Raw genomic sequence first — 230,686 nt, 5'->3', positions numbered from 1 at the left:
TGCGCGGCGGTTCAGTTCCCTGTAAGTCAGCTGTTCGTCTACTCTGCGAGAAGCCCTCCGGGTTCGCCAGTCCCCCATCGTGACGGAGACCGCCAAGACGGGGGCTGGCCTCACTGCGCTGCGCGCTTCTTCAAAAATGACTGCGACTTTATCAGGAGTGACCTTTACTTGTAATTCAATCCACTGATGAATACATAAATTCTTTGGAAAATGTGCTTGAGTTTGATTCCACTCTTTAAGCAACAAATGCGATTCTGGTGTGGTCAAAACTGACAAGTCTAAAGGTTGCTGTACTAGATTGCTAACCAAACTAGTCATGAGAAATCCTCCTTTATTTTGTGTGACTCATATCAAAGATTGGCTGTACAAAGATATGAAAATCTTGCCCTAACACCCTTAATACGGTTCGGTTAGCTTGTTTTTCTCAAGGGAAGATCCCCCAACCCACCCCAGACGCTAACTCCTGCGGAGACGCTGCGCGTTCGCGTAGCGTGCGCCTTGCGCTTACAAGTCGGGAGACCCGAACGCCAGATACCTAGGTCGGGAAACCCTCATCAAGTACTGGCTCACGCCACATGCCTCAACGCGGGGAACCCGCGCACGGTGAGACAGCGCTGCAGGAGGGTCTCCCGACCTAGGCGACTGCGAACCCGAAGGGCAGTGGCTCCCTAACGCGCTGGCTCCCCTTAAAAACGGGGCTTATAACCCTCTTTTACCCCCTTTTTAAGGGGGTCGCCGCAGGCGGGGGGATCTTATCCGAACCGTATTGCTAACACCCTAGGAGTGTTGAGCAAAGATTAAACAGGTTATGACTCAGGCAAATCGCTTAAATTCAAAATTCCTAATTCAAAAAGCTTAATTGATTTTGAAATTTATATCTATTACCAATGAGTCATTACGTAATTCATCAAGCACTATAAACTGATATTCAAACCGTTATCTAACCAAGAAAACTGATATTGCAATCCAATTTGAGTTTTAAGTTTTTTTAAATGGTAGATGCGTTAAATGTAGGGTGTCGCTTTGTAACGGGCCGGGCTGACCGCAGGCTACCACAAAGCAAATGTAGGGAAGACACAAAAAGATTTTTTCTGAATTATTTAGGACTGCTATAGCTGATAACTCAAAGTGACAATTGATAACTCTTAAACCCGCTGCTTCATGATTATGAGTGCTGCCTTTTCTTCAGGAGCCTGAGCAACCAAGTGATTTTTGCTGTAGAACAAAAAGTAGAGAATTGCTATGACTGTGAAGATAGCAACACCCCAAGCACCAGGCCGGTATGCGGGTACAGACAAACAAGCAAGTAAAGCAACAATTGCCAGTAAAGCACCAACAGCCGCACCCCAAATCCCTAGTGGACTTTGATACGGTCTTGGTAAATCGGGATGAGTACTCTTGAGCTTGATATAGCTCAATAGCACCAAAATATAGATGATTAATGCCCCAAAAACCGCCATATTCAACATGACATCTTTGACTTCACCTCCTAAAACATCAATAGTAACTGCACAAATTAATCCAACTACTGTACCCAAAAGTAATGATCTGTAAGGGGTATAACTTTTGCCAGTAACTGCTAGCCAGCGCGGGATATACCCAGCACGAGCAAGAGAGAAGAATGTTCGTCCGTAGGCGTAGATAGTAAAATGGAAACTAGCGAGCAAGCCACAAGACATTAAGACTGCTGTGGAAAAGGTAGTAACCGGACCTTTACCAAAATAAGCTTCTAACCCATATCCCAATGGAGCGCTTGATTGACCAACAGCAACAGCACCATTGCCTACACCGGAGTTCAATACCAAGGTAAATCCTGAAAGCACAACCAGAGTGAACATGGCTGCTATCAGAGAACGAGGAATCTCGTCAGACGCGTTACGGCTTTCTTCAGCAGCTAGTGGAAGTTGCTCGATCGCCAGGTAGAACCAGATAGCATAAGGAATTGCGGCGAAAATCCCTGACACACCTTTGGGCAACCACGTTGCCAATTGCCCTGTATTAGCAGGAACATTAAAAAGAAGGTTCATTTTGAAAACGCCCAATGCCAGTATTAATACATAGAATACTGTTAAGATTATCAGCGCAATGAGCGTGATCACATAACCCACATTGAAAGTCTGTTTCATTCCCCAGATATTAATCGCTGTGAAGATAGCGTAGATCACCACCCAAACAAGATAAGCTGGTACACCAGGAATTAACGGTTTCAAGTAGCTGGTGACAGCAATCACAGCGACAACTGGAGCTAGTACGTTCTCAACAATCATGGCTACACCGCATATATAGCCCCAAAACGGACCAAACGCAGTGCGCGTGAAGGAGTAAAGCCCTCCCGTATGCGGGAGCATCGCTGACATTTCAGACAGACTGTAAGTTAGGCATATATACATGATTGCCATTAGCAGGGTAGCAATTGTCATCCCCCAAAAGCCGCCTGCTATCAAACCAGAGTTCCACCCAGTGAAATTACCTGATATGACAACGCCGACTCCATAGCTCCATAACAGCCAAAAACCCGTATTTCCTCTGAGTTGTCTCTGCCTGAGATAACTCTCGTTGACACTTCCATAATCAGCAAAACCCGTAAATATTTGCTTGAGCATATCCTGTTACTTACTTGATTATACGCAATTGTACCCAGATTTGATAAGTACTTGGGCAAAAGAAACGTAAAGATTCTTATAAAGATAAGAATAAGGTATACGGATTTATACTGATATATTGAAAAATAACACGCCTATTATTTTTGACTTTCCCGTCGCCATTTTCCTCTTACCAAGCGAATTTCATCAAAACTATAGTTATCACCTAGATATTCTTTAATGGGTGTTAGGGAAATATCACCAAGAATTTCTAAGACTTGCAAAATTTTCTGCTGCTTTTCTACAGGAACTAACAAATTAAAATCTACTGACTGATTTTTCTCTATTAAATCGGAAAGGTGACGAATGATTGTTGTAGGGCGAAGATTGCGTTTGACGGCAATTTCTGTCACGCTAAGACCTTGTTGGTGTAACTGTAAAGTCAATAATTCAGTTTCTGAAGGTAAGCCGAAAAAAGGTGTGGAATTTTCTTCTAGTAAACCTTGCTCTTGACGGTAGGCGCGAATTTCTGCAATAAATTTTTCTCCATAGCTAGAAACTTTATGACTGACTACACCAGAAAGTTTACTGAATTCATGTAAGGTTTGGGGTTGCACCTGCACCATTAATTTTAGGGTAGAATCAGCGAAGATGACGTATGGTGGGACAGACTGCGTATCAGCAATTTGTTTACGTAAAGCACGCAACCTTTGTAACAGTAATTCCATCTCAGCGGCTTTTTCATTTCCTTCGTCCCAGGCGAGCTTTTGTACTACAGGAACTGCAATAGAAACTGTTCGCTGTCGCCGCATCACTTCCCAACTTAAGGCGTTAAGTTTCAGGACAGCATAACCGTCAGCTGTTTGTTCTAGTAAGCCTTGATGCAACAGAGAACGCCCCAGCATTCGCCACTCATCTGTAGTTTTATCTTTACCAATACTGTAGGTGGAAAGTTTGTCGTGTTCGTATTGAGTGATTTTCTGGGTTTTTGCTCCTCGCAAAACATCTATAATATGACCCATGCCAAATCTTTCTTTACATCGAGCCACACAAGATAGAAATTTCATGGCTTCAATTGTCCAGTCTTCTACTGGTTTGGGATAACGACAGTTGTCACAGTTACCACAATCACCAGAAAAACGTTCCCCAAAATATCCTAACTGAATTGTCCGTCGGCAGTCGGTTCCTTCTGTGTAGTCTATCATCTGCCGCAGTTGATGTTTGGAAATCAACTGTTCTTGAGGGTCTGGTTTTTGGTTGATGAGAAATTCAATTGTTTTGACATCACCGTAACTGTAGAAGAGTGTACAGCGAGATAGTTCTCCATCTCTGCCGGCTCTACCTGATTCCTGATAGTAACTTTCCAGATTACGGGAGATATCAAAGTGAATGACTAGCCGGACATCTGGTTTGTTAATTCCCATACCAAAGGCAATTGTTGCCACCATAACACGCACATCATCTCGAATAAATCGAGTTTGATTTTTGGTGCGTTCTTCATCAGTTAATCCAGCATGATAAGGCAAGACTGAAATCTTATCGTGTTGCAGCTTCAGAGTCAGTTCATCAACTTTTTTGCGCGTCAAGCAATAGACAATTGCTGAACCTTGTGTTTCCCGAATGAGTTCCAACAATTGGGCGTAAGCATACTTCGTTTTAGAACGGACTTCGTAGTAAAGGTTTGTGCGGTTGAAGCTAGCGAGATGGATGCTTGGTTGCTTTAACCCAAGTTGTTGGATAATATCAGCACGGACACGCTCAGTTGCTGTCGCAGTCAACGCAAGGACGGGAATATCTGGGTAGCGTTTTCGTACTGATTTCAATTGGCGATATTCTGGACGAAAGTCGTGTCCCCACTCAGAAACGCAGTGTGCTTCGTCAATCGCAAAGGCTGAAATGCCAACTTGGTGATGTACTAAATCAAGAAAGGGAAGAAATCTTTCACTTAGTAGGCGTTCTGGAGCGACGTACAACAGTTTGACTTTACCACTGAGGATGTATTCTTCGCGCGATCGCACTTTATAACTATTCAGACTGCTATTAAGAAATGTTGCGGCAATTCCATTATCTCGCAGTGCTTCCACTTGGTCTTGCATCAAGGCGATCAGCGGTGACACCACCACGGTTAAACCTTTTTTGAGTAGTGCTGGTAGTTGAAAACACAGCGACTTTCCGCCACCAGTCGGCATCACAATCATTAAATCCCGATTTTGGAGCGCTTGTTCTATGATTTGTCGCTGTTCGAGGCGAAAGCTATCGTAGCCAAAGTAATATTTCAGCGCTTGTTCTAAATTGGGATTTTGTGACATAAGTGACTGTGTTGCAAAGGAGGCATTGTGCCTGCTTTACATGATAGTCAATTGCAGGCAAGAAAAGGTCAAAAGTAGTCACAGATACGTTTGTCCTAATGCCAAACAGCTATGATTCATTTTAGAGAGGGACAAACCCTGCTTGTCTTACCAATTCTTGACCCTCACAGCTTTTTAGCATATTGGCATAGGCTTGACCCGCATTCTCATCTTGTCCACCATCCTGCTTGATAACTACGAATAACTTTCTAGTCAGTTGTTCTGGGTAGACTTGGTTGGCAATGACATTTGTATCTACAGCTTTACAACTTTCATCAGTACAGGGAGAGACAATATTTTTTGGTGTATCTTCCTTGGCAATCGGGAGAATGCGTATCGTATCTTGGTTGATAACTTCCGAGGCTGTAGCAAAACTGATACTACCAACAGTGCTGGCAACTTTGCGTATGGCTAGTGTTGTAATTTCCTTTTCGGGCTTTCCTTTTTGTCCAACCGAAGCAACATTTGAGCCAAATTCTTGGTTGTTCATTACATTCTCCTTGAAGAACTTTACTGTACCGCTATCCGCAGAGTTACGTCTAAAAGGAGCAATTTTGAGGTAAGGACCTCCCACATCTTTCCAGTTCGTAATTCTTCCCGTGAAAATATCCCGTACCTGAGCCAAGGTTAAACCCTTCAAACCTTGCTTAATCAATTGAGGATTGATATAGATTGCAACGAGGTCGTAAGCAATCTCTTGTTGTTTTAGTTTTATATTCCTATCTTTAGCATCTTGAACTTCTTGATCGCTTAGAGGTCGTGAAGACTGGGCAAAACTTAAATTGTGCGTGCCTCTTATCAGCCATTTTATCCCTGTACCAGATCCAGGCGTTTCACCATATTTTGCGGGATCAATGTATTGCAGTGGAAATTGAGGATGGGCTCTCTTTATAATCGCAATAATTTCTGGCTCATTCAGTGGAGCTTCTAGCTTATTAAGTGGTGCGAAAGTTGTTGAGCCTGCAAAGGGAACTATTTGTATTGGTGAAACATTTACCTGTTCAATTTCATCGGGGCGACAGCTATTTTTTTTAATAGGAGTAGTTGTGGGCGAAGGAGTAGGTGTGGGTGCTGTCGGATAAATTTTAGGTTCTCTTGACTTTCCCTTAAGTTGAATAAATAACAAGACAAAAATAAATAGTGTCAGGCACGAAGCCATAATTCCATATAACAGCAGATTTCTATTTTTTGTATTACGGTTTCTCATACTTTCACTCATGAAAATACTTAAAAAAAGTCATTATAATAAACGCCAAAGCTCCAGTAAGAATAGTTAGCAACGCACAAATTATTGGTAATTGTGTCAGAGTGTTCAGCCCTACTCCTGGAAGAATTTGGAATATTACGGCAAGGAAAACTAGTAAAGTTGGTATGACAGAACTAATAAAGATATAACCCCTTTGTTCATGAGATGGTAGACGATACTGAGCAAGAAAGATTAAAGCCATACAAAAGATTAAGCTGAACAAAAATCTAATTTCAGAATTTTCTATCAGCTTGACGATACTGATTGCTAGCAACCAGATAGCAACTCCCATAAGAGCTGCCCTGCCCAAGAATTCCAAAGAACTTGTTTCATTTTCAGGGAGTGTTGGGCTATGTTCAACTTGTCGAAAATTCCAAGCATTACTTGTGTTTATCGTAGCTGTTTTAGTTGTGTGGATAGGCGCTATTTCATTTTTCGATACCGCTAAACCGTGCTCACTTTCTTCTTCAGAAGTAGAAAGTAAATATAACCATTCTTGTATAGACTGAGGACGATTCTCTGATTTCAGTTCCATCCCTTGAATAATTGCTTGATTAACAGCGAGACTAATTCTTGAGTTTATCTGTAGGGGAGAAATTAGTGAATCTTCGTTATGTTCCTTTAGTTGATATTCTCTGTCTCTAGCTGATGAAGGTACCTTTCTAGTTAATAGAGTGTATAGAGTTGCTGCCAATGCATAAACATCTGTATAAGACTTCTTAGGCGCGTTTTCTATATACTGCTCAGGAGGTGCATAACCTTCAGAAGAATATGCAGTATGTCTTTGAAGATGAAATTCACGGGCAATTCCAAAATCAATTAATACAGCTTCTCTTGTGCTATCTCGAATTATAATGTTGCCTGGCTTTACGTCGCGATGCGCCAATTCATTTTTATGAACTACCTCAAGAGCCTCACTGATTTGACGGATATAATCTAAGGCTTCCTGTTGTTCCAGAATCCCTTGTCGTTCCAACCGACGGGCAAGAGTTTCACCCCTGATGTATTCCATGACTATGTACAGCCGCCCCTGTTCATGAAGAATATCGTAAATTTGCACAATATTACGATGATTGAAGTTGCTTAGCCGTTTTGCTTCCTTATGAAGATCTTCCTGTAATCTCTCAAAGCGCTCGTCTTGTTGCAGTTTTTTATTGAGAGTTTTAATGACAACATCTCTATCTAATTGTGTATCTCTAGCGCGGTAGACAACACCAAAGCCTCCTTCTCCCAAAGTTTCTTGGATAATGTATCGACCTGTTTGTAATTGATAACCTTGCTGCCAGCAATTCATTATGTTCTCCTGGTCTTGCGCTTGTTTATCTAATCTCTGTTGTATTTCGTGTTGTGCAATTTTGTTAGTCGGGTCACTTGACTTACCATTGTTATTGGAGCTAGGATACTCTCGAACCATAATGCCTGTCCCAGGTTTGATTGAAGATATTGGGTTAGCAGCTTCAATTGGCGATCGCTCATACCACATGAGAGCGGTAAATCTATTTATAGGGGATAGGCTATTGTTTGTGGTTAAGATAAATTTAAGGTTGTGAAATTAATAAAGGAGCCAAATGCCACACCTGGTATTTGGCTTCAATGCTAAATGAGTTATTGACTCACGCAATCAGTTTAACCTTCAAGCTGTAACCTCTTGCCTTCTCCGTTATGAGAAACTCAGGTTCCCCAGAATCTGATTCGACTTTTTGACGGATAACCCAAATAAGGTGTGTGACTTCATTATTTGTGTGACCAAACGAATCTCCCCAAATTGCTGTTATCAACTCTTGATACTCACACACAACAGGCTGATTGTTATTTGCCTGATTGCGTTCTGCCATATAGTGAATGAGATTACGTTCATTTCGAGTTAGGTGAATCTCTTCTCGCTCACTACCATTAACTAAAAAAAGCTTTTGTTGACTTAGACAGTAGTCTATGTACGCGGAAAGCTGGTAACCGGAAATTCCCTCAGTTTTGTCAGAATCCCGAAAAGTCAGCCTCCAAAAAACAGGTTCTTCTCCCTCCAACAATTTCTTGCCAAGAATGAGGATGACATCTCCATTGTTCAGCTGTAATCGACCATACTGACGTACGTCAATTCGAGTATCATCATTCCATTGCTGTACGAAAGTTCCATTCGCACTTGACTCATCTATTACACACCAGCAATTGGCCTCACATTTTAGGACACAATGGTCTCGTGAAATTGTCTTATCTGGGTTAGGAAGCACTATATCATTGCCATTACTGCGCCCTACGGTAAGGCAGTCTTGTTCTAGCTTAATGGTGTACTTATTGCCATCTGGCTCTTGAACATCAAGAAAATAACACTCTGAACGCATAAATAAAATACCTCCTGATAATTATCAGTGACCTCAGCTGCTAATATGCAGTGAGGCTGCTTTTACTGACAATTATTTTTGCTCCCAGTACCTACAGCAATTGACAAGTGATCTAAAAATCATCTAATTTTAATGTAAAATTAGATGATTTTGTTGATAAAAATTTCCTTAGTGTAGCCATTTGATGCGTGGGCAAGATGCTCACCAGAAGAATCATAATGTTATGTGTAGCGTGATAAGCACTTGTGATCTATGGCAAAAGCAATCTGGAATGGTACTGTGTTAGCCGAAAGCGATAACACCGTAGTTGTGGAAAACAATCATTACTTTCCCCCCGACTCAGTTAACAAGCAGTACTTTAAGGAAAGTAACACCCACACAACTTGTCCTTGGAAAGGTCTGGCCAGTTACTACAGTATTGAAGTTGATGGACAACTCAACAAGGACGCTGCTTGGTACTATCCTGAAGCAAAGGAGAAGGCTAAGCAAATTGAAGGTTATGTCGCTTTCTGGAGAGGCGTGAAAGTCGAAGCTTAGTAAAAATTTAATACTTCTAAAACTACCCTCACCCCTAAATCCTTTTCCAAGTTGGGAGAGGATTCAGGAGTGAGGGCTTTTGTATAATTTTGTCACTGACGGGCAATAAGGTTAGCGGGGGAAAATGTCAATCCCTAGCAATAACAATATCGTTGGACTTGATCACTGCGTAAGCTTCTGTACCCTCAGACAAACCGAGTTCATCAGCTGACACTCTTGTAATAATTGAGGTGAGTTCAACTTTGTGAACGATCTCCAGGGTGACTTCAGTGTTAACTGCTCCTGTAACAACTCGTTTAATAATTCCTTTAAGAATATTGCGGGAGCTGACTTTGAGTGGTTTTTTGCGAGCAAAAACTTCTATCCTAGAAGTCCAAGCCTCCTCTGTTTCATACCGTTGAGTTGGTAGTGATGGCTGTTGCGCAGACTCCTTGTTGAGACCACGCACCAATTCGCGCAAAATTTCTGTTTTAGTGCGCTGAGACTGCTTTGAAAACTCTTCTAAAATTTTTCGCTCCTCCTCTGAGGTTTGAAAAGTAATCCATCCTTGTTCTTTTCTTGGCATACTTTTACCAATTTTATTGGTAATAATGAGATTGTCTTGGTATGATCCTACCAAGTGTCAATCCTTGTAAAAATAAATCTCTGTCCCGCTGTTTTCCCTTTGAGTTGACAACTTATTTTTATTGGCACAGCATTTACTAGTTTGCTTGTGAATATTTAGCTTAGGATTGTTTGACTTTTTCGCAGTTTTAGCACAATTTAACACTAACTTACTTGTATTTGCTACTACCAGCTGAAAATATAGATGATATAGGAATTCGGTTTTGTTTATGAAGTTACTAGTTGAGGTTGGGAACACAACGACCACGCTCAGTGCATCGCGCTTAACGCTTAACATAAACTGTACGAAGCTTCGCAAAAATCTGCGGAACCATCCTATATATGTATCAATTGATTAATCATTTTATCTAGAAAGCAATACTAATCCTTACATCCTTACATAAGGATCGCCCAATCGCCAGTCAGGGAAGTGCGCTTTGCACAATTCCTCAGCATGTCTTGGCCAAAGACTCTGTGAAATGATAGCTCTGCTCCTTGGGAGCAGGGAAGGCGTTTTTGAAACAAACGCCTTGATCCTTACGGGTATTTTCTATCCCTTCGACACGGCTGAGCACAAAGCGCACGCACTCGCGTTCGCCGTAAGTCCTGCAAACAGGTCTTTTGGCGCGAAGCATTCGTAACCATGTGCTAAGACACATCGTTTTCATCCGATATTTCATCTACCGCAATTTCCCAAGGTATACCCTCTTTAGATGGAGGACAGAAACGGATTTTTGCAGTGTTTGAAAATAGCTTTAATTTGTTAACCATTTGAGGGATAGCATTTGCTATATGCCAGTAACTTTCCATGTCATAGTTAACAATGATCAGTATTAAAGTACCACCCTTTATTTGAAAATACCAGTGACAATTAGACAATAAAGCTCGAATCATTGAACTACAAGCTTTGAAAAAGTGTTTGTAGATAACATCTTCTAATTGTCTTCGTAATAACTCATCAAGTTGTGTCATCCGAGTAGGAGGCAAATCATCTGGAGAAAGAGGAGGAAGAAAACGTCTGCTCATGGCACAAAATCTTTACTATCAACGGAATAGCTTATACATAAATTCGCATTCAATGATGAGGGAACCTCAATTTCTCCAGATTTTTTTCAAAATTAGAATAAAAATATTCATACAAATTGAATATTTTTTAACACATTGAAAACCTCTTTCTTTCATCTATTTGTTATCAAAGACACGCTCTGACTGATTCGATTTTACTTGTAGAAGTGAGCTATAGGCATAAAAAAAGAACAATGACAGTTGTCAGCTTTCAGCAACCAGACTGAAAGCCAACAACTCATTATTCGCTCATCACAGAGGCTCTGTGTTGAGCTTCTTGCCAAAGTTTGTGGAGGAAAAACTCAGTAGGTGAAGCAGAGTGTTCACCATAAGATGAATCGCTGCTCGCGGTGATAAAAATGCCATCACCATCCTGAGAACTATTTGATAGCCAATAACCTCGCAGAGTCACTTCCACACACTCGTGATCACAATTGACAAGAGCGATAATTTCACTGTTCTCTCTATTGACAAGAGCTTTAAGTATTTCTACTCCTGGCAAATTAACAGGAAGTAAAAAGGAAGCAGTGCTGGGTTCAACACATAGAGATTGACCCACTCGCAGTGCCAAAATCACTCGCGCTTGCACCCATTCTTCCAACGATTGAACTAAACACTCTAAACAAAAACTCGTTTCAGTGTATGTTAATTTCAGCATTGCTTATGCTCTCCTGTTATTCCAGGTTTGCTTGAGCTGGGTGAGTGAACTTCCGATCCGCTTTGGCTAGAAAAATATAGTGGATCAGCTTTACATGTTACTAACAATACAATCGCTTGCTCGATATTAACCCGATACAGTGGCATATCATTTTGAGAAAACACCACCACGGATTGTTCTAAAACTTGCATCGCGCTTGTCACAGCTTGACTCCTTATAAACAAACCCCCGCTTCTTATTGAGTGGAAGCGGGGGTTAGAATTTGACCTTTAAGTCTTGGTGCTTCTATATCGGTACAGCATCCTGTTGCTTGTACCTCCCGCTTCGTCGTTCTAGTTTTGCTACTGCATTCAGTACACGAATGCTGACATATTGAGAATCATAATTGCCTTGTGTGATTTGCCATTTATTCTGTGCACCGTCTCCCATAAATAAATACTCCACTCCCACAGCGGCTGATTCCCAACTAAATCGGCAGTTGACAACACGCAAGGAAGTAGAGATGGGGTAAACGGATTTCACAGAAAATTTCACCTATTGAACATTCCTTTAAACATACTACACTTGTATTACTATCCTGTCCATACTTTAAGGAGAAAAACTGATGCATACAATAGCTCGCACACCAACCACCGATATGGAAGTCACCAGCATCCGTCTAGAACGGGAATTGAAAGATAAACTCAAAGAATTAGCTGGAAATCAGGGATATCAAGCTCTGATTCGAGACATCCTCTGGAATTATGTGCAGCAAAAATCAGGTGAGTGGAAGCCGCGATTTTCGCGAGCCGATATTCGGGCTAGCATAGCCGCAACAGCACAACAAGAAGAACGCTGTGTACTAACAGGTCAACTCATTCAACCAAAACAACCAATGTTACTAGGACTGACAAGAAATGGGGATATGGTTCCTCTGAGTGTCGAGAGTTTAGCTGGTTAAACTTTTTTCAACTGAATGCAGCTCAGTTGTTCTATGTGATACTCCAACGGGCTGCATTCAAAATTTTGTTTTCTCTTTATTTATCACTAAATTTAATAGTTTAAGATATCAAATTATTAGACTCTTTGATCCAATAGATTTGGATGCCTTGCAAAAGACTGAGGCTGTTTCGATCGCAGGAGTTTCAACAACACTGAGGTATCAAAACCCTAAAGCTGAGTCAAAAGTAAAATTTTGTAAACAATTATGAGTAAGACTATAAACACCTAAAAAAATTTTGGTTTTTTCTAAAAGTGAGTCACACACTTTCCCTGAAACTTTTTGGTGATAGGATTTTCTTCTACCTCAACTACCAGGGTTCAACCCATTCACCAAATCCATAACGATAAAGAAAAATACCTTCGTGTTAGAGATATATCAGTGTTAACGCGGATATATTTTACAGAGTTTTAGCCTCAAAACCAGAGAAATTACGGTTTGTATATGGAGGCTGGCAGGATATTCTAAGTCTAGGTTGGCTAATTATTGAAGACGAACATACCCGAAATTCTTTGACAACAGTGTCTTGATTAATTTTTAATATTTTTTACACATAAAGAAAATTTCTCACAAAGGATTTGACCATCTCCAATAGAAAGGGGCTATAACAGGTAGCACAAGCTTTGGGTGAATCATGTTCCGAGAGGTTGCTTACGAAGAAAATGGGGTCAATATTCAAGAGTGTGGCAAGAATGAACAAACCTTTCTCACCGTCCAAGTGCTTAGATGAAGTAAATCTACACAAACAATACTCGGTTAAGCTGATGCCGCATCAGGAAGAACCTGTCTACCAGTTAGTAAACAAAATTAACAAAATAATTGCCAATAGCTCGACTCCGACAAGGATGCTGCAAGATCTTGCCAAAGTCATAGGAGTTGCCTTTCAAGTCGATGGTTGTAGCTTAGTGACAGTATCATCAGAAGTATCGAGTGAGACAATAACTGCTAGCTGGTGTGCCGAAGAGAACTTAGAGTTGTCTGGTGCAGAAGATGAAATGTTTTCAACCGAACAGCACTTAGACGTAGCAGTCATCGAATGTGCGTCTGAAAGATTCACCATTGAGGATATTCCAACAATTCAAAAATGTTTGGCAATTGGACGTCAATCTTTGCCACCAACAATCAAGGCCGTTTTAGCAATACCCACTCGATTTGGTGGTAAAAATAACGGTGTGATTAGTCTCATTAAATCGCAGCCATACGTTTGGCGGGAATCACAAAAACAGCTCTTAAAAGCTGTGGAGTCGTCTTGCGCGATCGCATTTTCTCAAGTCGCACAAGCACAGCAGATTGCTGATCAAAATCAGTACCTGCGAACTTGTGTACAGCATCAAAGCTTAATCAAGCGACTAACTATTATAAGTCGCACCAATCTGGAGATCAATCAAATGCTTCGGCTGGCCCTTGCTTCCACAGCTGAGGCTCTCGAAGCAGATCGTGGTCTGCTTATACTGCTCAAGTATACCGATCCGTTGTTTAGAAATCGACGACAACAACAAATTCCGCAAGCAAAAGCCTCTGTTGTGGCCCAGTGGAATGGAACGACCGAAACTCCCCTAATAAATCAGTTAGATATTTCACAAATTTCCTTTTCTCTGAGGGACTGTGGTCTATGCCAGCGTGCCTTCGTGAACTCTGGAAATCCATTAATTATTGATGATACAGATTTAAAAGATACTTTAACAGTTAACCCAGTATTTGCTATAGAAGCGCTGCCTGTAGTGCTATTAATGCCATTAGAAATTCAAGGTAAAGTATTAGGATTTTTAGTGTTACAGCAAGCAGTTGCTCGCGATTGGCAAGCAACAGAATTAAATATAGTACAAATGGTCTGTGCTCAACTCAGCAATGCCATAATTCAAACACAGACACTACGCCAAGTACAAACATTGGTAGATGAACGTACAGCACAACTGCAACGTAGTTTGGAAGTTCAAGCAAGACTTTACGAAGTGAAGCGTCAACAGACTGAACAATTACAAAAGCTTAATGATTTGAAGGATGAATTTTTAAGCAATATTAGCGATCGCTTGCGTCATCCACTAACAAGGATTAGTGTGGCTATCCGTAACTTACGTCAAATGGGGCAATTAAACGAGCGTCAAACCAAATACGCCCATATGATCGAGCAAGATTGCACGGATGAGATTCATTTAATTAATGATTTATTAAAACTCCAAGAATTAGCCACTCATAATGAACGTCCGCAGTTAGAGACGACTGATTTAAATACAAGAATTCGTGATTTGTCTGCCACTTTTGAGGCTAAACTAGCAGATAAGGGCATAAGCCTTTCCCTAGATTTCCCAGATTCGCCACTCACAGTGCAAACCGAAAGAGAAAGTTTTGACCGTATTTTGCAGGAGTTATTAACAAATGCTAGCAAATACTCAGAACATGACACTGTTGTCCATTTGCAAGTCACCCATCAAGTCAATCAAGAGGTTGACCAAGTTATAATTCAAGTGAACAACATCGGACGTGGCATCTCAGAAGAAGAAGCTAGTTACATATTTGACAGGTTTCGTCGGGGGAAAGGGAGATGGACTCCAGGAGCAGGCTTGGGACTTGCTCTGGTCAAGTCTTTAGTTCAACATCTCAATGGGACAATTACAGTGGAAAGTACGCCCATAGAGGATTCTAGCTTCAGTACAATCTGCTTTACCCTGACACTGCCCCAATTTTCTGATAAAAACGACTCATAACTTGTGAAAGTGACTGAAGAACACAACATACAAGAGGGACTGGATTTGTCTGTTATTAGCGACGACATCGATCTAGAACGAAATGGAGCGACTCAAACAGATGATTTACAAGCTGTAGACGTCGAAATCGAGAGAATAGCAGAACGACAGCGACAAATCACGGCTTCGCTTCAAATTTCCCAGCCAGTAGAACAAGTCTGGAAAGTACTCACAGATTATGAAGCTTTAGCTGACTTCATCCCCAATCTGACAAAAAGTCGCCTCCTTGAGCATCCTCAAGGAGGTATTCGTTTAGAACAAATCGGCGCTCAGCGGTTTCTGAGCTTTAACTTTTGTGCGCGTGTTGTTCTGGACTTAGAAGAATCTTTTCCCAAGGAAATTAATTTCCGTATGGTAGAAGGAGATTTCAAAGACTTCTCTGGTAGCTGGCTATTAGAGCCTTACTCCTTTAGTGAATATATGGGGACATATCTTTACTACACCGTGAAGGTTTGGCCTAAACGTACTATGCCAATCGCAATCATCGAACGTCGTATAAGCGATGATATGCAGTTGAACCTTCTTGCCATTCGCCAACGAGTGTTAGAAGCATAAATAAAGAGAGAGGTAGAAAATACTCGAGTATTTTCTACCTCTCTCTTTATTTACAATACCCCCAGGGGAATTCGAATCCCCGTCGCCTCCGTGAAAGGGAGGTGTCCTAGGCCTCTAGACGATGGGGGCGCTAGTTCAACACTTTAAATACTATAACTATTTTTTTTACTGATGTCAACAGCTTTTTGAAAAAAACTTTCTAGGAAAATGAGAAATAGGGACACTCTAACTGTTTTTCAGCAAAAATACTTAAGAAGAAGAAGAATGGATAACTCAGAGTATAGTCACAGGCAATCATCACTCCTGGTTCACAACAACATAAAAAATGTATACTTAGTAACTAAACATGAAACGATAAATCGATTTGGTGAGAAACTCTCGGTGTGATGTTGCACGCAGTAGAATTAAGATTTACTATTCTTTACAAAAGATTTTGAAATATCTCGGTCAAAATCTACAGCATGGAAGCATCTTTTGAAATCACCCTGCAAATCGTGATTGCCGTGTTTGCAGGTATTAGCGCTCAAGTACTGGCTGCATCCCTTCGGGTACCCAGTATCGTCTTTTTGCTGATGTTTGGCATCCTGCTTGGCTCTGATGGCTTTGGGCTGTTAGACCCTCATATGCTAGGCACTGGGCTAGAAGTTATCGTCGCTTTGGCAACAGCAATTATTCTGTTTGAAGGCGGACTAAGCCTTGATCTCGAAGAGTTAAGCAAAGTTTCCACTAGCCTGCAACTGCTTGTCACCTTGGGAACGATGATCACGCTGCTTGGGGGTAGTATGGCAGTGCACTGGCTGGGTGAATTCCCTTGGCCAATTGCTTTTCTCTACGCTTCCTTAGTTGTGGTTACAGGACCAACTGTTGTTAGTCCTTTGCTCAAACAAATTAATGTGGATCGGCAGGTTGCAACGCTTTTGGAAGGGGAAGGCGTTCTTATTGACCCAGTAGGAGCTATCCTCGCCGTTGTGGTGCTCAACACCATATTAAACGACCATACCGACTTTATGACGGCAATGAGCAGTCTCACGCTGCGCTTAGGTGTTGGTGGCGTGATTGGTGCAGCCGGTGGCTGGCTAATGTCCTTAATTTCCAAACGTGCCAATTTTCTGTCGTTTGAACTCAAAAACCTGGTTGTTCTGGCGGGATTATGGGGCTTATTTGCTTTATCGCAAATGATTCGCAGCGAGTCGGGATTAATGACAGTTGTCGTTGCAGGAGTTGTTTTTGGAGCTTCTTCAGTGCCAGAAGAACGATTGTTGCGGCGTTTCAAAGGTCAGCTGACTATTCTCAGCGTTTCGGTGTTGTTCATTTTGCTTGCTGCTGACTTATCAATTGCGAGTGTCTTTGCTTTGGGTTGGGGTGGTGTGTTCACGGTGCTAGTTTTGATGTTTATCGTTCGCCCGATAAATATCCTCTTTTGTACTTGGAACAGTGAATTTAACTGGCGACAGAAATTGTTTTTAAGTTGGGTTGCCCCACGCGGAATAGTTTCTGCCTCCGTTGCTTCTTTGTTTGCAATTTTACTGACTGAGCGTGGAATTAACGGTGGTGAGGCTATCAAAGCTTTGGTGTTTCTCACAATTATCATGACTGTGTTCTGTCAAGGGTTAACGGCTGCTTGGTTTGCCAAATGTCTGGAAATTACCTCAAAAGACGCCATAGGGGCGGTGATTGTCGGTTGTAACCCCTTGAGTTTATTAATTGCTCGGTTGTTCCAAGAATGGGGAGAACCAGTGGTGATGATTGACACTGACGCACAACGCAGTGAACAAGCCCAAGCACAAAATCTAAGAGTTATCTCCAGCAGTGCCTTGGATACTGGTGTATTGGAAGAAGCAGGACTTGGCGAAATGGGAACTTTCTTAGCAATGACTAGTAATGGTGAGGTTAATTTTGTGTTAGCACAACGTGCAGCAGAAGAGTTTAATCCGCCACGTGTCTTGGCTGTTTTCCCTCGCGATCCACAAGCAACAATCTCTACGAATGAGAATACGGTTAGTCAGGCTTTGATTCCAGATTTACCAATTAAAACCTGGAATGATTATGTGAATGACGGACAGGTCAAGTTGGGGACAACGACGCTTAATGAATCTAGTTTTGACCTTCAACAAGAGCATTTGATGGCGTTAATTAGAGCTGGCGAGTTGATACCGCTATTGGTAGAACGAGAACAACATCTTCAAGTTATGCCTGCAGCGCAAGAGTGGGAAGTTGGCGATCGCATTATCTACCTCTTACACGATCCCAGACCACAATTATTAAAACGCTTGTCGGGTGCTAGCCAATCTACTCGCCTCGCCCTTGAAAAATTACCGAAGGTTGAAGAAATACCGTTGGCAAAACTCTCTCAACTTTCTCGTAGCGATGCTCGCACACCTTAAAATTTATTATCCCTGAGCATTGGCTGGTTGCTGCTGTACTTTATCTGTCTGTGGGAGCGTTCCTTCTGAATACATTTTTTTCAATTGCAATTCTAGCCACAGTACGCTCAATAAATGCACAACAGATAGAACTATGGCAGTAACCGAAATCAGATAACTATGTATTGTGTAAAGGTGCTGGACAGTGACGGTACTAATTGCTCCACCACCAGTCAAAATATCTCGCAGTATTGAACCAACCAAAGGAATAGCTTCTATGGTTCCCAGTTCGATGTTAAAACGCCAAAATCCTTCTTGGTCCCAAGAGAGGATCATCGCTGTCCAACCCAATCCAATCGCACTTAGGGTAAAGAAAATTCCACTGATCCAAGCAGTCAGCCAACTCTTGCGAAATTGTCTGCTGACAAACATGATCACAACTTGGATCAGAGCAATAACAACAACCGCGTTACCAGTTATCTGGTGCGCTTTGTGGAACAACCACCCGTATGGAACTTCTGTGTCAATAATTTTCAATGACTGGTAAGCTCGACCTGCTGCTGGTTCATAGTAAAAGGACAACAAAATTCCGGTGGTAGCACCAACCAGGGTTAAAGTGATGATGACTACCGATAATATTGTTGTGATTCGCCGCAGAACCACATCTGACTGTGTGTTGTCCATGGCTAAGCACTTCCTTAATTATCTTTACTTATATTACGAGTGTAACTAAGAATTATTAAGAATAGTTAGTTTTTGAAAAGAATTATTATTAATATTTTATACTAAGTATTGAACCCAATTTTTCAATGGTTCTGGTGAACCGTACCACAATCCAGAGCTTTTAGGAGAATGCCTGACTCCTTCTATAACAATGTTTTGGGCACCTTGAAGATGAGCCGCTTCAATGGGTATAATTCCGTCACCCCACGTGTTACCTTTGCCGCAAGTTAACTGATAGCTACTGTAAGCTAACCAACTACCCCTACGCCTTTGCCCAAAGATAGTTTTTCCAGCTACACAAACGTAGCGAATATTTTTGTAAAATGCTCCAGGATAGTTTTGATTAACAAAATCCAAATTCCAGCGTGTCCAGCGTTCTTGGCTGATATGAGGTGTACCCAATGTAATCAGAGTTGCAACTAGAGGGTGAGCTTGCCATACAGATGAAGTGACCTCACCACGTCCTGAGTAAGGTTTTTCTCCCAAGTAAATCCGAGAGAGCCAACCTCCAGCTGAGTGACCAATCAAGTTAATTTGAGAGGTATTGCATCGCTGTAACATCTGGTTGACCGTCGCATGGAGTTGCTGCAAAATAGGTGTCACAGATCTTCCGCCAAGAGTGGGTATCCAGTCACGCCGTCGCAGTGCTACAGTCACAGCAGGAAAACCCAATTCCTGCAAAGATTGTTCTAGTGAGCGGTAAGCGACTCCGCTTTCTAGATATCCCGGCAAAATAACTGTCGGTAAAGGCATTTTTGATATTGGATAAAGATTAGAGATGAAAAAGCATCATTTTGGAAGCAGAATGTTAGCGAGTGCAACTTTTGAATAAAATATCCGTCATTTTTGAAAAAATAACAAGTTAAAAAATTGGTGTTGTTCGGTGTTTTCAATTTCAAATAGAAAGCTATTATTTGAAGAGGGGCGCTTCCGTTCTACTACTATACTATATGTTACATGTTACCTCTAAAGATAAGACTGCTAAATAACTGCAACTAAGTCGAGTGAACGATAATAGCAAAGTAATAGATTGCTAGATAACTGCAACTGAGTCGAGTGAACGATAAAAGCTATGTCCTACGTCTCCGTCCTGAAAAATATACCCGAATTCTTAAGCCAGCCGACTGGGATAGCAGTCCTAGCATCTCTTGGCATTCACAGTGCTATCGCCTTTCTCCTGCCGATAGTGCCAATGAATTCTTCTAAACCTAAGCAAGAACCATCATTAAAAAGCAGTGTTGGACTTGTTGAATTAAGTCAATCCGAAAAAAACCGTCTACCACAACCAGGCGTACCACAACTCTCTTTACAACCGCCAGCACCCGCATTACTACCACAAGTTCCTTCGCCAAAGTTTGCCAATCAATCAATCCCATCATTACCGCCTCTACCACCATCAAGGTCTTCTACTCCTCTGATATTACCCCCCCTGCCTAGCAAAACGAATAATATAGCTATTGCTTCGTTACCGAAAAGTCAGTCTTTGCCAATTCTTTCCAAGAAAGATTTGCAACCTGATCCATCGTTAAGTGCGAAAGTCAAACCATTGCCCCGTTATGTAGAACCTGACCCATCGTTAAGTGCGAAAGTCAAACCATTGCCTCGTTATGTAGAACCTGACCCATCGTTAAGTGCGAAAGTCAAACCATTGCCTCGTTATCCAGAAGAAAAGGTACAATTAGGAGAAGCTAAGCCACTGGCATCTTCTAGAACTCCTTACAATGTACCTCCAATACAGGCAGCTAACATAGCTCAGGAACAGGAACTCCTTAACACCTCTGCTCCTGTTTCCCCTGACCAGATGCCTCCCTCTGGTGATGTAAGCACTGTTACACAAACTACTCAGTCGGGGAGCGAAGTTTTACAGGGTGGGAATAATCAGCCGCTGGTAACCCCTGTTGTACAATCTCCACAAGTTGGAAATAACAACATCGCTTTAGCAGGGCAAAACCTCCCGCAATTGCAGCAAGGTTCAAATTTGCAAGCTCCTGAGTTACCCCCACTAGCAATTGCCAGGTCGTTGTCAACACCGTCAACACCTAAAACCTTTCCACAACGTTTGGCAGAAGCTAAACAGCAATATCCTAACTTAGAAACCAAACAGCCCATAGCTGAAACAGTTAATGGCAAAACAGCACAACAGGGCAACGTTGAAGGTGATTTGGTAGTCAATCGTGAAGGTCAAGTGGAGTCAATAGATTTCCGAAATAATACTGTTTCACCTGAGTTGAAAACATCTGCTAGGCAATATCTCAGAGAATATTTCCAAAAAAATCCTGTACAGGCAAATGGCAAGCCCAAGCTTTACCCATTTAACATTTCGTTCAAACCTAACAGCAATATTTCTAAAATTCCTGCATCAGAACTGTCAACCTCATCTCGAGTCAATCAAACACAACCAGCAACTAGCGCAGCACAACGCAGCTTAATTCAACGTTTGCGCTCAGTACCAGTCACCTTACTACCATCCAAAGAACCACAAAAAATCGAGATGACTCAGGGTTTGCGTCCCGACAGGGTTAATTTACAACCATCTAAACAACCGCAAAAAGTTAACCTGCCTCAGGGCTCTAGTTCATCATCAACGAACCAACAACTATCCCAAAACCAAACTCAGTCTGCACCGCAAGCAAATCTTGAACAACAAACTTCACGACGGCGACGGGTGGTTGTGATGCAGAATACGCCTGCACCACAAACTAATCAAGAAAAACAAACATCACAGCAACAGGTTGTTGTCAGACAGTCTGCATCTTCTTTACAAACTGATAAACAACAACAAACATCACAGCAACAAGTTGTTGTCAGACAGTCTGCATCTTCTTTACAAACTGATAAACAACAACAAACATCACAGCCATCACAGCAACGGGTTGTTATCAGACAAAGTACGTCGTCACCACAAGCTAATCTTAAACAAACTTCTGAGCAAGAAGTCACTAGCAATCAAGCTTCTGCTTCTGGTCAAAATAGTCAAAAATTACTACAACAGTTGCGTCAAATTAGAGATACAAGACAAGGCGGCAATCAGGAAAAATAAAAATAGTAATCACTCAACTAAAGTTCCTTATCTTGCTTCCTATTAATAAAAAACCCTCTAGTGTTCGAGAGGGTTTTTTTTTGTATTGTATTTTTAGCTATCTTGCCAGTTTTGTTCTGCTTTTTCGACAATGTAAGCAGCTACGTCTATAATGTCCTGTTCACTTAACTTACTCTTGAATGCGGGCATAGCATTCTTGCCATTTTGCACCTGGTAGATAATCGCTTGGATTGAGTCTGCATCATAATCCTCCAGGTACTTTGATAAAGCTTCCTTTTTCAAAGTTTTTTCGCTAATCAGGATGTTACCACCACCTATATGACAAGAAGAGCAGTTAGCTTTAAAGATTTTGGCACCGTAGGTTATTTCGGCTGCAAGTGCTGAATCAATAAATGTAAATTGGAACAAGGCGATCCTCCAACAGGGAGCGGCCCAAAGGCTGATCGCCAATAAAGCTATAAATAAAACTATTCTCAAGAGATTCTCCTTGCAACTAGCCTCCAGCGACTCAAAAACAGTCTCCAGTCACTATTGTAAGGCTGCCAGAAGTCTTAAAGGAACTACTCTTTGATACAGTTGCTAACTTCCAAGTGCCACTACGCCGTAATCTTGTAAATTGTTTGTGACTAACGAGGTAAGTTGTTTCTTTAGATACAAATTTTCTCAAAATTAGTGGTGACGAGTTTATCTCTCTTTGTTGCCATCAACTTTTGGACGAGGATAAAACTTGTCACCACTGATAACCCTTCATGTAAACATATCAACATTAGGGTCTGTGATCTAAAAGCGTAATTCGCTCTTTTTGCTCACGATGAAGTTTTTCTGTCAACAGCTTAAATCTAGCCTTCGACAGTGACTTTGCCAACCATACCTGCGCCACGGTGAGGTTCGCAGTAGAAAGTGTAGTCACCCGGAGCTGCGTCTGTTGGGATAGTTGTTGTTGTTTTTTGACCAGGACTCATGAGCAACTTCTTATGAGACAAATCTTTAGCAACTTCCTTACTCTTGGCAGGATTTTTGGCTGGATCAAACACAACATTATGAGGAGGAACTTTGTTGTTGAGCCATTCAATTGTGTCGCCTGGTTTAACCGTCAATTGCTTTGGCTGAAATACCAACATTCCTTTATCACTACCCAGTTTAACAGTATATGTTTCCGCTGAAGCACTGGGAGCAAAAACAACTAAGCTACTAACAACGAAAAAAGTTGTTAACAATGCTATACCAAAGCGCCGTAAGCTTGACGCGATCATTTTCATAGCTTTCTCCTAACAGCAGGTTTTATCTTCCTTATCCATTTTAGATAAATTTAAGCCTAAATATGACAATCTGTCGTAGATGCAAAGTTTTTTTTAATATTGGCGAATCATACTATTCTCATCAGCAATGACAACTTGACTAAAAACACAAAGATGTATATCATTCATCAGTCTTAAGTACTAAGTTCCAAAAACTCTTTTTCTCCTCAATTCCAGTTCACTGACTCCAACTATTTTCCTAAGTGTTATAACTGTTAATAAACTTCATTAAAAATAGTTTGTAGTCGTTAGTCGGTAGTACAGCGCTCGTCGTCCCAAGTGGATCAAGTGGCGTGAGCCACGCTTGCTCTAACGCCTAATTCGTACGCTTGTACTGACGCAGAATTCAAAATATGTCCTGTGGACACGCTCTTGCAACTGAATCCAAAAAGCTTAGGTCATAAGCTTTTCAATGATTCTGTAGACGCGTAGCGATGAAAATGTGTGTGCTTTTTTTCTAGATGTACGAGTGACTAATTATTAGTCCCTAATTATAGAGTTTCTAAGGATTCAACAGCAGAGCCAGAGCCGGCACGAGGAAAACCTCGGTACAGCCCTGGCTCACTAATAACTAAATCAAGCTAGTCGTTTTAGTAATAAATTTTACCGCCTCCCCATCGTATAGGGTCAACCTTCGGTTGCACGAGAATATAACCAGCGATCGCCTCTAGGTCATCATCGGTCAGATTTCTCATTTCTGTGAAAATATCTGCGCTCTTGGTGCTGGGGTGTAATTCAGAAATTTCCTCTTCCCCGTCAAAGGTGGTAGGATTTTTCAGGTAGTCCACCAAACCTTCAACGTTGTTACGGTTTGGTGTAGCTAGGGCGAGTGTTTCAGGATCGAGTCCTATGTTTTGGTTTGTCTTGGTAATACCTCCAGGATGACACTGGGAGCAAGTGTTGTTAAATAAGCGTTTGCCTTCTTTGAGTTGTTTAAGGCTAACGACAGTAGTCTCGCCACCCTCATTTAATGTCACGGTGCGGGTCGTTTTATCTAGTTGCACTGCGGAGGCGCTACCGACAACGAATTGAAAGGTCAGCAAAATAGTAGCCGCAAAAATGCCAAACAATTTTCTAAACATTTTTCCCCTTAACGATTTTGATGCTCAACACAGCTAAAATGACAATGCTCAACCTCATTCGTGCTCATGGCTAATTGCTGAGTGTTAATATTCTTCGCTATTAGGCACGAGCTATAAGCAACTCAAGTCACTTCGGTTTCATAACTTGTGTTGCTAGTACCTTCTAAGTGTGGTTCAGACAGAATTTGGGAAATAATTGCCTTTGCATCCTAAGCTAGCCAAAGGGGTCTTAGGGTTTTTGTAGGCAATTAAAAGTTCGTCACACATAGACAACACCTTTTCCACAAGAACACTGTAGTCAGTGGCTATCTCGGCAATTGACAGATCCGCAAAAGCCATAACACTTCAGGTAGAGATAGAGCTGCTGTAATACCAATATCACAAAAGGCGACAGGGAAACTCATCAGTGGTAGGCTGACTCAGAAAGCTTGCCATGTCATCCTAGGTGTAAAAGTGTCAATTAGTGATGATGTTGATAGTGACCGAAGGCAGGACTGTAGATTGCTAAAAGGTTTTGGGGTGAAAGTGCGACTTGGTGCAACACCAGTGCAAACAGAGTTTGCATTGCCCCAAGCGATGCTCCCAAAGGGAACCGCTCAAAGGGCGATAAGCGCGCTTGCTTGACGCTACGCATATCACAATGGCGACTCACCATATGGATGTCATGGCAAACCTGTAACACTGTCAATTTTTGTATTCTATTGTACTAAAATTTTACATTTTCTTCTGCATCTGGTGTCAGTCCAGATCACTGTTTTGTCCTTACTGAAAACTGTCTGTTTTGCTGTGTTTAAGTTTTGTTTGCTCAAATATATAATAACGATTATCATTATTATTGTATACTTGTAATTACATGTTCTTCTTAAAAAGAAATTTTCTTAAGAGTAATACTGTATGTACTTAGGCTGAACAAAAGTATAGATTGATTCCGAATGACTTCTAATGGCTTGCTGTGCAGGAGTTTTACTTTCACATATATTATATGCAGATTTAATGATAAATTTTTAAATTTGTTGTTAAACAATTTGCTGATTACTGATAAATTAATGAAACTACTTTCTATAAAAAATGAATTTTAAGAAAGCAGAATGTGGCTAGTAATTGAGAATTGGTGTGAGGAAAAAAATGACAAACTTGTGGAAATCTTTGCTGGCTAGTCCAGCAGTTTTGGGGGCAATGTTAGCGATGAGTACCACTGCTGTTGCGGGGGAAACACCAGCTAATTTAGAAATCAAACAAGCTGAGAATACCACCCAAAACAAGACAACGGCACAAGTCACTTCGGTGTCTCAGCTATCAGATGTACAACCCACTGATTGGGCTTTTCAAGCACTGCAATCTTTAGTGGAGCGCTATGGCTGTATTGCTGGATACCCGAATGGAACTTATCGCGGAAATCGGGCGATGACGCGATATGAATTCGCAGCTGGGTTGAATGCTTGTCTCAACCGAGTCAACGAACTCATAGCCACCGCCACAGCAGATTTGGTAAATAAACAAGATTTAGCGACATTACAAAGACTACAAGAAGAATTTGCAGCAGAACTGGCGACACTGCGAGGTCGTGTGGATACTCTGGAAGCAAAAGCTGCTGAATTAGAGGCAAATCAATTTTCTACTACGACGAAGTTACAGGGACAAGTGGTTGCTGCAATCACTGATGTCTTGGGAGGCGATAGAGTTAACGATGTAGATGTCAAAAACAATCACACAACCTTAGGGGCGCGCGCGCGTGTGGAGTTTGTCACCAGCTTCACAGGCGAAGATACACTCTTTACTCGGATACAGACTAATAATATTCTCAACCCTAATATTGGAACACCAGAGGGCAGCCTGTTCTTTGCCGATGAAGACGGCACAACTGATGCTCTTATTGATGCACTGTGGTACAAATTCCCTCTTACCAAAAGTACACAGGTTATTGCAATTGCCAATGCGGGTGCAGCAGATGATCTCACCAATACAGTCAACATTTTTGATGGGGACGGCGCATTTGGTGCTTTGTCGAGCTTTGGCACACGAAACCCAATTTATTACCAAATGGATGGTGCGGGACTGGGAGTTACTCAGCAGTTTGGTGAGGCGTTATCACTCAGTTTGGGGTATTTAGGAAGTTCACCCAATGATCCATCTTCTGATAATGGATTGTTCAAAGGTCCATATGGTGCTCTTGCACAGCTCACTTTTAAACCCAGTGAGCGCTTTACTATTGGCTTAACCTACATCAACGCCTATAATCAGGAATTGGGCACTGGTAGCCAGCGGGCAAATCCTATATCTTTCTTTAAGTCAGAGTTAGCTGCTCCCCCTGATGTGCCTGGAGAACCTGAGCCAGTGAATGTGCCATTTTCCAGCGATTCCTACGGTATACAAGCATCCCTTGGTCTGAGTGAGAAATTTGTCTTGGGTGGTTGGGTTGGATACACCAACGCTCGTAACTTATCTACCGAAGGAGGAAGAATTGACCGTGGTGAGCTTGATATTTGGAACTGGGCTGTAACTTTAGGATTTCCCGATCTTGGTAAAAAAGGAAACTTAGCAGGTATCATCTTTGGTATGGAGCCGAAAGTCACAGGCTCTAGTATTAATGAAATTTCCAAAGACAGAGATACTTCATATCACCTAGAAGCGTTCTACCAATACAAGGTGACTGACAATATCACTATTACTCCAGGAGTCATTTGGCTGACAGCGCCAGATCATAACAGTAACAACGATGGTGTTGTGATTGGTGCACTTAGAACCACCTTCAGTTTTTGAAAAGCGCAAATTAAGCAGTACAAAAAGACCAGCCTACCACAGCTGGTCTATTTAAACATCTTAATTTGTGTTGTCTTCTCAAAACAGTTAACCCCAAGTCGCGCGTTCCCAAAACGCAACGGGATACTTTTCTTAACAATATTGTAACAGTCAGTACAAATTTTTTATGACATTTATCAAAAAAAGATATTTAGGAAGAAAATAAGTTTCCATCTTTAATAAAAATTCTAAATATGGTATGTAGGGGGAAAATTGTTTAAATTTTGAATTAAAAATCAAAATTTAAATAATTTTTTTTGTATTTTGAACAACAAATATAATCGCAACTCACGACTTAGGATTGAGCACTAACGACTGCGGTTGTCCCCAAATGATACGCTCCTGCTTGTAGATAGCAATTCCCGGTTTCGCTCCTTTGGGTTTATAAACATATTTTGGCTGAGTGTAAACAACTGGAACCTGTTCACTTTGACGACCACGACTGTAGTATGCTGTTAAGTTAGCAACATATTGCAAATCAGCTTCTTCTGGGACACGACCTGCTTCCAGACGTAGTAACACGTGGCTACCTGGAATCTCTTGAGCATGGAACCATAAATCGTAATCGTTTGCCACACGAAAGCTTAATTGGTCATTCTGGCGGTTATTCCGACCAATTAAAACTTCAAAACCACTGGGAGTGCGATAATGATAAAAGTTAATGCTAGCAGCTTCCGTTGGACTGCGACGGCGATATTCTGAGTCTTCAAAATACCGCTGTTGAATAAGTTCCTCACGGATTTCTTCAAGAGCTTGTAAATCTTCTGCTGTGTTGTAATTTTCTATCTGCGAAATAGCCGCTTCCACTTGCTCCAAATACTCAATTTCAGCATTGACTTCTGCCAATAATGGTTCTACGGCAATACGAGCGCGTTTAAGTTTTTGATGCTGCTTGTAGAGATTTTGGGCATTTTGGACGGCATTTTTATCTGGCTGTAAAGCTATTTTTACTGGTTCGCTAGTTTCAAAATCAGGGATAACAATTTCTGTCATTCCCACTTGCCATTCATGGAGATGCGCCATCAACAAATCAGCATTTTGTCGATATTCATCTGCTTTTTCTGACTGCTGCAAGCGTTGCTTAAAAGTAGCAGCTTTCACTCGTAATTTCTCCAAAAGATTATTCAGTTTTTGACTCAATTGATGGCGCAGTTGGGAAAATATTTGTTGATTGAGCTGATCTGTGTAGTAACGGTTGAGTAACTCTTGGATATCTTTGGCACTTTTGTGGACACCCCAACCAACCACGGTGTAACCTTCTTGTGTCCAACCAGGTTCAAACTTCTCGCTTTCGACCTTTTGCAGCCATTCTTGCCAATGATCAAACAGCCGTTGCCAGTCATCAAGTTTGAGGGTCTGTGTCGAACTCTCTGGGTTGATTTCTGATACCATCAGCATTGATTGTATCAGTGAAGGAGAAACACCGCGATGGGTTTTGAGCAACTGACGCTTGATAGCTCCTGGTACTAAGCTAACTCGTTCTTGCCAACGTTCTTGAGATTCACTTAAGCTGGGTGTAGCAGCGGTGAGACTGGGTGGTGTTTCATAAGGCTGTCCTGTCAGAATTGGACGGACACTAGATTGTTGTTGTTTGACTTGATGGGCAACGGTGATAATGCTGTTATTGGCATCGGTGAGAATAACATTGCTGTACTTGCCCATGATTTCGACGTACAGGTGATACAGGGCGCTTTCCCCTGGACGACGGGCAAATTGCAAATCAACTACACGTTCCCAAGGAGCAATCGCCTCAAGCCCCACCAACGCCAAACTGCCCAACTGGTGCACTAGTTGTTGGCTAAAGGTAAAAGTATCTGGTGTTCTTGGTGGTGGTTCACCGATGTGAAGGCGTGCTGCTTGCGGATGCCAAGAAATTTCCAGCCAACCCCGCTGCTTCAGGGTGCGGAGTGCTACGGCAATTGTGTAGCTGTTGCGTTGATAAACCTGCTCTACGCGCGATGGTAGCCAGTGAGCGCGGATGTCGCTACAAACAGCGGTAAGAGTTGTAAAGTCAAATGTTTGCACAACGGTTAGTCGCTGTTATTTAGGTATCGATTGTCAGTATAGCAATCTTAAATCATTCGTGAACAACAAGATACTTCTTAACAGGCAACTGTGAACAGTGAACAATTGATAACTGATAACTGATAACTGATAACTGTTAAAGTTTTATCTCGTTGCAGCACAACTACTAATTGGTGCTGGTGAGGAGCGTTGTGGGCGAGTTTTGGTAGGATCATAAGCTACCAGCACCACCTGACCTTTTTCGTTATATATCCAACCTTGAGCAGGTATTATCTTTTTGACAGTTGGCTGTTGAGATGGTTTCTTTTGTGTTGTACTTGTTGAACTTACCGTACTGGGAACAGGTTCAACTAAATCAACGCGCACATTGTCATTAGTGAGGATTTTATTGGGGTCAGATGGCAATCCGCCACGTCCTGTGATGGTGAAAGTACTGCCAAAACCTTTGATACAGGGATTTAGGGCTATCTGCTGTGCAGGGTCGAGCACAGTTTCTGATAACTCAAATAACCCACGGGTGGGTTCAATATCAGGTGTGTTGAATTGCACTGTGCCACTGAATTGTAGACCAGCTTCAGAAAAAGCGGTGATATCGCTGTCTGGAGAAAGAAATCTACTACCTTTAGTTGTAATGCTTACCTTGCCTCCATAACCTTGTTGGGCATTAGCTGTGATGTCGCTATTTTCCAGAGCAACTAAGTTGTCAGTTTTAATCTCAATGTTGCCTCCATTAGCCGTGCCTGTAGCATTAGTGGCGATCTTGCTGTTGTGGCGCAAGATTAAGTCACCAGAATTCACGATAATGTCGCCTCGTCCCCCACTCGTGTTGGCGTTAAGCTGACTGTTATCAAGCTTAATGGTGTCAGCCACAATCTCCAAATTACCAGCATTACTATTACCAGTACTATTAACTTCCAATGCCGTTCCGTCAAGAACTAAGGTTTTTGCTCGCACTTTCAAGTCTCCAGCATTACCACTGCTGTCGGTGTTCGTGTTCACACCTGTTGCGTTAATCTTAAATAGATCTGCGACAGTAATGTTGATTTCTCCAGCCTTACCTGTGCCACTTCCTTGTGTACTGCTAACGACTCTTGAGCGTTCCAGTAGAAAAGAATTTGCATTGATATTAATTTTTCCAGCGTCACCAGTGCCAGAAGTGCTTGTAGATATACCTGCTTTGTTCGGTAATTCCAAAGAACCTGCGACATTAATGTTGATTTCTCCAGCCTTACCTGTGCTATCTTTCTCCGTTTGGCTACTAACAATTCCATCTTCAAACCGAAAAGAACCTGCAGTAATATTGATTTTTCCAGCGTCACCTCTGCTATAAGTATTAGTACTTATAACTGTGCTGTTACTCGTAAGAGAGTTTGCGCTCGTTAAGTTGATTTCTCCGGCAAGACCTGTGTTTACAACTTCGCTAGAGACATACGACTCTTCAATCTGCAAAGAATTTGCATTAATGTTGATTTTGCCAGCATTACCCGTACCAGATGAGTCGGTTAGTATACCTGTATAGGCGATAGCTATCGGACCATTGACAGTAACGTTGATATCTCCAGCATTACCAGTGCTTTTTTCTGTCGTTAAGCTCACAAGGCCAGATCCGCCTTCAGTTCCCAAAGAATTTGCACGAATGTTGATGTCTCCAGCTTTACCCTTGTTATCTGTCTGAATGCTGAGACTGCCATTCTCAAACTTAATGTTGTTCGCATCCAGTTTTATTTGTCCGCCATTCCCGGAACCGAAGGTGTTACTGTAGACGCTGGAGCGATTGAAACCTATAGACTCACCAACAATGCTAATTTCTCCTCCATTTTTCTGGCCAAGTGTATCAGCTAATAGAACTGATTCAGATTTTAAATTGATATTCTTACCTTTGATCGCAATAGAACCACTGCCATCTCCAGTGACATTAGCAAACGCTTGACCAGAAAACTCAATGTCTCGAAAACTGGGCGTGCCTTGATAAGCTAGTGAAAAACCTTCAGATTGTGCTGGGACGAGATTTACAATTTGATTGCTATCAAAACTGCCGATTTCAATACGTCCTCCTTTTGACCTGAGTACACCACCCTCAACAGAGACATTCCCTCCTACGAGTGCTAAGGTTTTTCCGGGTTCGACTTGCAATCCTGTAACGTTCGAGTCAAATTGGTTACGCTCACCTGGCTTAGCAAGATTATCATAGTTAACTCCGTGCCCTGATCCTCGTACCTGAATGTTTCCAGGATTATTCCGAAATCCCAACCCAATCGGAACATTTATCGTTAACAGTGGCGGTGCTTGGGGATTGGTGGCGCTAAACTCAAATCCATTGTCAAATAGGAAACTGTGCGCTGTAGTTCCTAAAAATGAACCACCAATATTCAAACTGGCATTTGGTCCAAAGATAATCCTTGCTGGATTGAGTAAGAACACGTTAGCTGCGCCATTTGCTTTTATCAAACCATCAATATTAGAAATAGAACCACCCGTGACTCGGTTGATAATGTTTTGTATATTGGCTGCATTGTTAAAGTTAGCCGAACCGCCTGTGGGAACAGAAAATTCTTTGAAGCTGTGAAAAAGGTTTCCTCCTCTTGTTGTACCATCATTGATGTTAAAGTTTTTGCCATCAGGAGTGGTAACTGTGGTGGATACAGTTCCATCAGGAGTCACTTGTTGCGCAACAGCGCTGGTGATAGGCGCAAGAGTTGCTATGGTTGCTACGCCTAAGGTGAGGAATTTGAGGGTATGATGCACCAGTTTGATTGTCAGCATTTTACAAGTTTTGGATGATGGGATTGGCTCTGGGGGGCACACCATTGCTGTAGCCCTACGATCTGGTTTGCAGTTATGCCAATGAAAAATAATCTCGAAGGAGTAAAATTGTAGCTCTTGAGTACCAATATCAGGTTTGTACGATACTAAAACTTGTTTGTAAGATTTTTTGACAAAACGTTGTAATGTTTACAGATTCAATTGTGTAGCTCTTGGAATACTTAAGCAGATTGGATTTGGAGCTTGTCCTAAGCCGCCAAGAACGTAGACAAGCCTACACTTCTATTGACAATGATCTACACCTTTAATTAGCTCATCGACAAATCCTCTAAGCCTTTCTTGCCAGTCAGGAACGGCTTTTAGCTTGTCCTTAACTCCTGGCAATACCTTAAAGCATACAGGGTCTTTATCGAACGGGCGATCACTGGTGAAACCTAGTTTATGTTTCTTTTTAAAAGTCATTGCTACTATTGATATACTAATACTAGCAGACCATAAAGAGTCGAAACAATGCTTTTATCCATCAAGACAAAGTTAAAACTAAGTAAAACTCAAGAAATAATAATGAGTAAACATGCTGGAATAGCTAGATTTACTTACAACTGGGGTTTGGCAACTTGGAATAGCTTGTTTAAAGATGGGTTAAAGCCTAACAAATACATTCTTAAAAAGTTCTTTAACAACCACGTAAAACCTGAGTTTGAGTGGATTAAAGAAAAAGGCATTTGTCAAAAAATAACTCAATATGCTTTTGATAACTTAGGTGACGCTTTCTCCAGATTCTTTACGGGCATTGGTAGCTATCCTAATTTCAAAAAGAAGGGTCATCACGATTCTTTTACTATTGATGCAAGTGGCAAACCTATTCCTGTTGGTGGTAAGTCAATAAAACTTCCCACTATTGGATGCGTTAAAACTTATGAAGGTTTACCATATACCACATGTAAATCAATCACAATATCGCGAACTGCTGACAGTTGGTTTATTGCTTTCACTTATCAGCAGGAACATGAACCAAGCACCAAACAGCAGGGTGTTGTGGGAGTTGATTTAGATGTCAAGGAATTGGCTACACTGTCTACTGGTGTGGTTTTTCCTAATCCCAAACACTATAAAACTAACTTAGAAAAACTCGGAAGACTGTCTAGAAAATTTTCGAGAAAAGTTAAAGGATATAACAACAGACATAAAGCCAAAACTCAACTAGCTAAACATCATGCTAGGGTAGCCAATCTCAGGAAGAATACTCTTCACCAAATCACCCTTCGGGTTCGCCACTTTGCCATCGTGACGGAAGCCGCCAAGACGGCAAGTGGACTCACTACTTTCTTATGCAAAAACCACGCAAAAATAGTAGTAGAAGATCTAAATGTTTCCGGAATGCTAGCTAACCATAAATTAGCTCAAGTAATTGCTGATTGTGGTTTCCATGAGTTTAAACGCCAGTTGGAATATAAAGCTAAAAAGTTTGGTAGTGAAATAATCATTGCTGACCGTTGGTTCCCATCAAGTAAAACCTGTTCAAATTGTCGACATATTCAGGATATGCCGCTAAAAGAAAGAACTTACAACTGCAAAAGTTGTGGACATTCGATGACTTGTGTGTACAGCGTAGCTTATTAAGGGGAGGGGATTAAACTGTAGGGTAAATCAGCGTGAAATAAAAGTCTAAATTACTACGTCCTACACTTTTTTTCTTCTGCCATAAGCTATACCTGCCACTGTCGCTAAGAAGATGGCACCAACTGTTCCTGGTTCAGGTACACTCTTCGTGGTTGAGGAACTGCCAACTTTAATTTGATATGCTACTTGAGAACGCGCGGGTGTTATACCCGTCCAACCTATTAAGGCTTGACCAGTTAGGGTGAAAGGAGAAGATATATTGCTGAGTTGGATATAGTCTGTGTCTTGGCTGTTGTTGATAGATGAAGACGACAAACCGCCAAATACTTGGTTGTCAAAAGCCAGGTTAGTCAATGCGACATTACCATTATTGCTGGCAAAAGTGCGCAGGAAGATATCAGTCACCGGGCCACTAAACGCATTGCTAGTCAGTGTTTGACCACCGACAGTGTAATTGATTGTGCTTCCTGTATATTCCAAGGAGAAGTTTGCCCCTTGACGATTACCCCAGACGTACTCACCTGCAGCAACAGGGTTTCCACCGCTTAATTCTCCATTAGCATTAGGTCTTATTGGTGTATTTATTCCTAATTCACGTTCTGTTGTGTCTAAACTGTTGTTACCAATTCGTCCTTCGGTAACAAACGATTCAGAAAATTGCCCATTACGGAGTAGATTCTCAAAATCTGTATCAGTAAATCCTGTTCTATCAACGATTGTCAGGGCTTTGGCAGAGTTAGGTAACAAAAATAAACCCAACGTGGCTAGTCCTACTACAATCAGTGATTTGCTGTTATTGATAGATTTGCGTATAGAAAGCATGGTATCTCCTTAGTTTTATTCTTCAATTGACGAAATTTTTTGTGTAATTTTGACCAAACCCCGAGCCATAACTTTCAAACCTTGAACAGCGTGAAGAAAGAATTCCCAAGCTGAGATCTGAGTTCTTTGTTCGTCATTTCTATCTCCACACGTTAGGATATGGCTTCCTGAAATAGCGATAAAAAGAGTCGGACTTTACAGAAAATTTTACTGAACATGAAATTTTCACTTTTTCAAACTAGGGAAATACTCGGAAAACAATCTGATTATATAAGTTTTTTATATATATAAAAATACGCAAAGAAACCTGGTTTATACCAAAAATCGTCTGTTTCGCAACCAAAGACGAACGAAGAAACCGGGCTTGCCCTGAGCGTAGCCGAAGGGTTTCTGGCAGATGGTGCTTAAGTCGTAATATGAAGATTATGGAATAACTAGGAATGCATAAAAATGCATAAAAAATAAAAAGACTTCATAAAGAAGTCTGCGCCGAAACAATACAGTTATCAGTTATCAGTTCCTGTTGACTGTTCACTGTTTGAACGGAACCGTATTGTTATCCGAAACAAATATTGTGAAAAATTTTAAATGTACGATCGCAAGTTGTGTCTCGACGTAGAGATAATCGATATTCGTCGAAGTGTAAGAAATTAACAATAAAAAGTTTAGTTTTTAAAAATTAACTTCTTACATTTGATATTAACTCGCCAAGATTGCTTCTTTTTGTGTGTCTTCGGGGGAAATTTCCGGTTGTGTTATTTCAGGTTTATCCTCTAACAATTGAGTGTAAAGTTGAGCAAGATCAGATGCAACTCCTTCCCAACTGAACTTTGTTTCTACGCGTTTTCTGGCAGCTTCACCCAACTCGTCTCGCCATTGGGAACTGCTCAGAATTCGATCAATTGCAGTAGAGAAAGCAGCGACATCTTGTGGTGGTGCAAGTAAACCAGTTTCTTCAGAGATAACTGTAAACTGAAGTCCACCGACATCACTAGCTACAACTGGTGTTTTACTTGCCATTGCTTCAATAGCCACTAGTCCAAAAGGTTCATAGTGACTGGGAACAACACAAACATCAGCAGCGGCGTAGTAATATGGCAGCATTTCTTGCTCGACACGACCGGGGAAAGTCGTAAAGTCGTTCATCCCTAATTCGGCGACAATACTCTCAATCCGATCGCGCTCGATTCCATCGCTTTGACCTGGGCGGCTACCACCAGCAATCATTAACTGCAGCTTTGAAGAAGGTCCTCGCAATTGAGACTGTCCGACAGCACGCACTAGTGTTTCTATGCCTTTGCGTGGATCAAAACGCCCTACATACATGACAAGTTTCGCTTCTGGGTCGATTCCCAACTTAGCTCTTGCTGCTTGTCGATCTATACAACCAAACTGTGCGATATCTGTACCGCAGGGAATAATGTCGATGGTTCCTTCTGTGGAAACAAGCGATCGCATATGTTCTTTTTCCTGCGGACTTGTTGCAACGATTCGTTCGGCTGTCTCTAACACCTGTTTTTCTACTGCTAGCCTGGTTGCAGCAACCAAAGGAATCACATCAATCGTGTTGTACTTAACTGCTCCTAGGGAGTGGTATGTGTGAACCTGCTTGCTCCCTTGTTTTTCCTTCAACTGCATTCCTACCCAACTAGAAAGCCAGTAGTTTGTATGAACCAAAGAGTATACGAAGCCATTTTCTTGCTGGAATTGGAGAAATTTCTCTACAAATTCTGGCAAGTTTGCGAACAAATCGTCTCGCGGTACAAATTCAACAGCGCCGGCTTCTAAGCGAATGGTTCGACAGTTTGGGCTATGTTGAACTATTGTTTCTTGTTGCGCACTCACTTTGCGAGTAAACATATCTACTTGCCATCCAAGCTTGGCTAGTGCTTCTCCTACTTGGCGCACGTAAACGTTTTGTCCTCCAGCCTCTTCTTTCCCAATCTCAACAGCCGGATCACCGTGTACGGAAATTAGGGCGACGCGTTGTTCAGTTCTAGAGTTCATAGTTTGTTGGTGTCTTCTGGTTAAGAGGTACTAGGCAAATTGCGTATGCAACTAGACTTTTACCTCTCGCAAATTTTAATTAATCTTTATTATATTTTAAGATCACAAAACTTTTATACATCTGCTACTAGAGGTAATTTTTCATGTTTGTAAATATTTATACTTACTTGAATCATTGCTTGGCTATATTTTTATCTTATTTTCTTAATAAAAAAACATAACTTTTGTAATGATCCTGACATATATAGAGTTTTATCCATCTAGATCACCGTACTATTTCGTCGAAAAAATTCTCGGTCACAAGTATAAAAAAAGACTATTGCACATGAAAAAGTTACTTTCTATGATTGATAAAATCTACCTAATTGACTACGAAATTTCCAAGGACAACTTCCCAAGGTAAGAATCTTATTGAACAAATATGACTTATAAAAACCTGTTAATGATAATTGAAAGTTATTAATGATACTAATTTTTAGCGATGCGTCTCTCAATGTCTTATTTTTTACTTCGTAATTTAAGACAAAAAGTTAAAATCAACCATCTGTTAATTTCTAGCTAGGGATATCTCAACAAATGGTAAGTTAATTGACGACATAAGCAATCTGACAAAATGATTCGAGACTTCAGTCTCCGGCACACTCTGAAAGATACTATATGCAATTAGAATTTGTTCCTGTGGAAGAATTTTACTTTGTCCTAACTTTGGCGGTTCGGACTTTGGAAGAATTGGTAAAACCTGGTCTTGTCGAACAAGTGCGATCGCGACTGTTGGTAGAATGTGGGCAACCCTCTACTGTCGCTCCTGGTAAACAAAATACTTTCAACTATGTATTCCGTGTACAAGGTGTAGACAATAGCCCTGCATCTGGACTTGTCGTTTCCATTTCAGATTGGCAAGACAAGCTGCGTCTGAGTAGCGACTATGGGTGGACGCTAGATCCAGAACGCAAGCCTATTCGCACAAAAAGGTATAGCCAGCGATCAGATTTTGCCCAAGAGTTGCGATCGCACTTACAAGTATGGTTACAGCTTCCCATTAATACCTAAGGGATATTTAGATTAAAAATTAAAAATCAACAATCTTGACTTTTAATTTTTAATCTTTCCTGGTTGAAGTTTAACTCGTCGTTTGTGCAGCAAGCATTTGCTTGAGCTTTTCCAACTCATTAGCCCACCTGGGATCTGGACGAATCGCGTCGTCGCTAGTAGCGGTTGCTGGTGTGTTTTCCCGAACACCGCCACCACGACGAGACTTCTTGGAGCTTTTTTCTCTACGGTTGTTTTCTTTTGCTGGAGTAGGACTAGAGTTATTAGTTGTAGGATGAGTAATAACTTTAGTTGGTTGCTCCTCGTTATTTTCCTCTCCTTTGGTACGAGGTAATGCTTTTTCGAGTTTGATCGCAGTGTCTTTGAACAACTGACCGTTGTACTTTTCAATAATTTGGTCTGCTTGTTCGTCATTATTGACTGTAAGAAAACCAAAACCACGACACTTGCCAGTTTTTCGGTCTTTAATCAGTTTTGTGGTAACAGCATCGCCTTCTGCTGCAAAAACTGCCTGCAGCTCTTGACGATCTATTTCTTCTTTGGGCAAATTACCTATGTATAGGCGAATCGACATGAACTAAACCTCCACAAGTTGAGTGAAAACGACCAGGCAAAAAACAGTAGCTTGGCTGTGGCTTTATATAAATACTGTTGAGCAATTCTGCCATAAACCAATTTTTTTCTGCGAACTGTTAACCTATACAATACAGTTTTTTACCAGGATAAAGCTTGCTTAATACAAAAGCGCACAATTCTAACGACACCTTTATTCTAAGAATTTGGAATTTTACTGCGTACTGCTTATAACTCGAAAGTTCTTCAACCCTTCATTTTTCCAAAGAATCAAACACCATTCCCTACATTATCACGCTATTTTACACGCAGCCAGTTCATATTAGACATTTATAGCAATACCATAATTGCATAGTAGCATCAAATACACTTTTTCTACAGTTTCATATCATAATAAACAAAAACCAGCCAGTTACTGGCTGATTAACTGCTGTGTTGGGGAGAAAAATGCTATGTATCGCAAGCTGCCGCACAGATAAGCAAGCTTGGAACCCACGGTATATCGGCTATTGCTGTTAATATAAAGAAATTTAACATTTTATTGAAAATTGTGCAACTTTTGTTTACAAATCGCCGTGCGAAGTTATTAAGTGTACAGTAAAAAGTCAAATCACTAGTAGATCTCTCCAAAAATCGATTTTTAGTGCAAGCGTTGTAAAGGTTTCATAGCCATTTTTGGAGAGGTCTAGTGACTAATGACTAACTTTTTAACAAAATGTATGCTCCAACCGCCTCCGTTGCAACGGCTTAAACAGTAGACCAAATGGAATGAGGACCGTAGATGCTTGTACCGCTATGAGTTTGCAGAGTTTGGATCTCGTGTCTTGCTCCAAAGGCTCTAAATTAGTAACTTTTATATCATTGTCAAAAAAATGTCAATCTCTTTAAAGTGTGATTTGCACACTGTTGTACTTCAGAATTTTAACTTTGAGTGAGAGTTTCGCATAAAGCGGTCGTCCTTGGGATGTTAGCGCTTTTTGCATAAGCTACAATTAACCCAATTTGCGCTTGTAAAGAAATGTTACTGTAACCAACTCTTTGGGTTAGTGGTTCTAGGATGGCGATAAGCCCGAGGCTTTAGTTTGTGCGTATCGCACTTTGGAAATCTTGTTGCTTAATTCCGGATAACCCTGCCTCCAACGATGCTTAAGGATCTAACTCGCTGTATATTTGACAAGTTCGGCGTAAGTCTCCCATTCTTTCGGGAATTCAAAGTATGCTCGCTTGTCCTGCGGACACGCTTTGCGACGAGGGCGAGTGGTGGGAGAAGCGCCAGGGGATGACTCGGTTTTTTCGTTTTTTCATTAATTTAACTTATTCCACGGAAAACAGTTTTTTCATCCGTTTGTTCAAAGTGAAAAGTAATACTAATGAACGGCACATGCGTGACTGTCGGGGAACCCGGACGCCCCAGATACCTAGGTCGGGAGACCCTCATCAAGTACTGGCTCAACGGACAGGTGCCTCAAGTCGGGAAACCCGCCCACGGCACTGTCCTCCCCAACGCAGTGCCTCCCAATGACTAATGGGACAGTTATCATCGTATCCCCCACTGGGGTAAAATTGGTTAATTAGACGAGTATATCTTAATTTCAGAAAGAATGTTTACTTCCGCTGAAAATTTTTTAAATACTATTTTTCTCAACGCTGAAACAAAAATTACTACTGCAAATAATACTCATAAAATTTTTGAAAAGAGAAGAGAATTGAGTAAAGTAAATACAAACTACAAATGTCATTAAAGGAAAACTTTTATGCAACTATCACCTCAAGAAAAAGATAAACTGCTCATTTTTACAGCGGCTCTAGTAGCACAAAGACGTAAAGACAAGGGGTTAAAGCTAAATTACCCCGAAGCCGTCGCGTATATATCTGCTGCTATTTTAGAAGGCGCAAGAGAAGGAAAAACTGTGAGTCAATTAATGAGTGAGGGAGGAAAGTTATTGAAAAGGGATGATGTTATGGATGGAATACCAGAAATGATCCATGAAGTGCAAGTAGAAGCAACCTTTCCTGATGGAACAAAATTAGTAACAGTACATAATCCCATTCAAGACTAAAATCTCCCGAAAAGATGCAGAATTTTAGATTATGAGTTGAGAGTAAGGGCAATTATAAATGTATACAAGTAACAAAGTAGTGATTTATGAAGCTCCTAACTACAAGGGAAATCACAAGGAACTGGGAGAAGGGGAGTATAAGATTTACGATTTGGGAATTGGTGACAATAAGCTCAGTTCCTTAACAGTGCCAGCAGGCATGAAAGTCACGATATACGAAGACGAGGAATTTAGGGGTAGGAGTAAAATCTTTACTAGTAATGTCGGTGACCTGAGAAATGTTAAGATTGAGGGTAAAAACTTTAACAACGAGGCTTCCTCGATTAAAGTCGAAAAAATAGCAATGACTCCAGGACAGATAATAATTACTAAATCAGAACCAATCGAACTCAATGGTGGGCGAGAGATTACCAAAATTAGAGTTAGTAATCAAGGCGATCGCCCAATTCAAGTTGGTTCTCATTTCCACTTTTATGAAGTTAATGATGGCAGTCAAGACAAAAAAGGTCTACAATTTGAGCGCAGTAAAGCTTACGGTAAGCGCTTAAATATTCCAGCGGGGACAGCAATTAGATTTGAACCAGGAGATGAAAGAGAAGTTGAGTTAGTCCCATTCGGTGGTAGCCGTGAAATCTATGGTTTTAATGGATTAGTGAATGGGTCTTTAGAGAAACAGAAAAAATGATTTTAGAACGAGCAAGGGCGCAAGTAAGAGCGCCCCTATTGTGCTGTAATTTATTTCTTGGAAGTCGCCATAAGATTCAGACAGCAGATTGAAGCCAAATCCGCTGCAACTTGCTTCCACGTACTGCCAGCATCATCCGAGAAAAAGACCTGACCGTCAGTGGTTCCGAAAGCAGCTAAATTCCCTGACGTAGAAAGAGTTCCCGTGTTGATATTGTTATTGAACCACTCCGGCAGCCCTCGCTCACATTTCTCGAAGGCTCCTGGCTTGTCGAGTGGGTGTCGATAGATGGCTGCTTTGTGACCACTTGGACCAGTAGAAGCAGTCATCAAAATGGTTTCTTCACACACAGCTATGGCTCGTGCGTAAGCAGCATGTAGGTTTTCGTGTGAAAACCTCCAAGAATTCCCTCTATCTTTACTCACAGCCAGCCCCTGGGCTGTAGCCGCTAGCACAAGATCTCGATGAGATGGAACAGTCAGCACCTCATGGACATCTGCATGAAAGTCGATGGTAGGTTGCCATGACTTTCCCTGGTCATCGGAGCGCAAAATGCCTCCAACGTGCACATTCACGTAGAGTTCACCAGATTGACCTATAGCCATCGAACGAACATCTGGAGGACCACCCCACGGCGTATACCATTCATCTCGTCCCTCAGCCGTCTCAAAGCAATTGATGCGATTCGTGTTTCCGTCTGCAATGCGGATGAGATGAGCTTGTGATGTTCCGACTAGAACTGAGTCATTGTAAGGCAGGATGCAATTTAGCTTTAAATCATCAATTGAAGTTATTTGATGCCACTCGCCTTCTAGGTTACGATGCCATACCGAGTTGCGATCAACTATAACCCACAACCCATCTGGACTTGAGGCAAGAGCAGTGATGGAATGACCTTCAAGTTCAACATATTGCCTGGAATCGAGAAACAGCAAGCCATCAGATGTTCCTGCTATTATTACGGGTTTGTGTATCGTCGCAGAGGCATTGGCAAAATCTGTATCTGTTTGCTTGTGCGAAGTCGGCTCAACCTGCTCGACTATTTGCTGTAGAGTATTATCCATTGTTTGAACCTCCAAACCTCATCGGTGCTGCCACTATGAGCATCTGTTGCACTAAATGGCTCACTCCTTCAGCACCTACTTCTTAATCTACTGTAGTGAATTCGTTCAACCCTGAACTCAGTCCTAAGCATGAGGATAAGTGTCCATCATTTTAAGCAGGACTCTTATAGCTGCGTTTGTATGTAACGACTACTGTAGAATAGTGAAGATAGCTAGGGTCTGATTATACTAGCAGTCTCCAAGAGTTCAAGCAGGATAGATTAGCTATGCTAAAGTCAGCAGCTCGACTGGGGATTGGGGGACCAGTAGGAAGCGGAAAAACAGCTCTAATAGAGTCTATAGTCCCAACATTGATGAATCAGGGCATTGAAGTAGCAGTTGTCACTAATGACTTACTAACTACGGAAGATGCAGATCGACTCAAAAGTCGCGGATTTTTACCTCCAGAACGGATTGTCGGAGTAGAAACGGGTAGCTGTCCGCACACAGCAATTCGGGAAGATCCGAGTATGAATCTTTTAGCAGTAAAGGATTTTGAGTTACTCATTCCTGAATTAGACTTAATCTTGATTGAAAGTGGTGGTGATAATCTTGCCTCCACTTTTAGCTATGATTTGGTGGATTCGTATATTTTTGTGATTGATGTAGGTGCGGGAGATGATATCCCTCGCAAAAATGGTCCTGGCTTTGTACAAGCTGATTTAGCAGTGGTTAATAAAATTGATATTGCTCCTTATGTTGGTGCTGATTTGGAGTTAATCCGGAAAGAAGCCCCGGTATACCGTCGAGGTAAACCTATTGCATATACTAATTGCAAGACGGGAGAAGGATTAGACGAGATAATCGATTTTATTCTGGAGACAGTTCTGTTTCGCAGTGCTTCTGTAATACATCAAAAAATTGAGGAACTGCACATGGACGCCGAAGTAGATGGACGCAGATGAGAAGCGCTATAACTTGGAGTTAGGGCTCAAGTGTAATCGCTTTGGTCAAACTATTCTCAGCCATCAATACACAGCTTATCCTTTGAGGGTATCTCCGGTATTTTATCTCGATGATGCTGATTTTCAGCGTGCTTATCTCTATGTTATGAGCACATCTCCAGGTTTACTCGCACAAGATGAGTTGAATGTATCTTTGCAACTCGCAGATCATACTAGCGTTTATCTTACGGAACAAGCTGCAACTAAAGTTCATTCGATGCCTATAGCAGGCTCAAAAGCGACAACCAATTATGAAATTGAAATTGGGGAAGGCGCAACGTTAGAATTTGTACCAGAACCGTTAATTTTCTTTACTGATGCGACTTTGGAGCAAAGTATAAATATCAAGATTCATCCAACTGGAAGATTATTTTTGAGTGAAATGATTTTACCTGGAAGGCTTGCTAGAGGAGAATTGTACCAATTTAATCACTATTTTAGTCGCTTGCAAGTGAGTTCTACTTGTGGAGAGCTATGGTTTACTGATGCGATGCGCTTAGAAGGAAAAGAAAATCTTTTTACTAAGACTAATCTATTTGCTTCTTCACCTATGATTGGTAATATAATTGTTGTTTTACCTGAGATAAATCTCGAATTTGTAAGTAAAAATGTAGAAAATTTCGAAGCAGCTAACTGCTCAGGTTTGACTGTCGCAAGCTCAATATTACCAAGAAACAAAGGTTTGCTGATTAGAGCTATGGCGAGTGGGACTCATGAACTCAAAAAGTTTTTAAAAAACGCTTTAAACTGCGTGCGTCGCTCTATTGATCAACCTCTTTTACCCAATGATTTATGACTGAATTAGCAGAAATTTACCTGGGCAATTCAAAAGAAAATGTCAGCTTATCTGAACGGATAGAAAAAGCTCGTTTTTCAGCACTTTGCTTGGAAGTTCATATCAGTCAAACTGATAGCCGTAAAGGTCGAATTCACGCTCACACTACCACTGGTGCGGCTGTAGGAATTGTGAAAAGTCGAGATTGGGCACTGCGGGAAGGAGATGTTTTAGAAACGGAAGAAGGTAAATTACTACTTGTTCATCTGCAAGAGCAAAAGGTCATGGTACTTAGTTTTACTAAGCCAGTTACTGAGCATCCGATTGAATTAATTCATCTCGGTCATGTCTTGGGTAATCACCATTGGCCTATTATTGTGCAAGATGGTAAGCTCTACGTTCAATTAGCAGCAGATGTAGAAGTTATGGAATCAACCGTTCGGGATTTTCAGATTCCTGGGTTAGAGATTGACTTTGAACTGCGATCGCCCCAACAACATCTCGACTTTTCTCCACACAGTCATCACGATCACGGCTCATGAGTTTACCTGCATCCGTGTTCGCCCAACAACTCACCTTAATGCAGTTGTCTGATTCTTTCTTCCCCTCTGGCTCTTTTACTTTATCTCACGGCTTAGAATCCTTAGTCCAAGAAAATCAACTCCGTGGTTCAGAAGACTTGCAAACTTTTTTGCGGCTATTATTACGTAATAAGGTAGGAGTTACAGATACAGTAGCATTGATCCACGCCTACCGAGGAAGTGCGATCGCTGACTTGGAAGCAGTACGAACCGCAGATGCTCGATTATTTGCTCAAACCTTAGTTGAGAAAACGCGCGAAACCCAGCGCAAAAGCGGACGCGCCTTGCTCATGGTTGCCAGTTCAACTTGGCAAGATTCTCAATTAGACATTTTAAATCAAGATGCGGCTATTGGTAAAATTAATTGCTTACATCCAGTTGTCTTTGCTGTAGTTGGTAGAGCAGCTCTTTTGAGTGAACAGGATACAGTGCTGGGTTTTTTGCATAGCTTCGTCACTGGGTTGTTGGGGGCTGCTATCCGTTTGAGTGTTGTGGGACATCTGCAAGCACAACGAGTTTTGCTTCAGCTAGCACCAGAGATTGAGACAGCCTACCACACTGCTGCATCAATGAGTCTGGAGCAAATGTGGTCTTGTACTCCTACTATAGATATCGCCCAAATGCGGCATCAAAAACTCGCTCAGAGATTATTTGCTAGTTAATTGTTCTTACAGGGCTTAGGCAAAATAATCAAGAAATGAACAGCAAAGGACGCAAAGAGGAGGACACCTCCGTGCGGGGGTTCCCCCCGTTGAGGAGAGTGTCCGTCACGTTCGCGTAGCGTGCGCCTTAGCGCATAGTTAAGAGGGTTTAAAAGAGTTTTTGCGTAAGTCCTATAATCAACAAATCACAATCTAAAGGAGGAATTGAACAATAGTAGGGGTAATAACCTTGTGAAAACAGCATTATAGCCCAAGGTGAGAACGTGGGTAAACAACCCAAAATCTCATAACTGACCCTTGAATGAAGGTAAAAACCCTTCCCTTGAGGAGACAAGTGACTCCCTACCTGCCCACAGCGAGCTGATGAGTACTGCTAATCTACACTGCTATCCCACAAACCAATAAATTGATCACTCTCAACTAGGGAGGATAGACTATTCCAGAGAGTTCTTTCAACGCCCTCCATATTTGTGCTAATTTCACCACCGTAAAGTAATATACGGCTGAGAGCATTATTAAATAGGCGACAAACGACCTCTGGTAAATGCAAACATCCATTACAAGCTCCTCCCAAAGACTCTTCACAGTAGGGGTCAAACATACAGTCGCCTCTTTCTTGCAAAAGGCTTTGAAATGCTTGATCCAAACGCTGCTCAAAAAAGGTTTTCAGTCCGCCAAGAGAAAATTCTTGCAAGCGATTTACAAAAATTATTGTTTGGTTCAGACTAAAAAGTAAATGTTCAGAAAGAGCAGTTTCACCGAAGCTACTTTGGTCAGCGATCGCTTTAATTAAAAGATGATTAGCACTGTGTAGCGCCGAACTTACTAACCAGGGAATTAGAAAATCTGGAGGCAAAGTATCGTTAAATGCGGGACCACTACGGCTAGTAATCCGACTGTGGTGCTCTAATAGCCAGAGTGTTGGTTCGCTAATACTAGTTGGAGCGGGAGCTAAATTATTGGCATGGAGCCATCTAACAATCCGTTTGGCATCGAATTGGAACAAAAGGGCTTCAGTTTTAAGTTTGTAAACTGGCATGGGAATCCAATTTCCTTTTGGTTCCTCGCCTGCCAAATCAAAGTTCTTGCGGTCAAATGCCCACAATACAGAGGCTTCCGGTTGGTGAGATAAGCGAGTATATCCGTAGGCAAGATGCAAGACAGGCAAGTCTTTAATGACCATCACCTGATTTATGCCCAAGCTCTTACGCATTAAAGAACCTGCCGCTGACAAATTGGCATAGAATGGGGAGTTAATCCCAGCTAAATGTGTTACAGCCTCATCAAGGTTTTCAGCCTGTAAATCTAGCAACACAGCATAGTCACCGAGCTGTTCTCTAAGGGTACGAGCATTCTCCTGAGCAGCTGTTATATTTTCTCTGCGATCGCGTGTTTCTTTTTCTGTCTTAGCATCTCCTAATAGTTGTAGGGTATTGGGCGAAAGTTGCGTTAAAGCTTTTCTTAAGTCAGCAACAATTGGTCCACCAGCCTCGCTCTCTTTAACTTGTTTTCTGTTAGCTAGAATTTTTTTAATTTGTACCTCATCCAAGCCGCTCAATTGCAGGGTTTTCAGTAGTTGCTCTAATTCTTTTTGGTCTTCCTGACTGCCTTGACCAAGAACCCGAATAATTTCTGTTAATTCAGAAATATTTTTACACTGATGCTTAAAATAATCTAGATGTATAGCTAAAAGGATTTGAAGAGATTCAGAATAGCCAAGAAACTTCTCAACATTTGGAGTAGGATTAATTCGAGAAAGCGAATGAACTACCTGAAGCTTATTATCAGAAACGTTCGTCAAAGACATCATTTGGCTAGGCGGCTTACCTGTTTTTCCCTCTATAGAATTCACGACCTCAGAACGCTTCATGATAGAATTTTTAGGTAAAGGAAGGACTATTGTTTCTGCATGACTACAGCCGTCAACCTTACACCGCCATCGCTTTAGGTAGCCCCTTTCCAATACTAAATAATCTGTACCGTGATGCGGACAAATTCTGGGAGTTAACTGAATCATCGTGCCATCAGTATGAGCAAAAACAAAGGGTATTTCATTTAGGGTTGGATGATTACAACGATGGCAGGGTGCATCTGGGTCTCCTCTCCATTGCTTTATGTAACGAATAGCTCCGCAGTTGGCACACTCTCGAACTTCTAATCTTTTACCATTAACTGATTGGGTGATAACAAAAACACATTCTGCAGTGTAGTTTTCAAATGCCGTCATTTGAGCATCTTTATGCTCCCAACGATAAAGTTCTTGGCGCACAGCATCTTGTAATTTTCTGCTAAGTTCGTCTACTTTTCTGGCAAAATGTCTATAAACTTGAATAGTTCCGGCAGGAATTGTCGCAACACTTCCTGGTTCATATCGACGCAATACTTGACCTTTAGAACGGCTATATGCTGGCTGACTCATATATTTATTCCCCAATTTTAATAATTAGTACCCAGTAATCCGAATACCTGTATCGACATCCCGAAGAGATAATAGCAGACGGAAATCGTCAGCGATATCATCTTTTGTCAAACCATTGGTAACAAGATTACTTTCATTTGGATCTTGTACAATGCGTTCTATTTGAGACAAAAAAGCAGCAGCAACTAACTTCAAGGGTATATTAAAAACCTCTCCCTCTGGCAAAAGATCGGGGTTAATAGTATTAGGAATTTTACCGACAACAGTATTAATATCAATAGGCGAACCCCCTTTTCCGAGACCATGAATTAGCTCGCGCAATTTATCAAGTTTATCTATTCCTGCTAAGTCAATCACCTGATTTCCTCCTCGCGCCGCAGGACCATCAATATGAAGCAAGCGTCCAAGCAGTAAACCAAAAGCTGTTCGATAAAGAGCATTGTGAGCAAAGCGGTCAATGGGGACAGCTTCCACCATCTGATCTAAGTATTCGTGCGCTTTCACAAAATAGTCAAAAATAGCTCGTTCACGAGCGCGTTGCGGTCGAAATAATATGAATACTAAACCTGGAACAGTTCTGCCAGCACGACTTGATGCCTGAATGTATTCCGCTGTTGTACTGGGCCATCCGTAAAACAACATTAAATTAAGTCGGTCAATATCAACCCCGTGAGAAATCAAACTGGTTGCTACCACATCTCTTAGCCGTTCTGAGCTATTTGGATTCAAATCTTTTTGCCGTGTCTCCATCCGTTTTAAGACTTCTTTAACCACCTCAATCCCATCATCTCCAGAAAGAGTAATTGCTTCTGGAAGCATAGCATTGGCTTGGCTTTCTCCAAATTGATCTCGCAATTCAGCCTTTACTTGTTCATTAATGGAGCGTCGAATATCAGAACCATCATTTTTCGAGTTTACATAAGTACAGCAAAGGTCATGCTCATCTACTAATTTTAGAAATTCCTCATCAGTTAAAGAACTAAGTCCATACTCAACCTTATATTTTGCAGGATTGTTGCGAATAATTTCTAACTCAGTCCGTAGGGCTGAAATTAAAGCCATTGCTGCATCAAGGGGATTAGCCGCTGTAGGACGTAACCCCACAAAGCCTCTAGTTACATATCGGCTATGCTGGTTTGCATAGAAACTACGTCCCTCAGCAGGTCCTCGCACTGGAAATTGAGAAAGTTCTCGCCAGTAAAGATGTCTAGTTTGTTGCTCTGCCCCCTCAATGGTAGCAGTTGCAGCCAAAACCTTTGGACGTATTGCCCCCCGTTCTTCGTGAATAGAATCAATCAAAGCTTCGTAGTGACCATCAAAAGTTCCTAATTCTTCGCGTAGTAAGTGTAATTCGTCCTGAAAAATCAGAGGGATGCCAGGATCAACAGGTGCGCTGGAGAGATGTTTCAATTCTCGTCGAGTACATCCACCAACCGAATCCTGTTTGTGACAAGTGTTATTCGCTACAAAACCATGTACAGAACATATATCTGAGACACCACCAAACAAAGTGCGGCTAGCAGGACGAAATGTTATATTGGCAATTTTGTCAAGAGTTCCTACCAGTAGAGTTGGCAGTCGGCTGTAAATATCTTCATCAACAATGTAGAGTGGAATTTCCCGACCACAAGCATTTTGAGGTAAAGGTTTATTTAGAGAACCGCAACGATGCCGAAGTTCTTTTGTTTGTGGATCGATAAAAGTGTGAACTTCCTCTAATCCGCAGTAGGGGCAGCGCATTACCATGCGATACTGCTGGATTGAGCCGGGAACGTATTGTCCTACATCCGCCAAACTTAAGTATTTAGGAAGCTTTGTTATACCTGCATCTTGCATTTCCTTTTTAGCCTGTCCTATGTATTTTCCGAGTTCATCGGGAACAGACTTCAGAGAATTTGGACTGTTATCTCGACCGCCGTAATAACCTACTGTGAACTCAGCAGTATTGGCTAAATCGGGTTGCTGTTTTCTGACTTCATCTGCAACAACAAGAGTATCCAGAAAACGTTGCAATTGCTGGTAAGTGAGCAAGCGTAGGGGATAGCGCAACCAAGCGACTACGCCCCAATCCCGACTCCGCAGGCGGTCAAAAAATGCTTGAGTAAGGATGATTCCCATCACAGCTTCAGATTTACCACCGCCAGTTGGGAAATGAACCACGGCAGCATGGTCAATCTGTGCCAAGGGATTTTTGGTGAAATCTCCAGTCCATTTTCGTGCTGCTAGTGCTACAAGATTAGAAACAATGTAAACAATTTGAAAAGGTCGCCAGTTCTCATAAATTGCTTTTTTACGTTGCTTGCGCTTTTCATCAATCTCGACAAATGTCTGATTCATCAAATTAAAAGCCCGTCGAAGCATGGCATATTTTGGATTTGATAAAACCTGAATACCTAACTCAAAGCGCTGAATTTCTTGCTTAAAATTATCTAAATCGGCTTGAGCTTCAGCGTTATCCTGATTTCCCCCTGTTTGTGGATGTTTTTGATTAATTAATGCTTGCCAATTATCTCGATATTCTCCCATTTTTAGCAAAATGGATTGGAGTATTTGAAGGTCAGCATCTCCATCATTGATCGCCAAATATTTAAAAGGAGCTTTAATACCAGCAGTATAAAGTCTCTTTTGCCAATAAATGGGTAAAAACTCAGTCCAGATACGAACAAAGCCCTGATTCTCATCAAATTGTGGTGTACAGTTAATTCCTTGAGCAGGAACGGTTGAGTCCACTTGGTAAGATATTTTAAATCGAGATAGTTCTATCGGCTGCCACATTTCTTGTGGTAATTTAATTTCCAGGCAAGCTCCAAATAAACCTGTATCTCTGGGATCGCCAAAAATAGCTATCTGGTCACTCTTATTTCTCAAAAATAGACGTAGTCTCGTTTGTCCTCCTAAAGTTCGTTTTTGTGCTTCAACTGTAACCTTGAAATTAACAGGAGAAACTTGACCTAACGGAATATCACTGTCAGCAGTAGTCTTGTCATTTTTACCTTTATTTTTTTTGTTAGTAATTCGCTTACGTAGTTCAGCTTGTAATTCTTTATAATTTTTATCTTGATCTAAGATAAATTCGGATCCGGTTAAATCATCAATTATTGGATTAAGTCCTAGTAGCCAAGATTGTGAATCTGCTTGATGTATTTCAATTATCTTTATGAGTTGGTCTGTAATATCCTGATTGAGTTTAGTAAGAGTAGGAGAACCATCGCCGAATAAATCCTGAATGATAGAACTGATAGAAGCACTTATATCAAAGCGTTGCCACATTGGTCTTAATGACCGATCCGCAGCTTTACTTAAATCAAGTTTAGGCAGGAAAACACTAAAGCGAATTTTTAACTCTATAGGTAACTGCTTTTGCTCCCAATCTGTAGCTAAGTTAATTACTAAACCACAATTACTAGGACGGAAAGTATTCTGTTGTTGGCTACTTACTGATGAAACTGCTGGTAATGCTGAGAGATAACCAGTTGGCATCAAACGTCGAGGTTCAGTTGAGCCTGTAATAACACTCCGATGGTCAGATATTCCTGTTATGTGACCATGTATACGCCGATAAAAATTTTCAACAAATTGCAAATGTTGTTCTTGTCTTTGAGAATCAGATACATTCAAACCTGTATCACTGAGAATATCTTCTGGCTTCATAAATTACTCCTGCACCTTATCTAAAAAGTCGATTTATTGGATACTCAGGTTTTTGACGAATCATTTGAGGTTTAGACTTTACTTTTAACACCAACATGGCATCTCGCAATTCACCAACAGTTATAAAAACTTGCTCGTATTGAAAGACAATTTCGTCTGATTTCCTCTCCTTCCATCCCTCTTGAGCACAAGCAGATATAACTTGACCAAGTTGTCTACGCTTAATTCTCAGGTCATTAGCCTTTAGCCAAAATTCTTCAAACCCTGAACGAGCCAGAGGTGGTAAAAACCAAAAGAAATGCTCTTGTTCACGAGGTAAACTGAGGAGGTCATCACCATTTATCCAGTAATACTGGATCGTTTCTTCTCCAATAGGTATACCCGTTTCACGCAGAATTTCTCGGCATACAGTTCGCACATTTAACTTTTTAACCTGCTGCTTTACTAGCTCGCGCCATGCATCTAACTGTATGCGATAAAGATAGTTAACTTTGGTATCTTCCAATAAACCAGCCTTTTGAGCAAACAACTCATCACGGGTCATGCCATCAAATAAAATAACTTTTGTTTCAGCAGTTATTTCTCTGACAGCAACAACCTGAGCTTTTTTACCTGATAACACCAAAAAATCACTACCAGGTGCTACCCTGATTTTTAATCCACGTTCAAACTCAACTAGATAATGGGACTCCAAATTATTTGAAAGATAATTTTTTAAACCTGTGTCTAGAACACTTCCACTCAAGTTACTGAAACTTTCTTCTAGTTCAGATATATTAATATTCTTAGTTAACTTTGCCGTTCCTGTATTAACTACTTGAACTGATGTATATTCCGAACTAAAACCATAACGTCCTACTTGTGTTTTTTCAGTTAATATCTGCCAAGTTTTACGGTGCAATTCTCTAGCATCAACTTCCAGATTGCTCCACCACCGCTCGGCACGTTCAGATAATACTGACCACATTAAAACATCTATATGCCGGAAGAAAGTAGTTTGGAGTATATCACGGTAACAAGCCTTTGGCTGACCAATAACTATAAGTTTTTTTCCACCAAATCCTCGAATTTCGCTGAGTGGTAAAATTTGAGGTATAGAATAACCGGAGTATTCTCCTAAAAACTTTTCTAAGGCATTAGCTCTTTCTGCATCTTCCACTGCAACGATAGTGTCTACATCAGATGCTTTAATAATTTCTATAAAGGGGTTAGAATTGAGTCTTTGTAGCCTGAGCGCAAGAGAGCTTAGAAGGTTATATAAAGTTAGTGCCTTGTCATCTTTGGATTTACTCACAGTATTTTGTAAATGCTTAAGCTTACTTTCAATAAACTTTCCCCATAGTAAATAAAAGGGTAACACTGGAGCAGAGAGATGTCGCCATATTTCCCATCCTGTTACTCCAACTATCCTCAATTGAGGTTGCTTTGCCAAATCGATTAGTAAAGCTGACGATTCTTGAAATAATTCTGAGATTTTTTCTTCATCTTCCGTATTAAAGTTAAAACTTTTAATAGTTACTTGCGCCTCTTTTAAAGACAGGCGTTTTCTTTCTAGCAGTAAATAACTCTCCTCAATAGGGTGAAGTGTTCCGCCGTTAGCAAAAAGACCCCTATCTGCTGGATAAGAACGTAGAGCGAAGAAGTCTACAGGCCAAAGTAAAATTCCCCAGGGGTGATTTTTTTCGCGGTATTCAATATCTCTCATTGCCCAAGGAGGAACAATACCCACCATAGGAATTTGTTTTTGTCTACAAAGGCTCGCTAACTTAAACGCTTCAGTTCCATAGCTAGATGGAGATGGGTAAGTTTGTCCTGATGGGTCATCAATTACAACTAGAGAGCAATATTGAGACTCCTTAAATAATTCAACAGCTTCTGAAAGCGATCGCACCATAACAACTCTTAGGCGTTGACTTTGGGATGATTCCTCAAATTTATAAGCAGGTAAACAAGCAATTTTCTCACTTAGAGCGCAATGAGTATCTTCTCTTTCTATGAGATTAAATGCCCTTGTTGTCCTTAAATTGGAGACTTTACCATTATCTTGAGGTCGAATCCAAATAACAAAATCTTTAGCTGATATTGCATGATGAGTATGAGAAATATCTCTTTCTTCTCTAAAAAGATGTGCATAATAGATAACTAAAAGTATACCTAGAGAAACTGGAGAAACAGGAAAACTAATAAATAATTGACGTTTTTTAGAAATACTTAGAGCAGATAAATAAGTTAAGTCTTTCTCTAGTGTATGTATTTGTATTGAGTTACTATTTCTCTTTAAGCATCCAAGTATTCGTTCAAACACTTGGTGTCTTACTTCTGAATTAAAACTCCCTCTGAAAATCTCTCCCCACGGTTCTTCTGTCAAACTCTGTCTAACTAAAGTTACACAGGCTTGAGCTTCATTTGGATCATCGTCTTTGGGTTGATCTGCTGTTTCTTGCTGTTGGTATCTATAACTGAAGTTTTCCTGAAAGGTTGTTGCCAAGGATGGTGTTACCGACGAAATACCTGTTACATCGAGACCAAAAGCTATATGAACAGCATCTGGTAGTGATGGCTCTGCTGGCATACACTCTATCCTGTTTATAGCTTACTAAATACAAGATATCCACCTTTTCTAGGTATTTACCAGAGGTACTTTAAAAATTCACTAATTAAATTAACTGATTGCAGTCATACAATTAAGAATTTACTTAATCTGGGCTGCTTCAGCCTTACTTTTCTTCGAGCGATTAAATTTACAAAATTTTCACAAAGTAGTTCTGCAACTGAATGTCAATTTTAGTAACCCAGTTGGTTAACAATCGTCTAGCTGTCTAATCAATGATTCAGCAATCGCCTTCGCCAGTATAGGAGGTACAGCATTACCAATTGCTTGGACGACTGAACAGTACTCGTGTCCCAACCGAAAATCGTCTGTAAAGCCCATTAATCGAGCCAACTCACGAGGGGTAAGGGTTCTTTCATACTGATAATGGTAAGCAAAATCTGCATGACCTTGCACTGTAGGACTGTGACCTTCTGGAAGCAGCCGACGGTAAGCACTGTAGTGCTTGCGCCTCAGCTTACCACTGGTTGAATCACTAGGGATTTTATAAGTTAAGGGTTCAGGTAAATCTCTCCAGTTACCCCCAGGAATCACCGCTTTCAATCGCATTCTGGTCTCTGGTAATATACGTGGAACTGCATGACCATCAGTTTCCTGCAAATGCTGTCTTGCCCATTTTTGATAGGCACTTTGAGGAGGAGTTGAGTAAAAGCAATTATTGCCAGGAGTTTTAGTTTCCAATATTGGCAGATCTGATATTGCCTGCTCTACATTGACTAATTGCAGGTCATTTGGATCAACCAAACGCGCAAGCCAAGGTTCCTCAAGCTTTGGATAGTAAACTATTTTCCCGTTCTGCTCATCTCTTTGCCACCAAAAATGATAATGAGGAATATCCAATCCTTTTGGAATAATTGGAACCCGCCCCACATTACATCGAATACCCAATACAAACAATCTGGTTCGTCGAGAAGGATTTCCAAAATTTGCTGCTTCTACTACTGCATGGGCTACTCGATAGCTATTTCGTCCTTTCAATCTGCCCAGAAATCGCTGAAACACTCTAGAATTTTCTAGCTGAGGTACATTTTCGTAAATAAAGGCAAGCGGGTTTAACTCACGTATAATATCAGCAAACTTGATTGCTAGCCGATTATGTGGATCTGAATCTGTATCCTGACCATTACGAATTTGTGTGAAGCCTCGGCATGGACTACCACCAACAACTAAATCAACTCCACCATGAAATTGAATTTTTTCAAATAAAATTTTGATATTTGAAAGTTTAGAAAGGTCAAGATTTAATACTTGAGTATTGGGTAAGTTACGCTTGTAAAGAGCAAGTGCAGGCTCAGAATTATCTACTGCCCATAATGGTTCGATAACTCCTGTTCCCTTTAATCCCCAAGATAAACCACCCATTCCACAAAATAGGTCTAAGGCTTTCAGCGCCATCAAATTATCTCCTAAAAACTCAAATAATCTGTACAGTTCAAATCAATTATTGAGACCTACTTGGGTTATATTGTTTCTTTCTGAAGATGCGCTAAATCTTTAGCCTGCGGAGGCAGGCTTTGTTTGTATAGCCCCTTCACCCTGTGGAGAAATAGAGCGCAGCCTCATACAGAATTGGTATTAGTTATATTTCGAGAGCATAATCAACACATACTCGGTAACCTCCTTATCTCAAAAATATTTCCGCATTATTGCTAAACTCACTCGGCTAGGCAGTATCATAACTTACTAAGGACACAAAACAATCATTCAACTTGGCAAACTGCTGTTTGCCGTCAATAATCAAATTTGCCTGTACAAACACGGATAAAGGCGACGTGATCGCGATATTTCGGGTCTATGTTTGCTTGAAATTTGAAGACAAATCCAGAAAACTCTGGATATATAGGAGTCACTTCACCAACTGTGGTACTATAAGGACCAGGTTTGAGCGTATACTCAAGAAAATATTTTAAGAATAACTCAACCCCGAAGTTGGTAATGGCACTACCAAAGAAAACGGGCGTCATTTTGCCTTGATGAACCAATTCCAAATCTATTCAGATCCGACTCCTTCTAGGAGTTCTAAATCGTTTTTGCCGTTGTGTTTGGCGCATATTTTGATATGATTTGTCACGAAAAACATGATTAAAGCGCTATAGCGCACGATGTTATATGGCGGTGCGCTATAGCAAAGCCTTAGCGCACCCTACGGTTTACTTTATACAAAGTGATTACTCTTGGGATACTACAAAGATATTAAACATGAGTTATTTTATGAACCGACGGGAATATACCAATACTTTTGGTCCTACGATTGGCGATCGCATCCGTCTTGCTGATACGGATTTGTTCATTGAAGTGGAACAAGACTACACAACCTATGGTGGTACGCTTTACGGGGAAGAGGTTAAATTCGGTGGTGGTAAGGTGATTCGGGATGGTATGGGACAATCCCCCATTTCAAATGCTGATGGTGCAGTAGATGTGGTGATCACCAACGCCTTGATTCTTGATTGGTCAGGCATTATTAAAGCAGATATTGGTATTAAAGACGGGAAGATTTTTAAAATTGGTAAAGCAGGTAATCCCTACACACAAGACAATATAGATATTATTATTGGTCCTGGGACGGAAGCGATCGCAGGAGAAGGCAAAATTCTGACTGCTGGGGCGATTGATACTCACATTCACTTTATCTGTCCTCAGCAAATCGAAACTGCGATCGCCTCTGGTACGACAACTTTAATTGGTGGTGGTACTGGTTCTGCCACGGGTACTCTCGCCACGACTTGTACCCCTGGTCCTTGGAACATTTACCGCATGCTACAAGCGGCTGATGCTTTCCCTGTCAACATTGGTTTCTTGGGCAAAGGTAATACTAGCAAACCTGAAGGATTGATAGAGCAAGTTGCTGCGGGAGTCATGGGTTTAAAGCTGCACGAAGATTGGGGAACCACCGCGAATGCGATTGATACTTGTCTTTCGGTTGCAGATGAGTACGATGTACAAGTCGCAATTCACACTGACTCTCTGAATGAAGCAGGATTTGTGGAAAATACTATTGCTGCTTTTAAAAACCGTGTTATTCACACCTTCCATACGGAAGGTGCAGGTGGTGGTCACGCGCCTGATATTCTGAAAGTCTGTAGTCTAGCTAATGTTTTGCCTGCTTCTACTAATCCCACTCGTCCCTATACTATCAATACTTTTGACGAACATCTCGATATGTTGATGGTGTGCCATCACCTCGATAAAAACATTCGTGAAGATGTCAAATTTGCCGAATCGAGAATTCGCAAGGAAACAATTGCAGCTGAGGACATTTTGCATGATATGGGGATTATCAGCATTATGTCTTCCGATTCTCAAGCAATGGGAAGGGTAGGGGAAGTGATTACTCGCACCTGGCAAACTGCCCATAAGATGAAAGTACAGAAGGGATTATTACCTTCTCCTGGTCATCCTCACGAAACCCATGATAATTTTAGGGCAAAACGCTACATTGCCAAATACACCATCAACCCTGCGATCGCTCATGGCGTTGCAGATCATATAGGTTCCGTTGAAGAAGGGAAGCTAGCAGATTTGTGTTTGTGGAAGCCAGCGTTTTTTGGCGTGAAACCAGAGACTGTGATCAAAGGAGGAATGATCGCTTACTCACAAATGGGCGATCCTAACGCTAGTATCTCCACTCCGGAACCAGTTCATATGCGTCCGATGTTTGGTAGCTTTGGCGGTGCAATGGCTGAAACTTCTATAACTTTCGTTTCCAACGAAGCCTTGAAACAGCGTATACCTGAAAAACTTGGTTTAAAAACTCGAACAGTCGCAGTTTCCAAAACACGTGAGTTGAAAAAAGCAGATTTGAAACTCAACGACGCTACTCCACAAATTGATGTTGATCCAGAAACTTTCCATGTCAGGGTAGATGGGAAGTTGTTAACTTGTGAACCTGCTACGTCATTACCTATGACACAACGTTATTTCTTGTTCTAATTATTAGAGCTTTTTGTTGATTCTAGTGTCAAGAACTAGGGATGTAAGGGGAGCCAGTGCTCGGAAGCGAGTTTCACAGGCTTAGACGCCCGCCAGAAGGTGAGGGGAGGGGGTCGCAGTCTTGGACGCCACCTGCCGTGGTTTCCCCCATGTTAGCGGAGCGAGCCGTAGGCTGCGACTGCTGAACGGGAAGGGCGGATGAGTATGGGGTTTAAATCCCCACCGTCTACAGGGGAGGCAGTACTGTAGGAGGATCTCCCTTAGGATAAGAGCGTTGTCTACAATCGGTTGGGGTCGCGCATCCCCAACAGAAGTGATTCTGACTCAGGAATTGCTGTTGGTGCAGCGGGGCGCAGCCCATTCTGACTTCTTTTTAATGACTTTATTGTCATGCGCAATTTACTTACTTTGCCATAGCATTGATTGGCAAATTAAGAAAGAAAAATAGCAAATCATGTAACTTTTCTTTACAATGTATTTGAACGAAGCTAACTTGAAGAAGTAATCACGGCAATACCCTATAGCAATTCCAAAAAAAGTACTATGTAACACTAAAAGTGAAAGCTTTAAAATGTATATCCACAAATCAATAACGCTCATTTACATAATTAATAAAAAACAAGCAGACATTATTTTTTAACTAAAGTATATTTGACTGAAAAACGGAAAAAGAGGATAAGTAAGATAAGTGGGATAAGTAAGTATCTTATACCAACTATTGATTTCCCAGAAAATTCATGATATCTCTAAATAAAAACAGTGGTCGTACAACTTTTCAATTAAATATTTACCGGAGAATATAATCATAAAAAAAATCTTTTGATTATATTCTTTTTGGTATTTTCTGCCGACAATATTTAGTTAAGGAGTTGACAATAAATCTGAATAAATCTTTTGTAATCCTAGCAGTTGGTATGTTTTCTGTATCAACGCTTTCTTTGTTCATGAATTTCAATTTAGGTTCATCATGGAGTGCGTTCGATAATATTTCGCCCACTTAGAGGATGTTAGAAAAGTCGGCTACAGAGTCAAAAAAACTCTCAAGCTGTAAGCTGCAAATACGCACTACAGTACCCAGACACTCACGAGTCAATCATACTGGAGCAATGTTTGAACGAATCTAGTGGGAGCCAAACAGCCACTTGAGAGGAGCAAACAGAGGCTATATGTTTCCGTTGTAAGTATCTGGGTAAATAGCGGCTTATGATAGCAATGCCTTTATGCAATGGGTGATAAATCTTGTCACTGGATTGTATAGGTGGTGCTGTGAGCGCAATGGTTCAAGTCTTTTGTCTTATTACCCAAACAGTGGGTAGTGGAGGGTACCAAAAGCTTGCTCAATCTGTGTCGGAGTTTGAACAAAGACTACAACCTATTACCGCCAAACAGTAGAAATATTTGTCTACATTGCCATGATGCGTATTGTGGTGAGGCGATTGGCATGACTTTTTTCCCTAATGACTTTTCAAACATCCTCTTAGAACTTGGCTGATAGACATTACAGATCATTGGCTTTTTCAATTTCGTAAACCAGGGTAAGCAAGAAATTAATATGAGATTTTCTGATCTGAGTCAGTTTGATGATGATTTTTTCATTGAAACAGATTTATGTATAGTGGGTAGCGGACCAGCTGGTCTATCTATTGCAAAAGAGTTTGCTGGGACGAAGATCAAAGTGTGGATTCTAGAAAGCGGCGGCTTTGAGAAAGAGAGTGATACGGAAGCTTTATGTAAAATCGAAAATGTAGGAGTTTCACGAAAAGACAATACTCGTAATCGGCTTTATGGTGGAACCTCACATACATGGACAGGTAGATGCGCCCCTTTTAATCCCACTGATTTTCAAAAACGATCTTGGATCCCCTACTCGGGATGGGATCTTAAATACGAGGAATTAGAACCATTATTAGAACGAGCAGGAAAAATTTTGGGACTTGGACCAAATTGTTATGATAATCGACTTTGGGAGTTGTTTAAAGTTTTGCCTGCTACACCTAATATGGACTCAAAATTTTTAGATACGACATTCTGGCAATTCAGTAAGAGTCTTAAAGAACGAGGAGAACCAATAAGGTTTGGACGCGATTTCTTCATTGACAATAGTCCAAATATTGAAGTTCTTTTGCATGCCAATGTAACCCATATTAATACAAATGAATTGGGGACTTGCTTTGAATCAGTTGAAGTGAGAACTTTAGAGGGTAAGCGTGCGTTTGTGAAAGCAAAAGCTTTAGTGCTATCCTGTGGCGGGATGGAAAATGCACGACTACTTTTAGCCTCCAACCGAATTATTCCTAATGGAATAGGGAATCAAAATGATGTGGTTGGTAGATTTTTAATGGATCATAGTTTGTGTGTCATTGGTTCTTTTGCTCATCAATCTGCCTACAGTGTACGAAATCGATTTGGACATTATTTAATAAAAGATAAACAACAAACTCATGTTTATCTACATGGACTATCACTAAGTCCAAAAATTCAGGAGCAAGAAAACCTATTGAGATGTGATGCTTATCTAGAAGAATACAATCCACTACCAAATGATTCTTGGTCAGCAATCAGGCGACTGAAAAGTACTCTACGAAAACGGGAGTGTATTAAGCAATCAACTCAAGATATATTCACCATATTGTCTAATTTTAGGGAGATAAGCTCAGGCTTTCACCGCCGTTACGTCAAGCGCCGTCCTCCACTCATCAAATTTGAACGTATTGAGCTTCACTGTATGCTAGAACAGTTACCTGATCCAGAAAGTCGTATTACTCTTTCTAGCAACCAAAAAGATAGATTGAATATGCCACTAGCCAAAGTCAATTGGAAAGTAAATTCGTTAGAACGACAAACTGCTCAAAGAATGAGTCAATTGATTACGCAAGAATTTCAAAGAATTGGCTTTCCTACACCGCATCTTTCTGGTTGGTTAGACAAGGAAGAAAATTGGACGCAAAACTTTGAGGATAAAGCTCATCACACTGGAACAACGCGGATGTCAGCTAACCCGAAAGAAGGTGTTGTGAATGTAAATTCTCAGGTTCATGAAGTAAATGGTCTGTTTGTTGCGGGAAGCTCTACATTTCCTACTTCAGGTACTGCTAATTCTACGTTAATGATTGTTGCATTAGCATTGCGTTTAGCAGATCATTTGAAATATAACTACTTTAAAGCCTCATAAAAAAAATGGTGTTGCGTTATGCATGAATCAAAAACACCATCAATTTGTTCGCTTAACTGCGAATTTTAGGTTTGAACTTCAGTCTTAACCGAATCGTATTAACCCAACTCCCGTGTTGAGCTTCGGTTCACACGGGAGTTGGGTTAGTGGTTAGTTAATCACTAACCACTAACTATTTGAATTTGTCGGTTGTCCAGAAACGACAGGCGCAATACTACTCAATTTCAATTCTGGATGGTCTTCCTGTAATTGGTTACAATTCCATTCATTGCGGAATAATAACACCGGACGCCCCATGCTGTCTTTTACTGTTGTTGTATTAAAGACACGTCCGATTTTATTCAAGGCTTCCCAGCCGCCCTCAACCCAACGCGCGACACTGTAAGGCAACAATTCCAGCAGAGTTTCCACTCCATACTCATTTTGCAACCGGAACTGTACCACTTCAAATTGCAACTGACCGACTGCAGCCAAAATTGGATCGCGTTTCGCTTCATCCACTGAGTACATAATTTGCACAGCCCCTTCTTCCCGCAATTCGGAAACACCTTTTTGAAACTGCTTAAATTTAGACGGGTTGGGGTTACGTAAGACTGCAAATAACTCTGGCGAGAAATAAGGAATTCCCTCATATTCCAGCTTTTGACCAGTATAAATGGTATCGCCGATCGCAAACACACCAGGATTGTTCAAACCAATCACATCACCAGCGTAAGCAACATCTATGGATTCCCGTTCTTGAGCAAATAATTTCTGTGGACGGGATAAGCGAATCGTTTTGCCAGTGCGCGCATGACTGACTGTCATATCTTTCTCAAACTTGCCTGTACAAACACGGATAAAGGCGACGCGATCGCGATGTTTCGGATCCATGTTTGCTTGAAGTTTGAAGACAAACCCAGAAAACTCTGGATATATAGGTGTAACTTCGCCAACCGTGCTATTATGAGGACCAGGTTTGAGGGCATACTCAAGAAAGTCTTTCAAGAATAACTCAACCCCGAAGTTGGTCATGGCACTACCAAAGAAAACGGGCGTCATTTTGCCTTGATGAACCAATTCCAAATCTAATTCGGGTCCCACTCCTTCTAGAAGTTCTATATCGTTTTTGAGTTGGTAGTAGAGATCTTGTTCTAAAAGTTCTTCTATTCTGGCATCGCCTAAGTCAACCACTGTATCGACAGCTTCGCGACTTCCGTGGGCGCTTCTTTCAAACAGGTGTATTTGTTGTTCTTTGCGATCGTACACACCTTTGAACCGATCGCCCATGCCAATGGGCCAATTCACAGCATAAGTTACCAGGCCCAATTCCTGCTCAATTTCGTCCAACAATTCCAAAGGTTCCCTTCCTGGACGATCCAACTTATTCACAAACGTGAAGATGGGTATACCGCGCAGCTTACACACTTCAAACAACTTCCGTGTCTGGGGTTCTAAACCTTTCGCCACGTCAATAAGCATCACAGCATTATCTGCCGCTGCCAAGGTACGATAGGTATCTTCACTAAAATCCTGGTGTCCCGGCGTATCTAACAAATTTATCTGACAGTCCTGATAGTCAAACTGCAATACTGTAGAGGTAATCGAAATACCTCTTTGCTGTTCCATTGCCATCCAGTCAGAGGTTGCTTTACGCTGTGCCCGTCTTGCCTTAACTGCGCCAGCTTCATGAATTGCTCCTCCGTAGAGTAGTAGCTTTTCTGTCAGCGTCGTTTTCCCAGCATCTGGGTGAGAAATAATTGCAAAGTTGCGACGGCTATCAACTGCTTTGTGTAGTTCTGACTCAAGTTCAGTAGACATAATGCTATTTGATTACTTGTAACTTAACTTAACTTAACTTTTTCCAACTTTAGTAAGTCTTTTAATCTTAAGACAACAACGCCTATGTAGTAGACCGATCCAAAAATCGATTTTTAGTGCGAGCGCGGGGTATTGGTTTCATAGCCATTTTTGGATAGGTCTAGTGGTCGTTATATAATAACCAAGTCAAACTGAAGGAGAAAAAAACAGTGTACGATCCAGATAAGCGAAAGATTTTGTCAGCACTGAGTCATGGTGCAATTTTCTTGAGCGCTACTTTTGTGTCTGTCGGTCTACCCATAGCTATACTCTTTTTGTCTGAAGACCCAGTTGTCAGGGAAAATGCTAAAGAATCCATTAACTTTCATTTAAATGTATGGCTTTTTGGAGCGATTGTGACAGCATTGATATGGGTCAGCTTCGGTTTGCTGTTACCACTCGCAGGTCTATGGTTTCTCATCCATTGGGGACTAACAATTTGGGCGGTTTTTCATGTTCTTACCGATCCAGATCAACCCTTCCGCTATCCCTACATTGTCCGGGTTTTTTAGTTTTTTGTCATCCGCCACTCGTTAGTCATTGATAAGATTACTCGCCCTACTAGTACATGACGGCGCATTGAGCGCACCCATACCCTGCACCCAAGCCCTCCGGGTATCTCCTGCACCAGACGCTACGCGTATCTCCTACGGAGACGCTGCGCGAACGCCCTTGGCGTGCGCTTGCGCTTACGCAGTCGCCTCTGTCGGGAAAGCCGTCATTCGCGCTGTCTCACCGCTCCGGACCTACAAAATCAATGAAAAGCCTAGAGCATAAGCTTTTTGAATTTTGTTAGCGCAGCGGGATCTAGTCCATTTCTTCTGCTTGCGAATTTCGCGTTCCTTGCGCACCCCTTGGGACGAGTGCGGCACTAGTCAGCCTTTAATTTTGGACTAATTACGCGCACATCACCATTAAATTTTAATTACGTCCAAAAACAGAAATAGAGGTAATTTTTAAGATTTTTGTTTGACGATATCGCTGTAAAATACAAAATTACCCCACAGCGTTACAAACAGTAGGGTAGAGGAGCCACCGGGGGTTTGCCCCGAGTTCGGTAAATGGCGTGACAGTTAAGCGCTAATTGCCGAATCTCTGACTACAAAGCGTTTGTATCCTACTATTTGTGACGCTTTGTTTTGTGTACATTTTGTATTAGTAAGTTCACAAAAATTTATGTTTCCTACCCATCGCCCTCGTCGTCTGCGTACCCATCCACAACTACGCCGCATGGTACGCGAAACTGTTTTAACTACCAATGATTTAATTTACCCTGTGTTTGCTGTACCAGGTGAAGGAATCGCCAATGAAGTCAGATCGATGCCTGGAGTCTATCAACTTTCGATAGACAAAATAGTGGAAGAAGCAAAGGAAGTTTATGACTTAGGAATTCCTGCGATTATCTTGTTTGGTATTCCTGCAGATAAAGATGGTGATGCCACTGGTGCATGGCATGATTGCGGTATTGTTCAAAAAGCAGCGACTGCTGTTAAAAAAGCAGTACCAGATTTGATTGTGATTGCTGATACTTGTTTGTGTGAGTACACAAATCACGGACACTGCGGTTATTTACAAGTGGGTGATTTAACCGGACGAGTTTTGAATGATCCAACATTGGATTTACTCGGGAAAACAGCAGTATCTCAAGCGCAAGCTGGGGCAGACATCATTGCTCCTTCTGGAATGATGGATGGTTTTGTACAAGCAATTCGTAGTGCTTTGGATGAAGCGGGATTTCATGATACCCCGATTTTGTCGTATGCGGCTAAATATGCTTCGGCTTATTATGGTCCATTTCGGGATGCTGCAGATTCTGCCCCACAGTTTGGCGATCGCCGCACATACCAAATGGACCCCGGTAACTCTCGCGAAGCCCTAAAGGAAATTGAGCTGGATATTGCCGAAGGTGCCGATATGCTCATGGTGAAGCCAGCTTTGGCATACATGGATGTTATCTGGCGCGTTAAGGAAGCTTGCAACCTGCCTGTTGCCGCTTATAACGTCTCTGGTGAGTATTCTATGGTGAAAGCTGCAGCTTTAAATGGCTGGATTGATGAACAGCGTGTGGTGATGGAAACTCTCATCGGCTTTAAACGCGCTGGAGCAGACTTGATTTTAACTTACCATGCCAAAGATGCAGCGCGGTGGTTGCGATAGGCGGTGAGTTTTGCCTCAAGTGCTACAACGTGAAGTTTTGATAACTTTGCTTGATAATCTCACACCAAACTGCTAAGGCAAAGAGCTAATCTAGGTGTCTTTGTGGCTGGGTGTGAGATTATCCTTTAGCTGGGAGAGAAATTTGAATGCCAAGACTTTTTCGACGACAGAAAAATTTACACTATTAGTAGGGCAAACGTTGTCAACGAGCAACTTTTGGCGGGGGTGAGGGCGATCGCCCGTTTGCCAAATACGTAACTAATAGATTATAAAATAATATAGTTAACAAATAATGCTCAGTTGGCTTTATTACGTCAATTGATTTTATAAATAAGTACTATAGTTTTTCAAAGGGAGCATTGGCTATGGATATGCAAGTCCTGAGAGAGCGTGCGGGACTCAGCCGCGCAGAGGTTGCCTTCAGGCTTGCAATTAGTGAAACGAGTGTGCGTAACTGGGAAGCAGGGCGCACAGAACCAACCATGACACCCAAAAAATATTTAGATGCATTGCGGCTGTTTAAATGCACACCAGAAGAACTGGCTGCTGCTAGCGAAAAATCTATCAATCAACGACATAAGCGTAAACCAGGAAGACCGAGAAGATTTCCAGAAAATTCGGTTAATTCGTCTCCTCCGGTGAATCAGGTAACCCAGGTTAATCAAGTCACTGATTCCCCGAGTTTCCATTTCAACGAAGTTGGATATTAATCAGTGATCACTTACCAGTTTTCACTGTTTACTGTTCACTGCTAACTGTTCAAGGACTTGCTGCCACATAGCCTATAATTTTAAACGCAAGACAAGCAACTCGTGCGTTCGCGTGCGTGCGTCGCGGTTTGCAGCATCGCTCACCATCTAAGGGAGCAGATGCGCGTTAAGATTCTAGAACAATAGTCGCAATATAAAAGTCTAATGGCAGAAACACTGTTCTTCAACGCTTTGCGGGAAGCCATTGATGAAGAAATGGCCCACGATGCAACTGTATTTGTTCTTGGTGAAGACGTAGGACACTATGGCGGTTCCTACAAAGTGACCAAAGACTTATATAAAAAATATGGCGATCTCCGGCTTCTAGATACCCCAATCGCTGAAAACAGCTTTATGGGTTTAGCCGTTGGGGCTGCAATGACTGGGTTGCGACCAATTGTTGAAGGTATGAACATGGGTTTTTTGCTTCTTGCCTTCAACCAAATATCCAATAACGCCGGAATGCTGCGTTATACTTCTGGTGGTAACTTTAAAATTCCAATGGTGATTCGTGGTCCTGGAGGCGTGGGCAAGCAGCTTGGTGCAGAACATTCCCAGCGCTTAGAAGCATACTTCCAAGCTGTACCAGGGTTAAAGATTGTTGCTTGTTCTACAGCTTACAACGCCAAAGGATTGCTGAAATCAGCTATTCGTGATGATAACCCGGTGTTGTTCTTTGAACACGTTCTGCTTTACAACTTAAAAGAAGATTTACCAGAAAAAGAATATCTGCTGCCTCTGGATAAAGCAGAAGTTGTACGCTCTGGCAAAGATGTCACAATTCTGACTTACTCACGCATGCGACATCATGTGACGCAAGCGGTCAAAACATTGGAAAAAGAAGGTTATGATCCAGAAGTGATTGACCTGATATCACTTAAACCGCTAGATTTTGACACGATTGGTGCATCAGTAAGAAAAACACATCGAGTGATTATAGTGGAAGAGTGCATGAGAACAGGAGGCATTGGAGCGGAATTAACTGCCTCTATTAATGAACGCTTATTTGATGAATTGGATGCACCTGTATTGCGACTTTCTTCCCAAGATATTCCCACGCCTTACAACGGAACTTTAGAAAGATTAACCATCGTTCAACCAGAACAAATTGTTGAAGCTGTGGAAAAGATGGTGGCTTTGCGCGTTTAGGAGGTGGAATTGGGGAGTGGTTAGAAGTGAGTGGTTGATAATGTAAAATATCAACAGCGAAAGGCTAACAATCAACAATCCGCCCGCTCCGAAAAACCTATGCAGAACTTGGCATACGCCTAGGTAAATCTGTACAAAGTCGGAGCGTGCAGACTAAGACTCTAGAAGTCTACGATTTTTGAGTCAACACACCTACAAGTGAACCCCAGCTTGTAGCTCTGTCGAGAACGATTAAGTAACGCCACATGCTTCAACGGGGGGAACCCCCCAACGGGAGAACCAGTCGCCTCTGTCGGGAAAACCTCTCCGAAGTTGCCACAACGCGCTTAACCCGACGCCCTTCGGGTTCGCCAGTCGCCTACGGAGGGAGACCCTCCTGCAGCGCTGGTCTCACCAGATACCTTTGTCGGGAAACCCTCATCAAGTACTGGCTCCCTCCGGGTTCACCAGTCGCCTACGGCGGGAAACCCGCCTGCAGCGCTGGATTCACCGCAAGGCACAACTCTTGCCAGCGCTGGATTCACCGCAACGCAGTGGCTCATCAGCAAACAGGTTTCTAGCTGTAGTGTCGTTTTCGTAACAAGCTCTCAAATCATTGTCCAGGCAAACATTACCCGCAAGGGTTGGCAGAATATGCCGCGCATATCTATGTATGATCACAATTATGCATAGATATGCACATAAATCAAGTAACAGTTCCTCACCCTAATTCTTTGTAAAAGTTGTCGCTCAAAACTGTCAACTCATAGGTCACAACTCTTCCAAAGAACGCTATTATAGCCTTTGTCGCAGCAAGTAAGGGTATGCAAAGACAGCAATCGCTATTAGCTTTGATTTTAGTTTTGGTAATTGCCGCAATTGCGGCGATTGCTACGATTCCTTTATCTCTGGGATTAGACTTGCGGGGAGGCTCACAGCTCACAATTCAGGTAAAAACGACACCGGAAATTACACAGATAACTGAGCGAGAATTAGACGCTGTTAAAAAAGTCGTAGAAGGTCGGATTAACGGTTTAGGCGTTTCGGAACCAGTGATCCAAACTGTAGGTCAAGACAAGGTTTTAGTACAGTTACCAGGGGTAAACGACCCACAGCAAGCAGAACGCGTACTGGGAGGTACGGCGCAGCTAGAGTTCAAAAAGCAAAAGCCAAATACAGAAATTCAACTGAATACATTTTACGCATCAAAAACACAATTGAAAGCAAAGCAGGAAGAACAACGAAAGACTAACGACAAAGCTGCAATTGAAAAAAATCAGCAAGATCTCAAAAAGAGTAATTCAGCGATCGCTGAATTATTTGAAAGCACAAATCCACCACTCATTGGTAAGTACCTTAAAGACGCTTATGGCGAACCAACCCAAAGCAATAACTGGAATGTAGCCATTCGCTTCGATGATCAAGGTGGTCAACTATTTGCCGAACTGACAAAACAACTTGCTGGTACCGGACGCAGTATAGGTATTTTTCTTGATAACGAACTGATTAGCTTTCCTACCGTCGGTCCAGAATTTGCCGCATCTGGTATTAGTGGAGGATCTGCTGTCATCACAGGTCGATTTACTTCACAAGAAGCCAATGACTTAGGCGTGCAGCTACGCGGTGGTGCACTACCTGTACCTGTGGAAATTGTAGAAAATCGTACAGTAGGAGCTACCTTAGGTAAAGACAGTATTCAAAGCAGCATTTATGCCGGAATTGGTGGTTTGAGTTTAGTATTAATCTTTATGGTGGTTTACTATCGACTACCAGGACTGATTGCGGATATAGCTCTTGTGATTTATTCTCTCCTGACTTGGGCAAGCTTTGCTTTGTTAGGCGTCACCCTGACATTGCCAGGAATTGCTGGTTTTATTCTTAGCATTGGTATGGCGGTTGATGCTAACGTACTCATCTTTGAACGTACACGAGAAGAGTTGCGAGCAGGCAAATCTTTATATCGTTCTGTAGAATCTGGTTTTTACCGAGCGTTTTCTAGTATTTTAGATAGTAACGTCACAACATGGATTGCCTGTGCTGCATTGTTCTGGTTAGGGTCTGGTTTGGTTAAAGGCTTTGCTCTGACTTTGGCATTGGGTGTTGGTGTCAGTATGTTTACAGCAGTCACTTGTAGTCGCACATTCATGTTTTTGGCAATAACTTTCCCGGCGCTGCGTAAAAACGAACTTTTCTGTCCGAACGTACCACCAGTGACAAATAAGGCAGAGGTGGCAAGATGAAACTGAGTATTAGCAAATCGCGATCGCTATGGTGGACTGCGTCTGCCATCGTTATTCTTGCTGGTATCATCTCAATGGTGATTTCTTGGCAACAAATTGGTTCTCCCCTACGTCCTGGCTTAGATTTTGTTGGTGGTACGCGGTTGCAGTTTGAACGGGATTGTACCAAGCCCAACAACTGCGACAAGCCAATAGATATCAATGTTGTGCGGGAAGTGGCGCAAGCACAAGGTTTGGGTGATAGCAGTATCCAAGTTGTTACCGACAAGGAAACACGCAAAGAAAACGGCGTATCACTTCGGACAAAAAGTTTAACTCCTGAACAACGTACTCAACTGCAAGATACCCTCAGCGAAAAAATAGGCGCTTTCGATCCGCAAAAAAACCAAATTAACACGGTTGGTCCTACCCTTGGGCAAGAACTGTTAAGGACTGGTTTACTTGCTCTGCTTGTTTCCTTCGTTGGCATCACTATCTACATGGCTGTCCGCTTTCAGTTGGACTACGCTGTGTTTGCGATCGTCGCCCTATTTCACGATATATTAATCACAGTAGGGATTTTTTCGATTCTAGGTTTAACACTGCGTACGGAAGTCGATAGCCTTTTTATTGTGGCGTTGCTGACGATTACAGGTTTTTCCGTTAACGACACTGTTGTCATTTATGATCGCATTCGCGAAACTCTCAAAACAAGTCCTAATCGCCCAATTGGCGAGATTGTAGATGATGCAGTTAATCAAACTTTAGCACGGTCAATAAACACAACTCTCACTGTGTTATTGACATTATTTGCTATCTTCTTTTTCGGGGGAGAAACACTGAAAAATTTTGCCTTGGCACTGATTACTGGCTTTGCTGCAGGGGCTTATTCTAGTATCTTCATCGCCAGTACTCTTCTGATTTGGTGGCGAGAACGTACAGGTAAATCAACACCCAGCCAAAGCACAACTGAATCGATTGACGCAGCAGCATCAGAAAAATAACTGACCTCTTGCAAAAGTGAGATTTGACGAGTTTCTGTTAAGAGTTAAATGTTTGCTGTTGCCTGTTCCCGAATTGAGTGACTCTGCCGCACTATCTTCTCATTTCACATTCACCTATGGATCAACCAGAAGAACAACGAAAAACTAACTGGTACAAAGACAACAGTGATTTGTGTTTGACAAAACAAGTACAAAACCTACACCAATTAGAAGTTTATAGCCGATGGTTATTTGTTGGCTTTTTATGGTTGACAATCGCGCCCTTTTGTGTATGGGGCTTACGAGGCGAAATTGTTCTGTGGCGACAATACTTTACCTGGGTAGCTGTGCGATACGGTCTGTACTACCATTTATTGGCTAGTCTTGGTCTATTTTTTTGTCTCGGTATGACCGTTGCTGTTCTAATTTGGCAAAGTCGCAATATTTTATTCGGACTACCACCGCAGGAAAAGGAACGCTTAGAACAACAGGTTTTCCGGATACGTCAGCAAGGACCAAGTCATCCTTTCTGGAAATGGGTTTGTAGTTAAATGAAAATATTAACTTTTTTTAAGCTTACAATTGATACAGGTATAGCACTATCTTACAAAATCGGATAAAAAGGTAGCGAATATACTCCAACGATTCGGTAACATCCATGAACTCTAGTCACAATCAGATTCGATTTAGCGATCGCAAGTCTAAAATCGACCTTTATCAGATCCAACAGCTCTTAAACATTTCTGCTTTCTGGGCAAATAATCGCAGCATTGAAGATTTAGGCATAGCGATTGCAAACAGCGACCCTGTGATTACCGTTTGGGATGGAGAACGATTAATTGGCTTTGCTAGAGCAACTTCTGATTGTGTTTATCGCGCTACCATTTGGGATGTTGCCATTCATCCAGAGTACCGTGATACTGGACTGGGAAGTAAGTTGGTGGAAACTGTTTTGAGCCACCCGCGCATGAATCGTGTTGAGCGTGTCTATTTGATGACAACTCACAAGCAGCGGTTCTACGAAAGGATTGGTTTCCAACAGAATTCTACCACCACAATGGTTTTATATAACCAACCTAAATTTAATTCTCTTAGTGTAGATGTTCAACTTCAGGAATCACTAGGGGGATAGAGACTTGTAGCCTCGTCACATCCGAGGCTTGTTCCTCAAGGGCGGGAGAGGGAACTACTTCTAACTTTCCCCCCATGACTTCCAAAAGAGTTTGATTGAGTAGAAGCTTCATTCCTGGCAAGAGAATATCATTTTTCTTGTCAGCTTCAGGTGAGTTATTTTTCGACGTCATAAAATCTATCGGCTCATTTAGAGAAGTTGCATGGGTTGGTACATCCAACCAAAGATGAACGTGATCACTTGTGTGCCCAACATGAGCAGAAATACAGATGCTGCCTTCCTCCATTTGAGCAATGCAACTTTCCACTAAAGTGACTAATACTTGTCGCAGCCAGTAGGGATCTGCCAGTATATATGTCTCTGGATTTGGCGGTAGAACTTGAAAGGGAAAATTGCGATTTTCAGCCAGCATATAAGTCAAATCGTGAACTTCTTGCAACAATTCGGATAAGTTTAAAGGCTGAATTTGTAATTTGTTTGTACCATGTTCGACCCTGGCAACGCTAAGAATTTCATCAATCAGCTTGAGTAACTTTAGCGCTCGCTCATGAGCTTGAGCGATAAATTCTCGTTCTTCCTCTGGATTGTCACATAGATTAGATAAGATTAACTGATGCAAGCCAATCAGACCATTTAGGGGCGATCGCAACACATGAGTAGTTCGCGCCAAAAACCCCGCCTTAAACTGGCTTATTTCTCGTGCCATATAATACGCTAGCTGCGTTTGCTTCATCTGCTGCTGGAGTATTGGCGTAGCGTGTTGTTCATCTTGCGACAAGACTGTCGATGAGCTAGAAGATACCTTTGTTTGTGCAAATAACCCACGAACAGCAATCCCTATTGCTAGTCCTGCTCCTAGATAGACCCAGTTTTCATTCATAATTTAGCAATAATGACCTTTTTCATTGACCATACAGACACTAGACTTAGTTCCAGAGTTTCCATTTCACCAGTTTTCAACAAAGTCCTCAAAGACTGAATTTCTAGGTACAGATGAAAGTTCATCTGTTTGTCACCCAGTTTGAGGTTAAACAGAAAACCTGAAATTGTTTACACACTGCACTTTGTCCCGAACACTGCGATGATCTTTATTCTTTATACTGAGTTGATTGGGGAGCATCCGACAAACCAAGCTTACAAGGCACGCTGCTTTGTAAGTCTTAAAAAAAGCTGCGTATACCTCCAGCGTGCGCTTTAGGGAGGTTACTTTTATAAAAAGTTAAATATTCTAGCATACAAAGAAAGGATGACGAAATCTTTACAATAAATCATTCAATCTTTACAAATTGCGCATAGTAACTGCACGGCACATATAGTTTAATTTATAGCAAGTAATATTTCAGCAATTACACTAAGGATTTTCTCTGGTGTAAGAAAAAAATTACCAAGCATCATGCTTTTCCATACTTAAGAGAGGAGTTTTCATAATGAAAATACAAAGCCTATTCACAAAGGCTTTCTGGTTGGCATTGGCTTGTATCACACTCGTGGTTGTGACTGTTTTCAAATTAACCCCTAGTTTAGCTTATTCCACGACAACGCCGCCAGCACAACTATCAACAGCGCAAGCGGCTGTAGCTCAGTATGATTCACGTTTAGCAAAAGCTCCTCCCTATGATTCACGTTCACCAGAAAAGTCTCTCTATAAGAGGCTAGGAGGCTACAATGCGATCGCTGCAGTCATTGACGATACCGCGCAAATCGTATTCAATGACCCACTGATTGGTAAATACTTTATTGGCTTGAGCACCAACTCAAAACAGCGACTACGTCAGTTGCTGGTGGATCAATTCACCCAAGCGGCTGGTGGTCCTGCTGTTTATACTGGGCGGAGTATGAAGCTTTCCCATAGTGGAATTGGTCTGACGAACGCTGAATATGATGCTTTTGTTAATGGGATAGCACAAGCCCTTGATAAAAATGGGGTCAATCAACCAGAGAAGGACGAAGTGCTGGCGTTTGCCAATAGTTTCAGAGGCGAGATTGTCGAAAGGTGATAAACCAGGGATAGTACACTCTTAATCTGTTTGGTTATATTTTAATGAGCATGGGAGTTATCTCCCATGCTTATGTTAGTGCTTATGTTAACAGTTATAAAAATCTGCCCTTAGAATTTTTACGGTGAATGCCAATGACTGCTGGACGTGGTAAACCTGTTGCTTGATTGCTACCACCATCACTAGCAGGAATATTGCTTGGCCAGCTACTACCACGGGGTACCGTGCGTGTCTGGTCGAAGGTCGTACCGGTCAAATCCAATAGTTCGATACTGCGACTGAGTTGTGTACCATCGTTAACTGGAGAGTTTTCGCCGGGATGCTGTACGGAAAGAAACAGTGTATCACCGACTAAGGTTGGTCCGGTCATCTCACAGCGTACTGGACCTTGAGCAAAGGGTATGACTTGACCAGCATTGGGACCACTGGTCGGTATGCAGAAAAACCAGTTATTACCGAAGACGCCGGTAAAAGTGGAAACGTTACCAGTTGTAGAGTGGTCAATCTTGTTTTCAGTTGGATTTGCACCAAGACTAAAACCGTTGTGGGTATCGGTGGACATGTCAGTCACACCCCAGACATTTCCCCGTTCGTCAATCACGAGGTTATCCACATTGGCAAAACCAGCGCCTAACTCAGAACCAGCTTCTCCACCTTGGGCGAATCTCTCCCACCGGAAGGTTGTACCTGTACCGTCTTGAGTATTCTCAATAATCTTGTAGAGTCCCCCAGATTGTTGAGTCGCATTAGGTGCAGCGCTTAACTTAGCAACTTGGAAGATGCGCGAATCAGGGTAACCGTCGCTTCCAGGTGCGCCGTCGGTGTAAGCAATAAAGACTTCTTTGGTGCGTGGATGTACTTCTAAATCTTCGGGACGTGCTGTGGGGGTTCCTCCAGCTAAGTTAGCAGCTAAGAAGACGTCAACAAGAATAGCACCTTGGCTGGTGTAGAAGTCGGAAAGCTTTTTGTTTTGATAATCTGCTAGGGTGGTTGTTTCGTTTTTGCGATCGCAGTTAAAAGCACCACCATCAGTTGTTTGCCCAGCAATGTCTTTACGTCTAGGCAGTTTCAGCAGTCCATCTCTTTGTGCTGAGCCTAAAGCGTCGTATTCTACAGAAGATATCACTGATGGCGCAATCGGATTGGTGGGAGTCTGTAGGTTTAAAGCAATCCACTCGCCACTACCATTAGGATTGAAACGAGCAACGTACAGAGTACCATTTTCCCACAACTGGCTATTGCTTCTATCTTCCAGTGAGGAGATTGTACCATTGCTGACAAATTTCCAGGTGTGTCCGCCGCGTCTGTCATCTCCCATGTAGGCGACTAACTTGTTTCCCGCTTCAGCACGGACACCAACGTTTTCGTGACGGAAGCGACCTAACCAGGTATGCTTACGTGGACGGAAATTAGGATCGTCAGGAGCAACTTCTACAATCCATCCGTATTTTTCTCCAACTAGACCAAAGGTTTCACCAACAGTACCTTTGGTGTAGCCTGTTTGGGTGCCATCAGGTTTAACTGACTCTGTAACACCAACAAAAAAATCTTCACTTCCTTGAAAGTTTTCTTCTCCGGACAGGATTGTACCCCAAGGTGTTGTACCACCAGAACAGTTATACCCTGTACCAATGATTTTTTCACCCAGTCCATCAGAACTGAGAGCAAAAACTTCCTTCGCAGCTGGTCCAGTTCCAATGAGATACTTGTCATCACCTTGTTGGTAACTCAAACCTCCCCAAGAGGTGACTTTCTCATAGCCATCTTTACGTTCTTTGTTGATTCCTAAGCCAGAAAGACCATGAACACGACGGTTCTTGGGATCTTTAACAACATAGAAACGACCATTAGCATTGCCACGGCGAGAAATGCGGACAATAGAACCGCCGATGTTGTATAAAAATTCTCCATCAACTTCAGCATTTCTGGTGGTAGGTAAAGCGCGCCCAATCACCTGAGCAAAGACACCAGGATTTTCCCTGAGATTTGTAGGTGTTTCTGGTGCTAAACCAGAAATTGGGTAGCTGACGTATTCATGATTCACCCACAAATAGCCATCGCCTGCTTTACCTCTGCCAACAGGAACAAAGCCGGTGTAGTCGTTGTTGTAGCCGAAATATTCTTCGGGGTTTGGGAAGACGCGATCGCCCCAACTAACAATCACGTACCGTTCATACTCTGGAGCCACCACAACGTCATCAACGACGTTGTAGCTAGCTAACTTCAGATCACCAGATGCATCAAGAGTTTTTCCCTGTCCGATTCCTGTGGGTAAGTAGTTCTTCTGTTGCTTGTAAATTGGCAGAGGATGTGGTAACCGTACAGGTGTAAAACCTAGAGGTGCGAATTTTACTTCTTTTGCATCAACAGTACCACCTAAAACTTGATCTGCCAGTACAGCACCAGCAGCACCAGCAAAGAATATAAGTACTTGTCTGCGATTTAACTTAGACATAAAATTTTCCTTTTCAGTGTAATCTCCACTCTTTATAGGAGTTGTCTTATAAGACAAATTGATGACAAAAAAACCTAATCATTTCCAGCAAAATTCTAGGCGAAGGTTTCATTGGTTTCGCCTAGATAAAAAAACAAATATCCAGTGGATACGAAATCTGCTTTAAAAAAGCTTAGTAACGAAATCCACACAACATGAGCATATACGAGAATGTATAATTTCTAAGTTAAGACCAGGTAATGCATTAGTTAATAATAGTTTATTTTCTGATTGATTATCATCAACCTAATAGGAGTGGTTTGAATTATTGGGAATTATAAAAAAGATTATTTTAGGAATTAACTTGTGAATTGAGAAAAGTTTTTGGTAGTTTTTTATTATGTATTGAAACTATATTTGTGAGTTTGATATTAGTTTGAAAAGCCGAATTCGTATCCATAAACACAAGATTTTTATTAAGTGTGTTATATTAGCCATTGATCAGTTGCTTTTGTGTAGTGTATAATACAGCACTTGCAATTAACAGGTGTCCAATAATTAATGGCGAAACTAAGGTATTTCTGAAATTGTAATGATAAATTATCAACAAAGAGTTATAGATGAACTACTATCTACAAGTGGTTTGTGTTAAAGAAGTTAGGAAAGTTAGTCCATGCCTCTAAGATCTACTCAGCTAAAAGTACCGTATCAACTCAAACACCGATTCACTCATGTGTTGGCATCTGTGCCCTTGTTGCTTGCTTTTGCTGTCTTTTTAAGTGTGATTTGCTCTCAAAGCCCGAGTCTGCTACTTTGCTTGCTCGTGGGCACTATCGCAGTAGCATTTATTCAGCAAATAGGACAAGCGATCGCTCTACCGAAACCTTGGCTCATATTACTTCAAACTCTGGTATTTTCAGCAATACTCAGTTTCTTTTGGATAGACTACTTTAGTGATCCAGCAGCAGCTCAATTTTTCGGAAAAGCAGAAACATTTTTCAAAAACAATTTAACCCAAGGTTCTCAACAAACCGGTGCTGCAGCCGCAGTGAGTTTGGTGTTTAATGTTTTAAGAGCACTTTACTTACTCTACATTGCTGTTGCTCTGATTGGTGTGATTAACGCCGTTCGCAAAGACGAAGATTGGCAAGTCGTCGCCAGAACACCGTTGTTGGTAGTTATTGCTGTGACTGTTGCTGATGTGTTGACGAGCTTTATCGTTGGTAATAATAATTAAGTCAGGAATTTGTTATGGCTGATGAGCGAGATAGAGAATTTCGACCTGTCAACCAAATTTTGGGAACCCAACCTTCCTTAGGACCAATTCCTGCTGACCAAATTTTTCCTTGGACAATTATAGCTCTAGTTTCCTACATGATTGTGAATGGCATCTTTGGAGGTGTCTTCTCAGATGAATGGCAAAAATGGTTGTGGACAGTTTTAATTGCAGGGTGGGGAATAGCAACTTGGTGGATACTAACAGGTGGTAGAAGTTGGCGATTTTTGAGCAAATTTATCGGTGTTCCGACCTGGACAAGAGGTACTGCTCGTTATAAAAGTTTTCTAGAATTCCACTATGAAAGAAAAAATAGGAAAACAAAGCGTAGGCATCGCAGGTCAAGAAAATAGACTAACACCTTTTGAAGATGCTTTAAATCTTGCCACCATGCTGCGTATTGCAGTTGATGGCAGAGATGTTGGTGCTTACATTTTGACCAAAGGTAGCCAAAGAGATAGATTTTGCTTTGTTTTTGGATTTGAATGCAGAGGCATTCATACCACTTTAAGAACAGAGCAAATAGATACAATTTGTAACAATATAGAAGCTGGTTTAAAAGACCTTCCACCAGAAGAAAGAGTGACTTTTCATTTGGGGTCTTTTTCTACAGATAACAAACGCCAACAAGAGCTTGCATCTCTTGTACAGAAAACTCAATCGCCTAGTATACAGTACTTGCTGACCTCTGAAAGAGCCAGAACACAACAACTGACTCGCGCTGGTATCCGAAAACCAAAATTTCTGCGGGTGTATGTAACATATACTGTAGAACCAGATGCTTCTGCTGCTGATGATTGGATTGAGAAGTTTTTGGCAAGGGCTGAGTCTTGGTGGTTATCATTTAAAGGTGAAGCAGCAGAAAGAGAAAACCAACGATTAGAAACTTTGATTTCTAATGCTTATACTGAAGGATTTCGGCGTTGGGAACAGATTTTATCTAATAAATGGGGTTTGGATATTAAAGCCTTGACTGCGAAAGATTTATGGCAGGAAGCTTGGCGACGATTTAATAGTACTGAACCGATAGATATTCCCCAACTATTAGTTTTAAATGAAAAGGGACTTCAGGAAGAAATTTATTCTGATTTATCTAGCAGCAAATTACTATTAGAAAATATCCATAGCACCACATTATTGATGGAGTCAAATGTACCTGTTGCTGACCGTGAATGGGTAAATATTAAAAATCGCTATGTTGGTGTGATGACGTTTCTAGAAAAACCGGGAGGATGGCTGAATAAAGCATCGCAACTGCGTTATTTATGGGAACTGGTTGCTAGGGATGCAATTGTAGATACGGAGATTTTTTGTGAGTTAACTGCAGCGAACCCGGCAATAGTCAAAACGACATTACAACGGGTGCTGAAGCAGTCGAATGTAACGTCAAAAGTAGCACAAGAAAAAGGTAATACAATTGATGTTGGCGCACAATTAAAATTGAAAAAATCTGTGGCGGCGCAAGAACAAATTTATGAAGGAGCGTTGCCAATTTATACAGGGATTGCTATTCTCGTTCATCGCCAAAGCCGAGACAAATTGGATGAAGCGTGCAGGTATATAGAAAACTGTTTTCAACGTCCAGCACAAGTTATTCGAGAAACGGAATATGCTTGGAGAATTTGGTTGCAAACACTGCCAATTGTTTGGGACATACTGTTAGCCAAACCCTTCAACCGTCGTCAATTGTATCTCACAAACGAAGTTTGGGGATTGATACCTTTGGTGACAACGAGGGCGGGCGATCGCACAGGTTTTGAATTAATTGCTGACGAAGGAGGTACACCACTTCATCTAGATTTATTTAAGCAGCACAAAAATTTAGCGTTATTTGCCACAACTCGTGCTGGTAAATCAGTCTTGGTGTCAGGGATTTTAACCCAGGCTTTGGCACACAATATGCCTGTGGTAGCCTTGGACTTTCCGAAACCAGATGGTACATCTACCTTCACCGACTATACAGAATTTGTTGGAGAGAAAGGAGCTTATTTTGATATTTCCAAACAATCCAATAATTTGTTTGAACAGCCAGACTTGCGATTCTTGAATGAAGAAGAACAGCGAGAACGCTTTCAAGACTACGCCGCATTTCTTGAGTCGGCGTTGATGACAATGGTACTGGGTTCATCCACTGGTAATCAACTGCTGGCGCAAACAGTGCGATCGCTTCTGAATTTAGCCTTAAACACCTTCTTCGCCGACGAAGGAATTCAAAAGCGCTATCATGCAGCGATATTAGAAGGATTTGGGACTGAAGCTTGGCAAAAAACTCCAACTTTAAAAGATTTTCTCATCTTCTGTTCGCGGGAACATCTTAACCTGCATAGTATAGGTGGCAGAATTGATGATGCACTCGAGGTTATCAATCTCCGTTTGCGCTTCTGGGTGGAAAGTCGAGTCGGACAAGCTGTTTCTGCACCTTCGAGTTTTCCAACTGATGCTCAATTGTTAGTTTTTGCATTGAGAAACTTATCAGATAACGAAGATGCAGCATTGCTGTCTTTAAGTGCTTATTCCGCAGCACTGCGACGTGCTTTGAGTAGTCCCGCCTCCATATTCTTTATCGATGAAGCACCAATTCTGTTTGAATTCGATCAAATTTCTGATTTGGTAGGTAGACTTTGCGCGAACGGAGCAAAAGCAGGGGTAAGAGTTATTTTATCAGGACAAGATCCTGATACAATCGCCAAATCTAAAGCTTCTTCTAAGATTCTGCAAAACTTATCAACAAGATTAATTGGTCGGATTCAACCCGTTGCTGTTGATAGTTTCGTAGAAATCTTGAAATATCCTCGCGAAATTATTGCGCGCAATGCGTCAGAAGGTTTTTTCCCTCGTAAAGAAGACATTTATAGTCAATGGTTGCTTGATGATAATGGCGTTTATACTTACTGTCGTTATTACCCAGGCTACGAACAGTTAGCAGTCGTGGCGAATAATCCTGATGAACAAGCTGCACGTAATCAAGCAATGCAACGATATGGAGATAAATTTGAGGCTGTTTCTCATTTTGCGCGTCAATTGATCGGCTCAATTCGTGGTTATTGATGTGACGCTAAAATCTTTCCCTCTCCGAAATCGCGCAGAGGGATGCCCGACAGGGCAGGGTGAGGTAAAACCAACGCGGCATAAACCTTTTAACCTTAAATTCACACCACTGTGTTCCACACTCTGCCGACTGCGCTAAAATCTTTCCCTCTCCGAAATCGCGGAGAGGGATGCCCGACAGGGCAGGGTGAGGTAAAACCAACGCGGCATAAACCTTTTAACCTTAAATTCACACCACTGTGTTTCACACTCTGCCGACTGCGCTAAAATCTTTCCCTCTCCTTGATAAGGAGAGGGATGCCCGACAGGGCAGGGTGAGGTAAAACCAACGCGGTATAAACCTTTGAACTTAAATTCACACCAATGTGTTTCACTCATAATGACAGAAAAACACTTCTCAAACATCCACCAAGAGAATAGCAAGTCATTAAACCGAAGCTAATATGATGCTCAAAAAAATTGCCAAACCTCAAATCATCATGACTTCTTTTTTTGCCGTGGCATTTTTAGGAACCTTACCAGCCATAGCAGAATTGGGAACCGTTTGGACTGATTTTCAATTGTACACAACTGATTTTACAAATTATATTACAAACAATATTTCCGAGACTTTAAACCCTGTAGAACTTCAGACACAATCAGCAATCACAAGTTCATCAGGTGATCTCAATCTTCCTAATCCTAATTATGCTAGTCAGTATACTCGCGACCAGATTACTCAGTACTCTATTTCGGATAAATTTGAGAATAATCCAGCAGTATATGGTAAAGAAGTGAGTAGTGAAATTAATCGATATATTACCCGTGGTGCAGTTGAAGGTGTTTTTGGGAGAGATGGACAAACTCGGTTAAAAGGTAAGTTACAGGATACTGAGAAAGCTATTCAGCAGAGCAATAGAGCTGCTAATACAGCTCGGAATCAGTACCAACAACTACCACCGGATATGCCTTCTTCCGGTCTGGAGGGTATGGCTGCTCTAACAGCAGCGGTACCACAGCTAGTTCCGATCATGAGGAGTATAGCAGAATCAGAATTTCAAAATATCAATATTCAAAGAGAACAAACCAAGATAACAGGTGAAACCCTAGGAAACACAATCCAACTGCGTAATGACATCCAATATTCCAACTTGAATTTAGCAGATATCTCCCAGCAAATGAATGAGGCCAATCGTGCCAGAAGAGTGGGTACATCAGCAGAAGTCGCACGACTTTTGCGAGTCACTTCTCAAACAGATTTGTTTAGAAAAAGCGCTAATCCTCTTCCTTTACAAACTAATCTTGGTTCAGAAAGTAATCCTCCTGCTTCAGAAACTAATCCTTCTCCTACAGAAACTAATCCTCCTTCCTCAGAGAATATCCCTTCCCCCTTGACAACACCATAGAATAAATCAAGCTCAAGTGATGGTGAAAAAATGTGGCTTTCTCATCTCTATCTTTTTTCTCAACTAGACACCAGTAATGTTTTAACAAATGGTGTCGTGACTGCACAAACTATTGCTGAGGGTTGGGATAAACAATGGATTGATTTATTACAAAATAACACGAATAATAACTTATACGGTGCACTCACCAATTTAGGTATTTTCTTTGCCGTAGGAACTTTGCTTTTCTTCATGGCGCAATGGATTAGAGATGTCCTGAATAATGAATATTCTCGTCCTCTATCGGCTTTGATTTGGCCTTTTATAGTAGTCATCTTACTCGCTAATCCGGGCAATGGCACTGCACTGTCTAATTTGACACTGGGATTAAGAGATTTTCTCAACACAATCAATCAGCAAGTTGTAGAAGCAGCTGATGTCAATCAAACTTATCAGCAAGCACTGAATATGACTGTTGCTGAAGAAGTTGTTGGTGGTTTATTGCGTCCTTGTCAGTCTCTGACAGGTCAACAACAAATTAATTGTTTGATTAAAGCAAAGGAAAAAATAGATGTCCTCTTGCAACAGTACAGAAATACATACGGTCTCCAACCTTGGATAGACAGACTTGATCTGAAAGTTAGTCAGATAGTGGTCACCCCTGGTAATGTAGCAGAATTCAGTTTTAACTCTCTGTTGGGTTCCACAACTCAAACAATTATCAAAAATCTTTTAGTTTCCTTACAGTCTGCTTTTCAAAACTTAATAGAAGTGGCAATGTTACTGATAGCAGCTTTAGGACCTGTAGCAGTAGGAGGGTCTTTGTTACCAGTGGCTGGTAAACCAATTTTTGCATGGCTTACGGGATTACTGTCTATGGGTATTGCCAAGATTTCTTTCAATATTGTTGCTGTAATATCAGCCGCAGTGATTGTGAATGGTCCTGCGCAAAATCTCAATGCTGATCCAGACTTAATGTGGTTTTTGATTCTGTTAGGAGTTCTCGCACCGATTATGTCTTTAGCTTTGGCTGCTGCTGGAGGATTTGCCGTTTTCAACGGCATCAGCAATACTGCTGTATGGGTACAGGAAAAAGTTTAGAAAAGTTCGGTTCGGATAAGATCCCCCCGCTTGCGGCGACCCCCTTAAAAAGGGGATAAATAGGTAAAAGAGCCCCCCTTTGTAAGGGGGGTTGGGGGGATCTCCCTTCAGATAAACAAGCTAATCGAACCGTATTGGGACTTGAATTATGAGCCGGGAAATTCATTTCCGGGTGGGCTATGGGGCTAGAAGAATGAAATAACCACTAGGTAACTAGCATTATGACCAAGTTATTACAAGAAAAGAAGTCCTCTGTCAATCTTTTAACGCTATTTGCTATTTTTACCTTCAGTTTACATTTATTGGCAGCAATTTTCTTATTATTTGAAGGTTTACGTATCTACGGTCTCATTCATAAAAAACCTCTGACGTTTGTCCAACTTGTTGATGGTAAAGTAGTTTCTCAAACTGACACTCTCGAACGAGAACCGGAAGTCATTCGCCAATTTGTTGCTAAAACAATGGCGGCTACGTTCAACTGGTCTGGAACACTTCCAGCAGCAACTGTTGAAGAAGCAACTAACCCTAAAACTGATGCTGGAATACCTGTTAAGACTTTACAAGGTTTGACAAAAAAAGTTTCGACCAGTAGTTGGGTAGCGAGTTTTGCACTTTCCGAAGATTTTCGTGGAGGTTTTTTGGCACAAATTGCGGATATGACACCGCTAGAAATTTTTTCTCAAAACAATAAGCAAGCTTTAACAGGACAGTTAGTTATCCAACGGGTTTATCCTCCTGAAAAAATCGCACCAGGTCAATGGCGAGTTGGTATGGTTGCTAATATTGTGCAGGTGAGACGTACTGACAATAAAAAGTTATTAACTCCTTTTAATAAGGATTTTTTAGTAAGAACTGTAGATTCTTATGGACATCCTCTATCAAACGGTCTGACTCCATTGCAGAAAGCTGTCTATAGTGTCCGCGCCCAAAAGTTAGAAATTTACGAAGTCAGTGATTTCTGTCTAACAAATGGTTATGATTCTTCGTCAAAAAGTCAGTCTCAACGCTGTGGAGATATTCTTAATTCTGGTAGCTTTACACGATAGGTAGAACAAGATAATGCTATTTAATCAAAACAATAAGAAAAATAATTTTCTGCCTGTGTTCGTTGTCGCAACATTTGGGTTGAATGTGTTAACTATATTGTTGCTGATGTTTCACCAGTCTATGCTCAAAAGGCTGAGTGGTCAATTACCACAAAGTTTAGTGCAACTTGTTGATGGTCGTGCCATAACAATAGGTTCCCAAGAAAATTTAGAACGCAATCCAGAAACGATTCGGCGTTTTGTTGGTGAAACAATGACCATGATGTTTACTTGGTCAGACAAACAACCACCGCAAATAGTTTGGCAAGCAACTTCCGAACTTTTATCTGGTGATATGAGGCGAAAATTTGAAGTGGAAACGACACAAGGAATTCCTAAAGGTGTTTTAGCCAATCCTGGTGGAAATGCAGAAAGCTTATTATTGATTCGCAGAATTTCTCAACCCGAAAAAATAGCAGATGGTCAATGGCAATTAGAAATCGTTGCGAATCGCTTGATTTTCGCGGGTTATAATAGCAAAGACGGGGAGGCAATTCCTTTTAATAAGAAAATATTGATTCGGGCGTTAGATACACAAGCCATTTCTATCCCGAATGTAGAAAATCCTTTATACTCAGCAATATACCGTCTTAATGAAGCGAGGTTAGAAATTGCGAATATTTGTGACATTCAACAAAAAAAATGCCCCTAGCGAAAGGAAAGACACCAATGAACAACTTACCGAACTCTCATAATTCTAATAATTCTAACAATAACAATCATAAAAATCATAACGGTCATAATAATCATAACAACCATAATAATTCACAGCCTGAATCTAACAATCATCCTTCGCATGAAGTACAACCATCAGATTGGCATCAACGGATGGCTAATTTAGTTGGTTTAGAAGAACAGTTTCCTCCATCTCATCCAGAAAGCAGTCCTTCAGAGACTCCAAGTACTAATCCTGACGAACCACCACCTTCTCATCCATCGTCACAGAAAACAAAACAAGCATTGTCATCTAACCCTTTTGCCAAGGTAGGTGTGGTGGGTGCTGCTACCCTAAGTGTGGCTTTGGTAGCAGGTGCGTTTCTCACTCAACTTATGAGTGGAACAAACAAACAAACGCCGAAGAATTTTCCACAAATAACTCGTAAAGAGAATGAATCGAACAAAATAGAGCAATTAAAACCGCAACAAGAAATTGAGATCTTAAAAACAAAACTAGCATTAGCTGAACAAGCAAAAGCTGTAAAATTAGCACAGCTTCAGTTAAAAACTGTAAGACCTACTCAAACTCAGCCAAAACCAACTCCAGCACAACCAAGAATTAGACCACAAACTGTCACGCGCGTGGTGATCCAAAGAGTACCGACACCAGCGCAGACTGTTTACGTACCTCGTGTTGTCGAACGAATTGTCAGAGTTCCTCAACGTGTTGTAGCGCAGCAGCCAAAACCAACTTATACTCAACCTCCTCAACCTACTCAGCCTACTGTGCGTCCTCAGCCTCCTCAACCAACAGCCAAACCTTCAATATCTCCATCCTTTGAGTTATCAACTCCAGGATTAAAGCCATCGGATTTAGCACAAATTCCCTTCTCTTTATCAATACCCACTCCCACCCCAACAGCCACTCCCACTCCAACACCCACTTCCACTCCAACACCAAACCTACCAAGAGTAGCAAATTCCCCTCCATCTACTTTGGGTTCTGAATTAAATTCCAGGGCTAGAGATAATCTACAAACTTTACCTGTTCCAAATCGGACAAATACAACAGCAAATCCTCAACAGACACCAGAAACAACAAACCAGACTACTCAGTATACTGGTAAATCTATTGCAGTGGGTACTAGTGCCAAAGCTGTGTTAGCAACGGCTATATTTGGGGAAGCAAATAGAATAGGAAGTAATAGTAATTATAGTAGTAATAGTAATAACAATAATAATAAAAATGATAGTCAATTTGTCGTGCGTCTGCAGCAACCATTGAAGTCTATAGATGGGGCGATCGCACTACCTGCAAATACTGAATTATTAGCTCAACTTGATCAAGTTTCTGAAACCGGAATGTTTAACCTAACAGTCGTTTCAGTTATTTCTCAAAATAAAAGTAATCTCACAGAAACTCGCCTAAGTCAAAGTGCAATGAAAGTTCGTGCACCTGGCGGAAGACCTTTACTTGCCAAGAAATATCCTGATAAATCTGGAAAGATCTCAGGTATGGATACATTTATCTTCGGTTTGGGAGGTGCTGGGAAAATAGGAGAGGTACTTAACCGTCCTGAGACAAGAATTAATCCAAACTGTGGTTCTACTATCTACACTAATCGAAATGGTGACCCAGTATCCTTCCCACAAAGCTGTAGCGAAACTAAACAAGAAAGAAACATCCCTGCTGCAGTTTTAGAAGGCGGTATGAATGCCCTGGTACCCCAACTGAACCAGCGCAACCAACAAGCAATCAACGAGATGATTCAAAAAAGTAACGTTTGGTATTTGCCAGCGGGTACACAGGTTGAAGTCGTTGCTAATCAAATAACGCGGTTTTAGTTCCTCTCAATTGACTTAGGTACTTAAGTATACGATTTTTGATGTTTCTCAAAGCCTTACTGTATAACCGTTCTAAAATGTGCAAGTTAAGAGTTAGCCCATTTTGACCGCCTCGGAATTAATTCCGAGGCTCACAGCCCAAGTCTACTTTAGTAGACTTCAAAGCTTATGCAGTCGTCTTTAGACGACTTTTGCTATGAGACTGGGATTTCAATCCCAGGCGGACGAGAATGCAAGGTGTGAGAATTGTGCAAGATCTCAGGTAACCGCAGCGTCAAACGCCACTCGCCTCAAGCCGGGGAACCCCTCCCCGGCGGTGGCTCCCCAACCTACTAGCTTCCATAATTTGCTTTGACAGAAGTGTCTGTTTATGGTAAAAAATAAACTTTATATTAGTCGTCGGTAGTCATAGTCTGCTCATCCTGATAATATGGCATAGTTGGCTTTTGAACCGTGGAAAGCTGAGAGATCAAGAAACTATAATTTAGAATTATTTTTTTTTAGGAAATTGAGAATTATCATCATTAGAAGCTTCTGGTAGTAGTTGTTGACGTCCGTTACGGATGATTCGCAACATATCCTGAAGATTCTGCTCAATATTTTCTAGTACACCGTCAGCGTAGTCATCAGCACCTTGTTCAACTGCTTCTGCTTCTGCAACAGCTTGATGCCGCATTTCCTCTATTTCTTGCTGACAGGCGCGTCGTTTGCGGTCAATTTCTTCAAGAGTGTCTTGCATCATCTGCTCACATTCTTGTTGAACTTGTCGCCGCAGTTCAGCGGCTTCCCGTTCTGCTTGTATGATAATGTCGCTTTCATCCAAGATTTGCGATCGCTTGGCTTGCGCTGCATCAACAATTTGTTGTCCATATTCTTCTGCTTCCAGGAGAATATCTTCCTTTTGTTGGATAATTGTTGCTGCTTCCTGAAAAACTTCAGGTAAAGAAAGCCGTATTTCATCAAGCTGATCAAGCAGCTTGTCTTCATCTACTATCGTGCGTCGCGTCAGTGGAATGTTGAAACCAGCAAGAATCATCTCCTCCAAGCGGTTGAGTTCCATCTGTATATCTACACTTGTTGTTCGTGTAGCATCTGGATTATCCGATATTCCAGCAGGATACTCTTGCGGAGGAGGAGTGCTTCCGTTTTGATTTAGTTCGATACGGGATGGTTTTGGGCGTAGCATTGGTAAATATCTAAAGCAACGTGCGGGGGGACAAGATGATCAACAGAGCCACCAAACTTAGCAATCTCTTTCACCACACTACTACTTAAAAAACTATATTCATTTGACGTTGCTAAGAAAACGGTTTCTATATCATGAGAAAGGGTTTTATTTGTGTGAGCCATCTGAAGTTCTACCTCAAAGTCAGAAATTGCTCGTAAACCGCGCAATAGCACTTGTGCACCATGCATTTGGGCATACTTTACAGTCAAACCAGCAAAAGCGTCTACCTCCACATTCGTGAGATGTTTTGTACACAGACGAATCTGTTCTAGCCGTCTTTCCACTGTAAACAGCGGAGTTTTGTTTGGATTCCGCAATACCGCGACAATCACTTGAGCAAACAAACGACTGCCGCGTTGGATAATGTCAAGATGTCCTAAGGTAACAGGATCGAAACTTCCTGGATAAATGGCAATCATGATCACAGATGCCTCACAGTTGTTTAGGTGATTATATCTAACCAATCGTGATTTGTAACAAAGTACAAGTTCTCAGTTAGAAATTCAATATGTTAATCTTTTTAAGCTTTAGCACACTTACTGCCATAGTTTTATTTATCTACTTTCAAAATAAAATTCTGGATAAATACACTACCTCTACTGCCTTTTCTACTCACAGCGATCTAAAATCAATAGTTTGGCTTTTGCAACAATTTTTGACTGTCGTTCCCGTGTTCCCTGTTAAGAGTGTTTCTTTCATCCGTAACCGGTTGCAATCGCTGTCCGTAGGGCGCTGTTAACAAGCACAACTTAAATCTACATTACCTTTTTTTAGTCTTCTAGGTACTTTTACATGGCACTGGATATTTCCACCTTGCCCTTGGCATTTGAATTTTCTTCTCCAGGACCAATTCTGGTGAAAATAGGACCATTAACAATCCGTTGGTATGGCTTATTGATTGCGACAGCAGTATTGATTGGCGTTTGGCTTTCCCAAAAACTGGCTAAGCACCGTAACGTTAATCCAGATTTAATTAGCGATTTATCAATTTGGCTGGTGATTGGGGCAATTCCAGCAGCACGGATATATTACGTTTTGTTTCAATGGTCAGAATATGCCCAGCACCCAGAACGGATTATTGCTATTTGGCAGGGAGGCATAGCAATTCATGGAGCAATTATCGGTGGTGTTACCGCAGCATTAATATTCGCCAGATTAAAACAGATTTCTTTCTGGCAATTGGCTGACTTGGTGTCTCCTTCGCTGATTTTAGGTCAAGCAATAGGACGTTGGGGCAATTTCTTCAACTCTGAGGCATTTGGCAGTCCGACAAATGTACCTTGGAAGCTACATATTCCACCAGAACACCGTCCCCCAGAACTGGCTAATTTTGAGTTTTTCCATCCCACTTTTCTTTATGAATCTTTGTGGGATCTTATGGTCTTCGCCTTGCTGATCACTTTATTTTTTAGAAGTTTGTCAGGTAAACCAGCTTTGAAAACAGGTACGCTGTCTCTAGTTTACTTGGCAGCTTACAGCTTAGGACGCCTGTGGATAGAAGGTCTGCGGACGGATAGTTTGATGCTTGGGCCTTTACGAATAGCACAAGTTGTGAGTTTATTGGGAATAATCTTCGGTTTAGCTGGGTTAGCTTGGCTTTACATTGCCAAACGTCCTTTACCAGATGTCATTTCTAGCCCTCAAGAAGATAGACAGAGGCGGTAAAGGAATGGGGAAGCCACTCTTCCCCACGTTTTTCGTCCGGTATTGGTGGCTTCGGGGCGGTATCACCGCCTCAAAGAACTCATTCAACTTCTAAGATTATTCCTCTAACTTGTCTACCATCTCGCACAGTTCTTGTTTTGCATCTTTGGCAAACTGAACGCTGCTAATACTGGCAAGAATTCCTGCCCCTGTGGTGAGGCTGGCTTCTGGTACTTTATTTAAATAGAGAAGTCCTACACCAGATAATGTCATCATCGCAGATGCTGCGGTTACGCTTAAAGCAAGGTTGAAGGTGAGACGTGCTTGGCGTAATAATTCTTCAATTATATTTTTTTTCATCTCTTGTGCAGCTTCATTATTGTTGGGTTGTGGTTTAGAAGAAATATTGAAGTTCATGAGTTGTTGCCTTTTGTGGTATGTGTTGTGTGTTGATTGAGTGGTAAGCGCAAGGTTTTTTAAACTTGCATATTCGTATTATGTAGAGGCAACAATTCAAATTCGAGAGCAGATAGGTTGAGTGTAAAGTTATGATTTGCCCTATGTTTTGGGGCAGATGGGGCAAGTGAATAAAACCTAACTGCCCTACACAGGTAAATTAAAGATTAGTTATCTTAGATCTTGTATCTCACTGGTGAGTACGCCTTGAAATAAATTTCAAGGCTCATAGCCAAAGTCCGTTAAAACGGACTGAAATATATATTCAGTGAGCTTTAGCTTACTTGACCTTTGAGCCTAGAAATTCATTTATAGGCGGACGAGAAAGCAGGTGCAATATCTGAGCTATCACATTATTAAATATCTGGATTCATCAATCTCTTTTATCTATGCTGCAATCGGATAAGGTTCAATCTAGCGAAGAAGGCAAAATTAGACTCAGAAATGCTTACAAAGAAGCGGGTTTGACTATAGAGAAGCTTGCAGAAAAAGCAAAAGTTTCTCAGGACACAATTAAACGTTTATTAGGTACAAAAGACTACCTGAATGGAGTTGAAAGAAGGCAAGTTGAAAGTATAGCCAAAGTTTTAGATATTAAACCAACTGATATCGTTGATCCTAAAGATTGGAATCCGCAGCAAATACCGCCAGAATTTGAACGATTAATAAAAGATAAAACAGAGTCATTTAGTGGTAGAAAATTTGTCTTTGATGCTATTGAAGAGTTTTTCAGCAAAAACCCCAACGGCTACTTTACTGTCGTGGGTGATGCAGGAATGGGGAAAAGTGCGATCGCCGCCAAGTACGTATTAGACAACCCAGCAGCGATTTGCTTTTTCAATATTCGCGCTGAGGGCATGAATCGCCCGGAATTGTTCCTGAAAAAAATTCGCGAACAATTGATGAGTCGTTACCAATTGCAGGATGCAGCAGATGCTGATTTATCAACTTTGCTGATCAAAGCTAGTGAAAGAATTGGTGTTGGTGAACGCCTGATAATTGTTGTTGATGCACTCGACGAAGTTGACCAAGAATCGACCGGAAATCTTTTATATTTACCTACTATTCTTCCAGAAAGGGTTTACTTTCTGCTGACAAGAAGACCGTATAACCAAAATGAGAAAAGGTTGAATGTTTCACCCAGCGTTTCTACTAAGGAATTGGACTTAAGAGACTACGCCGATAGAAGTAGCCAAGATGTGAAAGAATATATTTGGCTATTGCTCAATGATAAAGAATATCAACAGGGCTTGAGTCAGTGGATTCAAAAGCAAAATCTCTCTAATCCTGACTTTGTGGAAGAAGTCGCCACAAAAAGCGAAAATAATTTTATGTATTTGCGCTGTGTATTACCAGCAATGGCTAATGGTTTTTACGAAAATAAACCTCTGGATGAATTACCTGTAGGTTTAGAAGGATATTATTACAGCCACTGGGAAATCATGGGCATGACAACCAAGCCTTTACCGAAAAATAAAATCAAGATTATTTATGTGATGTGTGCTTTACGTAGCGCGGCTTCCCGTGCAGTGGTTGCCAAATATTCTAAGCAGAATGAGTTGACTGTGCAGGAAGTTCTTGATCGCTGGGCGCAGTTTTTGCAGAAACAGGAAAATTATCAACCACCGCGCTACAGGTTTTATCACGAAAGTTTCCGAGATTTTTTGCATCGTCAGGATATTGTGCAAGCGGCGGGGGTGAATTTACCAGATATCAGCGCTGAAGTTGCCGATAATATGACAGAAGGACTTTTTGGCTATGAGTAATCTTCGCGCCTGGTTAGCTGAGAAGTCATCGGAAGAAAGAGAACTTTTCTTGAGTGAAGTTCCACGTTTGTGGTTAGAAGGTGGTCAAGTTAAGAAACTCTGCCGTCTGCTGACTGATTTTGACTTTATAGAAGCAAAAATTAATCATCCTAAATTTGGTGTGCAGGCGCTGATTGAAGATTATGATTTGATTGATGATACAGAATTCTTAACTTACTCAGAATACGATGCCCAAACTGTTAAAGCGCTGAGATTAATTCAAGGGGCGTTGCGACTCTCAGCACATATTTTAAATGAAGATACAAAGCAACTAGGAGGGCAATTGTCAGGGCGTTTGCTGCACTTTGATGCACCAGAAATTCAAGGATTGCTGCAACAAATATCGCAAACCAAAATCACTTGGTTACGTCCCCTGACAGCTAGCTTAACTCCTCCTGGTGGCGCGTTAGTTCGCACCCTCACCGGTCATAGTCACTCGGTTAATGCAGTCGCCGTCACACCAGATTGCAAATACGTGATTTCTGCTTCCAGTGACAAAACACTCAAAGTCTGGGATTTGCAGTCTGGGAAAAAAAAGTTTACCTTGAGTGGTCATGTAGGGTCGGTGGATGCAGTCGCCGTCACACCAGATTGTCAATACGTGATTTCTGCTTCCAGTGACAAAACACTCAAAGTCTGGGATTTGCAGTCTGGTAAAGAAAAATTTACCCTTAGCGGTCATAGTGACTCTGTAAATGCCATTGCAGTTACACTGCGTGGCAAATACGTGATTTCTGGTTCCACTGACAAAACACTCAAGATCTGGGATTTGCAGTCTGGTAAAGAAAAATTTACCCTCAGCAGTCAGAATTTATCGGTTAAAGCAGTCGCCGTCACAAGTGATGGCAAATACTTGATTTTCGGTTCCAGTTACGGTTCCAGATTCGGTATACTCAAAGTCTGGAATTTAGAGTCTGGGGAAGAAAAGTTCACTACCAGTGGTTATTTTGACTCGGTCAATGCAGTCACCATCACTAGTGATAACAAATACGTGATTTCTGCTTCCAGTGACAAAACACTCAAAGTCTGGGATTTGCAGTCTGGGGAAGAAAAGTTTACCCTTAATAGTCATAGTTACTCAGTGAATGCAGTCACCGTCACTAGTGATAACAAATACGTAATTTCTGCTTCCAGTGATAAAACACTCAAAGTCTGGGATTTGCAGTCTGGGAAAGAAAAGTTTACCCTTAATGGTCATAGTTACTCGGTGAATGCAGTCACTGTAAGTACTGATAGCAAATACGTGATTTCTGGTTCATTTGACGGTACACTCAAGGTCTGGTATTTGCAGTTTGGGGAAGAAAAGTTTACATTCAAGAATCATGATAACTCGGTGAATGCAGTTACTGTGACTAGAGATGGTAAAAACGTAATTTCTGGTTCACTTGACGGTACACTCAAATTATGGAATTTAGACGGAAAACAGTCATACCTTTTATCCAAAAATAGTGCAATTAAAGCTATTACCTTAACCACGGATGGAAATAGCTTAATTACCTATTCTGAGGACAAAAACCTTAACGTTATCGATCTAACACAATCACAAAAACCTCTTTTTAGGAAAACCTTATTTAGAAGATTTGATGTTGTGTTTTCCTTGATTTTAGTAAAATTATTTGTCTTCTTAAAATTTATAGATGAAACTTTTTTAAGTATTTTTTTATACATGCTATTCCATCATTACTTTACGTTAAGTTTGGTAGGTTTATTTTTATATTTAATAGGAAAAATAATTCTACTTTTCATAGAGAGTAGTGAAGTAATATCTTTAACAGTAACTACAGACGGAAAAAGAATAGTTACTGGTTGTAAAGACAAAAGTATAAAAATTTGGAATATTAAAAATAAAAAACAAATCTTTACTCTTAGAGGTCATAGTGAGTCGGTAACTGCTGTAGCCATCACCTTAAATGGTAAGTACTTGGTTTCTGCCTCGGAGGACAAAACTCTCAAAGTTTGGAATCTAGAAACTGAGAAGGAATGTTTCACTCTTACTGGTCATAGCGCTTCGGTAAATACTCTGGCTGTCACACCTGATGATAAATGGATAATTTCTGGTTCTGATGATAAAACTATCAAAGTTTGGGATTTGGAAAATAGAAAAGAAATTTTCAATTTTAGAGGTCATAATAAATCGATAAGTACTGTAACAGTTACACCATGTGGCAAACAGGTCGTTTCTACATCACTTGACAAAACTCTCCAAGTTTGGAATCTGGAATCTGGAGAAATAATTGCCTCTTTCACAGGAGAAAGTGAAATCAAATGCTGCGCTGTTGCATCTGATGGCGTAACAATCGTAGCAGGTGAAGAATCCGGACGCTTGCATTTCCTCCGCCTAAAAGGCATTGAGGCGAAACCATGAAAACCCCACCTTCCCAAACCCTCATCAATTCCACCTCCTACCCAACCGAGTTTCAACAAATCATTCTCGAAAAAAGCCAAAATTTTATCGGTCGTGAATTTATCTTCACCGCCATCACCGAATTTCTCCACCGTCACAAGCGCGGTTACTTCACCATTGTTGGTGTTCCTGGTAGCGGTAAAAGTGGTATAGTTGCCAAGTACGTGACGGAAAATTACCACGTTATTTATTACAATGCCCAAATCGTCGGTAAAAGTAGGGCTGAGGAATTTCTCAGAAACATCTGCACTCAATTAATTCATCATTACCCGGACGTAGGCGCACAATATTCTTCATCCTCTACAGACGTGGATGTTTTACCCGACAACGCCACACAGGGAAGTTGGTTTCTCTCACTCCTGCTGCAAAAAATCAGCGATCGCCTAGAACCACCACAACGGCTGATAATCGCTATTGATGCCTTAGACGCGATTGACCCTAACAGCCAACCCCCAGGTACAAATCTGTTTTATCTTCCCAGATATCTGCCGGATAGAGTCTATTTTCTTCTCACTCGCCGTCCCTTCAAAAGAGAAAAATCTGGTTTGTTAATAGAAGCACCTTCACAAATACTTGATTTATCGGAGTATCCAGAAGAAAACCGCGAAGATGTGCAAGCGTATATTCAAGCAAACCATTACCTCTTCCCTAATAAAGAGACCTCATCTCCCCTCACAGAGGAGGAGTTGGAAAACAGATCAAAATTCGTTTCTCGCCTCACCACGGCAAGCGAAAATAATTTTATGTACCTGCACCATACTTTGAATGCGATCGCTGAGGATTTTGACTCCCAACCCTACCAATTTGATTGCATTCCCCCAGGTTTAGAGGCATATTACCAGCAGCATTGGCAGAAAATGAAAAGTGAGGGTTTATCTGATTTGGTTTTGAAAGTGCTGAGTGTCCTCACTTGTGCGGAAACTGGAGAAATTTCAGCAAAAGGGATTAGTCAGGCAATAGCCGAAGATGAATATGATGTAGAAGAAATTCTTGAAAATTGGCTTGAGTTTCTACAGCAGCACCGCATCGGTAAAGAAACCCGTTACAGCTTCTACCATTCCCACTTCCGGCTTTGGTTGGCAAAGCAAATTAGTAAGACAAATGGAGAATGCTGAGCTAATTTTCCCCGTCTCAAACAAGAAACTTTCTGTCCTATCATGCGCCTGTAGTACTTTGCAATTCTTTTTGAGAATAAACTTCCTGCACCCGTTCCAATTCCAAGTCAGTCAGATCATCTACCGTCCAGTTGCAGCAACGCTGAAGCATATGGAAAGGGTAAGTATTCGCCACACCAACCACTTGCATACCTGCTCGTTTTGCAGCTTGGATACCAGCAGGAGTATCTTCTATCGCTAAACACTCTTGTGGTTGAAGATTCAAAGCAGGATATTCCTGGTTCAGGCGTTCCACAGCCAACAAATAACCATCAGGTTCTGGTTTAGTGGTGGTAACGTCATCACCTACGACAATAACTTTGAAATATTGAGCTAGTTTAGCACGCTCAAGTACCAGTTCTATTTCTTTGCGGATAGCACCACTGACTATCCCGAGTTTGAGATTGCGAGAAGACACTTGAGATATGAAGTCATTTAAACCAGGATACAAAGGCAGCTCTTCTATTTTTTCCAGTTCCAAAGCATACCCTTTTGCTTTAGAATTGAACAACTTAGTTAATTCAGTATCACTTAGCACACGACCACGATTAGCAAGCAAATCTTTTAAACAACTGCGATCGTTACGTCCTAAGCAAACTTTCCGATACTCACGTGGCTTAAGAATGAGGTTCTCCTCAAGTAGAATTTGCTCTGTCAGTTGCTCGTGGATTGACTCATCATTAATGATGACACCATTAAAATCAAATAAAACTGCCTTTAAACTCATGGCATTGTATCAAAAGCTGGAGATGGAAAACCCTGTAAATCTTCATTATCCACTGTGTCGTCTCTTTGTACAGAAGTGTAACGTCCTACATCTGTTCGTACAGTACCATCTTCAGATAAAATTGGTTTCACTCCACTTGTAACTTGATTTATCCACCATACATCCTGGGTTTGCACTGCTTGAAATCCTGCTTCCCCCATCCACGCATCCACACTCCCAGCAGCATATTCACGAATATACGGCTCTTCAAACACATTATTCAACCAATCTAATTGACGCAAAGTGTTTTGATTTCCATCCAAAATCAGCACTTGTCCACCAGTTACCAGCAAGCGGAAACACTCTTGTAAAATTGCCACAGCTACTGTTGTTGGCGTTTCGTGGAATAACAAAGAAGCTGTAACCAAGTCGAAAGAAGCATCAGGAAAACCCGTCTTCTGTGCGTCCCCATGTCGCCAATTTATGTCTAAACCAGTTTTTTCAGCTTTGTGAGAAGCACGCACCAACATATAAGGCGATAAATCCAAGCCGATGACTTCTGCCTGAGGGAAAGCCTGCTTTAACATCAAAGTTGTGGAACCTGTTCCACAGCCCAAGTCAAGAATACGTCGCGGCTGTACTTTGATCGAATCGATTATTGCCTGACGCACTATAGTTTCAGTAGGCGGGAGAACATATTGGGTAATAGGATCGTAGCTCACCGCCGCACCTGGCTTGAGATATCCATCCTTAATTCCATGAAAATTTTGGCTGCTGTAGTATGGCGGAACTGTGACATCAGCGCGTCGAAAGCGGCTGCTTTCTTTTTCCCAATCAACGCTTTCAAAGTAACGCCGTAACCCTTCCTCATCAATGAGCAAACGTACTACAGGGGATAGAAAACGTTCCCAAATTGTATCTTGACGAACTGTCATAAGATTGTGTTTAAGCTGTCGGTTTTTTTAATTTATTGTCATTTTATTTACAAATTTTAATATATTTTTTACAAGAAGTACTCGTTATCTAGTTAATACATAATGTATTATATAAATAATACAAAGCCAGCTACTTGCTGGGAGTGGCACTTAGGTAATGCCCATCGTTATCTGGTTGTGGTGGGCATTATCCATTTAACTAACACATGTCTATTTGTAAGTAGGAAATAAAATGAAATACTGTGCAAAATTAAAATTGCAGTGAAACTGCCCCTAGAATCCGAAATTTTAAATTGAAAATTCTAAATAATTATGGCTTACGAAGAGTTAAAACTTTCAACACCATCACCCATTCTCTCTTGGGCAAATCACCCTTTGGCTTCAGAAGAAACCAAGATGGCAAAGAATGTAGCATCACTACCATTTGTTTTTAAACATGTAGCTTTAATGCCAGATGTCCATTTGGGTAAAGGTGCCTTAGTTGGTTCTGTCATTGCGACAAAAGAAGCAATTATTCCTGCTGCAGTCGGCGTGGATATCGGTTGCTTTGTGGGCGATACTCTGATTCCTTTGCTTGATGGTAAATCATATCCAATTAAAAACTTAGCTGATTGCAACGAAGAGTTTATTGTTTATGCTTGCACCTCTACCGGAAAAGTCGTAGCAGCTAAGGCAACTGCTAAGTTGACTAGACGTAATGCTTCTGTGATAAAAGTGATTCTGGATAACGGTGAAGAGATTATTTGCACCCCTGATCACCAATTCATGCTGCGGGATGGAACGTATAAGGAAGCTCAAAATCTTCAATCTGGGATATCCCTCATGCCGTTCTACTCTAAAGTTGACAAAGATGGCTATACCTTAATCGCTCAACCTTATTCAGGTAGGTGGCAAAAAGCACACTGGATTGTTGCCAGATCAGGCTTATTAGGCAAGGTTCCCAAATTTGAAGAGCAAAGAACTGTTATTCATCATCGCAACTTCAATGAATCTGACAATCGACCAGAAAACTTGGAGTTTATGGGTAATAATGACCATTCTGCTTATCACCGTAACTTAGTTGAACGTAACCAACATTGGCAATCTCCAGAATTTGAACAAAAGCGAGTAACTGCACTTGCCAGAAAAGCTCAAACTCCAGAAGGGTATGAGTACTACGCAGCCCGAGGAACTCAAAATATTCTTCAATATATGCAGCAACAACCAGAACACTTTAGACAAGCGGTTGCTGGCAATGGTGAACGTGGAAAACAACACTTGGTCGCTTACAATCAAAGTGAAAAAGGCAGAGCAAAATCCAAGGAAATTGCAAATAGATTCTACACCTGTGACATCTGTGATGCAGAAGTCAAAACACCAATTGGACTTCATAACCACCGAAAAAAAGAACACCAGTGCAATCACAAAGTTGTAGCTGTACTGCCTTTAGACTATACAGAGGATGTTTATTGCCTAACAGTACCGGAGTATCATAATTTTGCCTTGGAAGCTGGTGTCTTCGTTCATAACTGCGGAATGTGTGCTATTAAAACACCATTTAACGGTGATCAACTGGAAGGCAAGCTAAAGAAAATTCGCTTGGATCTTGAAGCAGAAATTCCTACAGGTTTCAACGAAAATAAAGACGTTGAAAAAAGTGTCACCAATTGGCAACGCTGGCGTGATTTCCAAGACTTGCATCAAGGTGTTCAAAATTTGCAAGGTAAAGCGATGAAACAAATGGGTTCTTTGGGAGGGGGTAATCACTTCATAGAAGTTTGCCTCGATACAGAGAACCAAGTTTGGCTGATGTTACATTCCGGTTCCCGCAACATCGGAAATAATCTAGCCCAGTGCCACATTAATACAGCTAAAGAATTAGCAAAAATGGCGGGTAATAAATTACCTGATCCCGATTTAGCTCATTTTGTCGCTGGTACGCCAGAATTCCAAGCATACTGGCATGATTTGCAGTGGGCACAGAATTATGCGCGTTTCAACCGTGAGGTGATGATGGGGCGTTTCAAGCGCATCGTCGAAAAGCATCTAGCGGGTGGTAAAGCGACGAAGCCTTTATTAGAAGTGAACTGTCATCACAACTACGCTGAAAAAGAAGTGCATTTTGGCGAGGATGTCTATGTGACTCGCAAAGGTGCAGTTCGTGCAACAGAAGAAGACTATGGCATTATCCCCGGTTCGATGGGGACTAAATCTTACATCGTTAAGGGTAAGGGTTCTGCCAACAGTTTTTGCAGTTGTTCCCACGGTGCCGGACGTTTGCTATCAAGAAATAAAGCAAAAAATACCTACACGCTTGATGATTTGATTGAGCAAACAAAAGGTGTAGAGTGTCGTAAAGATACAGGCGTTTTGGATGAAATTCCCAGCGCTTATAAGCCGATAGATGAGGTGATGAATAATCAAGCGGATTTGGTTGAGGTTGTAGCAACACTCAAGCAAGTCCTTTGTGTGAAGGGTTGAATTCCGGGCGTTGCTGAATCAAGATATGAATTTTAAAATTCCCATTGATGTAGAGACGTTGCATCCGAAAGTTCTACAGGGTTACAGGAAATTGAACATCGTGCTACAACCATAATTCATTCCCAAATTCAGCAACGCCATATTTTTTGTATTAGCTCGTAAGTAAGGAGATTTTCAGAAACCAAGTTTTTTAAAAGACTTGGTTTCCGAAAGCATCAATGAACATCAAGTGCTATGTATCAAGCACATACAAAGAGCCAATCAAACAGGCAATATAACTCTGGTTTGCCTAGGACTGTGTACCATCAACGACTTAAAACGAAGGAGCGAGTGGACGACGAGGTGTCCCGCCACCACCAACACGCTCTGAAGCATTGTTCGCTACCACCTGAAGGAACTTTGGCAGTGCTTGCAGACCTTCCCATGAAAGCTGTTTCACCTCTTCGTCTGCTGAGGGTTCACCGTACAGGTTAAGGTGACCCCGATCCACTACATAGGCACCGTAGTCTTGGAGGGCGCGAGCCAGCTCGTAGATCGGTGTGCCCGGTGGTCCGACAATAGCCTGGATGTCTACGTTTGGCGGGATTGCCAACAACGAACCCATGTACACATTTCCCGTCCCAGTATAGCTGCTGCCATTGCCGTCGTCGTCAGCCCAGTTTGCAGGCCATACATAAGGCTTTCCACTAGGGGTGTTCTTATTTAAGACAGCAGGTGTGATCGAGATTCGCAGTGCGTGTCGAATCCCGTTGTGGAGTTCCCCCTTGCGGATCAGCCCAGCTGTACACGATCCACCGTAGGCACATGAGCCGTGGTAGGTGTCAAAGACTCCAGGACCCTTCAAGTCTATTTTGTTGGGGTACGGTGCTTCAAGGTTGCCGTCAGCCCGCCTCTTTGCCCAGAGCATCTCTATGACAAAATTGTGGGTTTCGTCGATGATGTGCAAATGACCGTCCTCGTTAGAATCCGGTACAGCGGGGTCTGGCACATGCATCTCGAAAGCAAGTTTGTCGTAGTCGGTGCTATAAATGCTGCGCATCGGATCAGATGCATCAGCCATAAAGATCGGGATAGACCAGTCTGTTGTATTGATCTGGAGACCGTACTTTAACGCTTGCGTCGTCCACTCGGAGGAACTCACCGGCTCGAACTGCGCCTCAGAGCCGATTGGCATATTCCACGGGCTGCGTGCATCAAATGGCCAATAGGCGGGGTCGCGTGTTTCGCTTGTCGTGTTGCTAGCCAACATAACGGGCGATAAATCGGCTTTTGAAGTCGGCTTGCTCTGTGCCGCCATGATTGGCGGCACGCCGGACAGGACAAAAGTCATCACTCCCAGCAGGACAAGCCGTGCAAGCCTATAACGTGTGACGCGGTGTGGGCGTTGCACTGATATGCGTTGCTGGATCTTGGAATCCATTATCGGTGTTTTAGGCTTCATAGTCAGTGATTAACCCACCATGTTTTGTCATGCGATAACCTTACAGAGTTGAAGTAGAGTAACTTTGTCCAGAGAAAAATTGGGGATTACTACTAAGCGTTGGAGTATTGACTTTGTCCAAATTCGCCAGTGACCGAGGCTGAATGTTGTCCACATTCGAGCTATCTTGACCAGGCTGGCTGCTTGAAAAATGACTCGGAGTCAGAGTGTCCAATAAGCTGACATAGTCTTGTCCAGAGTTCAACTGAGAATTTAATTCAGAGCTTTGGCTAGGAGTGAGCACAGAGTTGTCAATAGCCTTGCCTTGTATGAGAGTGTCCTGGCTAAGACCACTGTAGAAATGATCACCCTTAGTAAGATTACCACACAGTAAACTGTTACCAGCCTCAGTGAATATAGGGCTATTGCTGCTGGAGCTATCGTTACCGGGTACTTGAGTAAGACTACCATCCGAAGCATTGCTAGAGCTATTTCCATTAACAGCCACAGGGGTAAGGTTATCATTAGGATTATTGTTGGGACTATTGCTTATGGCGTCTACAGAAGTGCCTTTACTTGAGCTATAGTCACTCACTGCTGCTGGGGTAATAGCTGTACCCAGATTAGAATTATTCTCAGTCAGAGAATTAGTTACATTTTGGCCAGTGTTCTGCAAATTACTCAAGTCAGGCTGTGCAATATTAATAGATGCTGTGACATTGATGTCAGTGGGGTCATTCGAGTTCTTCGCTGGCCATTGAGTATTTCCCCCACCATCGCTGAGTTGATCAGTCGCTTGATTCTTGATGTTCCAATTGTTGCCGCCATTGTAAGCAACGTTATTTGCAAAGGTTGAATTTGTAAGAGTAGTGGACGAACCTCCTCCAAAAATGCCTCCACCTTGCCACCCAGCGTAGTTGTTAGCAACAGTCGTACCATCGATAGTGACGGGATTAGAGTTATTAGCTAAAGCGATCGCTCCACCAAGACCATTTTTGCCGTCAGTACTCTCGGCTCGATTACCAGAGAACGTACTCTTGGTGATGGTACCTGGTGATTGTTCTCCTACCCACAAACCACCACCTTGGTTCAGTGCCCGATTATCTGTGAAAGTAGTGTTGTTGATAGTAAACTCACCATTACCAATTCGCAAACCACCGCCGAGTGAATCACCTTGACTATCCGCAACGACCTCATTTTTAGTGATTGTGGAATTGTCAACGATGATCTTGTCTGGAGGATAAGCATACAGAAAGAGTCCTCCCCCTTGTCCAACAGCTTTGTTACCCTCAAATTTGCTGTTGCGAATAGTAATTGTGCCCCCTACAGAACCATGATCGAAATTTGGTCCAGAGGCATTCGCTCCATCAGTATAGATGGCTCCACCGTAACCTATGGTATTGGGACCAATCGGACCTCCAGCGGTTGAGTCATTATTGCGGAAAGTAGAGTCTTCTACAGTGAGTGTGCTCAATACACTATTGATTGCACCGCCATTAGTTCCCTTGTTATTATCGAACTCACTATTTTTGACCGTGAGAGTACTGTTAGTATTAACTGCGATCGCTCCACCACCGCGTTCGCTTTTACCAGCAGTACCATCGTTACCCTCAAACAGACTGTTAGTGATGGTGTTGGCTGTATTAAACCCTGCCCAAATTGCACCTCCTCCATTTCCTGAAGAGGCGTTATTTATAAATTTGCTATTCTCTACGTTAAGAGTGGTCAGTTTATCACTACTGATTGTCCGAATTGCACCTCCGGCACCATTTTCACCTTCACCACTGGATTTTCCATTGACAAGGGTCAAATTTCGCAACGTAAAACTTGAGCCTGGTGTTGTGACATCGAAAATTCGGCTGGCATTATTACCACTAATGGTTAGACCAGTAGTACTTGCACCATCAACTGTCAGGTTTTTGTCTACTGTGAGTTCACCTGAGGTAAGGTTAATTGTTTGATTGGCGAGGTTAGAGCCAAATTGAATGGTATCATCTGATTTTGCTTGGGCGATCGCCTCTCTAAGAGAACCAGCACCATTGTCAGCATTAGACGTCACGTTAATAGTACTCATGTTTCATCAATCCTCGTTTGTTGTTTGTCTTGACCAAATCAGGACTTACGCACGAACAACGTAACCATAGTTTGAATTCAAAATTCAAAATTCAAAGTTCAAAAATCAAGAAACAATTTTGAATTGATTCATTCAGGATGCAAGCCCCTGTCTTTAGACATGGAAAACAAAAAACGCCGCATCCTTATTTCAAACCCCTGGCTTTAGCTAAGGGGTATTAATTTTGAATTTATAATTTTGAATTCTGAATTCTTGTGACCTGATAGGCATGATCATATGAGTTAGATCTCATATAGACGCGCTGATTATGTCATCACCGATAGTTGCGCTGTTGACTCTAGTTAACTCATACCAAGCTTTGCTCAAGGGCAAATCTAGTCACCCTTAGCACGAACAGAGCTACCATAGAGTCTGGTACTTGCATCTGATGTTGAAACTCTTGCCTACTCTTGTTAACAGTTATCAGTTACCAAGTACCCGCAGTATCAGTTATCAGTTACCAGGCAGGAAACGGACGAGTCCACCCCTTGTTAACTGCGTAGGTAGCTGTTCACTGTTCACTGTTCACTGTTCACTGGTTTAACAGGCAGAGTAGTTTTTATTTCAGATTTGTTTGTTGAATTTCACTGTCCCTGATTGCTGAGTTTTTAGTTGTTGATGGGAAATAGAGACACCACAAAGATTGAAATGTGGAATGAACACTTTAGCAACTTGTGCGTTTTTATTGTGTGTAGTGTTCAAGACAATCATCTCGGCTTTTGGTGTCATGCTTTTAATCAGCAAAGGAACCTTTACTAGTTGAGACTCACTCAACATTGGGGTATTTTTAGTGAAAGCCTGAAGCATTTGGCTGTACATAGTAAATTCTTGTGATTACGGGTTTGCTGCAGATACTTGACTTACACAACACTAAGCACCTGTACGTTGCATTAGTATTTCAGCGATCAAGAAGCATGAGTTGCTTAGCTTTTGGTAGACACCCGTTATTCAGTCGATTTACTCTGGGCAAGCAAGTTTTTTAATTTTCTCGCTTGATACTGTCAAAGAACTTTTAACACTCTTTGCTCTTACTCTGATGAAGCTTTAAAAGCTGAAGTTGTTTTTTGAAAGTATGCACCTTAAATATTATTTGCACCTTTTTCTACCGAAAATGTCAACTTATTTCTAACTTCATGAAGCTTTTATCTTTATGAGCAAAAATCTTTATCATAAATTTTTAATTCACTTCTCCAGTCTAATTGACTGAAGTTCAAAAGCGTGCATATTTCGCTCTCAACATTTGTCATGTCCTACTTGGCTGTATAGCGTAAAAATTTTTTATTTTCTTTATTTTTCTTGTTATGAAACTATGATAAGCATTTATACTTAAAAAGAACTTGTTAATTTATTTGGAGAACCGCAGCGTTTCCTACCATTCAAAAGTGTTCACAAAGTGTTTGTTGCAATCAACCATAACAATATAGTTTACCGTTGCAGTGTACCGTCGAAGAAGACGGTTCTGTTGGTGTCATTCATCTACATACAGGAATATCAACCATGACTGTTGCTACAGCTAGCTTTCCTATAAACCTTAGTGCTTATAAGCAAATAGCACTGAACCCTGCCAATCCAACTCTGAGCGATGAGGAACGGGAGACACTCAAAGCCAATATTCAACTCTGTCGTGATGCAATTGTTTTCTTTACAGCCACAGGAGCTGCTAGCGGTGTAGGCGGTCACACTGGCGGTCCTTACGATACAGTACCAGAAGTCGTTATCCTCGATGCCTTATTCCGGGGGGCACCAGATAAATTCGTACCAATTTTCTTTGATGAAGCTGGACACCGCGTTGCTACCCAGTACCTTATGGCTGTGTTGCATGGTGAGTTAAGTGCTGAACAACTTGTTCATTACCGCCAAGCTGGTGCAAAACTACCTGGACACCCCGAACTCGGCTTGACTCCTGGAGTAAAGTTTAGTTCCGGACGCCTGGGACACATTTGGCCTTACATCAATGGTGTCGCACTGGCAAATCCGAATAAGGTGGTTTTCTGTCTCGGCTCTGACGGTTCCCAACAGGAAGGTAACGATGCGGAAGCAGCACGTTTAGCAGTTGCCAAGAATCTTAATGTCAAGCTCATTATCGATGATAATGATGTCACAATCGCCGGACATCCTTCGGAATACTTACCAGGATTTAGTGTCGCTAAGACACTTGCTGGTCACGGACTCAGCGTCAATGAAGGAGACGGCGAAGATTTGGATGATTTGTATCGTCGTATCTGTCAAGCAGTGACGAGTGATGGACCAGTAGCTTTGGTCAACAAGCGCAAGATGGCTGTGGGAATTGAAGGTATCGAAGGTTCGACTCATGGTCATGATGTGATTCCAGCGGATAAGGCGATCGCCTACTTGGAAAAGCGCGGACTAACTGAAGCCGTTAGATACCTCAAAAGTATTCAAAAACCCAAGAACAGTTATACCTTCATCGGTTCTGGCGATAAGTTGGGTTCCAACCGCACCGTGTTTGGCGAAGCTGTGGTGTCCGTCCTTGATCGCTTGAGTGAAACCGAGCGTAAAGAAAAGGTCATGTGTATCGATAGTGACCTCGAAGGCTCCTGTGGACTGAACAAGATTCACGACGCTCACCCAGAAATCTTCGTGAGTTCTGGCATTATGGAGCGAGGAAATTTCTCCGCCGCTGCTGGTTTCGGTATGGAAAAAGGTAAGCAGGGTATTTTCGGCACCTTCAGCGCATTTCTAGAGATGTGCGTTTCCGAAATTACAATGGCGCGGCTGAACTATTCCAACGTCCTATGTCACTTCTCTCACTCTGGCATAGATGACATGGCGGATAATACCTGTCACTTCGGTTTAAACAATTTCTTTGCCGATAATGGCTTAGATGACGGCTACGAAACGCGACTGTATTTCCCCGCTGACGCAGCTCAAATGAAAGCTTGTGTTGAAGCAGTATTTTTTGAGCAGGGACTCAGATTTATTTTCTCCACCCGGTCTAAAACGCCGAACATTCTCGATGCCAATGGCAAAGACTTACACGGCGAAGGCTACACCTTTACTCCCGGTAAAGATGAAGTTGTGCGTGAAGGAACTGCTGGTTATATCATCAGCTTTGGTGAAGCACTATACCGCGCAGTTGACGCCGTGGAACGTCTCAAACAGCAAGGAATTGATGTCGGCTTAATTAATAAGCCAACACTCAACGTTATTGATGAACAAATGCTGGCAAAAGTTGGTAAAGCCCCATTTGTATTGGTTGTTGAATCTTTCAACCGCCGCACAGGATTGGGTAGCCGCTTTGGTAGTTGGTTACTTGAACGGGGACTGACACCAAAATTTGCTCACTTAGGAACTCACAAAGAGGGATGTGGTGGTTTATGGGAACAGTACCCCTATCAAGGAATTGACCCTGAAGGCATCATCAATAAAGTCAAGGAACTTATTGGTTAGTCGCATTATTTCCATTTTTACAAAGAATGTGTCGTTTTTCCTCCGTTTGGCTTTAGCTTGCGGGGGATTTTTTATAACCCAAACAGAGAGTTCAGAACGGTTGCTGATCCGATAATTTACAAGAATAATAACTAATGCAATCTTATGGTGAGCATCCTAAATGTATAAAGTAATTTGATTTTGTAGTGGAGCCATCTTGCCCCCTTTTGGTAATAAAGTAGGGAGCAAGATGCACACCATACCCTTCTTTTTTTACAAAATTGGCATGCTCCCATATTACGTTGCGTCTCTTGAGTTTTACACCTCTGAAATCTCCAAAAACCATGTTTAACAACAATGGTATTGTTTTATAACTTGATGGACAAAAATCCTGTGATTAGTACGCTCTTTAATTTATCCTAATTTTTGTTATATTTTCTACTTTTTTATTCATTGATAACAAAGTAAAAATCATATATAGCAGTTCTCATTTTTGTGAAAGTGCCTGCGCTCTGCGCTTAAAAAAAAAGTACATTTGTACATTCTTCTTAAGCGTTAAGCGTTCTTTACTTCAACGAGTAATTTCACAACTCCCGCATGGATTGCTATAGATGCATTGAGATGAGAGTGTCATTTACAAGTGATACCCGTTTACTTGTCATCATTGTGTTATTTCAACTTTGTAGAAATAACTATTTGCTTGCTTTTCGCCAACCTCTTCAAGAAGAAAATCAATCAAATTAGAATTTTGCAAACGCAATAGCTTTGATGATTAAAATCAAATATTCAATCTGAGCACCAATTCTTACTTTTTTTCAAATTAAAGATTGAGGATAAAAAATTATGAGACTAGTTAAATGGGTAGACACTTTTCTGCTCACAGTTACACTTGTCAGTGTTCAGACTTTCGCTAATCAAACTTTAGCTACTACAAAGCTCAAGCAGCATCTTGATACGCCATATTCTCAAATGACGATAGGGCAATCACTCTCTACTGATCAACAGATAATCAGAAAACTTAAGCCTTCTACTGTTATAGCGTCTCAAATTAATTCAGTTTTCACAAATTTTCAAACCTATGTAGAAAACAAAGTATATTCTATTTCTTATCCACTCGGGTGGTTTTTGACAAGAAGCTGTAGTGAATTAGCTTATATTACAAATCTAAAAATGGCAATAAGAGGTGGAGGAATAATTACCCAAAATTTTATTAAAACTGATGTTCAAATTATTTCCGAAAAAATTCAAACAACTTTCACTGAAAACCTCAGCTATTCTGAAGAAAATGGAGAAAGGCTAGTTAAAAAGGAAAAAATTAATGTGGATGGTAAAAATGGTATGAGGATGTGGTATTCTGGTAGAGAAACAGAAACAATGATTACTTTATTACCTTATAAAGACAACAATACCGCTTGTATTACTACTTTTTACACAAGGAACAATTCAAACTACATACCTATTTTTGAAAAGATACACTCCTCCTTCAAAGTTTTGAGTTGATAAACTTAACATTCTAAAATTGTCTACGGCTTTGTGATTTCGAGTTGCACTGCACAAACAATAGCTAGCAGGTGATTTTCTATGAGTTCAGAAATGATTTCCAAATACATAGATGCGTAGATTGGCTAGAACAATGCAAAACCCAACCCAACTTTTACAAGCGTTGTAGCGTTGGGTTAATGCATTGTAGCTAAAATACAAAAATTGCAATTATTTTTTGAATTCATATAAAATTCCTATTTGATTTTTGTAAAACTAGGTACAGTTCCGTGTTACGGATCTCTACTCTGTGATCCTTCGGGTGTGCGCAGAGCGCACGCCTTACGGCGAACGTCCTATGGCGCTCCGCCACGCCTTAGGGTGAGTAAGCGCGCTCTTGGTAGGGTCTCCAACGCCAGAATGAGGGAGACCCTCATCAAGTACTGGCTCCTGTGCAGGCGACGGGCGTTCCCGGAGGGCTATCGGGTATCTCCTGCCCAGACGCTACTTTGTAAGTGCCAAAGGGACACGCTTACGTGTTCGCTCGATTCGTGCGCTTGCGCTTACTCTTACGCAATCGCCTCTGTCGGGAGACAAGGACTGCATAGCGCTGTCTCACCAGATGCCTCTGTCGGGAAACCCTCATCAAGCACTGGTCTGACCAAATCAAACCGGATTCCTATATGAGCCTATTCCTTTAGGTAGATTTTTAGTATTCTTGGCTCAGAAATAGCTAAAAAAGGGATTAATGAACTTAAAAACGAAGACTGACGTAAGTATAAGCGTTGTAACTCCTATTTTTTGTAGATAACATAAAGAATAGTTCTTTAAAAGCTTCTCTCACCGCGTTTAGCGTCAGTTTTTTTATGGACATTCAGTTAATCAACATCGGCTTTGGCAACATCGTGTCTGCCAACCGAGTAGTTGCCATTGTCAGTCCAGAGTCTGCCCCGATTAAGCGGATCATCACTGATGCGCGTGATCGCGGTCAACTGATCGACGCAACTTACGGTCGTCGTACTAGGGCTGTTATCATCACTGATTCCAGTCACGTTATTCTTTCGGCGATTCAACCGGAAACGGTAGCGAATCGCTTTGTGATCACACGTGATCACCATCAAGCTGTAGATAATTGAGCAAAGGTTAAATCTATAGTCCCACGCCTATTTGCGCCATACCAGCAGTACCATGTGAATAACAGTGGTTTTATGTCACCTAGGCTACAAAATTTCGTTAGTCAGGAGTCGTCAGACTCATGGCCAATGAATAGTATCTACTAATTAATTCACAGGTTAAACGGATGATGCAAGTTATCAGCACTAAAAGTGGTGCTACTACTAAAGAATGCCCGCCAACAGGCAAGCTAATTATCTTGACTGGTCCAAGTGGAGTTGGCAAAGGCACTTTAATGCGATCGCTCTTACAGCGTCATCCCCAACTGCATTATTCTGTATCGGTGACGACTCGTTCTCCTCGTCCAGGGGAAACGAACGGCAAAGATTATTATTTTGTCAGCCGTAGAGAGTTTGAAGAATTGGTTGCTGCTGGCGAATTATTGGAGTGGGCAGAATTTGCTGGTAATTATTACGGCACTCCGCGAGAAGCCGTAATGAACCAAATTCGCTCTGGCAAAAGGGTTGTGCTAGAAATTGAGCTAAAAGGAGCACGACAAATTCACACTTGTTATCCTAGCGCCCTGAGTATTTTCATTTTGCCGCCTTCTATGAGTGAATTAGAAAAACGAATACGTGGTCGGGCACAGGATTCAGATGAGGCGATCGCCCGTCGTCTGCGCTGTGCTCAAGAAGAAATAAATGCTGCTGATGAGTTTGATATTCAAATTGTTAATGACGATTTTGAAAGCGCTCTCAATTCCATAGAAGCAGCCATACTGAGTTAACACTCGTTGGTAAAACCCTCCTATGACCCTCGCTGAGCGCCAGAGGCGCACGCCAAGGGCGAACGCTCAAATTCAAAATTCAAAATTCAAAAATAATCAAGAAATTTTGAATTGAAAATTTTTAAATTCTTTGAATTTTGGAATGACATTTGAATTTGAGCAAGGGTTTCAAGCCCCTTAATTTTATGAATAGAGGTATAAAAAATGCGCAGCAACATGACTCAATGCCCCGGATTTATGAGCCAGTGCATTGGGGAGCCAGTGCATTGGGGAGCCAGTGCCCTTCGGGTATCTCCTGCCCAGACGCTACGCGTAAGTCCCAAAGGGACACGCTTACGCGTTCGCTCTTAGCGTGCGCTTGCGCTTACGCCCTTGGCGTGCGCTTGCGCTTACGCAGTCGCCTAGAGGTATCTGGCGTTCGGGTTCCCCGACTTGTAGACGCCCGGAGGGCGGCTTCCCGATAGCCGTAAGGCGTGGCGTCAGCCATAGGGTAGCACCTGGCGTCCGTAGAGTTCTTAATTTTGAACTTTGAATTTTGAATTTTGAATTCCCCCGTTCGCGTAGCGTGCCCGAAGGGCTTAGGGGGTTGACGCTGTTGGAGGTAAAGTCACAACTAAAGGACGCAAGAAAAAGTTACGTAAACCTTTTCCTTGCGTCCTTTATCTTTTGTAATCTGTCTGGCGGCTTTTTGATAGAGGTATTATGACCTCATGCCTCAGAACACTTATTAGCCAAACAAACCTTGAATCAGACTGAGATTACTAGTTAAAAAGTAAGCGACTACTGCACCACCAATACCACCGATTAAGAAAGCACTGGCAAAGCCATTCCAACCTTCACCAGATTTAAAAGCATTTGGAGGATTGGGTGCAGTCACAGTCACGCTTGGTTCAGGGGGATTGCTAGCTGCATATAGAGATATGACTCCAGTCATAAGGACTACGAAGCCCAAGGTTGACAGTAATCCCGCTAAGTTGGCATTAGGCGTATCGCGCAGGGGACCGAGTTTGGCGAATGGACCAAAAACCCAGTAACCATGAGCCATCCCAACTTCTAGTCCTCTCCTGAAAGGAGTTAGCCCTGGACGATAGGCGGGCAAATTACTGATGAACCACTTGATTAAGGGAGAAGAATTAACCGGTGTTTCCAAGTTGCCCCGTTGTGGATCGCGCCATTCAGGGAAAACAACTTCGCGATTTCTAGGATCGCTGGCAAGATTTTTTGACGCATCTACTGCTTGCATATGTTCTGTGTGCCTCTCAATAAAGTATTGGCAGTTTTCTCCGTAATTTACGGCATGGGATGGAAAAGTAAATCAGGGAAAAACCGATTAAATTCAATCAAAATGCCAGCAGTGATGAACAACCATATGGTAGTGATCACTGGTGCTGTGGAAAGAAACTTCACAAAATGATTTTGGTTCATGAATCTATACTCCAAAATGTGTGAATGAGTGATGTTGAATTAACGCGGCGAAATAGGAACTTCTTCATCTTTGGCTGTGAGTTGACCAGACAGTAGTTGTTGTACTGCTGCTGCTGGCCAAGCAAAGCCTGATGCCATAATTGGAAGCGCTAGAGCAACATCAATCTGAATTTCTTTTTGTTCAACATCGCCCCCTTGTTTTTTAATGACCTGTAGGTAGGTACGACCTACCCAGCCAATCCAACCAGCGATGTAAAGAAAAAGAATGCTAGGAATCAGAAAGTCACCAGCGCGATCTAAGCGACCATCTACTATGAGATGAGGTAAACCTTCTGGTCCGCACAGCGCTTGAGAATAGCGCTCAAACCGCTTTTTCCCAGATTCGGGGTCAGCTGTTGTATTCCGGGCAGATGCTGCTCTCTCCTGAAAGCTTGGAGATTCAGCACATGGTACAAGATTCTCCCCAAGCGCTAAAGCTGGTGGGGAAAAGTTGAACCAAACACAAATAGCTAGAACTAAAGCAAACAAGCGACGCATGGAATTGTTTCCTTTTATTACGAAACAAAAAGTTTTTTGTACAAAACGAAGCGGCTTGTACAATCTTGATTTGTAGAACTAGGATGTCATGATACTCTTGCGCGTGAACCGAGTAAAGTTGAAGTAAATAAAAGTTAAAGCTTCTCAAACCAGTTCTTATGAAGTTCTGAGTTCACAAGTCAGTTATAAGTAAAATTTTTCTATAATTTTACTCACAACCGGGCACTCAGTAACCTGCTGCCTTTTGTGCAAGAGAAACACCTGTAGCTGAATAGCTCCTTTGTACTTACCATGTTATTGTAGCAATGGCAACTGTTTTAGCAATAGAAACGAGCTGTGATGAAACTGCCGTGGCAATTGTAAATAATCGTCAAGTTTGTAGTAGTATTATTGCTTCGCAAATTCCAGTTCATCAGCAGTATGGTGGAGTTGTACCGGAAGTGGCGTCCCGGCAGCATCTAGAAACGATAAATGGGGCGATAGCCCTTGCCCTGGAACAAGCAGAAGTAGATTGGGGCAAAATTGATGGTATCGCCGCAACTTGTGCTCCTGGGTTGGTTGGGGCGTTATTGGTCGGGTTAACTGCCGCCAAAACCTTAGCAATGGTACATAACAAGCCATTTTTGGGTGTTCATCATCTCGAAGGTCACATTTATGCAACTTATTTAAGTGAGCCAACCTTAGAGCCTCCTTTTCTTAGCTTACTAGTTTCTGGTGGTCATACAAGCTTGATTCACGTCAAAGATTGTGGTGTGTATGAAACCCTAGGAGAAACTCGTGATGATGCTGCGGGTGAAGCGTTTGATAAAGTAGCACGTTTGTTACATTTGGGATATCCTGGCGGACCCGTAATTGACAAGCTAGCAAAGCAGGGAAATCCGCAAGCTTTTACATTACCAGAGGGGAAAATTTCTCTACCAGAAGGTGGATATCATCGGTATGATGCGAGTTTTAGTGGGTTAAAAACAGCAGTGTTGCGGTTGGTACAGCAATTTGAGAAAGATGGACAGTCTTTACCAACAAAAGATGTGGCGGCTAGTTTTCAGGAAACTGTAGCACGCTCCCTCACCAAAAGGGCAATAACTTGTGCTACAGATTATGGTCTTTCCACCATTGCTGTTGGTGGAGGCGTAGCAGCCAACAGTGGGTTAAGACAACATTTACAACAAGCAGCACAAACTCATAACCTACGCGTGCTATTCCCTCCCCTAAAATTTTGTACTGATAATGCCGCTATGATTGGTTGTACTGCTGCTGACCACCTCAACAGAGGTCATACTTCGCCTCTGACCTTAGGCGTTCACTCTAGGTTAGCGCTGAGCCAAGTTATGGAGTTGTATCAAATTGGTACAGATAATCTTTAACTTGACCGAGACAATTTTAGATTTTAGATTTTGGATTCCCGAATTTTGGATTTTAGATTTTAAATTTTAGATTAGAAGATTGAGTTGAGCCGTGGGACTAGAGGCTTAAATTCTTCCAGATCTTGGTTTTCAATTCTTTAAATCGGCTTTTCTTTAATTGACGGATTTTGGATTAAAATCTAGATTCTAAAAAAGGGTTTCAAGCCGACGCAAAGTCAGCGGCAGCTTATCTCCTCCAAAGACGCTACGCGAACGGGTAAGAAGCAACAACCCGAAAGCTGCCTTGTCAATCTAAAATTTCAAATCCAAAATCCAAAATTCAGTGACTCTATTAACAATTGACGACTGACGATTGATTCTTGACAACAGAGCGAATATGAGTAGCAACTGCATCCGGCTGTTCCAACATTGCTAAGTGTCCGCAGTCAGGAATTTCGATCACATTGTCACCACAGTAAGAAAAAAGAGGGTGAAAGCTAGCTAAATGACGGACATACTTAGGTTCCATAACCTTGTCTTCCGCACCAGCTAAAAAATAAATTGGTTGCTTAAGTTGAGCAACCAACTGTGGCAAACAGTTAATTTCTTCCTCTGTTGTAGAATCTAGCAACGCTCCCAAAGCAGCTTCTGGGTCGGCAACAACAAAATCAATCACTCGCTGCCGTGCCCAATTACGCTCCAAAGGACGTGCTACACTCGCTCTAGTAAACAGTAAATCAATCAGGGGCAATTGCCCAAGCCATTTAGGGCGAACTTGTAAAAACCGCTGACCGGCTGAACGAAACTGCTCAAAAGCTTCCTTGAGGTAAATCCCACCACCAGAGTTAATACAAATAACTCCTTTGACACATTCCGGCATATGGGCAGCACCCCAAAGGGCGATCGTGCCTCCCAAAGAATGACCAATCAACCAAGCACTCTTGACATTTAACTGTTTGAGAATATCTGCTAAATCTTGAGTGTAGGCAGCTGGAGTATACACAGAATCAAAGGAATCAACAACTGCACGACTAGATTTAGTACTTTGGCTGAAATAATTTTGTTCTTGACTAAAATCAGTTTTTAATTTCTGTTGCGACTCCCCAAAACCTCTTAAATCATAAGACAGACACTGAAAATCATCTGACAACCGAGAAATTACAGGTTGCCAGTATCCACGGCTATTGAGCCATCCGTGGATAAAAACTAAAGTGTCGGGGTAGTTCGTAGGAGCTGTGAGTTCGTATGCGTGTGGAACGCCCAAGATTTCGATGGTTGCCATATTTCTATCGTACCCCGTTCAGTTCGGGAGTTGGCAAGATAAGGAGATTGGAAAATGGAGGCACATGAATTCTGGTGTCATACACAATAATGTTTCCGTTTTAGCTAATTTCTTCTTAGCTCCACAACAAAATGCTAAAGTTGAAAAAGACTAGTGTAAGATGCACCCTTGATGACTACTGTCATCGGAAAATTCCGCCAACAGACAAAACAACTGTATGTGTTGCGGAATACAACGTAGATAGTTGAATCACAAGTGAATCAGCACTCTTATCTGTCAAAACCACCTCGTATATACTACCTGAACCACGTTGGCATGGGTTTTTGGAAAACTTGGTTTAGTACATCAGAAGCTAACTCAACAACTAGGACAACACCCTCAGAAGAGTATGCAGTTGAAACTGTAGGTAACTCAGACTTGAATGGTGTTGGCGAAGTTCATCAGCAGGAAACTCGCATAGTTTTTAGTACGGAGCGAGATCTCGACCTGTATGAACTAGAGGAACTATGCGATTCCGTCGGTTGGTCGCGTCGTCCTTTACGAAAGGTAAAAAAAGCTATAGAGCATAGTTTTCTTGTCGCTTCTATGTGGCAAGTGCGAGGAAACAAAAGGCGACTTATTGGTTTTGCCCGTGCGACGTCAGATCATGCCTTTAATGCCACAATTTGGGATGTGGTAGTTCACCCAGACTTTCAAGCAAAAGGACTGGGAAAGGCACTTATGAAATATGTACTCAAAAAACTCAGGAGCGAAGAAATTAGTAATGTGACTCTATTTGCTGACCCCCATGTCTTAGATTTTTATCGGGGTTTGGGGTTTATGTCCGATCCAGAAGGCATCAAAGGTATGTTTTGGTACCCTCATTAATTTTTAACAGAGACATTACTGTTATAAGTCTATGTATAGGGAACGCAACAGTTTACAAAAAGCAAAAAAGCATGGTATGATGTGGGTGAACATTTGGCAACATAATCAAGTAAAATCTAAAAAAAGCTATTGATTGTCGCCAAAAAGCAACAACTAAGTTAGAATAACAAATTAATCGGGATGTAGCGCAGCTTGGTAGCGCGCCTGCTTTGGGAGCAGGATGCCGCAGGTTCAAATCCTGTCATCCCGATCTTATAGATGAATAGTAAACCCTAGATCAGAATACAGGTCTAGGGTTTATTTATATAGTGCAACCAATTAGCGCAAGCAAACACGATATCAGTTCAAATTCTGTTATCTTAGGTTGAGCGTGCAAATGACTCAAGCATACATAAATGACTTACATTATTTTTTGGATATACCATCAAAAAATTAAATCAAAAAGTCAAAACTGGATTGTGCTACAACTATTTGTTTGATTTGTCAGACAATGTACACTGAAATTGCATATTTTCCCGGAAGCAATAGTCATGTTGCTTTGCTATTTCTTATTTTCTATTAGCCAAAATAAATTCCAAGCATTGAATAAACCCACAAGAAAGGAAATCTGTAAAGCTTGAGACATTTTGCGGCAAATCTAGAAGGAACGATCTTATATTTCTTGTCGTCAACCATAGCTGAAAAAGCCAATAGAATGGCAGAAGACACCCTTGAAGTAAAAAGCACATTTTTCGCCTTTGTTAATTACAGCAATCATCTACCGTTCGAGCGCAATTGTTTAGTAGGGCGAAATTGAAATACCGAAAACAGCACAGTTAATGAGCAAAGAAGGTAATATATCTAGAACTGGTTAATACTGTGCAAATCCAACTATATTGTCAGACTTGATTTTAGAGAAATTGATGCGAGGAGTAGTTATGAATTTATTAGTTCGCTGGGGCACAACATTGACTTTAGTTGGGAGTACTCTGCTAACAACTGTTTTTAGCGGAAATCTTCCAGTAATCGCATTGACAGAACAACAAATTAAAGAAAAATTAGATCCAGTACCAGTCTTTTTGATTACTAACAACCAGGGTGTGCCTCTCACTCGTACAGTGCCTAACAATGCCGCAAATGCGCAAAACGCTCAAAATAAACAAGCTACGGTGACAGACGTTTTTATGAGTGGGCAGGAAGCTCAGGCTTTTATTAACGAACTGCGGAATGTCAAAGGTAAAGATCCAAAAATGGCAGATATGTTAAAAAGCCTGCAAGTGACGCCAGTACCTTTGGGGATGATTTATCAGAAACTTCAAGAAAATGCCAAGAAACCAAACAACCTAGTGTTTGCTTTTAATCCTGGAAAACAAGATCTAGAAGGAGCAGTAACATTGCTGCGCCAAAGCGGTAAAGAAGTTAAGCAGTTCCCAAGTGTGCCTGTTTTTATTGTTAGATCTCCAGATAAAGGATATGTATCCGTCAAACGGAAGACTGACAATAAGGAAGTTATTCCTTTGTTCTTGAGTCAAAAAGACGCCCAAAATTTATTAAGCCAGGTCAAGCAACAAGTTCCCAAGGCTGATATTCAGGTTGTGGACATAGAGGGAGTCATAAAAACTTTGAAAGAGAAAAATGACACTTGGCTCAGCCAAGTCGCCATAGTACCATCTACCGAGAGCATGCAGTATGTCGTTAGCAAGCGAGGTGGTGGTGCAAGTCAAAACCCCCCTGCCAAAAAGAAATAAACTTATGCCTGATAGTATAAAGGCATGGCAGATAAGCAGTTATCAGTAACTGGTTTACAACTTTGGCAGTGGCGTAACGTGGCGATTCAAGCTGCCAACGCCACTGCTATTTTACCTACTGAAGTCGATTGGTTACTACAAGAAGTCGCTGGATTAGACCGCTTGGCATTACGCTTGGAATCATACAAAAACCAGGCTGAGATTCCTTTGAAATTATCTTTAGAGGATTTAGACAAACTCTGGCAGCAGCGCTTAAATGAACACTTGCCAGTACAATATGTTGCAGGAGCAACTCCTTGGCGAAAGTATAAAATCGCTGTGTCAAAAGCGGTTTTGATTCCCAGACCAGAAACAGAGTACTTGATAGATTTAGCTGTCGCTGCTGCTAGAAACAGTAAGGTGACACCGTCTTTAGAGCAAGGACACTGGGCTGATTTGGGAACTGGTAGTGGGGCGATCGCCATTGGATTAGCAGACGTTTTCACCACAGCAATCATTCACGCTGTTGACTACAGTCATGAGGCGCTAGTGGTTGCAAAGGCAAACGCTCAAAATTTAGGTTTTGGGGAGCGTATTCAATTTTACCAAGGTTCTTGGTGGCAACCTTTAGCATCGCTTAAAGGTCAATTCAGCGGAATGATATCTAACCCGCCCTATATTCCCACTAACATCATACCTACCCTACAGCTTGAAGTTGTTAAGCATGAACCACATTTAGCTTTAGACGGTGGCATAGATGGTTTAGATTGCATCCGCCATTTGGTAGAAATTTCTTCCACCTATTTACGCTCTGGTGGGGTTTGGTTGATTGAGATGATGAAAGGACAGGCAGATGCTGTGGGAGAAATGTTGCACAATCAAGGGAGTTACTGTAACATTCAGATTCATAAAGATTTAGCTGGCATTGAGCGCTTTGCTCTGGCATATAGAAAGAGCTAACATCACAAACAAAGAACTCAGAACTCACGACACTAAACAGTGAATCGATCACTGTCCACTGTCGTGAGTGCTCACTAAATTCTGAGTTCTGGGTTCGCAATTCTGAGTTTTGTTCATGCAAGTTTCTTTAGACACCCTTATCTTAGGCGCACGTGCTGGTAAATTGGTGAGCTTTCCTACAGATACTGTTCCGGCATTGGCAGCAATACCCGAACAAGGAGAGTTAATTTACGCAGCTAAGCAGCGCAGTCGAGATAAACCCTTAATCTTAATGGCAGCGACTGCTGAAGAAATCTGGTCTTTCACCACGGGTAGTGACCAAGAGTATGAAATTTGGCACGGACTTGCCAAGAAATATTGGCCAGGAACACTGACTTTGGTGTTACCTGCCTCCAAGCGAGTACCACAAGAAATAATTTCTATTTCTGATGGAGATTGCGATCCTCACAAGGATAAGCTTACTCCTGACAGGACAATTGGAATTCGAGTGCCTAATTGTAGAATTGCCCAGACTATCTTGGCGCAAACAGGTCCTCTTGTAACCACCAGCGCCAATTTATCAGGTCAACCTCCTTTACAAACAATGGCAGAAATTTCGGCACAGTTTCCTGATGTTTTGACTTTGGCGGCGACAGAATTAAAAGACGAGGTACACGGAGATGGTGTTCCTTCGACTGTTGTGAAATGGACTGGAAACAATTGGCAAGTTTTACGACAAGGTGCTACGAAGATAGAAATCTTTAGTTGAACCCGACACCCCTACACCCTGAATTTTGCTCAATCAAACAGCCTTAACTGTTCCTTTGCTAGGAATTAACGTCTGACTGGTAAATTAAACTCGGGCTTTGCAACAGTTGATACCTTGAAGCAGCAGGAAAATTTGATCGTCTGGTGTTCTTTGAATTAACGTGAGTTCGACGGGTTGATTTAGGCACAAAAAAGGCGCTCGCTGTAAAAGAGTGTGATATCGACGATTGAAATATTGGTTTAGTGGTTTGTTAATTCTTACCCTGGATGCTTTGGATCATCTGTTCCTCTGCCTTGATTTGTGAGTTACTCAGGGGAAAAAGATGTTAGATTACCAGAATTTTGAGCGGTTTTTGTACAGCCGAGTCAAGCGACGGAACTTAATTATTGGGGCTGGGGCATTGACTGGTTTGGCGATCGCCAGCCAATTCAATCAACGAGCCATCGCCCAAGTTCCATTTCCCAGTTATCCCTTCACGCTTGGTGTAGCGTCAGGTGAACCCTATCCTAATAGCGTGGTGCTTTGGACTCGTCTGGCTCCCAATCCTTTACAAGGCGGTGGAATGCCATCTGTGAATGTGCCAATTCGTTGGGAAGTCGCAACTGATCCCAACATGAAAAATATAGTAGCAAAAGGCACTGAGATTGCCATCCCAGAATTAGCTCACTCAGTCAGAGTGGTTGTAAATAAGCTCAAACCCAATACATGGTACTGGTATCGCTTTACCTCAGGTACAGAAGAAAGTCCAATTGGTCGCACTCGTACAGCACCTCAACCAGGTAGCGATTTAAGTAAATTTGCCTTTGCATTTGTTTCCTGTCAGCACTATGAGCAAGGGTACTTCACAGCATACAAATATTTGGCGCAGGAAGACCTAAGCCTAATAGTGCATACGGGTGACTACATCTATGAGGGAGGAATCACACCAGATCGTCCTAGACAACACAATGGTCCGGAAATTTTCACTCTAGATGATTATCGTAACCGTCACGCCCTTTACAAAACTGATTCAAATTTGCAAGCAACTCATGCAGCATTTCCCTGGATTGTGACTTGGGATGACCACGAGGTGGAAAACAACTACGCTAATGCTACCTCAGAAGTCGATAATGAACCGGATCAAGACCCCCAAGTCTTCCTACAACGTCGGGCGGCTGCTTATCAAGCTTACTACGAGCATATGCCACTACGACCCTTCTCAAAACCAGAAGGACCAGATATGCAAATTTTCCGTCGGCTTTCCTTCGGAAATTTGGCGACTTTCCATGTGCTAGATACCCGTCAATATCGCACAGACCAACCCTGTGGAGATGGTACCAAGGAACGTTGCCCAGAAAATTTTGATCCTAATGCAACGATTACTGGTAAACGTCAAGAAGAATGGCTATACAAAGGTTTAGATCGCTCTACGGCTCGTTGGAATGTTCTAGCACAGCAGGTTATCGTTGCTCAAAGAGACTTCACGCCTGGGGAAGGCGCAACCTTCAGTATGGATAAGTGGGATGGATATTTGGCTTCGCGCGATCGCCTAATGAGTTTCCTAGAACAGCGCAAACCTTCCAATCCTGTTGTCTTGACAGGCGATGTACATTCCAACTGGGCAATGGATCTCAAAGCTGACTTTAATAAACCAGAATCCGCTACGGTTGGCAGTGAATTTGTTTGTACCTCAATTACTTCTGGTGGAGATGGGGCAGACTCAAGTCCTACAGTTGAAGCGTATTTGCCAGATAACCCCCACATTAAATTTTATAACGGTCAACGGGGATATGTTCGCTGTGTGATAACTCCAGAAACCTGGCAAACTGATTTTTTAGTTTTATCAAACGTGACAACCCAATCTGGCACAATCAGTAAGCGTGCTTCATTTGTAGTTGAAAACGGTCGTCCAGGAATACAGAAAGTTTAGAAAAATAGTTGCTTCTCGTTGTAAATAGCCAGTATTACATCTGCTGAGGATGTGATACTGGCTTTTGTGCATTCTGGGAGTATGATACATATTTTTTGCAGTTTGGCAACCAAATTATCATCAGATAAGCAGCACGCACTGCTTCAACAGATAAATTTATTTAGTTGACAGGACTTACGCGAAAATAACGTAGTTGTGTCATTGCGACGTAAGGAAGCAATCTCACACTCTTGTTTTTTCGTAACTTGTGCGTCATTCCTAATTGAATCATCTTTGGAACTCGGGTTAAAGTTGTGATTTCAAGTTTTTTTACAATCAAAACACTCACCACTGATTGACTTTTGCCCCGAAAAGCTGGAATCTTAATAATATTCTTTTTTAAGAATTAGCTTGTTAAAAGACTTTAGCAAAACTATTAAGAAAGATTTCTATCGAGGGTGGGAAATGAATGTGAGGAAAAAAGGCTTTTTGAGTGCTGGCGCTGCATTTGTGGTGCTTACAGGTTTGGTTGCTGGTAGCTGTGGAGGTATGCAAGCCGTTCCTAACTCAACGCGAAATCAGAAAGATTCAACTTTAGTTGCTCAAGGACAGCAAAAAACTTTAACAGTTATCTTTCCTACTCGTAAAGATGCACCAGACTTGCAAAGTAAAGCAGATAAAGTTGCAGAGTTCTTGTCAAAAGAACTAAAAATGCCAGTTCAGGCAAAAGTCGGTGATGATACAGCTGCAGTAGAAGCCTTGAGAGCAAATAGCGCTGACGTCGCTTTCTTAAGTAGTCGTCCAGCTTTGAAAGCTGAGGAACTCGCAAACGCACGCTTGTACTTAGCTGAGGTTCGTCCGAATTACTCTGGAAAATACACTTATAATTCAATCATAGTTGTCCCCAAAGATAGCTCGCTCAAAACTCTAGGCACATCTAAAGCGACCTTGGAACAGTTGCGGAGTAAAAAAATGGCATTTACTTCGCCAACTTCTGGTTCTGGATTTATCTTCCCTGTGGGTGAGTTGGTTAAACAGAAACTTGTGGAAAATCGCGATCGCCTAGACGGCTTCTTCAGTCAAGTTGTTTACGGTGGCGATTACAGTAAAGCCCTAAAAGCAGTTGTGCAAGGTCAAGCAGATGCGGCGGCTGTGTCAGAATATGCTTTTGGTAGCCCGTATATTTCCGACGCGGAAAAAAGTCGGTTACGAGTTCTGTATAAAATTCCTGGTGTTCCAGCACACGGTGTAGCCATTGATGATGACGTTCCTGCTCCCATGCGCGAACGAATTATCAACGCCTTGCTGAAATTAAATGAGCCACAAAACAACGAGATACTGCGCGGCTTGTATAACTCCACAGAATTGGTGAAAGTTGACCATGACAAACACTTAGGACCAGTTCGTGAAGCCCTCAAGAATGCAGGAATGGAACCGTAATCAGGGAGTAATAGAATGAGGGAAATACGGTATAAAAATGTCTTTTTATATACTATTATACCGAGCAATGACCTCACCCGCGCCCCTAATCCCCACAGAGTGGAGAGTGGTGAGTTCCCCTCTCCTTAATAAGGAGAGGGGTGCCCGTCAGGGCGGGGTGAGGTGACACGTATGAATGCAACGCGCGTATAAATCTACAATTATTACTCTTCCTCATTTTCCTCATCTCCCCAAACTAGGTAATACAATTACTCAGCAACATATGACTCAGCCAGTGATTTCGTGTCAGGACGTAGAAACTGCTTATTCCGCAGCTTTGAATCGTCCTATTCTTAACCAGATTAATTGCCAGATTTATCGTGGTGAGTTTGTTGTATTGCTGGGACTCAATGGCGCGGGGAAGTCTACGCTTTTACGTTCTTTAGTTGGGTTAGTACCAATCTTGCGAGGAGCAATTCACATCAACGATACACCATTAACTCCACGTACGCTGCCTAGTCTTCGACGAGATGTTGCTATGTTATTTCAGGGTGGCGGATTGATTCGTCAGTTATCAGCAATTGAAAATGTGCTTTGTGGACGCCTGGGTACTAGGACAACTTGGCAAACGCTGTTTGGGTTTCCTAAAAATGACCGTCGTCAAGCATTGGAACTGTTGGAACAGTTGGGCTTAAGGGAGCAAGCTTATCAAAAAACAGGTCAACTTAGCGGTGGACAGCAACAACGGGTGGCGATCGCCCGCGCTTTAATCCAATCTCCCCAAATTCTGCTTGCAGATGAACCCATTACAGGATTGGATATCAAAGCATCTAAGCAGGTAATGGATACTTTGTCAATGCTGCACTCACAGCAAGGTATGACAATTGTCACAGTTTTACACGATTTGAGTATCGCAACTGAGTACGCCCAGCGAGCAATTGTCTTGAATGCTGGACGTGTTACTTACGATGGGTGTTGTGATAACTTGCAAGCTCAATTTGCTCAGGTATAGTCGAGTTTATCGCACATAGTAGGCGAACTCTGTTTTAGTAATGAAAAAATTTTCTCATGTTTGGAAACGCTTTTCTTGGGTGAGTCGCCTACTCATCCTGTGCGTTGTTGTTTTGGTTTATGGTTGGGCGTTGCAAGGTTTGAAAGTTGATTTTGGACTCCTAAAGCAGAGTTTGTTCAACATCATTGATTTTGTGTCACGCTTGTTTCCCCCAAATACCAGTTGGGATATTTTCAACAAAACAGTCAAAGCACTTGTAGAAACTGTGCAGATGTCTGTGATTGGAACAACTCTTGGGGCAATGCTTTCTCTACCGATTGCGATCGCAAGCGCCCGTAATGTCGCCCCTATTTGGCTGCAATGGTTAGCAAATTTTTTGCAAAATGCTGTGCGTTCTGTCCCTTCGATTATTCTTGGATTATTATTTGTCGCAGCAACTGGACTCGGTCCTTTCGCAGGTACATTAGCTTTAAGTATTTACACAATTGGCTACCTAGGAAAATTCTATCAGCAAGCTATTGAAGCGGTTGACCCTCGTTCAATTGAATCTTTGCAAGTCGCAGGTGCATCTCGCATACAAATTGCTCAATATGGTATCTTGCCTCAAGTATTGCCCTTAGTATTGGGCTACACCTTGTGGATGTTTGAGTACAATATCCGTGCTGCCTCAGTTCTTGGTGCTGTTGGTGCTGGTGGCTTTGGTTTTGAACTAAAAAGTTATATAGATGGCTTTGAGTACACTAAGGCAACGACTATGATTCTGATACTGTCGGTAGTCGTGACTGTGATTGATGCCCTTAGTAGTAAATTACGTCAGCGTTTGGAATCAATGTAGTTATCTGCCAAATTGGATTGTTGCTTTTTGTTGAAAATAGCCTGTATGACATCCTGAGGAGATGTGATACGGGCTTTTCAGCATCCTACGCCTTTTTTGTCAAAATCTTGGCAATTTGGCAACCAACTGATTGTAACGAGTGTAAAAACTGAATATACCTAATTTGAATAGGTAATCTAAATTTCATACCATAAAAAAATTTATTTTTGAAAATTGTAGGAGATTAAGTATGTCTCGGGTGCTGAAGCGTCGTCAATTCCTTCAGGGTTCGCTTGCGGCTGCGGCGAGTGTGGGTGTGTCTGCCGTTCGTGCTTCTGCTGTTCGTACTAAAGAAGATTATATTGAAGCAATAGTTATCGGTAGTGGTTTTGGTGGAGCTGTCGCATCACTGCGCCTTGGTCAGGCAGGAATTGAAACAATTGTACTGGAGCGGGGGCGACGATGGCAAATCACCGACGCTGGTGATACTTTCTCCACATACCAGAAACCAGATGGTCGTTCTACTTGGCTGAGTCCGACTACGGTAATATTTGACCAGGTTCCCATTGATGTGTATACTGGCGTCCTTGATATCAAAAGAGGTAATGGGATAATTGCCTATCGGGGAGCAGGTGTTGGAGGCGGTTCGCTTGTCTACAATGGGGTGACTTATCAGCCGACTCAAGAACTTTTCTATCAAGTCTTCCCACGCACCATCAACTACGAAGAACTTGATCGGGTTTATTATCCGCGAGTACGTTCTATCCTCAAGCCTTCTCAAATACCAGACGACGTTCTACAGACTAACTACTATTTGTCAAGCCGGATTTTTCTGGAGCAAGCAGCAAAAGCAGGTCTAAAAGCTCGCAAGCTTGACATGGCTGTTGATTGGGACATCGTGCGCCAGGAAATCGCAGGTCAAAAGGTTCCTTCCGCCATCACAGGTCAAGTGTACTACGGTATCAACAGTGGTGCGAAAAACAGCTTAGACCGCAACTACTTGAGCATGGCTGAGGCGACTGGAAAAGTGGAAATTCGACCCCTACATGTGGTCACTGCGATAGAGGAATCTGATAAAGAGCGTTTCCGAATAGTCTGCAATCAAATCAATGAACAAGGGACTGTGATTGCCCAAAAGTCTTTTGTTTGTCGTTATTTGTTTTTGGCAGCTGGTTCGATTGGAACCACTGAACTTCTGCTGCGTGCTCAAGCAAATGCTACATTGCGTCGCTTGAACAATCAGGTAGGGAAGTTCTGGGGGACTAATGGCGATGGAGTGGGCGCTGTCATTACGAATGGTCCGACTAATCCTACACAGGGAGGTCCAGCAGCGACAGTTATTGAGCACCTAGACAATCCAATTGCCCCGGTAGTCACTGAGCAACTCACCTTTCCCATTGTCCCAGAAGGTGTCATTACTTCTGTTGGTCTGGCAATTGCCAAACCGGAGGGGTATCTCACTTACAATACTTCTACCCAGTCAGCTGATTTGTTCTGGCCTAGCAACTCAGCTAATAATCAGAAAAATGCTCAAGCTCTTGAGTATACCTACCAACTGCTGAACCAAGCTAATAGTACGACTCTGGCTCAACCGCTTGACTTTAGTTCTACAGCTCACCCCCTTGGCGGTGCAACAATAGGTGCTGTATGCAACACTTATGGGCAGGTTCAGGGGTATCGTAACTTATTTGTTGTTGATGGCTCGCTCATCCCTGGCTCGACAGCCTGCACTAACCCCTCGTTCACCATCGCTGCTTTAGCGGAACGCTGCATGGATCGCTTTCTCAACCGGAGTACTTGAGATCAAAAAAACTGAAATGATTATTTATCAGTCATCAGTTGTTTGATAACTGATAAGTGTTGACTGCAAAAAATAACAAGTCAAAATTTGAACAAAAACAGTAATAAAATTCTTAGTAGATCTTCCCATTAAAAAATAGTGACACAAGTGCTATTACACCTCAGTCTTCTATAGACGTAGTAACTTCACTTCCGTTATCCCGCCTGCCATTGGTGCTGTTAGCAGCAAAATATTTATCCATAAGTGCAGGGACTTGTGCAGCTTTTATCCGGCTGTAGCGAGTTTTATCTGGCATGACTAAGTTTGGTCCTGCTTTGCAGTCTTTCATGCAGCCAGTTCCTTTTATTGTGACTTCTGATTCCAAACCACGAGCACTCAAAGCCGCTTCCAAAGCTTGACAAACCTCTTTGCCACCGCGTTTGATGCAATCAGACTTTTGACAGATCAATATAGTAGCTTTTTTGGGCTTGGCGTTATTAATGGCTGGGGTGATGGGCTGATTGGGTGATGCGGTGACTCCTTTGTCAGCATCTGCCAATCTCCCAATCTCCCCATCTTTATCAAGAGTACGAGCCGCCATCACTTGCTGTGCTTTTAATTTTACTTCTCCGGTTTTCGAGTCAAACTTTTTCTCGCCGGTAACTTGCAACCGTGTACCTGGTGGTAACCGTAAGTCAAAAGCAGCGCGTAAATGTTTAGCCAGTTTGATGTAGCATTCCCCCTCAGTAGTTTCCAGTCGTAAGCCTTTGAGCTTATAACCATCTTTGATGACGAAATCGAGAAACTTTCCCTCAAGGCAGAATTCTGAAACGTCGGTTTTGTAGGATTTACTCATTTTTTTGACCAATTATTAACTTGTGTTGTGGCAACACTAAGCATTAACTGCGATATTGCCAACATTTCTTGAGATTCCTAATTGAGTCTTCGCGGCAAATTGTAAATTGCTGCACAACACTCCAAAGTTGTATGGCTGCTGTAGGATTGCTAATTTCAACTGTTAACGGCTGGTTCGTTTGACACCAACAAGGAATGTCTAGTTCCTGCAAGCGTCGATATATTTGCCACCTATCTGCCCAGTTTAACTCAACAGTGTATTTTACTTGCGGTTCTACAATTGACGGTTTCAAAACAATCCCCCTAAAAGTGCAATAGCTTTGCAGTAAGTGTGCCCCTTGACTCCCATGATTTTTTTCAATCGGAACTGAGCACAACTCATCATTAATTAGGGTTCGGAAATCAAATGTATGCCAAAAGAGGGAAATTAATTGTCTTTTAACCCCATTCCGAACCCGTTTTATGGTGATGTGTGTTTAGCCTCTTACATAAGAATAACTTAAGTGCAAAGTTTTCTCAGTAATTTTGGAAAAAAAATTAGAGTAATAAAGATTTTTAAACTATATTATGTTCAAAAATTATAAATGCATATTTACTAAAGAGTGTCAATACTATTTATAACTTTTTGCAAGATTTGTGTGAAAATCTCTCAAAAGGAATGAAAGTTGTCGCTTTTTTTTCACAAAAAGGTCAAAAAATCGTGATATAGATCGAGCTTTTTATCATTTTTTCGATGCTAAGATGTAGAGATTAAGAAGTTAGCAACTATATCTACCAGAAGCTAGGAGAAGCACAATGTCTGAAACGCAAACTTTGTTACGAAATTTTGGTCAAGTATATGACAACCCTATCCTTTTGGACAAAAGTGTAACCGAGCCAGTCTGTGAAGGATTTAATGTTGTATTAGCTAGTTTCCAGGCACTTTACTTACAGTACCAAAAGCATCATTTTGTCGTTGAAGGTGCAGAGTTCTACTCTCTGCATGAGTTTTTTAACGAAGGTTATGATCAAGTCCAAGAACATGTTCATGACATTGGAGAACGCTTGGATGGACTAGGTGGAGTACCTGTTGCTAACTTACGCAAATTGGCAGAATTATGTTGCTTTGAGCAAGAACCTGATGGCGTATATTCTTCCCGTCAGATGGTAGAAAATGACCTGAAGGCAGAGCAAGCAATTCTTGGCGTGATTCGCCGCCAAGCCGCACAGGCAGAGAGTTTGGGCGACCGTGCTACCCGTTATTTATACGAAAAAATCCTGTTAAAAACAGAAGAAAGAGCTTACCACTTGGGTCACTTCCTTGCCAAGGATAGTTTAACTTTGGGATTTGTTCAACCTGCTTCAAACTAACAGACTCGACTCACACTCTCAGAAATAGAGAGTGGTTTAACTAGACTAGAAAAAAGCTGTAAGCACTGGTTCTTAAACAACTATAAGAAATGGCAGAGAGAAGGATTGTTTATCTCTCTGCCATTTTTCATGTAAGTCAACAAAAAAATATAATCTTTAACCTTTAGGGTTGTTAGAAAAAATAGTTAGTCATTCTTTTTTTTTAAAGCCTGAAGAAAAAACTAAATTTCTCGTTCAAATGTTGGTCAAAATTGATTATTGGATTGTTGAGAAATATATTTATCCTAAATGAAAAATAGTTGCAAACAATATTGAGATCCCTGATGATGAATAAAATAAAACTTCTAAAGAAAGGGGAATAAAAAACACCAGACACGGATAGGACCTAAAGAAAAACCTGTAACCTATAACCTGCCCTTTACCTCCCGGTCTATAAAAGAACTAACAAAAGTTGATAATAAACAAAGTAAGTCATGGGTGAAGACCCTTAAAATAATCAGGATTTATATTTTTTTACTCCAAACCAAGAACTATGCCCCGTCGTGACGATATCAGAAAGATTCTGCTACTCGGATCTGGTCCAATCGTGATTGGACAAGCCTGCGAGTTTGACTATTCTGGCACCCAAGCTTGTAAGGCCCTGCGAGAAGAAGGTTATGAAGTGGTGCTGGTCAACTCGAATCCTGCCACAATTATGACTGACCCGGAAACAGCTAATCGTACCTACATCGAACCGCTGACACCGGAATTGGTTGAAAAAGTCATCGCAAAAGAACGTCCAGACGCCTTACTACCAACGATGGGCGGGCAAACTGCCTTGAATATTGCCGTAAGTTTGGCCAAAAGTGGAGTCCTGGAGAAATACAGTGTTGAGTTAATTGGCGCTAAACTACCAGCAATCGAGAAAGCCGAAGACAGGAAACTTTTTAACGAAGCAATGACAAAGATCGGAGTGAAGATGTGTCCTAGTGGGACAGCTTCATCTCTGGAAGAATCCAAGGCGATCGCCAAACAAATTGGCAGTTATCCCCTGATCATCCGTCCGGCTTTCACAATGGGTGGTACCGGAGGCGGTATTGCTTACAACGAAGAAGAATTTGCAGAAATGGCGCAAGCAGGTATAGACGCCAGTCCCGTCTCACAAATTCTCATCGACCAATCTCTCCTCGGCTGGAAAGAATTTGAACTAGAGGTAATGCGCGACTTAGCAGATAACGTTGTGATTATCTGTTCCATCGAAAACCTTGACCCGATGGGTATCCACACCGGAGACTCTATCACCGTCGCCCCTGCTCAAACCCTTACCGATAAAGAGTACCAACGACTGCGGGATATGGCAATTAAAATTATCCGCGAGATTGGCGTGGAAACTGGAGGTTCCAACATCCAGTTTGCCGTTAATCCCGTCGATGGAGATGTGATTGTCATTGAAATGAACCCTCGTGTCTCTCGTTCTTCGGCTTTAGCTTCCAAAGCCACAGGTTTCCCCATCGCCAAGATGGCGGCGAAGCTTGCGGTTGGTTACACGCTCGATGAAATTAAAAATGATATCACCAAAAAAACTCCAGCATCTTTTGAGCCGACGATTGATTATGTAGTCACAAAAATTCCCCGCTTCGCTTTTGAAAAGTTCCCCGGTGCGGAAGAAGTGCTGACAACACAAATGAAGTCGGTAGGAGAAGCGATGGCGATCGGGCGGACTTTCAACGAGTCCTTCCAAAAGGCATTGCGTTCCCTAGAAACTGGACGCGCTGGATGGGGTTGTGACAAAAGAGAAAAATTACCCAGCGGTGACCAAATTCGCGCCCAACTGCGGACACCAAACCCTGAGCGTATATTTGCTGTGCGTCATGCCTTACTTACAGGAATGACGACTGAGGAAGTCTACGAGTTAACGGGTATTGACCCGTGGTTCTTGGATAAGATGCAGGAACTGCTGGAGGTGGAAAAGTTTTTGAAGCGGACACCATTGCAGCAATTGACAAAAGACCAACTGTATGCAGTCAAGCGGAAGGGATATAGCGATCGCCAAATTGCCTACGCCACCAAAACCACAGAAGATGAAGTCCGGCAATATCGCAAACAACTGGGTGTGATTCCAGTTTACAAAACGGTAGATACCTGTGCTGCGGAATTTGAGGCATTTACTCCTTATCACTATTCGACTTACGAAGAAGAAACGGAGATTCTGCCCACGGATAAACCCAAGGTGATGATTTTGGGAGGTGGCCCTAACCGGATTGGGCAAGGTATCGAGTTCGATTACTGTTGTTGTCACGCTGCTTTTGCTTTAAAAGACGCGGGATATGAGACAATTATGGTTAACTCCAACCCGGAGACAGTTTCGACTGATTATGATACGAGCGATCGCCTCTACTTTGAGCCGCTGACAAAAGAAGACGTCCTCAATATCATCGAAGCCGAAAACCCAGTTGGAATCATTGTCCAGTTTGGTGGGCAAACTCCGTTAAAACTGTCCGTTCCTCTCCAAAAAGCGATCAGCACTCATACTCGAATTTGGGGGACTCCTCCCGACTCCATCGACGCAGCAGAAGACCGAGAGCGGTTTGAGAAAATTCTTCAAGAATTGAATATTACCCAACCGCCGAATGGTATTGCTCGTACCTACGAAGATGCTTTGGTTGTTGCCCAACGCATTGGTTATCCAGTGGTGGTGCGTCCTAGTTATGTGTTGGGGGGAAGGGCAATGGAAATTGTCTACTCCGATCCTGAACTAGAACGTTACATGACTTATGCCGTGCAGGTGGAACCAGAACATCCAATTCTGATTGATAAGTTTTTGGAAAATGCGATTGAAGTGGATGTGGATGCGATCGCCGATCACACCGGACGCGTCGTGATTGGTGGTATCATGGAACACATCGAACAAGCAGGAATTCATTCTGGGGATTCTGCCTGCACGATACCTTCGATTTCTTTACCAGCGATCGTTTTAGAAAAAATCCGTAGTTGGACTGTGCAGTTGGCAAGGGCACTCAATGTTGTCGGGTTGATGAATATTCAGTTTGCTGTTGTTGGTACGCAAGGTTATTCACCCCAGGTTTATATTCTAGAAGCCAACCCTCGTGCTTCTCGCACGGTACCATTTGTGTCTAAAGCAACTGGTGTGCCACTGGCAAAACTCGCATCCTTAATTATGTCGGGTAAAACATTAGAGGAGCTAAACTTTACCCAAGAAGTTATTCCAGACCACATTGCCGTTAAAGAAGCCGTTTTACCATTTAATAAATTTCCTGGTACTGATATCATTTTAGGACCAGAGATGCGCTCTACTGGTGAGGTGATGGGTATTGACAACGATTTTGGACGCGCCTTTGCCAAAGCAGCATTGGGCGCTGGAGAGCGTTTTCCCTTAAGTGGTACAGTATTCTTCTCCATGAACGATCGCGATAAAGCGGCTGCAGTTCCACTTGTTAAAGAATTTATCAGTTTGGGCTTTGCTGTGATGGCCACAGATGGTACACGTCGTGTTCTCCAGGAGCATGGTTTAGATGTAGAGTTGGTGCTAAAACTGCATGAAGGTCGTCCTCACGTGTTAGATGCAATTAAGAACCATAGAGTTCAATTGATTATCAACACGCCCTCTGGGGAAGAAGCCCAAAGTGATGGTAGACTCATTCGTCGCACAGCCTTGGCTTACAAAATTCCCATTACTACCACAATTGCTGGAGCAAAAGCAATTGTCGCTGCTATCCGTTCTTTACAAAATACAACTTTAGATGTAAAAGTCATCCAAGAATACACAACGGCGAAACCGTAGCATCCTTGGGGAGTGAGGCGAAAAGCAGTGCTCGACCAGAGCATTGGTGTCAACTGAATGTTCAAACCTTTATAAAGACGTTTATTTGACCCCATCTCATCAACTCCCCCCCCTCGCTTGAAAATAGGGCGGAGTAGTTCACTTAAAGAAAGATGAATGCCTGGTCAAACCACTGCTTAATTCACCTATAATTCCGCTAAAATACGGTTTATCTAAAAAGATGCCGTAATTAAATTGGAGAATTTTAATGAGCAAGTGGCAATATACAAAAAAATCAGAGGCGTACTCGATTGAGAAAATTCAGACTTACGTTGTTCAAGTCTGGCAAGGAATTAAACAGTGGAGCAGTAGATCAATCAAAAGTTGGTCTAACGGGCATTCTCTGCAAGGCTTTGTGTGCCTTTTTTTGGTAGGGATCAGCTTGAGCTTAGCGATCGCTGCTTATGCCGCAAGTAGTAGCAATACTTTAAAAGCGACTGATTCTGGAAATCATCCCAGCCTGGTTGCTCAACAGAAAAATATTGAACTTAACCTCGTTTCTTTTTCTGTCACGAAAGCTGCCCATGATAAGATTATTCCTAAATTTGTAGAAAAGTGGAAAAAAGAGCATAACCAAAATATCACCTTTAAACAGAGTTATGGCGCTTCTAGCCCTCAAGCTCTTGCGGTGATTCAAGGAGGGATAGAAGCTGATGTGGTACATTTATCCCTTGCTCCAGATATTCAAAAGATTGAAACAGCAGGATTGATTCAACCAGGTTGGGAGAAAGAATTTTCTAACAACAGTATTGTCAGTAAGTCTGTAGCAGCAATTGTGACCCGTAAAGGCAATCCCAAAGGGATCAAAACATGGGCAGACTTAGCAAAAAATGGAGTCAGTGTGATTACCCCGAACCCGATAACTTCTGGTAGCGCACGCTGGAACTTCCTCGCATTATGGAATGCAGCAACCAAAGCCTCTGGCGATGAGTCTAAGGCAATAGAGTTTGTCACTAATGTCTATAAAAATGTTCCGATCTTGCCTGAAAGTGCTCGTGAGGCAACTGATGCTTTTTTCAAGGGGGGCAAAGGGGATGCTTTGATCAGTTACGAAAATGAAATTCAGCTAAAAGCCTTAAATGGCGACAAACCTTTATACGTTGTTCCCGATGTCAATTTCTCGATTGATAACCCAATTGCGATTGTCGATAAAAATGTGGACAAGCACAGCACCCGTGAAGTGGCAAAAGCGTTTATTCAATATTTGTACACCCCTGAAGCTCAACAAATATTTGCCCAAACTGGTTACCGACCAATTGATCCGGGTGTAGCGCAAGCAAAAGAGTTCGTTGATAAATACCCTCAGATCAAAACTTTGGCAACAACTAATGATTATGGCGGTTGGGCTGTGATTCAGAAAAAGTTTTTTAGTGACAACGCCATTTTTGCCAAGATTCTACGCAGTGTCAACAATTAGGCCCGAAGGGCGTTGACGGCTAACACCAGTCCCCTGGGTGTGGGAGACAATGAAGGAACCTGTTGATTCGCAATCCTCGGATCAAACAAAGTAATATTTTTTTAAACTTTATAAGTAGTTTGATTGAAGTGCTTCACAACAGGTTCAACGTCGCCCAATGTTATCGACGGCTTGCAGACTTTAACAAGTAGATCTGTGACGTATTATTCTCCAGAAGGAAGATGGACTTAAATGTTGTTTTTAATACTTAAATTTTCATAAGAGCCTCATATAGTCGTTACTGCAAAAACGTCAACGTTAAATAAACGAGGCTGTACAGCACAAAATGATTATAGTTATTGTTGATTTTTGTTAATAATTCTTAGAAAAATGTCTTTTTTAATATAAAATTATGAAATAGCTTTCTTAAAAATGTCCAAAAGTAAATTCAGCTAAAATCACATTCAGCCGTTATAAAATGAGTGCCTGAGAGCTAGTCAAATATTCCTCATAAATGTTACAATTTTTAATAAAAATAAATAAGAATAATGTTCCACTGGTTACCTTCTATCTAACCGTAGATACTTGAGAAAAGGGGAAAAAACCTGTAAGTTCTAGCAATTAGGAATAAAATTTCCAGACCATTAGCCGCCCTTGTTTATGGAGCGCGAAAGTCGTGAAATACAGCATGGGTTCCCAGTCTAACTGGGTGGACATCCAAAAAAGGCATCTATCAGCCCGCTTACCGTTCTGTCAAACCCGTCGATACCGAAGAGTAGTGCCATGAAGACCGCTCAGACAGCCACAGACCTCGTGCGGACTTACCTGCGTGAGATTGGCCGTGTGCCACTTTTATCCCATGAAGAGGAAATACATTATGGCAAACAGGTGCAACGTGCAAGCATTCTGCAGGAAGTAAGGGAGTCTCTTGCCATTCAGTTGAGTCGTCAACCGACTCTAGAAGAGTGGGCAAAAGCGACAGAGTTAGAACTAAAAGAGTTGAATGAAGCAATTGCAGAGGGTGAAATTGCCAAGCGCAAGATGGTAGAAGCTAATTTGCGACTGGTTGTGTCTGTTGCTAAAAAGTACATCAAGCGTAACGTAGATTTACTCGACTTGATTCAAGAAGGTAGCATAGGGATGCAGCGGGGTGTAGAAAAGTTTGACCCGACCAAAGGATATAGGTTTTCAACCTATGCTTATTGGTGGATTCGTCAAGCTATTACTCGGGCGATCGCCGAAAAAGGTCGCACTATCCGCTTGCCCATCCACATAACAGAAAAATTAAATAAAATCAAGAAAGCACAACGACAACTTTCCCAGAACCTAGGACGAGCACCCACAGCTTCTGAGTTAGCTCAAGAATTAGAATTGACTCCCAGACAAGTCCGAGAATATATGGAAAAGGCGCGTGTACCGCTGTCTTTGGATTTGCGGTTGGGAGATAACTACGATACAGAACTAGGGGAAATGTTGGAGGATCCAGGAGTTTCTCCAGAGGAATTTGTTGCCCAATCTTCCCTGTCATTTGATTTAGAGCGTCTCATGGGGGAACTGACTCCACAACAAAGGGAAGTCATATCTCTGCGCTTTGGTTTAAATGATGGGCAAGCACACACTCTGGCGAGTATCGGTCAACTCCTCAGTATTAGCCGTGAACGAGTGCGGCAAATTGAGCGGGAGGCCTTAACTAAACTGCGTAAAATCAAAGCCGATATAAATGAATATCTAGCTAGTTAGTTAGTGATTTGTCATTTGTCATTCACCAATGACAAATGACAAAAGATAGCTTCTGCTTGCTGTCATGTACGACAAATAAGCAGTTACCAGTTACCAGTATTTGTTCCCCATAACCCTGTTCACTGTTCACCCTTCGGGTATCTCTATAGCCCTGCCTTGCCCGCACTCGCGTTCGGAGACGACACGCACAAGGGACAAGGGACGCCAGATGCCGTGAGAGCGGAAACCCTCATCAAGCACGCTTACTCACTCTTAACTGTTAACTGTTCACTGTTAAGCGTTGCCTACTATAACAATCAGGTGAAACAATCCGTTGCTTTTGGTACGGTTACACCCACTCCCACACTGTAACCAAACTGTTAGATTAGTCAGTAGCAATATAAAAAAGCTAAAGTGTTGTCTTACAGACGAAACATATTTACAGGGCTAGTCATATCGACCGCAGTTATAGTAGTCAAGGAGATATAACGTGAGTAACCCATCCAATCGAGTTTCAGAATCAGAATTTTTTAACAGTGAGTCAGAAACTGGTGATTTGCTCTGGCAGTATGTAAAATCATTAAGTCCTGAAACGGTTAACCAGTTATCTAAACCCGCTTCGCCCGAAGTTTTTCAAGTCATGGAGCGCAATATTGTAGGGCTTCTGGGTAACCTACCTTCTGAACATTTTGGTATCAGCATCACCACCAACAGAGAAAGTTTGGGTCGTCTTCTTGCTTCTGCCATGATCAGCGGTTATTTTCTACGTAATGCTGAACAAAGAATGAATTTTGAAGTAGCACTGCAAGGTTCTGACATTAATCATACTGATGCTGGTTAGCGGCTTGTGCTGAAAAACGAAAAAATCTTGCTATTCATTATACAATACAAGCTCGGCAAACAATCTTAATGTTTGCCGAGTTTTGATATAAATAATAGATAAATTTTTTCCACTTCCACCTCTGGCACTCTCTTAAAAACAAACATGAGTGAAACTGCTGTTCTACCTCATAAAATTATTGGCGTTGCTGTCATTTGGAATGACTTGGGAGAAATTCTCATTGATCGCCGTCGTTCGGAAGGTTTGATGGGTGGTTTGTGGGAATTTCCTGGAGGTAAAGTTGAAGCGGGTGAAAGTATCGAAGAGTGTATCAAACGGGAAATTTCTGAAGAACTAGCAATAGAAATAGAAGTGGGAGAGCATTTAATCACTATCGACCACACCTATACGCACTTGCGCGTAACCCTCATAGTACATCATTGCCGCTATGTATCAGGTGTTCCTCAACCAATTGAATGTGAAGAAATTCGTTGGGTTAGTTTGGATGAACTAGAAAGCTACACTTTTCCTGAGGCAAATAGTCAAATTATTGCTGTTTTACAATCACCGTAAAGTTCTTCCAGTAAGATTCTCAACGACTGCAATCAACTCAGCAGGCTCAACAGGTTTTGGCAGGTATATCTCGAAACCTGCTAAAAGTGCTTGCTTACGATCCTCTGCTCGGGCATAAGCAGTAACAGCAGCAGTTGGAATGTGTTTGCCAATCTTAGTTTCTAAGTTTCTCAACTTCTGAACAAGCGAGTAACCATTTTCTTCTGGCATCCCGATGTCACTGACTATAACATCTGGTGGAAAAAGTTCAATCATATTGAGCGCCTCGCTCACCGAGCCAACTGCAGTGACACTCGCTCCAACCTCCTCCAATACGATGCTTAGCAAATCTCGGGCATCTGTCTCATCATCAACAACTAGGACTTGTATACCATCCAAGCAAGAGGAGTTTGAGGAGGAGCAAGTTTTCTTTGTGATTTGTGCCATTCCTGTGGTTTTCAAAAACGGCAGGTTGAGTGTAAACGTGCTACCTTTTCCTAATCCTAAACTTGTCGCATAGATAGTACCGCCGTGAAGTTCAACAAGATTACGGACAATTGCTAGTCCCAGTCCAAGTCCAGTTTGCTTGCGAGTATTGCTACTATCTGCTTGACGGAAGCGGTCAAATATGTGTGGTAAAAATTCTGGGCTGATGCCTTGACCATTATCACTTACGCTTAGCTCTAGGTGGGTGTCAACTTCCGCTAAGCAAATTTCAACCTGTCCACCATGAGGAGTGAACTTGATGGCGTTTGAAAGCAAGTTCCAAACAATTTGTTGCATCCTGCCTGGATCTCCAGAAATCACGTATTTGGAAGAATTCAGCACAGTCTTAAGTTGAATCGCTTTCGCCTCTGCTGCTGGACGAACCACATTGATAGTAGTCTCGATCAAACTGACTAAATTCACCGGGCAGCAGTGTAACTGGAGCTGACCACGAATGATTCGAGAAATATCAAAGATGTCATCAATCAGTTGGGCTTGAGCTTGTGCATTACGCTCGATAGTTTCTATGGCACGAGTTTTAGTCGCTTCGTCAAAAGAACGATTGCGGAGCAGTTTAGCCCATCCGAGCATCGAATTCAGTGGCGTTCGTAACTCGTGGGAGACAACAGCAAGAAACTCATCTTTGAGGCGGCTAGCATCTTCAGTTGCTTGATGAGCTTGCTGTTCTCGCTGTAAGAGTTGGGAGAGTGTTTCTTCTACTCGCTTGCGTTCAGTAATATCACGTTGGATTGAAATCCAGTGTGTGTACCACCCAGTCTCATCTGCAACAGGCACGACACTCATCTCTACCCAGAACTCAGAGCCATCCTTGCGGTAGTTAATCAGCTCGAAAACCCCTGCTTCCCATTGCTCTAAAGTTTTGCGGATTTTGTCCAATGTTGCTCGGTTAGTCTTTGGACCTTGTAGAATACGAGGAGTTTTACCTAAGACTTCTTCTAAACTGTAACCAGTCGTGCGGGTAAAGGCTTGGTTAATATAGAGTATGCGAGAACCTGGCAAATTAATAGGTTCAGCTTCAGTAATCACGATGCCATCGTTGGCATTAACAACTACAGATTCCAACAGCCGCAGACGTTCTTCAATTTGCTTGCGTTAATAACTTGTAAACGCTCTTGTAAAGAAAGTGGCAAGTTAATTGCCACGGATGCTTGTACGATCGCCCACAGTTGATTCGCATCTTGCCCAGAACTACACATTGCTTTCCAACCTCAACTAACTTGCTCACAATGGTTTATAGCTCGGTAAGTTCAACATAAACCCGATCTGAGAGGGTAAAGCGGGTGTGCTGCTTAACTACCAAGCGAATTCATTCAGTAAATATATTTAGCTTGTTTACATAACTTTGCAAAGTATGAATAATTATTAAAATTATCTTAAGTTTCGTGACTCAATCTATAATGTCTTTGAATTTGTCTGGTTACACATCTGCCGTGAGGAAGAGGCTCAGGGGGAAGCTAAAGCAGTAAAGTTATCGAAACTCAGGTGAGTAAGAAAGTCTGAAAGATTTAGTTAATTCGGATACACTGGTAAGGTAAAATGGAACCATGCTCCACCATGAGGGGCGGTTTCTACCCATATTTGACCGTAGTGCGCTAGAATAATGCGCTGGCATAAAGACAAACCAATACCGTAGCCTTCTTTACCTTGATCACGCTCTAGGCGGTAATGATTTTCAAAGATGCGATCGCGGTTTTCTTCAGGTATACCAGGACCAGTATCGCCAACACTGAATTGAATTTTCTGGCTAGTACGGTGAAGTCCACAAACACTGATATTCCCACCTTCCGGTGTGTATTTGATAGCGTTATCCAGCAAGTTTATTAGCACCTGCCGTATGCGTTCTGGATCTGCATAAACATTGGGTAAATCTTTAGGAATATCTTTGTTTACGTTGTGGGATTTGGCGGTGTAGCGATCGCGCAATTCCTCTAAAACTTCAAGACAAAGTTTACCGATGTCTGTCTTTTGTGGTTGAATAAAAAATTCCCTGTCTTTACCATGACCTACCCGTAAAAGGTCAGTAATCATACGATCTATTGTCTTTGTTTGGCTACGGGCTTGCTTGAACAAATGCAGCGTCATTTTTGGTGTCAGACGCTCAAATTCACCTTTTTCTATGTTGTAATTAGATTGTAAGGTGTCTATGGCCATAGAAGCTGCAGTTAGCGGATTGCGGAGGTCATGAGCTAACATAGCTATCACCCGGTCTTTAAACTGGATTTGCTCTTGGAGTTTCTCTGTTTCCTGTTTGAGGCGAAAGACTTCATCTGATAGTCTCATAAGTTCGGCTGAAACAGCAACAGAACCGATAGAGGACTTGGGTTCTTTGACACGATCGTTGTGATCATGTTCGTGGAAATCACTCTCTAATTGTAAGTAGGCATCTATAGCGGCTTGCCACCGGGGCCACCAAGTTTTTAATTGACCAGTTATATTACTACCAGCCAAAATTTCTCTTGGCTCTGGATGAACTTTGATTAAAGCTGGTGTTGCTACCAGTTTAAAATGTTCCGCTAAATAGGGTTGTTGACCAACATCAACAATCTGAAGTTCAAAATTGTAGTCGGCTTCCAACTCTTTTAAGTAAGAGCGAATTCGCTGTACTTGTTGTTTGGACTTTGGTCGTCCATCGACAAAAAGTAACAGCTGTAGTGGAGCCTCAGAAGAAATAGGCTGATCCTGGGAAACTTGCATGTAATCGTGTTTCAGCACTGGTAACAAACCGACGACGCTTTACAGAAAGTAAAAATTAACTGGCGGTTGTCGATGGGAAGGTCGTTGTGTTTTTTATTTAATATCTATTTTAGATTTTTCAGACTCCTAACTTATATAGGTTTTTGAAATGAGATCAATTGTTTTTATCGTTTTGGTTCCTTTGGAGATGGAAATTGCTCCTTTGAGAGGGACTTTCCATTGAAGCTAAGTTGCAATATTGGTGTTCATAAATCATTAGTCAAATTCAAATGAAAGTTTTTCTACGGCTGTTGCATGACGACCGAAAATTATTTCAAGCACCAGTACAACAGTCCGGAAGCTTCCTGTGATTCATCACCTTCTGCAAAAAGGATCTTCTTGAGTAAACCAGTCGAGGTGTAACACGGGTTGGTGCACCAACAAAAGCTTAGGCAACTGATAGCCAAAGCCACAACATCATTCCCTTTGTGAAACGAAATCTCAAGACTTGAAGGAAACCGCAGAGGCGTTACACCACTTTATCTATAACCTCGACACTTAAGAACAGCGTTATTTATGGCAACTCTGTTCAAAGTTCAACACTGAAGTTTTCCAAGTATTGCCATATTCGCTTATATTTATTCAATAGAGACTATCCAAATCTGGCAGCATAGGAAAGTTTGTAAGCCGTCTAGGACGGACACTTTACCCTGATGCCTTTTTGCGAGGCTGCCGTTTGCGCTATCTTTATTCTGTTGTTCTTGAGTGAGGTAAACAGAGGATTTACTTTCAGCTTAGCACTAATGGTAGTTGCTGATAACCACCTGATGTTGCTTGATGATAAAGTTCTCCAAGGTTTTCAGATGACTCCAAGATAACTCAGTGCCTGCAATTATCAGACATTTTTCGTTATAACTATCATGAATGCTGAGTTGGTGCGTTTTTCCCATAGTCTTTTGCTAGTGTAGGAATTGACACTCGAATTGTAATTGCTTGTGGTGCGCTCTAAACATCCAGTTGTATTAGTGAGTTTGGCTGTTTTACTCACCTGTTTGACAGGCTGTGCCAACAGTCGGGCTGCCAAAAATTTTGAGCAGTCCTTGGCGGCTGATCCCAAACTAAAGGATAACCCAGTGACCTTTAGCGCTCAAGAGGTGCGCAGTAGCCAACAACCACAAACCCCTCAGGCGACAGTTCAATTGCCAAGTGATTTTCCCAAAGAGATCCCGTTGTATCCTAATGCCACCTTACAAGAGGTGACACCATCAAGCAATAAAAATCCCACTGTATCGAGTCGCTGGCTGAGTTCTGACCCTAGCAATGTGATTGCTAGCTATTATCGCCAACAGTTTCAAGCAAACAACTGGCAGATTGCGCAAGGGACTTCCACAGATGAGCCGAAAAGCTCTTTTGAAGCGCGGCGCAATGATATACAACTAAAAGTTTCCGTTCAACCGAAAACAGTTACCAACGCTGCACCCAACCAACCACAAACGTCAACTGAAATAGACATTTCATACTCACCATCATCCAATCAAGCAGCACAAGCTAAGCCAACTCCAACTCCTCAAGCTACGGAGAATGCTGTGCAATCTGGGGAGTCACAGTTAGTTAGTCCGGTGCCATCACAAGACTCGACAACACAACCAAATGCTACGTTAGATAACAAAAACCCTACACCAACTCCCAGTTCTGAACCCAAATCTCAAGAATTCAGCGATTTGAACAAAGTACCTCAAGAATTCCGGCAATATATTCAAGATTTGGCAGGATTAGGAGTTTTCAATGTAGAATCAAATGCGCTTAAGGGCAATAGTACCACAACCAACCAGTTTGAACCAGCTAAAGTTGTGACTCATCGGCAATTTGCCCATTGGCTAGTTGCTGCTAACAATGCGATGTATGCCAATAACCAAGCATTGCAGATTCGCTTGGCATCAGAAAGCTCTCAACCAACATTTCGGGATGTACCAAAAACTGATCCTGATTTCCGGGCAATTCAGGGATTAGCTGAGGCCGGATTAATTCCCAGTTCTCTATCTGGAGATTCCACAGCTGTATTGTTTCAACCGGATGCACCTTTAATACGGGAGCAGTTGATTCTTTGGAAAGTTCCCCTTGACACGCGTCAAGCTTTACCCTCTGCTTCTTTAGAAGCCCTTAAGCAAACCTGGGGTTTTCAAGATGCTGGGAAAATTGATCCGAAAGCATTACGGGCAGTTCTGGCAGATTTCCAAAGTGGTGAAAAATCCAATATTCGTCGAGTCTTTGGCTATACAACGCTATTTCAACCGAAGAAACCAGTCACTGGTGTTGAGGCTGCTGTTAGTTTATGGTATTTCGGTACTCAAACCGAAGGAGTTTCAGCCAAGGAAGCTTTGAAGTTGGCAGGTTCGCCAAAGCAGTAGTTTTCTTTTGTCATCAGGTTCACTATAGTCAAATTCCCGACTTCGCAGAAGTCGGGAATCTTGCAGCATTTCAAAATTAATGCGGTAGATTACTAAGTGCAGAATGTGAAATACGATTGCACGTTAGCTAACTAACTCGCTACTTCAGCCATTTCAATAATGCGCCCTTCGTAGTCCTTAACCAGAAAATTCAATGGCTTCTCGCTGCGAATCTTGAATTTTAACCCCCGTGTTTCCACTCGCATTAAAATCATTTCTAGGCAATCGCGGTCAAAGCAAACGTGGCGTTGCTGATTTTTATTGCCTAAACTTGCTCCCATAATAATGTGCAGCTGAGTATTTTTCTTTAGCTGATACCAAAGCCCCTCGCTAGCATTGCTCATTCTGCTGCCGGAAAAGGAGGGAGTGCTAGACAGGTAAAGCGGATCAACTCCCGTAGCACCTAAAGTTTGCTCGTAGTTGTAATAGTAGTGTAAAGGCACTTCAGCCGCTGGCAAATCTAGCTGTCCTTCATACAACTGTCGTGCCACCTCCAAATCTGACACCATCACAGTATGTACTTTTGGGGCACTGGTAAGAAACATCCACATCGCACCAGCATAGGCTGCTAGTAGCATCACCATGATACCTTGGGTAGAGAAAAGGCTATCTAACGGCAGGGATGGCAAAAAAGAACCTAGGATGAAACGCTCGATCAGGAACTGTGACATGCTAACTGCTATAACCATGAATAATCAGCTAATGTATAAAGAGATTCGCAAACGCTCGCTTTTAAGTTTAAGTCTATGTTTATAGTGTATCAAGACCAATAAAATATGACTCCTAAATCTCAAATTCAACGAGCCAGCAAGTCTGATTAGTCTATTAATATGGGAAGCATAACAGAAGGTTGCTTTAAAATATACCTGTAAAAGTCACACAGCCAGTACCTTGTTCATACGTATGATGTAAAAATAAAAACAATCCTTCACAACCCAAATTATGTAGCAGATAATTGAATCATCAAAAAAGCGCGCAAATTTTCACACTCAAGCGCGTTTGCACCCAGCAGCTCAAAAGTTCCAGTTTTTTCAAAAAGCGTTCCTACCACTCATAATTAGTCATTCGGATGGTGCAAATTCCTTATTTCGCGGAAGCTCATCACCCATTAATAAAGTCACTGTTCTATCACACTGACAACGAACTGGTGACTCTTGTTCAGCAAAACCCCGATGCAGGTAGATACTTCACAGCGATTTTTTGTCGCTATAACCCGATAGTCTACACCTTGATTCGGCATTCTGCGCGATCGCCTGTGCAAGCTGATTATCTTTTTGCGCTCACCTGGCGACATATTTATTACGAACTGATTGGACTTGATTTAAACAATAGCCAATTTGCCAAAGATAATCTCACTATGCAAAATTGGCTGATTAATATGACAGCTTACTGTATAAACGATATTCAACTCCCTCCGACAGAAGCAATTCATTATTCTATCAAGACGACTTCTCCACCATTATTGTGTTATGTAGAACAAGCATTAGACCAATTGCCACCCATTTTGCGATTAATGGTTTTGATGGCTCAAACCTTTCGTTGGAGCGAAACTAGAATTGCTGCTTACCTGCAAGCTGAAGGAGAAACTATCAACCCAAACGAGATAGTACATTTTCTTCAAGAAGGTTATCGTATGATGGAAGAGAAATTGCCAACAGATATCCGCGCCATCTACCTAAGTGAAAATGTTCTTCAACCTGGAAGTGCCTAGAAACGTGGTTTAATATCTTTCATAAAAAGATATAGCAGCCATTTGCCTACTTAGCAAATGGCTGCCTTAGAAAGTGAAAATTGTAGAAGCCTAATTCAAAAAGACCTTACCATCTTCTCGAATTCTCACTACACCCTGAGTATCATTAGCATTTCTTTGTTCACTTAAAGAAAGCTCTATCATTCCTGGCTTGGTAGATATTGGAGTAACTTTTACAAAACCGTTATCTTGACGAATGGTGCTGATACTCACAGGGAGTGGCAGGTTTTGCAGTACAACTTCTTGACGACCAGAAAGAGTCCGCTGCCCCGTGTACCCGATCGCTTGATAGCTGATTCGAGCATTGGTGTTATTTTTCAGCCTTACAGAAACTTTGCCATTGGTCGGAGTCACCAGAGCAATCGGGCTTTGGCCTTGTTGTGATACACTGGGTACTACAACTGAATTTTGTCTTTGTTGATTGCTAGGGTTATTGCCAGATTGAGAGGATGTCCTGACGCTATAATTGCCTGTTGACCCATTACTGCTGTAAGTACGAATCTCCGATGATGAGCTATTTGTGTCTTGTCCAGTACTGGTTGTTGTTGACTGTGTCTGGCTGCTGTAACTTTCGGAGCTATTATCAGAACGGTTGTTGTATGGTGTTTCACCGCCCACACCCTGCCTCATTTGTTCTTGTGATGGTGTTGGTTGATTAGAAACACTCCCTGGAGTCAGACGCCCTTGCTGTTCTAGTTGTCGAGTGAGAGCGTTGGGTGGACATCCTTGGGGAACCAAGACTCTACTGTTGTGAGGTTCTTGGTAGAAAATGCTGGGACAGGGGTTAGTTTTGGAGTTAGTTTGTTGCGGGGGTTGCTGAAGTACAGATTGCTGAGCCATTGCTTGAGGAATTGCTGGCAAGCCAATCAATAATCCACCACAAATAGCTCCTAAAAATTTAGTAGATCGACTGAGTTTTTGGTATTGCTGGTTCATACTGATCTCCTATGTAAAAGATTGAAATCTTTGAATGATCTTAAAACTGTTGCAATTAGTTGCTTGTTTAAGGCAACATATACAAGACTGTTAACTTGTCGCTTGGCTATGCTTGCTTTTTTAAAGTTTTTTAATTTTAATAATAAAACTATAACAATTATTGATTATTTCGTACTCTAACTATAGACATGAAAGCTTTTACTCGGTGAGATAGAGTTTTATGCCACCAGTACTACATAAATAGATATATTAAGGCTCTGGTTCGAGTCATCCATGCCCGATCAGAGCCTACTAAATCAGGAAGATTTGTTAAGCTTCTTCCCAAAGTTGAAGAACTCTATCAGGCAACCAGCTCGCAATCTCTTGAATTCTTTCTGGAGATAATTCTTCTTTAGTAGCAGAAAATACAGCCTTAACAGCCTCTTCTCGGTCTACATTGCGTGACAATCCACCTTCATTAGCGACTCGGAATAAGAAGCGGTCAGAATCAATCTTAAAAATTCCAGGACCTTGCCAAGGTGGACGAACCCGACTCAAGAAGCCGACAATTGGATTTGTGTCTTTCCAAAGCTCTACAATATCATTTTGCAGCGCTTTTTCATCAGTGATTTCAGCTGGCTTACCTTGTAGTTCCTCAGCAACTCGGTCTGCGGCTTCGGTGGTCATGAGGTCACGCATCACACGGAAGACCACTTCCGTAAAATCCCTAGCGTCGTAAATGTCCTCTAGGCCCGCTTTAACCTTTATCTTCTCTAAAAAAGGGATATCTTTTGAATCGATAGGAGATGATTTTTTGGCATCTGAAGATTCTGGAACAGCAGATGGTTGTTTTTCATCTAAAGATTCTGGGGTATTTGTCATTTATCCTCCTGATAACATCAGTTTTTGTATAATTGCTGATGCGATAAGTGAACTGTTACACTAAAAATCTAGCAATTTCTAAAACTACTTATAAATGTTGTATAAGTAGTGATCTCAAACTGCTAGAACTTTTTGCTTAATTCCACAAGCATCACTTTTAACTTATTGAGTAAAGTGACTTCACTGCATCTGTCACAAGAAACATTTCTTAACCTTTGTCTATTAAGAATCAAAAGTAACGGGTAAAGTAACGGTGACAGTAGTCCCACTGCCTAGAGCACTTTCTACATAAATTTGCCCTTGGTGGTTCTCGACTATGGCTTGGGCGATCGCCAGCCCCAATCCTGAACCAGTCGCACTTTGTGTTGCGATACTTTTAGCCGTGTGAGTACGCGCTGGATCTACCCGGTAAAAACGGTCAAATAAACGGGGTAGCGCCTCAGCAGGGATACCAATACCAGTGTCGTTCACTTTAAAGAGCAAGTGGGTAGAGTTGGAACGTAGTCCAGAAACGCGATTTGTTGCCTCAACACGTGCTAGCTCTAGATTTACGCATCCTCCAGAAGGAGTGTATTGCAAAGCATTGCCAATCAAATTTGTGAATAACCGTACCAGTTGATCCCAGTTGCCAACAACTGTAAACCAATTGTCGAGTAATTCGGGATCTGTTTCGCAAACAGGAGGATCAATCAAGTCTAGAGAGAAAGTAATCTTTTTTTCTGTCGCTAACAGTTGCTGTTCTTCAACCACTTCCATTAACAAAGCATCAACAGGACAGGGAGAAAAACTTTCTTTGCTGATACCACTATCCTGTCTTGCGAGAAACAGTAAATCGTTGACTAACTTGCCCAAGCGTTGCGTGAGTCGTTCTACCACTTTCAATTGTTGCCGATAGTGCGATGGAATAGAACTGTCTGCTTCGGATAATTCCAACTCACTTAAAGCGACTTGCACATTAGTTTGAATCAACGTAATTGGACTTCTTAATTCATGAGAAGCATCCGCGGTAAACTGTTTAAGACGTTGATATGATTCATGTACTGGTTCCATCGCTTTACCTGAAAGAAACCAGCCACTTGCTGCAACAGAAAATAGCATCAATCCAAACGAGAGTGCTAAATCAACAATTAACTCACGACTAGGTTTTGTGACTTCAAACCACGGATGACTAACACGCAAATATCCTAAGACTTGCCGACCAACTTGCACCCGTTCTGTCACTTGTCTCAACAGGAGTGGGGGAGTGGAGGAATATTCAAAATTTTGAATTGATTTGTCTTGGTTCCTCAAAACTTTGACAGTCTCACCTGTACGGTTCGCATGCAATGGAATATTCAGAGGTTGTGACAAAGTAGACCAAAGTAATTCACCAGTGGGGCTAAACCATTCAAGATCGATGTGGTCATCTTCTGCAGTGTCCGTATTATCGCGAAAAGTGGCATCTATATTGATACGGGATTGACCAAAATCTGAGTTTACTGCTTCAATGATGAGCGATCGCTCTACCACTTCCACCACATGATTCAAAGTATCATCAATCCGCTCAATCAGTGTACTACGCACATACAAATATACCCCACTTGCAAACAGCAGCAGTAACACAGCTGTCACAGCAGTGTACCATAGGGCAAGACGGCGACGAGTAGCTTGAAACATAGATGCTTGCGACTTAAAAATAACAATAAGATTTATAATTTCAACAATAACCTTGCTGTTGTGGCAAAAAATGTTTCGGAAATAAAGAGTTAGGTATATGGATACTGATGAGACGATTTTCAGTACCGATTGGGTTACTGTCAAGAATACATCTAAAGGATTTCATTATTTACAAAGAAAAGGGAAAGACTCAATTGCAGTATTTTTGTTGAGAAAAAATGAAACGAATCCCCAAAATTACGAAGTTTTAATTAGACAGCAACCTCTTTGTATTGATAATACAGAAATTGATGGGCTATTGAAACTTTTTCCCTGTCCCATTACAGGCGCGATCGATGAAGGTGAATTGCCAGAAGAAGCAGCAATCAGAGAAGTTTATGAAGAAGCAGGTTTTTCTGTTAAGGTTTTACCGCTAGGTAAGTACATCGTTGGGACTCAAACCAATGAAATTTGTTATATGTATTATGCTGATGTCACAGGTATAGAGCCTGATATTGCTCAGCAGGATGGTTCTTATTTAGAATCTATTAGTAAAAATGAATGGCATCCTTTCCAGTATTTAAGTGATTGCGATTATTCAGCTTGTCAGATAGGTTATTTCAGATTACGAGAGATTAGTTAACTTTGCTGTTTCAATAGTATTTATGCTATCAAGCGTTCCGTGTAATAAGGCAACAGGAATTGCTGAATTATTGATAGGGACGAACTCTTGAGTTGATAAATTTCGTAGAAAAGAACCGAAAAACGCTCGTAATAATTCAGGAGTCAGGAGGAGGCAGTGCGGGGGTGAGGCAGCACTGCAGGAGGGTTTCCCTCCGTAGGTGACTGCCGAAAGGGTTCCCCGGCATAAAGCAACTGCCGTTCAGAATTCAAAATAGAATTATCCCCGTTTTAACAGTTGATCTGTTATTTTTTTAGCACTGTGATCGCTTCAGCAGCACGGATGAAAATTGATTTTTCAGCGTAGGCGATCACACTCTCAAGACTAACGATACTGACTTCAGCTAATAATATAATTGTCAAGATGGTAGCTAGAAGACAGACACTTTTACTTAGAAAGGAAAAGCTGGGGAACATAACCTTATATAAATATCTCTTTGATCATCAACAAAAGCTCTTCTACCGTGAAGTATTCTTGTGTTATCAACCATGAGAACATCCCCTTTTTGCCACTTAATTTATGTGGTTATTTTTTCAGCTATTTCATTAAGTTCAGATACGACTTCATCAGGTATATCAGAATCATCCTCAAACTTAAGAATATTTGGATTTAACTGCTTCGTCGGCAACAGGCTATTAATAAACACCTGATACTTTCCACATCGGCTGGGAAGAATTGCTGAACAAATGTATTCCAGCAAAATTGAGTGATCATCGTACACTGTCAGACGTGTATTATTCTGTTGACACATTTCCTTAACCCTATTCAAGTTATCTGTTTGGTATTTATTCTGCCATGCCTCTTGAGGAATCCGAACAGTAAACTTTAGTTTCTTTTTGCTGAATAATTCTTTGATGAAACCACTCATTTCATTAAAAAACTGTCTGCCATCACATACCGTAGTTTCACCATCTTTAAGTGGCGGATTAGCACAGAAAAACCACAGCAGAAGTGGGATATTTTGCTGATAATACATTTCTCCATGCAACTTAATCTCAGACTTAAAATCATTTACACTCAAAAGAGTCTGATCTCCATTAATTACCTTTCTCGTGAATGCACCACCTGCATAATTTAGAAAATTAATACTTAATAAATTTGTAAAATTTATAAAATTATCAGTATCAGTGTTAAATCCTCTAAAAAGTAAGATTCCATAAGATTTAAACAAACTAATAATTTCTTCTTGGTCTAATTCTAGAATATTAATATGACCGATATTAATGATTTCTTGACCTATGCTATCAGAGATGGGCTGTAGTTTAATATCCATATAATTTAATAAGTTTTTAAAGAAGTTTTCACGCCTATAAAGTCACTATAGTGCAACGGTCACCCATTGCATTAGCAGAAGAGTTCAAGACTAGACAACCGTTGCGCTTTGGCGACTTAGTTATATAAATCTGACATCACTAACGCCTCCACAGTCGTTGACAAAATGCTATACTTCCTGTGAATGTCTATAGTATTCAATTTTGTGTAACTCAAGTCCAAAAAGGTCATCCTGCTTCTGACCTTAACCTGATTGCACTAATATTTTACCAAAGACTGCACCAGATGAGGGTTATGCCGCACTTGACTAATAATCGTGCATCACAGCAGAGCAATGTCAGATGTCGTTACGGTGCTGATAACACACAAGACACCAACAGTTGTAGAGTTTTTTCAGTAACGCCATTTTTTGGAAAATGCATCATTTTTTGATGATGCATTTCCATAAAAAAGCGATCGCTCTCCAGAATTTACACTAGTGTCGCAAAGTTTTCAACCAATTAAGTAAGTATCTCTACTTAGTGGAACGTCCGTCCGTCTAACGGTTTGGACTTGGATGTTCCTATCGTGCAAGACAACTTTCCCAAAATGAATGGCATCCTTTCGAGTATTTAAGTCATTGGGATTATTCAGCTAGCCCTGCTTTGTTTGTCGTCAACTATCGGTGGTGACTTCGCTACTTGTCTTTATTGATAACCATTTTTTCAATCGCGATAACACACTCCAGGTACTTATTGCCATCACTCCCAATGTTAAGGGTGCTTCAGGAATAGGCTTTATTTGTTTGGTGACACTGACATTTGCATCTTTCATATCACCTGTAAAATAGACGTAATCAAAAGCGCTTTTGTCACCAAGAATGCTGGCACGTAAAAACAATCCACTCCAACGGGCTATAGTTTCAGTTGCTACATCTTGAGGTATAGTAGGTGTGTTTTTTTCATATCCAGACTTTGAAGGGTCATTGATATTCGTAATCCCGTAGTGGTTGGCACCATCAATGGTGACAAATAATTTGGGCGGCTCTTGAATTTGCTCGTAAGTTAAGTTTGCTGTTTCAATAGTATTTATGCTATCAAGCGTTCCGTGTAATAAGGCAACAGGAATTCCTGAATTGTTGATAGGGACGAACTCTTGAGTTGATAAATTTCGTAGAAAAGAACCAAAAAACGCTCCTGCTTTCAGTTCTTGTGGTCGATTGAAAGAGTCTTCACAAAAAAAGGGAAGACAAGCGTTTGCGATCGCTGCTAATCCAGCATAGCCTCCCGCAGAATGACCAAGCAATCCTAATTTTTGCGTATCAACAATACCACTCACTGGGGTTGTAGGATTTTGCGAATCTACCTTCATCTGTGACAAAACAGCATTGATTTGTGAGAGTTCTGGTAATAGTCCTATCCTACCAGTTTGTGGTGAAGTTCTGAGGTGATTGGGTACAACTACCACAAATCCGTAGCGGGCTACTAAATTAGCGTAATTAGAGTAATTTGATTTATCAATATTTGCACCTTGCAATAAAAGTGCCACAGGGAATGAATAATTGCTAGTTTTTAAATTTGATGGATTGGGGTAGTAGATATCGGCTAAATCATTATTAGCTGTGATAGTTGTCGTGTAGCTAGCAACATCTTGAAACAATGGAGCATCACTGAAAGTTACAGCAGCAGCTTTCCTTATACTAAATACCATTAGAGCCGTGCTGAAACAAGCTACTAACAGGACTTGACATGTAGTCACAACAATCACTCCTTGATTTTAGTTCAGTTAATTCTTCAGTCTACTCTCTAGCAATGTTTAAGAGAGGTTCGGGTAATGAATAGTTTTTTGGTAAAGGTAAGGGTGAGGGAAAATGACTAGCAAAATTCTAAAAATCATTCCTCAATTCAGTAACAGCATTTTTTTGAATATGCATCATTTGATAATGAATTTTCAATAAAAAGCGATCGCTCTCTAGAATTTAGACTAGTGTCGCAAAGTTTTCAACTAATTCAGTAAGTATCTCTACTTAGTGCAACGTCCGTGTGTCTAACCGTTTGGACTTGGGTGTTTTTATCGTGCAACACAACTTTCCCAATCCGTCCGCAAATTTCCCTTTGTCTTTGCCTTGAGATCAAGTGATGGCTTTTTTCCTCTACTATGTTTAGTATACTATCCGAGTTGTGTTAAGCTACATCTCCCTTTCTGTGGTCATCATGCCAAAATCAAAGAAGGCCGCTCATCAAATCGATCTCAACGACCCTCAATACTATCTCAACCGAGAGTTAAGCTGGCTAGAGTTTAATAAAAGGGTGCTACATGAAGCCTGCGACTCACGAACACCCCTTCTAGAACGGCTTAAATTTTTGGCAATATGGAGTTCTAACCTAGATGAATTCTTTATGGTGCGCGTTGCAGCACTTAAGCAGCAAGTAGAAGCAAAGATTAGCATGTTAGCTTCTGATGCTCGCACGCCAGAACAACAGTTAGACGAAATTAGCTCTATGCTGCGTCCGTTAGTCGCCAAAGAGCATGAACAATTTGAGAAAGTCTTACGACCTCAACTTGCCGAGCATGGTATACACATCTTAGATTATATAGATTTATCTCAAAAGCAGAGAAGTTACTTAGACAAATACTACGAAGAGCAAATCTTCCCTGTCGTGACTCCTCTTGCTGTTGATCCTGGGCATCCTTTTCCCTACATTTCCAATCTCAGCTTGAATCTGGCTGTTGTTGTCAAAAACCCAGAAACACAAGAAGAATTGTTTGCCAGAGTCAAAGTTCCTACAGTTTTGCCACGATTTTTGGCTTTACCGCCAGATTTGGGAATTCAAAATAATGGCAAACCAGCAGTGTGGACAGGGGTTCCTTTGGAACAGGCGATCGCCCATAACTTAGAGTCCCTCTTTCCAGGAATGAGTATACAAGAATATCACACCTTCCGTATAACCCGTGATGCTGACTTGGGATTAAAAGAAGATGAAGCCGATGATTTGCTGTTGGCTATTGAGCAGGAACTGCGAAAACGGCGCGTTGGTGGAGATGCTTTGCGGTTAGAAATACATTCTCAAACTCCTGAATCAATCAAAAAACGACTGTTGGAGGATTTAGAATTAGAAGAAAATGATGTTTACCAAGTAGATGGTATTATCGGACTCAAGGATATGATGTACTTCATGTCTTTACCCGTCCCAGAACTCAAAGACGAACCGTGGCAAGCTGTTGTACATCCTCGCTTACAAAGGATTAGAAACCCAAATCTAAATCCAGAGATGCGGGAGATAGAAGAAGGAAAAGATTTTTTTACAGTTATTCGAGAAAAGGATTTATTTGTACACCATCCCTATCAATCCTTTTCAAGTTCTGTGGTGAACTTTATTGTCTATGCTGCCCATGATCCGAATGTGCTGGCAATTAAAATGACTCTTTATCGGACTTCTTCTGACTCACCGATAATAAATGCCTTAATTGCAGCTGCTGAAAATGGTAAGCAGGTTTCTGTACTGGTGGAACTCAAGGCACGGTTTGATGAAGAGAATAATATCTACTGGGCGAAGCGGTTGGAAAGGGTTGGAATTCACGTAGTTTACGGTTTAGTCGGTCTTAAAACTCACAGTAAAATTGTTATGGTCGTCCGGCGCGAACAAGACCGTATTGCTCGCTATGTACATATTGGGACTGGTAATTACAACCATAAAACGGCACGACTTTATACAGATTTGGGATTATTTAGTTGTAATGAAGAGTTGGGAGCGGATGTTACAGATGTTTTCAATTTCTTAACAGGATACTCGCGGCAAAAGTCATACCGAAAAGTTTTGGTTGCACCTGTCACGATGCGCGATCGCTTTCTTTCTCTGATTCAGCGAGAAATCGAAAATATTCATAATGGCTTGACTGGGCGGATTGTTGCCAAAATGAATTCATTGGTAGATCCCCAAATCATCTGCCATTTATACGAAGCTTCCCGCGCTGGCGTGCAAATTGACTTAATTGTGCGTGGAATTTGCTGTTTACGCCCTGGACTAAAAGATATTAGTGAAAATATTCGCGTGATTAGTATTGTTGGTCGCTTTTTGGAACACTCCCGCATTTTTTATTTTCATAACAATGGGCAGGAGGAAATTTACATCGGTAGTGCCGATTGGATGCGACGTAATTTAGATCGTCGGGTAGAAGTTATCACCCCAATCTTAGATGCAGACATTGCCAAAGATTTGCAAGAAATCTTAGGAATTATGCTGGCAGATAACCGCCAAGCTTGGGAATTACAACCAGATGGTAGTTATATTCAAAGACGCCCTGGTGAAGAAGTTCCAGAAGCAAGTTCACAAAAAATTCTCATGTCAATGGCTTTAAACTCAAACGCGAATTAATTAAGTATGTTGTGGCTGACTCTGCACTCCCTGCAGAGTTTCCCCAAACAAAGTCAGGGTTTGAGAGTCCGTCCGCTACCCTCCCATGTTTCCCGTGTAAGTTGCCATTCGATTTGACTCCATCCTCGCGTTTGCATCCAAGCTGAACCTGGGCGTGTCCCAACTGCTACAAACCCATATCGGCGCGCCAAGCGTTCCACCCGTGAATTCGCACTAACAGAAATTCCTCGAATCTCTTTCAACCCCAGATCGCGGAACCCAAACTCGATCAGCGCCCTAGCAACCTCAATTGCGTAGCCGTAACGGCCCCAGCACTGTGGTGCTAGTTCGATTCCTAGTTCCGCTTTGTCAGGACCATAGCCTTCGCGACGCAGACCGCAGCAGCCAAATATTTCCTGGGGGTTGTGGAGGTGAGCGATTGCAAACTGATAATTGGTACGTGGCTGTTCGACTGCCCATTGACCGAAAAGCCCCAGAAGCGATCGTGCATACTCAGGTGTTACCTCTTCTGGCGCACAAAACTCCGCATACTGCGGATCGGCATGGTAAGCAATAAATGCAGGCTCATCTTCCTCAACAAACTCGCGCAGCAAAAATCTTTTGGTAATGATCTCCATGCTCAACCCAATATACTATAGGAATCCGGTTTGATTTGGTGAGACCAGTGCTTGATGAGGGTTTCCAACGCCGTAAGGCGTGTCCTCTGCGCACACCCGATAGCCGTAAGGCGTGGCCGTTCCCACTAGGGTGAAGTAACAAGGATTTGCACAATAATTCTCTACCAATTATGAGTTTACTCATTTTGTCTTAACCTGTTTTCTAAAACGGATGCACTCTTAGTCATACCCATAACTAAAAGATAGTAAATTAACCCCGCGAACAGCAGAGGCTCAAAGTAAATATATTTATTTGCACCAACAATTTGAGCACTGCGTAATATTTCCACTACACCAATTGTTGATACCAAAGCCGAGTCTTTCAATAATCCAATAGTTTCATTTACTAATGCTGGTAGAATATTTTTCAATGCTTGCGGCAAAATTATGTCCCACATCATCAACGAGTAAGGAATACCCATAGACATCGCCGCCTCAGCTTGTCCTTTATCTACTGCTTGAATTCCACCCCGGATAGTTTCCGACATATAAGCCCCAGAGTTAAGGGTAAAAGTTAATACCCCTGCTTCTAAAGCCGAAATGTTATAGCCAGTAAGCTGCGGTGTCGCATAGTAAACTAAAGCTAACTGTAACAACAAAGGTGTGCCTCGAAATACGGAGGTATAGGCGTTAGCAAGCCAGACTAGGGGCTTGATACCAGTAATTTTGCACAAAGACAGAACTGTACCCCAAATTAATCCTAGAAATACTGACAACAGCGTAAATAACAACGTTAGAGGAATGCCTTTGAGGATAAAGGGAATATCTGGGATAATTCTAGAAAAGTCTAAATTTAGTCCGCCTTTAGAAGGAGATGAAGATACGGTAGTGGTTGAGGTTGTTTGGGAAAACCATTTGGTTGCTAATTTTTCTAATTCTCCTTTATCCTTCATTTGTTGCAGAACTTTATTAAAAGGTTCTACAAAAGAGGAAGCTTTAGGAAAAGCGATCGCCGATCCACTCCTGTGTTCTGAGGGAATAACGTTAAAAGCCAATTCTGGATTGGCTTGGACGAATCCCCTAGCAACAGCATCCTCAACTATTGCTGCATCAATTCGTCCTGATTTAATTTCCTGAATGATTTCCGCTACTTTATTGAGCTGCTTTAGCTGAATCCCTGTAACTTTTTGAGCAATTTTTTTAGCATTTTGCTCTTGGATAGTTCCTAGTTGTACTCCAACTTTTTTAAAAGCCAGATCTTGGGGCTGTTTTATGTTGCTATTTTTAGGAGCGACAATTGTATCTTTTGCTTGGTAATAAATAATTGAAAAGTCAATATTTTTCTTACGTTCTGGAGTGGGAGTCATCCCAGCCATAGCAAAATCAGCGCGATTTGCTTGAAGTGCTGGAATAAGTCCATTAAAATCGGATTCCATAATCTTGAGTTGAAATCCTAGTTCTTGAGCAACAGTTTTGGCTATATCTACATCAAAACCAACAATTTGCCTATCACCTTTGTTAGTATCATAAAACTCATAAGGCGGATAATCTGGAGAAGTAACCATCGTGAGGGTGTCTTTGCCTAAAGATGAGGCTGCTTTGAGAGAATGACTAGAACTTGTGATCAGACTAATCATTAGTATTGGTGTAAACAGGACGGTTAAGAACCATACTTTTCTTTTCTTCATGAAATTGATAATTATTGAGGTAAACAGTTTATGATTCTCCAACATTATCATTACCCCAATTTTAATAATTCATGTCAAAAGTAAAACTCTATATTAATCAGGTGTTTGCAAAAATGAGACAAACTCTTCAAACTGAACAATTCTTCTTGAAGATATCTTAAAAATTCTTGATAAAATCTACATTAAATTATGAATGCGCTTCTAGAGCTTTAAGTGTGATACTCTCTGTAGTGGACTACAAGTTAGTGGTTAGTAAAAAAACAATAACTAACAACTAACACAACAAAATGCACAGATGAGCAATGACAAAAAGTCTATAGTTTCCTTATGACGCACATTCCTCACCCAGACACCCCAGGCATAACAGTAAGTTGCGCGATCGTAACTGTTAGCGACACACGCTCAAAACAGACTGATAAAAGTGGTCAGCTAATTCAAGAATTACTTCGCAATGCCAATCACATCATAGAAGCTTACGCGATTGTCAAGGATGAACCTGTGCAGATTCAAGAGCAAATGGAACGACTGAGTCAGTATCCAAGTCTAGATGTCGTAATTTTAAATGGTGGTACAGGGATTGCGCCAAGAGATACAACATATGATACAATTCAAACATTGTTAGAAAAAACCCTGCCTGGGTTTGGTGAGTTGTTCCGCTTTTTAAGTTACCAAGAAATTGGTTCGCGAGCGATGACATCTCGGTCTGTTGCTGGTGTGTACAAGCACCTACTCATCTTTTCCCTTCCAGGCTCCAGCAATGCAGTAAGACTGGCAATGGAAAAACTCATTTTGCCGGAACTTGTTCATTTAGTGAAGCAGCTACACAATTCAAACAGTAAACAGTGAACAGTAAAAACTGGTAACTGATAACTGGTAACTGATAACTGGTAACTGATAACTGAAAAAAAAACCCCCTCTAGTCGAGGAGGATATTATATTTGATTGCGGTAATTTATGCAATCATCATCACAGACCAATCGTCAAGCTGATGACAGCCAAAATTGCGCAAATTATGTAGAAGACCGCAACCACTTGCAGTTCTGACCAACCAGACAGTTCCAGATGATGGTGCAATGGTGCCATCTTGAACAAACGCTTGCCTTTGCCATCAGAACCTTTGGTAGCTTTGTAGTAGCTAACCTGAGCCATTACCGAAAGGGTTTCCACAAAGAAGATTCCGCTAAGAATAAACAGTGCTACTAAACTGTTAGTCAGTAAGCCCACTGCTGCTAAAGCGCCTCCTAAAGCCAAAGAGCCAGTGTCACCCATAAAAACACGGGCTGGGTTACGGTTATGAGCCAAAAACCCTATGCAACTGCCACTCATACAGGCGCAGAAAATCATCAATCCAGTTGAGGAGGGGGCGCTAAGGGCACCCAATGCTAGCAGTGCGATCGCCACCGTTCCTGCCGCCAAGCCATCAATACCGTCAGTGAGGTTAGTGGCATTACTTTCTGCCACCAGCACAAAGCCCGCTAAGGGCCAAAATAGTAATCCTAGGGGTACAGAAAAACCCAAAGGCAAAGCAATATTCGTAATATCAAAAGGTTGAGTAAAAATGAGCCACAGACAGAACGCTAGTGCAAAACCGATTTGCAAAGCTAGTTTCATCCGCGGAGATATACCTTTATTAGATTTGCGGCGCAGAATTTGCCAGTCATCTATCCAGCCAATCAATCCATAGCTTAAGGTCAAAGCAGAAACTGCAAGTACCTCTGTTGTAAAGTTAGACCACACACAGGCAGTGAGTACTGCCACAGGAACGAAGAATATGCCCCCCATCGTCGGTGTACCTGCTTTTTTCAGATGAGCCACAGGACCATCCTCACGGATGATTTGTCCGGTTTTCAGTGCTTGTAGTAGCGGTACTACCCAAAAACCGACTGCGGCTGAAGCGAGTGCACAGAACAAAAACGGCAAGGTTAACGACACACCTTGCCAAGGCAACCTATTCGCTATTCCATCTAACACTAGTGCTGATACACCCAGACTTACACCCAGTATAGAGACCAGACCTATGCCATTAATGATGTTTAACCCTTGGTTAGGAGATAATTTTGCGTCCACGGAAACTTCCCTTCACTCCACACTTGCAAAACTAAACAATAGGGACGAGTTGTGCCAATAATATACCTTCAGCCCAGATTATTTACTCCTCATCTGGAGCCGAATCATCGTCATCATCAAAGTCATATTCGCCAATTCCGTCCTCAGTACTCAAAAACTCTGTTATCTCTTCTTCGTCGTCTTGAAAATCAGCCTCGTGAACATCACGGGCTATGAGACGACCACTTGATTGTAACCAGTCCAAGAGCGAGGACTCTTGCTTTAATGGAATAACAGACGCCCGCTGGTTTCGGGGTACTTCACGCAATGGAGAATTTAGCATATCAACGAAGACAATATAAGGGGAAGGTAACTAGACACTAAGAGTCTATCACTTGATACAGCACTATTTACTTGTTAATTCAACTCTTAGCTTAAAAATCCGACAAAAAATTTTTTATTTATGATTGATACTGGAAAACGTGAAACCCTAATATTTATCAGTATGACACTATACATAGTTCATCAATATTTTCTGAAGTGAATCATGTTTTTTGAGGTGAAAAACAATGCTAAAAAAAGCGTCCCTTTTAGAAGCAATTGCTGGTAAAAATCGCGGACTACTTGCAACGGAGCAAGAGAAACAGGCTATATTAATAGCCATTACAAATGTAGAAGAACTAAATCCTACATCTTCGCCAGTTGAAGCAACACACTTGCTCAATGGCAACTGGCGATTAATATATACCACAAGCAAAGCTCTATTAAATATTGATAATTTCCCATTGTACAAACTCGGCCAAATTTATCAGTATATTCGCGTAGAAACTAACAGCATTTACAATATAGCTGAAACTTATGGCTTGCCTTTTTTTGAAGGCATAGTCAGCGTTGCTGCAAAATTTGAGCCAGTTTCAAATCGGCGCGTCAACGTGAAATTTGAGCGGTCTGTTATCGGTTTACAACGATTAATAGGATACACCTCACCAGAGAGTTTGATCGAACAAATTGAAGTTGGGAAAAAACTCACCGCAATTGATTTTCCTTTAAACAGGGATAAACAGCAAGGCTGGCTGGATATCACCTACATAGATGACAATTTGCGTATTGGTAGAGGTAATGAGGGGAGCGTGTTTGTTTTGACTAAAGCATAAGAACCTCCCAAACAAGTGCTTGCGACCAATGAAATTATGCGATCTCAAGAACTTTGTCAAGGTTTTTTTCATACTTTTGTGGTAGAAAAATCATAAAGAATACGTAATAAGTGGTAGGAGCGAGTCAAAAACCTTTATCAGCTATGCTCTGTAAGCGTTTCCTGTCACCTGTTTCCCGCACCCTTTGAACTTTTACCCTCCCTATTTACCTCAGAGGACGAAAATTGATCCTACAAGTTTCTCCCAGAATCACCACTGTAATGTCTTAAGGAATCCTTGGCAAGATAAATAACTTAACAAAGCTTCTTGGTGAGGCCTTCAGGTTGTAGAGTGAAATCAATTAGCCTTGTGTATTGGCAATTTATAACTTAAAGGGAAGAAACTCATGGTTCAACGTGGTTCTAAAGTGCGTATTCTCCGCCGGGAATCCTACTGGTATCAAGATGTCGGAACCGTGGCGTCTGTTGACCAGAGCGGTATTAAATACCCAGTCATTGTCCGTTTTGAGAAAGTAAACTACGCTGGCATCAACACCAATAACTTTGCTCAGGCAGAACTATTAGAAGTAGAAGCTCCAAAAGCAAAGGCAAAGAAAGCCAAAGACGAAGAAGCAAAAGCAGAAAACAAAGGGAAATAGCAAAGGGAGTGACAAAGGAAGAAAACTTCTGTTGCTTCCCCATTCACCCCATCTGTTTGACCAGAGATCGGGGTGTAGGAGTGAATCAGTTGCGCTTATCTTGCCCCAACTGCATTCCTCTGGTCCACTACAACCGCTCCCTGCTCTTTGCTTCTTGTTGACTCAACAGGAGTAGCACGCCAGTTGTTATCTCCTCTACCAAATGCAAGTGAACAAAGGAGAGCCGAAGCACTTTGTTCGCAATGGCTCTTCTTCTATAGCCTTGCCTGATCACTCATGCTGTCCTCCTTTATTCCCTTGTATTAGTGTCTTTCAAACAAGATGCCTGAACTGCCTGAGGTTGAAACAGTCCGGCGGGGTCTGAATCAATTGACCCTTAACCAAAAAATTACGGGTGTCCAGGTGCTGCTTTATCGCACGCTTGCCCACCCGTTTTCTGTAGAAGAGTTTTTGATTGGAATCAAACAGAGTTTCATCGTAACTTGGCATCGGCGCGGCAAATATCTGCTTGCCGAACTCTGCCTTTGTTCCTCTGGTTTGTCAGCTGGCTGGCTGGGGGTTCATCTGCGAATGACAGGTCAACTTCTGTGGTTAGATCGAGACGAACCGTTACACAAGCACACACGAGTCAGATTATTTTTTGGAGATGAACGCGAATTACGCTTTGTAGATCAGCGTACCTTTGGTCAAATCTGGTGGGTACCTCCAACAGTTGCACCGGAAAGTATTATTACAGGCTTGGGAAAACTAGCAGTTGACCCCTTTTCACCGGAATTTAGTGTTGAGTATTTAGCGCTTAAGCTGCGAAACCGCCGCCGTGCAATAAAGACAGCACTTCTGGATCAATCAGTAATTGCGGGTTTAGGTAATATCTATGCTGATGAAGCGCTATTTATGAGTGGAGTTTTACCACAAACTTTATGTACAGATTTGCAACCAGAGCAAATTGAGCGTTTGCACTCTTCGATCATTCAAGTGTTAAAAGCTAGTATTGAAGCTGGTGGTACTACGTTCAGTAATTTCCTAAATGTCAAGGGAGTCAACGGTAACTACGGTGGTGTTGCTTGGGTTTACAACCGTGCTGGAGAACCCTGCCGAGTTTGTGGTACAGCAATTCAACGGATTCGGATAGCTGGGCGTTCCAGCCACTATTGTGTTCAGTGCCAACGATAAGCAATACAAAAGAAAAAGTTAAAAAGTTACAACTAAATATTGAAAATACTAATGTATAAAAATTAATGTATTATTCTGATACAATTTTGATTTTAGATTCGGAATTTTGAATAAACGCAGATGAGGGCAGATAGTTTCTAGAAAATTATCTAGAAACTATCTGCGTACATCCGCGTGCATATGCAGTTGCAATTTTGGATTTTGAATAAACTCCTACCAGTAGGAAGTTTCAGGAATCTAAACATAGCAGCCATAAAACTAACTGAATATCTACGCAAAAAATGTAAAAGACATATCCCAACACAAATAGGGAGGAGGTAACTCCTGGCTCTACAAAGGCTTCCTGCGAGCTACAATCCTGAAGAAAACAATTTACACAATCACGAGGGAAACTCATGGCTGTAAAAAGAGGAAATATGGTTCGTGCTGTCCGCGAAAAGCTGGAAAACAGTCTAGAAGCACAAGCTAGTGATTCTCGTTTTCCTTCCTATCTGTTTGAAACCAAGGGTGAAGTCGTAGATATCAAAGGTGACTATGCCCTTGTGAAGTTTGGGAAAGTGCCAACTCCAAATATTTGGTTACGTCTAGATCAACTTGAAGAATTTAAATAACACTCAACCATTAGCAAATATGAGCTATTCCCCTTTCTCCCAAATTAAGCGCCATTCACCCCGTGTCACCGTCATCGGTGCTGGTAAAGTTGGTAGTACCTTAGCCCAACGCATAGCTGAAAAAAATCTGGCAGATGTCGTGTTGCTTGATGTTGTTGAGGGTATGCCCCGAGGACTGGCACTAGATTTGATGGAGGCAAGGGGAATTGAACTGCACAATCGTCGGATTATCGGTACAACCGACTACGCTGATACGTCTGATTCTGATATCGTGGTCATTACAGCAGGTTTTCCTCGCAAACCGGGCATGACTCGGGATGATTTGCTTTTGACAAATGCAAAGATTGTGATGGAAGCCGCAAACAAATCAATGAGTTATTCTCCTGATGCTATATACATAGTTGTCACAAATCCCTTAGATGTGATGACCTATTTAGCTTGGCAAGCAACTGGACTGCCTCGTGATCGCATTATGGGTATGGCTGGTGTGTTAGACTCAGCACGCTTTGAAACGTTTATTGCGATGGAACTAGGGGTTTGTTCCCTTGATGTTAAAGCAATGGTGCTGGGCAGTCATGGAGATTTAATGGTGCCCTTGCCGCGTTATGCTACTGTTAACGGTATTCCGATTACAGAACTGCTAGATGCAGCCACGATTGAGCGATTAGTACAACGTACCCGTAACGGTGGTGCAGAAATTGTAGAACTGATGCAGACAGGTAGTGCTTTTTATACTCCTGCCTCTTCTACCTGCGTGATGGTGGAATCAATATTGCTAAATCAGTCACGTCTGTTGCCAGTGGCGGCGTATCTTCAGGGTGAATACGGTTTAAACGATATTTTTACTGGTGTTCCCTGTCGCTTAGGTTCTAGCGGAATTGAGGAAATAATGGAATTAAAACTTACCGATGCAGAAATAGACGCTTTACATACTTGTGCGCATGAAGTACGCAAGAATATTACCCGAGCACAGGAAATTTTCGCTGCTGTGAGTCGGTAATAACAAGCTCCTCCCCTTATTCTCCCCGAAAGGGGAGAGGCGGAATCAAGAAAAAGAGCTGTAGTGGGTTAAGGGCTAGGGGTGTAGGGGGAATTAACTTAGTAGGGGCTTGAACCCAAGTGGCTCTAGGTTAGGGTGTAAAAAAAAGCGCATGTTTTTGTCGCTCCCCTACACCCTTACACTCCTAGTTTTGGTTATCAGCAGAGCTATTAATCTATCGCGCAGGGCTTTGGCGTCAATGCTTTCTGAGGGATAACCGCTCCCATGCTCCCGATGAAGAAAGAAGTCAAATGTCTAGACTTGTCTAGGGTTTACAAAGCAGATTTGTTATTTCCGCGTTAACGGTAACCTTCATCAGCAGGGTCACCGTAAGGGTCTTCACTTGCTGGGCGGACCTCGCCAAACTGACCGTAGCCCTGGTCAGCAGGGTCACCGTAGGGGTCTTCACTTGCTGGGCGGACGTCGCCAAACTGACCGTAGCCCTGGTCAGCAGGGTCACCGTAGGGGTCTTGGCTAGCTGGAATGGCGTTACCGTAGTAATTCTGGTCAGCAGGGTCGCCGTAGGGGTCTTGGCTAGCTGGAATGGCGTTACCGTAGTAATTCTGGTCAGCAGGGTCGCCGTAGGGATCTTCACTTGCTGGGCGAACGTCGCGATCATCTTCGTTTGAGCGACCACCCAAAAAATCCGTTGCCTTGCGCAAAAAGTCGTCTACCATGACTTGTCTCCTTTTTATTTCCTTGCTTTATGTTGTGGTCTTTTTCTATCCTTTTTTGGTCTTGAGTGCAAGACTTTATGTGATTCTTATTTAATATGTGGGCGCTTCCTATGGAATAATATTCAGTTAAATCGCGACCTGTCGTACGCCCATTGTAGGCTTGGAAATCCCGATACTATTGATAACAACAGCACAGGAACACAAGTAAATCCTTAACTCAAAATTATCATGCAATTTTTCAGGTTATCCATCTTGCCTTTGAGAGAAGTTGCATTCATCCTCAAGAAGTACGAAGGTAAGTAGATAACAAATAAGAACCGTAATTATATTTAAAATTTAAGAGAAACTTTTCTCAAGTTAGAGTGATACAAAAGACATTTTTCAATGGGCGATCCTCTGAGTGTACGTTATCTTCAGGCGATCGCCCAGTCAGGATTAAGCTTGAGCGATTGAGGATACAGTCGTTCTAATATAGCTTAAGTGTCAGTACCTGCAGGATTAACTTTGCTATGCATGGCTAAAACTCCCATGAAACTCTTCCCTGTACCGTGAACGACTCACCTGGATAAACCCGCAGTGGGCTTATAGCCGTCTCAAAGTAATCCACGTTAAACAAATTCCGGAAATCCACCTGTGCGCGGAACTGTCTTCGCTTATAAAAAAAAGTATTCCTTGGTGTATTTTCAACAAACAAGTTTAATCAAGTTGACAGATAAGCTTTTTTGTGTGTCAGGTTTAATGAGCTACTGCACCACCCGTAACCTTGACTTTTTTTAGGAATAAAATAGCAATACCACTCAGTAACAAAGCAATTGCAATAAAATAGAAACAATCATTAAAAGCGTTAACAAAAGCTTCACGACGCACAACATTATCAATAGCTTTTATGGCTTGGTTCTGTGCTGTACTCAAATCAGAACCACGACTGACAAAATATTGAGTCATTTGATTGATTCTCTCTTGAGTTGCTGGATTATATAAAGATACTGATTCACCTAATCGATTGGAGTGAAATTGTTCTCTGTTTGTTAATAGAGTCGCTAATGCTGCAATTCCTAGAGAACCACCCAGATTACGCATCATATTAAATAAACCGCTTGCTGAACCTGCGTCTTTCGGACTCAAACCAGCAGTTGCAATAGATGTCAGTGGTACCATGATAAGTGGTTGTCCCATTGCGCGAACAAGTTGCGACCAAATTAATTGGTCATATCCCGTTTGATAAGTCATCTTGGAATTCATGAATGCACTGACAGAAAACAAAGTCACACCCACAGCAACCATTAACCGCACATCAATGCGTTGCATCACTTTTGGAAGAAAGGGAATAATAAACAATTGGGGAATTCCCGCCCAAATCAGCACTTGACCAATTTGCAGGGCATTGTATCCTTGAATTTGAGCGAGATACAGCGGCAAAATATAGATAGAACCATACAATCCCACTCCCAAGGAAACATTAACAATACTTGCTAAACCAAAGTTACGAGATCGCACAAGTCGTAAATTAATAAATGGCTGCTTGCGAGTTAATTCAATCCAGAAAAAGATTGTTAGGAAAATAACCGCTAAGATACTCAAGCGCACAATTAACGCTGAACCAAACCAATCTTTGCGGCTACCTTCTTCTAAAACAACTTGTAAAGAAGCCAACCCAATTGCCATTGAAATAATTCCCCACCAGTCCCCTTGTTTTAGCAATTGCAATTGGGGTCTTTCTTGCTTAATTCCATACCAAACTCCAGCAAGCATCAACAACCCTGGAACTACATTTATGTAAAAGCTGTAGTGCCAACTAAAGTTTTCTGTTAACCAACCTCCTAATGTTGGACCAATTGATGGTGCAAAAACTGCTGTAATCGCAAACGCAGCTAATCCAATTGCTTGCTTGGATGGAGGTAAAGTTGTTAGTACAACAGTCATCGCGGTGGGGATTAAAACCCCTCCGGTGAAGCCTTGTAAGGCGCGGAAGACAATCATGGAATTGAGATCCCATGACCAAGCACAGCATACAGAAAAAAAGATAAATAAGGCGGTGTTAACTAACAAATACCGTTTTAGGGAAAACACGCGCGACAACCATCCGGTTAAAGGAATGACTACAATTTCCGCCACAAGATAAGCAGTAGAAATCCAAGAACCTTCTTCTAAAGTCGCCGCCAAACTCGCCTGAATATCTTGTAGTGAAGAATTGGTTATCTGAATATCCAGCACCGCCATAAATGCGCCTAGCATACTCGCCGTAACACCAATCCAGGTTCTCAACGGTATCGGTTGATTCGAGGAAGATTGTGTAGAACCTTGATTCCCTTGGTTATCAACTGCATTTGTTTCAGCCACAGCAGTACTCCAAGTATTAAATTAGATAACGGAATTAGGAATCACTTTAGCAGATTTAGAGTGAGGTATGATTGGCAGGCGATCGCCTGCATAATCTTTAGACATCTTTGTGCTACAAGTTTAGGTACAAAGTCTTGTGGTATTTAGTCTCTGTCTTCGCCTTGGAATGTCTTGATCGCGTATGCGAACGCCACGATGGCTGCGTGCAGCACGCTCGATATTTCCGAATGCGAAACGATGCCAATCTGATCGATCTTATTAGTAGGGAGTGGAACAGTCAGTGACGCTTCGGTACAATGCGCGCATCCATTGTCGTGAGCGTTTCCCTTAGAGAAGCCTGTGCATGTGTCGCTCGTGGTGACGCATTGAGCAGTGCGACGGGCTTGCCCACTAGTTCTCCGCTGCCGACTACCCAGTCGAGTGCATTCTTCAACACGCCCGGCACACCATGAGCGTACTCTGGACTCGAGATCAATATGCCGTCAGACATATGTAGTCGGGCACGAAAGTCAATCACTGAAGGCGGTTCAGAACCCTCAAGATCAGGATTGAAGTGCGGCAGATCGCCGAGATCCCCATACACGTTAATATCAACCCCCTCTGGTGCCAAGCTAGTCGCAGCGCGAAGCAGAACTGTGTTTGATGAGGCAGTCCGAAGGCTACCTGAGATACCAAGAATTCGTATTACTCTAAATTCTTTTATCATGCCTTTCATTTTTTAACGTTTCGCAGTTGCTAATATACCCTTTCGCTCATAAATTGCGAGTACCATTTTTCTTAACTCAGGCAACTGTTTGGCAAAATAGATAGACGCGAAAATACAAGCAATACCATCAATTATTAAAGTGTAAGGAGCGCCGATTTGATGGGCTAATGCACCTGCCACTAAATTCCCAAAGGGTATTATTCCTAAAAATGACATTGTGTATAAGCTCAGGATCCGTCCGCGCTTTTCCTCTTCAAGAATAGTTTGTAAAACTGTGTTACTACCGGCAATGACGAAAATTACTCCTAAACCAACAAACAACATTGCCAGTAAAGAAAGTGGAAGCAAGCGCGACAAGGAAAAAGCAATCAAAGCAATTCCTGCAATTGCTAGACCCGAGACAATCAGTTTACCAAGTCCCATAACTGTTTGTCGCGTCGCTAAATGAATACCACTTGCTAATGCTCCGACTCCCGACGCAGCCATCAAAAATCCTAGAGTTTCTGCACTACCTTTGAGGATTTCTTCTGCAAAAATCGGAGCAATAACGGTGTATTGCATTCCGAAAAAGCTGAAAAAAGCTATTAATAATAATATTGCTCGAATTGGTGGAAAACTAAAGGCATACACAAACCCTTCTTTCAAATTTTGCAAAGGATTGCCATTAGTAACTGTAGTTTTCCAAGGCTTAATTTTCATCGCTAACAAAGCGATAATCACAGCAATGTAGCTTAAACCATCAATTAAAAAACAGTAACCTGCGCCGACTCTGGCAATAAGTAAACCACCAATTGCAGGTCCAATCAAGCGCGCACCATTAAACATTGTTGAGTTGATAGCTATGACATTTGCTACATCGTCTCTGCGTTCCACTAACTCTATTACAAATGCTTGTCTTGCTGGTCCATCAAAGGCATTATTAAATCCTTGCAGTAAACTTAAGGCGATAATGTGCCAAATATCAATCATGCCTGTAAAAGTCAGTACTGCTAGCGCCAACGACTGAATCATCGCTATTATTTGCGTGCCAATAAGAATACGATGACGGGAAAAACGATCCACAAATACCCCACCTAAGGGAGTCAAAAAAAAGTTGGGAATTTGACTGGTAAATCCAACAACCCCCAACATAAATGGGTTGTTGGTTAGGTGATAAACTAACCAAATCGTGGCAAGTTGCGTCATCCACGAGCCAATAAGGGAAATGCCTTGTCCAGCAAAAAACAAACGGTAGTTTCTTGACCTAAATGCTGGTAACAGTGGACTTTTTCTAGTTGTTTGTGCGTTCATTCAAGGGTTACTTTATACAAATTAAATATCCTTTCATAGATATCATTTGACACTATACCTAACCCCTCTCTACAGGTGGAAAAGAATACCATTGCTTTTGGAAGAGGTTTTAGGAACAAATTTTTCCTTGTACCCTATCCTCTCGTCCTACTTGACTTTTACACTGATTTCTGCTGACATTCCCGGTGTAACCCGTGATTCATAACCTTTGATGCTTTGTTTATCGAAAACAATTTTGACAGGAACACGTTGCACAATTTTCGTAAAGTTTCCTGTGGCGTTATCTGGTGGTAAAAGAGCAAACTGTGCGCCGGAAGCTGGCGAAATACTATCAACGCGACCCTTAAAGGGATGATGGGGTAAAGCATCAACTTTAATCTCCACTTCCTCTCCTGGCTTCATGTTTTCCAACTGAGTTTCTTTAAAGTTGGCAACAATCCAAGATTCGTCATTGACGATCGCCATTAAAGGTGTTCCTGCTTGTACCCGGTTGCCAACTTCCACCGTTTTGCGCCCTACCCGTCCGGCTGCAGGAGCAGTAATGTTGGTGTAGGATAACTGCAACTGGGCGTCTTTCAAGGATGCGTCTGCTTGAGCTATGGCTGCTTTGGCTGCTTCATACTGGTTGCGGTTGACTGTTGTTTGTTCTCCACCTGCAGTCGCTTGTTGCAGTCCACCTTTGGATGCTGCTAGTTTTGCTTGAGCACTCACTACTCCTTCTTGTGCTTGCGCTAGTTGCGATTGTGCTTTTGCGACGCCAACTCTGGCGGAGGCTAATCGTGCTTGCGCTTGGTTAACTCCTTGAATCGCAGCATCCTTTTGGGCAACAGCCACATCATACGCTGACTTAGCAGTATCTAATTGCTGACGGGGAATTGCTCCTTGTTGAGACAAGGTGTTGTAACGGTTGTAATCAGCTTGCGCTTTTTGCAAATTGGCGTTTGCTTGGGCAACTTCGGCTTGTGCTGCGGGAATTCCTGCTTCTGCCTGTTTTACCTCAGCTTGTGCTGCGGGAATCCCAGCTTGTGCTTCCTGTACGGCGGCTTGCGCTGTGGAAATCGCTGCAACAGCACCGCTAACATCTCCCTGTGCTTGAACTGTCTTTGCATTCGTTGTTTTTGAGGCTAAGTTAATATTTGCTTGTGCTGCTTGCGCCTGACGACGAGCATTTTGTAGCGCCGCATCAGCTTGTTGCACTTTGCTTTGATAATCCCGTGGATCAAGTTTTACCAGCAATTGTCCTGGTTGTACCTCCTGGTTATCATTCACCAAGACTTGACTTATGGTTCCGGGAATGCGAGTACTGACTTGGTGTAAGTGTCCGGCAACTTGAGCGTTGTCTGTCTCTTGGTGAGTGGAAGCATACTGCCACCAGTGATAACCAAAACCTCCACCAACTACAGCACCCACACCCAATGCTGTCAAAATCAAACCTATCGGTTTTTTCTTCTTTGGTGTTTCCGGCGGTTGGGGTTTGACTTGCTTGTTCTCAGTCTCAGCCTGAGTATGCACATCAGCTTCTGGAGTTGTTTGTGCTGGTAAAGTTTTATTTGTAAAATTTTCTGATGTTAAAGCTTCCAAAGTTTCTGTGTCTTTAACGAGTTCTTTCTCCAGAACTGCAGTTTTGTGTTTGTTACGTCCGTTGGAGTTGATGTTGTTTGTGCGTTCCATGATAGTTAAGCTCCAGTATCGTTTTTACCCAGTGTAATATTTAGAGCACTAAATATTTAGGCAGATTTATTTAATAGATGTTTATTTAGAATACGTAATATTATAGAGAAAACAACCAAGAAAGCACCTCACCCAAATGGATGATTGATTCTAGGATAAATTCTCGATTGCCTGATTCATAAGTTGGGAAAACTGTTCTCGCTCAGCGTAAGAAATACCGTACATAGCTTGCTCGCGAATTTCTACCGCAATAGCTGGTAAGACTGTTTCGAGTTCTCTGCCTGCATCTGTTAGCCAAATACGCCAGATTCGGCGATCGCGACAGTCACGTTCTCGGCGAATCAAACCTCTTTCTTCCATTCTGTCTAATACGCCAGTTAACGTACCTCCCACCTGTTGCAGTTTGTCTCCAATACTAGAAGTTGGTAAACCGTCTTCCTCCCATAAACAGCAAAGCACTACCCAGTGGAAGGGAGTTAGTCCAAACGGCTCCAACCGCTCAGTCAACTTCCGACTTAACAGTTGTGAGAGAATTTTAATCCGGTAACCTAAACCGTATGGTGCACGGACTTGCTGCCATGACTCCAAATCTTGAGACTTGTTGGGTTTATAGACCATTTTTCATAAAACTTAGTGTGCGTAATATTAAGATAGCATTATTCAATTATATAGCAATGAATTATAGCCATTATTTGATGAGTTTAGTAACCTCTCTTTTAAAAAACTGGCACATTAGATTTGGGGCTACTTAAAACCGCAGATGCACAAGGCAGTGAGTGTTTTGGGGAACCAGCGCCGTCGTCGGGAGAGTTTCACAGGCTTAGACGCCCACCAGAAGGTTTGTTGTAGGATAGCGACTGGCGTTGGGTTCCCCTGAATATGGAACCAAACCGTGCGAACAAACAACAGAGAAATTACTTATTGTGTGTGTATCTGTCTCTACTGTGCTGTACAACACTTTTGAATAAAGTGGGAGGCTTGTTTTGAAATCAAGCTAATGATTAAACATTAGACAAGGAGTAGACTTGACCATCTATTAACAGTCGAGTGATTCCTTTTGCTTCTAGATGATAACGAGCCTTGTGCAGCATTTTAGTATCAGGAATTTTAATCACGCGATCGCGCTTGGTTGAGAAGCGCTTTGCGACTCGATGGTTATCGAATACTGGTAGCGTTCTTTGTTGAGTTTCCAGGCTAGGAATTTGTCCCAAGTCGCCAAATTCCCGCAGTGGACGAGTGATTAATTCTGAGGAACGATCTATAACTAAATAGCAAGTTTTGGGCAAAGCCGCTGATGACAATGGTAAGACTCTTACTAAGGCTTCACCCGATCTTGGTCTTGTGACTAAAGGTTGAGCTGGTTCAAAGTCTTCGTCGTCATATTCCTCATCATCATCATCATCCAAATCCTCCAAATCATCTGACTCGTCTAGCAAATCTTCGCCAAACATTTCCGCTATCACATTAGCCTCTGGACGTGTATCTTCCAAAAGCGGACTAGGAATGGTGGTGATTTCTAGAGGTTTTATTTCTAGAGGTTTTATTTCTGGAGGTTTTATTTCTGGAGGTTTTATTTCTCGGGGTTTTTGTTCTAGAAGTTCCAATTGCTCGGCAACTGGTTGCTCATATGGTTGCTCATATTGCTTAGCTCGGACTGGTAAAATTGGTTTTGTCTCGGCTGAGGAGCGCCGCTTCACTCGTCTGCTAGCATGAGTTGGCTCATCAACTTCCACAAGCTGCAAGTTTTGTGCAACGACAGGTTCTTCTTGCGGTAAGACAACTGCTGCTGCAGGAGACTCTGACGACTTAGGCGTCTGGGGAACTTGCAGGGGCGCAATCTCAACGACAGTTTGCGAAACTTCAGGCTCTAAAGCTTTTTGCTCTTGTTTCTCGTCTTCCTGTGACTGGTTGCTAAAAGCCGGCAGATTGTCGTAGCTAACTTGTGCCCTTCCTTCAGGGGTTCTTGCAGCACGCTTTAAAGACACAAGGTATTCATACTCATCTTCTGGCAGAGTACTTTTGAGTAAGCGGCTAATTGTCGAGTTACTCACGTCATAGCGTTCTGCCAAAGTTGAGGTTGTTTCGGCAGTTTCGCGGTATAATTTGAGAATTTCGTGTTTATCTGGTTCTGTTAGTTTTCTCACGGTAGACACCACAAATTTCTAAACTGTTTTTCTTCCACTGACACGTCGCGAACGGATAAATTATGCGTCGTATTCCTCCAACAGCGCCCATGCCAAATAAAACTCCACTTCACGCCCAAAATACCTCTAAATATCTCTCTATTTTGATAGTTACGAACCCAACTTGTGGCCCATTTAAAGCGCATCATGCCCAACCCCAGGAAAAAATCAGTGCTCACAAAAAACAGAACCGCAAGGGAAACGATAAGTTTTTCTTGCAAGACTATTTCTGTACAACTGACAAATATCTTTCCAAGGAAATATAAAAACATAACGATACTGATGACTAACTAAACACTATCACCACTCTTGTATTTGTGGACTGCGCCAATTTCTTAAGCATAAGACACCAGCAGCCAGATCAGCTATTGCTTCAAAAATATATGTTCCAATAACATTGCACTCAGCAGGCTTTCGGAGCAAGAGTGAATATGACATTATACTACTAAACACCATAAATTGTAGAAGTGCTAGCAGACTCTAACTTAGGATAGCCCAGACAATGCCTTGAGTGGAGAACATAGTTTTGAGATGGTGTAACTCGGTGTTAGCGCTACTCATAGAACTTTACTGTAGAAATGCACTTTTTTAGCAGCTTTTTGGCTGAATAATACTTCAAAAGACAGATTTGATAAAACTGAACCAGTCAGTTTCAACCTAAAACTGGTACTGCGATCACGCCTATGACTAACCAATATGCCATTTGCTTTGTTTCTAGTGTTTGTTCATTGACTCACTTTTGCGACGACTTGGATCTTAGCTTCGCCGAGGTGAAATCTGCAATAATTTTAGATTGCCTTTTGCTTAGGTTTATAGATATAATGTATAAAGTGACTGTCCAACGAGGCAGTTATTTTGATTGGGCGCGTAGCTCAGTGGATAGAGCCACGGATTTCTAATCCGTTGGTCGCAGGTTCGAACCCTGCCGCGCTCGTTTTAAATTTGACCAGTCGTTAATCAGCAACCCAGTGTCTTCAGACACTGGGTTGCTGAATATTTATCCTTACATACTTGACCTAAGCTCCAGGTCCAGCCGTGACAATCACCAGCTTATCTGGATGAATAAGTTCTTGTATTGTCTGTTGCACCTGAACCGGAGTCACTGCTTGAATTCGTTTAGGAAATTCTCGGATTTCTGTTTGAGAAAGACCATAAACGGCATTATCTAAAATCATGCTCGCTACGCTACTAGGATTAGCTAATTCTACAGGGTAGCTATTGGTGATTGAGCGTTTGGCTGTATTCAATTCACCTTGGGTGATTCCTTGGTCTCGCAACTGCTTAAGTAAAGCCAGAGTGCTGGTAATAGCCTTCTGAGCATCTCCTGGAGCGGTCTGCATCTGAATTAAGAATGGACCAGGATTGATACCTGTAGAAAAGCCACTGTAGATACCGTAGGTTAAACCTTGGCGATCGCGCACCTCTGTACCCAAGCGACTAGATAAGGTATCGCCGCCCAAAATTTGATTGAGTACCAAAGCAGAATAGTAACGAGAATCTTTGCGTGCAATACCATTGTAACCTATGTAGGTAACAGCTTCCGTCTTACCGGGAATCACTGAACTCAACTGTTTCATTGTTTGCGGTAAGGACACCGCAGGTAAATTAAGAGTCGGTGGCTTACTCTGAACTTGCCATTTATCGAAAGCTTTATTGAATTGTGCTTTCACTTGGTTAGGGTCAAAGTCACCAACAAGGGCGATCGTTGTCGTATCTGGGCGATAGTGTTCCTGGTAAAAGCGAAGCACATCAGCACGAGTTACGCTCTTTAAGCTTTCTTCTGTAGGAAAGCTATGAAAGGGATGATTTTCAGGGTAAATTGCTTGTTGGAATACCCGTCGTCCCAATCCGCGAGGATCATCGAGTTGTACTTTCAGACTTATCAAAGCCCGCTGACGAGTAAGTTCTAGTTGCTTATCTGGGAAGGTAGCATTTTGTACTACATCTGCCAGAGTTTGAATTAATATCGGCATATTAGCAGACAACCCATTTCCACCAATACCAACTCCTTCACGACTAGCAGCGAATCCCAAGCTGACTCCCTTATCTTCCAGGGTTTTTGCTAGAGTTAGAGCATTTTTGGTTTGAGTTCCATTCATTAAATTGGTTGCAACCAAACTTGCTAAACCTGCTTTCTGATTAGTATCAAATTCAGCACCAGCATCAATTTGTCCACTGAGATTCACAGTGGGGACACTGTGATCAGGTAGCAGCAAAACGCGCAAGCCATTTTTGAGTGTGAATTGCTGTGGTAACGGTTGTTGAGTCGAAGCAGTGGCTGATGTTGCAGGAGGGAGGTATTTAGCAAGTTCTGCTGGATCAACTGGCTTACCAGGGCTGAAGTTTTCTACAGTGCGACTAGAAGCACCACTGGAACTCCCTGGCTTACCACCTGGTAGAGTGGGTTCAAAGAAGCCGATAGTTTGTTTAGCAGGATTGAGGTAAGTTTTCGCTACTCGCTGTATATCTGCTGCTGTGAGTTTGGCAATTGCTTTAAGATATCCCTCAACATAACGATAATCCCCAGCGACAGTTTGGTTATATCCTAGCTGTGTCGCCTGAGAGGTGATATCTTGGTTACTAAGTACAAAGGAAGCTTGGAGTTGCGTCTTTGCTCGGTTCAATTCTTCTGTGGTAACTTGTTTTTGTTGCAGTTGAGCCAAGGACTGTTGCAACACCTGAGCAATTTTTGATGGGGGTTGACCTGCAGCAGCTGTGACATTAATTTCGTACCAACCTGGTTCGATGAGTTCTGAAGGACTTGCACCCACCGAGCTTGCCAAGCCTGATTCTACCAAGGTTTGGTAAAGCTGTGAGCTACGTCCGCCCGTGAGAATCACATCCATCAGATCAATTGCTGGTACGTCTGGATGATTAACATTTGGTAGAGGATAAACGACTTGCAATAATGCAGCGCTTCCTGGTTCTTTTAAGACGATAGGTGATTTTTTAGAAGTAGAGCTAGAAGAAGAGGAGGGAGGGGGTGTTTTTTTAGGAGTAGAGGTAGAAGAAGGTGATTTTGAAGAATTTTCCTTAGTTTGGCTGTCTTGTTTCCCCCGATTTGGTAACTTCCCAAAAGTTTTTTGGACAGTTTTCAGCACAGGTTCTGTGGCAAAATCTCCCGTAATAACTAGAGTGGCATTGTCAGGGCTGTAGTAGGTTTTGTAGTAGTTCCGTACCTGCTCCACTGTGAATTGCTGTACATCAGCTTTTGTACCTCCTACGGGTAAACCATAAGCCCGTTTCGGGAAAGCTGCTCGCATCACAGCCCGATTAAGGCGATAGCTTGGAGAATTTTCGTATCCTTGTAATTCCGAGATGACGACGCGCTTTTCACTTGTCAGTTGTTCAGCCCCAATTAAAGCGCTTTCCATGCGATCAGCTTCTAAGGTGACTAGGGCTTCTAATTTGTCGCGTTGCACTGTGCCAAAATAAGCTGTCTCGTCATAACTCGTAAAAGCATTGGACTGACTTCCCAAAGCACTAAACAGCCGACCAAATTGTACTGGACGATCTGTGGTTCCTTTGAACATCAAATGCTCTAGCTGGTGAGATATGCCACTCTCTCCTGCTTTCTCGTTGCGCGAACCAACTCGATACCAAACCTGCACACTCACCACAGGTGCGGTGTGGACTTCCTTAGTTAAGACTGTTAAACCATTTTTCAATACCGTTTTACGTACCCCCTGAGTGAGGGCAACATTAGACACAGGTGTGACTGCACTTGGTGTTGCAGCATTGCTAAAATAGCCTCCTGAGAGCACTCCACTTAAGAGGAAGCTTATAAAAAAGACTATCAAAATGAATGGACGCAGTTTGGGGAAAAAAGGCATGACAGGTCACAGAAAAAATAAACGGCGTGGTGTGAATAAATATATGCTATAAAAATGCTCCTTTGCTATCTACCATACAAGAGAGCACAAATTGTGGTGATAGGAGCAAACTTAATTTTTCCTTGAGATAACTCTAACAAGCCAATATGACGGATCAATGACAGTTGTTTGTCACTCCCATGACTGAATCAGTTATCAGTGAGCCAGCGCTGCAGGAGGGGAGCCAGTGCGTTGCGGAGCCAGTCCTGCAGGAGGGTTTCCCTCCGTAGGGATCTGGCGTTAGGGTTCCCAAGGCAGCTTTTGGGGGGAAGCTTCCCCCCAAAACGTGCCGCCCCGTTGTAGCACCTGGCGTTTTCCCGACCTAGGCGACTGCGTAAGCGCAAAGCGCACGCCAAGGGCGTAAGCGCAAGCGCACGCTAAGAGCGAACGCGTAAGCGTGTCCCTTTGGGACTTACAAAGTAGCGTCTCCGCAGGAGATACCCGAAGGGTTAACAGTGACCAGTTATCATTTTCCCTTTGTTTCACTCCTTTGAACTTTAAATTGCTGAATGAGCGATAAGCGAAGCTTGCATCCATTGGCAGATCGCACTCCTTGGACTCCTGTCCATGCAAAATTACACCGCACGATCCGCTCTCGTCACCTCTTTGAGCGCAACCAACGACTATTAGTTGCAGTTTCAGGTGGACAAGATTCCCTGTGTCTGATCAAAATACTGTTAGATTTACAAAAAAAATGGGGATGGTATCTAAGTATTGTCCACTGCGACCATTGCTGGCGTTCCGACTCCCAAGCAAATGCTAAGCATGTAGAAAACTTGGCAAAAAATTGGGGTGTTTCATTTTATATACGAACAGCTGACGAACCTTTAAAAAGCGAAGCTGCTGCACGTAACTGGCGGTATCAAGTTTTTAGTGCGATCGCCCAGGAAAACCAATTTCATTGCATTGTTACAGGTCACACAGCTAGCGATCGCGCTGAAACTCTACTTTACAACTTAATTCGCGGTACAGGTGCTGATGGCTTGCAAGCATTAACATGGCAACGACTGCTGGATAATGGCATCGTGCTTATACGCCCACTGTTAGAAATAACTCGTATGCAAACTGGGCAATTTTGCCAAGACTTTCAGCTACCTGTTTGGGAAGATTCAACAAATCAAGATTTGAAGTTTGCCCGTAATCGCATCCGTCAAAATGTAATACCATATTTGCAAGAAAATTTCAACCCTAAAGTTGAATCAGTTCTTGCCCAAACTGCTGAAATTTTGCAAGCAGAAGTAGAATATTTAGAACAAGCTGCCGTAGAGTTGCGACAAGAGGCGATGGTGATATCGCCAGATGAGGCATATTCAATAAAGCTGAACCGTGGCGTATTACAGAAAGCGCCACTGGCGCTACAGCGTCGCGTCATGCGTCAGGTATTACAAGAAATAATTCAGAGTGCTTCTAGTTTCGAGCAAATTGAAAAACTAATTGCTTTAATCAATGCACCAAACCGTTCGGAGACTGATCCATTTCCTGGAGGTGCGATCGCCCAAGTTGAAGGTGAGTGGATTTACTTCAAACAGTTATGAATATAACTTTCTGGCTCGCATTCAGACGAATGGGGAATCAGACTCCTCGACTCAAGAGCCAGTCGTACTGAATGCTCGATTATTTTTTTCTGTGCTTATTTCAACATTTCTGAGTTCTGACAACTGACTCCTGAGTTCTTTGTTAAAACTTCCTGCTGCCTTTCGAGCACTTTCAGGGCATGATTGAGATATTCGCGTACTGTTTGTGTAAAAGCAAGGCTAGTAGACACTTGAGCAAGTAACTCGTTTAGTGCTGGACTTTGCTGACTATCCAACACAGCAGAGTACGAACACTGTGTTTTGTACTCTTCCAAGCGACGTTGCTCACCCCGCAAGTGCTCCCATGCTCCTTCGAGTTCTTTACGGTTGCACGAAATCTCCGTTTGCAACTTTTCAATTTCCTGGCGGGAAGCTTCTAGTTGTTGTTGTTGCGCCTCCAAGCGCTGAAATTTATCCTCCATTTGTTGCAGTTGTTCCAAACGCTCTTCCATATCCATTTCACGCCGATTTAACTCTTGGGCTTGAAACGTCAGAGACTGCTTCCACTGGTTAATTTCTTCTTCTCTAAGCTTACATTTTTCCACCTGACGGGAAAAATTCTGCAAAATATTTACGATCGGACGTCCCGCCTCTTGAATCCGTTGTACTTTACGCTTGGGATTGATTTCAACCAATACGAGGACTCCATCACTTAATTTGCTAGCTTCCTCAGCAGGAACCACTTCTTCAGAAACTGTACTCCAACTTTGGTCAGTTCGTTGACAAGCCAATAGTTTTAGTTCAGTTTTGCCACCACCAAGTAAACCGCCTTTCTGCTTTTGTACTTCTGCTAAATACAGCACACTGTTATTCCTTTTGTGTACTTAAGACTCCTAAAATCAGTGAACAATTATCTACGTATATAAGTAAAAAGAGGTCATAAAATTTACTATAATCAGTTAAACCCAACACCAGAGGCAGTTACCTGCACCTACGTTTGTGCAGCAGGTTGTCTCACCCTTCGGGTATGTTCTATGCGTGAAGGATACGCTACTTTGTATGCCAAATGGCAGGCTGTGCGATTTTTTTTATTTTTATCCCACGGCTGAAATATTTCAATTTTATCGTCCATCATTTTTGTATGATTAATCACTTGTATCCAAGATAGCGATTATCGTTTGAATCACATACACACATGTCATGTTACGTCTATACTGTATGAACACACAACAAATACCTGTTATAATTTGTCACCTATTTCTATTGTGTACTGAACTTTTGTGTTTTACAGCCGTATAATTGCTAACTTTTTTATAACTGAGATAGCATTTTGATTCGGATAGGGTACTCTTGACAGGTTGGGATAGAATTATTTTATACAGTAAAGACGGTTAGGGAAATCAGCAAGTGTTCTAAGCAGAAACGTCTACATCAGGAGGTATATGGGCGTCATATGAGTACAGTTCTGATAGTGGAAGACAGTGTTACACAGAGGGAGATGATTACAGACCTATTAAAAGCGAGTGGTTTAACAGTAACCCATGCGAGTGATGGAGTAGAAGCATTGGAGGCAATTCAAACTGCTTGTCCCGATTTAGTCGTTTTGGATATAGTCATGCCTCGGATGAATGGGTATGAAGTTTGTCGTCGCTTAAAGTCTAATCCTAAAACCCAAAATCTTCCGGTAGTGATATGTTCTTCCAAAGGTGAAGAAGTTGATCGCTACTGGGGTATCAAACAGGGAGCCGATGCCTATATAGCTAAACCCTTCCAACCAACTGAGTTGGTTGGAACAGTCAAACAGCTGTTGCGAGGATAAGGATGAACACAAAATGATCACTCAAGCGGACTTTTTAGGAGGAAGTGGACAAGAGCAGTCCCGTTCTGAATTAGAAGTAAAAAGTCCAGAAAAAGAGTTATGTCTAAGATTTTATATTCCCTTCGGCTCCGCTCAGGGTGAACCCTTGCGTCAGGAGTTTGCACTACTAGCCAGTGATATTCGGGAGGTAATTGAACTCAGTCCTGATAGAATTACCCCAATTCCTAATACTTCTTCCTTGGTTTTGGGTGCTCTAAATCTACGAGGTCGAGTGATTTGGGTGGCTGATTTGGGTCAATTTCTAGGACAAGGAACCACCTTAAATACCAATCGTTCTCAGATTCCTGTGATTGCTATAGAACAGCAAGATATAATAGTCGGTTTAGCGGTTGAAGAAATCGGCGGTATGGACTGGCTTGATAAAAAGCAGCTAAGGGTATCTATGAGGAGTGTACCAGATACAATGGCTCTGTTTTTACAAGGAGAATGGATATTAGGGGCTAAAAAAAATCAGTGTTTACGGCTGCTTGATCACAAAGCAATTTTACGAAGTGCGCTATGGGTTGGGTAAAAAATCAGTTAGCCCAACTCGCTTAGGTCCTATGTCCTATGCCTACGGCACTTGGCTTGGGCGGACAGACACGAAGAGCGCGTATGCCCAGAGAAAATGCTATGTGTAAGTCCCCTTGGGACACGCTCTTGCAATGCCTGATTCGTGCGTGCGCTTACAAAATAAAGAATCTTTTTTCAATGAGCGCCTGAGTGAATTTTCAATTTAAGTGCAGCGAGTTGGGGCACCGCAGATTTTTCAGTCGTTTAATGAAGCGACAGAATGAAATGGAGGCACAAAAGGGTAGTGAGTATAAAAGAGTATGAGCAGACCTATGTTCAGGCTTATAAAGCTTACGTGCAAGGAAACTACAAACAAGCAGCCACTCTGATCGATCAACTGGTGCAACATTTACCATATGACCCTAATATATCTTTGCTGCGGGGTCACATATACTATGTTTTGCAGCAGTGTGATGTGGCAAAAATAGAATACCAAAAAGTTTTAAAGTTTACAGATGACCAAGAAATTATTCGCCTTGCCCGCAATGGTCTTGACAATATAAAAGAATATCAACAAAAGCTAGATGCTCAAGATTTTGAGAAACACGATAAAAAAGACAATAATTTTCCTGATTCTTCTCAATCTCAAACAGTGAAGAAACAAGAATTAGAAAATTCGGCAGAGAATCAAAACTTTAAGACTAACAGTAGCAGCTTTCATTTAAATTCCTTAAATGAACTTCAAAAAGCTGTAGACGACATGGAAGAGCTACCTATTAGCAGTCCATTTGATATATCAACAGACGATAGTATCGTATCTGATACAACGTTCAATTCAAAAGAAAATTTTAGCGATAGCTTTTCTGATGTTATTCAACAAGAAGCACGGCAACTATCTAATGTGAATCATCAAGAAGCGAAAGCAGAGAATACAAATACTTTTAAGGCTGACAAAATAGAGTCTTTAGAGGACTTTGATCAATTTGACGATTCAGGGAATATTCCGGGATTCAACTTCAGACAAAATTCTCTCTTTGAGGAACCACAGATATCTTCAACATCTGTGGAAAAAAACACTTCACAACCCACTCAGGCAGAGACTACACTCACTCAGCAAAATTACGATTTGACTTGGGATAGCACCCTCAAAGGTGATGGAGCTTTTCTCCTGCCCGGAAGGGACGATTGGGCTTTGCGTAGTAGCCAAGATGCTCGTGATTCTGAGGTGTTTATGAGTACTGGTTCGCAACGAAAAGTCCCAGTCATTATCCGAGCTGATCTGTGGAACAGAAAACCTCAAGTCTCTGTCAAGCAAGGTTTTCTTGCTCCATTAGCAAATGCCCCTCTACAAACTAAACAATGGATTGTCGCTGGTACAGTGGGTGTTGTTTCTGCCCTGGTTGTTGCTGGAGTCAGCTTTGTTTATGCGAAGTTGTCGCCAGTTGAACAACGGGAGTTGGTACAAAACACAGGTAGGGTAATGACTTTGGCATCTGGAATTGCTGGGTTTGCTAGCGCAGGTATTATGGGGAGTCTCACCCAGAGGCAAATTTACCGCACAGCTAAAGATCTACAAGCCCAATTTGATGCTGTGCGCCAAGGAAACTTTAATGTCCAAGCCACCGTGTATTCAAAAGACGAACTTGGGCAACTGGCAGCTGGCTTTAACCAAATGACTCGTGTTATATTAACGACTACTAATGAAGCTACACGTAAAGCTCAAGAACAAGAGGAAGCTAGAGAAAACCTGCAACGCCAAGTGATTCACCTGTTAGACGATGTAGAAGGAGCTGCCAGAGGAGATTTGACAGTGCAAGCTGAGGTAACTGCCGACGTACTTGGAGCGATCGCTGATGCTTTTAACTTCACAATTCAAAACCTGCGGGATCTGGTACAACAGGTGAAAGTCGCTGCGCACGAAGTTACCAGAGGGGCAACCAATTCGGAAACCTTTGCTAGGGCCTTATCTGGGGATGCCCTACGACAAGCGCAAGAATTGGCGGTGACGCTGAATTCTGTACAAGTTATGACTGACTCAATCCAACGTGTCGCACAAGCAGCACAGCAAGCAGAAGCTGTTACCCGTGATGCTAGCGATATTGCTCTTCAAGGTGGACAAGCAGTAGAGAATACTTTGGCAGGGATTTTAGAAATTCGGGAAACCGTGGCGCAAACAACCCGAAAAGTGAAGCGACTGGCAGAGTCTTGCCAAGAAATTTCCAAGATTGTGGCGTTGATTTCGCAAATTGCTTCTCGGACGAATCTGTTAGCACTCAATGCTAGCATTGAAGCGGCACGCGCTGGAACTGCCGGACGAGGTTTTGCAATTGTGGCGGATGAAGTACGCCAGTTAGCAGATAAATCAGCTAAGTCGTTGAAAGAAATAGAACAAATAGTCATGCAAATTCAGAGCGAAACAGGCTCTGTGATGATTGCGATGGAGGAAGGTATACAACAGGTCATTAAAGGTACGAACTTGGCAGAAGAAGCCAAGCGATCGCTAGAAAAAATTATTCAAGTCGCCAAGTGCATCGATGCTTTAGTGCGTGGGATTACCTTGGACACTGTTGAACAGACCGAAACCTTCAGTACTGTGGCTGAAGTTATGCAATCTGTAGAATTAACAGCGCAAGACACTTCACGAGAAGCACAACGAGTATCTGGTGCTTTACATAGTTTGGTGAGTGTATCTGGTGAGCTGATCACCTCCGTTGAACGTTTCCAAGTCGAAATCTCTGAAAATACAAGATAACTAGTTAATAGTCTATAGTTCAATGTATAAGTCTTGACTTTTGAATATAGACTATTAACTATTGATTTTTGACTGTTGACCAATGACTTAATGATTAAAAACTATGCTGCCAGAACAACAACAGCGCATTTTGGGTTACTTCATTGAGGAAGCAAAAGACCACCTAGATACGATAGAAAAGGGCTTGCTGAATCTCCAGAGTACCCTTGATAACCCGGAAATGATTAACGAAGTTTTTCGGGCGGCTCACTCCATTAAAGGAGGAGCAGCAATGCTTGGTATGAGTAGCATTCAACACACGGCTCACCGTTTGGAAGACTATTTTAAGGTTCTCAAACAGCATCCAATTCAAGTTGACCAAAAATTAGAATCTTTGTTTCTTGGTGTATCTGATACCTTAAAAGCGCTGTTAGAAAGTTGCACCGAACCTTCTGGTCTTACTGATGAAATGGCACAGACCCTAATGTCAGAAACTGAACCGGTCTTCAAATGGCTGCAAGAACATTTGGACTTACTAGTAGAAGAAAGTCGCAAGAAACTTACAGAAAATATAAGTATCTTAGCAAAAGTTTCTCCTGCAACTTTGCCACAGACTCTACCACAAAGAAGTGAAAGTTTGCAAAACCTACAAACTGTGCAAAGTCAAGTTATCCGGATATTACGGGAAATGTTGCAACTGTTTAAACAAACTGCAACACCGCAAACACGGCAAAGCCTTTATAAGTGTTGTGACGAGTTAGCTGAACTTGGTGAAGAATTCAATTGGTCTAACTGGTGTAGTTTGTGTCGAACAGCAGGAAGTGCGATCGCATTTCCACAAAATACCTATCTCACTCTCGCTAAAACCGTTATTACAGATCTTAAACAAGCTTTAGAATTAGTTATTGCAGGTAAAGAAACTGAAATAACAATTAGTCAGCAATTGCAGGCACTCATCAGGGTAGAACAGACAACTGAATTGTTAGAAAAACCCCTGATTTTGGCAGGTGAGTCAGATAGCCCAACAGAACTATTAGAATTACCACCAGTTATATCTTCTAGCACTTTATACTTGGAATATAGTAAAGAAATAGCACAAACAACAAGTAATGCCACTTATACAAGCTTTTTGGACATTGCTGAACATGACAGAATTACTAGTTTATCTGAACTGTCTGAGCAATTCAATAGCAATGATAACCCTCCTTTAACTCATACAACAGATACGAAGAACCAAGAACAAGAAGTCAGAAGATCTAACTTAAATCTCCTGGCTGATTTTTTTGAAGGTGACAGTTTAGAAGACCAAATGTGGGACAAAGAAGAAATTTTAGAGATTAACGCTGAGGATAAATTAAAAAGAGATGTTAGCAATGGCAACACCGAAGAAACTAATGACGTCCTTGAAAAATTAATTGATAAAAGCACAATTAGTACTCAGCAGCAAGCAATAGAAACAGAAGAAGATACTCTTTTGTTTTATGATGATTTATTAGAAGACAATTTAGAATCCGATCATCAGACAACGAGTCACTTAACTGAAGAGTTAACTTTTGAGAAAAAACTTGCACCACAAGATATAGCAGAAATTGTAAAAACTCCATTAGAACAGTTTGTTGGTACTGGGGAAAAAATACAAGATAAAGTGACTAGTCTCTTAGAACTCTTACTAGATGAAAATCAACAATTATACACAGGAAAAATTAATCAAAGACAAACAGAGACTATTGCCAATATCGATCTTTCCAAAAAACAAGAAAGTAGCTCTCATGATTTATCATTACAATCGATAAAAGCAAAACTAATAGAGGCAAGAGATTATCCTCTGTTCACTAATGTAAAAACAATATCAGATCAAGACGAAATCTTAACTTTAGAAGATCTATTTATTAAGACAGCAGAAGATAATATAATAGGCTTGCCTGGGGAAAAATCAACTTCTTATGAACTCAAGAGTTCGCAGATTGAAATAGAAAATATTAATAAGTTTTGGGAACTGGAATTAAAGGGAAAAAATGACGATTTTTCTCCTCCCGATCAACAGCATGTAGCAAGTGAGTTAGAAGAAATTTTGTTGGCTACCGCTGCTGAAGACTTTTTTTATGATGTAGTAAATCAGTCCAAAACTTCTACCTTAGATAGTTTGATGTTTGAAGATTCGGAACTTAATTTGAACATGGAAGAACAACAACTAGATTTGTTGTTTTTATCAGAAAGCGACGATGATTGGTTTCAAAAGTTAACATTAAATATCAAAGAATCATCTTCTATTGACACGACTATAGGTACCCAAAGTACATCTATAGTATCTCAGATAGATTTGAGTTTGTTTTCCCAACAACCAGAAGCTGTAGAATTAGCTCCAGAATTTACGATATTGTCTTTAGAAGCTGAAAATAAGCAAGAGTTAGTTAACAATGGTTTTTTGACACAAGAACTTCAAGATATTAATTTGAGGGTGAACTCTGAGTGCTCACACCAACAGCCAGAGATTATAAACACAGAAGCAGATTTGGATGGCGATAATTTTTTACAGCTAGATTCAGCACTTGATGTCAAGGAAAATTTGTTCAGAATAGAAGCAGTTGATTCAGAAGATGAATTAACTCAAGAAATTGATATCTTCTTGAATGGCAACTTGACTGAGTTAGATGAGTTACTAAGCGAGGAAGTAGTATCAGAGGTCAATGCAGAACTCAGATCAGAAGAAAGAACCGCTCAAGGAAAATTATTGGGTGTAGCAGCAAACCAGGTAACATCAGATAGAGGCAAGAAAGATTTGTCTCCTCGTCCCTTTGTCTATCGCACGACAAAATTTGAACAACTAATAAAAGTTCCAGTTAAGCATCTGGATGATCTGAGTAATTTAGTAGGAGAATTAGTCGTTAATCGCAACACGTTGGAACAAGACCAACAACGTCTGCGACAGTTTTTAGATAACTTGCTGCTTCAAATGCAGCAGTTGAGTAATGTCGGGGCGAGAATGCAGGAATTGTACGAACGATCGCTATTAGATGCATCTGTTAACCCGAACCGCAGTCATCACAGCGATGATTACAATAAAGATATAGACAGAGGTTTGACTAAATTGGAAATGGATCAGTTTAGTCCTTTTCATACCCTGTCGCAAGAAATGATTGAACTGATTGTGCGGGTACGTGAGGCAGCCAGTGATATTGATTTTGTAACAGAAGATACCGAAGGAGTCGCGCGACAGTTCCGACAGGTGACTAACCAGCTTCAAGAAGGGATAATGCGATCGCGAATGGAACCATTTGCGGAAGTCACCACTCCTTTAGAACGAGGAGTGCGCGAAAGCGCTATCAAGTGTGGTAAACAAGCGCAACTCGTTATCGAAGGTCGAGAAACCTTGATAGACAAAGTGATTCTGGAACATCTTAAAACCCCACTGACTCATTTACTGAACAATGCGATCGCCCACGGTATCGAAACACCAGACATACGACAAGCGATTGGTAAGCCACCTGTGGGAGTTATAACTGTCCGCGCATTCCATCAAGGTAATCAAACTGTCATTTCGATCAGTGATGATGGCGCAGGTATTGACATAGAAGCGGTGAAGGCAAAAGCCATTAAGATTGGCATAATAACGCCAGAACAAGCTAAAAGCTTATCTCGACATCATGTTTACGATTTACTGTTCCAACCAGGTTTTAGTACCAAAGAAAAAGAAGATGAATTAGCAGGTCGTGGTATCGGTTTGGATGTTGTTCTCGCTAGAATGAGCGAAATGCGAGGGAAAATTAATATTCATTCCACTCTCGGCGGGGGAACAACTTTCACTATTTGTCTACCCCTGACTCTGAGTATTTGCAAAGCCCTTTGCTGTATATCTGATAAAGCGCGCATTGCTTTCCCAATGGATGGTGTGGAAGATACCTTAGATGTTCCTGTAAAAAATATCCAACAAAATTCTGATGGGCAGAAATACATTCCTTGGCGTAACACACTCCTGCCATTGCAACAACTCAAAGAAATTTTAACTGTTCATCGTCAACTGAGTCGAGGTAGTATTTATGGTGGTCATCGGGACGACGATATGATTTGTGTTGTTGTCGTGCGATCGGCAAATGTCCTTCTTGCCCTACAGGTAGATCAAGTGCTTAACGAGCAAGAAATCGTGATTAAGCAATTTGAAGGACCGTTGCCCAAACCTATTGGTGTTGCTGGTGCGACGATCCTGGGTGATGGTCGTATTATGCCTATTGCGGATGTTATGGAAATTATTGACATCTTCCAAGGACGAACCTCCAAACAGCGTAGTGCCAGTCTTTGCCAACAGCAGCAGACTCCTACTATACAAGAAACGGCTGCTGTGGAAATGAACCCCACAGTGCTGATTGTGGATGACTCAATTACAGTACGGGAATTGTTATCACTGACATTTAGTAAAGCAGGTTATCGTGTAGAACAGGCGCGTGATGGTCAAGAAGCCTGGGATAAACTGCGTTGTGATCTACCTTGTGATATTGTATTTTGTGACATTGAAATGCCTCGCTGCGACGGCTTAGAGTTGCTATCTCGCATCCAGAAAAACCCTAACCTCAAGCATTTGCCGATTGCTATGCTTACCTCACGGGGTGCACAAAAGCACAGACAAATGGCAATTCAAATGGGTGCAAGCGGTTATTTCACCAAACCATATCTTGAAGAAGTCTTACTAGAAGCCGCATCCCGGATGCTCAAAGGCGAAAAACTTGTTGACTGATGAAAACTCTACAGCGATTTTTGTTCATCTTACTCACAACTATCATTATATGTAGGTGGTTGTTAGCTCCTGATATTGCAATTGCCAAAACTTATACTGACTGGCATTCATCAATACAAAATGGCATAACTAAGAACCAACCCCTACACTATGTAAAACTACCCTCTTCACACCGAAATATGTCTGAAAAAAAACACTTGAGCTATCCAGTTAGCCCCAAAAACAATCAAGTTGATGATTACCACGGTACTTCAGTAGCAGACCCTTATCGTCCCTTAGAAAATCCTGACTCAGTAGAAACAAAGGCTTGGGTAGAAGCACAAAATAAAGTGACTTTTGGCTATCTTCAGGAAATTCCTGCAAGAGAAAAAATTAAGCAGCGTCTCACCAAATTATGGGATTACGAAAAATATAGTCTTCCTTTCAAAGAGGGTAAGCGTTACTTTTACTTTAAAAATAACGGACTGCAAAACCAGTCTGTTTTATACACCTTAACTTCTCTCGACGCTGAACCAAAAGTTTTACTTGACCCAAATACACTTTCAGAAGATGGTACTGTTGCTCTTTCAGGAACAACTATTAGTGAAGATGGTAATTTTTTAGCATACGGTCTATCCACTGCTGGTTCTGACTGGCAAGAATGGAAAGTGAGGGATATTGAAACAGGTATTGACCTCAAAGACCACTTGAAGTGGATTAAATTCTCTGGTGCATCCTGGACAAATGATAGTAAAGGGTTTTTCTACAGTCGCTATGATGAGCCAAAGGAAAAAACAAAATTAGAAGATGTTAATTATTACCAAAAGCTTTACTACCATAAACTGGGAACACCTCAATCAGAAGACTTACTGATTTACAATCGTCTAGACCAGAAAGAATGGGGATTTAACGGTGATGTCACAGAAGATGGACGTTACCTTATTATTTCTGTATGGCAAGGATGTGACCCTAGAAATTTAGTTTTCTACAAAGATTTGACGAACCCAAAAGCGAAAGTTGTAGAACTGATTCAGGAGTTTGAGTCTAGTTTCAGTGTGATCGATAATGACGATTCTATCTTCTATTTCCGCACTGATTTCAACGCACCAAGAGGACGAGTCATTGCTATTGATACTAAAAATCCGGCACGAGAAAACTGGAAAGAAATCATCCCTCAAGCGACAGAAACTTTAGAAGGCGTTAGTATACTTAATAACCAGTTTGTTGCTGATTATCTTCAAGATGCTCATAGCCAAATTAAGATTTTTGACCTAAAAGGCAAATTGATACGTGAGGTTAAATTACCAGGACTCGGTTCAGCCGGTGGCTTTCATGGCAAGCGACATGATACCGAAACTTTCTATAGTTTCACCAGCTTTACCACACCAGGAACCGTCTATCGCTACGACATGGTAAGCGGAAAGAGCACACTTTTCCGTCAGCCAAAGGTAGCTTTTAACCCCGAAGATTACGAGACAAAACAAGTTTTTTATAAAAGCAATGATGGTACAAAAGTGCCAATGTTTCTTACTTATAAAAAGGGGATTAAATTAGATGGTAATAATCCTATATATCTCTATGGTTATGGTGGTTTCAATGTCTCTCTAAGCCCCAACTTTTCTGTCAGTAATTTAGTATGGATGGAAATGGGTGGTGTGTATGCTTTGGCTAACTTACGCGGTGGCGGTGAGTATGGGGAAGAATGGCATCAGGCGGGTATGAAGTCGAAAAAGCAAAATGTGTTTGATGACTTTATTGCTGCTGCTGAGTGGCTGATTGCCAACAGTTATACAAAGCCTGCTAAGTTAGCAATTGGCGGTGGAAGTAACGGCGGATTACTTGTTGGTGCTTGCATAACTCAACGTCCCGATTTATTCGGTGCTGCTTTACCTGCTGTGGGTGTTATGGATATGTTGCGCTTCCATAAATTTACTATTGGTTGGGCATGGACTTCTGAATATGGCTCGCCAGACAATCAAGAAGATTTCAAAACACTTTATGCTTATTCGCCACTGCACAAGCTTAAATCAGGTACAGCATACCCAGCAACAATGATTACCACAGCCGATCATGACGATCGCGTTGTTCCTGCCCATAGTTTCAAATTTGCTGCTGCTTTGCAAGCTGCTCACAATGGTGATGCGCCAGCACTGATTAGAATTGAGACAAAAGCGGGACATGGTGCTGGTAAGCCTACAGCAAAGATCATTGAGGAAATTGCAGATAAGTGGGCATTTTTGGTGCGTACATTGGATGTGAAAGTTTAGTCTCTACAAAAACGCAAAAACGCAAAAACGCAAAGAATTCTTTGCGTTTTTGCACTAAATTTCAAGAAAGTTCTCTTAGGTAAATCGGTCGAGGCGTGAGTTGTCTGACAAGTGTTACATCCGCCGTCCAAAACTCGGCAGAAACACTTTCAGCGCAAGCTATAAATGCTGCATCATATAACGTAGGTAGTACATATCGCTCTGCAATTTCCCAAGCTTTCACCCGAATGACTTCCTCTTCTATGTAATCAATGGGAAGTTCGCAGAAGTCTTGAAAAAAACCCTGTGCTTCCTCTGTTGTGATCACTTTCATTCGAGTTTTCTTTCGCAGCACAGATCCTACCTCTGCCCAAGTAAATGCTGGAGCCACTAAGCGCAAGTTAAGACTTAATGCCTCTGTGACTAAGGTTCTAGCTTGAAGCTGATAAGTCTCTGGTACAAGGTAAGGTATCCAAACGCTGGTATCAAGGCACAGGACTCTAGTCATATCGATCCTCGCTCTCTCTGAGGCTACGGATCAACTCTGTAGAGGCTGATTGTATACCAGTTTTCACTTTAACTGCCTCGCTGCGAGCAATAATCCGTTGATGGGCTGCCCAACCCCTCCGACGTCGCACCTCCTGCTCTACAGCTTCAATGACTAAATCGTTCAAAGATTCATTGCCTTCCTTGAGACTTCTGGCTTTAGCAAGTAGATCAGATGGAAAACGGATTGTTACAGCTTCGCGTTCCATAGCAGCTTTTGCAACCAAATTATGATACCACTTATTGTAACCGCAATCTCAGTGACTTTATAAGAAAAATGCTGAAAACCCCGTACCTTCTGGTCGGCGATCAAAGCTAAAAGCAGGATTTATCCTACTGAACAGTATTGAGCGATCGCTACCCTTTAATCTAAACACGAGTTAGCGCCATTCGGGCACTTACTCGTGTTTTTATAGTTTAGTGTGATTTCTATCACATCTTTTTGTTATTCTTAGCTTTTTTATTGAAAAAACAAAAACAGTTAGAGAACTCATAATCTTGTACCGCCGCCTCCTAAGCGAAAATCGCAGGCGAAAAAGGCTTATTATTTCGTAGGGCTGACAGTACTCACCCTACCCTTATTGAAAGGTGCAAGATGTCAGAGAAGGTAAAGATTGAGTAAAATGTGGTTTCAATAGATACTCATAGTACTTAAGTAGCTGTTATTGTGAGAGTAATTTAGAACAAAGTTTGGTAAATATCTGGAATACAGCGAAGAGAATTGGTAGTTAAGTTAGTAAATTCCGCATAAGTATACGCATTTAGTATGAGTGGACACTGTAACCATCTACAAAATCAGCAATGGTGAACTCACGCTACAGACTATTTACAGCCAAAATAGTAAACAAATAGCACTTCTTTTGCAAATTACAGCAGTTTTCACCTAAATGAACCACACCGCTTGTAAGGACGCAAGATATTGCGCCTCTACGACTGTAGTCTATTTACCTGAAAATGGCTGTAAATATGTTGAATCATACAGGTGTAAATGAAAAGTTTCTACCAATTATTAGGAATTAGTGCAACTATTATCCTGGCTAGTTTAGCACTGACATCCTGTAAGCATCAATGTGAATTTACAACTCAAGACGCTCAGAAGGAAAGTGTGCAACTGAATGATTCTATCTACAGTCGCATATTTGGAAGTCAAAGCTGCTCTCCTCATAAATTAGTGTTGAGATTACCCGTCAATGTCAATATAAAAACAGAAAAACAAGACAAAGTATTAACCAGCATAAACTATACACCAAAAATTACGACTTTGGTTACATTTTCTAGTAACTATAAAATTTTTGATATTAGTCGTATAGATGAATATGCTAATGGTTTTATTTATACAAATAAAGATACTTGTCTTGCCTGGAAACCGTCTAATGATAATAAGCAACAAGAACAAGTTCTGTATTTGAGCATGGAGAGAAACCTTCAAATTCGTAATCCCAATATTAAAAGTGTTATTTTCTTGGTTTCTCTACCACTTGAAATGAAAGAAGCTGGAGTGAATATAACTCTTGAACGTTACGTACGGGATAAAGATACATCAAAAGTCGGAGCCATTAATTATTTCAATTTTTCCAGACAATATCCAATTTTAAAATTTTTGTTAAGACAAAAAGAAAAAGGAAGGATAAATGCAAGTGAGGCTTTTCATGAAGGTAAACAAGTTAGTAATGAAGTAGCAAGAGAATTTTTAGAGATAAGTGATATGGGCGGAGTTCTTCTTGAGCATGATTTGGAATCAATGATAGAAGCAAAATACAAAAAAACTTATTTGGATAGTCCTGAATCTCCTGCTTGCGAAATTCCCAAAGATTTAAAACAGTTATAGCTTATTGAAGAACAAAAATTATCAATCTCATTAAGGAGTAAACATGACTGTAAATGAGCCAGACAGACAAGAGATTGAAGAACAGTACCAAAATTACATTGAAAGTCCAAAATCCCGTAAACAACTTGAAACATGGTATAAACAAGAACAAATTCGCCACAGAATTCTATTTTTGATGTTATTCATTGTTTTATGCTGTCTGGGTTTTGGGCAGTTTGCAATATTGGACTACTCCTTTGGACAAAGGCTTGCTCTGTCGGATAGCGACAAGATACTTATATTTCCAATTAAAGGTGTACTCAGTTTACTTGTAACGGCTGCTTTACCTATAACTACTCTAGTAGATGAATCAGAGATTCTTGGGCAAAGAATAAAAATGTCTTTATTTGGTAGGAAAGTTTCACCAATATTTTTTATTTTATTAGGAGATGTATTTATAACATTCCAAGCAGTATTAGTAGGAAATCAAAATGCCAAGTATGCAGACCCGTATCTTCCTGCTATAGCTTTTGTTTTAGCAGCTATTTCTTCAACATTTGCTTTTTATCTAAGTAAAGGTATAGTTGCTGCTTATAGAAGATATATGTCCGCTCGTGAGGAATTACAAATAATAATTATATATGGTATTAACCCTAGACCTTTCTACAAAAATGCGGAACAAATTAGATTAAGTGAAGAGTATGAAGGAGCCGTTAAAGAAGCTGAACAGAAAAATAAAGAGCTAGAAGAGATAAAAGTAGAAAAACAAAATTTAGAAGAGCAACAAACACAAGACCAAGAGCAATTAAAGCAACTTCAGTTCCTAGAAGCAGAACAGGTTCAAAAAATACAACAACTAGAACAAAAAAGGCAAGAACTAGAACGACAAATCAGCGCCTATAAAAGTCATGCAGATTCAGTCAGTCAACTAAAAACTAACTTTAATAAAGTCAGTAAACTCATTAGAGAATTTATTTATCCGGGGAAAAAGATGTTTGAAGATTTCGCTAGTCTTGACGAATCTATCAAAGATTTAAAGTTCCCTTCACTTGAAGTCATTTCAAGCGTAAATGGTAATGGCAAAGTTGTAGAAAGACCGACATATTACTTGAGATGGCCAAAATCTAATTCATCGTGGCAAGACTTACAACTACAGTCTGAGTTATCTCCTGTTGGTGTTAACTTTTTAAGCTCATTGAGCACAATGGTACAACAACAGGAGTTACCTGTACCTAATAATATAAGAAATTATGCACCAAGACAGGAATTAGCACAGTGTTTAGTCATAGATTTTGAAAACTATGGTGTTATTGTCTATTGCCGAGATGAAGAATACAGAAAAATTGGTGGAAAATGGGACGAACAAGCTGAGAGTGACTTTGAGAATAAATTAGTTAATGACCAAATTAGGGGATATTGTACTTTAAAAGTTACTGCTCAGGAAGTTATGAGAAATCAGTCAAGAGTATTAGAGCGAATCAAAGATACAATCAACAGCAAAACGGGTGAGGAGGCTAATTAATTATGATAATAAGTTTTGCTATTGGACCCAGAGAGAGAAATATTTCCTTGCCTGAAGCATTCGATATAAGCTATGAGCATAAAGGTTGCATTTGTACTGTCATGGTTTATGGAGATATCAATAACCCTCAGGTGTTGGTAGTCCCTCCTACGCCATTACCAGCAATACCGATTTCGAGATACTGGTTTTTCATGAATATCTCTTGGTCAAAACTAGATGGTTTTGAGTTTAATCATTACAGCGATCCGGAAATTAGCGTTTCTCTCAATTCTACTGTAGACACATTGCCAACTATAGGCACATTAAGAGGTACTGATAAAATACAAATCAATAAAGGTTTTCTTACCCTAACCTTTAAGGCTGAGGTTAATCAAACAGACTTAGGCGATAATGACCCAAGAATATTTCTGGAAAAATGTAGCGAATCTGGTATAAAAGTAGCGTATATTGAATTTGATGGAGTTAGTAATCTCTATAAACTGAATTGCCAAAACTGCCAGCTTTATAATGTAAAGTTTATCAACTCGGAGCTAAGTCTTGCTAGTTTTAATGGCTCGAAATTTACTCATGTGCAATTCATAAACTCTACAATGGAGTTTGCAAATTTTACTAATTGTCAATTATCTAAAGTAGAGTTTATGCAAGCACGGTTAAGAGAATCAGTTTTTGACAATAGCCGAACCTTAAATTACAATAAATCAAGACTAGAGAATAACGAATATCTTAGTTTTTTAAATTGCGATTTAAGTTATTGTAGTTTTTTGAAAACTAGGATATATAGCAAATTTGAAGACTCTAATTTAGAAAATACAAACTTCTCTGAATCGCACTTAATAGATTGTATATTCTATGATTGTGCCTTTGATAAAACGATATTTACGAAATCTCGGTTTACTACTTTAGGAGTACAAATTGATAAGTCTCAGAAGCAAAATACAAGCGTAACTGAATCAATTACTTGTCGTATTGGCTCAAAACCAGTATTGCCCACACAAGGGAAAGTCGAGAAAAAGGGAACTATTAGTAATTGTAAGTTTGATAACGCATTAATGAATTATGTAGATCTCAGTAATAACGTAATTATAGATACAGATTTTGAAGCTACTTACTTATTAAAAGCAAAACTTTATAATTGTGAATTTATTAGAACAACATTCAATGGCAAAACACTAAAATCAGCAGATATTTCTGATACAAATCTTTGTTTTAGTATTTTCAATCAATGTAACCTTAACGAAGTCAGGCTCCATCGTGCCAGAATGATAGAGACTAGAATAGAAAAATCTGATTTAGTTAAAGCTAATTTTTCTAATGCAACTTTAAGAAATAGTAGCTTGATTGAAAGTAATTTAACCGGAGTAGATTTTAGATATGCAGATTTAACACTACTCACTTTAGATAAATGTCATCTCAACTGTGCTAAATTCTTTCAAACTCAAAGGGGTGGTCTAAATTTAAATATAGTTATCAATGAAGTTCAACATCAAAATAAAAGTGATAAACAAGCTCAGAATAATAGAGTTTATCAAACAAGTTGCTTTATTGACTGTATTGACTGGAGTCCCAAAGGAGATGGTGAAATTCAAATTGATAAAAATTCTTTTTTAAGTATAGTAAATGGTGATAAATCCGCTGTTGCTGTTATATCTAATCTTTCCAAGGAAGGCGCACAATTCATATTAAACACCTATGCTACAGCTAATTCCCAAAGTGCTGGGAACGATTTAATTGATGGTTCAGTTAATATTGGTAGAGATGTGAATAACAGTGAAATTTTGGGAGCCAGTATTGAAACTGAACAAGTTCCTGAACCTGGTGATGACAAAAGTTCAGAAAGTCAGGATTCTTCCTCTGATCAATCTTCTAACCAAGAGGATGAATAAAGATAGTGTTTTCTTAGTTTAAATACAGTCTGCAAGTGAGGCAAAAACATGACTAATACAAATAGAGCATCTATTAAGATTGGCGGCGGTGTAAATGGTTCTAAAGTTGAAGGTGGAAAAATCCGTACTGAAAAAAGTACAAGTTCTACAGAAAATAATGTAGATATTATCATTGATAAGGATGTAACTAATTCTGCTGAAATAATAGGTGGCGAAATTCATGTATCGTCAGATTTAAAGGCAGAGATTCAGGAATTGCTAAATGAACTGGCTAAGAATCCTATAACTAGAAAAGAAGCTGTTGCAATTGAGGTAATCAAAGAGCACATCAATGATAACCCGAGCCTCAAACAGCGGCTCCTTAGTGCCCTAAAAGCAGGTGGCACAGAGGCATTAAAAGCAATATTCAATCACCCTGTTGTTAGCGTTTCTGTTGAGACAGTAAAGGGATTTCTGGAAGCAAGTTAGGTGATTGAAGCGCTTCCCCAAATCAGAGATTTAGGGCAACCAAGCCAAGTTTTGTTGGGCAGTAGGAGGCACTACGCGATCGCCCTTTGGGTGGCTCCCTTCAGGAGGATAGCGCCATCAGCTTGTAGGACTTTTGCCCAATCAAGCTATAAAGTGACTCATTTTGAAATTTGATGTTCCCTCTCAACAGTGGTTTAACTACCCCCTCTTCGCAAGTGAAGAGGGGGAGGAGGTTAGGTAATTACAAAAACCAACCGTATGAGTGCAAACCCTTACCCAACAAATTAACCCCTAGGTAGCAAATCCAAACAACAACAAAGCCACCCGCAGCTAAAAGTGCAGGACGACGCCCTTGCCAACCGCGAGTGATGCGAGCGTGAAGATAAGCAGCAAAAACTAACCAGGTAATCAGTGCCCAAGTTTCCTTCGGATCCCAACTCCAGTAAGACCCCCAAGCTTCGTTAGCCCAAACAGCACCAGCAATGATGCCAATAGTCAACAGGGGAAATCCCAATCCAATAATACGATAGCTGATGTTGTCTAGAGTTTCGGCAAGGCTCAGACGCTGGGGTGAAAGGGGTTCTGTTGCGACAGCTTGAGACTGAGTGACGGTGACTAAATCTAAAACAGCAGTTTTGCCGTTGTTGTTGCTTTCTATACGAGCGACTCCGTTATTCTCAGCAGCAACTGTCGATGGTTGAGCATTTAGATCAGTTACTTTATGCAAGCGATAGCCGTTGCTACGATATCCACCAGTACCGACAGAACTGCCTTGTAATTGGATTTCTTTACCGCTGGTGACAATCAAGAAGGCGATCGCCACTAACGAACCCACCATCAAAGCTGAGTAACTCAACATCATCACGCTGACATGCATCATCAGCCAATTAGATTTCAGCGCAGGTACTAAAGGTTCTGCGACTTGCATTTGCGATGGTAGGGTGAGGGTAGCGAAAGCGGTGATACACATAGCGACAGGTGCAGTCACAACTCCTACTAAGCGGCTGCGACTTGTATTTTCGGCAATCAGATGGACAGTGGTTATTCCCCAAGTTAAGAAGAATAAAGATTCATACAAATTACTCAGAGGAAAATACCCAGCTTCTAGCCATCTTGCACCTAGTAAGGTTGCTATGCACAAATTAGCGATCGCCATTCCAGCCGTACCTACAACAGTTGTAGGCAAGTTTGGAAAAGCCGCCCCGCCCCAATAAACTAGCATTGTCACAAATAGAACTGCAAATGAGGCATTGTCTAGCCAATTCTGGAGTCCAACCAAATTCATAATTAACTTTATCCCCAGTCAATATGCTATAGATTTCGATTGTTACGATCCTATCTGTTTTAACGCAGGTAGGAATTATAAATGATGAATGATGAATGGCGGGATGGGGATCCAAGTAGAGCACAAGCGCGTTGTCTACAATCGGTTGGGGTTGATTCCCCAACAGAAGTGATGCTGAATTCTACTACTACTACTTCTTCATCTTGATTCTGAGTTCTGAGTTCTGACTACTTCTTCAATGATTCATCATTTATTTGCCGGACTTGGTAAAGGATCTGGTTTTCCAGCTTTTTTAAGTGATACAAAAATGTCGTAGCGAGTACTGCGGCTATCACTCACAGCACTTGTCACTCCTATTGAGCGTGTTGCTTGTAACAAAGTTTGTTGTTCAGGCAAGAAAACCGGTAGAGGAAAATTTTTCGCCGTATGTTCTACATCCAAGAAAAACTGACCATTTGTAGGATTGGGTTGTCGTGGAACTGTGTCCTGGAATGAGCCACTACTGCCTAGGGTGTTATTTGGTCTAGGAACTATTTTATCAGTGACAGATCCACCAACCGCCAAGAAAGCGACATCATCATTTAACCAACCATGACTGGCTGTCAAAGTTCCAAAAGGTCCGAGCCAGTTGACAACAGGTTTACCATCAACTGTTGTGTATTTTATCTGGAACTGGTATTGATTTTTCATAACTTCATCAAGCTGCTTGAGGGCGGTTTCACCACGGCTGCGATCACTTGCCTGTACCATGAAAACCAAAGCAGCACGAAAATCGTCTGCTATACCTTGTTTGGGAGTATTTGGAATCACTGAGACAGAAAACTCTCCTCTCATCCACGAGAGCAAATCTCGCTCTAAATCAAGATTTGTGAGGGATTTGACACCATTTCGCAGTTGTTCTGGCATAACTGGTGCAGAGGGATTTGCTTGGGAAGTTGAGGCATAATCAGTCCAAAACTGCTGTAAGTTTCCGCCAGACAGCATCATTAAGGTTTCTGTGGGCAAGCGGTTTTGCATGTTTCCTGCTTTATTTTCCACCGTTAGCACGCGCGGGCTGGTCGGATTTAGCCAAGAAACACTCTTTAAGCGAATTCCTTGTGACTCCAAAGTCATCGTCCCTGCTATACCTTGATTATTTTGAAGTTGACTCAAAACTTCAGCAGGCAAAGGGCGGTTTGGAGATTTAGCGGCTATTCTAGCAGAGTAAGGCACATTCACATAGAATTGACCAAAGGGTTGGTAATTATAAATTTTTGGCACATTGTCTGCAAAACCCGGACTTGTCGCTAGGGATTGTTGACGTTTATATGCGTCAATTGCCCGTTCTGTGGTTTTGGAATTACCAGTGATGACGAGAAAACGTTTGTCCAATAGGGCTGTTGAAAATTTTTCTCCTACTTGCCCTTCAGTTTCTTTAATAACAATATTCTCGTAAGTGCGGTCAATCCACTTACCGCCTTTAGCGGCTTTGGGTTGTGCTAGAATGCTGCTTGCTTTTTCGGGATTTTTGACTGGCAGAATCATAACCATCGACTGCTCATTAGTCGTTGCTTCTCCATCAGTCGCAATCGGCTTTGACACTGGTTTACTGGCGTTTGGGGCGAGAACTGCGATTGTGACTTGATCGCCAACCCAAGGACTGATATCTTTTTGGAAGTCGTAACCATTACTAGTTAAGAAGCGATCGCGCAACTGCACTAAATTTTTATCCAGTAAGCTTTGAGTTTCTTTTGTGCCAAACTCTCGTAATTTGTCCCATTGTCCTGGATCTGTGCTCACAGATACTGCAAATAGGGCATCTTGGGGAATGATATTCGCACCTGGTAGTAAATCTTTAGATGATGAGTTTCCCTGAGTTAACAGCCAGTACCCTCCACTCCCTGCACAAATTAAGAATCCTGCAAACGAGAGCGTTAGTACCAGAGACGGTTTCTTTTTTTTCTTCATTGATATGCAGTTTGATTTTATCAAATAAATCCTTGGGTTCGGTAGCAAAAATCTATTGACACCATCATGCGACAAACCCCTGGCATAATCTCCGGCAAAAGTACACATCCAGCATCCGCATGATTCTGCCAGTAAGAATAGAGGTAAGTGTTCAAGTCACACGAATCAGTTAATGGTTTGGTACAGGACTTACGCAACAATAACGTAGTTGCACCCGTTGCGACGTAAGGAAGCAATCTCACAGTCAAGTTCATTAGTAACTCATGCGTAAGTCCTATGGTAGTAGTTCTCATAGTGTTCCTACCCCAGATAACAATTCAAAATTCAAAATTCAAAGTTCAAAATTAAAGACACAGGACTTACGCAACTGGGACATTTTTCTTAAAATTGTCACACGGAGATATTTTAGCTATAACGTTTATAAATCAATGTTTACGAGCATTTACCTCAATTTGAAATATATGTGCCAGTTGACCTTATATTGTGACGCTTGCGTAAGTCCTACTGTCTTCCAAGGCTTTTAGTGATTAGCGATACGCCCTTGACCTCTGTGCTCCGTGCAATCGCCTACCACTTTCATTTTTTCAAAAATGCATTTTTTGTCTACTTTGTCAATGCTTAAGTTCTAAGTCTAACCAATTATGTAAAGTTTTATAACTATCTTAACTATCTTAACTATCTTAACTGTCTTAACTGTCTTAACTGTCTGCTTAACTCACATCTCGCACCCGGAAAAAATTGATATATTTTAGTCACTCAGTATTAAAATCAGTATGTCTGATTTTAAAAGAATTAGTCAGAAAAAGAAGGTATTTTTATAGTCAATTCTTTACAAATTTATGTGTTTTTACGTAATAAAGAAGAGATTTAGTTAACTGTCTTAATGTCTTCAATTTTGATTTAACTATCTGCTTAACTGCTTTACTCTACCTATTGCTTTTTTTGTTTCACTATGAGATTGTTTTACTCGAATGCATCTTACCTTAGAGATAAACTCTGGTGAATTTAGAGGCAAACCCTAGTAAGCACTGATTTGCAAGGGTCGAAGATCAAAAATAAGGTGACTCAAAAGTCCAATAGGACAATGATCGTAGCGATGCTTTAGCAGGCAGACGCCGAAAGTGTGGTGTTCTTAAAATAACTTGTCTAAAAGCGAATCGCACTGAAATTTATTCGTCCAATTTGTCATTTTTCACTGATAGGTTTAAATGGACAATGACTTCAAGCAAGCAACCTTTTGAGTTGCCGAGTTTTTATGTGCCTTGGCCGGCACGACTGAACCCAAACCTGCAAGCGGCACGGGTACATTCTAAAGCCTGGGCTTATGAAATGGGGATTTTGGGTGGGGCAGAGGGATCAGAAGATTATGGAATTTGGGATGAGCGCAAGTTTGATGCCCATGACTATGCCTTGCTGTGTTCCTATACCCATCCAGATGCCGATGAACCCATGCTCAATCTGGTAACTGACTGGTATGTTTGGGTATTTTTCTTTGATGATCACTTCCTTGAGCTTTACAAGCGTAGCCAAGATATGGCTGGGGCTAAGAAGTACCTTAATGGACTGCCAGCATTTATGCCTGTGCAGCCCCAAGAAACGCAGCCAGAACCCACCAATGCCGTAGAACGCGGTTTAGTAGATCTCTGGGACCGCACCATCCCTAATGCCTCCCAAGACTGGGTAATCCGGTTTTCTGAGAGTACCATCAATCTTCTCAAAGAATCTCAGTGGGAACTCGCCAACATCAGTCAAAATCGAGTCGCTAACCCCATTGAGTACATTGAGATGCGCCGTAAGGTGGGGGGAGCGCCTTGGTCAGCTAACCTAGTGGAACACGCGGTTGGGGCAGAAATTCCGGCTGCGATCGCGCCCACTCGACCAATGCGTGTTCTCAAAGATACCTTTTCTGACGGGGTACATCTGCGAAATGACATCTTCTCTTACCAAAGAGAAGTGGAAGAAGAAGGGGAAAATGCTAACTGTATCCTGGTTTTAGAACGATTCCTCGATGTGAGTACCCAAGAGGCGGCGAATCAAACTAACGACTTACTCACATCAAGGGTGCAACAGTTCGAGAACACCTTTGTTACTGAGCTTCCTTGGTTGTTCGAGGAATATAGTCTGACTCCTGATGAGCGTCTAAAAGTAGTCCTATATGCCAAAGGACTTCAAGACTGGCAATCGGGAGGTCATGAGTGGCACATGAGATCGAGCCGCTACATGAACCAAACATCAGACAAATCTTCGACCCTCAGCTGGCTTTTAGGTGGCCCCACTGGACTAGGCACATCGGCGGCTCGTCTGGGAGCTTTATACGATAGTTTGGGACTAAAACGGTTCAAAAGCTTTACCCATATCCCCTATCAGCCTGTAGGACCAGTAAAACTGCCGCAGTTTTATATGCCCTTCTCCACCAGCTTGAATCCTCATCTAGAAGAGGCTCGGCGGCATTCTAAGGAATGGGCGCGTCAAATGGGGATGCTGGACGTATTGCCAGGGATGCCAGGTATTTACATCTGGGATGATCATAAATTCGATGTGGCAGACGTAGCGTTATGCGGTGCGTATATTCATCCCAATGGATCTAGTCCTGAGTTGAATATCACAGCTTGTTGGCTCGTTTGGGGAACCTATGCTGATGACTACTTCCCTGCACTGTATGGCTATAGCCGCAACATGGCAGGAGCGAAAATTTTCAACGCTCGGCTATCAGCGTTTATGCCCCTTGATGGAGATTCCATTCCCGAAGCAACCAATCCAGTCGAACGGGGTTTAGCTGATATTTGGGCGCGGACGGCTGGGCCGATGACAGCTAATGCTCGTCGTCTGTTTCGTCAGGCGATCGAAAGTATGACAGAAAGTTGGCTATGGGAACTAGCGAACCAGATTCAAAATCGCATTCCAGACCCCATAGACTATGTGGAGATGCGTCGTAAGACCTTTGGCTCCGATCTAACCATGAGCCTGTCTCGACTTTCCCAAGGGGACGAGATTCCATCAGAGATCTTCGCCACCCGAACCATGCAGGGAATTGATAATTCAGCCGCCGACTTCGCCTGTTTGACGAACGATGTTTTTTCTTACCAGAAAGAAATCGAATTTGAGGGCGAGATTAATAACGGTGTGCTGGCGGTTCAGAATTTCCTTAACTGCGATATCCCCGAGGCTGTCGCAATTGTTAACGACCTGATGACCTCTCGTGCTTGTCAGTTTGAACATATCGTTGCGACTGAACTCCCTATCTTGTGTGATGATTTCGACCTGGATACCAGTGCCCGTGAGAAACTGTACGGTTACGTCAAGAAACTCGAACAGTGGATGTGCGGCGTACTTAAGTGGCATAGGGCAGTAGACCGCTATAAGGAATTTGAATTGCGGAATAACTCGACACAAAAGCGGTTACTCAATGGTCCAACAGGATTAGGCACTGGGGCGACCCAAATTAGACCAAGTGTTGGTCAGCAAACAACTCAAACCAATATTCAGCCAGCGGTGCAGAACTTACTGAGTGGTCCGACAGGGTTAGGGACTTCAGCTACCAAAATTGGATCGCTCTTAGGAAGGAAAGGTTAACTCAACTCAATCTGAGTCCCTATTGCGATCAAATAACTTGTCAACAAACATTACCAATGGAGATTAATCATGACTGATGCAGCAAACACTCCCATACAAAATCAAATTGAGCAATTGCCAATGAGTTTGCAGACCCAAGCAGCGCGTAATTTGGCAACAACCACCAAAACTCAACCCCAGATGCAGGGAATTACCTCACGGTGGCTCTTAAAACTGCTGCCTTGGGTAGAAGCAGTGGGTGGTACCTATCGGGTTAACCGTCGCTTAACCTATGTGGTTGGAGATGGACGAGTCACCTTTACCAATACAGGGACTCAAATACAGGTCATTCCTCAAGAACTCACTGAGTTACCTTTGTTGCGGGGATTTGAAGATACTGAGGTCTTAAACGCCTTGGCTAGTCAATTTGTGCAACAAGAATTTGCTGCCGGAGATGTCATCATCCGAGCAGGTCAACAAGCGGATCAAGTCTTGCTGATTGCTCATGGTAAAGTCAATAAAATTGGCGCAGGCAAGTATGACGAGCAAGTTGTTTTGGATGTATTAGCCGATGGCGACCATTTTGGCGACTACGCTTTAGTCGAATCCGAGGATACTTGGGATGTCACCCTCACCGCCCTTACGCGTTGCACCATCTTGTTTCTGCCTCAAGCAGCCTTTCAAAACCTGGTTAACCAGTCCGAGGCGTTACAAGCGCAAGTGGATCAATTCAGGGCAAAATTGCGCCAACCCAAAAACCAAGAGGGGGAAGCTAATATCGATATTACCTCCGGCCACCTCGCGGAAGCAGTATTACCTGGGACTTTTGCAGATTATGAACTCAATCCACGGGAATATGAGTTAAGCGTTGCTCAAACCATTTTGCAAATCAATACACGGGTTGCTGACCTCTACAACGAACCCATGAATCAGACGGAGGAACAGTTACGGCTGACCATCGAAGCATTACGAGAACGCCAAGAACACGAAATGGTTAACAATCGTGACTTCGGACTATTACACAATGCTGATCTCAAACAACGTATTTTTACCCGCAGTGGTCCCCCAACTCCCGATGATCTTGATGAGTTGATCTCTATTGTTTGGAAAGAACCAAGCTTTTTCTTAGCTCATCCCCGCACAATTGCAGCTTTTGGTCGGGAATGTAACCGCCTTGGACTCTATCCTGATCCTATCCCCGCAGGCAACAGTGCAATTCCGTCTTGGCGTGGTATTCCCATCTATCCTTGCAATAAGATTCCCGTTACAAAAGAGCGTACTAGCTCCATCATGTTAATGCGTGTGGGAGCGGCTAACCAGGGTGTGATTGGTCTTCATAAAACTGGCATTCCTGATGAATATCAACCTAGTTTGTCTGTCCGCTTCATGAATATTAACGAAAAGGCTGTTATTTCTTACCTGGTTAGTGCTTACTACTCTACAGCCGTTCTCGTTCCTGATGCACTAGGCATCCTTGAAGATGTAGAAATTGGTCTCTAAATAGTCGAACACCCTCCTTAAAGTAGGGGCAGGGGTCACCCCAATACGGTTCGGATAAGCTCTTAAAGCTAGGGAGTGAAGATGGAGAAGTAGGGGAGCTAGGGGAAGATGGGGGAGAAAAAGAGTTGATATACGTTAATTTTACTCCCCCCCCACTTCCTGTGCTCCACTCACTCCCCTACTTGACTCAATAGATAACTTTCCTAACCGAACCGTATTGGGGGTCACCCTACCCCCGATGGTCTCTCTTAGGAATGTAAATTTAGTGGGATGAAACGTTAACGTTATGACAGATGCTTCGCTTAGGCCAGATTTAGACCAAGAAAACGGGCAACCCCAAATGAGCTTAAGCACGAAAGGGGCGCGGAATCTAGCCAAAACCACGAAAACTCCGCCCCAGATGCAGGGGATTACCCCCAGGTGGTTATTACAGATGTTGCCTTGGGTACAAATCAAGGGTGGGGCCTATCGGGTTAACCGTCGCTTGACTTATGATGTTGGCAATGGACGGGTCAGCTTTACTAATACAGGAGCCGAAGTACGGGTTATTCCCCAAGCACTTTGTGAGCTACCTTTACTGCGTGGGTTTGAGGATATTTCGGTACTCAACGCCTTGGCAGACCGCTTTGTGCAACAAGAATTTGCTCCTGGTGAGGTCATTGTACAGGAAGGTCAACCAGCCGACCAGGTGTTATTAATTGCCTATGGTAAAGTTAATAAGCTTAAGGCAGGAAAGTATGAAGCGGAAGCTTTACGGGATATCTTAGCTGACGGCGATTGTTTTGGTGGCGAAGCTATAGTTCTGTCTCAAGATACTTGGGATGTTAGCCTCAAAGCGATTACGCGTTGCATAGTTTTGTCTTTGCCAGTACAGGCGTTTCGGGAGCTGATAAACCAGTCGCAAGCGTTGCACACTCAAGTTGATCGCTTTAGAGTTCTATTGAGCAAACCTCAGGATAAGCATAATCAAGCTGAGATCGTTCTGTCCGCAGGTCATAGTCAGGAGACTGAGTTACCCAGGACATTTGTTGATTACGACTTGAATCCACGGGAGTATGAATTAAGCGTCGCTCAAACCATTTTACAGGTGAATACGCGAGTTGCTGACCTCTACAACGAACCCATGAACCAGACGGAGCAACAATTACGCCTGACTATCGAAGCGTTGCGGGAACGGCAAGAATACGAAATGCTAAATAATCCTGATTTCGGGTTGTTGCACAATGCTGATCTTAAGCAACGCATCTTTACCCGCACCGGGCCACCGACTCCAGATGATTTTGATGAATTGCTCTCTCGGCGGAGGAAGTCGAAATTCTTCCTAGCTCACCCTCGGGCGATCGCTGCTTTTGGCCGAGAGTGTAACCGTCTTGGAGTCTATTCCCCAAGCATCGAGGTCAACGGAAAGATTGTACCTGCTTGGCGTAACTATCCGATTTTTCCTTGTAACAAAATTCCGATCACCAAGGAGGGTACTAGCTCTATTTTGGTACTCCGTGTTGGAGAAGAAAACCAAGGGGTGATAGGTCTACACAAAACGGGTATTCCTGATGAATACCAACCCAGTTTGTCTGTGCGGTTTTTGGGTATCAACGAAAAGGCGGTCATTTCCTACTTAGTAAGTGCTTACTACTCTGCTGCCGTAGTCATCCCCGACGCACTCGGCATTCTTGAAGGTGTCGAAATCGGGCGCTGAGGCGAGGGGTCGAGCACATTGAGGTCAACTTAATATTCTCTTGCAGTGCCGCTACGTGTATGCCTAGGGGCACAATTTTTACTTGTGCGATTTATTACATGCTGAATCACGGTATTCAGCCCGTAAATAAGCATGTCAACCAGAAATGGTTGAACTTCGGACAAGATGAAGGTGAAAACCCTTCCCCTCAAACTCAGAGGTGACTCCTTATCTGCCCACACCGAGCGGACTCGGAATTCCGCAGAGTGAAGCTGGGAACAGGGCGCAACCAGACGGTTGTTATGAATCGACACTGGCGCTAACAGGGAGTGCGCAAGATGAAATAGAACCTAGAAAAACGACCCAGATTGGAGCAAGGCATAACATAAAAACCTTGACTTCGTTAGAGCAAAAATCCCGCCGATGATAAGTACGCAAGCGGCAAGAGTAAGGGGTTCTAACGGTTGGATTGGTTACATCTGACGGCACATATATCTTGACTGAGGAACGAATAAAAACGAGCTAAGAGTCCTGGGAGGTCGAACCCAAGGTAGGTATGACGAGATACGGAACTCTCTTAGCACGGGTAGGATTCAGCGTAATTGCTGAAAGGTGTTCAGAAAATAACCAAAAGGAGTAGAGTATGGTTAGGCACAGTCATGAGATTAGTGAATCATGGAAGAATCTGCCCTGGAAGAAATTTCGGAAAGATTTATTCCGCCTACAAGTTAGGTTATTTAAAGCAGTTAAAGCAGGAGACAAGCGAAAAACGCGGTCACTCCAAAAACTGATTCTGAAATCTCAAGCTGCAAGGTTCCTGGCTATTCGTCAAGTAACTCAGCTAAATGCCGGAAAAAAGACTGCGGGTATTGATGGCAAAGCGTCCCTCAATTTTGAAGAACGTTTTGCACTTGAGGAAAAACTCAAGACTAATTACATCAATTGGCATCATAACAAATTACGCGAAATTCCGATTCCAAAAAAGGACGGAAAAACTCGAATTCTCAAAGTCCCAACTATTGCAGACAGAGCTTGGCAATGCCTAGCAAAATATGCACTAGAACCAGCACACAAAGCAACATTCCACGCGAGAAGTTACGGATTCAGACCAGGCAGAAGTGCACACGATGCACAAAAACAACTGGCAAACAATCTAAACTCATCCTCAAATGGAATCAATAAACGAGTCATAGAACTTGATATTGAGAAATGTTTCGACAGGATAAGCCATACGACTATCATGGAAAACCTGATAGCACCAAAAGGGTTGAAAATCGGTATCTTCCGATGCCTAAAGGCAGGAATACACCCCGAATTTCCCGAACAAGGAACTCCCCAAGGTGGTGTAGTAATACCATTTCTTTTTTGGTAAGCTACATATAATGGTGGTTAAAATTATTAGGCTTGCAATATGGTTAGGGTTTGCCAACTAAACATAAAGGAGACAGGGGAAGAACTTCATACCCTTTTAAATCAGCAAAAAACAGCCATAGGTTTTCAAAAAGTGCAAACGTTGTACTTGTTCAAAACTGGTCAGCTAAAAACAATCAAAGATATAGCTGTAGCAATCGGTTCCCACCGAGTAACTGTACAAAATTGGTTACATAAATACCGCCAAGGTGGGATTTTAGGACTGTTGGAGGTGCGTCACGGTGGAGGTAGGCAAAAGATTATTCCTCCAGAAGCGATCGCCGTTTTAGAAGAACGCCTAAAAGACCCAAACAACGGCTTTAAAAGCTATGGTGAAATTCACAAGTGGTTGCAAGAATTTTACGGCGTAAAGGTTGATTATAAAACGGTCTATGCAACAGTACGTTATCAGCTAAAAGCAAAACTTAAAGTCCCTCGACGCCAAAGTGTGAAAAAAGACTCGCAGTTAGCAATTTCCTTTAAAAAAAACTGCCTTTCGTCCTCAAAGTCATTCAATGGTTAAAACAGTATTGTCCTGAAGCTACAAAATCTTTAGCGTCAGTTCGCTATTGGTGTCAAGACGAAACTCGTTTGGGATTAAAAACCATTGAGAGACGACGGATTACAGGTTTGGGGGTGAAGCCTATCGGCACAGTGAGCGTGGGACTTTAAAGCATTTTATATCTATGGGGTAATTGAACCAAGAACAGGGGTTGGGTGAAACCATGACAAAACCGGACAACCTTCCCCCACGAGTACTCTTGAAGCTCCCACAGATATCTGTGGTGGGGGCAAAAAAGGCGTTGATTCTCAATTACTCGTACTTGTTGACAGATCAACCCGCCTTTTTTGCCAAGGTTGTCCGGTTTTGTCTAGGAAAAATGTAGCGGAAAGTTTTTTCTTAGAGTTTTCTCATCTAGATACCGATTGCTTTCAAATTTATTTGAATAAATTATCAGAGCAATATCCAGAACAACTGAATATTATTCAACTAGATAATGGTAGCTTTCACACTACCAAAGCTCTGCAGGTTCCTCCGAATATTATTTTCTTATTTCAACCACCTCACAGCCCAGAACTGAATCCGATAGAGAGGCTCTGGCAGTATATTAAAAACCACGATTTGTTGGGGGATTTACGACAATTTAGAACAGCTGCAATCGCATACAAGAACGGTGTTAAATAACCTCACTCCAGAAGTGATAGCTTCTTTGACTGGATGGGACTACATTCTTCAAGAGCTAAATGTAGCCACTATTTAGAGAAATGGTATAAGTCCCTTATTAGCCAATATTGCGCTAAACGGAATCGAAAGTATCCATAGATATCATGAAATAGCAGGTAGAAGGATAACTCCAAATACCCCTACAAAATATATCATCGAACCATCAGTCAGATACGCTGACGATATGGTAATAATACTTAGACCCGAAGACAACGCAAGAGAAATACTTGAAAGAATAAATCAATTCCTTGCAGACAGAGGAATGAATATCAGTGAAAACAAGACTAAGATAACCGCCTCGACAGATGGGTTTGATTTTCTAGGCTGGAAATTCAAAGTACAGAAGAACGGAAAATTTAGAAGCATCCCTTCAGCGGACAATTTTAAAGCATTTCGTAAGAAAGTCAAAAACATCGTCAACTGCCCTAACTATGGTTCTAAGGAAAAAGCCGAAAAGCTCGCTCCTTTAGTTAGAGGATGGAGAAATTACCACCGCTTCTGCAAAATGAATGGGTCACGAAATTCATTGTGGCACATCAACAACAGAACATTCACGGTATTTAATAAAGAAACCAAGAATGACCGCTACTCAAGCAAAGAGCTTGTAGACAAGGCATTCCCAGCGGTTCCTTACTCCGAAAACAGTCATGTCATGGTCATAGGAAATAAATCACCATTTGACGGAGACATACCATACTGGAGCAAGCGCAACAGCAAGCTCTACGATGGGCACACCTCTAAAGCCCTGAAACGGCAGAATCATTCATGTGGAATATGTGGAATGAAGATGATATCTTCAGATACAGTCCATCTACATCACGTAGACGGAAATCATCAGAATTGGAAACCCAAGAACTGCATAGCAGTCCATCGAGAATGCCACCAATACCACCACATGAGCAAAAGGGAACAACAACCCTAAGAACATCTGGGAGCCGTATGCACGGAAACGGGCACGTACGGTTCTGTAGGAGAGGTGCTCCGGATAATACCGGACATCGACTCTAACATGGACACGCTGATCAAACGGAAAATAGCCATGTCTAAGTACTCAATTTGACCAGAAAAAATCCTGATTATTGTGACATCATAATTGCTTGTTGGTAAGATTAACCAAAAGGTTTCCTTTCCTTTATTGATGAGTTGATCCACAACATATTAAGTTAAGTATTGGTGGGACAAAATATCTGTCACGGTTCAGGATGCTGAGCACATGATTACTAAACGTAAGATTTTCATTGATGGGGAATCAGGAACCACGGGCTTACAAATTTATTCGCGCCTCAACCAACGAGACGACATCGAGTTAGTTAATATTGAAGCATCTCGACGCAGGGATTCAGCTGAGCGAGCGAAACTGATCAATGCTGTCGATGTTGCCATTCTTTGTCTACCGGATGATGCAGCCCGCGAAGCTGTTAGCAATGTCCGCAGTGATAAGGTTAAAATTCTCGATGCTAGTACTGCCCATCGAACGGCTGAGGGTTGGGTTTATGGGTTTCCTGAACTGAGTTCGGGACAAAGAGAGAAAATTGCCAGCGCCCAGTTTGTTAGTGTTCCAGGCTGTTACCCTACAGGATTTTTAGCTTGTATCCGTCCGTTGATAGACAAGGGACTCCTCCCGAGTCACTTTCCCATTACCATTAATGCGGTATCAGGATACTCTGGTGGCGGAAAGAATCTTATCAAAGATTATCATGCTTTCCACGATCAGCAAGCTGGAGCACCATCGCTCTATCCCTATGGTATCTACAGTACACAGTTTGGGCACAAGCACCTTAAGGAAATGCGTAAGTATTCAGGATTAGCATCACCGCCGCTGTTTGTACCAGCAGTGGGGGATTTTGAGCAGGGGATGCTAGTACAGGTACCCTTACCACTGTGGACTTTGGATCATCCACCGTCTGGTGAGGTTATCCATCAAGCGATCGCCGACTACTACCAAGGCGAAAAATTTGTACAAATCGCTCCATTTGAAGATTCCACTCTTCTGCGAGACGGAAAATTCCTAGACCCGATGGCAATGAATGGCACTAATATTGTTCAAATTTTCGTTTTCGCCAATGATACAACCCACGAAGCGCTCTTAGTTGCTCGCCTCGATAACTTAGGCAAAGGCGCATCAGGAGCAGCTGTACAAAACTTAAACATCATGCTGGGCTTTCCAGAGGATCTGGGACTTTGATGTTGAACAAAGCAGCATAGGGAAGCTAGCACAGATGGATGGAAAATCCTGATTGTGTAGCAAAAAACAAGAAGTTTTTGCTACACAGCAAAATTTGCAACTAAATCTCAGCATTGATTGAACTGAGCTGCGTGGATCCCAAATATTTCGTCAAGTAAGGCGAGAACACCTCGTAAATTAACGTTAAAGGCTGTCCGTGGTGCCAAAACAAGTAGTGGCGACCCCAAAAAGGTCCGGTTTCATCAAAACCTGACTCCAAAGCTTCTGAGTCACCGTAGTAAATCCCTTGCACATCCCGATACAATTCTGTACGCAGACGAGCTAAACTCGCCCAAATCGGTAATGAACGGTTTTGCAAATACTCATCTACGTGAGATGCTTCCCACCATGAAGTAGCATATGCCAATCGTTGACCAGAGGCGGTACGCAGCCACACCTGTCGCCGTAACCGTGGTCCTGGGACAGCTTTAATAAGTTCTGGTGCACCATCTAAGTCCATGCCAATTAATGACATATCGATGACATCTACCTCTGTCGGTTCGCCCGTTAGTAATTGTAGGTGTCTGGTTGGAGAACCATCACCTAAAAGCAGCAATTGCCAAGCTGGTGCTAGCTGAGTGTGGGGCAAACTTTGTTGAATGACCTCTTCGCCACCTTGCCAAGTTGCACTGAGGCGGTGCCATCCAATAGGTAATGTTAAGTTGTTTGTTGGCCTAAAAGTAGCAGTCAAGGTTCTTTACAAAACTTCACTTATTTCTATCAAAGCACAAGTAAAGACTTATTGACGTACTCTCACATTCGTAGCCTGATCGCTAATCAAGTGTGACTGATGAGTGCTAAGTCATTCTTCCATTTACAAAAGTTGACACTTCGGCACCCATAACTTGGCACTAAATAATAAAATATGCGGATGGCGAGACTCGAACTCGCAAGGCAAAGCCACACGCACCTCAAGCGTGCGCGTATACCAATTCCGCCACATCCGCAAGGTTTCCCTGGATATATAGTATAGCACAACAAAAATATTTATCATCAGTAATATCCAAGTAACAAAAAATTAAGTACAAGAATTCACAACTATCAACAGATGGATATACTCGACGGACAGAAAAGTAATGACTTTCCAAGTGATATTAAAGGTATCGCGCGATCAGCTGCTCGGCAATTGGTTCTACCCTCCGGGAACGCCCGTCGCCAGGCTGCGCTTGAAAACGCCACATGCTACCCGAAGGGCACTGTCCTCCCCTACCAAGAGCGCGCTTACTCATCATGAAGCGCACAGTACGCTCTTATTATGCCAAAGTCGGGAAAATGAACTCATACTCGGCAACATCGCTGCTGCTAGTCTAGTTAATACCCGTAGAGGCAAGCAGCGAAATCTTTCCTTATATTTGGAAGGAATTTTGGGAATCTCCAGTCAGAATTTGAAATGAGGCTCTGCGTAATTTCAATTTTGATGGCAGAACAATGTCAATCTACAGGACTGATATCAAAAGCTAAAAGATGAAGTTTGACAAAATATTAATTGCTAATCGAGGAGAAATCGCGCTTCGCATTCTCCGCGCCTGTGAAGAAATGGGGATTGCGACTGTTGCGGTACACTCCACCGTTGACCGTAATGCTCTGCATGTCCAACTTGCTGATGAAGCGGTTTGCATTGGCGAAGCTGCTAGCAGTAAAAGTTATTTGAACATTCCTAACATTATTGCAGCGGCATTGATACGGAATGCCAGCGCTATTCACCCTGGTTATGGTTTTTTAGCAGAAAATGCTCGGTTTGCAGAAATATGTGCTGACCATCATATTGCTTTCATTGGTCCATCTGCGGAAGCTATCCGGCTGATGGGGGATAAATCCACCGCGAAAGAGACCATGCTAAAAGCTGGAGTACCCACAGTACCAGGTAGTGATGGGTTGATAGAGTCGGAGGAAGAAGGTTTGGCGATCGCCAGAAAAATTGGCTACCCAGTGATGATTAAAGCCACAGCAGGCGGTGGCGGACGGGGTATGCGCTTGGTACATTCTGAAAGCGAATTTGTCAAGTCTTTCCAAGCAGCCCAAGGCGAAGCCGGAGCTGCATTTGGCAATTCCGGAGTATATCTGGAAAAATTTATTGAGCGTCCCCGTCATATTGAATTTCAAATCTTGGCTGATAACTATGGTAATGTCATCCACTTAGGTGAACGGGATTGCTCAATTCAACGCCGTAACCAGAAGCTTTTAGAAGAAGCCCCCAGTCCAGCTCTAGATCCAGATTTACGAGAGAAAATGGGACAAGCTGCCGTCAAAGCTGCTCAGTTTATCAACTACAGTGGGGCAGGTACGATTGAGTTTCTCTTAGATAAATCCGGCAAATTCTACTTTATGGAAATGAACACCCGGATTCAAGTTGAGCATCCTGTCACGGAGATGATTACTGGGATAGATTTGGTTGTTGAACAAATCCGTGTTGCTCAAGGGGAAAGACTCAAGTTGACACAAGACCAAGTTATTTTACGGGGTCATGCGATCGAATGTCGTATTAATGCCGAAGATCCTGAGCATGACTTTCGTCCCTCCCCCGGACGTATCAGTGGTTATCTCCCCCCAGGAGGTCCAGGAGTTAGAATAGATTCCCATGTTTACACTGATTACCAAATTCCTCCTTACTACGACTCCCTCATTGGCAAGTTAATAGTTTGGGGAGCAGACCGTCCCACTGCTATTAACCGTATGAAACGAGCACTGCGAGAATGTGCCATCACGGGATTACCCACAACGATTGGGTTTCATCAGAAAATCATGGAACACCCACAGTTTTTGCAGGGGCAAGTCTACACGAGTTTCGTACAGGAGATGAAAACGTTAGTGCAGTAGTATTTGTGACCAAAGCTAAGGGTGTAGGGGGGTAAGGGTGTAGGGGAATAAGAGAATAAGAGAATAAGAGAAAAATGCATTTTCTCTATCTCAAGCGTAAATGCATTTCCTCTATACGCCTATACCTTTACACCCCTACACCCCTTGTTACTAAGCACGAGACAGCATGGTCAGCAGTCCTTGCTGACCGAGAAGAATTTCCCGTAAAAGACTGAAGATACCAACCCAAATAATTGGGGTTATGTCCACCCCACCCACAGGTGCCACAATCTTTCGTAACGGTATTAGAAAAGGTTCAGTAGGCCAAGCGACCAGATTAAAAGGCAAACGATTCAAATCAACTTGGGGATACCAAGTCAGAATAATCCGGAAAATAAACAAAAATGTCATCAGTCCTAATATTGGACCGAGAATCCAAATGGCAAGGTCAGCACCAGTCATGATTTAAGCTTGACTTTTTTTGAATAAAGGGAAAGAACTGAATCAGCAGATTTTAAGGTTTGTAAAGCCTTTCTCTAATTTTAACCAAAGGCTGTTAAACAACTTGAATCATTTATCTTTGGGATAACTGGCTTCTCAACGGTCTACTAGACCATTAGAATTGTTATAAAGTATGTAAAAAAAGGTTGAAATCTATGACGCCATCTTTAGCAAATTTCCTTTGGAGTCTGTTTTGGGGTGCATTAATTGTTGTTGTCCCCGCCACAGTAGGATTGCTTTTTGTGAGCCAGAAGGATAAAATCCAGCGTTCATAAGATGTATTGTAGGGGCGTGGCATACCACGCCTCTAGTTTTAAAACTGGTTTTCCGCCAGTTCACTGCTCAATTGGTAACTCTTAGCAATTCATTATAAAAAAATAATTATACTAAGCTTACTGAGTTGACAGACACAGACTTGTTAGCTTTGGGTCATAATGTAGAGACGCATAAGTGTTACTTCGCTTAGCCCGAGTGGCAAATTTACATCCTTAAAGTATATTGTGTCTAATTACAGTAGAGATTTCAATTCTGACTCGCTAACATAGATTTTGATATTAGGTAAACAACGATGCTAATGTTTGGGCTGAACTCAGCCAGTGTTCTGGCTCAAGTCAATTTTGGGGCAAACTCAGCCAGTATCCTAGGAATTTTCTTGGCTGTGGCTGGGGCAGCACTGTATTTTCTCCGCACTGTGCGTCCAGAACTCTCACGCGACCAGGATATATTTTTTGCTGCTGTGGGTTTACTCTGCGGCTTCATTCTCATATTCCAAGGTTGGCGTCTGGACCCAATTCTACAATTTGGTCAGTTGCTTTTGGCAGGCTCAACTATATTTTTTGCGGTGGAAAGTATTCGCCTGCGAGGTATAGCGACTCAGCAAGCCAAGCGTAACACTCCCATTGTTGATGATGAACGAGAAGTTAGCGACAACTACAGGTATAACAAGAAGTATAAGGCACAGGTAGACGCTGAATTAGAACCACTGCCTTATGATGATGACTACGATGAGCGCCCCGTGCGTGGTCGAATTTCGGGTAGCAGGGATAACCGTTCATCTCGGGATGATTACTACGAAGATGAAACTCCTCGTCGTTTAGAACGTCGCAATGGTAGTGAAAGACCAACATCAAGTGACAAAACTGACAAAACCCGTCGCCGGAGTTCTGGACGTTCTGTACGCCCTTCAGAAAGGATTGAAGATGAAGATTGGAATGGTTCCGATAGAGTAGTTGATGAGTGGGGTAGCTCGACTACTGAAGAAAGACGACCTTCGCGTCGTGGTAGTAATGGAACAGTACGTCCAGAAAGTCGTGATCAGGATGTTCCTGCAAGACCGAGAAAACGGCGATCGCCCAGTGAATCTGCTCCTCAAAGGGGACGTGAGGATGATGAAGTCATTTCTAGTGAGTATGTAGAATACAAACCATTAGACCGTCCTGAGCGTTCGGATCAAGATCGAGATAGCTCATCCAAATTTGATGATGATCTATAAATCTATAAATAAGATTAGGTGGAAGACGCGAAAGCGTAACGAAAAAAGTTGAAGTGAGGAAAATTACACCTAGTTTTTGGCTCCAAAGGCAAATTCCTTGGGGTCTAAGTTTTACATTGGCAAGTTTGCTTGTATCTTGTAGTTATAGCGATATCCCTCTTGGACCGACTTCCCTCAACAGCCGTTACACGGAACAGCAACCTGCGTTGAGTGGAAATGGTCGTTTTTTAGCATTAGTCTCTAATCGCAATGGTAGTCACCAACTGCTGGTGTATGACTTGGATCAGCAACAGTTTATTCAAACACCGCGCTTAAACCAACCGGAAACAATTGTCGAAAGTCCTAGCCTCAGCTACACCGGACGTTACATTGCTTATATGACCAGTGACCAAGGTAGACCAGTGGTGGCGCTTTATGATCGTGCTACGCAACAGTCGCAAATTCTTACCCCAACCTATCGTGGCTGGATCAGAAATCCAAGTATCAGCCCAAATGGGCGTTATGTTGTCTTTGAAAGTGCTAGCCGTGGTCAGTGGGATATTGAAGTTTTAGATCGCGGACCGGATGTTGAGTTAGATATAGACAATGGCGCATCGGTGGGTGCACCTCCATAAGGGGGATGGTGTAAAAGTCTAAAGTCTTCGACTCATGACTCATGACTATGAAACATTCTATTTTTCTACCTATATTTGTTACAGCTAGTTTGTTAAGTGGCTGTGTTGGTTACCCACGCATAGTGAACTATCCTTACGATCCAGGCGGAGTAAGTCTTAATAGTTCTGCTTCGGAATTAGATCCCCAAATCTCAAGAAGATATATCGTTTTTGCGAGTGACCGAGGGGGTAGACAAGATATTTATATGTTTGACAGAGTTACTGGTAGTTTGGTAGATTTGCCCGGTCTAAATTCCTTTGATACTGTCGCTTCTCATCCTGGTGTTTCTGAAAGTGGTCGTTATATCGTGTTTGCAGGTAGTAGACAGGGCCGCTCAGCTATTTTTCTGTATGATAGAGAAACACGTCAATTAAGAAATTTGACTGCCAACCTGCAAGCAGAAGTTCGTCATCCAACAATGAGTGCTGATGGTAATAGGATTGCTTTTGAGTCTAGTGTGAATGGGCAATGGGATATTTTAGTTTATAACCGTTCCGGACAACCGCTGAATATACCTCAAGATCCACGTTAAGGAGATTATGAGGGAAGGAGGGAAAGAGGGAAGCAGGGAAGGCATTTTCCCTCCCTCACTCACTCTCTCACTTCCTCACTCCCTCACTCCCTGTAATTTCTTCTCTTCTTGCTTGACGGCTTCAATCAGCGATCGCACTTGTTGAGTTCCTTCGGAAGGTTCAAACGAAAGAGGAAACTTACCTCGGGCTATCATTCGCAATCCAAGGGGAGCAAGACTGAGCAACCCTTTGAGGTCTTTAAAGTAGTTCCCGACGACTTGTAAACCAAATTGACGCTCATCAATCCACCCGCCTTCTTTAACTAAGTCTATCAATACTTTACGATGACGAATTGAACGGCTGTCGCTTGCTTGTTTGCGATCAAGAATTTCCTGCTTGATTTTTGTGATTTGGTCTAATGGGGCGACTTCCATTGGACATACGGAATTACAGTAAAAACAACGGGTGCAACCCCAAACTCCTTTAGTTCCTTCGTTATATTCTTCTAAACGACTTTCGGTTTTGTGATCACGAGAGTCTGCCACCATGCGGTAAGCTTTAGCCAGTGCGTGGGGGCCAACAAAATTTGGGTCAACTTCACGAGCATTGCATTCAGAATAGCAAGCTCCACACATGATACAATTACCAGTTTCATCAAGCCGTGATCGCTCTTGCGGTGTTTGTAAAAACTCTCTTTCTGGAATGTTACGTCCCGCTGTACTCACATAAGGAGCAACCGCCTCAAGGTTGTTCCAAAAACTGCTCATATCTACCACTAAATCTTTGATCAGAGGCATATTGCCTAGTGGTGCGATGATGATTTCTGGAATGCCATTTGTATGACTTCCTGTTATAACAGTTTGTTCCAATTTGGCAATTTCACTACCAACATTTTCCTTACAAGCCAAAGCCGAACGCCCATTGATTCGCATTGCGCAGCTACCACAAATCGTGTTGCGACAATTTTTGCGAAATGCCAATGTCCCATCTTGCTCCCACTTAATAAGATTGAGACAATCTAGGATTGTATTCCCCCCTTCAACATCCAAATGGTAATTCTGCACTATCGGGGAGGAATTTTGTTGTTGCCGTATGATCTTAAAAATAACTTCCATGACCACCAACCAAAGTTTTGAAATTGCTATACCCATCTTTGGGAATAATTTCCACTATGGAGTAGCTCACCAATAAGTGAGCTATACTCTTGTTGCCCTTAATTAAAAGCTACCTGTTAATAGGCTGATGATTAAAGAGGTACTCATTATAGTTTAAGGATAATTATCAAAATTTTAGTTGTATTACTACCCAATGGGTTTAACACCAGATGTGTCAATAGCCAGATTACCAGAAAAATGCTCACTGCTTGACAATTAATTTATATCTTTCGGCGTTGGAGGAAGGAGAGTAAAATACAGCGACACTGTTCTTGAGACTTTAGTTCATTGTAAGCTGCGAAAATTTCCAAATTTAATGCTCCTTGGATTCTAACTATATCTTGATGTCAAGACGAGTTAAACAAGCCCTGAGTTAAAAAATCGCTCAATTGGTCGTGAAGCTCTATTTTTTGGTTATATAGAATTGTTAAAGCTCTTAATGAACATCTTGACCTCTTGATCAAGAAACTCGCTTGTTCTCACTCATCTCGTTAAAACTGCTTGTCAAAATTAAATGAATTTTTATAAAACCCGACCACCAATACTCACCCCAACCATAAAAATTTCGATAAAAGTGTATCAGCAAGTTGATTTAAAAGTGAAACACCTATTTTGCTATTATTAAATCATGCTACTATTTAATATAAAATTATGAGGCAACAAAACCAGTATTAATCGCCGTGTAAGTGCGACTGTTACTGCTTTGTTTCTTTGTAATAAAGTGGAGGCAAGAAATTTATGGTCTCTACTAGCAGGGTTAAAGGTTGTATGTTGCTGCAACCTTAAGAAAATACTATGCTGTCAATTATGTTTCTTGAGTAGAAATGGGTAAAACCCTACGACTCAAGGTCAATTAAGACAGAGTAAGGAAAGTAAAAAGCCTGCAATTTATTGGGTCTACGACTTGTTTGGTCGTGGTAGAACACAACGGCGAAACGGCGAGAAATCGGGATGAAAATCCTCACCCGGACACTTTGCACCCCCCTTGGGAACCCCTAAGGGCGCAGTGTCATCGCTTTTTGTCTCCCCAATTTGTAGTTGTTCAAAGTTGCTCCACTTTAGTAGTGCCAAAAAAGAGAATTATTTCGTTTCAGATGGCAAATGATGGTTAGAAATGGCGTAAAATTACGAAAATTAATGCCTGTGACAACTACAACCATCTTCTGTTGTGGTCAATCGTAACAGATACTCTTGTGGCTCACCCTATATGGAGGAATAACCCCTCTGGTATTAGGTCTGAAGCAACTTTGTGCAGATGTCAAAAAGCCAAGTACTGGCAGAAGATGATTTGTTTATTTGTTTGGAGAGAGTGAGGATATTTGAAGCATAATGACTGAAACCGCAACTGCACCATTAACTGGGAAAACACTGCTAGCTAAAGTGAAAGAACTTTCTACCTTACCACGGCGAGAAAGAGCTAAGCAGTGTGGTTATTACACCGTTACAAAAAATAACCAAGTTCGTGTCAATCTCACCGACTTTTATGATGCTTTGCTCTCGGCTAGGGGAATTCCCTTAAGTCCAGAAGCACCAAAAGATGGTCGTGGGCGTGAACCTACTTACAGGGTTAGTGTCCATCAAAACGGTCAGATTGTGATTGGTGCAACTTATACCAAAGCAATGGGTTTAAAGCCGGGTGATGAGTTTGAAATTAAGCTGGGTTACAAGCATATTCACTTAATTCAAGTTGATAGTGATAAAAAGATACTCCAGCATGATGACGAAGAAGTCTATGATGAAGAGCTTGAAGACGAGGAAGATTTTGAAGACGATGACGAAGAGGAGGAATAAACTTTTGTGATCGTAGAGGCAAGTTTAAGGCAAACGCTGGACAACTTGTCTTTACGGCGAAAGTCAAATTTTTAAATTTTTTGAACAAAAAAACGATTAGACTTCTTGGATGCATGATTCATTTTAGTAAAAGGTTTGGTCAATAAAAAGAAGAGCGATTAGATGAGCAATACTTGAGGTAGTGAGAAAAGAAGCGCAACCTAGCTATTCCTGCTTGAAAGCTGCTCCAAATTAATAAAGCTTTTCTCTTACCAAAATAAAATGTTTCTACTATGCAAGAAGTCAACTGTGTTTTTTTACCTACTTTCATATCGTTACCTGAGCCATCAATCAACTTTTTACTGTCATCCTTAAAAGATGCACCAGTATTGTTTGTTGTGATGGCTTTCTTTATTGTTTGGGTGTCCTGCTGGTTACCCATAGCAGCTTTAACAGCGTTTGTCCTCAAATGGCAACCTTCTCAACTTTTGCAACCAGAACAAAAGTTACCTTTAGTAGTGTCTCTCTACTTACTAGCTCCGTTGATTTTGTGGGTAACTAGTTGGTTAACCGATACACCTTTCTCAGATTACGGCTTGATTGGAAATGTTTCAACTTTATATTCTTTGGTGGTAGGTTTAGCTTTAGGAATATTTAGTATAACATTAGTTTTTTTATGGCAATCGTGGCTAGGATGGTGCTCTTTTCAATGGTCAAATATTAAGCTTGTGCGACCTATCTTACTACCTATTTTGTTAGTGGCGTTATTTGTAGGTGGTATTGAGGAGCTAATTTTTCGTGGGTTTGTGTTTACTGAACTAGAGAAGGGTGGTTCTGTTTGGGTAGCAGCGCTCATTTCTAGCTCGATTTTTGCGTTGCTACACTTGGTTTGGGAGCAAAAAGAAACCATCCCACAGTTACCTGGACTCTGGTTTATGGGGATGGTGTTGGTACTAGCACGGTTTGTGGATGGGGGGAGTATAGGCTTAGCTTGGGGATTGCATACTGGATGGATATGGGCGATCGCCACAGTAGACACAGCCGCACTGATTGATTACACAGGTGAAGTCTCGGAGTGGGTGACAGGTAAGAATAAAAAACCCCTTGCTGGTGTAGCGGGTGTTGTTTGTTTACTCCTGACTGGAGGAGTTCTTTGGTTATTTTCTCGCTATTTTGATTTTGTGCATTGACGCTCTCGGCGTAAAAAATCAGTAGTGACAGCGTAAGGTAAACAACTGAGAGTATCTTTGTTCTCAATTGTTGCTGAAAAAAATCTGGGATGCTTTGACTTCAGTTGGTAGATTAGTATACTCCCCTCAAAAGGGAGTCACCAAGCACTGTCAATAAGTCAAGAGGATAAGGCGTGACAAATCTAACTTTTGCTAATGGTTATGCATTACTCATCGGTGTTGGTGCTGATTTAGGCATTACTGTTAAAGATGCTACAGCCCTACGAGATGTTTTGGTTAACCCCAATCAAGCCGCTTATCCACCAAACCAAGTCAACCTGCTCACTGAGACTTCTGCAACTCGGCAACATATTCTCAAGGCTTTTGACCAGCTTATCGCACAAGTGAACCAAAATGTGGATGCGAGTGTCATTATTTACTACTCTGGTCATGGTGGACGGATTAAGCGTACAAATGAATACTTTTTAGTGCCTTATGGCTATGATCCCAGTCAACGTGGAGACACTGCCATATCAGGATTGGAGTTTACCCAAAAAATAGAGGCGATTAAAGCACGTAAGCTCGTCGTTTTGCTAGATTGCTGTCATGCAGGAGGTGTTCCTGCTCTTAAAGAAGCAGGAGAAACTTTTGTCAAGTCACCTGTACCACCTGATTTGTTAGATATTCTGGGAACAGGAAGTGGTCGAGTTGTCGTCGCTTCATCGCGAGAAGATGAATATTCTTATACCGGTCAGCCATACAGTGCTTTTACAGATTGCTTGTTAGAAGCTTTACAAGGCAAAGCCGCCGTGAATAAAGATGGCTATGCTCGTATTCTTGACGTTATGATTTATTTGTTCGACCAAGTACCTAAGCGGGCTTCCGGACCACAGCATCCATTCGTGAACAAAGTGCTTGATTTGGGTGATAATTTTCCACTTTGCTACTACGCAGGTGGAAGTAAATTTTTACCTGGGGAAACACCAGTGGCTGAAGTTAACTCAACTACCAGTAGTTTGAGGGCTGGACAAAAGCGACGATTAGCGCAGAAACAAGACACACTACAGGCAGAATGGGATCTCCGTAGTGAAAAGGTGAAGCGAATGCGGGATGCTTTGGCTATTGAGACTGGTACGGCTGTTAAGTTTCAATTAGAAAAGCAGCTTTTGGATGAAGAGGCTCAACTAGCGCGTCTTGGTGATGAGTTGGATGAGATGGAACAGGCGTTGCAGTAATTTTAGAAGGCTGGAGCTAAGTTAAAGATGTCGTTTGTCAAAACTATAACAAGTAAAAATATTGTGTATAAAGTCTAATATTTTATATTAATGTCCTCAGTTCGGCACTTACAGCAAAGACGGAAAGAACTTCAGCAACAGTACGAACTGCTATGCCTGAAAATAAAGCGCTTGCGAACTGATTGTGCTATCCAAGCTGGTGCTTCAGTGGCTTTTCAGCTAGAAAAAGAAATTGAGCGGTTTGAGGTGGAACGCGATCGCCTCCATAAGCAGATTTCAACTATTGAAAGGTCTTTAGACAATGAGCGAATACATAGCGAACTGTTTCGCCTAAATTATGTCAAGGAGGTGCGGCTGTTCCGAGAATTTATTGAAGAAAAACGAATAGGAGCTTTTTTGGTTCATGGCTCACCGGAATACGGTCAAATCTTTCTGCTGAAGCGCTTGTTACACGCAATTCCAGACAGTACCATAACTGTGCCAATCCAGTTTCACCTCCGCCGTAGGGCTTTGAGAACAGATATTGCTGCTTTGTGGCGAGAACTGGGGCGTCAAATGGGAGTACAAAACTTTTCATCCCATGAGGAGATTGCTAAGAATGCGATCGCTCAGTTGCAAACCCAGCACGTCATCCTGGTTTTTCATGACTTTGACTGCATTGACGAAGACTATCTACATGAACTGATGCGCGACTTCTGGCTACCGTTGGTAAACTCAGTTCAACAGACAATCTACCCAACTAACGAGTTTTTTCTCCTCATGTTTTTAGTTGATCATGAGGGTTGTGTCAGCAACTGGAAAATCCAATTTGCAAACCAGCTCGATCAGGTTTGGGAACCCTGTATCCCTATTAGGTTACCAATCATAGATCCTCTATCTGAGCGAGTATTAACTAATTGGATGGAAAATGCAATTGATGCATTGCCAACCAAGGTCACTAAAAAAATTGACTATACAGTTCAGGTCATTTTGGAAAAGAGTGAAGGGGTTCCAGAGCGTGTGTTTGCCGAAATTTTTGATTTGTGTGACTGTAAGTGGCAGGAGGAAGAAGTTAGGTGGCTAGAGCTTTAGACGGAAAGCGGCTGAAATACACAGGCAAGGTGCAGCCCAAGCCAGAAGAACAAGACCCGCAGACGGGGCAATTGCTGTATCCCTACCTGCCGAGTGAAAAGTTGGTAGAAGCAGTTAATTTGGCTATAACCCTTGAACGACCCTTATTGCTGAAAGGAGAACCAGGGTGTGGTAAGACAAAATTAGCTCGTGCGGTGGCTTACGAACTGGGTTTGCCGTATGAAGCTTGGTACGTCAAATCTACCAGTCGGGCACGAGATGGGCTGTACACCTATGATGCGGTTGGAAGGTTGCGGGATGCTCAACTTGCTGCGTCGGGAATTGATGATGAAGCCGCAGTCCGGGCGAAAAATGTGGATGCTTACGTAGAGTGGGGACCGTTAGGGCGTGCTTTTCGCAGTGACTTGCGCACAGTGGTGCTGATTGATGAAATTGATAAGGCTGATATTGACTTTCCCAATGACTTGCTGCTGGAACTTGATGAGAAACGGTTTGAGGTGGCAGAAGTAAAACAGACTAGTTCCATTAAGAAAATTCAAGCGAAGGTGACGCCTATTGTCTTTATTACCAGTAACGATGAGAAAGACTTACCAGATGCCTTTCTGCGCCGTTGTTTATTTCACTATGTCAAATTTCCGGAGCGTCAGCAGTTAATTGAGATTGTCAAAGCACACTTCCCAGTTTCACCTTTAAAAGTAGTAGACACAATTATTGACCGCTTTGTTGAACTGCGGGAAGAGATGCGGCGGGATAAGGGTGAGGCTGGCAAAAAGGTAAGCACCAGCGAACTGATGGACTGGGTGCGGATTCTGCGGCATCATGAAGATGACGAAATCCTTGCCAAGTTAAAGACGGAACTGTTGTATCCGGGGGTGTTGCTCAAGAGTTGGGATGATTATCGGCGATATGGAGAACAGGGTTTATCGCCTCAAGAGGACGACTCCTCCGCGCCATCGTCATCAAGAATATGAACATGGAAACTCTCCAGGCAGAACTACCACTACTTGACCTCTTCACTCGGCTGCGAGAAGCTGGCTTACCTTTAGGTATTAATGAGTACCATCTTATTTTGCGTGCGTTACAAGAAGGCTTTGGCACGGCTGACCATGAGGCTTTGGCGGAGCTGTGCCGTACCTTGTGGGTGAAATCTCAGGATGAGGAACACCTGTTTAACTACCACTTTCAGCAGCTATTCGCCAAATCAACCAGTACTGCCCCAGTTTCATCTCCTGAAAAACCAGTTGTACCAGACTCAACCACTGTTGATTCGGATACTGCCCCCACGTCTGAACTTGACACAACTACTCCAGCTTCCGTACCTGTCTCATCGGAATTAATGCAGGTAGAAGATGAAATTAAAGTCGCAGAGGCGGTACAGATTACTACTCAACGAGATGAGGATATTACTGTTAATCGCTTCACACAAACAGATGAGTATTTCCCAGTCACTCGACGGCAGATGAAACAAAGCTGGCGACATCTCAGGCGTTTTGTGCGGGAAGGTTTGCCTACAGAATTAGATGTGGAAGCAACTATCGAGCGAGTTGTACAGCAAGGGGTGTTGCTAGAGCCTGTTTTGCTTCCCCGTCGGGTAAATCGAACTGAGTTGCTGTTGCTGATTGATCACAAGGGATCAATGGTACCGTTTCACGCCCTATCTCAGCGGTTGGCGGAAACTGCCCAGCGGGGAGGACGCTTAGGAGGGGCTGGTACTTACTACTTTCACAATTGTCCTACTCGGTATCTTTACCAAGACTCGGCACGCGAGAAAGCTGAATCTGTGGCAGATGTTTTGGCTCAGCTACGCCCAGAACGTTCCACTGTATTAATTTTTAGTGATGCAGGGGCAGCACGGGGCGGCTTTAGCATAGAACGCCTGGAATTGACCCAAAAATTTCTCGACCAGCTTAAACAACGTGTGCGTTATGTTGCATGGCTCAACCCAATGGCAAAAGAACGTTGGTTTGGGACAACAGCAGGTGAAATCGCCCGTTTGGTGCCAATGTTTGAGTTTAGCCGTCAGGGCTTGGATGGGGCAATTGATGTGTTGCGGGGGCGGGGAAGCTATGCACAATTAGAATATGGGCTGTTTTAGTAACAGCCTTGGACTAAAGTTTGAGTATAAAGTTTGAGTTCACAGCTAAAGTCAGTTTCAACTGATATGTTGCACCAGCTTGCAAGACTCGTCCGCCAAGGGTTAGAAACCCCTGGCTTATAGCCTAAGTCCTCTTAAGAGGACTAAACGCTTACTTACCAAAATTTTCAGTCCATTTTAATGGACTTGAGCTAAAAGCCTGTGAACTTCAGTTCTGGGCGGGTGAGGAAGCTAGTTGAGAAATCGCCCACAGTAAAAGAATGAAAGTAGACTTTTAGAGACAGATGTCAGTTGAAACTGACTAAAAATGCACATGCCATACAGTGATTTTACTCTTGCTAAAGCTAAAAATACATTGAGCTTAACTCTGGACGAAACTCGCAATTTGTTTCGGAATGTACTAGGAGTGCAGCCATCTGACTTGCTGACACGCTTGCTAGATGAAAACTTACCTTTAGCAACAGCTATCAACAGTGAAAAAGCCCGTTCCGAGTTCCTTATTGCTCCCATCCTGTCTGAAGTCAGACGACAGCAGGATTATCGAATTAGCTTATTTTCTGGCACGGAGTTTAATGTTGAACCAGCGCAAGGACTCTCAGGCTTTTGTGACTTTATCCTGAGTGCGTCTGGTGAGCAGTACTTTATCAGTGCTCCAGTAGTCACAGTGGTTGAGGCAAAAAATGAGAATATTATTGCAGGGCTAGGGCAATGCGCTGCCACAATGCTTGCTGCTCAGATTTTTAATCAAAGAGCAGGAAATGATGTTGAAGTTATCTATGGAGTCGTTACAACTGGAACCAACTGGAAGTTCTTGACTTTAGAACAAAATATTGTCTGTATCGATTCTATTGAATATTACATTAAGGAAGTTGATAAGATTTTAGGAATTTTCTTGCAACCTTTCCAAGGTTCTTTGTCGAAAACTTCAGTTTAGAAAAGCACATGAAACCAGAAGTAGCTACTCGCCGTATTAAAACTTTTGGGGAACGTTTTGGAGAAGCACACCTTTATCTGGCTTACCATGCGGCTTTTCCATTAGCCCTCACACCAGATTTACTCTACCGGATGTGGGCTAATTTCCAGCGCGATATCAACGGTGAAGCGCTGAACATCCCTTGGATGGCGGTGGCGGATTTGCTGCTTTCTAGCCTTTGTGATGAAGTGGGGCATGAACTTTATGAAATGGATACGGTAGTGCGAAATGCGCTGCTGAAGGAGTTGAAGGAGAATTCTCGCTTTGGTGAAAAGCGGATAAATGAGTTATCTGATTTTTTACTTGCCTATGTGCAGCAGCAGCTTGATAGTCACGATCCGCATATGCGAGATTTTGATCAGGTTCAGAGGTGGACGGCGTTAGCTTATACAAAACCTAATGAAGTGGCGCGGGAGATAGCATCTACTCTTTCAAAGTTGAAATTGGAGGAAAAAGCCGAGTGGATTCGCATGACTTCCCTAGTAGAAACTTTTGCAGAGTCGTTAGCAGAATTTCAACCACTACTAATTTATTCTCGTGGCATGGCGAATTTCATCCGTGGAAACCACGAAGGTGCAACAGCCAAGATTACAGGTTTACTAGCAAACCAAGAGCCATTGCATACAGGTGTTAAGCGTATTCTTGCCGTAGATGATAATCCTGACAATCTCATCTTGCTTGAAACAATTTTTGAGAGTGAAGGGTATGAAGTTGAGTTAGTAACGGATGGAGTAACTGCTCTAAAGCAAGTTGAACAATCTCCTCCCGACCTGATTTTACTAGATGTCATGATGCCGGAAATGGATGGCTATGAGGTGACACGCCGCATTCGCAAGAATCCAGAGATATCATACATTCCAATAGTGCTGATAACTGCCTATCATGATGCAAGGGTTGTCGAAGGTTTGGACGCAGGAGCAGATGATTTTATTCGCAAACCATTTGATCATGAGGAGCTACTGGCACGAGTGCGATCGCTTCTGCGACGACTTAAATACGTCATAGCCAAGATTACAGGTTTACTAGCAAACCAAGAGCCTCAGTTACATATTGCTGGAGTAAACCTGCCGATTCCTGAACAAATAGCCAGTTCTGTTGAAGAAGTTAGCCCTATAACTCAGTTGTCAACTAACTTGTCCTCTTCAGAATTGTATACAGGTGTTAAGCGTATTCTTGCCGTTGATGATAATCCTGACAATCTCATCTTGCTTGAAACAATTTTTGAGAGTCAAGGGTATGAAGTTGAATTAGTAACAGATGGAGTAACTGCTCTAAAGCAAGTTGAACAATCTCCTCCCGACCTGATTTTACTAGATGTCATGATGCCGGAAATGGATGGCTATGAGGTGACACGCCGCATTCGCAAGAATCCAGAGATATCATACATTCCAATAGTGCTGATAACTGCCTATCATGATGCAAGGGTTGTCGAAGGTTTGGACGCAGGAGCAGATGATTTTATTCGCAAACCATTTGATCATGAGGAGCTACTGGCACGAGTGCGATCGCTTCTGCGACGACTTAAATACGTCATAGCCAAGATTACAGGTTTACTAGCAAACCAAGAGCCTCAGTTACATATTGCTGGAGTAAACCTGCCGATTCCTGAACAAATAGCCAGTTCTGTTGAAGAAGTTAGCCCTATAACTCAGTTGTCAACTAACTTGTCCTCTTCAGAATTGTATACAGGTGTTAAGCGTATTCTTGCCGTTGATGATAATCCTGACAATCTCATCTTGCTTGAAACAATTTTTGAGAGTCAAGGGTATGAAGTTGAATTAGTAACAGATGGAGTAACTGCTCTAAAGCAAGTTGAACAATCTCCTCCCGACCTGATTTTACTAGATGTCATGATGCCGGAAATGGATGGCTATGAGGTGACACGCCGCATTCGTAAGAATCCAGAGATATCATACATTCCAATAGTGCTGATAAGTGCCTATCATGATGCAAGGGTTGTCGAAGGTTTGGACGCAGGAGCAGATGATTTTATTCGCAAACCATTTGATCATGAAGAGCTACTGGCACGAGTGCGATCGCTTCTGCGACTGAAACACATCATGATGAAGATGAATGCGATTTAAAAGATAAAGCCATCCATGTTAAATAGCTATTTGTTCAAAACGAATGACTCATCATTCTAACTACCCACCAAAACCAGGAACAAGACGCTTAAGCGCCCGACCAGTCACATCGCTGTAACGCATTTCACCACACAAAAGTTTGCCCATAATTTGCACAGATGATGGACGCTTAACACCCACCTTATAACCAATATTAGAAAAACGGTAAAACGCCCCGGCTAATTTCTGCGCCCAAGCCATATCACTACCCCATTCTTCGTTGATGGTGTCTGTGTATTTTTCCAAAGCGTTGATATCACCACCCAAAGCTTGGTCAATGGCAACTGCAGCTTTCATCCCGCTAAAAATTGAGGGACGAATACCTTCTGCGGTGAACGGATCAACGACACAAGCTGCTTCCCCAGCCAAAACGGCATTTTCTGTGTGCAGCTTTTGATTACCATTCCACAAGCACAAAGCATGTCCATACTGCTTACAAATTTTGAGATCTACACCAAACAAGCTGCTGTACTCGTTCAAAATGCTCTTGAAATCTTGGGATTCACCACCGCCAACAAATGTGCCAATTCCAATAGAATATCCATCCGCTTTGGGGAAGTTCCAGAGATAACCATTTTTGACCATACCAAATTCAAAGTGAGCAATGTGACCGTTCTCCACTTTAGCTGCGGCTTCCGCTTCTAAAGCTCCTGCTAAACGGCGTTTGCGCTCTTTAAAGCCTAGCAATCTTGCCATTGGTCCTTTTGCGCCATCAGCAGCAATTAAGTAACGTCCTGTAACAGATCCATTTGCTGTATTGACTTGCCAAAAGTCACCTTTAAATTCAATGCCTTTGACTTCCGTATTATCTTTGAGTTGGGCCCCTTGCTTTTGAGCTTGTTGAATCAGGAAATGGTCAAAGACATCGCGCCTCACCATCCAAACTGGTTCAGGAATTCCTAGTTCAGCTTCTACAGGTTCGCCCATTTTCCAGGTGCAGCGAATTGTGGTTGCTTTGATGGAAATTGCAGGGCTAAAGTCAAAGTCGAACCATTGAGCGATCGCTGGCGATACTCCACCCCCACAAGGTTTATATCTTGGCAGAGTTTCTTTTTCCAGAACTAAGACTGAGCGTCCCCGCTTAGCTAAATGATATGCAGCTGTTCCACCAGCTGGTCCTGCACCGACGATAATACAGTCGTACATATGCTTTTTGTCTTTGCTCCTGAACTTGTTAGCTTCCCTGTTTTTTATTACTCTGTCAATACACAGCCTGATGAGACTTAACTGTTTTTATAGTTTGCTTTTTAAAATCGTACAGTGCTTGTCTGACTCCTCAATTTTTTTCTTAACTATGTTTAACGTCAATCTTAGTATATGGAACTACTGTTATTATTTCTTCTTTTATTGATCATGGCTCTGCTCTGATTATCTTTTTTATGAAAAAACATAGTTTTCAATATTTTTGATAATATCAATTGCTTTTTGCTTACAAGTAACTCGTCTCTTTTTTTATCTACATACTAAAATACATTTCATTCATTTTACTTTCCACAAATTTTTTGCTAAGCTTTTTCTGAATTTATATTTTTTTTGTAATTTTTTTATCTTTTTTTTCCTTTTGGCAATTTTTCAAAAATGTTTTGTATAATCTATTATAAGGTAATCAAAAATTTATAATAGTTATTTATAACAGTTGCCAAAAAGCAAATTTATACCTCAACCAACAGTTTTGAGGTCATGCATGAGAATTCGTTGATCTGCTGTAAAAACTGTAAGATGCGCTGACGCGGTTTCTGTTTTATGCGTATACACGAAGAAAAGGAGACGTTGTGACACTGTTGATAACGTGAAGATAACTAGACGCTGTGACGGGGGGAATCTTTCGGAAGAATTTCCCCGTATTTGGTTTGTCGCTTTGTCTTGGTATCCTTTATCGTCATGTCTCCCTTGTGTTGATAACCGCGTCTCCCTGATGAGCATTTTCTTTAGTTGTTTCTAGACAGTTGTGATGTCTTTTTCTTTTTCTGCGAGTAACTCGTCTATTTTGGCAGTGTACTTGTTTGTCAATTTTTGCAGTTTGTCCTGCTGATCACGTGACTCATCCTCAGAAACTTCGGCGCTTTTTTCTAGTTTGCGAATTGTATCTACAGTATCGCGACGGATATTGCGAATAGCAACGCGCCCTTCTTCGGCATACTTGGCGGCGATTTTGACTAATTCTTTACGGCGATCGCTCGTCAAAGGTGGAATGTTGAGCCGAATTAGGGAACCATCATTGCTGGGGGTTAAACCCACATCCGACATAGAAATTGCCTTTTCAATCAAATTTAAGGTATTGCGATCGTAAGGCTGAATCAGAATTGTTGTGGAATCTGGCGTACTAATGTTTGCCAGTGATTTTAAGGGCGTTGGCGAACCGTAATAATCTACGGTGATCTTATCCAATAAACTCGCGTTTGCGCGACCAGTACGAATTGTATTAAAAGACCGTTGAGTTGACTCTACGGTTTTTTGCATTGTACTCTCAGCTTCAGCTAATTTCACAAGAACCTCCCACAAGGGTGCCGATGGACTCTCCCATGACTGCTCGATGGATATTACCGCGCACAGTTAAGTCAAATATAAGAATAGGGATATTGTTTTCCTTACACAAGGCTATCGCGGTACTGTCCATTACTCGTAAATCTTTTGCCAAAACGTGTCCATATGTCAAGGTATTGTAACGTTTGGCGTCGGGGTATATATGAGGATCAGCATCATAAACGCCATCTACCTTGGTAGCTTTAAAAATCACTTCAGCTTCTATTTCTGCAGCTCTTAATGCTGCGGTGGTATCGGTGGTGAAGAAGGGATTTCCAGAACCAGCACCAAAAATAACCACCCGCCCTTTTTCTAAGTGACGAATGGCACGACGACGAATATACGGTTCAGCGACTTCTTGCATAGAGATTGCGGTTTGCACCCGCGTCTGTACCCCGATTCGTTCTAGTGAATCTTGTAATGTCATGGCATTCATTACCGTAGCAATCATCCCGATGTAGTCAGCGGTTGCTCGATCCATTCCCGCCGACGCCGCCTTGACGCCACGAAAAATATTTCCGCCTCCGACGACGATGGCAGTCTGAACGCCTGTTGACACTACCTCTGCTACTTCTTCGGCTATTTCCTTGACCACTTCTGGATCAATTCCATAACCCAAATTGCCCATGAGGGCTTCACCACTAACTTTAAGTAAAACCCTTCGGTAATGTGTTCCCATGAAGTTACGCGCTTGATCAAAAATTTGTTATTACCTCCAATTTAAGATAGCAATACAGTGGCATTCTGTCTCTAGTTTTTCATTACTAAATAAGTATAAATTCATTCAGTCTCTTTGGGATGAATTTCTTGACCTTGCAATAAACAGATAATTGGGCAAAGTTTACTACCCACTGCCTGGGAGATGGTCTAGCCTTCTCGCCCTTCAAAGGACTGGCTCCGAGTCTTTGCCCAATGCGACACCGCATTTTCGCTCATGAATGCGTAGGGACTTTAGTCCTGGTCATTTCCTAACAAGAACTTTTTCTTAACTTGATCTATTGTCTTACCCATATGGGTAAAATACAACATATCAAGGAGGTGAGTGGACTTGAAACGAGTAACGCGAACAATTAAGCTAAAGTTTCTGCAATTAAATAAAGCAAAGCAGCAGTTGTTTGAAGAAATGACTGTTGAAGCAACAGATTTGGCTAACTGGTTGTTGACTCTTCCTCTTCCAGAAAGACGAAAGTTAACAACCTCCAAAGTTCAAACTCGTCTCATGTCCGCGCTGTCTAATCAGGTTATTCGACACACCACATCTGACGCTGGGAAGAAGGCAAAATCTTTCAAGCGATTCCCGCCAGAAGTAAATAATCAGAACTGGGTCTTGCACAAAGTGGGAACTACATACAGCGTTAGCTTCCCAACCATCAAAGGAACAAAGCGTGTTCCTGTTGAAGTTGCATCATCGCACTGGCAACCAGTTTTGGAAGGAATTCTTAACGGCACGATTGAAACAGGTAGCGCCAAGATTATTAAGCATCGGAACAAATGGTATGTCTATGTTTGTGTGACCGAGGAAGTTCCTCAAGTTGATGCAACTAACACGATTGGCTGTGATAGAGGACAGAACAACCTTGCGGTGGTGGCTCCCAAAAATGGATTTGGTAAGTTTTTTAGTGGCAAAAAAGTTATGCATCGTCGTCGTTATTTTCAGAAACGGCGTAAGCAACTACAAGAGGCTAAGAAATTTCGAGCACTTAAAAAGTGGGACAAAAAAGAACGTCGTTGGATGGACGCAGTAGACCATACTGTTTCGCGTCGGATAGTGCGTTTTGCTGAGTACTTAAATGCCGACGTGGTGGTTGAGGACTTAGAGGGATGTCGCAAGACCATGAAGCAATCTAAAAAACAGCGTGGTGACTCTGCCCAATCTCGTCACTCGTGGTCATTCTACTCGCTGGAGATGAAGTTAGACTACAAGTTGGCAATGTTAGGGTTGAAGTTAGTTAAGCGTCCAGCACCATACACATCAAAGTCTTGTTCAACTTGTGGAACTCTGGGTATTAGGGAACGCCACCACTTCAATTGTCCGCATGGACACTACCATAATGCAGACCTTAACGCTGCTAAAAATATAGCGCAGTGGGATGGTTTTGCTTGTTCTTTGGATCTAAAGAGGGACATAGCTGCAATGGCTATGTCTGATTCAGAGAATGGGCTGCTTGGCGCAGCCCCAAACTGGATGAAAACTCAATCCACGGGGATTGGGGACTAGATACCAGAATCCTACGGCTTTATGTGAGGCACTTGCCGTTTTGGACACCACTTCCTTCAAGTCGGGAAACTCTAGCCTATGAGTGGGGAGGGTTCCCGTCGTTAGCGGAGCGTTTCCGCAGGAAATTGGCAAAGTGCCGAACCCGAAGAGCCATATTGGAGCGT

General features: G+C 42.0%; 179 protein-coding genes, 4 tRNA genes and 9 pseudogenes (2 of these 192 only partly in view). 109 read left to right on the top strand and 83 right to left on the bottom strand.

Annotation, left to right across the window (positions count from 1 at the left end; translation table 11 throughout):
- The 6 genes from DP114_RS34330 to DP114_RS08120 all read right to left on the bottom strand — a co-directional run.
- Positions 1–318: the 5' portion of a non-ribosomal peptide synthetase family protein gene (locus DP114_RS34330; protein ID WP_216669978.1), read on the bottom strand. The gene continues 2,934 nt to the left of window position 1, outside the view; only the first 318 of its 3,252 coding nucleotides appear in the window; the start codon lies at positions 316–318; its stop codon lies beyond the left edge, outside the window.
- Between the two features lie 827 nt (positions 319–1,145).
- Positions 1,146–2,603, bottom strand: coding sequence for an amino acid permease (locus DP114_RS08140; RefSeq protein ID WP_171975860.1), 1,458 nt, complete (start codon positions 2,601–2,603; stop codon positions 1,146–1,148).
- A 137-nt stretch (positions 2,604–2,740) separates the two neighbouring features.
- On the bottom strand, positions 2,741–4,891 hold the full coding sequence (gene recQ, locus DP114_RS08135) for a DNA helicase RecQ (RefSeq protein ID WP_171975859.1): 2,151 nt from the start codon (positions 4,889–4,891) through the stop codon (positions 2,741–2,743).
- Positions 4,892–5,012: 121 nt separating this feature from the next.
- Positions 5,013–6,137 (bottom strand): PstS family phosphate ABC transporter substrate-binding protein, encoded by a 1,125-nt coding sequence (locus tag DP114_RS08130; RefSeq protein ID WP_171975858.1) that lies wholly within the window; start codon positions 6,135–6,137, stop codon positions 5,013–5,015.
- A 4-nt stretch (positions 6,138–6,141) separates the two neighbouring features.
- A complete protein-coding gene (locus DP114_RS08125) occupies positions 6,142–7,659 on the bottom strand; it encodes a serine/threonine protein kinase (RefSeq protein WP_169268255.1) in 1,518 nt (505 codons plus the stop codon).
- A gap of 130 nt (positions 7,660–7,789) precedes the next feature.
- Positions 7,790–8,515, bottom strand: a complete 726-nt coding sequence (locus tag DP114_RS08120) for an FHA domain-containing protein (protein WP_169268254.1) — start codon at positions 8,513–8,515, stop codon at positions 7,790–7,792.
- Positions 8,516–8,767: 252 nt separating this feature from the next.
- On the opposite strand from DP114_RS08120, the gene DP114_RS08115 reads away from it, so the two are divergent.
- Entirely contained in the window at positions 8,768–9,052 is a 285-nt protein-coding gene (locus tag DP114_RS08115) for a DUF427 domain-containing protein (protein WP_169268253.1), read from the top strand.
- Positions 9,053–9,179: 127 nt separating this feature from the next.
- Here DP114_RS08115 and DP114_RS08110 read toward each other — a convergent pair whose 3' ends face one another.
- From DP114_RS08110 to DP114_RS08090, 5 genes and pseudogenes are all read right to left on the bottom strand, one after another.
- On the bottom strand, positions 9,180–9,617 hold the full coding sequence (locus DP114_RS08110; protein WP_169268252.1) for a TOBE domain-containing protein: 438 nt from the start codon (positions 9,615–9,617) through the stop codon (positions 9,180–9,182).
- A gap of 686 nt (positions 9,618–10,303) precedes the next feature.
- Positions 10,304–10,681, bottom strand: a complete 378-nt coding sequence (locus DP114_RS08105) for a hypothetical protein (RefSeq protein WP_169268251.1) — start codon at positions 10,679–10,681, stop codon at positions 10,304–10,306.
- A 280-nt stretch (positions 10,682–10,961) separates the two neighbouring features.
- A complete protein-coding gene (locus DP114_RS08100; protein WP_169268250.1) occupies positions 10,962–11,378 on the bottom strand; it encodes an alr0857 family protein in 417 nt (138 codons plus the stop codon).
- 35 nt (positions 11,379–11,413) lie between these two features.
- Positions 11,414–11,581: pseudogene (locus DP114_RS08095) on the bottom strand (HNH endonuclease); the annotation flags it as partial.
- 82 nt (positions 11,582–11,663) lie between these two features.
- Positions 11,664–11,912: a hypothetical protein gene (locus DP114_RS08090; protein ID WP_169268249.1), complete on the bottom strand. Its 249-nt coding sequence runs from the start codon at positions 11,910–11,912 to the stop codon at positions 11,664–11,666.
- Positions 11,913–11,982: 70 nt separating this feature from the next.
- Between DP114_RS08090 and DP114_RS08085 the strand changes: the two genes are divergently transcribed.
- From DP114_RS08085 to DP114_RS08075, 3 genes are all read left to right on the top strand, one after another.
- Entirely contained in the window at positions 11,983–12,318 is a 336-nt protein-coding gene (locus DP114_RS08085; protein WP_017315076.1) for a ribbon-helix-helix domain-containing protein, read from the top strand.
- Positions 12,319–13,049: 731 nt separating this feature from the next.
- Positions 13,050–15,062 carry a GAF domain-containing sensor histidine kinase gene (locus DP114_RS08080; protein ID WP_246163086.1) on the top strand — a complete coding sequence of 671 codons (2,013 nt, stop codon included), beginning with the start codon at positions 13,050–13,052 and terminating at the stop codon, positions 15,060–15,062.
- 9 nt (positions 15,063–15,071) lie between these two features.
- The gene (locus DP114_RS08075) at positions 15,072–15,656 is read left to right on the top strand and encodes an SRPBCC family protein (RefSeq protein ID WP_169268247.1); all 585 of its coding nucleotides are present in this window, start codon (positions 15,072–15,074) and stop codon (positions 15,654–15,656) included.
- 56 nt (positions 15,657–15,712) lie between these two features.
- On the opposite strand, the gene DP114_RS08070 is transcribed toward DP114_RS08075, so the two are convergent.
- Positions 15,713–15,785, bottom strand: a tRNA-Glu gene (locus DP114_RS08070).
- Between the two features lie 332 nt (positions 15,786–16,117).
- On the opposite strand from DP114_RS08070, the gene DP114_RS08065 reads away from it, so the two are divergent.
- Positions 16,118–18,040 carry a cation:proton antiporter gene (locus tag DP114_RS08065; RefSeq protein WP_171975856.1) on the top strand — a complete coding sequence of 641 codons (1,923 nt, stop codon included), beginning with the start codon at positions 16,118–16,120 and terminating at the stop codon, positions 18,038–18,040.
- A 6-nt stretch (positions 18,041–18,046) separates the two neighbouring features.
- Here DP114_RS08065 and DP114_RS08060 read toward each other — a convergent pair whose 3' ends face one another.
- Both DP114_RS08060 and DP114_RS08055 read right to left on the bottom strand, forming a co-directional pair.
- Positions 18,047–18,703 carry a cytochrome b N-terminal domain-containing protein gene (locus DP114_RS08060; protein WP_171975855.1) on the bottom strand — a complete coding sequence of 219 codons (657 nt, stop codon included), beginning with the start codon at positions 18,701–18,703 and terminating at the stop codon, positions 18,047–18,049.
- A 96-nt stretch (positions 18,704–18,799) separates the two neighbouring features.
- On the bottom strand, positions 18,800–19,495 hold the full coding sequence (locus tag DP114_RS08055; protein WP_169265501.1) for an esterase/lipase family protein: 696 nt from the start codon (positions 19,493–19,495) through the stop codon (positions 18,800–18,802).
- 319 nt (positions 19,496–19,814) lie between these two features.
- Between DP114_RS08055 and DP114_RS08050 the strand changes: the two genes are divergently transcribed.
- Entirely contained in the window at positions 19,815–21,782 is a 1,968-nt protein-coding gene (locus DP114_RS08050; protein ID WP_171975854.1) for a hypothetical protein, read from the top strand.
- A 93-nt stretch (positions 21,783–21,875) separates the two neighbouring features.
- On the opposite strand, the gene petJ is transcribed toward DP114_RS08050, so the two are convergent.
- From petJ to DP114_RS08030, 4 genes are all read right to left on the bottom strand, one after another.
- The gene (gene petJ, locus DP114_RS08045; protein WP_211178472.1) at positions 21,876–22,259 is read right to left on the bottom strand and encodes a cytochrome c6 PetJ; all 384 of its coding nucleotides are present in this window, start codon (positions 22,257–22,259) and stop codon (positions 21,876–21,878) included.
- A 362-nt stretch (positions 22,260–22,621) separates the two neighbouring features.
- A complete protein-coding gene (petE, locus tag DP114_RS08040) occupies positions 22,622–23,041 on the bottom strand; it encodes a plastocyanin (RefSeq protein WP_171975853.1) in 420 nt (139 codons plus the stop codon).
- A gap of 629 nt (positions 23,042–23,670) precedes the next feature.
- The gene (gene psbV / locus DP114_RS08035) at positions 23,671–24,162 is read right to left on the bottom strand and encodes a photosystem II cytochrome c-550 (RefSeq protein WP_169265504.1); all 492 of its coding nucleotides are present in this window, start codon (positions 24,160–24,162) and stop codon (positions 23,671–23,673) included.
- Positions 24,163–24,622: 460 nt separating this feature from the next.
- Positions 24,623–24,850 (bottom strand): hypothetical protein, encoded by a 228-nt coding sequence (locus DP114_RS08030; RefSeq protein ID WP_169265505.1) that lies wholly within the window; start codon positions 24,848–24,850, stop codon positions 24,623–24,625.
- A gap of 437 nt (positions 24,851–25,287) precedes the next feature.
- Here DP114_RS08030 and DP114_RS08025 point away from each other — a divergent pair, with 437 nt between their 5' ends.
- Positions 25,288–26,922 (top strand): iron uptake porin, encoded by a 1,635-nt coding sequence (locus DP114_RS08025; RefSeq protein WP_171975852.1) that lies wholly within the window; start codon positions 25,288–25,290, stop codon positions 26,920–26,922.
- 327 nt (positions 26,923–27,249) lie between these two features.
- Here DP114_RS08025 and DP114_RS08020 read toward each other — a convergent pair whose 3' ends face one another.
- From DP114_RS08020 to DP114_RS08010, 3 genes are all read right to left on the bottom strand, one after another.
- Positions 27,250–28,986, bottom strand: coding sequence for an Rqc2 family fibronectin-binding protein (locus DP114_RS08020; protein WP_171975851.1), 1,737 nt, complete (start codon positions 28,984–28,986; stop codon positions 27,250–27,252).
- Between the two features lie 144 nt (positions 28,987–29,130).
- Complete coding sequence (locus tag DP114_RS08015) at positions 29,131–31,749, bottom strand: two-partner secretion domain-containing protein (RefSeq protein WP_171975850.1); 2,619 nt, start codon at positions 31,747–31,749, stop codon at positions 29,131–29,133.
- Between the two features lie 282 nt (positions 31,750–32,031).
- Positions 32,032–32,211: a hypothetical protein gene (locus DP114_RS08010; protein WP_171975849.1), complete on the bottom strand. Its 180-nt coding sequence runs from the start codon at positions 32,209–32,211 to the stop codon at positions 32,032–32,034.
- Between the two features lie 48 nt (positions 32,212–32,259).
- On the opposite strand from DP114_RS08010, the gene DP114_RS08005 reads away from it, so the two are divergent.
- Positions 32,260–33,372: an RNA-guided endonuclease InsQ/TnpB family protein gene (locus DP114_RS08005; RefSeq protein ID WP_171975848.1), complete on the top strand. Its 1,113-nt coding sequence runs from the start codon at positions 32,260–32,262 to the stop codon at positions 33,370–33,372.
- Between the two features lie 60 nt (positions 33,373–33,432).
- On the opposite strand, the gene DP114_RS08000 is transcribed toward DP114_RS08005, so the two are convergent.
- Together DP114_RS08000 and DP114_RS07995 are read right to left on the bottom strand one after the other, a co-directional pair.
- Positions 33,433–34,194: a choice-of-anchor W domain-containing protein gene (locus DP114_RS08000; RefSeq protein ID WP_169265511.1), complete on the bottom strand. Its 762-nt coding sequence runs from the start codon at positions 34,192–34,194 to the stop codon at positions 33,433–33,435.
- A 699-nt stretch (positions 34,195–34,893) separates the two neighbouring features.
- Positions 34,894–36,201: a glycosyltransferase family 4 protein gene (locus DP114_RS07995; protein WP_169265512.1), complete on the bottom strand. Its 1,308-nt coding sequence runs from the start codon at positions 36,199–36,201 to the stop codon at positions 34,894–34,896.
- A 657-nt stretch (positions 36,202–36,858) separates the two neighbouring features.
- Between DP114_RS07995 and DP114_RS07990 the strand changes: the two genes are divergently transcribed.
- Positions 36,859–37,251: a hypothetical protein gene (locus DP114_RS07990; RefSeq protein WP_169265513.1), complete on the top strand. Its 393-nt coding sequence runs from the start codon at positions 36,859–36,861 to the stop codon at positions 37,249–37,251.
- 70 nt (positions 37,252–37,321) lie between these two features.
- On the opposite strand, the gene DP114_RS07985 is transcribed toward DP114_RS07990, so the two are convergent.
- On the bottom strand, positions 37,322–37,825 hold the full coding sequence (locus DP114_RS07985) for an RNA recognition motif domain-containing protein (protein ID WP_169265514.1): 504 nt from the start codon (positions 37,823–37,825) through the stop codon (positions 37,322–37,324).
- Positions 37,826–39,578: 1,753 nt separating this feature from the next.
- On the opposite strand from DP114_RS07985, the gene ureA reads away from it, so the two are divergent.
- Both ureA and DP114_RS07975 read left to right on the top strand, forming a co-directional pair.
- The gene (ureA, locus tag DP114_RS07980; RefSeq protein WP_171975847.1) at positions 39,579–39,884 is read left to right on the top strand and encodes an urease subunit gamma; all 306 of its coding nucleotides are present in this window, start codon (positions 39,579–39,581) and stop codon (positions 39,882–39,884) included.
- A 343-nt stretch (positions 39,885–40,227) separates the two neighbouring features.
- The gene (locus tag DP114_RS07975; RefSeq protein WP_171978142.1) at positions 40,228–40,569 is read left to right on the top strand and encodes an urease subunit beta; all 342 of its coding nucleotides are present in this window, start codon (positions 40,228–40,230) and stop codon (positions 40,567–40,569) included.
- 50 nt (positions 40,570–40,619) lie between these two features.
- Here DP114_RS07975 and DP114_RS07970 read toward each other — a convergent pair whose 3' ends face one another.
- Entirely contained in the window at positions 40,620–41,633 is a 1,014-nt protein-coding gene (locus DP114_RS07970) for a WD40/YVTN/BNR-like repeat-containing protein (protein ID WP_171975846.1), read from the bottom strand.
- Positions 41,634–41,899: 266 nt separating this feature from the next.
- Here DP114_RS07970 and ureG point away from each other — a divergent pair, with 266 nt between their 5' ends.
- Genes ureG through DP114_RS07950 form a run of 4 tightly spaced genes read left to right on the top strand, consistent with a single transcriptional unit; the run spans position 41,900 to position 44,634 of the window.
- Positions 41,900–42,577, top strand: a complete 678-nt coding sequence (ureG, locus tag DP114_RS07965; protein ID WP_171975845.1) for an urease accessory protein UreG — start codon at positions 41,900–41,902, stop codon at positions 42,575–42,577.
- Positions 42,564–43,412 carry an urease accessory protein UreD gene (locus tag DP114_RS07960; protein ID WP_171975844.1) on the top strand — a complete coding sequence of 283 codons (849 nt, stop codon included), beginning with the start codon at positions 42,564–42,566 and terminating at the stop codon, positions 43,410–43,412. The genes ureG and DP114_RS07960 overlap by 14 nt, the downstream gene beginning before the upstream one ends.
- Positions 43,409–43,933, top strand: coding sequence for an urease accessory protein UreE (locus tag DP114_RS07955; RefSeq protein ID WP_171975843.1), 525 nt, complete (start codon positions 43,409–43,411; stop codon positions 43,931–43,933). Before DP114_RS07960 ends, DP114_RS07955 begins: the two co-directional genes overlap by 4 nt.
- A complete protein-coding gene (locus DP114_RS07950; RefSeq protein WP_169265519.1) occupies positions 43,930–44,634 on the top strand; it encodes an urease accessory protein UreF in 705 nt (234 codons plus the stop codon). Before DP114_RS07955 ends, DP114_RS07950 begins: the two co-directional genes overlap by 4 nt.
- Positions 44,635–45,007: 373 nt before the next feature.
- On the opposite strand, the gene DP114_RS07945 is transcribed toward DP114_RS07950, so the two are convergent.
- The 5 genes and pseudogenes from DP114_RS07945 to DP114_RS07925 all read right to left on the bottom strand — a co-directional run.
- Positions 45,008–47,053: a hypothetical protein gene (locus DP114_RS07945; RefSeq protein ID WP_169265520.1), complete on the bottom strand. Its 2,046-nt coding sequence runs from the start codon at positions 47,051–47,053 to the stop codon at positions 45,008–45,010.
- A gap of 24 nt (positions 47,054–47,077) precedes the next feature.
- Positions 47,078–50,704, bottom strand: a complete 3,627-nt coding sequence (locus DP114_RS07940; RefSeq protein WP_169265521.1) for a helicase-related protein — start codon at positions 50,702–50,704, stop codon at positions 47,078–47,080.
- A 16-nt stretch (positions 50,705–50,720) separates the two neighbouring features.
- On the bottom strand, positions 50,721–53,276 hold the full coding sequence (locus DP114_RS07935; protein ID WP_216669977.1) for a hypothetical protein: 2,556 nt from the start codon (positions 53,274–53,276) through the stop codon (positions 50,721–50,723).
- A 228-nt stretch (positions 53,277–53,504) separates the two neighbouring features.
- Positions 53,505–54,710: a DNA cytosine methyltransferase gene (locus DP114_RS07930; protein ID WP_171975842.1), complete on the bottom strand. Its 1,206-nt coding sequence runs from the start codon at positions 54,708–54,710 to the stop codon at positions 53,505–53,507.
- A gap of 341 nt (positions 54,711–55,051) precedes the next feature.
- A pseudogene (locus DP114_RS07925) lies at positions 55,052–55,347 on the bottom strand (peptide chain release factor 3); the annotation flags it as partial.
- Positions 55,348–55,514: 167 nt separating this feature from the next.
- On the opposite strand from DP114_RS07925, the gene ureC reads away from it, so the two are divergent.
- The 3 genes from ureC to DP114_RS07910 all read left to right on the top strand — a co-directional run bounded on the left by ureC (position 55,515) and on the right by DP114_RS07910 (position 60,420).
- Positions 55,515–57,248 (top strand): urease subunit alpha, encoded by a 1,734-nt coding sequence (gene ureC / locus DP114_RS07920; protein ID WP_171975841.1) that lies wholly within the window; start codon positions 55,515–55,517, stop codon positions 57,246–57,248.
- Between the two features lie 274 nt (positions 57,249–57,522).
- Positions 57,523–57,696 (top strand): hypothetical protein, encoded by a 174-nt coding sequence (locus DP114_RS07915; protein ID WP_169265524.1) that lies wholly within the window; start codon positions 57,523–57,525, stop codon positions 57,694–57,696.
- A 1,104-nt stretch (positions 57,697–58,800) separates the two neighbouring features.
- A complete protein-coding gene (locus tag DP114_RS07910; RefSeq protein ID WP_169265525.1) occupies positions 58,801–60,420 on the top strand; it encodes a GMC oxidoreductase in 1,620 nt (539 codons plus the stop codon).
- Positions 60,421–60,588: 168 nt separating this feature from the next.
- On the opposite strand, the gene prfC is transcribed toward DP114_RS07910, so the two are convergent.
- On the bottom strand, positions 60,589–62,220 hold the full coding sequence (gene prfC, locus DP114_RS07905) for a peptide chain release factor 3 (protein ID WP_171975840.1): 1,632 nt from the start codon (positions 62,218–62,220) through the stop codon (positions 60,589–60,591).
- A 209-nt stretch (positions 62,221–62,429) separates the two neighbouring features.
- Here prfC and DP114_RS07900 point away from each other — a divergent pair, with 209 nt between their 5' ends.
- The 9 genes from DP114_RS07900 to DP114_RS07860 all read left to right on the top strand — a co-directional run bounded on the left by DP114_RS07900 (position 62,430) and on the right by DP114_RS07860 (position 70,627).
- Positions 62,430–62,771, top strand: a complete 342-nt coding sequence (locus tag DP114_RS07900; RefSeq protein ID WP_169265527.1) for a DUF4870 domain-containing protein — start codon at positions 62,430–62,432, stop codon at positions 62,769–62,771.
- A 664-nt stretch (positions 62,772–63,435) separates the two neighbouring features.
- Positions 63,436–64,416, top strand: coding sequence for a porphobilinogen synthase (hemB, locus tag DP114_RS07895; protein ID WP_171975839.1), 981 nt, complete (start codon positions 63,436–63,438; stop codon positions 64,414–64,416).
- 365 nt (positions 64,417–64,781) lie between these two features.
- Entirely contained in the window at positions 64,782–65,126 is a 345-nt protein-coding gene (locus tag DP114_RS07890; protein ID WP_169268769.1) for a helix-turn-helix domain-containing protein, read from the top strand.
- Between the two features lie 204 nt (positions 65,127–65,330).
- A complete protein-coding gene (locus DP114_RS07885) occupies positions 65,331–66,314 on the top strand; it encodes an alpha-ketoacid dehydrogenase subunit beta (protein ID WP_169268770.1) in 984 nt (327 codons plus the stop codon).
- 245 nt (positions 66,315–66,559) lie between these two features.
- Positions 66,560–66,874 (top strand): hypothetical protein, encoded by a 315-nt coding sequence (locus DP114_RS07880; RefSeq protein ID WP_172195172.1) that lies wholly within the window; start codon positions 66,560–66,562, stop codon positions 66,872–66,874.
- A gap of 243 nt (positions 66,875–67,117) precedes the next feature.
- Positions 67,118–68,533, top strand: a complete 1,416-nt coding sequence (secD, locus tag DP114_RS07875) for a protein translocase subunit SecD (protein ID WP_171975838.1) — start codon at positions 67,118–67,120, stop codon at positions 68,531–68,533.
- The gene (secF, locus tag DP114_RS07870) at positions 68,530–69,516 is read left to right on the top strand and encodes a protein translocase subunit SecF (protein ID WP_169268387.1); all 987 of its coding nucleotides are present in this window, start codon (positions 68,530–68,532) and stop codon (positions 69,514–69,516) included. The genes secD and secF overlap by 4 nt, the downstream gene beginning before the upstream one ends.
- Before the next feature lie 116 nt (positions 69,517–69,632).
- On the top strand, positions 69,633–70,046 hold the full coding sequence (locus tag DP114_RS07865) for a hypothetical protein (RefSeq protein WP_171975837.1): 414 nt from the start codon (positions 69,633–69,635) through the stop codon (positions 70,044–70,046).
- A 107-nt stretch (positions 70,047–70,153) separates the two neighbouring features.
- Complete coding sequence (locus tag DP114_RS07860) at positions 70,154–70,627, top strand: GNAT family N-acetyltransferase (RefSeq protein ID WP_169268389.1); 474 nt, start codon at positions 70,154–70,156, stop codon at positions 70,625–70,627.
- Here DP114_RS07860 and DP114_RS07855 read toward each other — a convergent pair.
- Entirely contained in the window at positions 70,587–71,507 is a 921-nt protein-coding gene (locus DP114_RS07855; RefSeq protein ID WP_169268390.1) for a sensor histidine kinase, read from the bottom strand. The genes DP114_RS07860 and DP114_RS07855 overlap by 41 nt on opposite strands.
- 547 nt (positions 71,508–72,054) lie before the next feature.
- Here DP114_RS07855 and DP114_RS07850 point away from each other — a divergent pair.
- The gene (locus DP114_RS07850; protein ID WP_171975836.1) at positions 72,055–72,624 is read left to right on the top strand and encodes a group I truncated hemoglobin; all 570 of its coding nucleotides are present in this window, start codon (positions 72,055–72,057) and stop codon (positions 72,622–72,624) included.
- 94 nt (positions 72,625–72,718) lie between these two features.
- Here the strand turns inward: DP114_RS07850 and DP114_RS07845 are convergent, their stop codons facing one another.
- Complete coding sequence (locus tag DP114_RS07845; protein ID WP_171975835.1) at positions 72,719–75,079, bottom strand: PhoX family protein; 2,361 nt, start codon at positions 75,077–75,079, stop codon at positions 72,719–72,721.
- Between the two features lie 652 nt (positions 75,080–75,731).
- On the opposite strand from DP114_RS07845, the gene DP114_RS07840 reads away from it, so the two are divergent.
- From DP114_RS07840 to DP114_RS07805, 8 genes are all read left to right on the top strand, one after another.
- The gene (locus DP114_RS07840) at positions 75,732–76,295 is read left to right on the top strand and encodes a hypothetical protein (protein ID WP_169268393.1); all 564 of its coding nucleotides are present in this window, start codon (positions 75,732–75,734) and stop codon (positions 76,293–76,295) included.
- A 14-nt stretch (positions 76,296–76,309) separates the two neighbouring features.
- Positions 76,310–76,687, top strand: a complete 378-nt coding sequence (locus DP114_RS07835; RefSeq protein WP_169268394.1) for a hypothetical protein — start codon at positions 76,310–76,312, stop codon at positions 76,685–76,687.
- Entirely contained in the window at positions 76,635–79,382 is a 2,748-nt protein-coding gene (locus DP114_RS07830) for a hypothetical protein (protein WP_171975834.1), read from the top strand. The genes DP114_RS07835 and DP114_RS07830 overlap by 53 nt, the downstream gene beginning before the upstream one ends.
- Before the next feature lie 443 nt (positions 79,383–79,825).
- Entirely contained in the window at positions 79,826–80,767 is a 942-nt protein-coding gene (locus tag DP114_RS07825; protein WP_211178623.1) for a hypothetical protein, read from the top strand.
- 30 nt (positions 80,768–80,797) lie between these two features.
- Positions 80,798–81,847: a hypothetical protein gene (locus DP114_RS07820; protein WP_169267096.1), complete on the top strand. Its 1,050-nt coding sequence runs from the start codon at positions 80,798–80,800 to the stop codon at positions 81,845–81,847.
- A gap of 221 nt (positions 81,848–82,068) precedes the next feature.
- A complete protein-coding gene (locus DP114_RS07815) occupies positions 82,069–82,893 on the top strand; it encodes a hypothetical protein (RefSeq protein WP_171975833.1) in 825 nt (274 codons plus the stop codon).
- 10 nt (positions 82,894–82,903) lie between these two features.
- Complete coding sequence (locus DP114_RS07810; RefSeq protein ID WP_370469282.1) at positions 82,904–83,584, top strand: hypothetical protein; 681 nt, start codon at positions 82,904–82,906, stop codon at positions 83,582–83,584.
- A 17-nt stretch (positions 83,585–83,601) separates the two neighbouring features.
- A complete protein-coding gene (locus DP114_RS07805; protein WP_171975831.1) occupies positions 83,602–85,434 on the top strand; it encodes a TrbI/VirB10 family protein in 1,833 nt (610 codons plus the stop codon).
- Between the two features lie 490 nt (positions 85,435–85,924).
- Here the strand turns inward: DP114_RS07805 and DP114_RS07800 are convergent, their stop codons facing one another.
- Both DP114_RS07800 and coaD read right to left on the bottom strand, forming a co-directional pair.
- Complete coding sequence (locus tag DP114_RS07800; protein WP_171975830.1) at positions 85,925–86,620, bottom strand: DivIVA domain-containing protein; 696 nt, start codon at positions 86,618–86,620, stop codon at positions 85,925–85,927.
- Positions 86,587–87,081 carry a pantetheine-phosphate adenylyltransferase gene (coaD, locus tag DP114_RS07795; RefSeq protein WP_169267101.1) on the bottom strand — a complete coding sequence of 165 codons (495 nt, stop codon included), beginning with the start codon at positions 87,079–87,081 and terminating at the stop codon, positions 86,587–86,589. Before coaD ends, DP114_RS07800 begins: the two co-directional genes overlap by 34 nt.
- Before the next feature lie 373 nt (positions 87,082–87,454).
- On the opposite strand from coaD, the gene lgt reads away from it, so the two are divergent.
- Positions 87,455–88,327 (top strand): prolipoprotein diacylglyceryl transferase, encoded by an 873-nt coding sequence (gene lgt / locus DP114_RS07790; RefSeq protein ID WP_171975829.1) that lies wholly within the window; start codon positions 87,455–87,457, stop codon positions 88,325–88,327.
- 96 nt (positions 88,328–88,423) lie between these two features.
- Here the strand turns inward: lgt and DP114_RS07785 are convergent, their stop codons facing one another.
- Positions 88,424–88,723 (bottom strand): TRADD-N-associated membrane domain-containing protein, encoded by a 300-nt coding sequence (locus DP114_RS07785; RefSeq protein WP_169267103.1) that lies wholly within the window; start codon positions 88,721–88,723, stop codon positions 88,424–88,426.
- 428 nt (positions 88,724–89,151) lie between these two features.
- Here DP114_RS07785 and DP114_RS07780 point away from each other — a divergent pair, with 428 nt between their 5' ends.
- The 3 genes from DP114_RS07780 to DP114_RS07770 are packed head-to-tail and all read left to right on the top strand — an operon-like array spanning position 89,152 to position 94,086.
- Entirely contained in the window at positions 89,152–90,528 is a 1,377-nt protein-coding gene (locus DP114_RS07780; protein ID WP_171975828.1) for an XRE family transcriptional regulator, read from the top strand.
- Positions 90,521–92,932, top strand: coding sequence for a beta-propeller domain-containing protein (locus tag DP114_RS07775; protein ID WP_171975827.1), 2,412 nt, complete (start codon positions 90,521–90,523; stop codon positions 92,930–92,932). The genes DP114_RS07780 and DP114_RS07775 overlap by 8 nt, the downstream gene beginning before the upstream one ends.
- Positions 92,929–94,086, top strand: coding sequence for an ATP-binding protein (locus DP114_RS07770; RefSeq protein WP_171975826.1), 1,158 nt, complete (start codon positions 92,929–92,931; stop codon positions 94,084–94,086). The genes DP114_RS07775 and DP114_RS07770 overlap by 4 nt, the downstream gene beginning before the upstream one ends.
- Positions 94,087–94,126: 40 nt before the next feature.
- On the opposite strand, the gene DP114_RS07765 is transcribed toward DP114_RS07770, so the two are convergent.
- On the bottom strand, positions 94,127–94,852 hold the full coding sequence (locus DP114_RS07765) for an HAD family hydrolase (RefSeq protein ID WP_171975825.1): 726 nt from the start codon (positions 94,850–94,852) through the stop codon (positions 94,127–94,129).
- Complete coding sequence (locus tag DP114_RS07760) at positions 94,849–95,766, bottom strand: class I SAM-dependent methyltransferase (protein WP_171975824.1); 918 nt, start codon at positions 95,764–95,766, stop codon at positions 94,849–94,851. The genes DP114_RS07765 and DP114_RS07760 overlap by 4 nt, the downstream gene beginning before the upstream one ends.
- 312 nt (positions 95,767–96,078) lie before the next feature.
- On the opposite strand from DP114_RS07760, the gene DP114_RS07755 reads away from it, so the two are divergent.
- Positions 96,079–98,226, top strand: coding sequence for an intein-containing RctB family protein (locus DP114_RS07755; protein ID WP_171975823.1), 2,148 nt, complete (start codon positions 96,079–96,081; stop codon positions 98,224–98,226).
- Between the two features lie 313 nt (positions 98,227–98,539).
- Here the strand turns inward: DP114_RS07755 and DP114_RS07750 are convergent, their stop codons facing one another.
- The 3 genes from DP114_RS07750 to DP114_RS07740 form a co-directional block, all read right to left on the bottom strand.
- Entirely contained in the window at positions 98,540–99,667 is a 1,128-nt protein-coding gene (locus DP114_RS07750; protein WP_171975822.1) for a hypothetical protein, read from the bottom strand.
- A 40-nt stretch (positions 99,668–99,707) separates the two neighbouring features.
- Complete coding sequence (locus tag DP114_RS07745) at positions 99,708–101,720, bottom strand: beta strand repeat-containing protein (protein ID WP_171975821.1); 2,013 nt, start codon at positions 101,718–101,720, stop codon at positions 99,708–99,710.
- A gap of 603 nt (positions 101,721–102,323) precedes the next feature.
- Entirely contained in the window at positions 102,324–102,578 is a 255-nt protein-coding gene (locus DP114_RS07740) for a hypothetical protein (RefSeq protein WP_169267112.1), read from the bottom strand.
- Between the two features lie 678 nt (positions 102,579–103,256).
- Between DP114_RS07740 and DP114_RS07735 the strand changes: the two genes are divergently transcribed.
- The 4 genes from DP114_RS07735 (at position 103,257) to gmk (ending at position 108,528) form a co-directional block, all read left to right on the top strand.
- Positions 103,257–105,170, top strand: coding sequence for a transketolase C-terminal domain-containing protein (locus DP114_RS07735; protein WP_171975820.1), 1,914 nt, complete (start codon positions 103,257–103,259; stop codon positions 105,168–105,170).
- 822 nt (positions 105,171–105,992) lie between these two features.
- Entirely contained in the window at positions 105,993–106,649 is a 657-nt protein-coding gene (locus DP114_RS07730) for a PsbP-related protein (RefSeq protein WP_171975819.1), read from the top strand.
- Positions 106,650–107,494: 845 nt separating this feature from the next.
- Complete coding sequence (gene remA, locus DP114_RS07725) at positions 107,495–107,764, top strand: extracellular matrix/biofilm regulator RemA (RefSeq protein ID WP_017319267.1); 270 nt, start codon at positions 107,495–107,497, stop codon at positions 107,762–107,764.
- 164 nt (positions 107,765–107,928) lie between these two features.
- Positions 107,929–108,528: a guanylate kinase gene (gmk, locus tag DP114_RS07720; RefSeq protein WP_171975818.1), complete on the top strand. Its 600-nt coding sequence runs from the start codon at positions 107,929–107,931 to the stop codon at positions 108,526–108,528.
- 364 nt (positions 108,529–108,892) lie between these two features.
- Here gmk and DP114_RS35710 read toward each other — a convergent pair whose 3' ends face one another.
- The 4 genes from DP114_RS35710 to DP114_RS07705 all read right to left on the bottom strand — a co-directional run bounded on the left by DP114_RS35710 (position 108,893) and on the right by DP114_RS07705 (position 110,490).
- Positions 108,893–109,015, bottom strand: coding sequence for a hypothetical protein (locus DP114_RS35710; RefSeq protein ID WP_256379350.1), 123 nt, complete (start codon positions 109,013–109,015; stop codon positions 108,893–108,895).
- 240 nt (positions 109,016–109,255) lie between these two features.
- A complete protein-coding gene (locus DP114_RS07715; protein ID WP_169265700.1) occupies positions 109,256–109,771 on the bottom strand; it encodes a photosystem I reaction center subunit XI in 516 nt (171 codons plus the stop codon).
- Positions 109,772–109,818: 47 nt separating this feature from the next.
- Positions 109,819–109,953 (bottom strand): photosystem I reaction center subunit IX, encoded by a 135-nt coding sequence (gene psaJ, locus DP114_RS07710; RefSeq protein ID WP_169265701.1) that lies wholly within the window; start codon positions 109,951–109,953, stop codon positions 109,819–109,821.
- A gap of 39 nt (positions 109,954–109,992) precedes the next feature.
- Entirely contained in the window at positions 109,993–110,490 is a 498-nt protein-coding gene (locus DP114_RS07705; RefSeq protein ID WP_169265702.1) for a Photosystem I reaction center subunit III, read from the bottom strand.
- Between the two features lie 305 nt (positions 110,491–110,795).
- On the opposite strand from DP114_RS07705, the gene tsaD reads away from it, so the two are divergent.
- A complete protein-coding gene (gene tsaD, locus DP114_RS07700) occupies positions 110,796–111,854 on the top strand; it encodes a tRNA (adenosine(37)-N6)-threonylcarbamoyltransferase complex transferase subunit TsaD (RefSeq protein WP_169265703.1) in 1,059 nt (352 codons plus the stop codon).
- A gap of 331 nt (positions 111,855–112,185) precedes the next feature.
- Here tsaD and DP114_RS07695 read toward each other — a convergent pair whose 3' ends face one another.
- A complete protein-coding gene (locus DP114_RS07695; protein WP_169265704.1) occupies positions 112,186–113,115 on the bottom strand; it encodes an alpha/beta fold hydrolase in 930 nt (309 codons plus the stop codon).
- A gap of 315 nt (positions 113,116–113,430) precedes the next feature.
- Between DP114_RS07695 and DP114_RS07690 the strand changes: the two genes are divergently transcribed.
- The 10 genes from DP114_RS07690 (at position 113,431) to DP114_RS07645 (ending at position 124,330) form a co-directional block, all read left to right on the top strand.
- Positions 113,431–113,982 carry a GNAT family N-acetyltransferase gene (locus DP114_RS07690; RefSeq protein ID WP_169265732.1) on the top strand — a complete coding sequence of 184 codons (552 nt, stop codon included), beginning with the start codon at positions 113,431–113,433 and terminating at the stop codon, positions 113,980–113,982.
- A gap of 176 nt (positions 113,983–114,158) precedes the next feature.
- Positions 114,159–114,232: transfer RNA gene (locus tag DP114_RS07685), tRNA-Pro, on the top strand.
- Positions 114,233–114,899: 667 nt separating this feature from the next.
- Entirely contained in the window at positions 114,900–115,709 is an 810-nt protein-coding gene (locus DP114_RS07680; protein WP_169265705.1) for a Tic22 family protein, read from the top strand.
- Between the two features lie 24 nt (positions 115,710–115,733).
- Positions 115,734–116,648 (top strand): peptide chain release factor N(5)-glutamine methyltransferase, encoded by a 915-nt coding sequence (gene prmC, locus DP114_RS07675; protein ID WP_169265706.1) that lies wholly within the window; start codon positions 115,734–115,736, stop codon positions 116,646–116,648.
- A 115-nt stretch (positions 116,649–116,763) separates the two neighbouring features.
- Positions 116,764–117,396: an L-threonylcarbamoyladenylate synthase gene (locus tag DP114_RS07670; protein WP_171975817.1), complete on the top strand. Its 633-nt coding sequence runs from the start codon at positions 116,764–116,766 to the stop codon at positions 117,394–117,396.
- Positions 117,397–117,718: 322 nt separating this feature from the next.
- Positions 117,719–119,305 (top strand): alkaline phosphatase D family protein, encoded by a 1,587-nt coding sequence (locus tag DP114_RS07665; protein ID WP_171975816.1) that lies wholly within the window; start codon positions 117,719–117,721, stop codon positions 119,303–119,305.
- 444 nt (positions 119,306–119,749) lie between these two features.
- Positions 119,750–120,724 carry a phosphate/phosphite/phosphonate ABC transporter substrate-binding protein gene (locus tag DP114_RS07660; RefSeq protein WP_171975815.1) on the top strand — a complete coding sequence of 325 codons (975 nt, stop codon included), beginning with the start codon at positions 119,750–119,752 and terminating at the stop codon, positions 120,722–120,724.
- A 262-nt stretch (positions 120,725–120,986) separates the two neighbouring features.
- Complete coding sequence (locus DP114_RS07655) at positions 120,987–121,715, top strand: phosphonate ABC transporter ATP-binding protein (protein ID WP_171978141.1); 729 nt, start codon at positions 120,987–120,989, stop codon at positions 121,713–121,715.
- 40 nt (positions 121,716–121,755) lie between these two features.
- Entirely contained in the window at positions 121,756–122,550 is a 795-nt protein-coding gene (gene phnE, locus DP114_RS07650; protein WP_171975814.1) for a phosphonate ABC transporter, permease protein PhnE, read from the top strand.
- A gap of 229 nt (positions 122,551–122,779) precedes the next feature.
- Entirely contained in the window at positions 122,780–124,330 is a 1,551-nt protein-coding gene (locus DP114_RS07645) for a GMC oxidoreductase (RefSeq protein ID WP_169265712.1), read from the top strand.
- Between the two features lie 160 nt (positions 124,331–124,490).
- Here DP114_RS07645 and DP114_RS07640 read toward each other — a convergent pair whose 3' ends face one another.
- Both DP114_RS07640 and DP114_RS07635 read right to left on the bottom strand, forming a co-directional pair.
- Entirely contained in the window at positions 124,491–125,165 is a 675-nt protein-coding gene (locus DP114_RS07640) for a (2Fe-2S) ferredoxin domain-containing protein (protein ID WP_171975813.1), read from the bottom strand.
- Between the two features lie 43 nt (positions 125,166–125,208).
- On the bottom strand, positions 125,209–125,457 hold the full coding sequence (locus tag DP114_RS07635) for an Asr1405/Asl0597 family protein (protein WP_169265714.1): 249 nt from the start codon (positions 125,455–125,457) through the stop codon (positions 125,209–125,211).
- A gap of 502 nt (positions 125,458–125,959) precedes the next feature.
- Between DP114_RS07635 and dpsA the strand changes: the two genes are divergently transcribed.
- From dpsA to mutT, 6 genes are all read left to right on the top strand, one after another.
- Complete coding sequence (gene dpsA, locus DP114_RS07630) at positions 125,960–126,514, top strand: DNA starvation/stress protection protein DpsA (protein WP_169265715.1); 555 nt, start codon at positions 125,960–125,962, stop codon at positions 126,512–126,514.
- 532 nt (positions 126,515–127,046) lie between these two features.
- Entirely contained in the window at positions 127,047–130,295 is a 3,249-nt protein-coding gene (gene carB, locus DP114_RS07625; RefSeq protein ID WP_171975812.1) for a carbamoyl-phosphate synthase large subunit, read from the top strand.
- A gap of 247 nt (positions 130,296–130,542) precedes the next feature.
- The gene (locus DP114_RS07620; RefSeq protein ID WP_171975811.1) at positions 130,543–131,751 is read left to right on the top strand and encodes a sulfate ABC transporter substrate-binding protein; all 1,209 of its coding nucleotides are present in this window, start codon (positions 130,543–130,545) and stop codon (positions 131,749–131,751) included.
- A 762-nt stretch (positions 131,752–132,513) separates the two neighbouring features.
- Positions 132,514–133,470, top strand: a complete 957-nt coding sequence (locus tag DP114_RS07615; protein ID WP_169265718.1) for an RNA polymerase sigma factor, RpoD/SigA family — start codon at positions 132,514–132,516, stop codon at positions 133,468–133,470.
- A gap of 469 nt (positions 133,471–133,939) precedes the next feature.
- Entirely contained in the window at positions 133,940–134,290 is a 351-nt protein-coding gene (locus tag DP114_RS07610; RefSeq protein ID WP_169265719.1) for a DUF760 domain-containing protein, read from the top strand.
- A gap of 144 nt (positions 134,291–134,434) precedes the next feature.
- Complete coding sequence (gene mutT, locus DP114_RS07605) at positions 134,435–134,842, top strand: 8-oxo-dGTP diphosphatase MutT (protein ID WP_169265720.1); 408 nt, start codon at positions 134,435–134,437, stop codon at positions 134,840–134,842.
- Here the strand turns inward: mutT and DP114_RS07600 are convergent.
- The 4 genes from DP114_RS07600 to DP114_RS07585 form a co-directional block, all read right to left on the bottom strand.
- Positions 134,834–136,390 (bottom strand): ATP-binding response regulator, encoded by a 1,557-nt coding sequence (locus tag DP114_RS07600; RefSeq protein ID WP_169265721.1) that lies wholly within the window; start codon positions 136,388–136,390, stop codon positions 134,834–134,836. The two genes, mutT and DP114_RS07600, sit on opposite strands and share 9 nt — an antisense overlap.
- Positions 136,378–136,524: a hypothetical protein gene (locus tag DP114_RS07595; protein WP_169265722.1), complete on the bottom strand. Its 147-nt coding sequence runs from the start codon at positions 136,522–136,524 to the stop codon at positions 136,378–136,380. The genes DP114_RS07600 and DP114_RS07595 overlap by 13 nt, the downstream gene beginning before the upstream one ends.
- A gap of 313 nt (positions 136,525–136,837) precedes the next feature.
- Positions 136,838–138,040: a histidine kinase gene (locus tag DP114_RS07590; protein WP_171975810.1), complete on the bottom strand. Its 1,203-nt coding sequence runs from the start codon at positions 138,038–138,040 to the stop codon at positions 136,838–136,840.
- A gap of 761 nt (positions 138,041–138,801) precedes the next feature.
- Positions 138,802–138,951, bottom strand: coding sequence for a hypothetical protein (locus DP114_RS07585; protein ID WP_169265723.1), 150 nt, complete (start codon positions 138,949–138,951; stop codon positions 138,802–138,804).
- Between the two features lie 45 nt (positions 138,952–138,996).
- On the opposite strand from DP114_RS07585, the gene DP114_RS07580 reads away from it, so the two are divergent.
- Complete coding sequence (locus tag DP114_RS07580) at positions 138,997–140,409, top strand: S-layer homology domain-containing protein (protein ID WP_169265724.1); 1,413 nt, start codon at positions 138,997–138,999, stop codon at positions 140,407–140,409.
- Between the two features lie 131 nt (positions 140,410–140,540).
- On the opposite strand, the gene DP114_RS07575 is transcribed toward DP114_RS07580, so the two are convergent.
- Positions 140,541–141,137, bottom strand: a complete 597-nt coding sequence (locus DP114_RS07575) for a glyoxalase-like domain protein (RefSeq protein WP_169265725.1) — start codon at positions 141,135–141,137, stop codon at positions 140,541–140,543.
- Between the two features lie 383 nt (positions 141,138–141,520).
- Here DP114_RS07575 and DP114_RS07570 point away from each other — a divergent pair, with 383 nt between their 5' ends.
- Positions 141,521–142,159 carry a sigma-70 family RNA polymerase sigma factor gene (locus DP114_RS07570; RefSeq protein ID WP_169265734.1) on the top strand — a complete coding sequence of 213 codons (639 nt, stop codon included), beginning with the start codon at positions 141,521–141,523 and terminating at the stop codon, positions 142,157–142,159.
- Positions 142,160–142,249: 90 nt separating this feature from the next.
- On the opposite strand, the gene DP114_RS07565 is transcribed toward DP114_RS07570, so the two are convergent.
- From DP114_RS07565 to DP114_RS07555, 3 genes are all read right to left on the bottom strand, one after another.
- Positions 142,250–143,134, bottom strand: a complete 885-nt coding sequence (locus DP114_RS07565; protein ID WP_171975809.1) for a hypothetical protein — start codon at positions 143,132–143,134, stop codon at positions 142,250–142,252.
- 309 nt (positions 143,135–143,443) lie between these two features.
- On the bottom strand, positions 143,444–143,995 hold the full coding sequence (locus DP114_RS07560) for a DUF2267 domain-containing protein (RefSeq protein ID WP_169265727.1): 552 nt from the start codon (positions 143,993–143,995) through the stop codon (positions 143,444–143,446).
- 222 nt (positions 143,996–144,217) lie between these two features.
- Positions 144,218–145,651 carry a sensor histidine kinase gene (locus DP114_RS07555; RefSeq protein WP_169265728.1) on the bottom strand — a complete coding sequence of 478 codons (1,434 nt, stop codon included), beginning with the start codon at positions 145,649–145,651 and terminating at the stop codon, positions 144,218–144,220.
- A gap of 97 nt (positions 145,652–145,748) precedes the next feature.
- On the opposite strand from DP114_RS07555, the gene DP114_RS07550 reads away from it, so the two are divergent.
- Entirely contained in the window at positions 145,749–146,273 is a 525-nt protein-coding gene (locus DP114_RS07550; RefSeq protein ID WP_169265729.1) for an NUDIX hydrolase, read from the top strand.
- Between the two features lie 430 nt (positions 146,274–146,703).
- On the opposite strand, the pseudogene DP114_RS07545 reads toward DP114_RS07550, so the two are convergent.
- Positions 146,704–147,585, bottom strand: a pseudogene (locus DP114_RS07545) (TauD/TfdA family dioxygenase).
- Between the two features lie 653 nt (positions 147,586–148,238).
- Positions 148,239–149,321, bottom strand: coding sequence for an alpha/beta hydrolase family protein (locus DP114_RS07540; protein ID WP_246163085.1), 1,083 nt, complete (start codon positions 149,319–149,321; stop codon positions 148,239–148,241).
- A 455-nt stretch (positions 149,322–149,776) separates the two neighbouring features.
- Here DP114_RS07540 and ppk1 point away from each other — a divergent pair, with 455 nt between their 5' ends.
- On the top strand, positions 149,777–151,939 hold the full coding sequence (gene ppk1 / locus DP114_RS07535) for a polyphosphate kinase 1 (RefSeq protein WP_171975808.1): 2,163 nt from the start codon (positions 149,777–149,779) through the stop codon (positions 151,937–151,939).
- Positions 151,940–151,992: 53 nt separating this feature from the next.
- On the opposite strand, the gene DP114_RS07530 is transcribed toward ppk1, so the two are convergent.
- The gene (locus DP114_RS07530) at positions 151,993–152,556 is read right to left on the bottom strand and encodes a GNAT family N-acetyltransferase (protein WP_169265731.1); all 564 of its coding nucleotides are present in this window, start codon (positions 152,554–152,556) and stop codon (positions 151,993–151,995) included.
- A 176-nt stretch (positions 152,557–152,732) separates the two neighbouring features.
- Entirely contained in the window at positions 152,733–154,223 is a 1,491-nt protein-coding gene (locus DP114_RS07525) for an ABC transporter permease subunit (protein ID WP_169268608.1), read from the bottom strand.
- A 327-nt stretch (positions 154,224–154,550) separates the two neighbouring features.
- Here DP114_RS07525 and DP114_RS07520 point away from each other — a divergent pair, with 327 nt between their 5' ends.
- A complete protein-coding gene (locus tag DP114_RS07520; RefSeq protein ID WP_169268607.1) occupies positions 154,551–155,069 on the top strand; it encodes a MogA/MoaB family molybdenum cofactor biosynthesis protein in 519 nt (172 codons plus the stop codon).
- A 120-nt stretch (positions 155,070–155,189) separates the two neighbouring features.
- Here DP114_RS07520 and mraY read toward each other — a convergent pair whose 3' ends face one another.
- Positions 155,190–156,290 carry a phospho-N-acetylmuramoyl-pentapeptide-transferase gene (mraY, locus tag DP114_RS07515; RefSeq protein WP_169268606.1) on the bottom strand — a complete coding sequence of 367 codons (1,101 nt, stop codon included), beginning with the start codon at positions 156,288–156,290 and terminating at the stop codon, positions 155,190–155,192.
- A gap of 82 nt (positions 156,291–156,372) precedes the next feature.
- A complete protein-coding gene (locus DP114_RS07510; RefSeq protein ID WP_169268605.1) occupies positions 156,373–156,612 on the bottom strand; it encodes a DUF3134 domain-containing protein in 240 nt (79 codons plus the stop codon).
- 226 nt (positions 156,613–156,838) lie between these two features.
- Here DP114_RS07510 and DP114_RS07505 point away from each other — a divergent pair, with 226 nt between their 5' ends.
- The 5 genes from DP114_RS07505 to mdh all read left to right on the top strand — a co-directional run bounded on the left by DP114_RS07505 (position 156,839) and on the right by mdh (position 160,844).
- A complete protein-coding gene (locus DP114_RS07505) occupies positions 156,839–157,423 on the top strand; it encodes a PAP/fibrillin family protein (RefSeq protein ID WP_169268604.1) in 585 nt (194 codons plus the stop codon).
- 385 nt (positions 157,424–157,808) lie between these two features.
- Complete coding sequence (locus DP114_RS07500) at positions 157,809–158,060, top strand: photosystem I reaction center subunit IV (protein WP_169268603.1); 252 nt, start codon at positions 157,809–157,811, stop codon at positions 158,058–158,060.
- Between the two features lie 321 nt (positions 158,061–158,381).
- Positions 158,382–159,233 carry a DNA-formamidopyrimidine glycosylase gene (locus DP114_RS07495; RefSeq protein WP_169268602.1) on the top strand — a complete coding sequence of 284 codons (852 nt, stop codon included), beginning with the start codon at positions 158,382–158,384 and terminating at the stop codon, positions 159,231–159,233.
- A 395-nt stretch (positions 159,234–159,628) separates the two neighbouring features.
- Positions 159,629–159,844 (top strand): NAD(P)H-quinone oxidoreductase subunit O, encoded by a 216-nt coding sequence (ndhO, locus tag DP114_RS07490; protein ID WP_169156760.1) that lies wholly within the window; start codon positions 159,629–159,631, stop codon positions 159,842–159,844.
- A gap of 19 nt (positions 159,845–159,863) precedes the next feature.
- Positions 159,864–160,844 (top strand): malate dehydrogenase, encoded by a 981-nt coding sequence (gene mdh / locus DP114_RS07485; protein ID WP_171975807.1) that lies wholly within the window; start codon positions 159,864–159,866, stop codon positions 160,842–160,844.
- A 338-nt stretch (positions 160,845–161,182) separates the two neighbouring features.
- Here the strand turns inward: mdh and DP114_RS07480 are convergent, their stop codons facing one another.
- The 7 genes from DP114_RS07480 to DP114_RS07450 form a co-directional block, all read right to left on the bottom strand.
- Positions 161,183–161,560, bottom strand: a complete 378-nt coding sequence (locus tag DP114_RS07480; protein ID WP_171975806.1) for a translation initiation factor — start codon at positions 161,558–161,560, stop codon at positions 161,183–161,185.
- Between the two features lie 735 nt (positions 161,561–162,295).
- On the bottom strand, positions 162,296–163,900 hold the full coding sequence (locus DP114_RS07475) for an MDR family MFS transporter (protein WP_246163084.1): 1,605 nt from the start codon (positions 163,898–163,900) through the stop codon (positions 162,296–162,298).
- A gap of 277 nt (positions 163,901–164,177) precedes the next feature.
- Positions 164,178–164,606, bottom strand: a complete 429-nt coding sequence (locus DP114_RS36240) for an NADPH-dependent FMN reductase (RefSeq protein ID WP_370469281.1) — start codon at positions 164,604–164,606, stop codon at positions 164,178–164,180.
- A 12-nt stretch (positions 164,607–164,618) separates the two neighbouring features.
- Positions 164,619–165,896, bottom strand: a complete 1,278-nt coding sequence (locus tag DP114_RS07465; protein WP_171975805.1) for an MFS transporter — start codon at positions 165,894–165,896, stop codon at positions 164,619–164,621.
- A 147-nt stretch (positions 165,897–166,043) separates the two neighbouring features.
- Positions 166,044–167,567 (bottom strand): HlyD family secretion protein, encoded by a 1,524-nt coding sequence (locus DP114_RS07460; RefSeq protein WP_171975804.1) that lies wholly within the window; start codon positions 167,565–167,567, stop codon positions 166,044–166,046.
- A 150-nt stretch (positions 167,568–167,717) separates the two neighbouring features.
- A complete protein-coding gene (locus DP114_RS07455; protein WP_171975803.1) occupies positions 167,718–168,185 on the bottom strand; it encodes a MarR family winged helix-turn-helix transcriptional regulator in 468 nt (155 codons plus the stop codon).
- 383 nt (positions 168,186–168,568) lie between these two features.
- Positions 168,569–169,711, bottom strand: a complete 1,143-nt coding sequence (locus DP114_RS07450) for a transposase (protein ID WP_171975802.1) — start codon at positions 169,709–169,711, stop codon at positions 168,569–168,571.
- Positions 169,712–170,611: 900 nt separating this feature from the next.
- Here DP114_RS07450 and DP114_RS07445 point away from each other — a divergent pair.
- Positions 170,612–170,684 (top strand) — tRNA-Arg (locus DP114_RS07445).
- 82 nt (positions 170,685–170,766) lie between these two features.
- On the opposite strand, the gene DP114_RS07440 is transcribed toward DP114_RS07445, so the two are convergent.
- Positions 170,767–173,583: a M16 family metallopeptidase gene (locus DP114_RS07440; RefSeq protein ID WP_171975801.1), complete on the bottom strand. Its 2,817-nt coding sequence runs from the start codon at positions 173,581–173,583 to the stop codon at positions 170,767–170,769.
- Positions 173,584–174,131: 548 nt separating this feature from the next.
- On the opposite strand from DP114_RS07440, the gene tilS reads away from it, so the two are divergent.
- Positions 174,132–175,157 (top strand): tRNA lysidine(34) synthetase TilS, encoded by a 1,026-nt coding sequence (tilS, locus tag DP114_RS07435; RefSeq protein ID WP_171975800.1) that lies wholly within the window; start codon positions 174,132–174,134, stop codon positions 175,155–175,157.
- Between the two features lie 143 nt (positions 175,158–175,300).
- Here the strand turns inward: tilS and hmpF are convergent.
- A pseudogene (hmpF, locus tag DP114_RS07430) lies at positions 175,301–175,999 on the bottom strand (pilus motility taxis protein HmpF); the annotation flags it as partial.
- A gap of 590 nt (positions 176,000–176,589) precedes the next feature.
- Between hmpF and DP114_RS07425 the strand changes: the two are divergent.
- From DP114_RS07425 to DP114_RS07405, 5 genes are all read left to right on the top strand, one after another.
- Entirely contained in the window at positions 176,590–176,955 is a 366-nt protein-coding gene (locus tag DP114_RS07425) for a response regulator transcription factor (RefSeq protein WP_169265813.1), read from the top strand.
- A 13-nt stretch (positions 176,956–176,968) separates the two neighbouring features.
- A complete protein-coding gene (locus DP114_RS07420; protein WP_169265812.1) occupies positions 176,969–177,526 on the top strand; it encodes a chemotaxis protein CheW in 558 nt (185 codons plus the stop codon).
- A gap of 261 nt (positions 177,527–177,787) precedes the next feature.
- Complete coding sequence (locus tag DP114_RS07415) at positions 177,788–180,259, top strand: methyl-accepting chemotaxis protein (protein ID WP_171975799.1); 2,472 nt, start codon at positions 177,788–177,790, stop codon at positions 180,257–180,259.
- Between the two features lie 103 nt (positions 180,260–180,362).
- Entirely contained in the window at positions 180,363–184,967 is a 4,605-nt protein-coding gene (locus DP114_RS07410; protein WP_171975798.1) for a response regulator, read from the top strand.
- A 179-nt stretch (positions 184,968–185,146) separates the two neighbouring features.
- A complete protein-coding gene (locus DP114_RS07405) occupies positions 185,147–187,213 on the top strand; it encodes a prolyl oligopeptidase family serine peptidase (protein ID WP_171978139.1) in 2,067 nt (688 codons plus the stop codon).
- 61 nt (positions 187,214–187,274) lie between these two features.
- Here DP114_RS07405 and DP114_RS07400 read toward each other — a convergent pair whose 3' ends face one another.
- Positions 187,275–187,700 carry a type II toxin-antitoxin system VapC family toxin gene (locus DP114_RS07400; RefSeq protein ID WP_169265808.1) on the bottom strand — a complete coding sequence of 142 codons (426 nt, stop codon included), beginning with the start codon at positions 187,698–187,700 and terminating at the stop codon, positions 187,275–187,277.
- Positions 187,693–187,947, bottom strand: a complete 255-nt coding sequence (locus DP114_RS07395) for a YlcI/YnfO family protein (RefSeq protein ID WP_169265807.1) — start codon at positions 187,945–187,947, stop codon at positions 187,693–187,695. Before DP114_RS07395 ends, DP114_RS07400 begins: the two co-directional genes overlap by 8 nt.
- A 779-nt stretch (positions 187,948–188,726) precedes the next feature.
- Between DP114_RS07395 and DP114_RS07390 the strand changes: the two genes are divergently transcribed.
- Genes DP114_RS07390 through DP114_RS07375 form a run of 4 tightly spaced genes read left to right on the top strand, consistent with a single transcriptional unit; the run spans position 188,727 to position 193,418 of the window.
- Complete coding sequence (locus DP114_RS07390; protein WP_169265806.1) at positions 188,727–189,566, top strand: hypothetical protein; 840 nt, start codon at positions 188,727–188,729, stop codon at positions 189,564–189,566.
- Positions 189,567–189,609: 43 nt separating this feature from the next.
- Entirely contained in the window at positions 189,610–191,067 is a 1,458-nt protein-coding gene (locus tag DP114_RS07385; protein WP_171975797.1) for a hypothetical protein, read from the top strand.
- A gap of 2 nt (positions 191,068–191,069) precedes the next feature.
- Positions 191,070–192,950 (top strand): pentapeptide repeat-containing protein, encoded by a 1,881-nt coding sequence (locus DP114_RS07380; RefSeq protein WP_169265804.1) that lies wholly within the window; start codon positions 191,070–191,072, stop codon positions 192,948–192,950.
- A gap of 48 nt (positions 192,951–192,998) precedes the next feature.
- Positions 192,999–193,418, top strand: coding sequence for a hypothetical protein (locus DP114_RS07375; RefSeq protein ID WP_169265803.1), 420 nt, complete (start codon positions 192,999–193,001; stop codon positions 193,416–193,418).
- Positions 193,419–193,659: 241 nt separating this feature from the next.
- Here the strand turns inward: DP114_RS07375 and ccsB are convergent, their stop codons facing one another.
- The 3 genes from ccsB to DP114_RS07360 form a co-directional block, all read right to left on the bottom strand.
- Positions 193,660–194,703, bottom strand: coding sequence for a c-type cytochrome biogenesis protein CcsB (gene ccsB, locus DP114_RS07370; protein ID WP_171975796.1), 1,044 nt, complete (start codon positions 194,701–194,703; stop codon positions 193,660–193,662).
- A 246-nt stretch (positions 194,704–194,949) separates the two neighbouring features.
- Complete coding sequence (locus DP114_RS07365; RefSeq protein WP_169265801.1) at positions 194,950–196,650, bottom strand: DUF3352 domain-containing protein; 1,701 nt, start codon at positions 196,648–196,650, stop codon at positions 194,950–194,952.
- Between the two features lie 20 nt (positions 196,651–196,670).
- Positions 196,671–196,943, bottom strand: coding sequence for a hypothetical protein (locus DP114_RS07360; protein ID WP_169265800.1), 273 nt, complete (start codon positions 196,941–196,943; stop codon positions 196,671–196,673).
- A 922-nt stretch (positions 196,944–197,865) separates the two neighbouring features.
- On the opposite strand from DP114_RS07360, the gene DP114_RS07355 reads away from it, so the two are divergent.
- The 8 genes and pseudogenes from DP114_RS07355 to argC all read left to right on the top strand — a co-directional run bounded on the left by DP114_RS07355 (position 197,866) and on the right by argC (position 208,197).
- A complete protein-coding gene (locus tag DP114_RS07355; RefSeq protein WP_171975794.1) occupies positions 197,866–200,223 on the top strand; it encodes a family 2 encapsulin nanocompartment cargo protein terpene cyclase in 2,358 nt (785 codons plus the stop codon).
- 69 nt (positions 200,224–200,292) lie between these two features.
- Positions 200,293–201,702: a family 2B encapsulin nanocompartment shell protein gene (locus tag DP114_RS07350; protein WP_171975793.1), complete on the top strand. Its 1,410-nt coding sequence runs from the start codon at positions 200,293–200,295 to the stop codon at positions 201,700–201,702.
- 286 nt (positions 201,703–201,988) lie between these two features.
- Positions 201,989–203,398, top strand: a complete 1,410-nt coding sequence (locus tag DP114_RS07345; protein ID WP_171975792.1) for a family 2B encapsulin nanocompartment shell protein — start codon at positions 201,989–201,991, stop codon at positions 203,396–203,398.
- Positions 203,399–204,020: 622 nt separating this feature from the next.
- Positions 204,021–204,740: pseudogene (locus DP114_RS07340) on the top strand (reverse transcriptase N-terminal domain-containing protein); the annotation flags it as partial.
- A gap of 48 nt (positions 204,741–204,788) precedes the next feature.
- Positions 204,789–205,310, top strand: a complete 522-nt coding sequence (locus DP114_RS07335) for a helix-turn-helix domain-containing protein (RefSeq protein ID WP_172195170.1) — start codon at positions 204,789–204,791, stop codon at positions 205,308–205,310.
- Positions 205,311–205,655: 345 nt separating this feature from the next.
- Positions 205,656–205,973: a transposase gene (locus DP114_RS07330; protein WP_171975552.1), complete on the top strand. Its 318-nt coding sequence runs from the start codon at positions 205,656–205,658 to the stop codon at positions 205,971–205,973.
- 85 nt (positions 205,974–206,058) lie between these two features.
- Positions 206,059–206,934: pseudogene (locus DP114_RS07325) on the top strand (group II intron reverse transcriptase); the annotation flags it as partial.
- Positions 206,935–207,228: 294 nt separating this feature from the next.
- Positions 207,229–208,197 carry an N-acetyl-gamma-glutamyl-phosphate reductase gene (gene argC, locus DP114_RS07320; RefSeq protein WP_171978137.1) on the top strand — a complete coding sequence of 323 codons (969 nt, stop codon included), beginning with the start codon at positions 207,229–207,231 and terminating at the stop codon, positions 208,195–208,197.
- A 100-nt stretch (positions 208,198–208,297) separates the two neighbouring features.
- On the opposite strand, the gene DP114_RS07315 is transcribed toward argC, so the two are convergent.
- Together DP114_RS07315 and DP114_RS07310 are read right to left on the bottom strand one after the other, a co-directional pair.
- Complete coding sequence (locus tag DP114_RS07315; protein ID WP_169265821.1) at positions 208,298–208,927, bottom strand: chorismate lyase; 630 nt, start codon at positions 208,925–208,927, stop codon at positions 208,298–208,300.
- Between the two features lie 175 nt (positions 208,928–209,102).
- Positions 209,103–209,183: transfer RNA gene (locus DP114_RS07310), tRNA-Leu, on the bottom strand.
- Positions 209,184–209,312: 129 nt separating this feature from the next.
- On the opposite strand from DP114_RS07310, the gene DP114_RS07305 reads away from it, so the two are divergent.
- Together DP114_RS07305 and accC are read left to right on the top strand one after the other, a co-directional pair.
- A complete protein-coding gene (locus DP114_RS07305) occupies positions 209,313–209,630 on the top strand; it encodes a hypothetical protein (RefSeq protein ID WP_169265822.1) in 318 nt (105 codons plus the stop codon).
- Positions 209,631–209,700: 70 nt separating this feature from the next.
- On the top strand, positions 209,701–211,053 hold the full coding sequence (gene accC / locus DP114_RS07300; RefSeq protein ID WP_171975790.1) for an acetyl-CoA carboxylase biotin carboxylase subunit: 1,353 nt from the start codon (positions 209,701–209,703) through the stop codon (positions 211,051–211,053).
- Positions 211,054–211,203: 150 nt separating this feature from the next.
- On the opposite strand, the gene DP114_RS07295 is transcribed toward accC, so the two are convergent.
- Positions 211,204–211,494 carry a YggT family protein gene (locus DP114_RS07295; protein ID WP_171975789.1) on the bottom strand — a complete coding sequence of 97 codons (291 nt, stop codon included), beginning with the start codon at positions 211,492–211,494 and terminating at the stop codon, positions 211,204–211,206.
- Positions 211,495–211,688: 194 nt separating this feature from the next.
- Here DP114_RS07295 and psbX point away from each other — a divergent pair, with 194 nt between their 5' ends.
- From psbX to DP114_RS07275, 4 genes are all read left to right on the top strand, one after another.
- Positions 211,689–211,808 (top strand): photosystem II reaction center X protein, encoded by a 120-nt coding sequence (gene psbX, locus DP114_RS07290; RefSeq protein WP_169265825.1) that lies wholly within the window; start codon positions 211,689–211,691, stop codon positions 211,806–211,808.
- Between the two features lie 293 nt (positions 211,809–212,101).
- Positions 212,102–213,025, top strand: a complete 924-nt coding sequence (locus DP114_RS07285) for a Ycf66 family protein (protein WP_171975788.1) — start codon at positions 212,102–212,104, stop codon at positions 213,023–213,025.
- Positions 213,026–213,078: 53 nt separating this feature from the next.
- Positions 213,079–213,639 (top strand): TolB family protein, encoded by a 561-nt coding sequence (locus DP114_RS07280; RefSeq protein ID WP_171975787.1) that lies wholly within the window; start codon positions 213,079–213,081, stop codon positions 213,637–213,639.
- Positions 213,640–213,686: 47 nt separating this feature from the next.
- The gene (locus DP114_RS07275; RefSeq protein WP_169265828.1) at positions 213,687–214,211 is read left to right on the top strand and encodes a TolB family protein; all 525 of its coding nucleotides are present in this window, start codon (positions 213,687–213,689) and stop codon (positions 214,209–214,211) included.
- A gap of 75 nt (positions 214,212–214,286) precedes the next feature.
- On the opposite strand, the gene DP114_RS07270 is transcribed toward DP114_RS07275, so the two are convergent.
- The gene (locus DP114_RS07270; protein WP_171978136.1) at positions 214,287–215,306 is read right to left on the bottom strand and encodes a succinate dehydrogenase/fumarate reductase iron-sulfur subunit; all 1,020 of its coding nucleotides are present in this window, start codon (positions 215,304–215,306) and stop codon (positions 214,287–214,289) included.
- Between the two features lie 1,368 nt (positions 215,307–216,674).
- Here DP114_RS07270 and DP114_RS07265 point away from each other — a divergent pair.
- From DP114_RS07265 to DP114_RS07220, 10 genes and pseudogenes are all read left to right on the top strand, one after another.
- On the top strand, positions 216,675–217,136 hold the full coding sequence (locus tag DP114_RS07265; protein ID WP_169265830.1) for an AbrB family transcriptional regulator: 462 nt from the start codon (positions 216,675–216,677) through the stop codon (positions 217,134–217,136).
- A 272-nt stretch (positions 217,137–217,408) separates the two neighbouring features.
- A complete protein-coding gene (locus DP114_RS07260) occupies positions 217,409–218,305 on the top strand; it encodes a CPBP family intramembrane glutamic endopeptidase (RefSeq protein ID WP_171975786.1) in 897 nt (298 codons plus the stop codon).
- Positions 218,306–218,478: 173 nt separating this feature from the next.
- On the top strand, positions 218,479–219,519 hold the full coding sequence (locus tag DP114_RS07255; RefSeq protein ID WP_169265832.1) for a caspase family protein: 1,041 nt from the start codon (positions 218,479–218,481) through the stop codon (positions 219,517–219,519).
- Between the two features lie 90 nt (positions 219,520–219,609).
- The gene (locus DP114_RS07250; RefSeq protein ID WP_169265833.1) at positions 219,610–220,590 is read left to right on the top strand and encodes a hypothetical protein; all 981 of its coding nucleotides are present in this window, start codon (positions 219,610–219,612) and stop codon (positions 220,588–220,590) included.
- On the top strand, positions 220,575–221,561 hold the full coding sequence (locus DP114_RS07245; RefSeq protein WP_169265834.1) for an AAA family ATPase: 987 nt from the start codon (positions 220,575–220,577) through the stop codon (positions 221,559–221,561). The genes DP114_RS07250 and DP114_RS07245 overlap by 16 nt, the downstream gene beginning before the upstream one ends.
- Before the next feature lie 2 nt (positions 221,562–221,563).
- Positions 221,564–222,685 (top strand): hypothetical protein, encoded by a 1,122-nt coding sequence (locus DP114_RS07240; RefSeq protein ID WP_211178494.1) that lies wholly within the window; start codon positions 221,564–221,566, stop codon positions 222,683–222,685.
- A 313-nt stretch (positions 222,686–222,998) separates the two neighbouring features.
- Positions 222,999–223,619, top strand: a complete 621-nt coding sequence (locus DP114_RS07235; protein ID WP_169265852.1) for a hypothetical protein — start codon at positions 222,999–223,001, stop codon at positions 223,617–223,619.
- A gap of 656 nt (positions 223,620–224,275) precedes the next feature.
- Positions 224,276–224,662: pseudogene (locus DP114_RS07230) on the top strand (response regulator); the annotation flags it as partial.
- A 144-nt stretch (positions 224,663–224,806) separates the two neighbouring features.
- A pseudogene (locus tag DP114_RS07225) lies at positions 224,807–225,193 on the top strand (response regulator); the annotation flags it as partial.
- Positions 225,194–225,337: 144 nt separating this feature from the next.
- A pseudogene (locus tag DP114_RS07220) lies at positions 225,338–225,715 on the top strand (response regulator); the annotation flags it as partial.
- 87 nt (positions 225,716–225,802) lie between these two features.
- Here the strand turns inward: DP114_RS07220 and DP114_RS07215 are convergent.
- The 3 genes from DP114_RS07215 to pyrH form a co-directional block, all read right to left on the bottom strand.
- Positions 225,803–226,927, bottom strand: coding sequence for a geranylgeranyl reductase family protein (locus tag DP114_RS07215; RefSeq protein WP_172195168.1), 1,125 nt, complete (start codon positions 226,925–226,927; stop codon positions 225,803–225,805).
- A 792-nt stretch (positions 226,928–227,719) separates the two neighbouring features.
- On the bottom strand, positions 227,720–228,268 hold the full coding sequence (gene frr / locus DP114_RS07210; RefSeq protein WP_169265837.1) for a ribosome recycling factor: 549 nt from the start codon (positions 228,266–228,268) through the stop codon (positions 227,720–227,722).
- Positions 228,255–228,983: a UMP kinase gene (pyrH, locus tag DP114_RS07205; protein ID WP_171975784.1), complete on the bottom strand. Its 729-nt coding sequence runs from the start codon at positions 228,981–228,983 to the stop codon at positions 228,255–228,257. Before pyrH ends, frr begins: the two co-directional genes overlap by 14 nt.
- Before the next feature lie 369 nt (positions 228,984–229,352).
- Here pyrH and DP114_RS07200 point away from each other — a divergent pair, with 369 nt between their 5' ends.
- Together DP114_RS07200 and DP114_RS07195 are read left to right on the top strand one after the other, a co-directional pair.
- The gene (locus DP114_RS07200; protein ID WP_169265839.1) at positions 229,353–230,522 is read left to right on the top strand and encodes an RNA-guided endonuclease TnpB family protein; all 1,170 of its coding nucleotides are present in this window, start codon (positions 229,353–229,355) and stop codon (positions 230,520–230,522) included.
- Between the two features lie 133 nt (positions 230,523–230,655).
- Positions 230,656–230,686: the beginning of a hypothetical protein gene (locus DP114_RS07195; RefSeq protein WP_169265840.1), read on the top strand. The gene runs 152 nt beyond the window's last position; the window shows 31 of its 183 coding nt (coding positions 1–31); it begins with the start codon at positions 230,656–230,658; its stop codon lies off the right edge, out of view.

The organism is Brasilonema sennae CENA114 (genome assembly GCF_006968745.1).
Classification (GTDB): Bacteria; Cyanobacteriota; Cyanobacteriia; order Cyanobacteriales; family Nostocaceae; genus Brasilonema; species Brasilonema sennae.
Note: the sequence above shows the minus strand (reverse complement) of the source record. Positions and strands in the feature narration are given on the sequence as shown.

What these genes read in the sequence shown, in the direction of transcription:
- DP114_RS08140 (WP_171975860.1), bottom strand. Translation starts at nt 2,603, where the DNA reads ATGCTCAAGCAAATATTTACGGGTTTTGCTGATTATGGAAGTGTCAAC.
- recQ (WP_171975859.1), bottom strand. Translation starts at nt 4,891, where the DNA reads ATGTCACAAAATCCCAATTTAGAACAAGCGCTGAAATATTACTTTGGC.
- DP114_RS08130 (WP_171975858.1), bottom strand. Translation starts at nt 6,137, where the DNA reads ATGAGAAACCGTAATACAAAAAATAGAAATCTGCTGTTATATGGAATT.
- DP114_RS08125 (WP_169268255.1), bottom strand. Translation starts at nt 7,659, where the DNA reads ATGTGGTATGAGCGATCGCCAATTGAAGCTGCTAACCCAATATCTTCA.
- DP114_RS08120 (WP_169268254.1), bottom strand. Translation starts at nt 8,515, where the DNA reads ATGCGTTCAGAGTGTTATTTTCTTGATGTTCAAGAGCCAGATGGCAAT.
- DP114_RS08115 (WP_169268253.1), top strand. Translation starts at nt 8,768, where the DNA reads ATGGCAAAAGCAATCTGGAATGGTACTGTGTTAGCCGAAAGCGATAAC.
- DP114_RS08110 (WP_169268252.1), bottom strand. Translation starts at nt 9,617, where the DNA reads ATGCCAAGAAAAGAACAAGGATGGATTACTTTTCAAACCTCAGAGGAG.
- DP114_RS08105 (WP_169268251.1), bottom strand. Translation starts at nt 10,681, where the DNA reads ATGAGCAGACGTTTTCTTCCTCCTCTTTCTCCAGATGATTTGCCTCCT.
- DP114_RS08100 (WP_169268250.1), bottom strand. Translation starts at nt 11,378, where the DNA reads ATGCTGAAATTAACATACACTGAAACGAGTTTTTGTTTAGAGTGTTTA.
- DP114_RS08085 (WP_017315076.1), top strand. Translation starts at nt 11,983, where the DNA reads ATGCATACAATAGCTCGCACACCAACCACCGATATGGAAGTCACCAGC.
- DP114_RS08080 (WP_246163086.1), top strand. Translation starts at nt 13,050, where the DNA reads ATGAACAAACCTTTCTCACCGTCCAAGTGCTTAGATGAAGTAAATCTA.
- DP114_RS08065 (WP_171975856.1), top strand. Translation starts at nt 16,118, where the DNA reads ATGGAAGCATCTTTTGAAATCACCCTGCAAATCGTGATTGCCGTGTTT.
- DP114_RS08060 (WP_171975855.1), bottom strand. Translation starts at nt 18,703, where the DNA reads ATGGACAACACACAGTCAGATGTGGTTCTGCGGCGAATCACAACAATA.
- DP114_RS08055 (WP_169265501.1), bottom strand. Translation starts at nt 19,495, where the DNA reads ATGCCTTTACCGACAGTTATTTTGCCGGGATATCTAGAAAGCGGAGTC.
- DP114_RS08050 (WP_171975854.1), top strand. Translation starts at nt 19,815, where the DNA reads ATGTCCTACGTCTCCGTCCTGAAAAATATACCCGAATTCTTAAGCCAG.
- petE (WP_171975853.1), bottom strand. Translation starts at nt 23,041, where the DNA reads ATGAAAATGATCGCGTCAAGCTTACGGCGCTTTGGTATAGCATTGTTA.
- psbV (WP_169265504.1), bottom strand. Translation starts at nt 24,162, where the DNA reads ATGTTTAGAAAATTGTTTGGCATTTTTGCGGCTACTATTTTGCTGACC.
- DP114_RS08025 (WP_171975852.1), top strand. Translation starts at nt 25,288, where the DNA reads ATGACAAACTTGTGGAAATCTTTGCTGGCTAGTCCAGCAGTTTTGGGG.
- DP114_RS08015 (WP_171975850.1), bottom strand. Translation starts at nt 31,749, where the DNA reads ATGCTGACAATCAAACTGGTGCATCATACCCTCAAATTCCTCACCTTA.
- DP114_RS08010 (WP_171975849.1), bottom strand. Translation starts at nt 32,211, where the DNA reads ATGACTTTTAAAAAGAAACATAAACTAGGTTTCACCAGTGATCGCCCG.
- DP114_RS08005 (WP_171975848.1), top strand. Translation starts at nt 32,260, where the DNA reads ATGCTTTTATCCATCAAGACAAAGTTAAAACTAAGTAAAACTCAAGAA.
- DP114_RS08000 (WP_169265511.1), bottom strand. Translation starts at nt 34,194, where the DNA reads ATGCTTTCTATACGCAAATCTATCAATAACAGCAAATCACTGATTGTA.
- DP114_RS07995 (WP_169265512.1), bottom strand. Translation starts at nt 36,201, where the DNA reads ATGAACTCTAGAACTGAACAACGCGTCGCCCTAATTTCCGTACACGGT.
- DP114_RS07990 (WP_169265513.1), top strand. Translation starts at nt 36,859, where the DNA reads ATGCAATTAGAATTTGTTCCTGTGGAAGAATTTTACTTTGTCCTAACT.
- DP114_RS07985 (WP_169265514.1), bottom strand. Translation starts at nt 37,825, where the DNA reads ATGTCGATTCGCCTATACATAGGTAATTTGCCCAAAGAAGAAATAGAT.
- ureA (WP_171975847.1), top strand. Translation starts at nt 39,579, where the DNA reads ATGCAACTATCACCTCAAGAAAAAGATAAACTGCTCATTTTTACAGCG.
- DP114_RS07975 (WP_171978142.1), top strand. Translation starts at nt 40,228, where the DNA reads ATGACTCCAGGACAGATAATAATTACTAAATCAGAACCAATCGAACTC.
- DP114_RS07970 (WP_171975846.1), bottom strand. Translation starts at nt 41,633, where the DNA reads ATGGATAATACTCTACAGCAAATAGTCGAGCAGGTTGAGCCGACTTCG.
- ureG (WP_171975845.1), top strand. Translation starts at nt 41,900, where the DNA reads ATGCTAAAGTCAGCAGCTCGACTGGGGATTGGGGGACCAGTAGGAAGC.
- DP114_RS07960 (WP_171975844.1), top strand. Translation starts at nt 42,564, where the DNA reads ATGGACGCAGATGAGAAGCGCTATAACTTGGAGTTAGGGCTCAAGTGT.
- DP114_RS07955 (WP_171975843.1), top strand. Translation starts at nt 43,409, where the DNA reads ATGACTGAATTAGCAGAAATTTACCTGGGCAATTCAAAAGAAAATGTC.
- DP114_RS07950 (WP_169265519.1), top strand. Translation starts at nt 43,930, where the DNA reads ATGAGTTTACCTGCATCCGTGTTCGCCCAACAACTCACCTTAATGCAG.
- DP114_RS07945 (WP_169265520.1), bottom strand. Translation starts at nt 47,053, where the DNA reads ATGAGTCAGCCAGCATATAGCCGTTCTAAAGGTCAAGTATTGCGTCGA.
- DP114_RS07940 (WP_169265521.1), bottom strand. Translation starts at nt 50,704, where the DNA reads ATGAAGCCAGAAGATATTCTCAGTGATACAGGTTTGAATGTATCTGAT.
- DP114_RS07935 (WP_216669977.1), bottom strand. Translation starts at nt 53,276, where the DNA reads ATGCCAGCAGAGCCATCACTACCAGATGCTGTTCATATAGCTTTTGGT.
- DP114_RS07930 (WP_171975842.1), bottom strand. Translation starts at nt 54,710, where the DNA reads ATGGCGCTGAAAGCCTTAGACCTATTTTGTGGAATGGGTGGTTTATCT.
- ureC (WP_171975841.1), top strand. Translation starts at nt 55,515, where the DNA reads ATGAGTTATTTTATGAACCGACGGGAATATACCAATACTTTTGGTCCT.
- DP114_RS07910 (WP_169265525.1), top strand. Translation starts at nt 58,801, where the DNA reads ATGAGATTTTCTGATCTGAGTCAGTTTGATGATGATTTTTTCATTGAA.
- prfC (WP_171975840.1), bottom strand. Translation starts at nt 62,220, where the DNA reads ATGTCTACTGAACTTGAGTCAGAACTACACAAAGCAGTTGATAGCCGT.
- hemB (WP_171975839.1), top strand. Translation starts at nt 63,436, where the DNA reads ATGTTTCCTACCCATCGCCCTCGTCGTCTGCGTACCCATCCACAACTA.
- DP114_RS07890 (WP_169268769.1), top strand. Translation starts at nt 64,782, where the DNA reads ATGGATATGCAAGTCCTGAGAGAGCGTGCGGGACTCAGCCGCGCAGAG.
- DP114_RS07885 (WP_169268770.1), top strand. Translation starts at nt 65,331, where the DNA reads ATGGCAGAAACACTGTTCTTCAACGCTTTGCGGGAAGCCATTGATGAA.
- DP114_RS07880 (WP_172195172.1), top strand. Translation starts at nt 66,560, where the DNA reads ATGCTTCAACGGGGGGAACCCCCCAACGGGAGAACCAGTCGCCTCTGT.
- secD (WP_171975838.1), top strand. Translation starts at nt 67,118, where the DNA reads ATGCAAAGACAGCAATCGCTATTAGCTTTGATTTTAGTTTTGGTAATT.
- secF (WP_169268387.1), top strand. Translation starts at nt 68,530, where the DNA reads ATGAAACTGAGTATTAGCAAATCGCGATCGCTATGGTGGACTGCGTCT.
- DP114_RS07865 (WP_171975837.1), top strand. Translation starts at nt 69,633, where the DNA reads ATGGATCAACCAGAAGAACAACGAAAAACTAACTGGTACAAAGACAAC.
- DP114_RS07860 (WP_169268389.1), top strand. Translation starts at nt 70,154, where the DNA reads ATGAACTCTAGTCACAATCAGATTCGATTTAGCGATCGCAAGTCTAAA.
- DP114_RS07855 (WP_169268390.1), bottom strand. Translation starts at nt 71,507, where the DNA reads ATGAATGAAAACTGGGTCTATCTAGGAGCAGGACTAGCAATAGGGATT.
- DP114_RS07850 (WP_171975836.1), top strand. Translation starts at nt 72,055, where the DNA reads ATGAAAATACAAAGCCTATTCACAAAGGCTTTCTGGTTGGCATTGGCT.
- DP114_RS07845 (WP_171975835.1), bottom strand. Translation starts at nt 75,079, where the DNA reads ATGTCTAAGTTAAATCGCAGACAAGTACTTATATTCTTTGCTGGTGCT.
- DP114_RS07840 (WP_169268393.1), top strand. Translation starts at nt 75,732, where the DNA reads ATGCCTCTAAGATCTACTCAGCTAAAAGTACCGTATCAACTCAAACAC.
- DP114_RS07835 (WP_169268394.1), top strand. Translation starts at nt 76,310, where the DNA reads ATGGCTGATGAGCGAGATAGAGAATTTCGACCTGTCAACCAAATTTTG.
- DP114_RS07830 (WP_171975834.1), top strand. Translation starts at nt 76,635, where the DNA reads ATGAAAGAAAAAATAGGAAAACAAAGCGTAGGCATCGCAGGTCAAGAA.
- DP114_RS07825 (WP_211178623.1), top strand. Translation starts at nt 79,826, where the DNA reads ATGATGCTCAAAAAAATTGCCAAACCTCAAATCATCATGACTTCTTTT.
- DP114_RS07820 (WP_169267096.1), top strand. Translation starts at nt 80,798, where the DNA reads ATGTGGCTTTCTCATCTCTATCTTTTTTCTCAACTAGACACCAGTAAT.
- DP114_RS07815 (WP_171975833.1), top strand. Translation starts at nt 82,069, where the DNA reads ATGACCAAGTTATTACAAGAAAAGAAGTCCTCTGTCAATCTTTTAACG.
- DP114_RS07805 (WP_171975831.1), top strand. Translation starts at nt 83,602, where the DNA reads ATGAACAACTTACCGAACTCTCATAATTCTAATAATTCTAACAATAAC.
- DP114_RS07800 (WP_171975830.1), bottom strand. Translation starts at nt 86,620, where the DNA reads ATGCTACGCCCAAAACCATCCCGTATCGAACTAAATCAAAACGGAAGC.
- coaD (WP_169267101.1), bottom strand. Translation starts at nt 87,081, where the DNA reads ATGATTGCCATTTATCCAGGAAGTTTCGATCCTGTTACCTTAGGACAT.
- lgt (WP_171975829.1), top strand. Translation starts at nt 87,455, where the DNA reads ATGGCACTGGATATTTCCACCTTGCCCTTGGCATTTGAATTTTCTTCT.
- DP114_RS07785 (WP_169267103.1), bottom strand. Translation starts at nt 88,723, where the DNA reads ATGAACTTCAATATTTCTTCTAAACCACAACCCAACAATAATGAAGCT.
- DP114_RS07780 (WP_171975828.1), top strand. Translation starts at nt 89,152, where the DNA reads ATGCTGCAATCGGATAAGGTTCAATCTAGCGAAGAAGGCAAAATTAGA.
- DP114_RS07775 (WP_171975827.1), top strand. Translation starts at nt 90,521, where the DNA reads ATGAGTAATCTTCGCGCCTGGTTAGCTGAGAAGTCATCGGAAGAAAGA.
- DP114_RS07770 (WP_171975826.1), top strand. Translation starts at nt 92,929, where the DNA reads ATGAAAACCCCACCTTCCCAAACCCTCATCAATTCCACCTCCTACCCA.
- DP114_RS07765 (WP_171975825.1), bottom strand. Translation starts at nt 94,852, where the DNA reads ATGAGTTTAAAGGCAGTTTTATTTGATTTTAATGGTGTCATCATTAAT.
- DP114_RS07760 (WP_171975824.1), bottom strand. Translation starts at nt 95,766, where the DNA reads ATGACAGTTCGTCAAGATACAATTTGGGAACGTTTTCTATCCCCTGTA.
- DP114_RS07755 (WP_171975823.1), top strand. Translation starts at nt 96,079, where the DNA reads ATGGCTTACGAAGAGTTAAAACTTTCAACACCATCACCCATTCTCTCT.
- DP114_RS07750 (WP_171975822.1), bottom strand. Translation starts at nt 99,667, where the DNA reads ATGAAGCCTAAAACACCGATAATGGATTCCAAGATCCAGCAACGCATA.
- DP114_RS07745 (WP_171975821.1), bottom strand. Translation starts at nt 101,720, where the DNA reads ATGAGTACTATTAACGTGACGTCTAATGCTGACAATGGTGCTGGTTCT.
- DP114_RS07740 (WP_169267112.1), bottom strand. Translation starts at nt 102,578, where the DNA reads ATGTACAGCCAAATGCTTCAGGCTTTCACTAAAAATACCCCAATGTTG.
- DP114_RS07735 (WP_171975820.1), top strand. Translation starts at nt 103,257, where the DNA reads ATGACTGTTGCTACAGCTAGCTTTCCTATAAACCTTAGTGCTTATAAG.
- DP114_RS07730 (WP_171975819.1), top strand. Translation starts at nt 105,993, where the DNA reads ATGAGACTAGTTAAATGGGTAGACACTTTTCTGCTCACAGTTACACTT.
- remA (WP_017319267.1), top strand. Translation starts at nt 107,495, where the DNA reads ATGGACATTCAGTTAATCAACATCGGCTTTGGCAACATCGTGTCTGCC.
- gmk (WP_171975818.1), top strand. Translation starts at nt 107,929, where the DNA reads ATGATGCAAGTTATCAGCACTAAAAGTGGTGCTACTACTAAAGAATGC.
- DP114_RS35710 (WP_256379350.1), bottom strand. Translation starts at nt 109,015, where the DNA reads ATGGCTGACGCCACGCCTTACGGCTATCGGGAAGCCGCCCTCCGGGCG.
- DP114_RS07715 (WP_169265700.1), bottom strand. Translation starts at nt 109,771, where the DNA reads ATGCAAGCAGTAGATGCGTCAAAAAATCTTGCCAGCGATCCTAGAAAT.
- psaJ (WP_169265701.1), bottom strand. Translation starts at nt 109,953, where the DNA reads ATGAACCAAAATCATTTTGTGAAGTTTCTTTCCACAGCACCAGTGATC.
- DP114_RS07705 (WP_169265702.1), bottom strand. Translation starts at nt 110,490, where the DNA reads ATGCGTCGCTTGTTTGCTTTAGTTCTAGCTATTTGTGTTTGGTTCAAC.
- tsaD (WP_169265703.1), top strand. Translation starts at nt 110,796, where the DNA reads ATGGCAACTGTTTTAGCAATAGAAACGAGCTGTGATGAAACTGCCGTG.
- DP114_RS07695 (WP_169265704.1), bottom strand. Translation starts at nt 113,115, where the DNA reads ATGGCAACCATCGAAATCTTGGGCGTTCCACACGCATACGAACTCACA.
- DP114_RS07690 (WP_169265732.1), top strand. Translation starts at nt 113,431, where the DNA reads ATGGGTTTTTGGAAAACTTGGTTTAGTACATCAGAAGCTAACTCAACA.
- DP114_RS07680 (WP_169265705.1), top strand. Translation starts at nt 114,900, where the DNA reads ATGAATTTATTAGTTCGCTGGGGCACAACATTGACTTTAGTTGGGAGT.
- prmC (WP_169265706.1), top strand. Translation starts at nt 115,734, where the DNA reads ATGGCAGATAAGCAGTTATCAGTAACTGGTTTACAACTTTGGCAGTGG.
- DP114_RS07670 (WP_171975817.1), top strand. Translation starts at nt 116,764, where the DNA reads ATGCAAGTTTCTTTAGACACCCTTATCTTAGGCGCACGTGCTGGTAAA.
- DP114_RS07665 (WP_171975816.1), top strand. Translation starts at nt 117,719, where the DNA reads ATGTTAGATTACCAGAATTTTGAGCGGTTTTTGTACAGCCGAGTCAAG.
- DP114_RS07660 (WP_171975815.1), top strand. Translation starts at nt 119,750, where the DNA reads ATGAATGTGAGGAAAAAAGGCTTTTTGAGTGCTGGCGCTGCATTTGTG.
- DP114_RS07655 (WP_171978141.1), top strand. Translation starts at nt 120,987, where the DNA reads ATGACTCAGCCAGTGATTTCGTGTCAGGACGTAGAAACTGCTTATTCC.
- phnE (WP_171975814.1), top strand. Translation starts at nt 121,756, where the DNA reads ATGAAAAAATTTTCTCATGTTTGGAAACGCTTTTCTTGGGTGAGTCGC.
- DP114_RS07645 (WP_169265712.1), top strand. Translation starts at nt 122,780, where the DNA reads ATGTCTCGGGTGCTGAAGCGTCGTCAATTCCTTCAGGGTTCGCTTGCG.
- DP114_RS07640 (WP_171975813.1), bottom strand. Translation starts at nt 125,165, where the DNA reads ATGAGTAAATCCTACAAAACCGACGTTTCAGAATTCTGCCTTGAGGGA.
- dpsA (WP_169265715.1), top strand. Translation starts at nt 125,960, where the DNA reads ATGTCTGAAACGCAAACTTTGTTACGAAATTTTGGTCAAGTATATGAC.
- carB (WP_171975812.1), top strand. Translation starts at nt 127,047, where the DNA reads ATGCCCCGTCGTGACGATATCAGAAAGATTCTGCTACTCGGATCTGGT.
- DP114_RS07620 (WP_171975811.1), top strand. Translation starts at nt 130,543, where the DNA reads ATGAGCAAGTGGCAATATACAAAAAAATCAGAGGCGTACTCGATTGAG.
- DP114_RS07615 (WP_169265718.1), top strand. Translation starts at nt 132,514, where the DNA reads ATGAAGACCGCTCAGACAGCCACAGACCTCGTGCGGACTTACCTGCGT.
- mutT (WP_169265720.1), top strand. Translation starts at nt 134,435, where the DNA reads ATGAGTGAAACTGCTGTTCTACCTCATAAAATTATTGGCGTTGCTGTC.
- DP114_RS07595 (WP_169265722.1), bottom strand. Translation starts at nt 136,524, where the DNA reads ATGTGTAGTTCTGGGCAAGATGCGAATCAACTGTGGGCGATCGTACAA.
- DP114_RS07585 (WP_169265723.1), bottom strand. Translation starts at nt 138,951, where the DNA reads ATGGGAAAAACGCACCAACTCAGCATTCATGATAGTTATAACGAAAAA.
- DP114_RS07575 (WP_169265725.1), bottom strand. Translation starts at nt 141,137, where the DNA reads ATGGTTATAGCAGTTAGCATGTCACAGTTCCTGATCGAGCGTTTCATC.
- DP114_RS07565 (WP_171975809.1), bottom strand. Translation starts at nt 143,134, where the DNA reads ATGAACCAGCAATACCAAAAACTCAGTCGATCTACTAAATTTTTAGGA.
- DP114_RS07560 (WP_169265727.1), bottom strand. Translation starts at nt 143,995, where the DNA reads ATGACAAATACCCCAGAATCTTTAGATGAAAAACAACCATCTGCTGTT.
- DP114_RS07555 (WP_169265728.1), bottom strand. Translation starts at nt 145,651, where the DNA reads ATGTTTCAAGCTACTCGTCGCCGTCTTGCCCTATGGTACACTGCTGTG.
- DP114_RS07550 (WP_169265729.1), top strand. Translation starts at nt 145,749, where the DNA reads ATGGATACTGATGAGACGATTTTCAGTACCGATTGGGTTACTGTCAAG.
- ppk1 (WP_171975808.1), top strand. Translation starts at nt 149,777, where the DNA reads ATGCCAAAATCAAAGAAGGCCGCTCATCAAATCGATCTCAACGACCCT.
- DP114_RS07530 (WP_169265731.1), bottom strand. Translation starts at nt 152,556, where the DNA reads ATGGAGATCATTACCAAAAGATTTTTGCTGCGCGAGTTTGTTGAGGAA.
- DP114_RS07525 (WP_169268608.1), bottom strand. Translation starts at nt 154,223, where the DNA reads ATGAAGAAAAGAAAAGTATGGTTCTTAACCGTCCTGTTTACACCAATA.
- DP114_RS07520 (WP_169268607.1), top strand. Translation starts at nt 154,551, where the DNA reads ATGACGCACATTCCTCACCCAGACACCCCAGGCATAACAGTAAGTTGC.
- DP114_RS07510 (WP_169268605.1), bottom strand. Translation starts at nt 156,612, where the DNA reads ATGCTAAATTCTCCATTGCGTGAAGTACCCCGAAACCAGCGGGCGTCT.
- DP114_RS07505 (WP_169268604.1), top strand. Translation starts at nt 156,839, where the DNA reads ATGCTAAAAAAAGCGTCCCTTTTAGAAGCAATTGCTGGTAAAAATCGC.
- DP114_RS07500 (WP_169268603.1), top strand. Translation starts at nt 157,809, where the DNA reads ATGGTTCAACGTGGTTCTAAAGTGCGTATTCTCCGCCGGGAATCCTAC.
- DP114_RS07495 (WP_169268602.1), top strand. Translation starts at nt 158,382, where the DNA reads ATGCCTGAACTGCCTGAGGTTGAAACAGTCCGGCGGGGTCTGAATCAA.
- ndhO (WP_169156760.1), top strand. Translation starts at nt 159,629, where the DNA reads ATGGCTGTAAAAAGAGGAAATATGGTTCGTGCTGTCCGCGAAAAGCTG.
- mdh (WP_171975807.1), top strand. Translation starts at nt 159,864, where the DNA reads ATGAGCTATTCCCCTTTCTCCCAAATTAAGCGCCATTCACCCCGTGTC.
- DP114_RS07480 (WP_171975806.1), bottom strand. Translation starts at nt 161,560, where the DNA reads ATGGTAGACGACTTTTTGCGCAAGGCAACGGATTTTTTGGGTGGTCGC.
- DP114_RS36240 (WP_370469281.1), bottom strand. Translation starts at nt 164,606, where the DNA reads ATGATAAAAGAATTTAGAGTAATACGAATTCTTGGTATCTCAGGTAGC.
- DP114_RS07465 (WP_171975805.1), bottom strand. Translation starts at nt 165,896, where the DNA reads ATGAACGCACAAACAACTAGAAAAAGTCCACTGTTACCAGCATTTAGG.
- DP114_RS07460 (WP_171975804.1), bottom strand. Translation starts at nt 167,567, where the DNA reads ATGGAACGCACAAACAACATCAACTCCAACGGACGTAACAAACACAAA.
- DP114_RS07455 (WP_171975803.1), bottom strand. Translation starts at nt 168,185, where the DNA reads ATGGTCTATAAACCCAACAAGTCTCAAGATTTGGAGTCATGGCAGCAA.
- DP114_RS07440 (WP_171975801.1), bottom strand. Translation starts at nt 173,583, where the DNA reads ATGCCTTTTTTCCCCAAACTGCGTCCATTCATTTTGATAGTCTTTTTT.
- tilS (WP_171975800.1), top strand. Translation starts at nt 174,132, where the DNA reads ATGAGCGATAAGCGAAGCTTGCATCCATTGGCAGATCGCACTCCTTGG.
- DP114_RS07425 (WP_169265813.1), top strand. Translation starts at nt 176,590, where the DNA reads ATGAGTACAGTTCTGATAGTGGAAGACAGTGTTACACAGAGGGAGATG.
- DP114_RS07420 (WP_169265812.1), top strand. Translation starts at nt 176,969, where the DNA reads ATGATCACTCAAGCGGACTTTTTAGGAGGAAGTGGACAAGAGCAGTCC.
- DP114_RS07415 (WP_171975799.1), top strand. Translation starts at nt 177,788, where the DNA reads ATGAAATGGAGGCACAAAAGGGTAGTGAGTATAAAAGAGTATGAGCAG.
- DP114_RS07410 (WP_171975798.1), top strand. Translation starts at nt 180,363, where the DNA reads ATGCTGCCAGAACAACAACAGCGCATTTTGGGTTACTTCATTGAGGAA.
- DP114_RS07405 (WP_171978139.1), top strand. Translation starts at nt 185,147, where the DNA reads ATGTCTGAAAAAAAACACTTGAGCTATCCAGTTAGCCCCAAAAACAAT.
- DP114_RS07400 (WP_169265808.1), bottom strand. Translation starts at nt 187,700, where the DNA reads ATGACTAGAGTCCTGTGCCTTGATACCAGCGTTTGGATACCTTACCTT.
- DP114_RS07395 (WP_169265807.1), bottom strand. Translation starts at nt 187,947, where the DNA reads ATGGAACGCGAAGCTGTAACAATCCGTTTTCCATCTGATCTACTTGCT.
- DP114_RS07390 (WP_169265806.1), top strand. Translation starts at nt 188,727, where the DNA reads ATGAAAAGTTTCTACCAATTATTAGGAATTAGTGCAACTATTATCCTG.
- DP114_RS07385 (WP_171975797.1), top strand. Translation starts at nt 189,610, where the DNA reads ATGACTGTAAATGAGCCAGACAGACAAGAGATTGAAGAACAGTACCAA.
- DP114_RS07380 (WP_169265804.1), top strand. Translation starts at nt 191,070, where the DNA reads ATGATAATAAGTTTTGCTATTGGACCCAGAGAGAGAAATATTTCCTTG.
- DP114_RS07375 (WP_169265803.1), top strand. Translation starts at nt 192,999, where the DNA reads ATGACTAATACAAATAGAGCATCTATTAAGATTGGCGGCGGTGTAAAT.
- ccsB (WP_171975796.1), bottom strand. Translation starts at nt 194,703, where the DNA reads ATGAATTTGGTTGGACTCCAGAATTGGCTAGACAATGCCTCATTTGCA.
- DP114_RS07365 (WP_169265801.1), bottom strand. Translation starts at nt 196,650, where the DNA reads ATGAAGAAAAAAAAGAAACCGTCTCTGGTACTAACGCTCTCGTTTGCA.
- DP114_RS07360 (WP_169265800.1), bottom strand. Translation starts at nt 196,943, where the DNA reads ATGAGAACTACTACCATAGGACTTACGCATGAGTTACTAATGAACTTG.
- DP114_RS07355 (WP_171975794.1), top strand. Translation starts at nt 197,866, where the DNA reads ATGACTTCAAGCAAGCAACCTTTTGAGTTGCCGAGTTTTTATGTGCCT.
- DP114_RS07350 (WP_171975793.1), top strand. Translation starts at nt 200,293, where the DNA reads ATGACTGATGCAGCAAACACTCCCATACAAAATCAAATTGAGCAATTG.
- DP114_RS07345 (WP_171975792.1), top strand. Translation starts at nt 201,989, where the DNA reads ATGACAGATGCTTCGCTTAGGCCAGATTTAGACCAAGAAAACGGGCAA.
- DP114_RS07335 (WP_172195170.1), top strand. Translation starts at nt 204,789, where the DNA reads ATGGTTAGGGTTTGCCAACTAAACATAAAGGAGACAGGGGAAGAACTT.
- DP114_RS07305 (WP_169265822.1), top strand. Translation starts at nt 209,313, where the DNA reads ATGACTTTCCAAGTGATATTAAAGGTATCGCGCGATCAGCTGCTCGGC.
- accC (WP_171975790.1), top strand. Translation starts at nt 209,701, where the DNA reads ATGAAGTTTGACAAAATATTAATTGCTAATCGAGGAGAAATCGCGCTT.
- DP114_RS07295 (WP_171975789.1), bottom strand. Translation starts at nt 211,494, where the DNA reads ATGACTGGTGCTGACCTTGCCATTTGGATTCTCGGTCCAATATTAGGA.
- psbX (WP_169265825.1), top strand. Translation starts at nt 211,689, where the DNA reads ATGACGCCATCTTTAGCAAATTTCCTTTGGAGTCTGTTTTGGGGTGCA.
- DP114_RS07285 (WP_171975788.1), top strand. Translation starts at nt 212,102, where the DNA reads ATGCTAATGTTTGGGCTGAACTCAGCCAGTGTTCTGGCTCAAGTCAAT.
- DP114_RS07275 (WP_169265828.1), top strand. Translation starts at nt 213,687, where the DNA reads ATGAAACATTCTATTTTTCTACCTATATTTGTTACAGCTAGTTTGTTA.
- DP114_RS07270 (WP_171978136.1), bottom strand. Translation starts at nt 215,306, where the DNA reads ATGGAAGTTATTTTTAAGATCATACGGCAACAACAAAATTCCTCCCCG.
- DP114_RS07265 (WP_169265830.1), top strand. Translation starts at nt 216,675, where the DNA reads ATGACTGAAACCGCAACTGCACCATTAACTGGGAAAACACTGCTAGCT.
- DP114_RS07260 (WP_171975786.1), top strand. Translation starts at nt 217,409, where the DNA reads ATGCAAGAAGTCAACTGTGTTTTTTTACCTACTTTCATATCGTTACCT.
- DP114_RS07250 (WP_169265833.1), top strand. Translation starts at nt 219,610, where the DNA reads ATGTCCTCAGTTCGGCACTTACAGCAAAGACGGAAAGAACTTCAGCAA.
- DP114_RS07240 (WP_211178494.1), top strand. Translation starts at nt 221,564, where the DNA reads ATGGAAACTCTCCAGGCAGAACTACCACTACTTGACCTCTTCACTCGG.
- DP114_RS07235 (WP_169265852.1), top strand. Translation starts at nt 222,999, where the DNA reads ATGCCATACAGTGATTTTACTCTTGCTAAAGCTAAAAATACATTGAGC.
- DP114_RS07215 (WP_172195168.1), bottom strand. Translation starts at nt 226,927, where the DNA reads ATGTACGACTGTATTATCGTCGGTGCAGGACCAGCTGGTGGAACAGCT.
- pyrH (WP_171975784.1), bottom strand. Translation starts at nt 228,983, where the DNA reads ATGGGAACACATTACCGAAGGGTTTTACTTAAAGTTAGTGGTGAAGCC.